Source organism: Flavobacterium sp. I3-2 (assembly GCF_013389595.1).
GTDB lineage: Bacteria > Bacteroidota > Bacteroidia > Flavobacteriales > Flavobacteriaceae > Flavobacterium.
This window is the reverse complement of the sequence record NZ_CP058306.1, coordinates 1037791-1268476: the sequence shown is the minus strand read 5'-3', so window position 1 is coordinate 1268476 and position 230686 is coordinate 1037791. Positions and strand designations below refer to the sequence as shown.

General features: G+C 31.0%; 199 protein-coding genes, 5 tRNA genes and 1 riboswitch (2 of these 205 running past the window's edge). Of the genes, 92 read left to right on the top strand and 112 right to left on the bottom strand.

Annotation, left to right across the window (positions count from 1 at the left end):
• From HW119_RS05960 to atpG, 11 genes are all read left to right on the top strand, one after another.
• Positions 1-53 carry the 3' end of a DUF5687 family protein gene (locus HW119_RS05960; protein ID WP_177762115.1) on the top strand. 1417 nt of this gene lie to the left of the window's left edge, so only the last 53 of its 1470 coding nucleotides appear in the window; the start codon falls outside the window, past its left edge; it ends in the stop codon at positions 51-53.
• Positions 54-59: 6 nt separating this feature from the next.
• Positions 60-755, top strand: a complete 696-nt coding sequence (locus tag HW119_RS05955; RefSeq protein ID WP_177762113.1) for an ABC transporter ATP-binding protein — start codon at positions 60-62, stop codon at positions 753-755.
• Positions 756-909: 154 nt separating this feature from the next.
• Entirely contained in the window at positions 910-3474 is a 2565-nt protein-coding gene (locus HW119_RS05950) for a tetratricopeptide repeat protein (protein ID WP_177762111.1), read from the top strand.
• The gene (locus HW119_RS05945) at positions 3464-3688 is read left to right on the top strand and encodes an AtpZ/AtpI family protein (protein ID WP_177762109.1); all 225 of its coding nucleotides are present in this window, start codon (positions 3464-3466) and stop codon (positions 3686-3688) included. Before HW119_RS05950 ends, HW119_RS05945 begins: the two co-directional genes overlap by 11 nt.
• On the top strand, positions 3681-4079 hold the full coding sequence (locus HW119_RS05940) for a hypothetical protein (protein ID WP_177762107.1): 399 nt from the start codon (positions 3681-3683) through the stop codon (positions 4077-4079). The genes HW119_RS05945 and HW119_RS05940 overlap by 8 nt, the downstream gene beginning before the upstream one ends.
• Positions 4080-4181: 102 nt before the next feature.
• Positions 4182-5465: a F0F1 ATP synthase subunit A gene (gene atpB / locus HW119_RS05935; RefSeq protein WP_177762105.1), complete on the top strand. Its 1284-nt coding sequence runs from the start codon at positions 4182-4184 to the stop codon at positions 5463-5465.
• A 60-nt stretch (positions 5466-5525) separates the two neighbouring features.
• Positions 5526-5723 (top strand): ATP synthase F0 subunit C, encoded by a 198-nt coding sequence (gene atpE, locus HW119_RS05930; RefSeq protein WP_125019777.1) that lies wholly within the window; start codon positions 5526-5528, stop codon positions 5721-5723.
• A 100-nt stretch (positions 5724-5823) separates the two neighbouring features.
• Positions 5824-6324 carry a F0F1 ATP synthase subunit B gene (locus tag HW119_RS05925; protein WP_177762103.1) on the top strand — a complete coding sequence of 167 codons (501 nt, stop codon included), beginning with the start codon at positions 5824-5826 and terminating at the stop codon, positions 6322-6324.
• A gap of 10 nt (positions 6325-6334) precedes the next feature.
• Entirely contained in the window at positions 6335-6868 is a 534-nt protein-coding gene (gene atpH, locus HW119_RS05920; RefSeq protein WP_177762101.1) for an ATP synthase F1 subunit delta, read from the top strand.
• 39 nt (positions 6869-6907) lie between these two features.
• Positions 6908-8482 (top strand): F0F1 ATP synthase subunit alpha, encoded by a 1575-nt coding sequence (atpA, locus tag HW119_RS05915; protein WP_177762098.1) that lies wholly within the window; start codon positions 6908-6910, stop codon positions 8480-8482.
• 62 nt (positions 8483-8544) lie between these two features.
• Positions 8545-9405, top strand: a complete 861-nt coding sequence (atpG, locus tag HW119_RS05910; protein WP_177762096.1) for an ATP synthase F1 subunit gamma — start codon at positions 8545-8547, stop codon at positions 9403-9405.
• A 58-nt stretch (positions 9406-9463) separates the two neighbouring features.
• Here the strand turns inward: atpG and HW119_RS05905 are convergent, their stop codons facing one another.
• Positions 9464-9955 (bottom strand): GNAT family N-acetyltransferase, encoded by a 492-nt coding sequence (locus HW119_RS05905; RefSeq protein WP_218620391.1) that lies wholly within the window; start codon positions 9953-9955, stop codon positions 9464-9466.
• A gap of 73 nt (positions 9956-10028) precedes the next feature.
• Positions 10029-11852 carry a GNAT family N-acyltransferase gene (locus tag HW119_RS05900; RefSeq protein ID WP_177762094.1) on the bottom strand — a complete coding sequence of 608 codons (1824 nt, stop codon included), beginning with the start codon at positions 11850-11852 and terminating at the stop codon, positions 10029-10031.
• Between the two features lie 177 nt (positions 11853-12029).
• Here HW119_RS05900 and HW119_RS05895 point away from each other — a divergent pair, with 177 nt between their 5' ends.
• The 3 genes from HW119_RS05895 to HW119_RS05885 all read left to right on the top strand — a co-directional run bounded on the left by HW119_RS05895 (position 12030) and on the right by HW119_RS05885 (position 15291).
• Complete coding sequence (locus HW119_RS05895) at positions 12030-12791, top strand: exodeoxyribonuclease III (RefSeq protein WP_177762092.1); 762 nt, start codon at positions 12030-12032, stop codon at positions 12789-12791.
• A 13-nt stretch (positions 12792-12804) separates the two neighbouring features.
• The gene (locus HW119_RS05890) at positions 12805-13686 is read left to right on the top strand and encodes an OmpA family protein (protein WP_177762090.1); all 882 of its coding nucleotides are present in this window, start codon (positions 12805-12807) and stop codon (positions 13684-13686) included.
• A gap of 294 nt (positions 13687-13980) precedes the next feature.
• Positions 13981-15291 (top strand): mechanosensitive ion channel family protein, encoded by a 1311-nt coding sequence (locus HW119_RS05885; RefSeq protein ID WP_177762088.1) that lies wholly within the window; start codon positions 13981-13983, stop codon positions 15289-15291.
• 15 nt (positions 15292-15306) lie between these two features.
• On the opposite strand, the gene pgi is transcribed toward HW119_RS05885, so the two are convergent.
• From pgi to uvrC, 8 genes are all read right to left on the bottom strand, one after another.
• On the bottom strand, positions 15307-16884 hold the full coding sequence (gene pgi, locus HW119_RS05880) for a glucose-6-phosphate isomerase (protein WP_177762086.1): 1578 nt from the start codon (positions 16882-16884) through the stop codon (positions 15307-15309).
• Between the two features lies 1 nt (position 16885).
• Entirely contained in the window at positions 16886-18127 is a 1242-nt protein-coding gene (locus HW119_RS05875) for a M23 family metallopeptidase (protein ID WP_177762083.1), read from the bottom strand.
• Between the two features lie 6 nt (positions 18128-18133).
• On the bottom strand, positions 18134-19069 hold the full coding sequence (locus HW119_RS05870; protein WP_177762081.1) for a tryptophan 2,3-dioxygenase family protein: 936 nt from the start codon (positions 19067-19069) through the stop codon (positions 18134-18136).
• Positions 19069-19839: a DUF3108 domain-containing protein gene (locus tag HW119_RS05865; protein ID WP_177762079.1), complete on the bottom strand. Its 771-nt coding sequence runs from the start codon at positions 19837-19839 to the stop codon at positions 19069-19071. The genes HW119_RS05870 and HW119_RS05865 overlap by 1 nt, the downstream gene beginning before the upstream one ends.
• Before the next feature lie 269 nt (positions 19840-20108).
• A complete protein-coding gene (gene hppD, locus HW119_RS05860; RefSeq protein ID WP_177762077.1) occupies positions 20109-21269 on the bottom strand; it encodes a 4-hydroxyphenylpyruvate dioxygenase in 1161 nt (386 codons plus the stop codon).
• A 26-nt stretch (positions 21270-21295) separates the two neighbouring features.
• The gene (locus HW119_RS05855) at positions 21296-22453 is read right to left on the bottom strand and encodes a homogentisate 1,2-dioxygenase (protein WP_177762075.1); all 1158 of its coding nucleotides are present in this window, start codon (positions 22451-22453) and stop codon (positions 21296-21298) included.
• 197 nt (positions 22454-22650) lie between these two features.
• On the bottom strand, positions 22651-24879 hold the full coding sequence (locus HW119_RS05850; RefSeq protein WP_177762072.1) for a patatin-like phospholipase family protein: 2229 nt from the start codon (positions 24877-24879) through the stop codon (positions 22651-22653).
• Between the two features lie 3 nt (positions 24880-24882).
• A complete protein-coding gene (uvrC, locus tag HW119_RS05845) occupies positions 24883-26673 on the bottom strand; it encodes an excinuclease ABC subunit UvrC (protein ID WP_177762070.1) in 1791 nt (596 codons plus the stop codon).
• Positions 26674-26779: 106 nt separating this feature from the next.
• Here uvrC and HW119_RS05840 point away from each other — a divergent pair, with 106 nt between their 5' ends.
• The 3 genes from HW119_RS05840 to HW119_RS05830 all read left to right on the top strand — a co-directional run bounded on the left by HW119_RS05840 (position 26780) and on the right by HW119_RS05830 (position 28430).
• Positions 26780-27343: a 5-formyltetrahydrofolate cyclo-ligase gene (locus HW119_RS05840; protein ID WP_177762068.1), complete on the top strand. Its 564-nt coding sequence runs from the start codon at positions 26780-26782 to the stop codon at positions 27341-27343.
• Between the two features lie 89 nt (positions 27344-27432).
• Positions 27433-28065, top strand: a complete 633-nt coding sequence (locus HW119_RS05835) for a nitroreductase family protein (protein ID WP_177762066.1) — start codon at positions 27433-27435, stop codon at positions 28063-28065.
• 65 nt (positions 28066-28130) lie between these two features.
• The gene (locus HW119_RS05830; protein WP_177762065.1) at positions 28131-28430 is read left to right on the top strand and encodes a hypothetical protein; all 300 of its coding nucleotides are present in this window, start codon (positions 28131-28133) and stop codon (positions 28428-28430) included.
• A 109-nt stretch (positions 28431-28539) separates the two neighbouring features.
• Here the strand turns inward: HW119_RS05830 and HW119_RS05825 are convergent, their stop codons facing one another.
• The gene (locus tag HW119_RS05825) at positions 28540-30111 is read right to left on the bottom strand and encodes a S41 family peptidase (protein ID WP_177762063.1); all 1572 of its coding nucleotides are present in this window, start codon (positions 30109-30111) and stop codon (positions 28540-28542) included.
• Positions 30112-30116: 5 nt separating this feature from the next.
• On the bottom strand, positions 30117-30554 hold the full coding sequence (locus HW119_RS05820) for a deoxycytidylate deaminase (protein ID WP_177762061.1): 438 nt from the start codon (positions 30552-30554) through the stop codon (positions 30117-30119).
• Between the two features lie 318 nt (positions 30555-30872).
• Between HW119_RS05820 and HW119_RS05815 the strand changes: the two genes are divergently transcribed.
• Positions 30873-31325, top strand: coding sequence for a TerB family tellurite resistance protein (locus HW119_RS05815; protein ID WP_177762059.1), 453 nt, complete (start codon positions 30873-30875; stop codon positions 31323-31325).
• A gap of 24 nt (positions 31326-31349) precedes the next feature.
• Here the strand turns inward: HW119_RS05815 and fbp are convergent, their stop codons facing one another.
• Positions 31350-32357 (bottom strand): class 1 fructose-bisphosphatase, encoded by a 1008-nt coding sequence (fbp, locus tag HW119_RS05810; protein WP_177762057.1) that lies wholly within the window; start codon positions 32355-32357, stop codon positions 31350-31352.
• 241 nt (positions 32358-32598) lie between these two features.
• Here fbp and HW119_RS05805 point away from each other — a divergent pair, with 241 nt between their 5' ends.
• Both HW119_RS05805 and HW119_RS05800 read left to right on the top strand, forming a co-directional pair.
• Positions 32599-33852 carry an aspartate kinase gene (locus HW119_RS05805; RefSeq protein ID WP_177762055.1) on the top strand — a complete coding sequence of 418 codons (1254 nt, stop codon included), beginning with the start codon at positions 32599-32601 and terminating at the stop codon, positions 33850-33852.
• Between the two features lie 92 nt (positions 33853-33944).
• Positions 33945-34502 carry an autotransporter outer membrane beta-barrel domain-containing protein gene (locus HW119_RS05800; protein ID WP_177762053.1) on the top strand — a complete coding sequence of 186 codons (558 nt, stop codon included), beginning with the start codon at positions 33945-33947 and terminating at the stop codon, positions 34500-34502.
• A 64-nt stretch (positions 34503-34566) separates the two neighbouring features.
• On the opposite strand, the gene HW119_RS05795 is transcribed toward HW119_RS05800, so the two are convergent.
• Positions 34567-35004 (bottom strand): META domain-containing protein, encoded by a 438-nt coding sequence (locus tag HW119_RS05795; RefSeq protein ID WP_177762052.1) that lies wholly within the window; start codon positions 35002-35004, stop codon positions 34567-34569.
• A 167-nt stretch (positions 35005-35171) separates the two neighbouring features.
• On the opposite strand from HW119_RS05795, the gene HW119_RS05790 reads away from it, so the two are divergent.
• Genes HW119_RS05790 through HW119_RS05780 form a run of 3 tightly spaced genes read left to right on the top strand, consistent with a single transcriptional unit; the run spans position 35172 to position 39558 of the window.
• The gene (locus HW119_RS05790; protein ID WP_177762050.1) at positions 35172-35756 is read left to right on the top strand and encodes a hypothetical protein; all 585 of its coding nucleotides are present in this window, start codon (positions 35172-35174) and stop codon (positions 35754-35756) included.
• Positions 35757-35764: 8 nt separating this feature from the next.
• On the top strand, positions 35765-39118 hold the full coding sequence (gene mfd, locus HW119_RS05785; protein WP_177762048.1) for a transcription-repair coupling factor: 3354 nt from the start codon (positions 35765-35767) through the stop codon (positions 39116-39118).
• Positions 39115-39558 (top strand): hypothetical protein, encoded by a 444-nt coding sequence (locus tag HW119_RS05780; protein ID WP_177762046.1) that lies wholly within the window; start codon positions 39115-39117, stop codon positions 39556-39558. Before mfd ends, HW119_RS05780 begins: the two co-directional genes overlap by 4 nt.
• A gap of 34 nt (positions 39559-39592) precedes the next feature.
• On the opposite strand, the gene yiaA is transcribed toward HW119_RS05780, so the two are convergent.
• From yiaA to HW119_RS05740, 8 genes are all read right to left on the bottom strand, one after another.
• Positions 39593-39982 (bottom strand): inner membrane protein YiaA, encoded by a 390-nt coding sequence (gene yiaA, locus HW119_RS05775; RefSeq protein ID WP_177762044.1) that lies wholly within the window; start codon positions 39980-39982, stop codon positions 39593-39595.
• 92 nt (positions 39983-40074) lie between these two features.
• Positions 40075-41319: an AI-2E family transporter gene (locus HW119_RS05770; RefSeq protein ID WP_177762042.1), complete on the bottom strand. Its 1245-nt coding sequence runs from the start codon at positions 41317-41319 to the stop codon at positions 40075-40077.
• A gap of 22 nt (positions 41320-41341) precedes the next feature.
• Positions 41342-41998: a CoA transferase subunit B gene (locus HW119_RS05765; RefSeq protein WP_177762040.1), complete on the bottom strand. Its 657-nt coding sequence runs from the start codon at positions 41996-41998 to the stop codon at positions 41342-41344.
• Positions 41999-42000: 2 nt separating this feature from the next.
• A complete protein-coding gene (locus HW119_RS05760; RefSeq protein ID WP_177762037.1) occupies positions 42001-42699 on the bottom strand; it encodes a CoA transferase subunit A in 699 nt (232 codons plus the stop codon).
• 131 nt (positions 42700-42830) lie between these two features.
• The gene (locus HW119_RS05755) at positions 42831-45182 is read right to left on the bottom strand and encodes a penicillin-binding protein 1A (RefSeq protein ID WP_177762035.1); all 2352 of its coding nucleotides are present in this window, start codon (positions 45180-45182) and stop codon (positions 42831-42833) included.
• Positions 45183-45187: 5 nt separating this feature from the next.
• Positions 45188-45688, bottom strand: a complete 501-nt coding sequence (locus tag HW119_RS05750) for a gliding motility lipoprotein GldH (RefSeq protein WP_177762033.1) — start codon at positions 45686-45688, stop codon at positions 45188-45190.
• Positions 45666-47168: a stage 0 sporulation family protein gene (gene ricT, locus HW119_RS05745; RefSeq protein WP_177762030.1), complete on the bottom strand. Its 1503-nt coding sequence runs from the start codon at positions 47166-47168 to the stop codon at positions 45666-45668. Before ricT ends, HW119_RS05750 begins: the two co-directional genes overlap by 23 nt.
• Before the next feature lie 209 nt (positions 47169-47377).
• Positions 47378-48445: an endonuclease/exonuclease/phosphatase family protein gene (locus HW119_RS05740; protein WP_177762028.1), complete on the bottom strand. Its 1068-nt coding sequence runs from the start codon at positions 48443-48445 to the stop codon at positions 47378-47380.
• A 134-nt stretch (positions 48446-48579) separates the two neighbouring features.
• Between HW119_RS05740 and HW119_RS05735 the strand changes: the two genes are divergently transcribed.
• Together HW119_RS05735 and HW119_RS05730 are read left to right on the top strand one after the other, a co-directional pair.
• A complete protein-coding gene (locus tag HW119_RS05735) occupies positions 48580-51375 on the top strand; it encodes a TonB-dependent receptor (RefSeq protein ID WP_177762026.1) in 2796 nt (931 codons plus the stop codon).
• A 20-nt stretch (positions 51376-51395) separates the two neighbouring features.
• The gene (locus tag HW119_RS05730; RefSeq protein ID WP_177762024.1) at positions 51396-52838 is read left to right on the top strand and encodes a DUF5689 domain-containing protein; all 1443 of its coding nucleotides are present in this window, start codon (positions 51396-51398) and stop codon (positions 52836-52838) included.
• A gap of 695 nt (positions 52839-53533) precedes the next feature.
• Here HW119_RS05730 and HW119_RS05725 read toward each other — a convergent pair.
• The 4 genes from HW119_RS05725 to HW119_RS05710 are packed head-to-tail and all read right to left on the bottom strand — an operon-like array spanning position 53534 to position 62174.
• The gene (locus HW119_RS05725) at positions 53534-53935 is read right to left on the bottom strand and encodes a hypothetical protein (protein WP_177762022.1); all 402 of its coding nucleotides are present in this window, start codon (positions 53933-53935) and stop codon (positions 53534-53536) included.
• Position 53936: 1 nt separating this feature from the next.
• Positions 53937-57392: a DUF6443 domain-containing protein gene (locus HW119_RS05720; RefSeq protein WP_177762020.1), complete on the bottom strand. Its 3456-nt coding sequence runs from the start codon at positions 57390-57392 to the stop codon at positions 53937-53939.
• Entirely contained in the window at positions 57367-60621 is a 3255-nt protein-coding gene (locus HW119_RS05715; RefSeq protein ID WP_177762018.1) for an RHS repeat domain-containing protein, read from the bottom strand. Before HW119_RS05715 ends, HW119_RS05720 begins: the two co-directional genes overlap by 26 nt.
• Before the next feature lie 2 nt (positions 60622-60623).
• Positions 60624-62174, bottom strand: coding sequence for a T9SS type A sorting domain-containing protein (locus HW119_RS05710; RefSeq protein ID WP_177762016.1), 1551 nt, complete (start codon positions 62172-62174; stop codon positions 60624-60626).
• A 111-nt stretch (positions 62175-62285) separates the two neighbouring features.
• On the opposite strand from HW119_RS05710, the gene HW119_RS05705 reads away from it, so the two are divergent.
• From HW119_RS05705 to HW119_RS05690, 4 genes are all read left to right on the top strand, one after another.
• Entirely contained in the window at positions 62286-62624 is a 339-nt protein-coding gene (locus HW119_RS05705; RefSeq protein ID WP_177762014.1) for a DUF4139 domain-containing protein, read from the top strand.
• A gap of 8 nt (positions 62625-62632) precedes the next feature.
• Complete coding sequence (locus HW119_RS05700) at positions 62633-62881, top strand: hypothetical protein (protein ID WP_177762012.1); 249 nt, start codon at positions 62633-62635, stop codon at positions 62879-62881.
• A 55-nt stretch (positions 62882-62936) separates the two neighbouring features.
• Positions 62937-64997: a methionine--tRNA ligase gene (metG, locus tag HW119_RS05695; RefSeq protein ID WP_177762010.1), complete on the top strand. Its 2061-nt coding sequence runs from the start codon at positions 62937-62939 to the stop codon at positions 64995-64997.
• A 131-nt stretch (positions 64998-65128) separates the two neighbouring features.
• Positions 65129-66295, top strand: coding sequence for a hypothetical protein (locus HW119_RS05690; RefSeq protein ID WP_177762008.1), 1167 nt, complete (start codon positions 65129-65131; stop codon positions 66293-66295).
• Positions 66296-66378: 83 nt separating this feature from the next.
• Here HW119_RS05690 and HW119_RS05685 read toward each other — a convergent pair whose 3' ends face one another.
• The 8 genes from HW119_RS05685 to HW119_RS05650 all read right to left on the bottom strand — a co-directional run bounded on the left by HW119_RS05685 (position 66379) and on the right by HW119_RS05650 (position 75435).
• Positions 66379-66696: a hypothetical protein gene (locus HW119_RS05685; protein WP_177762006.1), complete on the bottom strand. Its 318-nt coding sequence runs from the start codon at positions 66694-66696 to the stop codon at positions 66379-66381.
• Between the two features lie 536 nt (positions 66697-67232).
• Positions 67233-67916, bottom strand: coding sequence for a hypothetical protein (locus HW119_RS05680; protein ID WP_177762004.1), 684 nt, complete (start codon positions 67914-67916; stop codon positions 67233-67235).
• A gap of 22 nt (positions 67917-67938) precedes the next feature.
• Complete coding sequence (locus HW119_RS05675) at positions 67939-69027, bottom strand: DUF2891 domain-containing protein (RefSeq protein ID WP_177762002.1); 1089 nt, start codon at positions 69025-69027, stop codon at positions 67939-67941.
• Between the two features lie 104 nt (positions 69028-69131).
• On the bottom strand, positions 69132-69413 hold the full coding sequence (locus tag HW119_RS05670) for a F0F1 ATP synthase subunit epsilon (RefSeq protein ID WP_177762000.1): 282 nt from the start codon (positions 69411-69413) through the stop codon (positions 69132-69134).
• A 58-nt stretch (positions 69414-69471) separates the two neighbouring features.
• Complete coding sequence (atpD, locus tag HW119_RS05665) at positions 69472-70983, bottom strand: F0F1 ATP synthase subunit beta (protein ID WP_177761998.1); 1512 nt, start codon at positions 70981-70983, stop codon at positions 69472-69474.
• Between the two features lie 150 nt (positions 70984-71133).
• Positions 71134-72981: a glutamine--fructose-6-phosphate transaminase (isomerizing) gene (gene glmS, locus HW119_RS05660; protein ID WP_177761996.1), complete on the bottom strand. Its 1848-nt coding sequence runs from the start codon at positions 72979-72981 to the stop codon at positions 71134-71136.
• A 3-nt stretch (positions 72982-72984) separates the two neighbouring features.
• On the bottom strand, positions 72985-74616 hold the full coding sequence (locus tag HW119_RS05655) for a DUF4270 domain-containing protein (protein ID WP_177761994.1): 1632 nt from the start codon (positions 74614-74616) through the stop codon (positions 72985-72987).
• 12 nt (positions 74617-74628) lie between these two features.
• Complete coding sequence (locus HW119_RS05650; RefSeq protein WP_177761992.1) at positions 74629-75435, bottom strand: glycogen/starch synthase; 807 nt, start codon at positions 75433-75435, stop codon at positions 74629-74631.
• Positions 75436-75542: 107 nt separating this feature from the next.
• Between HW119_RS05650 and panC the strand changes: the two genes are divergently transcribed.
• The 6 genes from panC (at position 75543) to HW119_RS05620 (ending at position 80407) form a co-directional block, all read left to right on the top strand.
• Positions 75543-76391, top strand: a complete 849-nt coding sequence (panC, locus tag HW119_RS05645) for a pantoate--beta-alanine ligase (protein ID WP_177761990.1) — start codon at positions 75543-75545, stop codon at positions 76389-76391.
• 15 nt (positions 76392-76406) lie between these two features.
• The gene (panD, locus tag HW119_RS05640; RefSeq protein WP_177761988.1) at positions 76407-76757 is read left to right on the top strand and encodes an aspartate 1-decarboxylase; all 351 of its coding nucleotides are present in this window, start codon (positions 76407-76409) and stop codon (positions 76755-76757) included.
• Between the two features lies 1 nt (position 76758).
• The gene (locus tag HW119_RS05635) at positions 76759-77721 is read left to right on the top strand and encodes a lysylphosphatidylglycerol synthase transmembrane domain-containing protein (protein WP_177761986.1); all 963 of its coding nucleotides are present in this window, start codon (positions 76759-76761) and stop codon (positions 77719-77721) included.
• Positions 77722-77752: 31 nt separating this feature from the next.
• Entirely contained in the window at positions 77753-79114 is a 1362-nt protein-coding gene (radA, locus tag HW119_RS05630) for a DNA repair protein RadA (protein ID WP_177761984.1), read from the top strand.
• A gap of 88 nt (positions 79115-79202) precedes the next feature.
• On the top strand, positions 79203-79694 hold the full coding sequence (locus HW119_RS05625; RefSeq protein WP_177761982.1) for a hypothetical protein: 492 nt from the start codon (positions 79203-79205) through the stop codon (positions 79692-79694).
• A 38-nt stretch (positions 79695-79732) separates the two neighbouring features.
• A complete protein-coding gene (locus HW119_RS05620) occupies positions 79733-80407 on the top strand; it encodes an SIMPL domain-containing protein (protein WP_177761980.1) in 675 nt (224 codons plus the stop codon).
• Between the two features lie 20 nt (positions 80408-80427).
• Here HW119_RS05620 and HW119_RS05615 read toward each other — a convergent pair whose 3' ends face one another.
• Both HW119_RS05615 and HW119_RS05610 read right to left on the bottom strand, forming a co-directional pair.
• On the bottom strand, positions 80428-81054 hold the full coding sequence (locus HW119_RS05615; protein ID WP_177761978.1) for a chloramphenicol acetyltransferase: 627 nt from the start codon (positions 81052-81054) through the stop codon (positions 80428-80430).
• Positions 81054-81746 (bottom strand): HAD family hydrolase, encoded by a 693-nt coding sequence (locus tag HW119_RS05610; protein WP_177761976.1) that lies wholly within the window; start codon positions 81744-81746, stop codon positions 81054-81056. The genes HW119_RS05615 and HW119_RS05610 overlap by 1 nt, the downstream gene beginning before the upstream one ends.
• 76 nt (positions 81747-81822) lie before the next feature.
• On the opposite strand from HW119_RS05610, the gene HW119_RS05605 reads away from it, so the two are divergent.
• From HW119_RS05605 to HW119_RS05590, 4 genes are all read left to right on the top strand, one after another.
• On the top strand, positions 81823-82416 hold the full coding sequence (locus HW119_RS05605; protein ID WP_177761974.1) for a hypothetical protein: 594 nt from the start codon (positions 81823-81825) through the stop codon (positions 82414-82416).
• Between the two features lie 76 nt (positions 82417-82492).
• Positions 82493-83068 carry a hypothetical protein gene (locus HW119_RS05600; protein ID WP_177761972.1) on the top strand — a complete coding sequence of 192 codons (576 nt, stop codon included), beginning with the start codon at positions 82493-82495 and terminating at the stop codon, positions 83066-83068.
• A 74-nt stretch (positions 83069-83142) separates the two neighbouring features.
• Positions 83143-84573: an amino acid permease gene (locus HW119_RS05595; RefSeq protein WP_177761970.1), complete on the top strand. Its 1431-nt coding sequence runs from the start codon at positions 83143-83145 to the stop codon at positions 84571-84573.
• A 3-nt stretch (positions 84574-84576) separates the two neighbouring features.
• Positions 84577-84855: a GNAT family N-acetyltransferase gene (locus HW119_RS05590; protein WP_177761968.1), complete on the top strand. Its 279-nt coding sequence runs from the start codon at positions 84577-84579 to the stop codon at positions 84853-84855.
• Positions 84856-84888: 33 nt separating this feature from the next.
• On the opposite strand, the gene HW119_RS05585 is transcribed toward HW119_RS05590, so the two are convergent.
• Positions 84889-85377: a DUF6174 domain-containing protein gene (locus HW119_RS05585; protein WP_177761966.1), complete on the bottom strand. Its 489-nt coding sequence runs from the start codon at positions 85375-85377 to the stop codon at positions 84889-84891.
• 98 nt (positions 85378-85475) lie between these two features.
• Between HW119_RS05585 and HW119_RS05580 the strand changes: the two genes are divergently transcribed.
• Together HW119_RS05580 and HW119_RS05575 are read left to right on the top strand one after the other, a co-directional pair.
• Positions 85476-86645 (top strand): class I SAM-dependent rRNA methyltransferase, encoded by a 1170-nt coding sequence (locus tag HW119_RS05580; protein ID WP_177761964.1) that lies wholly within the window; start codon positions 85476-85478, stop codon positions 86643-86645.
• On the top strand, positions 86645-87199 hold the full coding sequence (locus HW119_RS05575; protein ID WP_177761962.1) for a pentapeptide repeat-containing protein: 555 nt from the start codon (positions 86645-86647) through the stop codon (positions 87197-87199). The genes HW119_RS05580 and HW119_RS05575 overlap by 1 nt, the downstream gene beginning before the upstream one ends.
• A 46-nt stretch (positions 87200-87245) precedes the next feature.
• Here the strand turns inward: HW119_RS05575 and HW119_RS05570 are convergent, their stop codons facing one another.
• The 13 genes from HW119_RS05570 to HW119_RS05510 form a co-directional block, all read right to left on the bottom strand.
• Positions 87246-87770, bottom strand: a complete 525-nt coding sequence (locus HW119_RS05570) for a hypothetical protein (protein WP_177761960.1) — start codon at positions 87768-87770, stop codon at positions 87246-87248.
• A gap of 13 nt (positions 87771-87783) precedes the next feature.
• The gene (locus HW119_RS05565; RefSeq protein WP_177761958.1) at positions 87784-88329 is read right to left on the bottom strand and encodes a hypothetical protein; all 546 of its coding nucleotides are present in this window, start codon (positions 88327-88329) and stop codon (positions 87784-87786) included.
• Positions 88330-88332: 3 nt separating this feature from the next.
• Positions 88333-91002 (bottom strand): hypothetical protein, encoded by a 2670-nt coding sequence (locus HW119_RS05560; protein WP_177761956.1) that lies wholly within the window; start codon positions 91000-91002, stop codon positions 88333-88335.
• Positions 90995-91771, bottom strand: a complete 777-nt coding sequence (locus tag HW119_RS05555) for a WxL protein host-binding domain-containing protein (protein WP_177761954.1) — start codon at positions 91769-91771, stop codon at positions 90995-90997. Before HW119_RS05555 ends, HW119_RS05560 begins: the two co-directional genes overlap by 8 nt.
• 135 nt (positions 91772-91906) lie before the next feature.
• A complete protein-coding gene (locus HW119_RS05550; RefSeq protein ID WP_177761952.1) occupies positions 91907-92461 on the bottom strand; it encodes a hypothetical protein in 555 nt (184 codons plus the stop codon).
• A 633-nt stretch (positions 92462-93094) separates the two neighbouring features.
• A tRNA-Asn gene (locus HW119_RS05545) sits at positions 93095-93168 on the bottom strand.
• Positions 93169-93208: 40 nt separating this feature from the next.
• Positions 93209-93282 (bottom strand) — tRNA-Asn (locus tag HW119_RS05540).
• A gap of 60 nt (positions 93283-93342) precedes the next feature.
• Positions 93343-93416: transfer RNA gene (locus HW119_RS05535), tRNA-Asn, on the bottom strand.
• A gap of 61 nt (positions 93417-93477) precedes the next feature.
• Positions 93478-93551 (bottom strand) — tRNA-Asn (locus HW119_RS05530).
• A gap of 83 nt (positions 93552-93634) precedes the next feature.
• The gene (gene rseP / locus HW119_RS05525; protein ID WP_177761950.1) at positions 93635-94984 is read right to left on the bottom strand and encodes an RIP metalloprotease RseP; all 1350 of its coding nucleotides are present in this window, start codon (positions 94982-94984) and stop codon (positions 93635-93637) included.
• A gap of 79 nt (positions 94985-95063) precedes the next feature.
• Complete coding sequence (locus tag HW119_RS05520) at positions 95064-96992, bottom strand: M1 family aminopeptidase (protein WP_177761948.1); 1929 nt, start codon at positions 96990-96992, stop codon at positions 95064-95066.
• Between the two features lie 82 nt (positions 96993-97074).
• On the bottom strand, positions 97075-97551 hold the full coding sequence (locus HW119_RS05515; RefSeq protein ID WP_177761946.1) for a hypothetical protein: 477 nt from the start codon (positions 97549-97551) through the stop codon (positions 97075-97077).
• 2 nt (positions 97552-97553) lie between these two features.
• A complete protein-coding gene (locus HW119_RS05510; protein WP_177761943.1) occupies positions 97554-98066 on the bottom strand; it encodes a hypothetical protein in 513 nt (170 codons plus the stop codon).
• A gap of 169 nt (positions 98067-98235) precedes the next feature.
• Here HW119_RS05510 and serS point away from each other — a divergent pair, with 169 nt between their 5' ends.
• From serS to mgtE, 4 genes are read left to right on the top strand one after another with little or no spacing between them, the layout of a single operon-like run.
• Positions 98236-99507, top strand: a complete 1272-nt coding sequence (gene serS, locus HW119_RS05505) for a serine--tRNA ligase (RefSeq protein WP_177761941.1) — start codon at positions 98236-98238, stop codon at positions 99505-99507.
• 51 nt (positions 99508-99558) lie between these two features.
• Positions 99559-99870: a DUF4286 family protein gene (locus HW119_RS05500; RefSeq protein ID WP_177761940.1), complete on the top strand. Its 312-nt coding sequence runs from the start codon at positions 99559-99561 to the stop codon at positions 99868-99870.
• 17 nt (positions 99871-99887) lie between these two features.
• Positions 99888-100673, top strand: a complete 786-nt coding sequence (gene rsmA, locus HW119_RS05495) for a 16S rRNA (adenine(1518)-N(6)/adenine(1519)-N(6))-dimethyltransferase RsmA (protein ID WP_177761938.1) — start codon at positions 99888-99890, stop codon at positions 100671-100673.
• Entirely contained in the window at positions 100654-102006 is a 1353-nt protein-coding gene (gene mgtE / locus HW119_RS05490) for a magnesium transporter (protein WP_177761936.1), read from the top strand. The genes rsmA and mgtE overlap by 20 nt, the downstream gene beginning before the upstream one ends.
• 74 nt (positions 102007-102080) lie before the next feature.
• Here mgtE and HW119_RS05485 read toward each other — a convergent pair whose 3' ends face one another.
• Positions 102081-102548 (bottom strand): hypothetical protein, encoded by a 468-nt coding sequence (locus HW119_RS05485; RefSeq protein WP_177761934.1) that lies wholly within the window; start codon positions 102546-102548, stop codon positions 102081-102083.
• 399 nt (positions 102549-102947) lie between these two features.
• Here HW119_RS05485 and HW119_RS05480 point away from each other — a divergent pair, with 399 nt between their 5' ends.
• Positions 102948-103886, top strand: coding sequence for a 2-hydroxyacid dehydrogenase (locus tag HW119_RS05480; protein WP_177761932.1), 939 nt, complete (start codon positions 102948-102950; stop codon positions 103884-103886).
• A gap of 174 nt (positions 103887-104060) precedes the next feature.
• Here HW119_RS05480 and HW119_RS05475 read toward each other — a convergent pair whose 3' ends face one another.
• Complete coding sequence (locus HW119_RS05475) at positions 104061-105161, bottom strand: T9SS type A sorting domain-containing protein (protein WP_177761930.1); 1101 nt, start codon at positions 105159-105161, stop codon at positions 104061-104063.
• Positions 105162-105557: 396 nt separating this feature from the next.
• Between HW119_RS05475 and HW119_RS05470 the strand changes: the two genes are divergently transcribed.
• Positions 105558-106511: an IS110 family transposase gene (locus HW119_RS05470; protein ID WP_177761900.1), complete on the top strand. Its 954-nt coding sequence runs from the start codon at positions 105558-105560 to the stop codon at positions 106509-106511.
• Positions 106512-106846: 335 nt separating this feature from the next.
• On the opposite strand, the gene HW119_RS05465 is transcribed toward HW119_RS05470, so the two are convergent.
• From HW119_RS05465 to HW119_RS05435, 7 genes are all read right to left on the bottom strand, one after another.
• A complete protein-coding gene (locus HW119_RS05465; RefSeq protein WP_177761928.1) occupies positions 106847-108508 on the bottom strand; it encodes a hypothetical protein in 1662 nt (553 codons plus the stop codon).
• 88 nt (positions 108509-108596) lie between these two features.
• Positions 108597-109499, bottom strand: a complete 903-nt coding sequence (locus tag HW119_RS05460) for a carboxypeptidase regulatory-like domain-containing protein (protein ID WP_177761926.1) — start codon at positions 109497-109499, stop codon at positions 108597-108599.
• 129 nt (positions 109500-109628) lie between these two features.
• Complete coding sequence (locus tag HW119_RS05455) at positions 109629-110222, bottom strand: GLPGLI family protein (protein ID WP_177761924.1); 594 nt, start codon at positions 110220-110222, stop codon at positions 109629-109631.
• Positions 110223-110270: 48 nt separating this feature from the next.
• Positions 110271-110540: a hypothetical protein gene (locus tag HW119_RS05450; protein ID WP_177761922.1), complete on the bottom strand. Its 270-nt coding sequence runs from the start codon at positions 110538-110540 to the stop codon at positions 110271-110273.
• 7 nt (positions 110541-110547) lie between these two features.
• On the bottom strand, positions 110548-110814 hold the full coding sequence (locus HW119_RS05445) for a hypothetical protein (protein ID WP_177761920.1): 267 nt from the start codon (positions 110812-110814) through the stop codon (positions 110548-110550).
• A gap of 219 nt (positions 110815-111033) precedes the next feature.
• A complete protein-coding gene (locus tag HW119_RS05440) occupies positions 111034-111447 on the bottom strand; it encodes a GLPGLI family protein (RefSeq protein ID WP_177761918.1) in 414 nt (137 codons plus the stop codon).
• A complete protein-coding gene (locus tag HW119_RS05435; RefSeq protein WP_177761916.1) occupies positions 111414-111755 on the bottom strand; it encodes a hypothetical protein in 342 nt (113 codons plus the stop codon). Before HW119_RS05435 ends, HW119_RS05440 begins: the two co-directional genes overlap by 34 nt.
• Before the next feature lie 84 nt (positions 111756-111839).
• On the opposite strand from HW119_RS05435, the gene HW119_RS05430 reads away from it, so the two are divergent.
• A complete protein-coding gene (locus HW119_RS05430) occupies positions 111840-113114 on the top strand; it encodes a PQQ-binding-like beta-propeller repeat protein (protein ID WP_177761914.1) in 1275 nt (424 codons plus the stop codon).
• Positions 113115-113168: 54 nt separating this feature from the next.
• Here HW119_RS05430 and HW119_RS05425 read toward each other — a convergent pair whose 3' ends face one another.
• A complete protein-coding gene (locus tag HW119_RS05425) occupies positions 113169-113495 on the bottom strand; it encodes a single-stranded DNA-binding protein (protein WP_177761912.1) in 327 nt (108 codons plus the stop codon).
• Positions 113496-113733: 238 nt separating this feature from the next.
• Here HW119_RS05425 and HW119_RS05420 point away from each other — a divergent pair, with 238 nt between their 5' ends.
• From HW119_RS05420 to HW119_RS05400, 5 genes are all read left to right on the top strand, one after another.
• On the top strand, positions 113734-114192 hold the full coding sequence (locus tag HW119_RS05420; RefSeq protein ID WP_177761910.1) for a hypothetical protein: 459 nt from the start codon (positions 113734-113736) through the stop codon (positions 114190-114192).
• 75 nt (positions 114193-114267) lie between these two features.
• Positions 114268-114618 (top strand): hypothetical protein, encoded by a 351-nt coding sequence (locus HW119_RS05415; protein ID WP_177761909.1) that lies wholly within the window; start codon positions 114268-114270, stop codon positions 114616-114618.
• 3 nt (positions 114619-114621) lie between these two features.
• Complete coding sequence (locus HW119_RS05410; RefSeq protein ID WP_177761908.1) at positions 114622-115101, top strand: hypothetical protein; 480 nt, start codon at positions 114622-114624, stop codon at positions 115099-115101.
• 59 nt (positions 115102-115160) lie between these two features.
• Positions 115161-116696, top strand: a complete 1536-nt coding sequence (locus HW119_RS05405) for a bifunctional GNAT family N-acetyltransferase/carbon-nitrogen hydrolase family protein (protein ID WP_177761907.1) — start codon at positions 115161-115163, stop codon at positions 116694-116696.
• Positions 116693-117487 carry an NAD(P)H-binding protein gene (locus tag HW119_RS05400; RefSeq protein WP_177761906.1) on the top strand — a complete coding sequence of 265 codons (795 nt, stop codon included), beginning with the start codon at positions 116693-116695 and terminating at the stop codon, positions 117485-117487. The genes HW119_RS05405 and HW119_RS05400 overlap by 4 nt, the downstream gene beginning before the upstream one ends.
• A 727-nt stretch (positions 117488-118214) precedes the next feature.
• Here the strand turns inward: HW119_RS05400 and HW119_RS05395 are convergent.
• Positions 118215-118736, bottom strand: coding sequence for a hypothetical protein (locus HW119_RS05395; RefSeq protein WP_177761905.1), 522 nt, complete (start codon positions 118734-118736; stop codon positions 118215-118217).
• 131 nt (positions 118737-118867) lie between these two features.
• A complete protein-coding gene (locus HW119_RS05390; RefSeq protein ID WP_177761904.1) occupies positions 118868-120994 on the bottom strand; it encodes a Tex family protein in 2127 nt (708 codons plus the stop codon).
• Between the two features lie 51 nt (positions 120995-121045).
• Between HW119_RS05390 and HW119_RS05385 the strand changes: the two genes are divergently transcribed.
• Positions 121046-121309, top strand: coding sequence for a DUF1294 domain-containing protein (locus HW119_RS05385; protein ID WP_177761903.1), 264 nt, complete (start codon positions 121046-121048; stop codon positions 121307-121309).
• A gap of 52 nt (positions 121310-121361) precedes the next feature.
• On the opposite strand, the gene rpiB is transcribed toward HW119_RS05385, so the two are convergent.
• Positions 121362-121793, bottom strand: a complete 432-nt coding sequence (rpiB, locus tag HW119_RS05380; RefSeq protein ID WP_177761902.1) for a ribose 5-phosphate isomerase B — start codon at positions 121791-121793, stop codon at positions 121362-121364.
• Positions 121794-122132: 339 nt separating this feature from the next.
• Between rpiB and HW119_RS05375 the strand changes: the two genes are divergently transcribed.
• A complete protein-coding gene (locus HW119_RS05375; RefSeq protein WP_177761900.1) occupies positions 122133-123086 on the top strand; it encodes an IS110 family transposase in 954 nt (317 codons plus the stop codon).
• 302 nt (positions 123087-123388) lie between these two features.
• Here HW119_RS05375 and HW119_RS05370 read toward each other — a convergent pair whose 3' ends face one another.
• Entirely contained in the window at positions 123389-125002 is a 1614-nt protein-coding gene (locus HW119_RS05370) for an AMP-binding protein (protein WP_177761898.1), read from the bottom strand.
• A 303-nt stretch (positions 125003-125305) separates the two neighbouring features.
• On the opposite strand from HW119_RS05370, the gene rnr reads away from it, so the two are divergent.
• The 3 genes from rnr (at position 125306) to HW119_RS05355 (ending at position 128918) form a co-directional block, all read left to right on the top strand.
• Positions 125306-127480: a ribonuclease R gene (gene rnr, locus HW119_RS05365; protein ID WP_177761896.1), complete on the top strand. Its 2175-nt coding sequence runs from the start codon at positions 125306-125308 to the stop codon at positions 127478-127480.
• A gap of 2 nt (positions 127481-127482) precedes the next feature.
• Positions 127483-128157: a head GIN domain-containing protein gene (locus tag HW119_RS05360; RefSeq protein WP_177761894.1), complete on the top strand. Its 675-nt coding sequence runs from the start codon at positions 127483-127485 to the stop codon at positions 128155-128157.
• Positions 128158-128225: 68 nt separating this feature from the next.
• The gene (locus HW119_RS05355) at positions 128226-128918 is read left to right on the top strand and encodes a LysE family translocator (protein WP_177766541.1); all 693 of its coding nucleotides are present in this window, start codon (positions 128226-128228) and stop codon (positions 128916-128918) included.
• An 83-nt stretch (positions 128919-129001) separates the two neighbouring features.
• Here the strand turns inward: HW119_RS05355 and HW119_RS05350 are convergent.
• A tRNA-Cys gene (locus HW119_RS05350) sits at positions 129002-129072 on the bottom strand.
• 60 nt (positions 129073-129132) lie between these two features.
• The gene (gene folB, locus HW119_RS05345; protein WP_177761892.1) at positions 129133-129492 is read right to left on the bottom strand and encodes a dihydroneopterin aldolase; all 360 of its coding nucleotides are present in this window, start codon (positions 129490-129492) and stop codon (positions 129133-129135) included.
• Between the two features lie 100 nt (positions 129493-129592).
• On the opposite strand from folB, the gene HW119_RS05340 reads away from it, so the two are divergent.
• The 4 genes from HW119_RS05340 to HW119_RS05325 all read left to right on the top strand — a co-directional run bounded on the left by HW119_RS05340 (position 129593) and on the right by HW119_RS05325 (position 132325).
• Positions 129593-131275, top strand: coding sequence for a glutamine--tRNA ligase/YqeY domain fusion protein (locus HW119_RS05340; protein ID WP_177761890.1), 1683 nt, complete (start codon positions 129593-129595; stop codon positions 131273-131275).
• Positions 131276-131365: 90 nt separating this feature from the next.
• Positions 131366-131695, top strand: coding sequence for a YtxH domain-containing protein (locus HW119_RS05335; RefSeq protein WP_177761888.1), 330 nt, complete (start codon positions 131366-131368; stop codon positions 131693-131695).
• Between the two features lie 6 nt (positions 131696-131701).
• Positions 131702-132055, top strand: coding sequence for a competence protein (locus HW119_RS05330; protein WP_177761886.1), 354 nt, complete (start codon positions 131702-131704; stop codon positions 132053-132055).
• Positions 132056-132073: 18 nt separating this feature from the next.
• The gene (locus HW119_RS05325) at positions 132074-132325 is read left to right on the top strand and encodes a DUF6327 family protein (RefSeq protein WP_177761883.1); all 252 of its coding nucleotides are present in this window, start codon (positions 132074-132076) and stop codon (positions 132323-132325) included.
• A gap of 78 nt (positions 132326-132403) precedes the next feature.
• Here HW119_RS05325 and HW119_RS05320 read toward each other — a convergent pair whose 3' ends face one another.
• The 33 genes from HW119_RS05320 to hutH all read right to left on the bottom strand — a co-directional run bounded on the left by HW119_RS05320 (position 132404) and on the right by hutH (position 164196).
• Positions 132404-133381 (bottom strand): SPFH domain-containing protein, encoded by a 978-nt coding sequence (locus tag HW119_RS05320; RefSeq protein WP_177761881.1) that lies wholly within the window; start codon positions 133379-133381, stop codon positions 132404-132406.
• A gap of 63 nt (positions 133382-133444) precedes the next feature.
• Complete coding sequence (locus tag HW119_RS05315) at positions 133445-133927, bottom strand: hypothetical protein (RefSeq protein WP_177761879.1); 483 nt, start codon at positions 133925-133927, stop codon at positions 133445-133447.
• 218 nt (positions 133928-134145) lie between these two features.
• Positions 134146-135651 carry a glutamate--tRNA ligase gene (gene gltX, locus HW119_RS05310; protein ID WP_177761878.1) on the bottom strand — a complete coding sequence of 502 codons (1506 nt, stop codon included), beginning with the start codon at positions 135649-135651 and terminating at the stop codon, positions 134146-134148.
• Between the two features lie 46 nt (positions 135652-135697).
• Positions 135698-136984 (bottom strand): phenylacetate--CoA ligase family protein, encoded by a 1287-nt coding sequence (locus HW119_RS05305; protein WP_177761876.1) that lies wholly within the window; start codon positions 136982-136984, stop codon positions 135698-135700.
• Entirely contained in the window at positions 136981-138642 is a 1662-nt protein-coding gene (locus HW119_RS05300) for a C45 family autoproteolytic acyltransferase/hydolase (RefSeq protein ID WP_177761874.1), read from the bottom strand. Before HW119_RS05300 ends, HW119_RS05305 begins: the two co-directional genes overlap by 4 nt.
• Positions 138635-140146, bottom strand: coding sequence for a phytoene desaturase family protein (locus HW119_RS05295; protein ID WP_177761872.1), 1512 nt, complete (start codon positions 140144-140146; stop codon positions 138635-138637). The genes HW119_RS05300 and HW119_RS05295 overlap by 8 nt, the downstream gene beginning before the upstream one ends.
• Positions 140133-143801 carry a 1-acyl-sn-glycerol-3-phosphate acyltransferase gene (locus HW119_RS05290; protein ID WP_177761870.1) on the bottom strand — a complete coding sequence of 1223 codons (3669 nt, stop codon included), beginning with the start codon at positions 143799-143801 and terminating at the stop codon, positions 140133-140135. Before HW119_RS05290 ends, HW119_RS05295 begins: the two co-directional genes overlap by 14 nt.
• 1 nt (position 143802) lies before the next feature.
• Positions 143803-144984: a DUF2062 domain-containing protein gene (locus HW119_RS05285; RefSeq protein ID WP_177761868.1), complete on the bottom strand. Its 1182-nt coding sequence runs from the start codon at positions 144982-144984 to the stop codon at positions 143803-143805.
• 4 nt (positions 144985-144988) lie between these two features.
• The gene (locus HW119_RS05280) at positions 144989-145471 is read right to left on the bottom strand and encodes a hypothetical protein (RefSeq protein ID WP_177761867.1); all 483 of its coding nucleotides are present in this window, start codon (positions 145469-145471) and stop codon (positions 144989-144991) included.
• Position 145472: 1 nt separating this feature from the next.
• Positions 145473-145844 carry a 3-hydroxyacyl-ACP dehydratase gene (locus HW119_RS05275; RefSeq protein WP_177761865.1) on the bottom strand — a complete coding sequence of 124 codons (372 nt, stop codon included), beginning with the start codon at positions 145842-145844 and terminating at the stop codon, positions 145473-145475.
• 71 nt (positions 145845-145915) lie between these two features.
• Positions 145916-146551, bottom strand: a complete 636-nt coding sequence (locus HW119_RS05270) for an outer membrane beta-barrel protein (protein WP_177761862.1) — start codon at positions 146549-146551, stop codon at positions 145916-145918.
• A gap of 3 nt (positions 146552-146554) precedes the next feature.
• The gene (locus HW119_RS05265; RefSeq protein ID WP_177761860.1) at positions 146555-147160 is read right to left on the bottom strand and encodes a hypothetical protein; all 606 of its coding nucleotides are present in this window, start codon (positions 147158-147160) and stop codon (positions 146555-146557) included.
• Positions 147126-147755, bottom strand: coding sequence for an outer membrane lipoprotein carrier protein LolA (locus tag HW119_RS05260; RefSeq protein WP_177761858.1), 630 nt, complete (start codon positions 147753-147755; stop codon positions 147126-147128). Before HW119_RS05260 ends, HW119_RS05265 begins: the two co-directional genes overlap by 35 nt.
• On the bottom strand, positions 147745-148521 hold the full coding sequence (locus HW119_RS05255; RefSeq protein ID WP_177761856.1) for a polysaccharide deacetylase family protein: 777 nt from the start codon (positions 148519-148521) through the stop codon (positions 147745-147747). Before HW119_RS05255 ends, HW119_RS05260 begins: the two co-directional genes overlap by 11 nt.
• Complete coding sequence (locus tag HW119_RS05250; protein ID WP_177761854.1) at positions 148515-149570, bottom strand: beta-ketoacyl synthase chain length factor; 1056 nt, start codon at positions 149568-149570, stop codon at positions 148515-148517. Before HW119_RS05250 ends, HW119_RS05255 begins: the two co-directional genes overlap by 7 nt.
• The gene (locus HW119_RS05245; RefSeq protein WP_177761852.1) at positions 149570-150766 is read right to left on the bottom strand and encodes a beta-ketoacyl-[acyl-carrier-protein] synthase family protein; all 1197 of its coding nucleotides are present in this window, start codon (positions 150764-150766) and stop codon (positions 149570-149572) included. Before HW119_RS05245 ends, HW119_RS05250 begins: the two co-directional genes overlap by 1 nt.
• A 3-nt stretch (positions 150767-150769) precedes the next feature.
• Complete coding sequence (locus HW119_RS05240) at positions 150770-151027, bottom strand: phosphopantetheine-binding protein (protein ID WP_177761850.1); 258 nt, start codon at positions 151025-151027, stop codon at positions 150770-150772.
• 1 nt (position 151028) lies between these two features.
• On the bottom strand, positions 151029-151631 hold the full coding sequence (locus HW119_RS05235) for a 3-oxoacyl-ACP synthase (protein WP_177761848.1): 603 nt from the start codon (positions 151629-151631) through the stop codon (positions 151029-151031).
• Between the two features lie 7 nt (positions 151632-151638).
• A complete protein-coding gene (locus tag HW119_RS05230) occupies positions 151639-152754 on the bottom strand; it encodes a beta-ketoacyl synthase N-terminal-like domain-containing protein (RefSeq protein WP_177761846.1) in 1116 nt (371 codons plus the stop codon).
• Position 152755: 1 nt separating this feature from the next.
• On the bottom strand, positions 152756-153202 hold the full coding sequence (locus tag HW119_RS05225; protein ID WP_177761844.1) for an acyl-CoA thioesterase: 447 nt from the start codon (positions 153200-153202) through the stop codon (positions 152756-152758).
• The gene (locus tag HW119_RS05220; RefSeq protein ID WP_177761842.1) at positions 153177-154454 is read right to left on the bottom strand and encodes an ABC transporter permease; all 1278 of its coding nucleotides are present in this window, start codon (positions 154452-154454) and stop codon (positions 153177-153179) included. Before HW119_RS05220 ends, HW119_RS05225 begins: the two co-directional genes overlap by 26 nt.
• Positions 154444-155196, bottom strand: coding sequence for an ABC transporter ATP-binding protein (locus HW119_RS05215; RefSeq protein ID WP_177761840.1), 753 nt, complete (start codon positions 155194-155196; stop codon positions 154444-154446). Before HW119_RS05215 ends, HW119_RS05220 begins: the two co-directional genes overlap by 11 nt.
• Positions 155196-156191, bottom strand: coding sequence for a BtrH N-terminal domain-containing protein (locus HW119_RS05210; RefSeq protein ID WP_177761838.1), 996 nt, complete (start codon positions 156189-156191; stop codon positions 155196-155198). The genes HW119_RS05215 and HW119_RS05210 overlap by 1 nt, the downstream gene beginning before the upstream one ends.
• The gene (locus HW119_RS05205; RefSeq protein WP_177761836.1) at positions 156191-156595 is read right to left on the bottom strand and encodes a hypothetical protein; all 405 of its coding nucleotides are present in this window, start codon (positions 156593-156595) and stop codon (positions 156191-156193) included. Before HW119_RS05205 ends, HW119_RS05210 begins: the two co-directional genes overlap by 1 nt.
• A gap of 3 nt (positions 156596-156598) precedes the next feature.
• Positions 156599-157063, bottom strand: a complete 465-nt coding sequence (locus tag HW119_RS05200; RefSeq protein WP_177761833.1) for an ABC transporter permease — start codon at positions 157061-157063, stop codon at positions 156599-156601.
• Complete coding sequence (locus HW119_RS05195; RefSeq protein ID WP_177761831.1) at positions 157063-157497, bottom strand: hypothetical protein; 435 nt, start codon at positions 157495-157497, stop codon at positions 157063-157065. The genes HW119_RS05200 and HW119_RS05195 overlap by 1 nt, the downstream gene beginning before the upstream one ends.
• A 2-nt stretch (positions 157498-157499) precedes the next feature.
• Entirely contained in the window at positions 157500-158639 is a 1140-nt protein-coding gene (locus tag HW119_RS05190) for a beta-ketoacyl-ACP synthase III (protein ID WP_177761829.1), read from the bottom strand.
• A gap of 6 nt (positions 158640-158645) precedes the next feature.
• Positions 158646-159548, bottom strand: a complete 903-nt coding sequence (locus tag HW119_RS05185) for a dialkylrecorsinol condensing enzyme DarA (protein WP_177761827.1) — start codon at positions 159546-159548, stop codon at positions 158646-158648.
• Positions 159549-159550: 2 nt separating this feature from the next.
• A complete protein-coding gene (locus tag HW119_RS05180) occupies positions 159551-160438 on the bottom strand; it encodes a lipid A biosynthesis acyltransferase (protein ID WP_177761825.1) in 888 nt (295 codons plus the stop codon).
• A 10-nt stretch (positions 160439-160448) separates the two neighbouring features.
• On the bottom strand, positions 160449-160691 hold the full coding sequence (locus HW119_RS05175) for a phosphopantetheine-binding protein (RefSeq protein WP_177761823.1): 243 nt from the start codon (positions 160689-160691) through the stop codon (positions 160449-160451).
• 10 nt (positions 160692-160701) lie between these two features.
• Complete coding sequence (locus HW119_RS05170) at positions 160702-161925, bottom strand: beta-ketoacyl-[acyl-carrier-protein] synthase family protein (protein WP_177761821.1); 1224 nt, start codon at positions 161923-161925, stop codon at positions 160702-160704.
• Complete coding sequence (gene fabG / locus HW119_RS05165) at positions 161925-162656, bottom strand: 3-oxoacyl-ACP reductase FabG (protein WP_177761819.1); 732 nt, start codon at positions 162654-162656, stop codon at positions 161925-161927. The genes HW119_RS05170 and fabG overlap by 1 nt, the downstream gene beginning before the upstream one ends.
• 13 nt (positions 162657-162669) lie before the next feature.
• Positions 162670-164196, bottom strand: a complete 1527-nt coding sequence (hutH, locus tag HW119_RS05160) for a histidine ammonia-lyase (protein WP_177761817.1) — start codon at positions 164194-164196, stop codon at positions 162670-162672.
• Positions 164197-164317: 121 nt separating this feature from the next.
• On the opposite strand from hutH, the gene HW119_RS05155 reads away from it, so the two are divergent.
• A complete protein-coding gene (locus HW119_RS05155) occupies positions 164318-165571 on the top strand; it encodes an NAD(P)/FAD-dependent oxidoreductase (protein ID WP_177761815.1) in 1254 nt (417 codons plus the stop codon).
• A 14-nt stretch (positions 165572-165585) separates the two neighbouring features.
• Here the strand turns inward: HW119_RS05155 and HW119_RS05150 are convergent, their stop codons facing one another.
• Complete coding sequence (locus HW119_RS05150) at positions 165586-166137, bottom strand: hypothetical protein (protein ID WP_255498014.1); 552 nt, start codon at positions 166135-166137, stop codon at positions 165586-165588.
• Positions 166138-166985: 848 nt separating this feature from the next.
• Between HW119_RS05150 and ybeY the strand changes: the two genes are divergently transcribed.
• Together ybeY and mnmG are read left to right on the top strand one after the other, a co-directional pair.
• Positions 166986-167405, top strand: a complete 420-nt coding sequence (gene ybeY / locus HW119_RS05145) for an rRNA maturation RNase YbeY (RefSeq protein ID WP_177761811.1) — start codon at positions 166986-166988, stop codon at positions 167403-167405.
• Between the two features lie 43 nt (positions 167406-167448).
• Positions 167449-169326, top strand: a complete 1878-nt coding sequence (gene mnmG, locus HW119_RS05140; protein ID WP_177761809.1) for a tRNA uridine-5-carboxymethylaminomethyl(34) synthesis enzyme MnmG — start codon at positions 167449-167451, stop codon at positions 169324-169326.
• 124 nt (positions 169327-169450) lie between these two features.
• Here mnmG and HW119_RS05135 read toward each other — a convergent pair whose 3' ends face one another.
• A complete protein-coding gene (locus HW119_RS05135) occupies positions 169451-169765 on the bottom strand; it encodes a hypothetical protein (RefSeq protein WP_177761807.1) in 315 nt (104 codons plus the stop codon).
• 1186 nt (positions 169766-170951) lie between these two features.
• Between HW119_RS05135 and HW119_RS05130 the strand changes: the two genes are divergently transcribed.
• From HW119_RS05130 to HW119_RS05120, 3 genes are all read left to right on the top strand, one after another.
• Positions 170952-171800: a class I SAM-dependent methyltransferase gene (locus tag HW119_RS05130; RefSeq protein ID WP_177761804.1), complete on the top strand. Its 849-nt coding sequence runs from the start codon at positions 170952-170954 to the stop codon at positions 171798-171800.
• A 215-nt stretch (positions 171801-172015) separates the two neighbouring features.
• Entirely contained in the window at positions 172016-172627 is a 612-nt protein-coding gene (locus HW119_RS05125) for an OmpH family outer membrane protein (RefSeq protein WP_177761802.1), read from the top strand.
• A 73-nt stretch (positions 172628-172700) separates the two neighbouring features.
• Entirely contained in the window at positions 172701-174974 is a 2274-nt protein-coding gene (locus HW119_RS05120; protein WP_410503987.1) for a helix-turn-helix domain-containing protein, read from the top strand.
• Positions 174975-175007: 33 nt separating this feature from the next.
• On the opposite strand, the gene HW119_RS05115 is transcribed toward HW119_RS05120, so the two are convergent.
• Positions 175008-176156 (bottom strand): ATP-binding protein, encoded by a 1149-nt coding sequence (locus HW119_RS05115; protein ID WP_177761798.1) that lies wholly within the window; start codon positions 176154-176156, stop codon positions 175008-175010.
• A gap of 158 nt (positions 176157-176314) precedes the next feature.
• Between HW119_RS05115 and HW119_RS05110 the strand changes: the two genes are divergently transcribed.
• Positions 176315-176965, top strand: coding sequence for an NAD(P)-dependent oxidoreductase (locus HW119_RS05110; protein ID WP_177761796.1), 651 nt, complete (start codon positions 176315-176317; stop codon positions 176963-176965).
• Here HW119_RS05110 and HW119_RS05105 read toward each other — a convergent pair.
• Positions 176962-177168 carry a hypothetical protein gene (locus HW119_RS05105; protein WP_177761794.1) on the bottom strand — a complete coding sequence of 69 codons (207 nt, stop codon included), beginning with the start codon at positions 177166-177168 and terminating at the stop codon, positions 176962-176964. The genes HW119_RS05110 and HW119_RS05105 overlap by 4 nt on opposite strands.
• A gap of 415 nt (positions 177169-177583) precedes the next feature.
• On the opposite strand from HW119_RS05105, the gene HW119_RS05100 reads away from it, so the two are divergent.
• The 4 genes from HW119_RS05100 (at position 177584) to HW119_RS05085 (ending at position 181653) form a co-directional block, all read left to right on the top strand.
• On the top strand, positions 177584-178774 hold the full coding sequence (locus HW119_RS05100) for a phosphoglycerate kinase (RefSeq protein WP_177761792.1): 1191 nt from the start codon (positions 177584-177586) through the stop codon (positions 178772-178774).
• A gap of 84 nt (positions 178775-178858) precedes the next feature.
• Positions 178859-180211, top strand: a complete 1353-nt coding sequence (locus HW119_RS05095) for a lytic transglycosylase domain-containing protein (RefSeq protein ID WP_177761790.1) — start codon at positions 178859-178861, stop codon at positions 180209-180211.
• 19 nt (positions 180212-180230) lie between these two features.
• A complete protein-coding gene (locus tag HW119_RS05090) occupies positions 180231-181223 on the top strand; it encodes a DUF4837 family protein (protein ID WP_177761787.1) in 993 nt (330 codons plus the stop codon).
• On the top strand, positions 181213-181653 hold the full coding sequence (locus HW119_RS05085; RefSeq protein ID WP_177761785.1) for a GNAT family N-acetyltransferase: 441 nt from the start codon (positions 181213-181215) through the stop codon (positions 181651-181653). Before HW119_RS05090 ends, HW119_RS05085 begins: the two co-directional genes overlap by 11 nt.
• 26 nt (positions 181654-181679) lie before the next feature.
• Here the strand turns inward: HW119_RS05085 and HW119_RS05080 are convergent, their stop codons facing one another.
• Both HW119_RS05080 and rnpA read right to left on the bottom strand, forming a co-directional pair.
• The gene (locus tag HW119_RS05080) at positions 181680-183647 is read right to left on the bottom strand and encodes a KUP/HAK/KT family potassium transporter (protein ID WP_177761782.1); all 1968 of its coding nucleotides are present in this window, start codon (positions 183645-183647) and stop codon (positions 181680-181682) included.
• Between the two features lie 203 nt (positions 183648-183850).
• Positions 183851-184225 (bottom strand): ribonuclease P protein component, encoded by a 375-nt coding sequence (rnpA, locus tag HW119_RS05075; RefSeq protein WP_177761780.1) that lies wholly within the window; start codon positions 184223-184225, stop codon positions 183851-183853.
• 211 nt (positions 184226-184436) lie between these two features.
• On the opposite strand from rnpA, the gene HW119_RS05070 reads away from it, so the two are divergent.
• From HW119_RS05070 to HW119_RS05020, 11 genes are all read left to right on the top strand, one after another.
• On the top strand, positions 184437-186062 hold the full coding sequence (locus tag HW119_RS05070; RefSeq protein ID WP_177761778.1) for a S8 family serine peptidase: 1626 nt from the start codon (positions 184437-184439) through the stop codon (positions 186060-186062).
• Positions 186063-186149: 87 nt separating this feature from the next.
• Positions 186150-188048: a M1 family metallopeptidase gene (locus HW119_RS05065; RefSeq protein ID WP_177761776.1), complete on the top strand. Its 1899-nt coding sequence runs from the start codon at positions 186150-186152 to the stop codon at positions 188046-188048.
• A 305-nt stretch (positions 188049-188353) separates the two neighbouring features.
• On the top strand, positions 188354-190978 hold the full coding sequence (locus HW119_RS05060; protein WP_177761774.1) for a TonB-dependent receptor: 2625 nt from the start codon (positions 188354-188356) through the stop codon (positions 190976-190978).
• A gap of 165 nt (positions 190979-191143) precedes the next feature.
• The gene (locus HW119_RS05055; RefSeq protein ID WP_177761772.1) at positions 191144-191473 is read left to right on the top strand and encodes a HesB/IscA family protein; all 330 of its coding nucleotides are present in this window, start codon (positions 191144-191146) and stop codon (positions 191471-191473) included.
• Positions 191474-191526: 53 nt separating this feature from the next.
• Positions 191527-192975: a Fe-S cluster assembly protein SufB gene (sufB, locus tag HW119_RS05050; RefSeq protein WP_177761770.1), complete on the top strand. Its 1449-nt coding sequence runs from the start codon at positions 191527-191529 to the stop codon at positions 192973-192975.
• A 112-nt stretch (positions 192976-193087) separates the two neighbouring features.
• A complete protein-coding gene (gene sufC / locus HW119_RS05045; RefSeq protein WP_177761768.1) occupies positions 193088-193825 on the top strand; it encodes a Fe-S cluster assembly ATPase SufC in 738 nt (245 codons plus the stop codon).
• An 81-nt stretch (positions 193826-193906) separates the two neighbouring features.
• Positions 193907-195220: a Fe-S cluster assembly protein SufD gene (sufD, locus tag HW119_RS05040; RefSeq protein WP_177761765.1), complete on the top strand. Its 1314-nt coding sequence runs from the start codon at positions 193907-193909 to the stop codon at positions 195218-195220.
• A gap of 908 nt (positions 195221-196128) precedes the next feature.
• Positions 196129-196437: a hypothetical protein gene (locus HW119_RS05035; protein ID WP_177761763.1), complete on the top strand. Its 309-nt coding sequence runs from the start codon at positions 196129-196131 to the stop codon at positions 196435-196437.
• Between the two features lie 331 nt (positions 196438-196768).
• Positions 196769-208771, top strand: a complete 12003-nt coding sequence (locus HW119_RS05030) for a gliding motility-associated C-terminal domain-containing protein (protein ID WP_177761761.1) — start codon at positions 196769-196771, stop codon at positions 208769-208771.
• 19 nt (positions 208772-208790) lie between these two features.
• A complete protein-coding gene (locus HW119_RS05025; protein WP_177761759.1) occupies positions 208791-209723 on the top strand; it encodes a type IX secretion system membrane protein PorP/SprF in 933 nt (310 codons plus the stop codon).
• A gap of 11 nt (positions 209724-209734) precedes the next feature.
• A complete protein-coding gene (locus HW119_RS05020) occupies positions 209735-211696 on the top strand; it encodes an OmpA family protein (RefSeq protein WP_177761757.1) in 1962 nt (653 codons plus the stop codon).
• A 37-nt stretch (positions 211697-211733) separates the two neighbouring features.
• On the opposite strand, the gene pnuC is transcribed toward HW119_RS05020, so the two are convergent.
• Positions 211734-212318 (bottom strand): nicotinamide riboside transporter PnuC, encoded by a 585-nt coding sequence (pnuC, locus tag HW119_RS05015; protein ID WP_177761756.1) that lies wholly within the window; start codon positions 212316-212318, stop codon positions 211734-211736.
• Between the two features lie 20 nt (positions 212319-212338).
• Positions 212339-212444, bottom strand: a riboswitch (TPP riboswitch).
• Positions 212445-212594: 150 nt separating this feature from the next.
• Between pnuC and HW119_RS05010 the strand changes: the two genes are divergently transcribed.
• From HW119_RS05010 to HW119_RS04980, 7 genes are all read left to right on the top strand, one after another.
• The gene (locus HW119_RS05010) at positions 212595-213809 is read left to right on the top strand and encodes an aminotransferase class V-fold PLP-dependent enzyme (RefSeq protein WP_177761755.1); all 1215 of its coding nucleotides are present in this window, start codon (positions 212595-212597) and stop codon (positions 213807-213809) included.
• 12 nt (positions 213810-213821) lie between these two features.
• Positions 213822-214238 carry a SufE family protein gene (locus tag HW119_RS05005; RefSeq protein WP_177761754.1) on the top strand — a complete coding sequence of 139 codons (417 nt, stop codon included), beginning with the start codon at positions 213822-213824 and terminating at the stop codon, positions 214236-214238.
• Position 214239: 1 nt separating this feature from the next.
• Positions 214240-214560, top strand: coding sequence for an iron-sulfur cluster assembly protein (locus tag HW119_RS05000; RefSeq protein ID WP_177761753.1), 321 nt, complete (start codon positions 214240-214242; stop codon positions 214558-214560).
• Positions 214561-214571: 11 nt separating this feature from the next.
• The gene (locus tag HW119_RS04995) at positions 214572-215078 is read left to right on the top strand and encodes a DUF2480 family protein (RefSeq protein ID WP_177761752.1); all 507 of its coding nucleotides are present in this window, start codon (positions 214572-214574) and stop codon (positions 215076-215078) included.
• 48 nt (positions 215079-215126) lie between these two features.
• A complete protein-coding gene (locus HW119_RS04990) occupies positions 215127-215984 on the top strand; it encodes a DUF3078 domain-containing protein (protein WP_177761751.1) in 858 nt (285 codons plus the stop codon).
• 218 nt (positions 215985-216202) lie between these two features.
• Complete coding sequence (locus tag HW119_RS04985) at positions 216203-218221, top strand: choice-of-anchor J domain-containing protein (RefSeq protein WP_177761750.1); 2019 nt, start codon at positions 216203-216205, stop codon at positions 218219-218221.
• Positions 218170-220743 (top strand): choice-of-anchor L domain-containing protein, encoded by a 2574-nt coding sequence (locus tag HW119_RS04980; RefSeq protein ID WP_177761749.1) that lies wholly within the window; start codon positions 218170-218172, stop codon positions 220741-220743. The genes HW119_RS04985 and HW119_RS04980 overlap by 52 nt, the downstream gene beginning before the upstream one ends.
• Positions 220744-220825: 82 nt before the next feature.
• Here HW119_RS04980 and HW119_RS04975 read toward each other — a convergent pair whose 3' ends face one another.
• From HW119_RS04975 to hflX, 6 genes are all read right to left on the bottom strand, one after another.
• Positions 220826-222631 carry a T9SS type A sorting domain-containing protein gene (locus HW119_RS04975; RefSeq protein ID WP_177761748.1) on the bottom strand — a complete coding sequence of 602 codons (1806 nt, stop codon included), beginning with the start codon at positions 222629-222631 and terminating at the stop codon, positions 220826-220828.
• Positions 222632-222892: 261 nt separating this feature from the next.
• On the bottom strand, positions 222893-223543 hold the full coding sequence (locus tag HW119_RS04970) for a hypothetical protein (RefSeq protein WP_177761747.1): 651 nt from the start codon (positions 223541-223543) through the stop codon (positions 222893-222895).
• 10 nt (positions 223544-223553) lie between these two features.
• The gene (locus HW119_RS04965) at positions 223554-225221 is read right to left on the bottom strand and encodes a hypothetical protein (protein ID WP_177761746.1); all 1668 of its coding nucleotides are present in this window, start codon (positions 225219-225221) and stop codon (positions 223554-223556) included.
• Positions 225222-225227: 6 nt separating this feature from the next.
• The gene (locus tag HW119_RS04960; RefSeq protein WP_177761745.1) at positions 225228-225893 is read right to left on the bottom strand and encodes a hypothetical protein; all 666 of its coding nucleotides are present in this window, start codon (positions 225891-225893) and stop codon (positions 225228-225230) included.
• 219 nt (positions 225894-226112) lie between these two features.
• On the bottom strand, positions 226113-227114 hold the full coding sequence (gene asnA / locus HW119_RS04955; RefSeq protein WP_177761744.1) for an aspartate--ammonia ligase: 1002 nt from the start codon (positions 227112-227114) through the stop codon (positions 226113-226115).
• 231 nt (positions 227115-227345) lie between these two features.
• Positions 227346-228581: a GTPase HflX gene (gene hflX / locus HW119_RS04950; RefSeq protein ID WP_177761743.1), complete on the bottom strand. Its 1236-nt coding sequence runs from the start codon at positions 228579-228581 to the stop codon at positions 227346-227348.
• Between the two features lie 173 nt (positions 228582-228754).
• Between hflX and HW119_RS04945 the strand changes: the two genes are divergently transcribed.
• Positions 228755-230686, top strand: partial view of a choice-of-anchor L domain-containing protein gene (locus tag HW119_RS04945; RefSeq protein ID WP_177761741.1) — the 5' portion only. Its footprint extends 2562 nt past the window's final position; only the first 1932 of its 4494 coding nucleotides appear in the window; it begins with the start codon at positions 228755-228757; the stop codon falls past the right edge of the window.

The following is a 230686-nucleotide window of genomic DNA, read 5'->3' as shown; positions in this document are numbered from 1 at the left end:
TTTACAAAAAAGAAAAATATTCAACAATTGCTGCTTACAAACGTTCAAACTAAAAAATTATGATAAAAGTACATAACCTTTCAAAAATATATAACGGATATCGAGTTTTAAACATCGAGCATTTAGAAATCCAAAAAGGAGAAAGTTTTGGTTTGGTTGGAAACAACGGAGCCGGAAAAACCACTTTCTTTAGTTTATTGTTAGATTTGATTCAACCATCGACAGGAAATATCGTTTCTAACGGAATTGAAATCCATACTTCTGAAAAATGGAAAACATTTACCAACGCATTCTTAGACGAATCGTTTTTAATTGGCTACTTAACTCCAGATGAGTATTTTAATTTTATTGGAGAATTACGTGGTTTATCAAAAGTAGAAACGTTGGAATTTGTAAAACCTTTCCAAGTTTTCTTTAACGATGAAATTTTAGGCGGCAAGAAATACATCCGAGATTTATCTAAAGGAAATCAGAAAAAAGTGGGAATCGCAGCTGCGTTTATCGGAAATCCTGAAGTGGTAATTTTAGATGAACCGTTTGCTAACTTAGATCCAACCACACAAATTCGATTAAAGAACTTACTGAAAGAAATCGCACAGAAAAAACAAATTACGATGTTAATTTCAAGTCACGATTTACAGCATACCATCGAAGTTTCTAATCGAATTGTAGCTTTAGAAAAAGGAAAAATCGTAAAAGATTTAATTACCAACGAAAATACTATGGCAGAATTAGAAGCTTTATTTTCGATTTAATTTCATATATAAAATAACTAAAATCGTTCTAAAACATTGGAACGATTTTTTTATTTTTACAGATTAATATTCGTTATGTTAAAAAGTAATGTATTTTTACTATTCTGAATACTAAAAGTTAAAAAAAATAGTTAAAAAGAAAAAGCAATTCATCTTGAAAAAACACATCAATAAATATATTATCGCATTAACTGTTGTTACATTTCTAATTGCCTGTTCAACAAAGAAAAACACAGCAATGACTCGCGCATATCATTCCACAACTACAAAATACAATATTTTGTACAATGGGCAATTGGCATATGACGAAGGAATTGAAACTTTGAAAACCAAATATCACGATGATTTCAATAACATTTTAACCGTTGAAAGAATTCAACCCGAAAAAAATGCCATAATTGTTCAACAAGAACGCGACCCAAATTTTCAACGTGCCGAAGAAAAGGCAGTAAAGGCAGCTCATCTTCATTCGATTTATATTTCAGGAAAAGAACACAATCCACAAATGGATGAAGCTTATATGTTGTTAGGTAAATCACGATATCATGACAACAGATATGTTCCGGCTTTAGAAGCGTTTAATTATATTTTATTAAAATATCCAGACAGCGATTTATATTACGACGCTCAAGTTTGGAAAGAAAAAACCAACTTAAGATTAGAATATTATAATGTTGCCATCAAGAATTTAAAAAAATTATTACGAGAAGATAAATTCAAAAGCCAAACGAAATCTGAGGCTTTAGCTACATTAGCACAAGGATATATTTATAGTGATTATTTAGATAGCGCAAAAATACCTTTAAAAGAAGCAATTGAACTAACCAACAATTTAGATGAACGCGCAAGATATACATTTATCTTAGGTCAATTAAATTCTAAAACTGGAGATAAAGATGCTGCCATCGCTAACTTTCAGCGAATTATAGATTATAACCATAAAGTTCCAAGATCTTATTTGATCAATGCTTATGCAGGTAAATTCTTTAACCAAGATTACAAAACTGTTGACACTTTAGTTTTCTTAAAAGAATACAACAAACTATTAAAAGACCGAGAGAATCGTGCCTATCAAGACGTAATTTACAATCAAATGGGAACACTTTATGATTTATACGGTGTGAACCCAAAAGCGATTGAAAACTACAATAAATCATTATCTAAAATCAAAGACAATCAATATCTAAAAGTTTCTAATTACAGAAGCTTAGCTGAATTATACTACAAACAAAAAGTTTACGAAATGGCTGGAAAATATTATGACAGCACCATGGTAAACATGAATCCGGATAGTCGCGAATATTTGGCGATAAAACACAAAAGAAATAACTTGATTGATGTAGTTAAATTTGAAGCAATTATCAAAGAAAACGACAGTATTTTGAATTTGGTTTATGCATCACCAGATGAACGAAATACAATAATAAATAAATTTATTGAAGAACGAAAAATTGCCGATGCTAAACAAGAAGCAAAAGAAAAAGCAGCTAATGCAAAAGTTAGTTCATCAGCTTCTGCTTTAGATTCTGGAAAAAATTCTTCTTTCTATTTCTATTCACCAAATGCAGTTACAACAGCAAAACAAGACTTTAAGAAAAAATGGGGGGACAGAGCACTTACAGACAATTGGCGTTTGAAATCAAAAGCAAGCTCTAGCTCAAGTTCTAGTTCAGATAATGATTTAGCACAAAATAATTCTGAAGACAGCAACAAAAATAAAAATGAGAATTTAGAAGACATGAGATACAATTCTAATTTCTTCTTATCTCAAATTCCAACCGATCCAAACGACATCAAAGACATGAAAAAAGATCGTGATAATGCATATTATCAATTGGGATTAATTTACAGCGATCGTTTAGAAGAATATCAATTAGCAGCGGATCGTCTTGAAAAATTATTGACTTTAAATCCAATGCCCGAATTGATTGAACCAACAAAATATCATTTATATAAAATATATTCTAAATTAAATCCTGCAAAAGCAGAACTGGTTTTAAATGATTTAAAAACAAATCATCCAAATTCGCAGTACACCAAGGTATTACTTGATCCAAATGCAAAATTAGAATTAGAAAATTCTCCTGTTCAAGAATACGAACGCATTTATGCTTTGTATAAAAACGGCGCTTTATATGAAGTTTTAGAAATGTTAGAAGATCGCATTCCTAGAATTATGAATGACGGAATTGTTTCTAAATACGAATATTTAAAAGCGACAACAATCGGAAGATTGAACGGATTGGAAGATTACAAAAAAGCGATGAATTACGTTTTACAAACGTATCCAAATTCAAAAGAAGCCGTTGAAGCAAAACGAATTATTAATGTTGAAATTCCGATGTTGATGCAAAAGTCATTTAAAAATGATTTATCGACAAATATCAAAATGATTTACGAAGTTGATTATCCATTATCCGAAGAATCGATTGAATTACGTAACAAATTACAACGTTACGCAAACGACCGCGCGCATACAGGAATCAAATTTTCGGCAGATATGTATTCTAAAAACAAAATGTTCTTTGTTTTACATGGAGTAAAATCAGGAAACTTAGCAAAATCTGCTCAAATGTATTTAGAGATTTCTGATGATTATGGAATCAAAAAAACACCAACTTTAATCAGTTCTGAAGATTATGGCGTTGTACTGATTAAAAAGAATTGGGATGAGTATCTAAAAACACAACTTCCTCCGGCTCAAAACAATGGACAATAAAGAAAAAAATAAGCGAAATAAATGGTTGGCATTGACATCGATTCCAATTCAAATGCTAGTCATCATTTATTTAGCTTTTAAATTAGGAAGTTGGTTGGATGAGAAATATAAATTCGAAAATGAATTAGCAACTAAAGTTGTAACATTATTAGGAGTTTTTGTAGCTTTGTACCAAGTTATAAATCAGGTTAATCAAATTAATAAAAATGAATAAAATCATTAGTTTCATAATACAACTCGTTGTATTGGCACTTTTAGTCTTTGGAGTACATTACATTTTACAACAAGTTTTAGGAATATCCGAAAATTGGAACAACACAGGTTATAACCTAATTTTGATTTACGCATTTCAAATAATTTTATCAATTATTATGATTGTAATTGTAGTAGGCTCAAGTAAATCATTTGCAAACAGCCTTGGCTATGTATTCTTAGTTTTATTAACCTTAAAATGTGTTGGAAACTATTTTTTCATTCAACCTGTTTTGAACACTGAAAATTCAAATGAATTTATCAAACATAATTTTTTAATTGTATTTCTTATTTTCTTGGTTTTTGATGTCTATGTTACGTTTAGAGTTCTGAATCAAGAAAATACAAAATAGCTGTTAAAACTAAAAAAAAATCAAAATAACACGTGTGTATATAGAATTTAATTGTACTTTTGCACAAAATTTTTGAACCATAAAAATTCAATAAGTAACGGTATGGTGACTATTAAAAAATCACTTCATTTATTAGCTGCAGTTTTATTTGCTTTGAGCCCAGTGGCTTCAATGGCAAATAACGACACAATTCAGCAAGAAAATGCTGTTAATGTAGAGCAGACTGCAATTGCAGTTGAAGCTACAGATCATGCAGCATCTCACGGCGAAGAACACGCTGAAAAATCTAACGATCAATTTGTAAAAGAGTACATTGGGCACCATTTAATGGATGATCATTACTACTCATTTTTTGGAGACAAAGAATTACACAAACATTATGGATTTGCATTACCAATTATTTTAATTGATAATGGATTGAAAGTGTTTATGTCTACTGAAGATTTTGTTTACAACAGTAAAGTAATTGAAAGAGACGGTCAGTACTACGCTTATTTTCATGGTAAAATAGTAAACTGTGATGCCGAGGGTAACATTAAAGGTTACGAATATCGTAAAGATGACAAAGGTGAATATATTACAATAAAGAATAAAGATGGTAAGGATATAAAACAAAAGTTTGAAGTTACTTACAATATTAAATCTCATGAAATTCACACTGCTTCAGATTTTCATGTTTCAACAATGCCTTTAGATTTTTCAATCACTAAAAACGTAGCAGGTTTAATGCTAGCATCGTTATTATTGTTCTTAGGATTTACAGCATTAGCAAAAACATATAAAAACGGACCAAACGCTTTACCAAAAGGTATCGCAAGAGGATTAGAACCATTAGTTATTTATGTTCGTGACGAAATGGCAAAACCAAACATCGGTCATAAATACAAACAATTTATGCCGTATTTATTATCTGTTTTCTTCCTTATTTTCTTATTGAACTTATTAGGATTAACTCCTCTAGGATTAAACGTTACAGGTAATATTTCAGTAACTGTTTGTTTAGCTTTATTTACGTTTTTATATGTAAACATAAGTGCAAACAAAGATTATTGGAAACACATTTTCTGGATGCCGGGTGTACCAGTTCCAATGAAAATTGTTTTAGCACCAATCGAGGTTTTAGGAATGTTTACAAAACCATTCTCATTATTAATTCGTTTGTTTGCTAACATTACTGCAGGTCACTCGGTAGTTATGGGATTAATCGCAGTTGCATACATAATGCAAGAAGCTTTATCAACGCCAGGAGCAATTGGTATTTCTTTCTTCTTAACGTTGTTCTTAACATTCTTGGAAATTTTAGTAGCTTTCTTACAAGCATTCATTTTCACAATGTTATCATCATTATTTATTGGTTCTGCTGTTCAAGAGCACGATCACCACTAAGATTTAGATTTTAAAAAGAGTAAATAAAAATTTTGTTTAATTATATATAATTCATTTATCATGACAATCCCAACTATTATTGGTGCAGGTTTAATCGTAATCGGAGCTGGTTACGGTTTAGGAAAAATTGGTTCTTCTGCAATGGACGCTATCGCTCGTCAACCAGAAGCTGCTGGAAAAATCCAAACTGCTATGATTATTATTGGTGCATTATTAGAAGGTTTAGCATTCGGTGCTTTAATCTTAGGTAATAACTAATATTCAAAATTAACAATATCTGTAACGGTTGGTTACAGATATTGTTTAATTAAACAAGAAAATTAAAAGTAAATAAGTATTAAAATTATAAATAGATATAATGGATAAGTTAATTCATGATTTTAGTTTCGGATTATTCTTCTGGCAAGCAATTATTTTAATTGTAATTATTTTCATCTTAGGGAAATTTGCTTGGAAACCAATCGTAAATGCTTTAGAAGCTCGTGAAGAAGGTATTGCTGACGCTTTAGCTGCAGCTGAAAATGCAAAAAGAGATTTAGCAAATTTAAAATCAGATAACGAAAAATTATTAGCAGAAGCTCGTGCAGAACGTGACGCTATGTTAAATGATGCTCGTATAATGAAAGAACAAATGGTTGCTGAAGCAAAAACAGAAGCTCAAGAACAAGGAGCTAAAATGATTGCTCAAGCTCAGGCTACAATCGAAGCTGAGAAAAATGCAGCAATGGCTGAAATCAAAAACCAAGTTTCTTCATTATCATTAGATATCGCAGAAAAGTTATTAAAAGACCAATTATCTAACAAAGAAGCTCAAGAGAAATTAGTAGCTAAAATGTTAGAAGAAGTTAAATTAAACTAATATAATCGTTATGACAGGTACAAGAGCAGCGATTAGATATGCGAAAGCAATCCTTGAAGTGTCAAACGCAAAAGGAAACGCAGCAGTTGTTAGCGAAGATATGGCTACAATAGCACAAGCGATTTCTGAAAGTAAAGAATTAAAATCTTTTTTAACAAATCCGATTATTAAAGGAAGTGTAAAATTAAGTGCTTTACTTGAAGTGTTTGCCTCTGCAAATGAAGATACAAAATCTTTATTTGAAGTGCTTTTACAAAATAAAAGATTTGATATTTTAGAAGCTATAACCCTACAATTTAAAAAATTGTATGACGAAATGAACGGAGTTCAAGTTGCTTATGTAACTACTGCAACAGCATTAACTCCAGTAATAGAAGCACAAGTTTTAGCTAAAATCAAAGAATTATCAGCAAAAGAAGTTACGCTTGTTAATAAAGTAAATCCAGAAATTATTGGTGGTTTCATCATCAGAATTGGAGATATTCAATACAACGGATCTATTGCAGATAAGTTAAGTCAATTAAAGAGAGAGTTTACAAATTAAAATCACCACACGTTTCGACGTGATTAAATAAAAATCAAAATGGCAGAAATTAAACCTGCTGAAATTTCAGCAATTTTAAAGAAACAGTTATCTGGTTTTGGATCTGAGGCTTCAGTTGAAGAAGTAGGAACAGTACTTGAAGTAGGAGATGGTATTGCTCGTGTTCACGGATTAGCTAACGCTCAATACGGAGAGTTAGTACAATTCGAAAATGGATTAGAAGCATTAGTACAAAACTTAGAAGAAGACAACGTTGGTGTTGTATTATTAGGTGCTTCAACAGGAGTTAGAGAAGGATCTATCGTAAAAAGAACAGGTCGTATCGCATCACTTAAAGTAGGTGAGCAAATGGTAGGACGTATTGTTAATACTTTAGGTCAACCAATCGATGGTAAAGGGGCAATCGGAGGTGATTTATACGAAATGCCTTTAGAAAGAAAAGCACCTGGTGTTATCTTCCGTCAACCAGTAACAGAACCATTACAAACAGGTATCAAAGCAATCGATGCGATGATTCCAGTTGGACGTGGACAACGTGAGTTAGTAATTGGTGACCGTCAAACAGGAAAAACTACTGTTTGTATCGATACCATTTTGAATCAAAAAGAATTCTATGATGCAGGTAAACCTGTTTACTGTATCTATGTAGCTGTCGGACAAAAAGCTTCTACTGTAGCTGGAATTGCTAAAACATTAGAAGAAAAAGGTGCAATGGCATATACAATCATCGTAGCTGCAAACGCTTCTGACCCTGCTCCAATGCAAGTTTATGCTCCAATGGCAGGTGCTGCAATCGGAGAATATTTCCGTGATTCAGGTCGTCCAGCATTAATCATTTATGATGATTTATCTAAACAAGCGGTTGCTTACCGTGAAATGTCGTTAATCTTACGTCGTCCACCAGGACGTGAAGCGTACCCTGGAGACGTTTTCTACCTTCACTCTCGTTTATTAGAGCGTGCTGCTAGAATCATCGGAGATGACGAAATCGCTAAAAACATGAACGATTTACCAGAATCAATGAAAGGTATCGTAAAAGGTGGTGGTTCTTTAACTGCTTTACCAATTATCGAAACTCAAGCTGGTGACGTTTCTGCATATATCCCAACAAACGTAATTTCGATTACTGATGGTCAGATCTTCTTAGAATCAGATTTATTCAACGCAGGTGTTCGTCCAGCAATCAACGTAGGTATTTCTGTATCTCGTGTTGGAGGTAACGCTCAGATTAAATCAATGAAAAAAGTATCTGGAACATTAAAATTAGATCAAGCGCAGTTCCGTGAATTAGAGGCATTCTCTAAATTTGGTTCTGACTTAGATACAGCTACATTAAACGTAATTGAAAAAGGTAAACGTAACGTTGAAATCTTAAAACAATCGGTAAATGATCCGTATTCAGTTGAAGATCAAGTTGCGATTATCTATGCAGGTTCTAAAAACTTGTTAAGAAACGTTCCTGTAGAGAAAGTTAAAGAATTCGAGAAAGAATACTTACAAGTATTAAAATTATCTCACAAAGATACTTTAGCTGCTTTAAAAGCTGGAAACTTATCAGATGAAGCTACTGCTACTTTAGAAAAAGTTGCTAAAGAAGTTTCTTCAAAATATTAATCATATCAATTTAGAAAGAAGTTGATTCAGCTTCTTTCTAAATTTAATTTCTAAGAACACCAATGGCAAATCTTAAAGAAATTCGTATACGAATTGGTTCTATTTCATCGACGATGCAAATTACATCGGCAATGAAAATGGTTTCTGCTGCGAAATTAAAGAAAGCGCAAGACGCAATTACTGCTATGCGCCCTTACGCTGAGAAGTTAACTGAATTAATTCAAAATATTAGCGCAACTTTAGAAGGAGATGCTTCTGGAGTTTATGCTGAACAAAGAGAGGTTAATAAAGTTTTAGTAGTAGTTGTTACATCTAACAGAGGTTTATGTGGTGCTTTTAATGCAAACGTTATTAAAGCAACTCGTAACTTAATTGATTTAACTTATGCTGGTAAACAAGTTGATGTTATTACAATTGGTAAAAAAGGATTTGATGCTTTTAGTAAAAATACTAATGTTATTGCTAACAATAGTAATTTATTTGATGCGTTAACTTTTAATAATACAGCTGAAATTGCTCAACGTATTATGGATGCTTTCGTAGAAGGTACTTATGATAAAGTTGAAGTAATTTACAACCAATTTAAAAACGCAGCTACTCAGATTGTACAGGTAGAACAATTCTTACCTTTATTACCAGTAGTAAACGAAAAGGCTGCAACTTCTGATTATATTTTTGAGCCATCTAAAGAAGAAATTATTTTAAACTTAATTCCAACTTCTTTAAAAACTCAATTATTTAAAGCAGTTTTAGATTCTAATGCTTCTGAGCACGGTGCACGTATGACAGCAATGCATAAAGCAACCGATAACGCTAAAGACTTAAGAGACGATTTGAAATTAACTTACAACAAAGCGCGTCAAGCGGCAATTACAAACGAAATTTTGGAAATTGTTGGTGGTGCAGAAGCTTTAAAAAGTTAATCATTCGACTTAAAAATATATTAAAAAACCTTATCCATTCGATAAGGTTTTTTTGTCTTTATATACTTTTCTGAAAAGCTCTTCGAGGTGAGCCATCGTTGACATAAATGATTCCACAATAGGTAAAGCCTATTTTTTTAAAGTAGTTTTGCATTGGGATATTATTTTCGTGTGTATCTACTTTGATGTTATTAATCTCAGAAAAACAAAAATCAAAACACGCATCTGCAATTCCTTTAATTCTTCCGGATGATGCTAATCTATGAATAACACCATAAGCTTCGTTATTAAGCCAATTTCCATCCTTTATTAATTGATAGGTCGGTTCTGGATTATTACCTTTTAAAAAGCAAAAATAACCTTCAATTTCTCCATTGTTTACAATTACAAAACCATAATTTTGTTCCATGTCTTTTAATATAATTTCTTCTGACGGATAACCATTAATCCATTGCGTTGTATTTCCGTTAGCAAGCATTATTTGCTTAGCAAGTTCAATTACATTTAGAATTGATTTGAGATCAGAAACTGAAGCTAATTTGACTTTCATAATAAGAAAATGAATTAAATAAATGAAAAACAAACATAAAAAAAACACGAGTAAAACTCGTGTTTAAAAGTAATTATTTTTCAGTTCGTCGCTCAAGTTCTGCTTGAAATTCTTCCATTACAGGCTTTACCGTACTTTCTGGCAAATCTTCAATTCGAATATACATCAAACCATCAACTGAGTTATTAAACAATGGATCAACATTAAATGCAACAACACGAGCGTTTTGCTTAATATATTTTTTAATTAATACTGGTAAGCGCAAATTTCCTGGTTCAACCTCATCGATAATCTTATCAAACTTATTTAAATCGGCTTCTGTTTCATTGAACACAAAGTCTTTATCTGCATCTTTTAGTTTTACTTTATATTCCATCTTAGGTCGAATATATTGTGCTATATAAGGGTCATAATAATGAGATTTCATAAACTCAATCATCAACGATTTAGAGAAATCCGTAAATTGATTACTAATACTCACACCACCAATCAAAAATTTATGCTGAGGATAACGTAAAGTTGTATGAACGATACCTTTCCATAACAAAAATAAAGGCATAGGTTTTTGCTGATAATCTGGAACAATAAATGCACGTCCCATTTCAATAGACTCTGACATCATTTTATGTAATTCAGGTTCAAACTTGAAAAGTTCTTGCATGTAAAAACCGTCAATACCATATTTCTCAAAAATTTCAGAACCTAATCCCATGCGATATGCACCAGCTACACGTTGTTGATCTTCATCCCATAAAAACATGTGATAATAATAACGATCAAACTTATCTAAATCAATGGATTCATTTGTACCTTCTCCAATTTCACGAAACGTAATTTCGCGTAAACGTCCAATTTCGTGTAAAATATTTGGAATTTTTTCTGCTTGGACAAAAAACACTTCATAACTTTTACTTTGAAGAAATCTATTTTCAGCTACATTTTCACGAAGCTTCGCAATTTCTTCAAGTATTTTATCTTGATTTGCAGCACGAGCAATCTGTTTAGGTTTTGTCTCAGAAGTTTTTGTTAACATATCAAGATTAATCGATCCTAATAATTTTTTCTCGTCTTGTTCGTTAAACGATTTTGACAAAATATAGGTTTTCTTACGTAAAAAATCAGTGTATTGTTCTAACGTTTCTTTATGTTCATTTTGCTCGTTTACAGAAATTGGTTTACCAATTCGAATTTTGATAACTTTTTTTCTTTGAGTAAGTAATTCAGATGGCAACTTTAATGTTCTTAAAACAGGACTCATTTTAGCTAGCCAATAAAACAATTTACTATTTTTGGTATGAAAATAAATAGGCACTACAGGAACATTTGCCTTTTGAACAATTTTCATCGCCGTCGGTTCCCAAGGTTTATCAATCATGATGCTACCATCTTCAATGGTGGAAACTTCTCCGGCTGGAAAAATACCTAAAGGTCTACCATCACTTAAATGACGTAAAGTTTCTTTTAATCCTAAAACACTAGATTTTACATCTTTCAAATCATCAAACGGATTGACAGGCATAATAACAGGTTTTAGTGGTTCTATTTCTTGAAGTAAAAAATTAGCAATAATTTTAAATTCAGGATCATGAGCTAGCATGATTTTCATCAATAAAATGCCATCTAAACCACCAAGAGGATGATTAGAAACCGTTATATAAGGTCCTGTTTTAGGTAAACGCTTCAAGTCATCTGCGGGAATATCATAAGTAACATTTAATTCTTTGACTAACTTGTCCAGAAAAACAAGCGCATCTTTATCGTACGTTTTAGTATAAATCTTATTTAATTTTGAAATGCGCGTTGCTTTCATAAAAACCCATCCAATGAACGAACCGAACGAACCGAATTTATCGACTTTTATAGCTTTTGCGACTTGTTTTGCATTTACAATTTGCATTGGTAAAATGTAAGAAATTAAGTGGCAAAGATACAAAAGTTATGTTAAGGTTTTTGATCAGAATGTAACTTTAAGCCATATTTACACATTTAAAAAAATAACGATTAACTATATGAACATTTTTAAAACAAATAGGTTCATATAAATTGTTTATTTTTGAATATTTAAAATTCGAAAATGAAAATACTATCTTATAATGTAAATGGAATTCGAGCTGCAATTACTAAAGGTTTTTTAGATTGGTTACAAGCAGCAAATCCGGATGTGATTTGTCTTCAAGAAATTAAAGCACAAGAAAATCAAATTCCGGTCGATGAAATATCGGCAGCAGGTTACCCGTTTCAATATTATTATCCAGCACAGAAAAAAGGTTATAGCGGCGTAGCAATTCTTTCTAAAATAAAACCTAAACAAGTTGTTTTCGGTACAGGAATAGATCATATGGATTTTGAAGGAAGAAATTTACGTGCTGATTTTGAAAGTGTTTCAATTATGTCACTTTATCTTCCTTCGGGAACAAACATCGACCGATTGGATTATAAATTTCAATATATGGATGAGTTTCAAGAATACATTTCTAACTTGAAAAAAGAAATTCCAAATTTGATTATTGGTGGAGATTATAATATTTGTCACGAAGCAATCGATATTCACGATCCGATTAGAAATGCAAAAGTTTCTGGCTTTTTACCTGAAGAACGAAAATGGTTAGATGGATTTATGAAAAATGGATTTTTAGACACTTTTAGAATGCTAAATCCTGAGCCTCATAATTACAGTTGGTGGAGTTATCGCGCAAATGCAAGAAATAACAATAAAGGTTGGCGCATTGACTACCTGTTGGCAACAGAAAATATGAAAGAAAGAATTAAACGTGCTTACATTTTACCAGAAGCAAAACATTCAGACCACTGCCCTATTGGATTAGAAATTGAATAAAATACAACCACTTATGATAAAAAAAATCATTTTAGCTTCTCTTTGTGTGACATTATTTTCATCTTGTGTAACGCGTCGATTATATAACGAACTAGATGCACAATTAAAAGATTGCACAGAAGAACGCAATCGATTGTTATCCGAATCAGAAGCTTTACGAAATGAATCTCTTCAATTAGAAAATTCATTAAACAATTCAGAAAGAATGCTAGCTGCTGCAATTGTAGAACGCGATCGATTACAAATCGAATATGATCAACTTGCTAAAAGCTATAAAACATTAGAAAAAAATAGCGATGCTGCAATCAAAGCAGAAATTGATCGTTTAAACAGATTAAAATCAGAGTTAAACGAAAAGTCAACTCGTGTTAACGAACTAGAAAACAAACTTGCTGCTCAAGATGCAAACTTAAAACGATTAAAAGATTCGTTATCAAAAGCATTATATGCCTTTGAAGGAAAAGGTTTGACTGTGGAAATGAAAAACGGAAAAGTGTATGTTTCTATGGAAAATAAATTACTTTTTAATTCAGGAAGTTGGGCTGTAAATAAAGAAGGTAAAATAGCAGTAGAAGAACTTGGAAAAGTTTTGGCTCAAAATCCAGATATTTCAATTTTAATTGAAGGCCACACAGATAATGACAGAGTTATCTGGAACCTTGGTGGCGGAATCGAATCGAATTGGGATTTATCTACCAAACGAGCGACAACAATTGTGAATATTTTAGAAAATAATCCGAATATTGACAAGAAAAACTTAACAGCTGCTGGCCGTAGTGAATTTGCACCAATTTCGTCAAACGCAACAACTGAAGGAAAAGCCAAAAACAGACGTATTGAAGTTATTTTAACACCAAAGCTAGATGAAATATCTAAAATGTTAAACGAAATTTAATATATTTACAGGGAAGCTACTAAATGGCTTCCCTTTTTTATGACGAAATATAAAAGATATATTATTGAATTTTTTGGTTTATCTATATTGATGACTGCCGCAATGTATTATTTCAATGATCAGGATTTAATTTCATCTTTGCTCATAAGTTTACCTACATCATTGTTGACTGTCTTAAATAAATTCTATTTAGACAAAAAAACATTAAAAAAGAAAAACAGTCAAAAAGCTTAGATTTTATTTAAGAATATTTAAAATCAATTCTCATATTTTTGTGTAATTATTTTCTTTTTAATGGACATTATAGATAACAATTTACAAAGTCAAATTTACGCTTACGGATTACAATTTATAGAAACTCTTGGTTTCAGTACAAACATGGCTCATGTTTTAAATTCATTAATCCTACTACTTTTATTAGCCTTAATATTATATGCAATCGATTTTTTATTGCGAAAAATTTTAATGTTAGTTTTAATAAAAACAATAAGAAGAAGCAAAACAAGAATTGATGATTATTTAATTCGTAACGGTGTTCTAAAATACGCAACGCATTTAATTCCTTTATTAATTGCACGTCAAGCACTACCTTTTATTTTTACAGGTTTTGAGAAAACAACAGATTTTGCATTACTGGTTGTTGATGCGTTACTAACCATAACAATTACCCTTGTTATAAATGCCGGTTTCAAAACATTCAAAGATGTTCTTGCTGGCAAAAAACGATTTGCGGACAAACCTTTAGATAGTTATTTTCAGGTTGTAACCATCATACTTTACACCATTTGTGGCATCATTTTATTTTCTGAAATTACAGGAAAAAGTCCAACAGGATTATTAACTGCTTTAGGAGCCGCGTCAGCAATTGTGATATTAGTTTTTAAAGATACCATTTTAGGATTTGTTGCTAGTATCCAAGTTTCATCAAATGATATGATTCGCGTAGGTGATTGGATTGAAATGTCTAAATACGGTGCTGATGGTACGGTTTTACAAATAAATCTAAATACCGTAAAAGTTCAGAATTTCGACAAAACGGTAACTACCATTCCAACGTATGCCTTGATTAGTGATTCGTTTCGAAATTTTCGTACGATGCAAAAATCAGGTGGACGAAGAATCAAACGTTCGATTAACATCAAGATGGGTTCAATTCGATTTTTAGAACCTGAAGAAATCAATGATTTAAAACGCATCAAACTTTTAAAATCATACATCATCGAACGCGAAAAAGAAATTGCCGAATTCAATCGCACCCACGTTGATGACCCCACCATGTTGGTTAACGGTAGAAGAATGACTAACATTGGCTTGTTTAGAGAATATCTAAAACGCTATTTACTTAACAATCCTAAAATTCACAAGCAATTTCATTTAATGGTTCGACACATGCAACCAACCGAACACGGTTTACCAATTGAATTATATGCGTTTACAACCACAACCGAATGGCCGGTTTACGAGGGAATTATGGCAGACATCTTTGACCACGCCTTGGCATCAATTTCATTCTTCCATTTGGAATTATTTGAACTACCTTCATCAACCGATTTTCAGGAGTTTTTAATCGCTCAACATAACGAAACAAAAAAGCAATCTCATTAAAGATTGCTTTTTTGTTTATTTTCTTCTTAAAAAAGTTTCAAGTAAAAAAATTGTAGAACTATCATGATTGCCGATATTTCCAGTTTTAAATTCCTCTGCAATATTTTCGGCTAATTTTTTACCGTACTCAACACCAAATTGATCAAAACTATAAATATTCCAAATCACTCCTTGAACAAACGTTTTGTGTTCATACATTACTAAAAACGAACCCAATGTTTTAGGCGTTAATTTTTGAATTAAAATTGTATTTGAAGGTCTATTGCCTCTAAAAGATTTAAACGCTGCATTTTGATCATTTTCGCTATTTTCTGCAAATATTCCTCCGTCTTTACCATTCATCAAAGCTTCGGTTTGTGCAAAAAAGTTTGCCATCAACAAATCGTGCAATTCCGATTTTTGGAAAGGTTCGATAAATCCGACAAAATCCGTTGGGATAATTTTCGTTCCTTGATGAAATAGCTGAAAAAAGGCATGTTGCGAGTTGGTTCCAACTTCACCCCAAATAATAGTTCCGGTTTCGTAATTTACTGGAAATCCTTCACGATTGATGTTTTTCCCATTGCTTTCCATAATTACTTGTTGTAAATAACTTGGAACTGATTTCATACAATCTGCATAAGGAACGACAGCTTCGGTTTCAAATCCAAAAAAGTTGTTGTACCAAATTGAAAGCAAAGCCAATACAACCGGAATGTTTTGATCAAAAGAAGATGTTCTAAAATGTTGATCCATTTCATGAGCACCATCCAACAATTGTTTAAAATTAGTAAAACCTAAATTCAAACTAATAGATAATCCAACAGCACTCCATAAAGAGAACCTTCCTCCTACCCAATCCCACATCGGGAAAATATTTTCAGGATGAATTCCGAATGCAATTGACTTTTCAATATTTGATGAAACAGCAACTAAATGCTTTGCGGTATTCATTCCGTTTGACAACAACCAGTTTCTAACAATTTCAGCATTTTTCAAAGTTTCAATCGTTCCGAATGATTTAGAAACTAAAATAACCAAAGTGGTTTCTGGATTTAGACTTTTAAGTTTTCTAGAAATTGTATCGCTATCGATATTTGAAATGAAATGAGAATTTAGATGATTTTTATAATCCACTAAAGCTTCAACCACCATTTTAGGTCCTAAATCAGATCCACCAATACCTAGATTGATTACATCTGTAAAAGGTTTTCCTGTTGATCCAACTAATTCACCATTTATAATTTGATTTGAAAAAGTTTCTATCTTGTATAATGTTTCAGAAACTTCATCATTTAAATTACTATTACGTAAAGCAGTGTGCAAAACGGCACGTTTTTCTGTTTCATTTATTTCTTTGCCCGAAAACATAGCTTCAATCGCTTTATCTAAAGAAACTTCTTTTGCCAAGTCGACCAATAACTTAATTGTTCTTTCGGAAATTCTATTTTTAGAAAAATCCAAAATAAAATCATTCCATTTAACGTGAAATTTTTGCGCTCTTTCAGAATCTTCTGCAAACAAATCTTGCATCTTAACAAATTGCAAATCAAAAAAATGATCTCGTAAGTTTTGCCAAGCCAAAGTTCCTGTTGGATTGAGTTTTTCAAGCATGTTATTTTTTAAATTTTTGGTTTAATTTAATATCTAAATCTTGTTTTATTGGTTTAATATATTCTAAATATTTAGGTAAATCATTTTTATCCATTGGCTCAGAAACTGGCAATTGTTGCTTTAATGGATCAACCTGAACACCATTTTTCCAAAAGCGATAACAAACGTGTGGACCTGTTGCTAAACCAGTACTTCCGACTTTTCCGATGGTTTGACCTTGTTGTACAAACTGGCCTTTACGCACTAATATTTTGGACATGTGTAAATATTGTGTCGAATAAATTCCGTCGTGTTTTATTTTAACAAAATTTCCATTTCCAGATGTATATCCTGTTTGAATAACGGTTCCTGATGCTGTTGCCATAATTGGTGTTCCTTGAGGTGCTGCGTAATCTGTACCATTATGCGCTTTAAATTTTTTCTGAACCGGATGAAAACGATTTTTTGAAAATTTTGATGTAATCTGAAAATATTTCAAGGGTGCTTTTAAAAACATTGTTCGCATTTGTTTACCTTCTTCATCATAAAAATCAGGATCTGAATGGCCCGATTTTGCATATGGAAATCCGTAAACATCTTTGCCTTTATATTCAAAATAAGCTCCTAAAATTTCTTCTGTTCCAATATAAATCGAATCATTAATATATTTTTCGGTAACTGATAATGCAAATTTATCACCTTTCTTGAATTTAAAAAAATCGATGGACCAAGCAAATGATTTGGCAAGTTTATGAGCCAAACCAGCATCTAATCCTTCTCGAGCAATTGAGCTAGAAAGTGATCCGTCAATTTCTCCTGCAATCGTACGTGTTTTATAAGTTACCGGATAATTTACTGTATAAGCTTTTGTTGAATCTCTAAAATCAATTACATTAAAACCCATCTTATCGGGTTCATAAATCAGCACTTCTAATTTAGGTGGATCCGATTTACTTTTCAATAAAGTTAAAACATTACCAGCTTTGATCTTGGCAATATTAAACGAATCCTTTACTTTTTCGGCAATAATATGAATATCGGTTGCGTCAAAATTGTGACGCCCAAGAATCAATCCTAAATTATCACCTCTTTTAATGGTATCGCGTTCTACACGGTAGTTATTCAACTCAAATCCAAAACCATATTCGGTTTTTACAATTTCAGTTGAATCAATTAGGATTTCTTCGTTGTCAATTTCTTTATTCTTTGAACATGAAAACAACAAAAAAACAGAAAAAACAAATAGGTACTTAAAATAACTCATTTTCTTTTACATACAATCTTTCCCCCAATTATCTAATTCTTCTTGTGTCCATAATTCGGGAAAGAAAATTCTTCTTTGGTATTGTGGTAACATGTATTTTTTCCAGTCGCTTCCACCAGTTGCTTCTTGTGGACCGGACTCGCTTTCAATGTATTTTTTAGCTGCATTAAAATGTCCCATTACCCAAGTAATATTTACAGTTTTATCGTAATGTCTCATCGCTACTCTTAATTCTTGATTTTGCTGATCAGCTTCAGGTAATTTTTTGAAAATTCTCCAAAGATTTATGGTATTATATTTTTCCATAAACTCAATAAATTCTTTTTTGTATTTTCTTTCGAATTCATTTATCAAATACGATTTTTTACCTGTTTTATAATCTTTACCTGCAGCTTGCCAATACAAATGTTCAAAGGCATGTTCGTAAGGTGTATTTCTATCAATGTTTTCGCGATAGCGTACATCGATTAAATTAATTAAATCTGTAGAAGCAAATTCAATTAAGCGATATTGTGCGCTCTGAAAACCACTTGCTGGAGTTAAAGTATTTCGGAATTTTAGATATTGTTGAACTTCCATTCCATCGCCCATAATGTCAAAAGATGTGGTAAGCATATCAAAATAACGCGTGATTCTGTCCATACGTTCTGTAAAGAAAGTTGTCGTAATATTTTCATTATGACAAATTTGTTCCATTTCCCACAGAATCATCTTAAACAACAATTCGTTTACTTGATGATACATGATAAAAACCATTTCGTCAGGTAAAGTCGAACGTTGAATTTGAAGATTTAAAAGTGCATCTGTTTGAATGTAATCCCAATATGTAATTGGTTTTTGCCACAAAAGCCCTTCTAAATGTGTGTCTATTTTTTGATCTATTGCTTTAAACTTTTGATCTAATGCGTCTAATTTTTCTTGAGTTCTAGTAGTTATTTCCATTATTTTTTGAAAACTATATTATGTTTTAAACCGCTGTAATTAATCAATTCGGCTTTTAAAGAACCAACTAGTAAACTAGCTTGAATTTTAAGTGGGATTTTATTCTCGTCATCTGAAACCCACATAGTTAAACTTTCATCTTCTTTAAAAACACGTCCAGATTGCACATAAGGTCTGAATTTAAGTGCGTTTATTTTGCCAAATTTAGTCTTAATTTCTTCTTTGCCTAAGAATTTTAATTTAAATTTATAAATTTCATCATCAAAAAACATATCTATTTGAATAGTTTCACCCTTTTTTAAAGTATTTATACTTGGATGATTTCTCAAATGATAAAATGAAGAAACAATATCTTGTGCATTAGCAGTTATACTAAATGTGTTTTCGTTTTTGTTTTTATAATCTTTTACCAAAACTGTTTTTTTGTCTTGATCAAAAAAACCTTCTTGATTTTTTTTGTAGCCGCCTTCATCAATTTTTCTGATAAATCGATAAGGTTTACCGCTTACTTTATCAAAATAACTTTGATAATCATCTTCAACTTTAAATAATTTTTTTGTGATTCCAGTAGTATATCCAAACCCTTTTGCGTGATATACGCTTTTGCCATTATATGTTGTAGAAGTCAGATTTAAAGTTGCCTCACCAGCATTTATTAAACCATACGAAATTCGAAATTTGAAAGATTCACCTGCTTGATAAGCCGATTCTTGAGCAAATGAAAACCAATTAGTTAGAAGTAACAAAAAGATCCATAAAATATTTTTCATAACAATTTATTTTTTTTACAGTTTTTTAAAAGCAATTTCTATTCCAAATATAAAACAAAAAAACCTAGCCATTTACATGACTAAGTTTTTATGCTATTAACCAACCAAAAAACTATAAATTATGAAAAATTTATTACAGAAACGAGGCTTATGACGACCTCATTTTTGCGAGTGCAAAGGTATATTAATTTTTATCCGATAAAAACCAATATTCTTTATTTAACATATATTTAACTCTAATACTTTTAATTGATTATTTTAATACTTTTTTATAAAGTACCTCTTAACTCTTGCTCTCTCTCGATTGATTCAAATAAAGCTTTGAAATTTCCAGCACCAAAACCACGAGCACCCATTCTTTGAATAATTTCGAAGAATAATGTTGGACGATCTTCTACTGGTTTAGTGAAAATTTGTAATAAGTAACCTTCTTCATCGGCATCAATCATGATACCTAATTTTTGTAACTCTTTGATATCTTCTTGGAATTTATCCATGTGATCTTTTAAACGATCAGGAATCGCATCGTAATAAGCTTGTGGTGGTGTAGATAAAAACTCAACTCCACGAGCTTTCATTTCAGCAACTGTAGAAATAATATCATCAGTCGCAACTGCAATATGTTGAACACCTTCTCCTTCGTAGAAATCTAAATATTCTTCGATTTGAGAACGCTTTTTACCTTCAGCTGGCTCGTTGATTGGGAATTTAATTCTTCCGTTACCGTTAGCCATAACTTTAGACATTAATGCAGAATATTCAGTTGTAATTTGCTTGTCATCAAATGATAAGAAATTAACAAATCCCATTACATCTTCAAACCATTTTACCCATTCGTTCATTTTATTCCAACCTACGTTTCCAACCATGTGGTCAACATATTTTAAACCAACTGAAGTTGGGTTGTAGTCAGATTTCCATTCTTTATAACCTGGCATGAATAAACCATTGTAATTTTTACGTTCTGTAAACATAAAAACAGTTTCACCGTAAGCGTAAATTCCAGCTTGAACGATTTCTCCGTTTTCATCTGAAGTTACTGTTGGCTCCATGAAAGATTTTGCTCCACGTTTGATTGTTTCTTCATAAGAATAACGAGCGTCATCAACCCACATTGCAACCACTTTTACTCCGTCTCCGTGTTTTTTCACGTGCTCTCCAATTGGAGAATCAGAGTTCAAAGCCGTAGTTAAAACAATACGAATTTTATCTTGTTTGATTACGTAAGAAGCTCTATCGCGCATCCCAGTTTCTAATCCTGCATAGGCATGAGATTGAAAACCGAAAGCAGTTTTGTAAAAATGAGCTGCTTGCTTTGCATTTCCTACATAAAATTCTACGTAGTCAGTTCCTAAAATTGGTAAGAAGTCTTGAGCTCCTTCAAATATTTTTTCTAATCCGAATTCAACAGATTTTAATTCTTGTGCCATGGTATTTTGTGTTTGTTGTTGTTATATTAATCTAACCAAGATTGGTAATATTGTTCGTCTGCAATTTTCATTGCTTCTTCTGTAACCATTAAAGGTTTAAAAGTGTCGACCATTACAGCTAATTCTTCAGTTCGTGCTTTTCCGATACTTTTTTCCATTGTTCCTGGGTGTGGTCCGTGAGGAATTCCGGCAGGATGTAATGAAATGTGTCCTGGAGCAATATCTTTACGGCTCATAAAATCACCATCAACATAATATAAAACTTCGTCAGAATCTATGTTACTGTGATTGTAAGGCGCAGGAATTGCATCTGGATGATAATCATACATTCTTGGTACAAAAGAGCAAACTACGAAAGCATCTGATTCGAAAGTTTGATGTACCGGAGGCGGTTGGTGAATACTTCCTGTAATAGGTTCGAAATCGTGAATTGAAAAGGCATACGGAAAGTTATAACCATCATAACCAATTACATCGAATGGATGTGTTGCATAAACCATTTCGAAAATTTCGTCTTGTTTTTTTACCTTGATTACAAAATCTCCTTTTTCATCATACGTTTCTAAAACTTCTGGTCTTCTAATGTCGCGTTCGCAAAATGGCGAATGTTCTAATAATTGACCAAACCAGTTACGGTATCGTTTAGGAGTATAAATCGGACGACGAGATTCAACAATAAACAAACGGTTGTCTTCAGTATCAAAATCAATTTTATAAATAATTCCGCGCGGAACTAATAAGTAATCACCATATTTGAAATCTAAATTTCCTAACATGGTTCTTAAAGTTCCTGTTCCTTTATGTATGAAAATTAACTCGTCTGAATCTGTATTTTTGTAAAAATAATCTTGCGTTTTGTTTGTTGGCGCTGCTAAAACAATTGATAAATCACTGTTAGTTAAAACGGCTTTACGGCTTTCTAAATAGTCTGGTGTTTGTGGCACTTGAAAACCTCTTAAACGATACGACTGAATATTATTAGCCTTAGCAATTTTAGGTGCAACGCTGTATTGTTTACGAATTTCTTTGACCTGTGTAGGTCTGTGTTCGTGGTATGAGTTTGTAGACATTCCGTCAAAACCTATTGTTCCGAACAATTGCTCGTAGTAAAAATCTCCGTTTGGTTTACGGAAAATAGTATGACGTTTTGGTGGAATTTGTCCTAGTTTATGATATAGTGGCATAACCGATTATTTACTTTGTTAATAATACTTTTCAATTTGCTCAATACTATTTCACTCAGGATTTCTCTTGATTAAGTACTTAAGTAAATTTAATAAACCGTCCCATTGTTTCATAAAAACAAATATAGAGATATTTTATTATTATTAAAATCGAAGCTGATATTTTATAGAAAAAATTATATTTATTTAAAATACTACTAAAACCAAAATCCAACACTTAAATTGTAAAAGTATTTCTTTGTTTCTGGTGACCAACTATATTTCAATTCAATAGGTCCAATTATGGTTTGATAACCGTAACCAATTGCGTATCCTGTAAATTGAGGTTTTTTAGTCCATTCTGAATTTTCAAAAATGCTTCGACCAATGTTTGCGTAATTTCCAGAGAAATTAATGTGATTTCGTTTAAATATTTCATAATCAATACGGAATTGACCTCTAATGTATGAATCATCAAAAACACTTAGAAAATTATACCCATAAAAAGGCTTGACATTTGCAAACGGTTCAAATCCATTTCCTCCAAAAAAGTATTTAAAAAAAGTCGATGGTTCACTATTAAATGTAATTCCCATATCAAATTTAACTTCAACACTTAATTTTTTATAAAAAGTTTTTACCATTCCAATCTCGGCATTAAACTGTGAAAAGTTGTTGAAATTATTGTTGTAATCTGATGAATGAAAATAGTTTTTATATTCAGCTGCAAACAAAACTCCCTTTCGAGGAAAATATTTATTGTCATAGGTGTCAAATAAAACGTTTCCGTAAGCACCTAAATAATGGCTTTTATCCAACCATGGTCGGTCAATATTCAAATTAGAAATATCAATTTGATTGAATCTATGTTCAAGTCCAACACCGATTAAAAAACGTTCAGAATAATAGGTCTGAAAATACAATCTATTTGTAAAGTCTAAATAATCTAAGTTTAAAGCAACAGGAATGGCAGTTCTGAAAATACCTTCTGAAGTAATTGGGTCTTCAATATTTCTTTTTAATGTAGTCATTTTCGATTGAATTCCGATACTCCATAAATATCCATTATCAATAAAGTAATTGAAATTATATCTCGAATTATCGCCCAAACCAAAATCAAGCGAAGCAACATCATTTCTAAAAAGCAATTTCTTTTGTGTTACATTTATTAAAATGGCACTTTTGAATAAATTGTCAAAATGCAAACCGAATTTCAAATAACGTCTGACATCATTTTCTTTTAAGTTCAAAACAAGAACATCGCAATTTTCTTCATCACTTTCAAATTCATACGAAATTGCTTTAAAGTTTTGCGTTGCATTTAAGTTGTCAATCCCTGAACTAAAATTGTCATAACTAACCTGGAAACCCGGTTTAACTCTGATTTTACCATAAACATAATTGCTCGTAAAATCATTCAATTTATTTATTTTGATTTTTGTAATATGAAGTGAGTCCGTATCGTGTGTGTATGATTTGTTTTTTGTTTTTGAAGTATTCAGTTTTCCTAATGCAACAAAATCATCACGATAAACATTAGCTGCATTTTCACCGCGCTTTACAATTTCAATACCTTGGTCAAAAGACACTACAGAAAAACCTTTAATATCTGGTTTTACATAATATGTAGTTGCCTTGATTTTTTCGTTCATATGTTCGTACATTGCAAAATTGTTTATTTGCATCAGAACATCTGCAGCGCCTTTTAAGTCGTCTTTTGTTTTAAGTCCGTCTTGAACGTCAACGCCTATAATAATATCAGCACCTAAAGCACGAACTTCTTCAATAGGATAATTGTTGGCAACTCCGCCGTCAATTAAAGTTTTGCCATTAATTTCGACAGGCGAATACAACGAAGGTAAAGCTCCAGAAGCCAAAATGTTTTGGGCAAGATTACCGCTATTTAAAACAACTTGTTTCCCAGTTTCGATATCGGTTGCAATACAAACAAACGGAATTGGTAGATTATTAAAGTCACGTTCATATCTTACATGAGAAAGTAAACGCGAAAGCAAATTGTAATTGTACATTCCTTTTGAAAGTGCTTCAGGCATTCCTATTTTAAAGTTTTCAAACGGAAGTTGAATAGCATAGATTTCATCGTTTCGTTTTTCGTAAAACGATTTTGAAATTCTAGGAACATAATCCTGAATCAAGGCATCAACATCTACCTCTCTAAAAATGGAATCCAATTGATTTGCAGTATAACCGGACGCATATAACCCACCAATAATGGCGCCCATACTGGTACCGCCAATGTAATCTATTTTTACATTATTTTCTTCAAGGACTTTTAAAACACCGATATGCGCTAATCCTTTTGCGCCACCGCCACTAAGTACAACTCCAACTTTTGGCCGTTGAGAAATTGAATCTTGCGGTGTTTGTGCAAAAATAAAATTAATGCAAAGCGTACAAAATAAAATAAAAAATATTTGCTTTTTCATAAGTTAGGTTGTTCTAAAATATTCAGCTACTTTCAAAGCTTTTGATTTTCCGATTACCTTTGAAATTTCTGTTTCAGGAGTTTCTTTTAATCTTTTAATCGATTTGAACTCCGTCATTAATTTTTCCATTGTTTTTTCTCCAATTCCTGGAATTACGGTCAAGCCAGATTGTATGGCACTTTTACTTCGTTTATCTCTATGAAAAGTAATTCCAAATCGGTGCGCTTCATTTCGTATATGTTGAATCACTTTTAACGATTCTGATTTTTTATCTAAATACAACGGAATCGAATCACCTGGATAATAAATTTCTTCTAATCGTTTTGCGATTCCAATTATAGCAACTTTTCCTCGTAATCCTAAATCATCTAAACTTTTTAAAGCAGATGACAATTGTCCTTTTCCACCATCAATCACAATCAATTGCGGAAGCGGTTCGTTTTCTTCCATCACTCTTTTATATCTACGGTAAACTACTTCTTCCATCGAAGCGAAATCGTTTGGACCGTCAACCGTTTTGATATTAAAATGACGGTAATCTTTTTTACTTGGTTTACCATCTTTAAAAACCACACAAGCTGAAACTGGATTGGTTCCTTGAATATTCGAGTTATCAAAACATTCGATATGACGCGGTTCAACACTTAGACGTAAATCCTTTTTCATTTGCGCCATAATTCGATTTGCATGACGATCCGGATCAACAATTTTCATTTGCTTCAACTGATCCAAACGGTAATATTTTGCATTGCGTTCAGACAAATCGAGCAATTGTTTTTTGTCTCCTAATTTCGGAACCGTAATATGCAAGGCATCACCTAATTCCAAGTCAAAAGGTACGATAATTTCTTTAGAAAGTAAATGAAAACGTTCTCGTAATTCAACAATTGCTAATTCAAGTAATTCTTGGTCGGTTTCTTCTAATTTCTTTTTAAGTTCTAAAGTATGCGAACGAATGATTGCTCCGTGCGAAATTTGCAGGAAATTTACATAAGCTGTAGTTTCATCGGAAATAATCGAAAAAACATCGACATTATTAATTTTAGGATTTACGATAGTTGATTTTGCTTGATAATTTTCTAAAATATCAATCTTGTTTTTGATTTTTTGAGCTTCTTCAAACTTCATTTCAGCAGCGTATTGCATCATCAAATCGCGAAATTCTTTTAAGTTTTCTTTGAAATTTCCTTTCAGAATATCTTTAATTGCTTTGATTTTTTGGTCATACTCAACTTCAGATTCGTTAGCTTCGCAAGGACCGCTACAATTTCCGATGTGATATTCTAAACAAACTTTAAATTTTTCGGCTTTGATATTCGAAACCGATAAATCGAAATTACACGTTCGCAATGGATATAATTCTTTGATTAAATCCAAAAGCGTATAAACCGTTTTGACATTAGTATAAGGTCCAAAATAATCCGAGCCATCTTTTACCATTCTTCTCGTAGTGAAAACTCTCGGAAAACGTTCGCGCTTGATACAAATCCAAGGATAAGATTTATCATCCTTCAGTAAAACATTATAACGCGGTTGCAAGGTTTTAATCAAATTGTTTTCTAACAACAACGCATCAGTTTCTGTCGGAACCACAATATGTTTAATCGAAACAATTTTCTTTACCAAAACATTGGTTTTAGAACTTTCATGTAATTTATTGAAATAAGAACTTACACGTTTTTTCAAATTTTTAGCTTTTCCGACGTAAAGAATTTTATCATCTTTATCGAAATATTGATAAACACCAGGTTGGTCGGGTAATGTTTTAATTTGAAGTTCTAGTTGAGGTAACATATTTTGATTTTAATTTCAATAACTAATAGAATTGACAGCACTAAATTAGCTTTTTGTTTTTATTAATTCGTAAATTTATTTTTTAAAGTGCACATCAAATTCGACAATGAATAAAAAAGAACTCCGTAAAAAATATAAAGACCTTCGCAAAACATTAAAGCAAAACGAAATCGAAGATTTAAGTTTAGCAATTGCCAATCAAACGTTGAAATTACCTATTTGGAATTTTGAAAATTATCATCTGTTTTTATCGATTACGGAACATCGAGAAGTTGACACCGAATTTTTACTTCAGATTTTATCTGGAAAAGACAAGAATGTAATTCTTTCGCGTTCGGACTTTGAAACTCGTGAAATGAATCATGTTTTATTGACCGATAATTTAAAAATCACGAAAAACGAATGGAACATTCCGGAACCTGTTGGTGGTATTCCGATTCCGAACGAAATGATTGATGTGGTTTTTATTCCGCTTTTGGCTTATGATAAAAAAGGAAACCGAGTGGGCTACGGAAAAGGATTTTACGATTTGTTTTTGTCGAAATGTAAAAAAGAGGTTGTAAAAATTGGTCTTTCGTTTTTTGAAGCTGAGGAAGAAATTCAGGATGTTTTTGAAAACGACATTGCTTTAGATTATTGTGTTACACCAAATACGATTTACAAATTTTAATCTTAAAATAAAACGATTTATTAATTTAGATTAAGTAGCACATCCGAATATTATACTAATTTTGGAATATAAAATAAAAGATACCTATCATGAATATATTAAACGCATTAAACTGGAGATACGCAACAAAAAAAATGAATGGCGAACCAGTTTCACAAGAATTAGTTGACCAGATAATTGAAGCAGCTTATTTAGCACCTACTTCATCTGGATTACAACCTTTTCAAATCATTTCGATTAGCAATAAAGAATTAAGAGAAAAAATCCAACCAATTGCATACGGTCAATCTCAAATTGTTGACGGATCACACGTTTTGGTTTTTGCATCTTGGGAGAAATACACAGCAGAACGTATCGATTTTATTTACGACCACATGAATGCAGAACGTGGATTACCAAGTGAAGCAACTGCAGATTATGTAAAAACGTTAAAAGATACTTACTTAAACTTACCTGAAGAAGCTCAAGCAGCTCATGCAGCAAAACAAGCTTACATTGCTTTTGGTGTTGCTTTAACAACCGCTGCCGTTTTAGAAGTTGACGCAACTCCGATGGAAGGTTTTGTAAATGCTGACTTAGACAAACTTTTAGGTTTAGAAGAAAAAGGTTTAAAAAGTGCCGTTGTTTTAACTTTAGGACATCGTGCAACTGAAGGAGATTGGTTACAAGGGATGAAAAAAGTAAGACATCCAAAAGAAATTTTCTTAACAGAAATTAAATAATTTTTTTTTTCATAATTTTAAAGAGCTATTTTCATTTTGATGTAGCTCTTTTTTAATTTATACAAATGAAAAAAAATATCCTTTTAAAAGCATTTTGTTTTTTTGTGTTTACTTCGCTGTTTTTACAAAGTTGCGGAAGTATAAATAATACACCACAAAGAGAAGTTGGTCGTCAACAAAATCAGAATTCAACAACAAACAATACTCCAAACAGAAACGAATCCAATCGAAAAGATTCTGGCAGAAATTCGAGCTCAAATTCAACAAGAGAAAATTCGTCAAGAAACCAAGATAATTCCAACAGAACTAGAGAAACGTCAACTGAAAGCCGAACAAACGATTCGAGAAAAATCAATAAGAAATAATTATTGGCACAGTGTTTGTAAACTGTATTTTGATTTCTATGAAAAAGAAAATATTAGTTTAGTTAGTTTTATGAAAAAAGCGTCATGAATTTATTCACAACGCTTTTTTTTATTTCTTTAAAACTTTCAACATCGGGTCTTCTTTTAATATCCAATCGTAATAATCTTGATCTGATTTAAGTTGATTAAGATATTCTGACGTCAAATAAAACATAATACTTTTCTTATGTTTATCTAAATTAAACAAAAGACCTTCGTTTGTTAAATGTTTTTTTAGATTATTAAAATACTTTGGATCGGTATTTATTTTTTTTATTAAATCTTGAGTTGAAAGAGATTCGAAAGCATTACGATCTTCATCTATTTGTACAAAAACAAAATTACTAACCAAACTGGTTCGCATCAAAAGTTGAATTGCATCTTCACCACTTTTATTTTTTAAAGGAATAAAAACATCCGGAACAATTCCACCTCCGCCATAGACGATTTTACCCGCTTTTGTTTTGAATTGCAAACTATCCGCCAAATGAATACTATCGCGTTCATAAAGTTCTCCAGATTCAAATCTACTATATAACTCATTCGAATATTCATCGATTCCGTCGTTATATGGTTTTTGAATTGAACGCCCAGATGGTGTGTAATATCTTGCAGTTGTTAACCGAACGGCAGAACCGTCGCCCAAATACATTTCCCTTTGAACCAAACCTTTTCCGTATGATCGACGCCCTACAATTGTACCGCGATCATTATCCTGAATTGCGCCTGCAATTATCTCACTCGCAGAAGCAGAATTCTCATTAATTAAAACAGTAAGCTTTCCATTCTCAAAACTTCCTTTGTCGGTAGCTTTTGTGATTCGCTCTTTTCCTTGTTTATTAATTGTCTTAACAATAATATCCCCATTAGAAAGAAATTCATCAGCGATTTGAACTGCTTGGTCCATATATCCACCACCGTTTTCACGCAAATCAATTATCATTTCTTTTGCACCATTTTTTATCAATTCATCTAAAGCCGTTTTAAATTCTGCATAAGTTGTTTCAGAAAAACGATTGATTTTGATAAATCCAGTTTTATCTTTTAACATCAAACCAACATCGACGCTCTTAAGTGGAATTTCACCTCTGATTACATCCACAGAAAAAATTCTATTTTCTTTTTTTCTGAAAACTTTAAGTGTGACTTTTGATCCAGCATCACCTTTTAAAATACTGATTAATGAATCATTTTTAATGTCATTACCATAAAGCTTTAAATCATTTGCATATAAAATTCGATCTCCGTTTTTTAAACCAGCCTTATAAGAAGGACCTCCAAAAACAGGTTTAATAATCGTCAAAGTATCTTTATAATTATAAGAATTAATCCCAATACCAACAAATGAGCCTTTCATTGATTCTTGAACTTCATCCATTTCGCTTTTTGCAATATAAACAGAATGAGGATCAAGTTGTGCTAGAATATTATTAACAGTCAAATCAATTATAGAATCTGTATCAACATTATCAACATATTCTTTTTCTATCAATTCAATAAGTTTATTCAGTTTATCTCTACCTTTATCTTGAAAAGAATTTCCTAAAGGTTGATTTAAAAAAGGAAAATAACCTCCAATGAAAATACCAATAGCTAATGAAATAACTAAAAGTAAGGGCCATAAAAATTTCCTAAGTTTCATATTGATTAATCTAAATCAGAAATATGTACAATTTCAACTCCTGCCTTTTCTAGAAAAACAATTCCTTCTTTATCTTTATAATCAGACATATAAACCACTCGAGTAATTCCCGATTGATGAATTAATTTACTACATTCTCTACAAGGAGACATGGTAATGTACAAAGTTGCATTAATACAACTTTGCGTAGATTTAGCAACTTTTAAAATTGCATTTGCTTCGGCATGTAAAACATACCATTTTGTTAAACCGTTGTCGTCTTCACAACAATTTTCAAAACCTGACGGAGTTCCATTATAACCATCAGATATAATCATTTTATCCTTAACGATAATTGCACCAACTTTTTTTCGTTGGCAATAAGACAATTGCCCCCATTCTCTGGCAATTCTTAAATAAGCTTTATCGTATTTTTCTTTCTTAGAAAAACCTACTTGTTTCATAAGTCAAATCACCGAAACACAAGTAAATAGCATTGTTAAACGGCTATTTAAAAACTCGTTATTTCAAGCAACAAAAGTAACAATTACTTTGAGTTATAAAAATATATTTTTCGAAAAAAAAAACTAATTATAAACATTTGTGAAAAAAGTATTATTTTACTGATTTGCAATGAGTTAAAAATCCAATTATACAACCTTTAAATTATCAAAATATGTTTTTCTATTAGCATTAAAAAAAATCATCGAAATAGATAAAAATTCAGTATTTTTACAGTAATATTATGTGAATTAAAAATTAACTATTAAAAAAAAGCTAATATGTCATACTACGATATTTACGACTCAGGTTTTACAGAACGAAACAAAGGTCATTTTGCTGCGATTGTACGTGTAGCTTTAGCTGATGGCGATTTCAGCGAAGAAGAAATGCATTTTATAAATGAATTAAAAGATAAATTAGATATTTCTGATGAAGATTACAAAAAGATTCTTGCGAATCCGAACAATTACCCTGTGAATCCGCCATATTTACAAACACAACGAATCGAAAGATTATATGATCTTGCTCGTATGGTTTTTGTAAACCACATGCTTGGACCAAAACAGAAAGATATTCTAAGAAAATTCACTTCAGCTTTAGGTTTTTCAAGCGACATCAATAAACTTACAGACAAAGCTTTATCGCTTTTAGTTCTTGAAGTTGATAGCGAAAGATTTATGAAAGAAATTGAACTATTTACAAAAGAAGAAAACAAAAAAGAGCAAGTGTAAAACTTGCTCTTTCCATTTGATTTATTACATATTAGCCTTAATAAATTCTTCGGCTTTTTCAACCATATTTTTACTTCCACAGAAAAATGGAACACGTTGATGTAAATCTGTAGGTTCAATTTCCATAATTCTATTTAATCCATCAGAAGCTTTACCTCCTGCTTGTTCAATAATAAACGCAAACGGATTACATTCATAAAGTAAACGTAATTTTCCATTTGGATTTTTCTTAATTCCAGGATACATATAAATTCCGCCTTTTAGCATATTTCTATGAACATCTGCAACTAAACTTCCAATATAACGAGAACTATATTGCTTTTTAGAAACATCATCTTTACAAAATTCAATATAATTTTTTACTCCATCACAAAACTGATTATAATTTCCTTCGTTTACAGAATAAATAGTACCATCTTCAGAAATTTGCATATTTGGATGAGACAAAAAGAATGTTCCCAAAGCTGGATCTAAAGTAAATCCATTTACCCCATTTCCGGTTGTATAAACCAACATGGTCGAAGACCCATAAATTACATAACCTGCAGCCACTTGATGAATGCCTTTTTGTAAAAAATCTTCCGAAGTAACTGAAGTACCAATTGGTGTTACGCGTCTAAAAATAGAAAAAATAGTTCCAACAGAAACGTTCACATCAATATTTGAAGAACCATCAAGAGGATCCATCAAAACTACATATTTGTTCTTATTGGATTTATCATTTCCAGAAATCGAAATAAAATCATCGTTCTCTTCAGAACCAATTCCACATAAAATATCTCTATTTACTAACGTTTCAATAAACACATCATTGGCGTAAACATCCAACTTTTGCTGAACTTCTCCTTGGATATTTTCTTTTCCAAAAGATCCCGTAATATCAATCAAACCGGCTTGATTTACTTTTTGACTAACAATTTTTGCCGCCAAACGAATTGAATTTATTAATCGAGATAATTCTCCAGACGAATAACTAAAGTCATCTTGACGTTTGATAATAAATTCACCTAATGTAATGTGTCTTTGTTCCATTATAGTATTTTAGTTGTGTTTTTTGAAGGCAAATATCGCTAAAAATAAAATTTTAACCTCAATTAAAATTAAAATGTTTAATTCTTTTTAATTAACAAAGATTTCGAATTTGTTGATTTTCTTTTTTTGTAATTTTGGACTGAAATAAAAATCAGACATGACTCATCTGAGGTTCACAAAATTCAAAAACAAACTGAAAATAATTAAAATTTAAAAAATGATTTATTTATAATTAAAAAGAATGAGAGTATTTAAATTTGGAGGCGCATCGATAAAAGATCCGCAAGCGATTCGTAATGTTTTACACGTTTTACAAGCGGTAGGTTTTGATAATAGTTTAATTATCGCTTCTGCAATGGGCAAGACAACCAATGCATTAGAAGATGTTATCAACAGTTATTTTAAGAAACCCGAAGAATTAAAACAGGCCATCCAAGTTGTCAAGGATTATCATCTGGAAATTATAAATGGTTTATTCGAAAATAAAAATCATTTGGTTTTTGATAAAATCAATGTGTTGTTTGGCGAAATGGAATATTTTTTATCAAATAACAAATCACCAAATTACAATTTTGTTTACGATCAGATTGTTTGCTATGGCGAAATTTTATCAACTACGATTTTAAGTTACTTCTTCAATCAAGAAAACATTGAAAACGTCTGGATTGATTCTCGTAATTTAATCAAAACAGATACAACCTATCGAGATGCAGTTGTAGATTGGACGAAAACAGAAAACAATATTAAAAATCAAATTCAATCTGAAAAGCTTTATATCACACAAGGTTTTATTGGATCCGATCCAAATCATTTTTCGGTAACTCTTGGCCGTGAAGGTTCGGACTATTCGGCAGCTATTTTTGCTTATTGTTTAGATGCTAAAAGTGTAACCATTTGGAAAGATGTACCTGGAGTTTTAAATGCAGATCCGCGTTATTTCGAAGATACCACGTTGCTAAATCAGATTTCGTATCGCGAAGCAATTGAATTAGCGTTTTATGGAGCTTCTGTAATTCATCCAAAAACCTTACAACCTTTACAAAAAAAAGAAATTCCTTTGTATGTAAAATCGTTTGTAAATCCTACATTAGCTGGAACTTCGGTTTCTAGAGGAGCTGTTTTAGAGCCTTTTGTACCATGTTTTATTGTAAAGAAAAATCAATTATTAATTTCGATTTCGTCTAAAGATTTTTCATTTATCATGGAATCTCAAGTAAGTGAGATTTTTAAATGGTTTGGCGAAAATCACATAAAAGTAAATGTCATTCAGAATTCTGCGATTAGTTTTACGGTTTGTGTCGAAGATAAATTCAATAATTTCGAAACTTTAAACGAAGAACTTTCTAAAAACTTCAATGTAAGTTTCAACGAAAATGTTTCGCTTTACACCATTCGTCATTTCGATGAAAAAGCAGCGCAATCGGTTATCGAAAATAAAACGATATTGTTGCAACAGATCAATTTAGAAACCATGCAAATTGTAATAAAAGAATAAAATATAATATTAAAATCATTTCTCTATTCGAAGTGATTTTTTTTTGGCACATTGTTTGGTTTGTGTTAAAATATTCTAAAAACAATCCAAACATGAAAAAAATTATTTTATTACTTTCGCTAATATCAGTTTCGGCATTTGCTCAAGATATAAAAAAAGATGTAGTAACCATTTCTGCAAATTACAATTGGTCTGAACCTACACAATACGGAGTGAGTTTTGAATTCACAAAAGGAATGAAATCTCGAGAACGGTTAACTTCATGGATTTTAAATGCTAGTTATGGGCAATTGAAGTTAGATGAAAAGAATTTTACAACAACAGGAAATGGTTTTGTAGTTGATTTAGGAACAAGAACTTACTCAAAAAAAGGAATTCGCGAAGGTTTATATGTAGAAAATTTTATTACGCATGGTGAAATAAAATTCGATGACACGATTAATGGTGAAAAATTTAAAGGTAAATATAGTTATTGGAGTATTTTTAATCCGAATATTGGATATAAAATTCAACTAACCAAAAACCTAAGCATCGACCCTTCACTAGGTTTTAACTGGAAATGGGAAGTTCGCGGACAAGGCGATGTTGATAACAAATATTTTGACAATTTTGTTTTCAAAGCTGGAGTTAAACTAGGATATACTTTTTAGTACTGCATAAAAAAAGCTTGTAATTCAATTGAATACAAGCTTTTTTTATTTTTTTAGTAAATTCTTAATTGTTGTACTTATTGAATTTTGCTAAAACTTTATCATTGCTTCCCATTAAAACCAATTCATTTCCAATGATTTTATACGTTTTTACATTTTCTAAGATTTGTTTAAATCCGTTTTCAACAGACATATCTTCACAAAACATCATGGTTGACATGCCTAAACCAAATTCAGCTTTTGAATTTGTTGCCGTGAAATTTCCGTTAACCGTATTACATCCAGTAATCGCAGAAAAACGCTTTTCGGCTTTATCAAAAGATAAATAAGGAACCGTTCCGTTCACTTCTTTATTAATTGCAACATTTGCTAATTCTACAAATTGCCATTTGTTACTAAACAAAGTTTCTTCTGTAGAACCTAAATCACCTTTTTTAGTGGCGCAACTAGAAACCAAAATCACACCTAACATCAAGCTAAAAAAACCTAAAATCTTTTTCATCTTACAATTGTTTTTAAATATAAGCTAAGTTACGAATATTCAGATAAAATTCATATCGCAAGGACACTTTAAAACGAATTAATTCATAAAAAACATTATTCTCATTCCTTAAATTATTTAATATCTAAATTTCATTTGTAAATTTGTTCTCTCAACGAATTATCTTTATGAAATACATTTATTTAGCAATTATCGGTTTGTTACTTTTTTCTTCATGTGAAGAAAAGGGAATAACTGCCGAAGAACAACAAAAAATTCTTGATAAAAAACGAGATTCGATTTTCAAAACTATCGATGATCAATGGATAATTCAAATTCCAAAAATCAATCAAAATGTTCAGAATCATTTAGTAAACTGGAAAGAATGGAACGATTTCGAAAAAGAATATCGAATAAAACCGGTTACATCGCTAAGTGCATTTCATAAAAAAGCACAAAGACTTTCTAAATTAGCTTCAGAAATGCAGAATAACATTCCTGAAGTTTATAACAAACCTGATGTTAAGAGTAGAATAGATCTTTTAAATACCAATATTAATTCTTTGGAAATGTTATTGGAATTGGATTTGATTCCTGCAAAAGAAGTAAAAGAGTTGTTTGCAAAAATCAATAAAAACTACCAATCGATAGCCAATCAGTTTGATGAGATTTTGGTCAGAAAAGCAATTCCGATGGAAGTTGGTGAGCAAGATATGATTCAAAGTTTAGATACGATAAAACGTGCAACATTAGATGCAATTCCAAAAGAATAAATCAAAAAATGAATATCAAAAAATTATATAACGATTTCGAAAAAACCAAAAAATTACAATCGCTTTTACAAAACAAAGGCGCAAAAATTTATGCAAAGGGTTTTATTGGGTCGGCAACTTCTTTTCAAATCGCTTCCTTGTTTCAAGAAAGTGAACATCCTTTTCTATTAATTTTTAAAGACAAAGAAGAAGCTGCTTATTATTTAAACGATTTGGAAACCTTGATAAATAAAGACGATGTTTTATTTTATCCAGGATCATACAAACGTCCATATCAAATCGAAGAAACTGATAATGCAAATATTCTTATGCGTGCCGAAGTTTTAAATCGAATCAATTCGCGTAAAAAACCTTCCATTATTGTTTCGTATCCCGATGCTCTTTTTGAGAAAGTTGTTACCCGAAAAGAATTAGACAAAAACACCTTGAAAATTGCGTTGAACGACCAAATTCAAATTGATTTTGTTAACGAAGTTTTGTTTGAATATAATTTTAAACGTGTCGATTTTGTTGCAGAACCAGGTGAATTTTCGGTTCGTGGTGGAATTATTGATGTCTTTTCGTTTTCGAATGACAATCCGTATCGAATTGAATTTTTCGGAAATGAGATTGATAGCATTCGAACGTTCGATGTAGAAACGCAACTTTCGTTAGAAACAAAAAAGAAAATTACGATTGTTCCAAATATCGAAAATAAATTTCATCAAGAAAATCGCGAATCGTTCTTAAATTATATCGGCGAAAAAACCATTCTTTTCATTCAAGATGCAACGGTTTTAAACGAGAAATTGAACTTACTTTTTGAAAAAGCAGAAAGCGCCTTTTCAAAATTAAATAAAGGTGTGAGCCATTTAGAACCGAAACAAATGTTCTTGAATGGAAAAGATTTTATCAGTCAAGCTGAAATTTTTTCGATTGTAGAATTTTCAGATTCCCGTTTATTTGACACCAAATTTGAAGTTCCATTTTTCTTCAAACCACAACCTTCGTTTAATAAACAATTCGATTTGTTGATTAACAACTTAAACGAAAATAGCTTTAACGGTTATAAGAATTATATTTTTTGTTCGAACGAATCGCAAGCTAAACGTTTAAAAGAAATTTTTAAATCGTTTAGAAACGAAAACGAACAACATGTTGCGCAATTCGAAGTTATTGTAAATCCGCTTTACGAAGGATTTATCGACGAAGAAAATCAAATGGTTTGTTATACCGACCATCAAATTTTTGAACGTTATCATAAATTCAGTATCAAAAACAGCCAAAGCAAAAAACAAAACATCACGCTAAAAGAATTGACTTCTTTAACCGTTGGTGATTATGTTACGCATATCGACCACGGCATTGGAAAATTTGGTGGTTTACAAAAAATCCAAGTCGAAGGAAAAACGCAAGAAGCTATAAAATTGGTTTATGCCGATAACGATATTGTTTATGTAAGTATTCACTCGTTACATAAAATATCAAAATTCAACGGAAAAGAAGGTTCGCCTCCTAAAATATATAAGCTTGGTTCAAACGCTTGGAAAGCTTTAAAACAAAAAACCAAAGCACGAGTTAAACACATTGCATTTAACTTGATTCAGTTGTATGCAAAACGTCGTTTAGAAAAAGGATTTGCTTGCGCTCCGGATAGTTATCTTCAGGCCGAATTAGAAAGTTCGTTCATCTATGAAGATACGCCAGACCAAATGAAATCAACGCTTGACGTTAAAACCGATATGGAAAGCGACCGTCCAATGGACCGATTGGTTTGTGGTGATGTTGGTTTCGGTAAAACAGAAGTTGCGATTCGTGCAGCATTTAAGGCTGTTGATAACGGTAAACAAGTTGCTGTTTTGGTTCCTACAACTATTTTGGCGTTTCAACATTATAAAACATTTAGCGAACGATTAGAAAACATGCCCGTTAAAGTGGCTTATATGAATCGTTTTAAAACAGCAAAACAAAAAGCGGAAACTTTAAAAGAACTTGCCGAAGGTAAAGTTGACATTGTTATTGGAACACATCAATTGGTGAATAAAAATGTTGTTTTTAAAGATTTAGGACTTTTGATTATTGACGAAGAACAAAAGTTTGGAGTTGCTGTTAAAGATAAATTAAAAACCATTGCTCAAAATATTGATACCTTAACATTAACAGCAACGCCAATTCCGAGAACGCTACAATTCTCGTTAATGGCTGCTCGAGATTTATCAGTTATTACAACGCCGCCGCCAAATCGTTATCCGATTGAAACCAATGTGGTTGGATTTAATGAAGAAATTATTCGTGATGCGATTTCGTATGAAATTGAACGTGGCGGACAGGTTTATTTTATCAACAATCGAATTGAAAACATCAAGGAAGTTGCCGGAATGATTCAACGTTTGGTACCGAATGCAAAAGTCGGAGTTGGACACGGACAATTAGAAGGTAAAAAATTAGAAGAATTACTTCTAGCTTTTATGGATGGCGAATTTGATGTTTTGGTTGCAACTACGATTATCGAAAGTGGATTAGATGTACCAAATGCAAATACCATTTTTGTAAATAACGCTAATAATTTCGGATTATCCGATTTACATCAGATGCGTGGTCGTGTTGGAAGAAGCAATAAAAAAGCATTCTGTTATTTCATTTGTCCGCCGTATTCGTCAATGACTGAAGATGCGCGAAAACGTATTCAAGCTTTAGAACAATTTAGCGATTTAGGAAGCGGATTAAACATCGCTATGAAAGATTTAGAAATTCGTGGTGCTGGAGATTTATTAGGTGGTGAACAAAGTGGTTTTATTAATGATATTGGTTTTGATACGTATCAGAAAATCATGAACGAAGCCATTGAAGAATTGAAAGAAAACGAGTTTAAAGATTTATATGAAGAAGATAACAACATCGAAAACAAAGTGTATGTTAAAGATATTGTTATCGAATCTGATTTTGAGATTCTTTTTCCAGATGAATACATCAACAATGTTTCGGAACGTTTAAGTTTATATAACGAATTAAACTTAATCAAAACAGAAGAAAAGTTAATCGAATTCGAAAAGCAATTAATCGACCGTTTTGGACCACTTCCGCGTCAAGCAAAAGCATTATTAGATAGTGTTCGCATCAAATGGATTGCAACAAATGCTGGTATCGAAAAGCTTTTATTGAAACAAGGAAAAATGATTGGTTATTTTATTGCCGACCAACAATCGGATTTTTATCAATCCAACCGATTTAGAAAAGTACTTTTGTTTGTACAATCTTACGGAAATGTTTGTAAATTGAAAGAGAAACAAACCAAGAATGGATTGCGTTTACTTCTTACTTTTGAAAACGTAAAAAGCATTAGCAAAGCGTTAGAATATATGCAAAAACTAAATGAGTTATGAGAAAATCAATATGCTTAATAATCTTTATTTGCTTGTGTAAATTGGGGTATTCTCAGGTTACAGATGTTCAAAAGTTAATTGTTCAGGATTCGATTATTCCAATTCCTGTGATTGTTGATGCGAGTTACAAAGGTGGAATTAATAATTTTTACAATTATGTTTCGACAAATTTTAATTACAATAATTTAAAGAAAACCGATGTAACTGATGAGTTTAAGAATAGAGATATTATGACAATTTATGTTGAATTCTCAATAAATGAAGAAGGAAGACCTGTTGATTTTAAACCCGTAAATACAACAGCAGAAAATACGTTTTATAAAGAGACCATTCGTGTGATTGGTTCAACAAAATGGAAACCAGCTACAAAAGATGGAATCGTTTTTAAGCAAGAATTCCGAATTCCAATTCAGGCTTACATCAGAGATTTTATAGAATAAAAAAAGCGTTCGATTGATTTCGAACGCTTTTGTTTTAAGCAGATAAATTATCTCGAGTATTTTTCTGTACTGAAATTGCTCCGAAAAGTGCTAATAAAAAAGCAAATGCATAAAATCCTTTTTCACTTGGTAGAATAATCGCATTTACCAATCCAATTATTAACAAGGTAATTGATGACAATGTTCCAAACCAACAAATTCCGTAATAGATATCCGTTACAGGAATATTTTCTTGTCTATCTCTAACAGCCTTTTGTAATGAAACTACTGCAAATAAACCGTAAAGTAGAATCGTGAAATAATAACCTTTTTCATTAAGTAACATTTCAGCACGAGCTAATCCAACAATAAAACCAATTACGCCAGCAAGAAGTGCAATCCAAGAAGCAGCCACAAAAGCCGTTGATGTTTTTTGATTTTTCATATATTTTTTTATTCAAATATAAAATTATATTTAACATTTAGGTTAAAATAAAGCATAAAAAAAGCACCTCATGATGTTGAGATGCTTACTATTTATTTTGTGCTTTCTGAATCTTTCTGATTAGAATCAATAACTTCGTTATTTATATTTTCGATTGTTGAATTTTCGACATCCTTAGAAGTTGTAATTTTTTTATAATACTTATCGAAAATTGGGGTTAATTGATCATCTTCACCTAACAAGAAACCAAATGGCCTCAAATCTAAAACTGCATCAAAAACTACCTTTGAAATAGCTAATATCGGAATTGCAATAAACATTCCAGCAACACCCCATAAACTTTCAGCAACTATAATTCCAAAGAAAACGACAAAAGCATTCAAGGAGACTTTTGATCCAATTACTTTTGGAGTTACTACATTATTATCGATTGAATTAACAACAATAACTGATAAGAATAACCACAATATGTCACTCGGTTCTCCTGTTGCTAAAGTTACCATGGCTGCAAAAACAGTAGCAGAAAAAATCCCAACATAAGGTATCAAATTCAATACAGCACACAGAACAGCAAACAGAATCGCATATTTTACTCCGATAATTGAAAAAGCTATAATCAATGCAGTTGCTATGAAAGTCATCTGAATTAATAAGCCAAAAATATATTGTTTGATAATACTCTGAACGGAACAAACTGTTTCGCGAACTTGATTTTGATGTTCAGGTCTGAAACACCAAACCATAAATTTTACAAAATGCCTTCTATATAATAAAAAGAAAAATATGTATAAAAAAACAAATGCTGCAGAAGCAATCATAGATGTAAACGAAATAATTATATCGCCTAAAATCTTAGAATTTCTTTGTAAAGCTGCAATTGCTTCTTTATTAATATATTCGAGTTGCGCTTGTTTTGTAATTCCAAATTTCTCGCTTATGAAATCGGCACCTTGGTCAAATAAAACTTGTGCTTTATGTTCAAACTCTGGAACATCACTAGCAAACCCAACTACTTGCTTTCCAATAAAGAAAACAATTCCTAAAACAAATAATGAAAATAATATGGGCGAAATGAACGAAGTAATCAATCTAGAAAACTTCAGTTTTTTTTCCATAAAATCAGAAAGTGGAACCAACAACATAGCTACAAGAAATCCGATAAATAAGGGGATTAAAATACTTTCGCCAATTACCGCAACGTAAACAATTGTAACTAAACTAACTAAAACACAAGCTAGTTTAACTACAAAAGGAACCGTTTGACTTTTGATAGGAATTTCAAGTTCCTCAGCTTCTTGTTGTAATAATCTATCTCTGATTTCTTCTTCGTTGTTCATATTTGTTCAGATTAATTTTTATTTAAAAAGTCATTTCAGGAATAGTTCCTTCAATAATCAAATCAGCTTCTGTAGCAGCAATCACATCTTCTACAGTAACACCTGGAGCCGTTTCTAAAAGTTTAAATCCTTTTGGAGTTACTTCTAAAACAGCTAATTCTGTAACTACTTTTTTAACACATCCAACACCTGTCAAAGGCAAGGTACATTTTTTTAATATTTTAGATTCGCCAGCTTTATTCACGTGCATCATGGCAACAATAATATTTTCTGCCGATGCAACCAAATCCATTGCTCCTCCCATTCCTTTAACCATTTTACCAGGGATTTTCCAATTGGCAATATCTCCGTTTTCAGAAACTTCCATGGCTCCCAAAATAGTTAAATCTACATGTTGTGAACGAATCATACCAAAACTCATTGCAGAATCAAAGAAAGAAGCTCCTGGCATCGTTGTAATGGTTTGTTTTCCTGCATTGATTAAGTCAGCATCTTCTTCACCTTCAAAAGGAAATGGTCCCATACCAAGTACACCATTTTCACTTTGAAATTCAACGTTCATTCCGTCAGGAACATAATTAGCAACTAAAGTTGGAATACCAATTCCTAAGTTTACATAAAAACCATCTTGCAATTCTTTTGCAATACGTTTTGCAATTCCTATTTTATCTAAAGCCATATTTATCTTGTTCTAACAGTTCGTTGTTCAATTCTTTTTTCGTATTTCTCGCCTTGGAAAATACGTTTAACAAAAATCCCTGGAATATGAATTTCGTTTGGATCTAAAGTTCCAGCCGGCACTAATTCTTCAACCTCAGCAATGGTAATTTTACCAGCTCCGGCCATACAAGAATTAAAGTTACGAGCTGTACCTTTGAAAATTAAATTTCCGGCTTCGTCACCTTTCCAAGCTTTTACGATTGCGAAATCTGCTTTGTACGCTTCTTCTAAAACATACATTTTATTGTTATACTCACGCGTTTCTTTACCTTCAGCAACTTCAGTTCCGTAGCCAGCAGGAGTAAAAAATGCAGGAATACCTGCTTGAGCTGCACGACATTTTTCTGCCAAAGTTCCTTGAGGAGTCAATTCAACCTCTAACTCACCACTTAACATTTGACGTTCGAATTCGGCATTTTCACCAACGTATGAAGAAATCATTTTTTTGATTTGACGTTTTTGAAGTAATAATCCCAATCCAAAATCATCAACTCCTGCGTTGTTAGAAATACAAGTTAAACCTGTAATATTTTTACGAACTAATTCGGCAATAGCATTTTCTGGAATTCCGCATAAACCAAATCCACCCAACATAATTGTTTGATTGTCTTTCACATCAAACAATGCTTCTTGTGCGTTAGTTACCTTTTTATTAATCATAATAATAGTTTAAGTTAATGGCAATAAAAATATAAAAAAAAAACGACCTTTTTAAAAAAAGGTCGCTTTAAAATATTACTTGTATTTGGTTTTAAAATTGGAATTATAAAATATAATTTAGGTATTCAATCTTAAAAATCAAACTCATCAACTACGCTTTGTTTGGGTGCAGCTAAAGAATCTTTTTTAGACATTCTTGGAGAAGCACCTCCTAGAGAATCGATAACTGTAGCTGTTCTCTTCCAACAATCTACATTAACGCTCATATTAGCTGGTCTTTCAAATGCTTCTTTAGAAACATGCAATGTTTTATCATTATAACATTTTCTCATATAAATAGCCCAAATAGGTAATGCCATCGTTGCACCTTGTCCATAAGCTGTAGATTTAAAATGCGCCGAACGGTCTTCATTTCCTACCCAAACACCGGTAGCTAAATTTGGTACCATCCCAATAAACCAACCGTCACTATTATTTTGTGTTGTTCCTGTTTTTCCAGCAATTGGATTTGTAAATCCGTATGGATAACCTGTCATAACGTGATAACCTGCACCACCAGATCCTGTGTAACGCAATCTTCCTCCAGAACCACCTTCAGTTACGCCTTCTAAAAGTTTAATAATTGCATAAGCAATATCTTTACTCATAACATCTTTGGTTTCAGGATGAGATTCAAATAAAACAACGCCATTTTTATCTGTTATTTTATTTACGAATCTTGGTTTTACATAAACTCCATGATTTGCAAATGTACTGTAAGCTGCAACCATATCGCTAACTGTAATCTCTACAGCACCTAAAGCGATTGCAGGAGAAGCAGGAATATCGCCTTTAACTCCCAATTCTCTTGTCAAATCAATTACTGCTTTTGGTCCAACGCGATCCATTAATTTCGCGGTTACCGTATTTAATGATTGCGCTAAAGCATATTTTAAATTAACTAATCCGTAATATTTACCACCTGAATTTTTTGGTGTCCAATCTTTAGCGATTCCATAACGTCCTTTTGGCATGGTAAATTGCGAATCGTAAATCGAATCACATGGAGACATTCCTAATTGTTCAATAGCAGTTGCATAAACAAAAGGTTTGAAGGTTGAACCAACTTGTCTTGCACCTTGTCCGACATGGTCATACTGGAAATACTTATAATCTATACCTCCAACCCATGCTTTAATATCCCCGTTAATTGGATCCATTGACATCATTCCGGTTTGAAGGAAATGCTTATAATAAATAATCGAATCTCTTGGAGTCATTAAAGTATCTTTTGCGCCTTTCCAAGTAAAGACTTCCATTTTGGTTTTAACATCAAAAGATTTGATTATATCTTCTTCTGTTTTTCCTTCGTTAGCCATTTGTTTCCAACGTTCAGAATTACGCATCGCGCGATTGATTATTTTTTCTGATTCAACTTTTGATAATTGAATAAAAGGTGCGTTGTTATTTCCTTTTTGTTGTTTAAAAAATTCTTTTTGAAGATTACTCAAATGTTCTTGGACTGCTTCTTCAGCATAATTTTGCATGCGAGAATCTATTGTTGTATAAATACGTAAACCATCTCTATAAATATCATAGGTAGAACCATCTTTTTTAGGATTTTCTTTAACCCATTTGCGCATATAATCACGAAGATATTCTCTAAAATAAGTCCCAACTCCTTCGGTATGCGTATCTGGAGTATAGTCAATAACGATTGGCATTGCTTGGTATTTTAACTTCTCTGCTTCAGTTAAATACCCATTTCTTTCCATTTGATGTAAAACAATATTACGTCTTGCTTGAGAACGTTCAGGATTGAATCGTGGATTAAATTTAGATGGCGCTTGTAACATCCCAACTAAAACCGCACTTTCTTCAACAGTTAAATCTTTAGGTTCTTTGTTAAAATATATATTTGATGCCGATCTAATTCCATAAGCATTACTTACGAAATCTACAGTATTTAAATAATAAGCTAAAATTTCGTCTTTAGTATATTGACGTTCTAATTTAACTGCAATAATCCACTCTTTAAATTTTTGAATCCCACGAAGAACAATATTCTTTGATCCAGAACTTCCGTGAAATAAGTTTTTTGCTAGCTGTTGTGTAATGGTACTTGCGCCTCCACTGGTTCCCAATCCACTAATAGCGCGCAAAGTACCTCGTCCATCGATACCCGAATGTGAACGAAAACGCTCGTCTTCTGTTGCGATTAATGCATCAACAAGATGTTGCGGCAAGTCTGAATACTTAACAGGAACACGATTTTCTAAATAAAATTTTCCGATTGTTTTTCCGTCGGCAGAGATAATTTCTGTAGCGACACTTGACAACGGATTTTCTAATTCATCGAAAGTTGGCATCGAACCAAAAACTCCCCAATTGATTAGTAAAAAGAATAAAACTATAGAAGAAATTCCTCCTGCAAATAATTTCCAGAAAAGCTTTAAATATTTTTTGTTATCTGTTTTATTCTCGTTTTTATTAACTTTTTTCATAAAAATTAATTGATATTTTCAACTCTAAATCCTACATCTGAAATTCCTGATAATAAAGAATCTCCTTTTACTTTTCCATTAGCGCGTACAGCATGCTCTATTTCAATTGTGTATGTTCCAGATGAAGGAAATTTATAATCTTCTCTGTAGAACAATTTACTTTCTTTAAAATCTGTAAAACCGTTTCCTAATAAAGTTCCATCCGGATTTGCCATTTGATATTGTAATGTATCAACAAATTTATCTCCGTTAGAATTTGACATTTTTACGATTAAAAACAAGTTGTTATACGGATAATCTGAATTGTTTCTGATGTTCACAAATAAATTATATGGATTCAAGGTATCTTTTTGCTCAAATGTAAACTTCTTTACATCTGATTTATTCCATTCACCATTTGTCGATTGATATTCATCAAAAAACTGTTTATCATCACAACTTACAAAAGCGAAAGCAAGAGATAAAACAGAAACAGTAACTAATTTATTTAGTATCTTGATTGTCATTTTTTTTAGGTCTGAACGGTTTGTGTTTTGACTTAGGTTTTTGATTCGGATTTACATTAGCAGTTTCACTTGATCGTTCCGTTTTAACTGAAGGTTCTTTTACTTCAGGCTTACGATTCGGATTTGAATTTACAGAATCAGTAGTTTTTTCAGGTTTTACTGAACGTTCTTTTGCTACAGGTTTTTGCTTCCCTTTTTGATTCGGATTTGCATTTGCATTATCTGAATTGTTATTTTTAACTCTTGGTTCTTGTCTTTGTTTATTTTCGTTTCTAGGGCGATTTCCTTGTCTTGGTTGATTTTCCAATTTAGGTTTAACTTCGTTTGAAGTTGTAGCCGATTCTGCAGAAACTGGTTTTCTTTTTTTGTTTGGTTTTTTCTTTTTCTTAGGTTGATCAAATCGAGAAAGATTATCTTCACCAACTGCATTTTCAAAAATCTTTTCTTTCAAAGCAGTCTCTTCTACATAATCTTCTAAAGAAGAAACTTTTTTTCCTTCTTTATTAATTTCAATCATTTCTTTAACATCTTCAACTTTTAATACAATCCAATTGGCATAATTAGATGTATATGCAAACCACATATTTCCTTTGAAAATGTCAATTTTTTGGCAAACTGCATCTCCATTTTCTGTAGTGATTCGGGTTTCGATATCCGGAATTCCTTTTAAAGCATCTAAATAAGTATCTAATTCATAATTTAGACAACATTTTAATTTACCACATTGACCTGCTAATTTTTGCGGATTAAGTGATAATTGCTGATAACGAGCTGCAGAAGTATTTACACTTCTAAAATCTGTTAACCAAGTTGAACAACAAAGCTCTCGTCCGCATGAACCGATTCCGCCCAAACGAGAAGCCTCTTGTCGGAAACCAACTTGTTTCATCTCAATTCGAATACTAAATTCTTTAGCAAAATCTTTAATTAATTGACGAAAATCGACACGGTCATTAGCTGTATAATAGAAAGTTGCTTTTGATGCATCTCCCTGAAATTCAATGTCAGAAATTTTCATTTCTAATTGAAGCTTAATAGCTAATTCACGTGCGCGAACCTTCATTGGTTCTTCTTTTTCTCGAGCTTCCGTCCAAATATCAATATCTTTTTGAGAAGCCTTTCTGTAAATTTTTAGGATTTCTCCATCTGGACTTATCTTTTTCTTTTTCATTTGAACGCGAACCAATTCACCTGTCAGGGTAACAATTCCAATATCATGCCCTGGAGCTGCTTCAGTCGCAACAATATCACCAATACTTAGCGATAATTTATCTATATTTTGATAGAAATCTTTTCTTCCGTTTTTGAAGCGAACTTCAACTACATCAAAAGGTTCAAATCCTGATGGATATTGCATGTTTGACAACCAATCGAAAACAGTTAGTTTATTACAACTATCCGTTCCGCAAGTTCCATTACTTTGACAACCTCTTGGTGTACCTGAATTGCTGTTTTTTGTTGAACAATTTGTACAAGCCATATTATATATTTACCAACCTTAGTTGTTATAAATCGATTAAAAAATTATGTAAAGATAATATTTTTTCGTGTTTAGATATTTATTTTAATTTTTCTTTATATCACACCGAATTTATAAAGATAAGTTTTTTTGACAAAACGGTTATAATTGTTTTTTCTATTTTATGTTAAAATAAAAATCCACCTTAAGAAAAGTGGATTTTTTTATATTTAAAGTTCTTTTATCAATAAAACATAAACTGGGAAGTGGTCACTATAACCTGGCTCACCACTTGTTTGATTTCTAAGCGGATAACCTTTATACTGTCCTGATTGTTGAATTAAGAAAGGTTTATTGAAAATTTTTGCTTTCCAAAATCTTAAAGAAGAATAATCTTTTTGAATTAAAGGTTCTGAAACTATTATTTGATCAAAAACGTCCCAAGCATCACGATAAGCAAGTGTTCCTAAACCATCTTGCGACATTTTATACATTGGATTGAACAAACCAAGAGGCTTTACATCTTCTCTTTTCCCTTTTGCATTCAAAACATCTTTAATCGATTTATTATAAGGACCATCATTCATATCACCCATTGTCATAACTTTTGCATTAGGATTAATCTTATACAACGAATCGATAGTCTTTTTATTCAATGCAGCTGCAGCTTCTCTATTTGGGCTACTTTTTTTCTCTCCTCCAGAACGAGAAGGCCAGTGATTTACAATAAAACTAATTTCTTCTCCTTCTAAAAGTCCAGTTACTAACAACTGATCACGTGTATAAACACGTTTTCCTTTTCCGTCATTAGCATCTTTATATTTAGCATCAGATTTATCATATATATATAAAGGTATACTTTTTTGACTTGTTGGTTTGAATTTATCTTTTTGATAAAGTAAAGCAACGTCTATTCCACGTCTATCAGGAGAATCAAAATGAACAATTCCATAATTTCCTTTTTGTAAAGCTGGAGTTTTAATCAAATCTTCTAAAACTCCTCTGTTCTCAACTTCACTTACTCCTAAAATTGTTGGCATATTAGGGTTTTCATCTGTTCCAATTTGAGAAATTGCAGAACTTAAGTATTCTAATTTTTTTTCATATTTCTGTTTCCCCCAACCTCTTGGACCATTTGGAGTAAATTCGGTATCAAAAATTTCCGGATTAGGAATTGTGTCGAATAAATTTTCAAGATTATAAAACGCAACAGTATGAACTTTGAATTTTTTATCTTGTGCTGAAATTACGCCGCTTATCAAAAGAGCAAACGCTATAAATAGACATTTTGATTTCATATCCAATATTAAATAATTATAAATTTTTTAGAATCAAGATGACAAAGTTAATTAATATTATGAAAATATGTACCTTTGCATTGTGTTAAGTTTACTTAAAACTTAAATAATCCGATTATTAATTAATTATTTTTATGAAAAAACTATTCTTTGGTATTTTTCTAATGCTTTTCACCCTAAGTACCTGGGCACAAAGCATGTATGAAATCAATGGTAAAGTTGTAGATGAAACAACACAAAAACCATTACAGAATGTAACCGCTATATTAGCGAACACCAATCAAAGTGTTTCTACTAATGAAAACGGCGAATTCACAATTACAATTCCATCAAATGGAAATCATCGTTTGATTTTAACATTTACAGGTTATCTAACAAAAACGTTGCCATTTGAAATCGATGTAGAAAACAAAATTGATTTAGGTACAATCACTTTAGGGGAAGATATTACATCTGAATTGCAATTAAGTTTAGTAACCTTAACAGAAAATGATTTAGGAGACGACAATTCAGGTTCTGAAAACACTTCTGGATTACTTCAAGCTTCTAGAGATGCCTTTCAACAAGTTGCAGCTTTCAATTGGGGTCAAGCTCGTTTTAGAATTAGAGGTTTAGATAATGAATACGGAGAGACCTTTATTAATGGAATTTCAATGAGTAAAATTTACGATGGAAGACCACAATACTCAAACTGGGGTGGTTTAAATGACGCTACTCGTAACCAAGAGTTCACAACAGGGTCAACACCTTCTGATTACACTTTTGGTGGAATTTTAGGAACGCAAGCCATCAACATGAAAGCTTCATCTGTTCGTGCTGGCAACCGTTTTTCAGTTTCTGGAACAAACACAAACTATAACTGGAGAACTATGTTTACGCACGGTTCTGGTATGAACAAAAACGGATGGGCTTATGCGGTTTCTGCTTCATATAGAGGTGCCAAAGAAGGTTATTTCGAAGGAACAGATTACGATGCAAAATCAATTTATGCTGCAGTTGAGAAAAAAATTAATGATGAACATAGTTTAAATTTTTCTGCAATTTACGCTCAAAATAAAAGAGGGAAAAATTCACCAAACACTCAAGAAGTTATTGACTTAAAAGGTTATGAATATAACTCTTATTGGGGATATCAAGACGGAAAGAAAAGAAATTCAAGATACAAAGAAGTAGAGCAACCTCTTTTCATTTTAAGCCATGATTGGAAAATTTCTAATAAATCGAAGTTAAACACAAATGTTGGGTATCAATTTGGAAAAATCGGTAACAGCCGTTTAGATTTTAACGACGGGAGAAATCCGGATCCAACTTACTACAGAAACTTACCTAGTTATTACTTAACAAGTTTTGATAACGGTAACTTTGTAGGAAATTCTCCAACAAATTTACAAAGAGCTCAAGAAGCTAAAGATTTATTTCTTGCTGGTGGTCAAATCAACTGGGATGAAATCTATAGACAAAACAGAGAAAACAACGGTCAATCTGCTACAATTTTGTATGAAGATGTAACTTATGACAACCAAATTTCTGTTAACTCTAACTTTAATACACAACTTTCTAATAATATTATTTTAGAAGCTGGAATCAACTATAGACATTTAAGATCACAGAATTATCAAGAAGTTGTTGATTTATTAGGAGGAGATTACTATTCTGACAGAGACTCTTTCTTACAAGGTGATGCGCAACAATCAGACTTAGATAATCCAAACAGATTAGTAACTGTAGGAGATAAATTCGGTTATAATTATGATTTAAAAGCTGATGTATTAGAAGCATTTGCTCAAGCTAAATTTAACTACAGTGAATTAGATTATTATTTAGGTATTGGAGGTTCTTATTCTTCTTACCAAAGAGATGGAAAATATAGAACAGGAAATTATGCAGATAACTCTAAAGGAAAATCAGAAAATGTAAATTTTGAAAACTTTGGTGTAAAAGGAGGAATTACTTATAGAATTACAGGAAGACATATCTTAAATGCAAATGCAGCTTTCTTAACTAAAGCTCCTACTTTAAGAAATACTTTCCCTAATGCTCGTATGAACAATACAATTGTTAACGATTTAAAAAGCGAATCTATTTCAAGTTTTGATGCAAGTTATATCGTAAGAACACCTAAATTAAAAGGACGTATTACCGGATTCTATTCTCAAATTACTGATGCAACCGACATCGGATTCTATTTTGCAGAAGGATTAGGTACATTAGGCACTGGAGAAGATAAGGTTTCTGGAAACGGTAACGCTTTTGTTTCTGAAGTTGTAACAGGAATTGACAAAAGAAACATGGGAGTTGAATTAGGAATTGAATACCAATTAACTCCTACAATCAAAGCAACAGTAGCAGCAACTTACGGTCAATACATTTATTCAAGTAACCAAAATGTAACTTTGAATATTGACAATACAAAACAGACGGTAAACTTTGGAGAAGCTACAATGAAAAACTACAAACAAGCAGGAATGCCTAATCAAGCTTACTCTTTAGGTTTAGAATATAGAGATCCTAAGTATTGGTGGATTGGTGCGAATGTTAATTACATCGGAGGAAGTTATGTTGATATTTCACCATTATTAAGAACTGAAAACTTCTTAATCAACCCAGATGATTCTGATGGATTCCCATATGCAGATGCAACAGAAGCAAACTTAAAAAGAGTTTTAAAACAAGAGAAATTAAAAGACTTTACTTTAGTTAATATTTCTGGTGGTAAATCTTGGAGAGTAAATGGAAATACAATTGGATTCTTTGCAAGCGTAAATAACATTTTTGATGTAGAATATAAAACAGGCGGTTTCGAACAAGGTCGTAATGCAAACTACGGACAAGTGGTTGAAGATATGACAGGAAGCGTTAGAGCTTTTGGACCAAAATATTTCTACGGATACGGAAGAACTTACTTCTTAAACTTATACATCAATTTCTAATACAATAACATTCATACATTATGAAATCAAATATTTTAAAAACAGCATTATTCCTAGTACTATCAACAGCTTTATTTACAAGTTGTGCAAGTGACGATTATGGAGTACCTTCAACAGATTGTGTTGACCCAAATATAGCAGTCACAAAAACAGTTGCAGATATTAAAAACATGGCTACTGCAACAGCTACACAATACACAGCAGACGATGTAATCGAAGCTGTTGTAGTTTCAAGTGACAAAGGTGGAAATTTCTATAAGAAAATTTATTTAACTTCATTAGACGGAGAAATCGGTTTTAGTCTAGCTATTAATCAAACAAAATTATACTTGGATTACCAACCAGGTAGAAAAGTATTTATCAAATTAAAAGATTTATACATTCAAATGAGTCATAGTACTTTAGCTATTGGTGATTTATTTAATGGAAATGTTGGGCAATTGCCATTAACAACATATAAAAATAATCTTCTGCGTTCTTGCGATGTAATTCCGGAAGTTAATTTAGTTAACGAAATGACTTTGCAAGAAGCTTTATCTGACGCTAACTTAGGTAAATTAATCAAATTAAAAGACGTACAATTTGCCGCTGCTGCAATTGGTCAAACTTATTATAATAAATACAATGTATTAGGTGGAGAGACAAACCACATCATCACAAATGATGCTGCTGAAACCACAAAATTAATTTTCAGAACGAGTTCACACGCTGAATATGCACTTTTACCTGTTTCAGATAAAAGAGGAACAATTACTGGTATCTTAACTAAATTCAACAACGATTATCAATTTGTTTCTCGTTTCACTTCTGATATTTACTTAACAGAACAAAGAGACGGTCAAATCCCAACTGACCCAACTGACCCAACTGACCCAACTGACCCAACAGCACCTTCTCAGCCTGGTGAAAATGCAGTAGCATTATTCCCTGGAAATACTTTCGAAGATTTCCCTGCGTTCTTAGCTGGATTAGATATTTATAATGGTGTTGGTTTAAAAGATTATGCAACTCAAGGTACTGCTGGTACTGGATACAATGGTGGGAATTCTTTACATATTGAGACGCAAGGAGTAGCAGGAAATGATTATGTTTTCACAAGTTTACTTTCAGGAACAATTCCTGCAAATGCAACTAAGATTTCGTTTTATGTAAAAGGTACTTCAGCTGGTAAATCTTTATCATTGAATATTTACAAACAAGGAGGTTCTGCATTCCATCCCTTCAACGTTGGTGATTTAACTTCTAATAAATTAATAACACCAGCCGTTATTACTGGAACAAATACATCACCGCAAAATGATTATACAGGTACTATTAATACTAATGGAGAGTGGGTTTTAGTAACTTTAGACATTTCAAGTTTAACTGATTTAAATACTACTCAAGGAACAAAATTCTTTGCTTTAAAAATTGGTAAAACAGCTGCTTATGATCTTTACTTAAGTAACTTCGTAATCGAATAATTGTTTAAATATCAAATATTCAAAAAATATTAAGATTACTAAGAACTAAAAAAGAGAGTTAAAATCTAATGATTTTAACTCTCTTTTTTGATTATGAGATTCAAAGTTGAAATTTTCTAGGTAAAAATAATACTTGATAATTTCCCTTTTTTTATTATAAACTCATTTATACCCAAATCATGTAATAGCAAAAAAGAGATTATGCCTTGGTCGGTATAGCATTTTTGAAGCCAATGTTTTTTTAATACTGCCTTTATTGTACAATATATTTTTGTAATTAAAAAAAATTGAATCTTAAACCTAGATTGTTTTACTATTTACAAAGTTTATATTAAAGTGTTTTTATATATTCAACATTAAATATAAAACTATTAGTTCTTATACTCAAAAAAAAATGTTACTGTATAAAAAATCTAAAATATAACTAATACAATATCGAATTCATTTTTAAAGATACCAACCAAACTTAGCTTTACAATTCAAAAATATTTACTTTTATTCTAAGAGAATACTCCGAGGTTCTGTCTCGGGGTCAGATAGGAAAAATTTGAAAAACCATCGGTTTTTCATAAAACTAAGAATAAACGCTCTTCCTTTGAATACCTCGAAGCTATCCCTCGTTGATTATTTATTAAATAATAAAATTAATGAAAACGTCATTTTTAATCAGCAAACAATAACTATTTTACAATTAACTATTCAATAAAGTATATTCCTTTTAAATTTTTTGAAAAATATAAATCATAAATACCTTCCTCCTTACATATTTTAGTACTATCATCGAATTGAAAACAATTTACGTCTAAAAAATTTATTGGTGAGATTTTTATACCCTTAATTGTAGGTGTATTATCTCTCATTGATCTAACTTTAATTGGATATTTTTTTCCTATTTTAACTTTTTTACCTTCTTTCACATAACCTTTCTTAGATATAATTTTAAAAATAGAATCATTTTTAGAAGTATATACCAAATAATAATCATTTATAGAATCTAATTTGATAATTTTATGATATTCATCATATTTAGTTTTATTTCTTACAATTTTACAACTTGTAAAAAAAATGACGACTAAAACCATTATAATTGTTTTCATGTTATTCAATATCTAAAATTGTTGTATCATTATCCGTTCTATACTGCAATCTTGTTGCAGTAGGTGGCAACGATTTTCCATCACCTCGCTGTAATATATTACCATGTTCATCATATATAAATTCACTTACTCTACCCGATTGTGGGATAGCATTACGATGAGCCGATTCATAGACACTACCTTCTTGACCAGCTCGAGGAGATGAAGCCTGATTTGACTTTGACAAAATGCCACCTTCATATGCTTCTGAAAGCTCATGTAAAACATCACGCCCTGGATTATTATAGTCAGTACTCATTGCAGATAATACAGCAGGATTAATAAGTTGTTCAGCCGTTACAGTATCACCTAGCAAAACATCTTGATTAAGAGAATTTCCCATGAACGCCCCTCCAATATATAATGCATTATCATCTGTAGTAAATGTATTTTCTGCTGTTAAATTAACTTGAATAGTAGTATCGTCAATAATATTTAATATTTCAGTCATATCAGCGGATAAAGGTCCTTCATTATTTTGAGTATAAGATACGTCACCATTCAAATCTATATGCAAAGTAACATTATCCCCTAAATTTTTTTGTAACTCAGCTAAAGCTTCTGCACTTTGACCTCCAGTTATTCTCAATTTTTCTGGTCCCATTCCACTAGGATCAATTAAATTGATTGGATTGTTGTACGCATAAGAATACGGATCAAGTGTTAAGTCTGCCAACGGATCTATATTAACCCATCTACCTATGGCTGGGTCGTAATTTCTAGCATGGAAATCTAACCAATTTAATCCAAAATCGTCTTGGTATTCTTTTCCTCCAAATTTATATTTTTCTGCTGCTTCACTTCTATTACTATTTGAAATTTGATTGTATCCTTCGTGTCTTAAACCTGAAGGATAATAATTATTTTCTTCTAATATCTCATCCGCTGGCTCAATTTGTCCATTACCATTAACATCGGCATAACTAAGACGAACATTTCCTAAATGATCTTTATATTGATAAACATATAGAAATGAAACTTCATTTTGATCGTTTAAAACAGGCTTCAAATAGCCTCCAGAATAACCGAAAAATTGTAATTGATTGTTTAAATACTGAAAACCATTTATATACTCAGTAGTTTGTACACTACCATTTAAAGGCTGGACTACTTTTCTAATTTTATTGCCATTCGCATCATATGTATATAAAATTTTACCGCTAGCAAAATCAATCTCTATTGGTAAATTTAAATGATTATATTTAATCAAATTGATATCTTTATTTAAATCTTGTATTAGATTCCCTAGATTATCGTAATCATAATCATCTTCTGTATCATTATTACCATCTTTAAATCCGGAATCATTACCTGTACTATCAGATACTCTCAGTAATTGATTTCCATTATAAGTATATGTAAGTTCATCAATTTTATTATCTTGTAAATCTAACAACTCACCTTTTCTAGTTAATTTAGTGATATTACCATTTTTATCGTAAGATCTTTTTTCAGAAAATGCTTCTACCCGAGCATAAAACTCTTGAGCATAATTAAAGATTAAATGATCTGAATTTGTTAATCTACTTAAATTATCATAATGATAAATCTCTCCCTTTTTGATATTATCATTTGCTGTACGCCAGAAAACACTGCTAATTTTACCATCGAACATTGGTACTGCAAACTGAATGTTTTCAATTTTTTGATAATTTAATTGTAAAGAAAAAAATGAAGTCTCGCTATCTTTATTGATACCTGTGAGCTGATTTCTTACATTATAATCATATTGAATTACCTGTAAAGGAACTATTGCTTGTAAAGGGACTGCTGTTTGAGTTCCCAAGATATTCTTTTTAACTAACTTCAACAAAGGATCATATTCAAACGTGGTATATTGCGCATCTTGGTTATTAATCTTATGAGAATATTCAGATAACATATCCTGATCAGTATAATCAAAATTTTCAACAACATAAATTTCATTATCTGTTAATAATCTTTTATGAAAAGTTTCTTTTTTTATAATTTTTTTCGAAAAGTCAATATCATTTTTAACAATAGTATAACCACCCAAAATATTCTTATTTACATTTTGTATTAAATTCAAATATTTATTATCATAATAATAATAATTTTTATCCCAATCAGCAGTATTTAAGACATTTACAAAACTAGCCGTTAACAAACCCTTTAATCTTTTATCTGATCCAGTCAATAAAACATGTCCCTCATAATTCTCAAAATTATCCGCTCCCAAATTTGTATAGTCATCGTAATAATTAACTTTAAGAACTTTCAAACTTCCAGTTGGAAAAGCATTTTTTGTATAAAAAATTTCTATTCCGTTGTTATTAAAAGATGTTGACGATCTCTTTTCGGTATTTCCAGGATTAGCATTCATTGAATTTATTGCATTTTGCATAACCAAATGAGAAGATGAATTTGTAAATATACCTGAATATAGCACCCTGTCGAAAATATCATATTTTATAAAATTCCATTCCTTACCTTTTTGTTTACCATTTTGATGTAATACTACACGATCTTTTTTATCATAAACATAATATTCCCAGTCAATAGCAGGCAACTTTTTTTGTACTAATCTATTCTTAACGTCATACTTATATTGATAACAATAAAAATTAAGATCATGATCACTTATAACTGTAGCAGTTGAAACTATAGGAGGTATCACATATGTTAAATTACCATTAATATCATAAACATAATAGGTATCATGCTTTTCATTACCCCAATATTTTCTTTCCAAAACTTTATATCCATTATCATCAGTAAAAATTTCAGTTGTATTATCTAATTTATTAGTTTGTGTTGATTTCCAATTTTCATTTTTTACAATATTTTTTTTCAACATACCTGTATGATAATAACCTATTCTGTCAAGTCCCCCCTTATATACATTTGTAGCAAGTAACTCTTTACCTGAGGAAAACCAAACCACCTTATCAGCATCAGTTTGAATTTTATAGTCATATTTAATCTCTCTATCATTACCCATTTTCCATTCATTTCCCGGATGAGCAGTTTTTAAAACCCGTTTCATTGGAGATTTTTCGAGACTATTTTCTACGTAAGGATTTGTTGTGTCTTCAAACTGTGCGTTATTGTAATAAGCATATGAATTTTCATCTGCGTTATAATCATAATCAAGCGATTGTGGACGTACATACGGAAGAAATTCTTTAACTTGAAGACCATTTGGATTATACTCAATATGTGTAATTATATCATTACCATCACTAGCTTGCCCGTTTAAAATATTTTGTATACTTCGTCCTAATCCATCGTAATATACTATTTGAATTTGAGGATTTGTGGAATTTTCTCCTCTATAAATCGTCCTCTTTATATAGTTCTGATTTGTACTTTGACCAAAACAAATCACAGGGAATATACATAAAGAAAATAATAAAAAAAACATTCTCATTTTATAAATTTTTATAATTATACTCATTTTTACTTATGATATTTCCTAAATGATCTCTTACCAATTTTAATCTATTAAATTCATCATATTCGTAAGTGGTTTTTAAACCATTGGGACCTATTATACTTGTAACACCAACTAAAGGTTTATGAGTGTATGTAGTTACTGATGCATCCTTCATTGAATTATGATTTCTCAATGCATTTAAAGCATTGATAATTGATTGCTCATTATTAGAATTCGATGCATTTTTTATATCTGTAATCAGATTTTGAGGAATATTATCGTACGAAGAAAAGTTTTTTATTTCTGCAACAATTTTTTGATCATAATATCCCCAAATGTATATCGTTTTATCATCTACTTTTTTAGTCATTTCTAATAAATTCGATTTATTATCATATTTATCAAATGTCGCTACATTGGTTAACTGACCTTCATCAGTTAATACATTAGAAATTTTAGAAGGTACAATATGATTCCCATTCTGTTTAAACAACACTCTGTTTCTAGAAACTAAATAATCATCATCCTTAATTTCATCTACTTGTATTGGTGTAGCTATGTTATTGTAATTACTTGATTTCATAAGATTAATTACATTCAAATCTGAGCTACTGATTGTCTCTCCAGGTAAACTATTAGTCGATGTTACATTCTTAGCATAATAAAATTTAGTAGATTTTGAATTACGATTATTTTGCTCTCCAAGAACCGTTCTTAAAACATTGTCTTCATTATAATAAAACCATGACATTTCACTAAAAATATTGCTGACATCAGAAGTATCATAATGCAATATATTTTTTGATTTTGGTAAAAAAGCACTTGCTTTGTAAGTTTTATTTACTGACATAAGATGTTTAACACCACTTGAATGAGTACCTTGATTTACTGGTTGTAAAAAAGAATATAAATTTTTAGTTACAATTTGATATTCAATCTGGGTTTTATGCAAGAGTTTATTAGTATCACTATACAGATTTTGTTCTAATAATTTACCTCGCAAATAAGAGTTGTCCGTAAAAATACGAGATCCAATGCCACTATTCATGATAAGAAAATCAGAAAGACAAGTATAGATATTACTTCCCAAAGAAGTTTGTGAAGGGTTCCAACGTAAATTTCTTTCAAGTTCATCTCTATAGTTTTGATTATTATTAGATGTAAATAAATATTCTGTAAAACCAGATCCAATTTCTTTTTCTAAAACTCTAGAATAACCAACGTAAGAACCTGAAGTTATATCTTCATTCATATTACTTTTATCGAAAAGTATCCAATCTGTAACATTAGTGCTTGAGTTACCTAAAGCATCAAAATCATTTTTCTCATTACCCGTTTCTTGAAAACGATAGACATCAAAAAACTTTTTTGAAGGATGTCCAAAAAAAGGATATGACGATAATGTTCCTGAAGTTTTATTATCATCTTTATTTACATAAAAATAATTTACCGTTCTAATATTACCAAAGCCGTCATTTAACTTTTGTTGTTTAACTCGAATTCCACCGCCAGCAATTGTATTACCATCAACGTCAAAAGTATTTAATTCGTAATCTAGGTCTAAAGTACCACCTGTAGGAAATTTAACTTTAGTTAAACTCCATCCTTTGGTTTTTGAAGTTGCTTCTCTATTAAAATACCCAGGAATAACATTAGTATTTTGGCCAGAAACACTAGTGTAAAAGGGTAATAAAGATTTTTCAAATTGATTAGAACGATAATATAATTTTGGAGATAATTTTTGACTCGTAAGTGTTTGTATATTTTCCACGTCAAGAGAACCATTAGCGTAGCCTAAAAAATCAATTGCAAATGAATTTAACGGTGGTAAATGGGTTATGTCATAGTAAAATTCATAAGCAGGCAATCCCATCGGTTTTACAGAATCTAACTTAAGTCTTTTGTATCTATAATCTCTAAGCTCAATCTCAGTGCTTGGATAAGGATTAAACTCACCAACTCCATAATCAGACTGAAAATACGAATAGTTTAAATCAAAGTAATTAACAACCTCGTTATTTTTATTATAAATTAAAATTTTAGTCAAAAACAAACCTCCAAAAACATCTTTTCTGGCTCTACCATTCATACCATTTTCATCTTCATTATTGTATCTAAATACAACATAACCTTCATCGAAAACAATTTTTTTAACAGCTTTTAAACTAACATCTATATGTTCTGTCTCATCTAACGTATATCTACCATTAGTGTCATCAACGCTATAATAATAACAATTTTGCGATCCTGAAGTTACAGGTGCTGCTTTAGTATATTTATAAGATTTTCGAGTAGCATTTCTTCTTAAGTCTATATTATCTAACGCTAGTGTATTTGTAGAATAATCATTATATTCAAAATATATTTTTTTTCCTGTATTTAGATCTTCTATTTCTGAAACATGCCAAGCAGATACTTGTGGTGGTAAATAATATTTATTTAATGCATTTTGTGTATAGTCAACACTAACATCATAATCATTAAATAAATACTTAATTCCTTTATTATCTATTATAGAAAAGGAAAAAAAATCTTGTGTAGGAAAATTGTAAAACTCAGGGGCATTTTGATAAAATCCTTTAATATAAGATCTAAATTTTTTCTTTCCGACAGTTCCTTTAATTAATGTTCCTTGAGGCTCTAATTCAATAGGATTATCAGTATTTTCAAAAAAGAATGACGTTTTGAAATTTGGAGAATAAACTCTGTAAGTATCTGGTAAAAAATCTACATTAAGCATATCGCTACTTCCCATTTTTATACTTTGATTCTTTTTAGTCAAAAAATATCCAGCAAAAACAGAACCTTCTAGTAGAGCTTTAAAATCATGTTGTTTTTCTTCAGATTCATATACATAGCTAGTCTCATAAACTTTTGCACCTAAATTATTAAAATCATTATGTTCATTAATAATTCTTGAAATTATAGTTTTTGTTAAATTCCACCCTAAACCAACATTCGAAGCGATTTGGTCAACTTTTACACCTCTTGTATCATAACTTAGGGAGATTGGATATTCTATTCCTCCAGATTTTATTGTATAAATTGGAATATTAATTTGTGGAGCACCAACATATTTATTTACTTCAGAAATAGAATATTTTTCAAAATTAGAAACATCAGGTGTAGAAATTGAAAATTTATTTATGTAATTTCTACTGTCATAACCATAATCTTGAGCTTTAATAATGTTACCCCAAAAACATAGAAAATTTATAGAAATTAAACTTTTGATTAAGTGTTTACGCATTTTTATTTTTTTATTATTTTAATAGAACCGTTGAAAACGTCTGTTTTAACATGGATTACATAAATACCTTGAGGGTAATTTCCTAAATCAATAGGTACCATATCGTAGTAAATAGATTCGGTATAAAGAACACGTCCTGCTAAATCAACAATACTAAGCGTACCTTCCTCATATTCATGATTGATAACAATGTTTGAATATTGCTCGGTTGGGTTAGGAAATGCTTCAAGTTTAATTTCAAATTTAGTTTCAGATTCATTTCGCTCGCGTTTTAATTTTACAACCCAATAATCATGTAACCCTTGTGAAACTTTTTTATCTCCTGATACTTTTCCATCTGAATTACCCGCAAATATATACCCGCCATCACGAGTGTGAGCAACTTTTCTTAATAGGTCACTTCCTTCTGTAGAAAACTTTTTATTCCAAATATTTTCACCTTTATCATTCGCAATCAAAGAAATATAACTTTTTTTAGATGTTTTCTCATCAATCTGAAATCCACCAAGTAAAATTTCGTTTGAATTTGAATCATAAATTATGCTAGTCAAATAATCATCTCCTTTAAAATCATAAGAAAACTGCTCATCATTTTCAAAGTCAAAATCTGTTTTGATGACCCAAAAATCATTATGTTTTTCAGAGTTTACAGATTTGTTTCCTCCACCGTTTGAAGAGCTTGTTCCAGCAATTATAAAACCATTTTCGGATTCAATTATATCAGTAAGAAAGTCATCTGATTTGCCACCAAATACTTTTTGTTTTTTTAAATTTCCTTCAGAATCCAATTTTAAAATCCAAAAATCAAATCCACCATTGGTATCAAAATGTTTAAATTCTCCGATTGGAGAATTGGAACTTCCTCCAATAATTATTTCATTATCTCTGGTCAACAAAACAGATTTTACTTCATCGTTATAGATTCCGCCAAAAGTTTTTTGCCAAATAATATTACCAGATTTATCAAGCTTTAATACCCAATAATCTAAACCTCCTAAATTTTTATCATGTTTTTCTCCAGAGATTGTAGAGTTAGAATTTGCAACAACTATATATCCACCACCTTTGATTTGTTTGATTTGGACAAGCTTGTCATCTCCAATACCACCAATAGTTTTTTGCCAATCAACACCACCTTTAGCATTAAGTTTTACAAGCCAAATATCATTTAGTCCGCGAAGCGAATCTGTTTTATCTGCAGAAATATTTGAATTTGAATAACCACCTAGCATATAACCACCATCATTGGTCGAAATAATACTTTTTAAAATATCAACGCCCGATCCACCAAAGGATAGCTGCCATTCTTCTTCACCATCTTTGTCCATCTTCCAAATGAAATAATCAAGATTTCCATTTCCATCCTTTGTTTTGTTACCAGATTTGTTTGAAAGTGAGCTCCCAGCAAGAATAAAACCGTTGTCAGGAGTTGGAGTCATATCAAAAAGGTATTCCGAATATTTACCTCCAATTGTTTTTTCCCATAGAACTTTCTGCGAATAATTTGTCCAAGTAAAGAATACAAAAGACATAAAAAATATTATTCTTTTCATAAATAAATTTAAAAAATTAATATTTTGCAAATAAACAAATTTAAAAAATGTAAAAAAAATCATTTCTTAAACATTTTTTTTGATTTCTTCTAACAAAACAATGAATTACAATTGAGTTTAGGAAGAGACCCTAACATTGCCATTTCTCGAAAATTAGTTTCAGATAAGTCAGGAACAAAGATGTTATCTTCACGAAAAGTGCAAGATTTTGTGTACGAAATTTCTGTTCGAAATAACAAAAAAACACCAATAGAAATACTACTTGAAGATCAAATTCCAATAAGTACTTCAACGGATATCGAAGTTAGTTTAACTGATAAAGATGGTGGAAATGTAAATCAAGAAACCGGAAAAATCACATGGGATTTAAATATAAAACCTAATGAAACTAAGAAAATCAGATTCGGTTATCAAATCAAATCAGCAAAAGATAAAAACTTAGATTATTAAAGCAAATCATGGTCAAAAAAACATTAGGAATTTTCTTTATAATCATTGCTAGTTTATCAACCGTAATTACGCTACTTTTTATACCGACAACAATTCTGAGTATGCTAAAACATTTTATAGAAAGTGAATCAACTTATGATTATGAATTCCTTTTTGGAAAATTAATTGGCATACTTATTAAAATTATAATTATTATTCTATTATGGACTTTTGGATTACGATGGTCAAAGAATCAAAACCATAATTCATTCAGATAATAACAAAAATTTTGTTCTATTTTCATTATTTTTGTAGCTTGAAAATATTTTTACTATGATTCAAGATCCTAAAAGATATACCATTACCGCGGCTTTACCGTACACAAATGGTCCTATACATATTGGGCATTTAGCAGGAGTTTACGTTCCGGCAGATATTTATGCTCGTTTTTTACGTCAACAAAATAAAGATGTAGCTTTCATCTGTGGTTCTGACGAGCACGGTGTAGCTATTTCTATGAAAGCAAAAAAAGAAGGAATTACACCACAACAAGTTATTGATAAATACAACAAAATCATCAGCGATTCATTTGCTGAATTTGGTATTTCATTCGATAACTATTCGCGTACTTCGGCTAAAATTCACCACGATACCGCTTCTGAATTTTTTAGAAAATTGTATGATGATGGTAAGTTTATCGAAGAAGTTACCGAGCAATTATACGATGCGGAAGCCGATCAGTTTTTAGCCGATCGTTTCGTTACCGGAACTTGTCCTAAATGTAACAGCGAAGGGGCGTACGGAGACCAATGTGAAAAATGTGGAACGTCGTTAAACGCAACAGATTTAATTAATCCAAAATCAACTATTACAGGAACAACTCCAATTTTAAAAGAAACTAAGCACTGGTTTTTACCTTTAGACCAATACGATACTTTTTTACGTGAATGGATTATTGAAGGACATAAAAACGATTGGAAACCGAATGTTTACGGGCAAGTTAAATCGTGGTTAGACGATGGTTTAAAGCCTCGTGCTGTAACGCGTGATTTAGATTGGGGAATTGATGTTCCGGTTGAAGGAGCAGAAGGCAAAAAATTATATGTTTGGTTTGATGCGCCTATTGGTTACATCTCATCAACTAAAGAATGGGCAGCTCGAGAAGGTAAAGATTGGGAACCGTATTGGAAAGATGAAGACACGAAGTTGGTTCACTTTATCGGAAAAGATAATATTGTTTTCCACTGTATTATTTTCCCAGCGATGTTAAAAGCAGAAGGAAGTTATATTTTACCAGATAACGTTCCAGCAAACGAGTTCTTAAATTTAGAAGGAAACAAATTATCTACTTCTAAAAACTGGGCAGTTTGGTTAAACGAATATTTGGTTGATTTCCCAGAAAAGCAAGATGTTTTACGTTACGCCTTAACATCGAACGCACCAGAAACAAAAGATAACGACTTTACATGGAAAGATTTCCAAGCAAGAAATAACAACGAATTGGTTGCTATTTTCGGAAACTTCATCAATCGTGTGGTGGTTTTATCTAACAAATATTACAACGGAATTATTCCTGCGCCAAATGCATTAACTGAAGTTGATGAGCAAACTTTAGCTGAGTTAAAAGCTTATCCGGCTGTTATTGCAAGTTCTATCGAACGTTACCGTTTCCGTGAAGCGTTAAGCGAATTGATGAATGTTGCGCGTTTAGGAAATAAATATTTAGCAGACGAAGAACCTTGGAAGTTAATTAAAACGGATGAAGAACGCGTAAAAACTCAAATGTATGTAGCGTTGCAAATTGCAGCTGCTTTATCTACTTTGGCTGAACCGTTTTTACCATTCTCGGCGGCTAAACTTAAAAATATGTTGAACATTGCTGAACCAATCGCTTGGAGTAAAGTTTCTGAAACTTCAAATTTAATTGCAGCAGGTCATCAAATCGGTCAAGCCGAATTATTATTCGCTAAGATTGAAGATGAAGAAATTCAAAAACAAATAGACAAATTGGAAGCAACTAAAGTAGCAAACGCAGCAGAAGCAAAAACGGCTGAACCTCAAAAAGAAACCGCTCAATTTGAAGATTTCGCTAAAATTGATTTACGTGTTGGAACTATTATTGAAGCTGAAAAAATGCCAAAAGCAAACAAGTTATTGGTTTTAAAAGTAGATACAGGAATTGATGTTCGCACGATTGTTTCTGGAATCGCAGAACATTTTACACCAGAAGAAGTAATTGGAAAACAAGTTACCGTTTTGGTAAACTTAGCACCAAGAGCTTTACGTGGCGTAAACAGTGAAGGAATGCTTTTACTTACCGAAACGAAAGAAGGTAAATTGGTTTTTGTAAATCCGGATACAGAAGGTGTTTACAACGGCGCAACGATTGGATAAAACTTTCTAATTAAAATATTTTCACCCCAAAAGACATATATCTTTTGGGGTGTTTTTTTTATTTGTTGTTAAAATGTTAAATAACAAACGTATTGTTTTTAAAAAATGTTAATTAGCAAAAAAAGATAACCATGAAAGAAAAAGTTTTAAATTTCATCAAACTGTATTTTAGTATCTACTTTATCCTTTATATTTTTCCATTTCCACTTTTTGGATTTCCGATTATCGTTGATAACTTTTTTATTTGGTTTGGACAAAATATCCTTGGTTTAGATTTTATAAAACAAACGAATACCGGAAGTGGTGATACTGTTTTTGATTTTGTAAAACTTACTTTTGTTTTGCTATTATCGTTCATCCTTACAATTATATTCTTATTTACAAAATCCGTTGTAAAAGAAAAGGTCGTTTCGATTTCAATAATCTATGCTCGCTATTTTTTAAGTTGCATGTTATTAAGTTACGGATTTGCAAAATTTGGTGATGGCCAATTTGGGTTGCCAAGTTTGTTTAGATTAGACCAAAGTGTAGGTGAAATGTCACCAATGGGAATCTTATGGACATTTATGGGGTCATCTCCAGCTTATTCTGCATTTGCGGGAATTTGTCAAGCTACAGCTGGTTTCTTATTGCTATTCAGGAGAACTTCTGTTTTAGGAGCTTTAATGGCTTTTGGAGTAATGATAAACATTGTGGTTCTTAATTTTTGTTATGATGTTCCGGTTAAGATATTTTCTACAAACTTAGCATTAATAGCCTTGTTTATCATTCATAACAATTGGATTTCGATTTTAAATTTTCTTCTAGGTAAACCATCAAATATAAGTTTCGTTGGATTTAGATTTAAAAAGAAATGGCTACAAGTAACTGCTAAAATTTTAATTATATTATATATTTTGATATTAACTGTTGGGATGTCAATGTCTCGAATACTAAACACAGAAGAAAATGTGAATGAGAAATTTTTCGCAGTTTATGAAAACGAAAAAAAATCAACTGACAGTTTAGCATTAAACAAAATGATAATAGATGATGGTTATGCTCAAATATTTTATAAAAATGACACCATAGTTTCTTGGGATTTTAAATTTGATGAAAAAGAAAATACCCTGTTTTTTAAAGCAGCTGATTCTACAAAAACAGATGTTAAATTCCATTTTAAATTCATTGAAGATAATCAAATTGAATTTTCCGATTCAGAAAAATCTTTAGGTAAATTCAGCATTACTAAAAAAGAAGATTTTGAATTGTTTAAACGTAAATTTAATTGGACGAACGAATATCCTTATAATCGTTAATTGTTTATTAGGAAAACAGAAAATCTAATAAAAATGATTGGTGATTTTCTGTTATCCTAATTTAGTAATATTTTATTTTTTTATTAATTGGTTAGGATTACTTCGAATAACAAATCTTTATTTATAGAGTTTTCTAAAATCTCCCATTGATTTTTTTTATAATTAAATTCAAAAATTCCTTTGTTATTTTTTGATTCTTCTCTCCAAATAAAAGGATAGCATCCATTTTCTCTTAAATTATGGTTATTTATAATCCATTCTACCGCAATAAAAAATCCTTCTGAAGGAACTCTTAGATTATATTTTTCAAAATCAATTGATGATATAGAATAAGATTTTCTACCAGTTCCTAATTTATTTGCTTTACCTGTTGTCACAATTATTTCTTCATCATTAATCAACTGATTTGGTTTTCCTTCTTTAATATCAAATATTTTTATTCTAAAATTTATTTTATCTTTATAACTAGTAGTTAATATATTTATTTTTTTTAAAAAACAAATTTCTTTGTTTTTATCAAGATTAATTTTTTTTGCAATTAAATATGGTTCAGAATTTTTCCCAATATAACCTGAAATTACATTTTCATATTTTACATTCCCAATTTTAATCTCTTTGGTTCCTAATTTTGGAATGATTACTAACTCTTCAAGAGTTTCAGCCTTATCTTCTAAAAAAACAACAGTGTTTTCTAAATTTGTTTCAATCGTTTCATAACCAATCGATTCAATAATAAAAGTTTCCTTTTTGAATTTTTCAGGAATAATAAAACTTCCGTCATTTTCTGAATTGATTTTAAATGTTCCGTTATTATTATAAATCGAAGCATAAGTAATTGGACTTTGCGTTTATTTATCTTTTACAAAATAAGTGCTTTGCGCAAAGACAGAAACTGAAACGAATATGAAGAATAGAATTGATTTCATAATCTAATTGATTAATATGTTTGATAGGTAGAAAACATAAATTTTTGTGTCTCAAGTAATAAATAAGTGTCTGTTATCGATTTTTTTATAATCTCAATTAATTTGTTTAATTCAATTTGAATTTTCTTTTTTTCTGAGTTACTATAATTCCATTCATTTTGCAATCGATTTGAAACAATTAATTCTAAATTTTTTATAAATAACGTTTTCTGTTGTTTAAAATCTACTTTTATTTCGTCTTGAATATTGTTGTTATATATTAATAAACTGTATTCTGCATATCCGTATAAACGTTTATATAAATGTGCAAAACCAGTTCCTCCATTATCTAACAAAGCATAAATTCTATTTAATGATGTATAAATTTCTAAAAGTTTATTTCGATTTATTTTATCAATTTCTGAATTCTGATTTTTTGAAAGAAAATAAGCGTAAAATAAATAATAATCATCTTGACCAACTTCACTTTCAAAACCTTTTGAATTTTTAGCATATAAAATGTCGGGTGAATTATAGTCAATATTTAAAAATTCAGGATGTTCTTTTATCACCTCTTCTAATTTGTTTTTTGAAACAAATAGTAAATTCTCATCCATTTTAACTAACAAAATAGAATCATTGGAAATATCGAATGTTCGATTTTGCCCAAAAGAAAAACAACTTATTTGCAATACAAAAAACAAAATATATTTCATAAATCTTCAATTTTAAAAAATCTTATTGAGCGTCTAAAGCCTGTAAAGCAAAACTTCCCAACCAATGGCTTCCCATATAATCATCATTTGATATGTTCGGAAATGCAACATTAAAGTGTTTTACGGCTATCGGTTTTAAATGATTCAATTCAGGAAGCTTTTGAGCAATTTGAAACAAACATGTTGCACGGCTAAAATTTAATCCGTCTAAATGTACCAAATGTCCATCGGTTCTGTCTGAAACTTTACCGACTTCTAAATCGAAATTTGTATCGAATAATTGAGGTAAGAAACCATTTAACCAAGTTTTGTAATCGGCTGTTGGTAAAACTTTACTCATTAACCAAGCTTCTTGCAAACAAGGCGAAAGAAAATCATGTCCACTTGGTTCATACACAATCGGACAGTTTTTATCATTCATAAAAAGAGCTTTGGCTTTTGCTTCAATGGCTTCTTTAAGTTTTGTATTTCCAACCGTTTCGGCATATTCTAAAGTCAAAGCCATTCCAAACGCTGTATTATCATGTGTTCCGGTTCTAATCGGATAATTTAATTTTGGGAGATATTCTAAATAACGTTCGGTAAAAACATTTTCGAGTGGTTGTAAATTTTTATACCATTGTTGCGCTTTTGGATTGTCTTTCCAAGTATACAATTCTTCTTGCAATTTAAAAAACCAAGCCCAACCATAAGTTCGTTCAAAATTTCTATTATGTGGTTCGTCGAAAAATGCTTTTTCAATCGCGACATTTTCTGGTGTGAAAACGAGAGTTAATAACGAATCAATTTCACCGTTTTTATCAAGTTCTGGAAATTGTTTCCAAAGTTTTACAACCGACCAATATCCGTGCGCAGAAGAATGCCAATCAAAGCAACCATAAAAAATTGGGCGTAATTGTTTTGGTAATTTTAACTCGACATCAGAAGCTAAAACTTGACCTAATTTATTTGGATATTCAACTTCTAAACAATGCATCGGAAGCGCTATAATTTTTTGAGCTTCTGCTAATTCTAATTTTAAATCTTCTGTTTGTGTAGCTTCTTTATTTTTTTCGCCGTTACAAGCAATTAAAATCACAGCTAATGCGAATAATCCGAAAATCTTATTCATAATTAAATCTTTTTTTTTAAATATAAGAAAAACATGAAAAATTATAATAAAAAAAAGCCCTAAACAGTAATTCTATTTAGGGCTTTCATATATTCAATTAAATCTTAGTTTGCTAAGATATTAATTTTATTATCTTTTAATTCTAATGTTCCAAATTCGATTGGTAAGTAAAATGTATTTGCATCTATCTTATCAAATTTAGATTCGAATTGAGGTGCAAATGCTAGATTATTTCCAACGATTTTGATATTTCCTTTAGTTAATAAAGAAACAATCGGTGCGTGGTTTGATAACATTTGAAACTCTCCATCAATTCCAGGAACAGAAACCGAAGTAACTTCACCTGAAAACAATGTCGCTTCTGGCGATACTATTTCTAAAATCATAGTTTATATATTTTAATTTTAAACTTGTTTTAAAAAATAATACAAGTTAAAATTTTGATTATACTTCAGCTAACATTTTATCTCCAGCTTTAATAACATCAGCGATGCTACCTTTTAAGTTGAAAGCTGCTTCTGGTAAATGATCTAATTCACCATCGATAATCATGTTGAAACCTTTGATTGTATCTTTAATATCAACTAATACACCTGGAATACCAGTAAATTGCTCAGCAACGTGGAATGGTTGAGATAAGAAACGTTGTACACGACGCGCTCTTGATACAGCTAATTTATCAGCTTCTGATAATTCTTCCATACCTAAAATCGCAATGATATCTTGTAACTCTTTATATTTTTGTAAAATCATTTTTACTCTTTGAGCACAATCGTAATGTTCAGCACCTAAAACCTCTTTAGATAAGATACGAGAAGTAGAATCTAATGGATCTACCGCTGGATAAATACCTAACTCAGCAATTTTACGAGATAATACAGTTGTAGCATCTAAGTGAGCAAAAGTTGTAGCAGGAGCAGGATCCGTTAAGTCATCCGCAGGAACGTAAACCGCCTGAACAGAAGTAATAGAACCTGTTTTTGTAGATGTAATACGTTCTTGCATTGCACCCATCTCAGTTGCTAAAGTTGGTTGGTAACCTACTGCAGAAGGCATACGCCCTAATAATGCAGAAACTTCAGAACCAGCTTGAGTAAAACGGAAGATATTATCAACGAAGAATAATACATCTTTTCCCTGTCCATCTCCAGCACCATCACGGAAATATTCAGCGATAGTTAATCCAGATAATGCAACACGAGCACGAGCTCCTGGTGGTTCATTCATCTGTCCGAAAACGAAAGTAGCTTTAGAATCTCTCATACCTGGTTTGTCAACCTTAGTTAAATCCCATCCTCCATTTTCCATAGAGTGCATGAAATCTTCACCGTATTTGATAATTCCTGACTCTAACATCTCACGTAATAAATCGTTTCCTTCACGAGTTCTTTCTCCAACTCCTGCGAATACAGATAAACCACCGTGACCTTTAGCGATGTTATTCATCAACTCTTGAATCAATACTGTTTTTCCAACACCAGCACCACCGAATAATCCAATTTTACCACCTTTAGAGTAAGGAGCAATCAAATCTACTACTTTGATACCTGTGTATAAAATTTCTGAAGATGTAGATAAATCTTCGAATTTTGGAGCTGGTCTGTGAATTGGTAAACCATTTTCTCCTGTTTTTGGAAGATTTCCTAATCCGTCGATAGCGTCTCCAATTACATTAAATAAACGTCCAAATACGTCTTTACCAATTGGCATTTGTATTGGGGTTCCTAATGCAACAACCTCGTAACCACGGTTTAATCCATCTGTTGAGTCCATTGAAATGGTACGAACAGTGTCTTCTCCAACGTGAGATTGTACTTCTAATACTAATTTAGAACCATCTTCTTTAGTGATTTCTAATGAATCGTAAATTTTCGGAAGTTCAGCATTCGTAGTATCAAAAACTACGTCAACAACTGGCCCGATAACTTGTGCAACTTTTCCTGTAACTTTAGACATTGCTTATGTTTTTATTTAACAGCTATTTATCGTTTATGAAAAAACCTCTTTTTTCAAAGTGCAAAGATAATTTTTTTTATCTAAAAATTAAAGTTTTTTATTCTATTATTTCGAAATATATATTTATCGCTTATTTTTCAATAATTTTAGCTATTCAACCGTAACCGATTTAGCTAAATTTCTTGGTTGATCTACATTACATTCTCTCATCACTGCAATGTGGTAAGACAATAATTGTAAAGGAATTGTTGCAATAATTGAAGTTAAAGCTTCTGTCGATTCAGGCATTTCAATTACATGATCCGCTAAGGCTCTTACTTGAACATCTCCTTTAGAAACCACAGCTATAATTTTTCCGCTACGTGCTTTAATTTCTTGAATATTACTCACAACCTTATCGTAATGATTTTGATTTGGTGCAATAACAATTACCGGCATGTGCTCATCAATTAAGGCAATTGGACCATGTTTCATCTCTGCAGCTGGATAACCTTCCGCATGAATGTAAGAAATCTCTTTTAATTTTAAAGCTCCTTCTAACGCAACTGGATAATTAAACCCTCTTCCTAAATACAAACAATTTGTCGCATCTTTATAAACTTCAGCAATCTTAACAATATTTGAATCCTCTTTTAAAGCTTCCTCAACTTTTTCTGGAATCAATTCTAATTCCAAAAGATTACGTAAGTATTCAGATTTAGACATGGTACCTTTTGCTTCTGCTAAACGCAATGCGATTAATGCTAAAACAGTAATTTGAGTTGTAAAAGCTTTTGTTGAAGCTACTCCAATTTCTGGACCAGCGTGTGTATAAGCACCAGCATGAGTTTCTCTTGAAATAGAAGAACCTACCACATTACAAACTCCGAAAACAAAAGCTCCTTTTTCTTTAGCCAATTTAATCGCAGCTAAAGTATCGGCAGTTTCACCAGATTGCGAAATTGCAATAACTACATCATCTCCATTGATGATTGGATTTCTATAACGGAATTCAGATGCATATTCAACCTCAACAGGGATACGAGCAAATTCTTCAATCATGTATTCCGCAACTAATCCTGCATGCCATGAAGTACCACAAGCAACAATTATAATTCGTTTTGCGTTTGTGAATTTATGAATATTATCTTCTATTCCCGCCATTTTGATTAAACCTTGTTCAGATAATAATCTTCCACGGAAAGTATCTTTTATTACAGCTGGCTGCTCGTGAATTTCTTTTAACATGAAATGCTCATAACCACCTTTTTCAATCTGTTCTAAGTTTAATTGCAATTCTTGAACATAAGGACTCACCAATTCATCGTCTTTAATTTTACGAATCTTGATTGGTTTATGTAAACGAATAATTGCCATTTCTTCATCTTCTAAATAAATAGCATTATTTGTATATTCAATAAAAGGAGAAGCATCTGAAGCAACGAAATATTCATTTTCACCAACACCAATCGCTAATGGACTTCCTAAACGAGCCGCGACTATTTCATTTGGTTTTTTAATATCCATTACACAAATTGCATAAGCTCCAATAACTTGATTCAATGCAACTTGAACAGCTTTACCTAATTTTAAACCATTTGTTCGTTGAACATCCTCAATCAAATTAACTAAAACTTCTGTATCTGTATCAGACTTAAAAGTATAACCTCTTTTGATTAATTCTTGTTTTAATGGTTCATAGTTTTCAATAATTCCATTGTGAATAATTACTAATTCACCAGAATTTGAAAAATGCGGATGCGAATTTACATCGTTTGGAACTCCATGAGTCGCCCAACGTGTATGTCCAATTCCCATAGACCCCTTCAAAGTACCTTCTGCTTCAGCTCTAGATTCTAAATCTGAAACTTTTCCTTTGGTTTTACTTGATATAAATTTTTCACCGTTAAATAATGCTAACCCTGCACTATCGTAACCGCGATATTCTAATCTTTTTAATCCTTTAATGATTATTGGATACGCTTCTTTCGTTCCAATATATCCTACAATTCCACACATGTTTTAATTGGTTTTTTTGGTATAAAATAAATCTAATTTCATTCTAGTGCTTACATCAGAGTGGTTAGGTCCATATAAAATAGTTCCAAAAGGCGATGTAACTGAGCCTGTTGGGATTTTTGAAATTTTGGTATTAAATGATGTTTTTTCATTCTTCAACACATTAAATGTACTTAACGAAATATCATTCGTAACTGCCAAGCCAAGAACAACATTGGTCGAATCTCTTTTTATTAAGTTATTGACGTGATTGGTAATTCTAAAACGATATTTTATTGTATTGTTATCAGTTGAAATATCCATAATCCCATTATAAATATTTTTTACTGGACTTGTAGTAGCATCTGTATTGTAATCAACTAATGTTGTATTGTTTTTTGCATCATAAACAATCAAACGATTAGGTTGAAAATCCGTATTATTGGTTTGTACTGATTTATCTACAAAAACCGTCAAAACAGCTTGATTGATTAACCAGTCATTTTCTTTTATTGTTTCTAATTCATCAGCAACACCGTTTCCATCAGCATCAGCTCCAAAAAGAGAAATTGTCGCAATAGAACCATTGTTTCCTTTAATCCACAAAGGGTTCGACACATTCGAAGTCAATGCATTACTATAATCGTCCGAATTTTCATTCTCGATTAAGTTCACCGTTGTTGCGTAAGCTTTCAAATCGGTAGAATACCCCATTTTCAAAGTTACAGTTTTACGCTCTCTTGTTATATCTGTAGCAGATTTATCGCCTTTGTAAACAATAACAAATTCTCCTCCAGCAATATTCAATTGTGCTAAAGCATTTTGATTTCCATTTGCTTGAACATTAAAATAAAGTCCTCTGAAATATTCTTTAAGTACTGTATTATTTAATATTGATTTGTATTTGTCGTTAGCAAAAAATGCATTCTGAAAATAAGCTTTATCTAAATCCAACCAAATACCAGGTTTTTTACGCTCTTTAACTGTTGGATTATTATTTGAATCATTCACAATTACACCATCTTTATCGTATTTATAAAGAAGAATTTCTTGATCATTAATTTTAAAATTAGTATTCTGAGCAGTTGCTGTCGAGTTGTTCAATCTTCCTCCAGCAATACCTTTTTTATTAGAATCAAACTGTAATTTATCTGAAGAGTAATACTCTTGAGTATCTAAATTATTATTTGGGTCAAAATTTCTTAGTAAGTAACCATTTTCAAAAACGTTTAATGTAAACGTACCATTTCCATAAACGTTATTTAACTTATAAGTTGTATTACCATCAGAATCTGTATTTTCAATTGAACTATTATAAGGAATATAAACATAAACAGAATCAATTACAGGATTATTACTAATACTTGTAAATTCAGTACCTTTACTCATTTCTAATTGTGTAACAAAATGAGCTGTTGTATTTCCAAAAACAGCATCGTTATAAACACCTAAATTATTAACAGGTAAATTTCTCGTACTTACTTCACCCGTATTTACAATTGAAGCATTTAAATTCTGAACCGAATAAGATTCAAAACCAAACCCATCATCACCAAATATTCCAGCACCAATTTCATTAAAATCACTGTCACATGATTGAGTAAAAACAGCAATAGCAGTAGCAATTACAACTCCAAATAATGATTTTCTTTTCATAACTATAATTTCTTATAAAACTTTGTTTCTATAAAAGTCAGTATAAATCTCTGACATTTTCTCTTTCGGAGTGAAAGGTAAGAAAGGTTTTCCTGAAGTTTCTATATAATTTGTTAAATCTGATGTTATGTTCTCAGACGAAATAATAACACCATCTGAAAAATCGATAGCGTTTTTCATAATATTTTCAAAAGTAGCTTCTTTTAAATTTTCGATATCACTAGACTCAAAACCATCGAAAGCAACTTTATCATACATGTTTTCTGATAATTTTTGGTCAAATGTTTTTGTAAATACAGAAGTTACAATTTTTGTATCAGCAAAAATCGTTTCATCTTTATAGTATTTTTTCATGTATAATGGTAACATTGACGCCAACCATCCTTGCACATGAATTACATCCGGAACCCAATTTAACTTTTTAACAGTTTCAACAACTCCTTTTGTAAAGAAAATCGCACGTTCGTCATTATCTTCATACATTATATTTTCTTCGTCAACAAAAGTATGTTTACGTTTAAAATACTCGTCATTATCGATAAAATAAACCTGAATTCTTTCTTTCGGAATAGAAGCAACCTTAATAATTAGAGGCATATCCATGTCGTTAATTACCAAGTTCATCCCAGATAATCTAATCACTTCGTGTAACTGATGTCTTCTCTCATTAATACTTCCGTATCTTGGCATAAAAATTCTAATCTGCCCGCCTAAATCATTAATCATTTTCGGAGTGTCAAACGACATTTGAGAAACCTCGTTTTCTGGTAAATATGGCACTACTTCAGATGATACATATAATATCCTCTTGTCTTTCATTGTGTTTGAATTTAATTATATTCTGTGTAAAAACATACAAAATTACAAAAAAATGTCGATATAATTATCTAAAATACTAATTTTGCATCTCTTATAAAACATATGTGATGTTAGTTTACACTACTCAAATTACACTTAAAGAACACTTAAGTCCTTTAAAATCAAAAGGTAAAACCATCGGATTAGTTCCAACAATGGGAGCAATTCACATGGGTCATTTGTCGTTAATGCAAGAAGCTTTATCTCAAAATGACATCGTTGTGGTGAGTATTTTTGTCAATCCAACGCAATTTAACAATCCAAATGACTTAGAAAAGTATCCAAGAACTTTAGAAAGAGATGTTAAATTAATCGAAAGTTTATCTGACAAAATTATTGTTTTCGCACCTTCGGTTGAAGATATTTATGCAGATAATGCTGTTGCCGATATTTTTAAATACGATGGTTTAGAAAACCAAATGGAAGGTGCTAACCGACCAGGTCATTTTAACGGTGTTGGAACGATTGTAAAGAAACTTTTTGAAATTACTGAAGCCGATAAAGCTTATTTTGGCGAGAAAGATTTTCAACAATTGCAAATTATTAGAAACATGACAACACAATTTAAACTTCCGGTAGAGATTGTTGGTGTTCCGATTTTTCGTCAAGAAGATGGTTTAGCTATGAGCTCTCGAAACGAATTACTTTCTGACGAAGCTAAAAAAGAAGCAACTTTAATTAATCAAATTATGTTGCAAGCTAAAAATTTATTCAAATCAAAATCAATCAAAGAAGTTGTTGATTTCGTAGAGAATGAATTTAAAAAACATTCGAATTTTGAATTAGAATATTTCGAAATCGCAGACGAAAAAACCTTACAAACAGCAATCGAAAAAACAGAAAACACAAAATATCGTGGTTTTGTAGTTGTTCATTTAGATAATGTTCGATTAATAGACAATATTTCATTAAATTAATTATAACTTTGCCTTATGCAAGTAGAAGTAGTAAAATCTAAAATCCACCGTGTAAAAGTTACAGGTGCCGATTTAAATTATATTGGAAGTATTACCATTGACACCGCTTTAATGGAAGCTTCAAATATTATCGAAGGTGAAAAAGTTTCTATTGTTAACGTAAACAATGGAGAACGTTTTGAAACGTATGCGATTCCGGGAACTCGTAACAGCGGAGAAATTTGCTTAAACGGACCAGCAGCTCGTAAAGTACATCAAGGTGATATTGTAATCATCATTTCTTACGGAATTATGGATTTTGAAGAAGCTAAATCATTCAAGCCTTCAATCGTATTTCCTAACGAAAACGACAACTCATTAACTTAATTTGAGTCCTCAAATAAAAAAAATATTAAATATATCACTCCCACTTTTGTTGGGAGTTTTTTTGGTTTTTTACGCATATAATAAATTTACGCCCGAACAAATAACCGAAATGACCAGTTATTTCAAAGGTGCTAATTACAATTATATCATTTTATCTTCTGTATTTTCGTTAGTTGGATTATTTTCAAGAGCTTACCGATGGAAATACGGTTTAAATTATTTGGGATATTCATCTAATTTTTTAAATAATCTGATGGCGATTTCCATCGGATATTTATTAAACTTAACCGTTCCACGTTCGGGCGAAGTTTCGCGCGCATTGGTGCTTCAGAAATACCAAAAAATTTCGTTCGATAAAAGTTTTGGAACCATCATTTCCGAACGATTAATCGATTTGGTTTGTTTGTTGCTTTTTGTAGGAACTGCATTTCTTTTACAATACAACCAATTAAAAGATTTTCTTTTAGAAAAAATTCCATTCGAAAAACTATTAACACTTTTAGCTGTTTTAGTGATTTTTGGAATCATCGGAATATATCTTTTGTTTTATTCCAAATGGAAATTCTTTATTTTAATCCGAACTAAAATCAAAGGTTTGATCGAAGGTGTTTTAAGTATTTTTAAAATGCCTAACCGATTTGGATTTTTGTTTCATACCGTAATCATTTGGATTTCTTACGTATTAACTTTCTACTTCGGAACATTGGCTTTAGCAGAAACTTCAGATATTTCACTTGGTGTTGTAATGGTTTCTTTTGTAGTCGGAAGTTTGGCTGTAACTTTCACAAACGGTGGTTTTGGAGCTTTTCCGTTAATGATTTCTGAAGTTTTATTGCTTTACGGAATTTCTGCAACCGTTGGTACCACTTTCGGTTGGATTCTTTGGACTTCGCAAACCACAATCATTGTTTTAATGGGCGGATTGTCTTTCTTATTACTTCCTATCTTCAATAAAAATAAATAATTTCGTAACTTCACGCTATATTTAAAATGATATGGCAAAAGTAAAAACGGCTTTCTTTTGTTCCTCTTGTGGAACGCAATTTTCAAAATGGTTAGGTCAATGTACAGCTTGTAAACAGTGGAATACCATTGTTGAAGAAGTGGTGCAAAAAGAAGAAAAAGTAGCTTGGCAAACCAAATCTACTTTAGGTGTTAAACGCGCTTCAAAACCTTTATTGATAAACGAAATTGACAGTTCGCAAGAAGTCCGATTAAATACGTTAGACGGCGAATTAAACCGAGTTCTTGGTGGTGGATTAGTTCCTGGTTCGATGGTGCTTTTAGGTGGCGAACCCGGAATCGGAAAAAGTACGTTGTTGCTTCAATTGTCGTTAAAATTACCTTATAAGGTTTTATATGTTTCTGGCGAGGAAAGTCAGAAACAAATTAAAATGCGTGCCGAACGTGTAAATCCGAATAATACTACTTGTTATATTCTGACGGAAACGAATACCCAAAATATCTTTAAGCAAATCGAAGATATTCAACCTGATGTTTTGATTATTGATTCGATTCAAACTTTACATACCGATTATATCGAAGCTTCTGCCGGAACTATTTCTCAGATTAAAGAAACTACTGCCGAGTTGATTAAATTCGCAAAAGAAACCTCAACACCTGTAATTTTGATCGGGCATATTACTAAAGACGGTAATATAGCAGGACCCAAAATTTTAGAACACATGGTTGATACCGTTCTTCAGTTTGAAGGCGACAGAAATCACGTGTACCGAATTCTTCGTGCATTAAAAAATCGTTTTGGTTCAACTGCCGAATTAGGAATTTACGAAATGCAAGGTTCGGGTTTACGAGAAGTTTCAAATCCGTCTGAAATTTTACTTTCGCACCGACAAGAAGAACTTTCTGGAACTGCGATTGCATCCACTTTAGAAGGCATGCGTCCGCTGATGATTGAGGTACAAGCGTTGGTAAGTACAGCGGTTTATGGAACTCCGCAACGAAGCGCAACCGGTTATAATCTAAAACGCTTGAACATGATTTTAGCTGTTTTAGAAAAACGTGCTGGTTTCCGTTTAGGAATGAAAGACGTTTTCTTAAATATCACAGGGGGAATTTCTGTTGATGACCCAGCAATTGATTTGGCTGTTGTCGTTTCTATTCTTTCTTCAAACGAAGATGATGCCGTTTCTAAAGATTTTTGTTTCGCAGGTGAAGTCGGACTTTCAGGCGAAATTCGTCCGGTAAATCGTGTAGACCAACGTATTCAAGAAGCAGAGAAATTAGGTTTCTCTAAAATTTACATTTCCAAATACAATAAAATCACTTATCAATCTAAACAAATTGAAGTGGTTTTAGTTTCAAAAATAGAAGATTTGGTTAGTGCTTTGTTTTAATTTTTTATTCAAAATTCAAATAAAAAAATAGTTGCATAATTGTTAAAAAAATGTATTTTTACTCAACTAACCATTTATTATTTTGCTTATGAAGATTAATTACAATTATTTTATTTTAGGGTTTGTCCTTTTTTTTATCATCAGATTGATTTTAGATCAATTCGTATTCAAATTCCAATACACAAATGTATTATGGGCTATTTTAACCGGAATACTATTAAGCCTGATGATGAATCGAGGTTCTAAACCTTATAAAAATTTAGATTTAAAATTAAAAACGAATGAAGAAATTTTAAATCTTTTTGGTGTAAACATCAAACAAACAAAATTCAATTGGGTTTCAGGAAACTTTTTTATTACCAATAAACGTTTTGCTTTTGTTGATAAACAACGTTTAGATATTGCAGAATCTGATTATGATATTCATTTTTCGGAAGTTAAAGAAGTCATTTTTTTACCTCAAAAATTTATGAAAAATGAACGTCTAAAAATAGTTACCAATAGAAATGAAATTTTTTATATCAACGCGTTTCAAAAAAACAAAGACCTTTACGATGCCATCTTAAAAGTAAAAAGCTGAAGTAACTTTCAGTTTTAATTTATTTAAATAAAAAATCCATGAAAAATACGTATCTTCTTATTTTATTGTTTTTTACAACATTCATTCAAGCACAAAACTTACAAACATCTCCATTTATTGAAGTTATTGGAACTGCTGAAAAAGAAATTATACCGAACGAAATTATTTTCAGTATCACTTTAAAAGAGCAAATAGACGGTAGAAATAAAATTACAATCGATGAACAAGAAACGTTATTTCTAAACGAGCTTAAAAATCAAAAGATTGAGTTAACTAAATTGTCTTTAAATAATGCCAACGCACATCAATTACGTGTTCGTAAAAAAACAAATCAATTAGTCACACAAAAACAATTCGAATTAAAACTGAATACAATCGAAGAAGTTAACCGTGCTTTGGACGCGTTTGATAACGCTAATGTAAAATCGTTTTACATACAAGAAATGACTCATTCTGAAATTGAAATGTATCGCAAAGAAGTAAAAATTCTTGCCTTACAAGCTGCAAAAAATAAAGCTACTTATTTATTAGAAAGTATCAACCAAAAAGTTGGAAATGCACTTGAAATTAAGGAAAATACAGATGTTTATCTTTCAAAAGCTCCTGAATTTATGTCAAATATTTCTGTAGATACTAACGAAAATAAAAATGAAATTGGTTTTAAACCGATATTATTAAAATTTGAAATTCAAGCCAAATTTGAAATTAAATAAAGCTGAAGATTACTTCAGCTTTATTTATCTAAACTATTTTGTAAATTTTCGAGAAACAAACCAATATGATAACCATCAACCAAACCGTGATGCACATAAACGGCTATGTTGAAAATTTTTCTACCGTCGCGTTCAAAAACTTTTCCTACAGAAATTTTCGGACAACTATCCGGCCAAGTAAAACTACGCGCGTGCGTTAATCCAGAAAAATTCACAAACGGAACTGCCGAAAAATGTATGATGTTTTCTTTCCAATTACTTTTTAAAAGTAAACCTGTGGTGTTTTGAACACGTTCAATTTCTTTAATCGCATAATCAGAAAATTCGTTTTCATCCGCGATGTATTTCATAAACGAAAATCCGAAAGTTTTATCAGCACGCATCACAGTTGCCGAAGCATCAATTTCGTCGTGTAAAACAATTTGCTTATCTTCAATTCGCAACCTGAAATTTTCGGTTTCATTAATTGCAAATAAAACTTTGTGCAGGTAATAATTAAAAAATGAAATGTTTTTGCGTTTGGCTTCTTTGTAGGCAATCGTTACATCAACTTCGGTAACCACACCGTAAAAGGGTTCCTCCATCGCGGAAAAGAATTCGAAATGTTCTTTTCTATTCCAATTTTCAAGATCTATAATTTGTTTCATTATAAAAGCAATGGTAAAATGTCAGCGTTTGTTATTGCTGTATAAAATTTGTCATGAACAATTTCGTGGTCGATGCGTTCGTGCGCCCAAGTGGTGTGAAACGGAATATGAATCGCTGTTCCGCCAATATTTAAAACCGGAAGCACATCTGATTTTAATGAATTTCCGATCATTAAAAATTCTGAAGCATCAATATCTAAACGTTTTAAAAGTTTTTCATAATCTATTTCTTCTTTCTCACTTAAAACTTCGATGTGGTGAAAATAAGGTCCTAAACCAGACAAACTAACTTTTCTGTGTTGATCTTTTAAATCACCTTTAGTAACGACAATTAATTTATATTTTCCGTGAAGTTGTTTTAAAGTTTCTTCAATATCATCTAATAAAACAATCGGTTTTTGAAGTAGATTTTTTCCAATTTCAAGAATTTTAGCAGTTACTTTTATGGACACTTTCCCATCAGAAATTTTATTAGCAGCTTCAATCATCGATAAGATATAACCTTTAATTCCATATCCGTAAAAAGGTAAATTATCTATTTGTGTTTGAAATAAGATTTGAGAAATACTTTGTTTAGAAAGAAAATCTTCAAATAAAGCACAGAATTTTTCTTCAGCTTCATCAAAATAAGGTTCGTTAATAAATAACGTATCATCTGCGTCGAAACCAATCACTTTTATATATTCTTTCATCCTGAAATCTTTTTACAAAGATAAGATTAGTATGAATCAAAAAAAACATTATATTTAAATCTTTAAACTACTACTTATGAATAATTTACAATTTCCATTGAATTTTAAATTCAAGGTTACTACTTTATCTAATGATTTTGAAGTTACAGATGCTTCAAATCGCACCATTTCTTATGTTCGTCAAAAAATGTTTAAGTTCGTTGATGAAATTGAAGTTTTTGACAATTCTAACAAAACCAATTTAAAGTATAAAATTAACGCCAACAAATGGATTGATTTTAATACAGCTTATAATTTTACGGATAATTCGGGTAAATATTTAGGAAAGGTAGCTCGAAAAGGTTGGGTTTCTATTTGGAAAACCAAATATGATATCTTCGACGAAAAAGACCAACACAAATATGAAATTCGAGAACGAAATGCTTGGGTTAAAATTTGGGATAGCATGGTTGGAGAAATTCCTGTTGTTGGATTTTTTACAGGTTACTTCTTCAATCCGAAATACGATGTGAAAGACTTAAACGGAAAAGTTTTAGTAACCTTATACAAAAAACCTTCGTTCTTTGGTCGAAAATTTGAAGTTACAAAAACCGGAACTACTGAAATTCCAGAAGAACTTTTGGTTTTAAGTTTAAAAATGATGGTTCTTTTAGAACGTAGAAAAGGATAAAAACGAAATTTACATTGTACTCATTTTATAGCAATATGATTTATGATTGTTTTACTTAATTAAAAAAATAGAAAATATGATGGGTTTTAAAAGTTTAATTTTGATGATGATTATCCCTCTTTGTGCTTCGATGTGTGGCTGTCCAGAAGGAGATGATTATCCAGAGCCATATCTTCCAGGTGACCGAATTGCTGTTTTAATTGTTGATGATGCAACTCAAACTTTTGAAGGTGGGACTATTTACTATTACAATGAACAAAATGGTAGTTTTAATTTAAGTGTTGAAAATATTCCTGCTCAAGATGCTGGATATATAAAAGTAAATTTTGTTGAGGCAAATCAACTCATTTATTATGCTACTCAAATTTTTAATGGTAATGGACAAATAATAATCCCCAATCCATTATTAGATTCTTCGCATTTTGAGCGAGTTCTTACAAACGATTTTGTAACATTACCACAAACAGCGATTGAGTTAACCAATGGTCCTTCTGATATCACAGAAGTAGAAACCAAATGGTCAGCCATTCAAAGTTTACAAATTGTTCGATGGGGAATGGAACATTCTAATTCGAAAATATATTATTTCAAACAAAATTTAGATGGCGAGTTTACGGCTAATCCTAAATGGGTATTTATTCTAAATTTTTAAACGTGTTCGCTTTTTTATTGATTTTATAAAATAATCCTTTATTTTCGCATCTACCAAACTAATAAAACTAAATTTTGAAGGATTTAAAAAATCAAGAAAGGCATGAGTTAAAACGTGGACTTTCTAATCGTCATATTCAACTTATCGCATTAGGCGGTGCAATCGGTACTGGACTTTTTTTAGGAATTGGACCTGCTGCTGTTTTAGCCGGACCTTCGGTAATTTTAGGATATGCTTTTGCAGGTATTATTGCCTTTTTTATTATGCGTCAACTAGGCGAAATGGTTGTTGAAGAACCCGTTTCTGGAAGTTTTTCTCACTTTGCCTATAAATATTGGGGCAAGTTTGCAGGTTATTCATCTGGTTGGAACTATTGGATTTTATATATCTTAGTTTCGATGTCAGAACTTACGGCTATCGGTATTTACGTACAATATTGGTGGCCTGAAATTCCGTTATGGGCTTCAAGCTCATTCTTTTTCGTAGCCATTACAGCTTTGAATTTAGGCTCGGTAAAAATGTTTGGAGAAGCCGAATTTTGGTTTTCAATTATAAAAGTAGTTGCCATTGTAGCAATGATTATTTTTGGATGTTATCTATTAATTTCAGGAACAGGTGGTGAACAAGCAACTATTGCAAACTTAACTAATAACGGAGGTTTTTTTCCGAAAGGTTGGTTTGAAAAAACAGAAAGCGGCTATCAAGGTTTGCTTTCGGTAATGGCAATTATCATGTTTTCGTTTGGTGGTTTAGAGTTAATTGGAATCACGGCAGCCGAGGCCGAAAATCCAGAAAAGAATATTCCAAAAGCAACCAATCAAGTTATTTACAGAATCTTAATTTTTTATGTTGGAGCGTTAATAATTTTATTTTCACTTACACCTTGGACAAATATTACCACAGAAACAAGTCCGTTTGTAACAGTTTTCGACAACCTAAAAGGATTGCATTTTAATTTATTTGGAAATGAAATTTCAGGAACAAATCTTATTGCAAATGCCCTAAATCTAATTGTTTTAACCGCTGCATTATCGGTTTATAATTCGTCAGTTTATAGCAACAGCCGCATGTTATACGGATTAGCTGAACAAGGAAATGCACCTAAATTTTTAAAATATTTAAACAAAAATGCTTCTCCTACAAGAGCCATAATTGTATCAAGTTGTTTTGCTGGAATTTGTATCATCATTAACAAATTTGTTCCTGAACATGCTTTTAAAATATTAATGTCTTTGGTGGTTTCGTGTCTAATCATCAATTGGGTAATGATTTCACTCACACATATTAAATTCAGAAACATAAAAAATAAAGAAGCCGTAAAAACAAAATTCCCTTCATTTTTATTCCCAATTTCAAACTACATTTGCATCGCGTTTTTAGTTGCTATTTTGATAATTATGTACATAACCGGAATGAAAGTTTCTGTAATTTTAATTCCAATTTGGTTAGCGATTTTATTCGTATCTTACAAAATCGTAGAAAACAATAAATCAGAAAAAAAATAAATTATGGAAATCGTACATAAAGAATTCGAAAACAAAGGTGCATTTATAGCTCAATCTGAAGGTAAAAAAGCAGGTGAAATGACGTATTCAAAAGCAGGTGAAAGCTTAATTATCATTGACCATACCGAAGTCGATTCAGCATTTGGAGGACAAGGTGTTGGTAAAAAAATGGTTTTCGCCGCAGTTGATTTTGCGAGAGAAAAAAACATAAAAATCTTACCTTTATGTCCGTTTGCTAAAGCAGCATTCGAAAAAGACGCAAGCATCCAAGATGTATTATAAAACTAAAACGTTCGAAATCAATCGAACGTTTTTTTATTCTATTAGTTCAAATTCAGAAAACTCTTTTGAAAAGCCACCACCACCAGGAGGAGCATTATATAGCGTTAATGAATAATACGTTGGATAATGAAATTCGGAATCATATCGAACGTATAAAGAATAATGCTCTTTCCCTTCTGGTTTATAATCTGGACTTGTGTAATAATCAACATTTTTTTGAATTTCTTCATAAATTTGAGAAATTGATTTGGACTTTACATCAGGTTCAGAAACATTTTTGGCTATGCCATTTCGAACTTCAATTTGATACTCTAATGGACCTGTAGAGGAAGACATTTGATATTCAAAATAATTATAATTCTGAAAATCATTTGATAACCAAGCTTCACGATTCTTTTCAAATTGTACTCTATCAAATTCAAAAATTAATTCATTTTTAGTGGATGAATTATCATCGCTGTTACATCCAAAAGCTAAACCTAAACCTAAAAAGCAAAATAATTTCAATAATACATTTTTCATAATTATTAATTTAGTTATTAAGTAAAAATATGATATTTTTTGCATTAGTTTGATTTAAGTTCCTCTTTCGTTTCTTACTTTTGCAAAAAATTAATTAAATGGAATACGCAGTAGTTAGATTAAAGAAAGGAAAAGAACGCTCAATTCAACGAAAACATCCGTGGGTATTTAGCGGTGCTATTCATAGTATCAGTGAAGAGTTAACAGACGGACAAATGGTTCAAGTAGTTGACAACGATGATAATTTACTTGGAACTGGCTATTTCAGTGACAAAGGAAGTATTGCTGTTCGTATTTTAACTTTCGGTAATGAAGCTTTTTCAGATTCATTTTGGAAACAACGTTTACAAGCTGCTTGGAAATTACGCACACAACTTTTTTCTTTAGAAGAGACAAATGCTTTCCGTTTAATTCACGGTGAAGGTGATGATATTCCAGGATTGATTATCGATTTCTACAACAACAATTTCGTAGTTCAAGCACATGCAACTGGAATTTACTTTCAACTAAAAAATATCGCTAAAGCTATTCAAGAAGCTTTTCCAGAATATTGCGAAACCATTTATTGTAAAAGTGCGCAGACACTTCCAAAAACAGGAACAGATTTCTTTCTTTTCGGAACAAATGAAAAAACAATTGCTAATGAAAATAACATTTTGTTTAATGTAAACTGGATTGAAGGTCAAAAAACAGGTTTCTTTTTAGACCAACGCGAAAACAGAAAACTTTTAAAACATTATTCAAAAGGAAAACGTGTTTTAAATACATTTTGCTACACCGGAGGTTTCTCTATTTATGCGATGAGCGCAGGTGCAGAATTGGTAACATCCGTAGATATTTCTCAAAAAGCAGTTGATTTAGCTGCAGCTAATATGGAATTAAATTTTCCTGGTTCAAACCATCAAGCAGTCGCGTCAGATGTTTTTGATTTCCTAAAAGAAAATAAACATGAATACGATTTAATTGTACTTGATCCACCAGCTTTCGCTAAAAGCATCAAAAGTAAACATACAGCAACTCAGGCTTACAAACGTTTAAATATCGCTGGGATGAAAGCTTTAGCACCAAACGGAATCTTATTTACGTTTTCTTGTTCACAAGTTATTGACGATGTTTTGTTTTATAACACTGTTGCGGCGGCTGCTATTGAATCAGGTCGTAAAGTTCGTGTGTTACATAAATTATCACAAGGTCCAGACCATCCAGTTAATATGTTTCATCCAGAAGGATCTTATCTAAAAGGTTTGGTTTTATATATCGAAGATTAATGGAAAATATTTACAATCAAAAATTTGAATGCTTTGTTGGTTTATCAATTGCCGAATATGAATCTTGTATTTTTGAATCAGGAGATTTCACAAAGCATAATTTAATTGGATTTGTATTTATTGATTGTGTTTTTTTGAATAGTAATTTCAATATGGTTGAAGTCGGAAATACTTCATTTAAACAAGTCAAATTTATTGATTGTAAAATGTTAGGTGTAAGATTTGATACTTGCAATCCCTTTTTATTTGAAGCTATTTTTGAAAATTGTTATTTAAATCTGGCTTCGTTTTATAAGATGAAGATTCGTAAAGCCGTTTTTAAAAATTGTAATTTAGTTGAAACCGATTTTACAGAAGCTCATTTAATGGAATCTGATTTTTCTGAATCAAATTTATTTCGTGCAATTTTTAAACAAACCAATTTAGTAAAAGCAAATTTCAATTCGGCCAAAGATTATACAATTGATCCAGATAACAATGACATTAAAAAAGCAAAGTTTTCTATTCCAGGTGTTTTTGGTTTACTAGATAAATATAATATTGTTATTAAATAAATTTTTAAAATGAATCCAGAGGTTTTTCTACTTCTGGACTCATTCTTTAAAGTGGTCCAATAGTAAAAACAATTTTTGCACTATAATTATCAACTGGAACCGTTACAGAAATCCCAGACAATCTAAGATTTAAATTGATGTTATTTACACTTAACAAACTGCCCAATGCAACAATTTTAAAAAGCTCGGTATCTGTTTGTAAAATTTCCTGAAACGGAGTTTCTCCAGAAGGAGTGATAGAACAACCTACACACAATCCAATACCATTGTTTAACTTATTTAACTGAATTTTTATTGAATTGTCCCATATAGAATTGGCTTCGTATCTAACCGAAATTTTTGAACTTGAAAGTAACGGAACTGCTACATTCAATTTTATTTGATCCGTTGGAGTTGTATAAGTTCCAACATAATCTGATCCTGCTTCTGTTATTGTAGGAATTATTGGAGTCCAATTGGTTCCAACAACAGAAATAGAACGAAAAACTAATTGAGCATTTGTTTTTGAACCGATTAAAAATATCATAATAAATGAACACAAAGCTATTTTGATTTCTTTTTTTAGTTTCATTTTTTTTACACTTTTAGTTACTTATTGTATATGTGATGGTGATGACTTTATTGGTTACTTTAACCAATTCTTTATAATCATTTATTTCTAAAGAAATATTTAGCTGATGTCCGTTATTAATTCCGTTTCCTGTAAAACCACCTCCAATGCCGCTTATGATTATGATTGGATTTGTAGTTAACGTAACTTTACCAGAAGGAGTTCCTAAAGCTCCTGCTCCAACTCCAGAACTTGCATTTGCTTGCATTTTAATCAAAACACCAGGAATTGTTTGATCAACACGAGCAGTAATATTTCGATTTGATGAACTTGTTTTTTTCGCAGAAGTATAATTCAACCAACAAGTTGTATTTACAGTCGGAGTTGTTATTTTATTTCCTGACTCGGACGGTGGTAAAAAATTAAAATTTAATGTACTATTTTGTGGTTCGACATCGAGCAACGCAACTTCTGAAAGGTTTAAATTGATTGAAAAATTCGCAGTAGTTTGTGCAAATAAACCATGATATCCAAATAGCAAAAAAATAAGAAATCGAAAATAATTGTATTTAAAAACCATATTTTATTTTTTTGAATTAGTGACTCCTACTTTCATTGATTGTTGTAGAAACTGAACTTCTTTCTCTTTTTTACTTATTTTAATTTCAATTTCTTTTTCTTCATTTGGATGCAATGTAAAATTTAAATTATCTGTCAAAATGATAAATTTTTTATCCAAACCATTTCGATATATTTTCAAAGTCCAATCGCCAGGTTTTAAATACGTAAAATCGAAAGGTTTGGTAATGTCGCATATTTTTCTGTATGTTTCGGTTTCAGAAGTCAACTCAACAATGATACTTTGACCTTGATCTTCATTTGTAGTTTCTAAATTTATTGATCCTTTTATCTTGGCAGCTTGTGTTATTCCAAAATCAAAATAATTTTTTCCCTCTGAAATCGAAATTTTCATCGGCAAGGAAACCTCCGTAATATCATTAATATTTAAAGTACTGTAATCCATTTCAAGAAAATAATCATCTGGGTTTACATCTTTAAAAATAAAATAACCTTTAGCGTCGGTGATTGCAATATAAGTACCTAATAATATTCTTATTCCTTCGATTTTACTGTTTCCTAAGTTAGAAATGTTTCCTTCTAAAGTTCCATATTCTTTGATTTTCTTGAATGGTGCATTTATATTTAAAATGTATTTTAATGAAAACGAAAAATCATTATTTTGAATTTGATTCCGAGCCAAAGCATATCTTGCAATCAAATGAACTTGTTGTTTTGAAGTTAATTTATGATTTACAAAAGTTTCAAATAAATTTCTATCTGCAAAATTATCTTCGCGGTAATATGTGTTTTGATAAAACAAACTGGTTTCCCATTTATTAGAAATAAAAGCGTTTAGACGACCTCCGAATAAAAACATTTTTTCACCTTTAGTTTCATATCTATCCAAAATGGAATAACCAGCGTTTAAGTTTACAGAAAAACTGTTCTTGACATATCCAACATTAGCCGTATAAAGTGTTGATTTACCTGAAGAATTAATTAAGAAATTGGTTGTCTTTCCAAAAAAAGATTGCAGATTGATTGTAAAACGATTTATCTCTTGAAACAATTCCACACGATAGAAATTTTCATTATAAAAAAATTGTTTTATCTTCATTCTGTCTTCATATTCTTGAACTCCGCTAAACAAAGAAATCGTTCCTTTTTTAATATAATTATATCGCAAACCCATTTGAAAATTTTCTCTAAAAGGTGCAACTCCATACAACGTATCTCTTTCAAAATTTCTAGCGTCTTTTTGATAATTCATTGACAGATTAAGCTTTGAAAAAATTTGATAATTTAAATTCGCTGTATAAAATTCGCTATTAGAATAATATCCTGAAAATTGAGGTGCGCTATAAACATAATTCATATTAACGCTCAGTTTATTGAAATAGGCTGAAGCTTGAATTTGAAAGGCATTTCTGTTTGCATTTTGAGAATTACTTAGAGCATATTCTGATTCAATTTCTACTTTTTTAAAGAGCTTTCCTTTTCCTGAAATAAAATACAAATGAGTTTCATCTCGCATTTCATTACGTTTTAATAAATATCCAAATCGCAAATGTGTATTCGGATTAAAATTAACTTTAGAATAAACATTTATTTCATCTGAAATATTTTGATTAAAACGCGGCTTGTTGTAAAATCCACCAACTTCGAATTTATTGAATTTCTTTTTGATTTCGACACCTCTTCCAAATCTAAAAAACTCAGTTAACAAAGAAGACGTAAATACTTTATCGCCAAGATGAACATAAAAATTTTGACTTTCGTAATTCACAAAATATTCCTCGTACTGCGAAAAAGTGGTCAAGCTGAAACGATCTGGACCAACAGCTTTAAACTCTAAAAAATTCGAATTCTTTTCATTCAATGAACCTTTAGCGTGAATCTCGCCCTGAAAACCAGTTTCAAATCCATTAAATCGCTGCGCTCCCAAAAAAGTTCCGCTTATTTTAATTGGGAATCGTAGCCAAACATCCTCATTAACTTGAAAAAGAGGAATAACATCTGTTCGTTGGGTTGCGAAAACAGTTTTTTGAAGATCATTTGCTGAACTAGCAATTAATTTTGTGATTTCAATGGAAGGTTTGGGTTGCTTGCTATCTGTCGGTTGAAAAGTATTTATAATGATTGATTTTCCAGGTAACAACACGATGGGATTTTCTTGAAGTAAAAAAGTTCCTTTTGTAGGTTCGATAAAAATCTCTTCCATTTCATTTCCTTCATTTCTCAAAACAAAAGACCCTTTAATCGTATCTCCAGCTTTGACATAATCAGAAATTTCTACTGGTGCTAACGTTACTTTTTTAATTTGCTTTATATCTAAAAAATATGTTTTAGAAAACAACACATATTCATTTTGATTTATAAAACTTAAATCAAAATCATGGCTTCCTGTTGATGCAAAACTTGGAATTTGAATTGTAATTAGACAAATCTTGGTTTCATTTGCCGCTAAATTAATACTTGTGAACTTTGTTGATAAAGTCCAATTTTCTGGTATTTTTATAGAAGGCGTAAGTAAAATCTCACTCTGAAGCGGATTAGTAATTCTAAAAACTAAGGTATGCACATTTGATGGAGAAAGATTCTGATCTTGATTAACAAAATCAACAATCAAATCTTGTCCATAGAAAAAATTAGGTAAAATAAAAAATAATACAAGAATTATTGTTTTATTCATTTGGTATCTCTAACTCAATGTTTATTCCGAAAACATAATCTTCATCGCCGTTTGCAAGTACTGTAGCGCTATAATTTCCAGAAGGAATTTGACTAACATCAATGGAAAACATTTTGGAATTATTGGGCAATAAACTTTGTTTATCGCTTTTAAATTTTCCCAGATTTTTCCCAGTTTTGCTATCAAATATTTCAATAGATGTATCAACAATTTGAAAGCTTTCTCCAGAATTAGAAATTGCTAGTTGCAAAAAATTCTTGGTTTCATTCTTTTTTAATTCAATAGAATCAAAAGTCAACAAAGTTTTTGCTGGTTCAATATTCGTTGTAACTATTTGAATACTATATCGAACAACCGTTTTGATTTGGAAACCTGTTTTATTATCACTTGGCAGAATCTCATCTACAGGTTCAACCATAACCACGCTCCAACAACTTCCAGAAAATGCATTTTCAGGAATTTTAATTTCATAAGAAACATTAACCTTACTTTTAGCATCAATTTTAATTAAATTCGTACTTAACGTAATCCATTTCAGATTGCTTCTTTCGTTTTTACCGAAATCTTCATATAAAGAAGTACCACTTGCATTGTAACTATAATCCTGCTGATTTAGCTTAACGTTTTGAGAAACATGAGCCGTATTTTCAATTGTAATGATACCTTTTTGAACGGTTCCATTTTTAACTTTATAGCTATGCGTTAAACCATTTGTAATTACAATGTTAGCACTACTATTTACATAAGTACAGCTAAAAATAATTAACAAAAATATTTTTTTGAAACTCATCATAAAAAAAATATGAAATTAGAATATCTGTAAACTATTAAATAAAAAAAGTGTCGACTAATTTATGTAAAGCGACACTATTTCTATTCGAAATGATTTCGTACAATAAAATTTTTATTCGCTAATTGTATAAGTAACTGTTACACTTGGCGTTTGGGCATACAAATTTGCATAATCGGTAGTCGATGCTAACGAATAAGTTAAATTATATCCATTAGAAGCTCCGTCTCCTGTATAGGAAGCACCAATATCTGAAATAATATTTGTTGGTGAACTTGATAGCACAACTGCAGTTGTTAACGCATTTCCTAACGTTCCACCAGATACAGTCGTAGTTGGAGCTGCAGCTTTAACAGAAATATCAACTCCAGGAACTAATGCGTCAATTTCAACTGAAATGTTAGCTTTTAGATTAACTGCTGTAGGTATAAAAGAATAATTCAGCCATAAACTTGTATTATTTGCAGGTGCAACAGCAGATAATCCAGCTTCTGTTGGAGCAGTAAAAGCCATGGTGATGCTTTTTGATGCTTCTGGTTCAATATCTACAATTGCAACTGATGGAATGGTTATTCCGATCGTATGAGAATCTGAACTCAAATCTTGAGAATGAACATTTGCAAAAGCAAAAATTGAAAACACTACGGATAAAACTTTAATTTTTTTCATAAGATTACATTTTTAAAATTTCTTACTAAAGTATAATTTTTTTTTAAATACAATAAAAATTATGATAAAAATTTTACAAATTACAATAATTTTAGTTAAATAATCTAATTGTAATTTATAGACGTTAATTCAAATCAAAGAACAATTTACAAAAAATCAGTTCTAGTAAACTATAATAGCAGAGGTTTTAAACTAAATAAAACGCGTTAATTTAATGTGAGTCATGTAGTGTTTAAACCAATTGAGTTATATAAAATATTGCTTTATTGAAGAAAGTCTGTATTTAATTCACGTCTTTAAGAATTAATGGTAATTCTGCAAACTAAAGGACATAATCCTTGATTATTCGGTTTATTTTTTCGCAAAACGAATAACACTTTCACTTGATTAAAGTTCATTTTCAATATTTTTTTAGTTAAAAACATTGACGTAACAAACTGACTTACAATAAGTCCCCATTTTAAAAATGAAGATTTGAATTCCCCCTTTTTTAAAAATAATATTCCCCCGAATTTTACACCTTTTCCACCATAACTAACTTAGCATTTCATGTATTAAAAGTTGACAAAATGCTTTACAGTGGTACATAAACGAAAAAAGCCCTTACATTTCTGTAAAGGCTTTGTTGTTTTGCTCCCCCTCTTGGGCTCGAACCAAGGACCCTCTGATTAACAGTCAGATGCTCTAACCAACTGAGCTAAGGAGGAAACTTAGAATTTAAAAAATTTTGACTACTTGCGTAATTTGCTCCCCCTCTTGGGCTCGAACCAAGGACCCTCTGATTAACAGTCAGATGCTCTAACCAACTGAGCTAAGGAGGAAACTTTAAATTTTTAAGTTTCTAAAAACAATAAATAAAAGATTATTACTTGCGTAATTTGCTCCCCCTCTTGGGCTCGAACCAAGGACCCTCTGATTAACAGTCAGATGCTCTAACCAACTGAGCTAAGGAGGAAACTGTAACTTTTCAGTTTCTTTTTATTTGCAATAAATAAGAACGTGCTTTAGGCATTTTGCTCCCCCTCTTGGGCTCGAACCAAGGACCCTCTGATTAACAGTCAGATGCTCTAACCAACTGAGCTAAGGAGGAAGGTGTGTTACCTTTATTGCGATGCAAATATAGAACGATTTTTCATTTCTGCAAAGCCTAAGCCGAAAAAAAATGAATCTTTTTTACTTACCTACAATCGACTTATAAATATCGTTACCATTAGCAAATAAAAGCAATGCGATAAGTAAAACAAAACCAATTGTTTGCGCATATTCCATAAACTTATCACTTGGTTTACGACCTGAAATCATTTCGTATAACAAAAACATAACATGCCCACCATCTAATGCCGGAATAGGTAATAAATTCATAACCCCAAGCATAATTGACAACAAAGCAGTAATACTCCAAAATGCTTCCCAACTCCAAGTTTGAGGAAAAATATCAAAAATTGCTTTGAATCCACCAACACCTTTATACGCCCCAGTTTCTGGAGAAGCAATCATTTTTAATTGTTTTCCGTATCCAACCAATTTATCAACTCCTAATTGTAATCCAACCGGAATAGATTCTGCTAATGTATAATGATCGGTATTTAATTTAAACAACCCCAACTTTTCAGCATCGTTTAAATTAACACCCATTGCAAAAGCCATATTTAATTTACCCTCTGCATCAACTTTTAATTGTACATTTTGTTCTTTATTATCACGAACAATTACAGCATCAACCGTTTGTCCTTTATAAGCTTCTAACGCAGATTTAAATTCATCTGCATATTTTATCTCTTGTCCATTAAGTTGTTTGATAAAATCTTTTACTTGTAAAGTTTCAAAATTTGGTGACGTTTCATCGATTGCAGAAACAATTACAGGAATTCTAGGAATAACTAATCCACCTTCAGTTTTGTTTTTCATCAATTGGTCAACAAAATCAACAGGTAATTGGATCGTTTTTTGTTCACCGTTTCTATCAACCACTAATTCTTTAGCCGTAATTAACTCTGCATTAGCTTCGTTAAAACGATCTAACGAATGCCCATCAATCGAAATAATTTTATCACCTGATTGCATTCCAGCTTGTTCCAAAGGTTCTGAAACTACCCAAACACCATCTTTCAATTCTGAATTTGCAATGTATTTATCTCCGTAGAAATAAGTCATTCCAATATATATAACAAATGCTAAAATAAAGTTTACGGTTACTCCACCTAACATGATAATTAAACGCTGCCAAGCTGGTTTTGAACGAAATTCCCAAGGTTGTGGCTCTTGTTTCATTTGTTCAGTATCCATACTTTCGTCAATCATACCGGCAATTTTTACATATCCACCTAAAGGTAACCATCCAATTCCGTAAGTGGTTTCTCCGATTTTCTTTTTGAAAAGTGAAAATTTTACATCGAAAAATAAATAGAATTTCTCAACTCGAGTTTTAAATAATTTAGCAGGAATAAAATGTCCTAATTCGTGTAAAACGATTAATAAAGATAAACTCAGTAAAAACTGAGTTAATTTAATTACAATATCCATTCTAATAAATAAGATTTATTTTTAAGTTTAGCAAAAGTAAGATTTTAGTTCAACTATACGCCAAACTATTTTCAAACTATTACTTTTTTATAAATTTTTTATGAAATATCCCTAAATCAGTAGTAATTACAGCAATATAATTTCCGCTTGACAATTGCGAAACCTCAACAGGATTACTGACGTTTTTTAAAACCTTTTGTCCATTTACCGAAAAAACATCAATCGTTTGAATTTCGAAATCACCTTGTTTTTCAATAGTCAAAACATCAGAAACAGGATTTGGCGAAACTTGAATCGCATTTGAAAGTTTATCAAAAGAATCATTTCCTAAAGTATAAGATTCATTTTTGGTAATGATATCTTTATCTGGATTAATAACTACATTCGTCGGGACTTCAAATGGTAAATCTACAATAAACTCTTGATTGTTTTGGGTGTGATTTAAAACAACGGTTTCACTTTGATTATTTGTTCCAAAAAACTTAATTTTCACGGGCATTTCAAAAAACGAAACCGAATTATGCGAAGTAGTTTGTGATAAATTTACACGAACCTGATTATTTCCTAAAACCTGAACTGCAGCATTGTAAATTGGATAACCTTGACCATAAATCCAATCATTAAAAAACTCCGTCAAATCTTGACCCGAAACGGTTTCTAAATGTGTTTTTAATTGTGTTGTTATAGCAAAATCATAAGCTAAATTTGGGTCAGCTAAATAATTTTTCATTCCTTGGTAAAAATTAGCATCACCCAAAACGTAACGCAACATATGAACCACCATCGAACCTTTATCATAAGTCAACCTTCCGCTAAAAATACGGTCAGAATCTTCCGCTTGTGCATCTGTCAAATAAAGATTTCCTCCAGGCTGCGAAGTTATATTCTGAATTTTATTGCTTTTCCAATTTGTAAATGCGGTTTGTCCATCCAAATGTTCAAAAACCAATCCCGACATATATTCTGCGAATCCTTCATTTAACCAAATATCTTTCCAAGTTCCGCAAGTGATTTTATTTCCAAACCAATGATGTGCCAATTCGTGCGCAATTAAATCTCGAGAAAATCCTCCCATAAACGAAACCGTAGTATGCTCCATGCCTCCGCCCCATCCAAATTGTGCATGACCGTATTTCTCTTCATGAAAAGGATAAGTTTCAAACAAACTTTCAAACAAATTCATAATTGGTAGAGTAACTGCCACTTGATTTACCGCAGTATTGTAATTTTCAGGATATAAATAATTTACAATCGGAAAAGTATTTGGAGCTGTTCCAGCATTTTGAGTATAAACTTGATAATTGGTTACTGCAAAAGCAACTAAATAAGCAGGAATTGCATAATTATGTTGATAATGAACCGTTTTTGTTCCGTTATTATTGGTTATTTCAGAAATCTCCAATCCGTTTGCAACACCTTTATAAGCAGATGGCGCAGTAATGTAAAAATCAATATTTTCGATTTTATCTGTCAAATCCTGTTTACATGGCCACCAATCTCTAGCACCAAATGGCTCAGAAAGTGTCCACATAATCGGAGTTCCATTATGCTGACTTGTTGTAAAAGCTTCGTTTACATAAGTTGGCGCACCTGAATACGTAATTTCAACTTCGCCTTCTTGATTTAAGGCAACAGGATGAGCTAACTGAATTATCAATTCGTTATTTAACTGATTAAAAATAAGATTAGTTGTACCTTGTTTCACTGAAGAAACTACAAGCGGACTACTTAAATCAAAAACTACCGAATTCAAAGTTCCGGAAGTAGCTTTGAAACGAGAAGTAACTTTTCCAGAAACTGAATAAACAGCAGGATTTACGGTTAATTCGATTTTATGATAACGGATATCATAATTTTGCGTATTTGGATTGTATCGAAAAGCCATCTTTTTTTGCGCAGATTGCATTTCTCTTTCAATCATTTTTTGATAATCCGTATCTATGTGAGAAGTTTGTGCAAATGCAAATCCAGACGCAAACAAACAACAAACAAGTCCTTTTAATTTCATAACAGTTTGATATTTAATTCAAAAATAAATTATTTATTTTATTTAGAATTAAAAAAATGACTTTTGTAAAAATTTCATGAAATTAATCTAGACAATATAAAACAGTTTTAACCGCTCCGCCTGACTTTGAAGACACAAATTCATCTGGCTCTGTAAACAAATAATCGATACTTATTATATTAATTTTTTCAACAGCACCTGATTCGATTTCTATATCAGAAACATTTTCATTAGGTTTGACATCACCGTAATAAACATTCTCAAAATACAAATTTTTATTAGAGTTATTAATGATATAGTTAAACGAACCCATTCCAAATGAAATTCCGTCTCTTTCTGTCGGAAGCAAAAGTACTTCTTTAGAAAATTCATTACAATCTGTAATCGTATAAACGGTTGGTGTGTTCCAATTTATCGGAAATAAAATCAATAATAAAAAGTAAATAATATCATATTTATTATCTTGTTTTTTTACAAAACGCGCATAAAGCGGAAAAGCCATGATTGACGCTGCTATTATTGCAACTACAACATAATAAGTTGTTTCAGAAACTAACATATTTATCTATTATAAATGGTTACTAAATATTCTTGACCTAAAGTTTTTTCTTTTCTTGATGAAGTTTTAAATTCGATGTGTTTAGAAATTTCATTAATGATTTCTAAAAGCATTTTTTCGGGAACTGTTTTACCAATTACGGGGCAAAGTGTCACAAAAATTTGACCCGATTTCGAATAAATGGCTAAGGTTTTTCTAGGACCATCATTAAAAATAAGCATTCCGACTTGCTGAATATCAATTTGTGATTTTTTATGATTAATTTCAATATAAATTTTATCATTTTTTAATACAAAACTACCTCGGTCAGTCGCAAATCTTATCAAAAAAAGCACAGGAAATATGATTCCGATAGCTCCTAAAATAACTTTAAATTTAGTGCTTCCATTTTCTAAATAATCAATAATTTCGAAAAGGGAAAAAAAAGACAATAAGATTCCGAAAACAACAGTTAAATACACTATTGTAAAAATCAATCCTTTAACTCTATTCGCTTGATTAAATTCAATATTCATTGTTTTAATTTTAAATTACCTATAAATATATAAAAATTTAACATTTTACAAATCGTTTTGTATCAAAAATTCATATCGGAAATTATGAAATCAAAAATATTCAGAAATCATAAAGTGAAAGCCATTCTAATTTAGTAAATTTGCTATCTATAAAAAACTTTATTTTATTATGTTACAGATAGCATACATTAGAGAAAATCAAGAAAAAGTGGTTAAAGCACTTGCTAAGAGAAATTTCGATGCTTCGGAATTAATCGCATTAGTTGTGGAACTTGACGAAAAACGTAGAAGTACTCAAGTTGAATTAGATAACATTCTTGCCGAATCGAATAAGCTATCCAAAGAAATTGGTGAATTAATGAAAGTAGGTAAAAAAGAAGAAGCTGCTGCAATTAAAGAACAAACTGCCGATTTTAAAGAAACAACTAAAAATCTTACTGAAGTTTTAAATGCAGTAACCGAGCAATTAACTCAAGAATTATATAAATTACCTAATACACCGACAGAGATTGTTCCTGAAGGAAAATCTGCAGACGACAACTTAAACGTTTTCGAATCTGGAGAAGTTCCAACATTACATGAAGGTGCTGTTCCGCATTGGGATTTAATCAAAAAATACGACATCATCGATTTTGAATTAGGTACAAAAATTACTGCGCCAGGTTTCCCAGTTTACAAAGGAAAAGGAGCTAAATTACAACGTGCTTTAATTTCTTATTTCTTAGATAAAAATACAGAAGCTGGATATAATGAAGTTCAGGTTCCGCATTTAATCAACGAAGCTTCAGGTTACGGAACAGGTCAGTTGCCAGACAAAGAAGGGCAAATGTACCACGATGCTAAAGACGATTTATATTTAATTCCAACAGCAGAAGTTCCAGTAACTAACATCTATCGTGATGTGATTTTACAAGAAAGCGAATTGCCAGTTGCTGTAACAGGTTACACACCATGTTTCCGTAGAGAAGCAGGTTCTTGGGGAGCTCACGTTCGTGGATTAAACCGTTTGCACCAATTTGATAAAGTAGAAATTGTACGCATCGAACATCCAGAAAAATCTTATGAAGCTTTAGACGGAATGGTAGAACATGTAAAATCTATTTTAGACGAATTAAAATTACCTTACCGTATTTTGCGTTTATGCGGTGGTGATATGGGATTCACTTCAGCTTTAACTTATGATTTCGAGGTTTATTCAACTGCTCAAGAACGTTGGTTAGAAATTTCATCAGTATCTAATTTCGAAACATTCCAAGCCAATCGTTTAAAATTACGTTTCAAAGGTAAAGACGGAAAAACGCAATTAGCACATACATTAAACGGAAGTTCGTTAGCTTTACCTCGTGTTTTAGCTGGAATTTTAGAAAATTATCAAACTCCAGAAGGTATCGTAATTCCAGAAGTATTAAGAAAATACACCGGATTCGATATAATTAACTAACATAAAAAAACACCAATCAAAAGTTGGTGTTTTTTATTCAAAATACAAGCAATGATTATTTATAATATAACTGCAAACATCGACGAAAGCATTCACGAAGAATGGTTAAATTGGATGCAAAATGAGCACATTGCCAACATGATTGCTACAGGTAAATTTACATCGGCACGTTTGGTAAGAGTTTTAATTAACGAAGAAATGGGTGGCGTTACTTATTCGGTTCAGTATGCTTCTCCAAACAAAGAAACTTTAGATGCTTATTATAGAGAAAACGAAGCTGCATTAGATATGGAAGCTCGTAAACGATTTGCAGATAAAATGCTAACTTTCTGTACCGAATTAGAAATCATTAGCGAACACTAATCGCCTAAACAAACAAAATGGAAAAAGTAAGAGCAAAAAAACATTTGGGTCAGCATTTTTTGAATGACGAATCTGTCGCTAAAAATATTGCCGATGCACTTACGTTACAAGGTTATGACAAAGTTCTGGAGATTGGTCCTGGAATGGGGGTTTTAACCAAATATTTATTAGAGAAACCTATCGAAACTTTTGTGGTTGAAATCGATACGGAGTCTGTTGCTTATCTAGAAAAACATTACGAAAAACTTCATAATCACATCATTGGTGAAGATTTCTTAAAATACAATTTAAAGAAGATTTTCAATGAAGAACCTTTTGCGATTATCGGAAACTTTCCGTACAATATTTCTACACAAATTGTTTTCAGAACTTTAGAAATGCGCGATCAAATTCCTGAATTTTCTGGAATGTTCCAAAAAGAAGTTGCTGAACGTATTTGCGAAAAGAAAGGAAGTAAAACCTATGGAATTCTTTCGGTTTTATGTCAGGCATTTTATGATGTAGAATATTTATTTACGGTTTCTGAACACGTTTTTACGCCACCACCAAAAGTAAAATCGGGAGTTATGCGTATGATTCGTAAAGAAAATTATCATTTACCATGTAACGAAAAATTATTCTTTACCGTAGTAAAAACAGCTTTCAACCAACGAAGAAAAACGTTACGAAACAGCATTAAAAGTTTAATTAACGACGAAATCAAAGACGATGAAATCTTTAACTTACGTCCAGAACAATTAGGATTCGAAGAATTTATAACCATCACTCAAAAAATAGAAGCGTATGGAATTCAAAATCAGTAAGGAATTTATCACGGAAATTGAAACTTTAATTTCTGAAAAAAACGAGCAAGCGATACTTCAGCTACTCGAAGATATTCACTTTGCTGATATTGCCGAATTGATGAACGAACTGAAAGAAGCAGATGCAGGTTATCTGTTTAAACTTTTAGATTCAGAAGTCAGTTCAGAAATTCTTTTGGAGCTTGACGAAGAAGTTCGTGAAAAAATCTTAAGTGAACTTTCGGCTAAAGAAATTGCCGAAGAGTTAGATGAGATGGATACCGATGATGCGGTAGATATCATCTCTGAACTTTCGGAAGAAATGAAAGACGAGGTAATTTCTGAACTTGAAGATTTTGAACACGCCAAAGATATTGTTGAACTTTTGCGTTACGATGAAGATACCGCCGGAGGTTTGATGGCGAAAGAATATATTCAGGTGAACGAAAATTGGAATGTTTTAACGTGTATTCAAGAAATTCGTAAACAAGCCGAAAATGTTTCTCGTGTACATTCGATTTATGTGGTTGATGATGAAGACCGCTTAAAAGGACGTTTGTCTTTAAAAGATTTAATCACTTCTTCGACAACAACTAAAGTCATGGATATTTACATCCCAAAGGTTGATTCTGTTAAGGTTGATACTGAAGATACCGAAGTTGCTCGTATCATGCAAAAGTACGATTTAGAAGCCATTCCGGTTGTTGATGAAACCAATCGTTTGGTAGGACGAATTACCATTGACGATATCGTTGACGTGATCAAAGAAGAAGCTGACCGTGATTACCAAATGGCTGCTGGTATCTCACAAGACGTTGAAGCCGATGATAGCATTTGGGAATTGACCCGTGCGCGTTTACCTTGGTTATTACTTGCTTTAATTGGAAGTTTTGTAGCCGTAAACGTTTCACAAAGCTTTAGTGATGCTATGGAAAAATATAAAATATTATTTTTCTTTACACCGCTAATCGCCGCAATGGCAGGAAATGTTGGTGTACAATCGTCAGCAATTATTGTTCAAGGTTTAGCAAATAACACCTTAACAGGTTCGTTGTTTAAGCGATTAGCTAAAGAAATGTTACTAAGCTTATTCAACAGTACCATTTTAGCAGTCATACTTTTATTCGGAACCCATTTTTTAATGGAAACTTCTTACGAAATGTCCTTTACTATCGGAACCGCTTTGGTTATGGTAATGGTTATTGCAAGTTTAATCGGAACATTTATTCCAATTTTATTAAACAAATATGGCATTGACCCAGCAATTGCAACCGGACCTTTCATCACAACAAGTAATGACATTTTCGGAATTTTTATTTATTTTACAATTGCCAAATTATTCTTAGGATTTTAAATACAAAACGCTTCTCAATGGAAGCGTTTTTTTATTTAGTTGATTTTAATAAATGAATAAAACTTAAACAAATTTTAATCCATAGTCACTGTTTTTGTACATCCCCCTACAGTTCCTTTAGCACAAGCAGTGCAATACCAATCAGTGATTCCATCACTGGATTTTTCATGACGAGGATTACAACCTCTACTACAACCCGAACAAGTAATTGAACCAGAAAATAAATAATTTCCTTCAGGATAAAAAGAACCATTTTTTAAACTCAACGTTGTGGCTAATTTTATACTATTATCGTCAGTTTGAGCTAAAAGAAAATAGTATATATCACCAGCTCCATCAACTCGGTCCTGTAAAATTTCAAAACGTGTTAATCTGGCGGTGATTCCTTGCTTTGTTAATAACGCCTCGCCTGCTAATTTAATTTCATTAGTATCCATCGTAATAACATACTTACCGTCAGAAATTTTTCCAATTACATTTTGCGCTTGCACCGTTAATGTACAAGAAATTAAAAGTGCAAAAATTAAAAAAAGATTTTTCATAATTAAAATTATACCTTATTATTGATTCGAACAAACGAAAGGACGATAACTTTAGGTACAATTTTGGTTTTAAATTAAACGTACCGCCCTAATGATTATTAGTTAAATTCCAAAAACAATCAATGTCATAATAATAATAATAATAATATAAAACAATACTAATCAGTTAATTAGATTAAAAATCTAAATACATTATAAAAAACATTAAAGTAGCATTATATTAAAAAAATAACATTTTAAATCATCGTTAATTAAATTTTCTTTCAGATAAATTCACTTAAGCAAATTAAATATTTCTAAATAAAAAGACTTCGCTTTTTTAACTAAATAATCATTTCTAACTATTAGAGTATAAATAAAATGAAATTTTCATTACTTTTAAGCTGTAAAAATTCCGTCATGAAAATACTCCATTTAGATACCAATCACGAATTGATGCTTGAACAATTGGCGCAAGCAGGTTTTGAAAATCACGAAGATTATACCTCTCCAAAAGAAATAATCGAACAAAAAATAGCAACTTATGATGGAATCATTTTAAGAAGTCGTTTTAAAATTGACAAAACCTTTTTAGATGCCGCAACCAAACTAAAATTCATTGGTCGCGTTGGTGCAGGTTTAGAAAACATCGATTGTGAATATGCGCAAAACAAAGGAATTAAATTGATTGCCGCACCAGAAGGAAACAGCTCATCGGTTGGTGAGCACGCTTTAGGAATGTTACTTTGTTTGATGAATAAACTTAATTTAGTAGACCAAGAAGTAAGAAACGGCATTTGGTTACGCGAAGAAAATCGCGGTTTTGAAATCGAAGGTAAAACCGTTGGAATCATCGGTTACGGAAACATGGGTAAAGCATTTGCGCAACGTTTACAAGGTTTTAATTGCAAGGTTATTTGTTATGACATCAAAACTAATGTTGGTGATAAAAATGCTCAACAAGTTTCATTACAAGAATTATTCGAACAAACAGATATTCTGAGTTTACATACACCACAAACGTCTGAAACGTATCATTTAATCAATGAGATTTTTATATCGAATTTTAAAAAATCGTTTTGGTTTGTGAATACCGCACGCGGAAAATCGGTTGATACCGCAGCTTTGGTTACTGCTTTAAAAAACGGTAAAATTTTTGGAGCTGCTTTAGATGTTTTGGAATACGAAAAATCGTCGTTTGAAAATATGTTTTCTGAAAACGAACTTCCGGAACCTATGCAATATTTAATCACCGCAAAAAACGTGTTACTTGCACCTCACATTGCCGGCTGGACAATTGAAAGCAAACGCAAACTAGCACAAATAATCGTCGATAAAATTTTAGCCGATTTTAATTAGAAGCTCTTTCCAGCTCTCCGCTATATCTTTTACTTTCTGAGAAAAGCAAAAGGATGCCGCTACAATCTGGGCTAAAAGATAAACCTGCAAAGTATCAAATTTTACATTTAAATCATAAAAAACTCCGACAATGTTTTAATTTTGTCGGAGTTTTTTATTTACAATCAGTTGATATTATTTCTTAATAATTTTCGAAGTTTTAATTCCGAATTTTTCAAAATGAATTTGCACTAAATAAGTCCCAGCACTTAAATTTGACATATCAATTTGATTTAAATTAGTTGTTTCAACTTTAATTTCTTGACCTAATAAATTAAACACTTTTACTGCATTAATTTTTTCTACTGTATCAATGTTCAACAAATCTGAAGTTGGATTAGGATAAACACGTAAATCAGAAACTGAGAAATTATCAACACTTGCAGTTGCATCATCATAAAGAACCGCTAATGGCAACCCTTCGCAATCATTCAATGTTTGAGTAACATAATATGTAGTTCCTAAAACCAATGGAGTTGTTAAAGGCAATTCGTTAATACCATTCGCATCAGAATAAAACTTTAAAGCAGTTCCAGTCACAACCAAATCTGCTAAAGTTTCGTAAGTGGCATTAAACTGAGTTGTTTCACCTGTTGGCATTGCAGTTTCACAAATTGAGAAAGAAACATTATCTAAATAAAAGAAATTTCCTGCACCCATATTAATGGTTCGTTGCCCTTTGAATTTCACACGATTCGTTCCTGCTGGTAAAGTTAAAGTTTTTGATTCCCATTGTGCTGCAGTTGGATTAAAAACCGAATTAGCAGTAAATCCAGCAGTATTTAATTCACCATCTAAACCAATCAACATTTGATTGAAAGGTAAAAAAGTAGTTCCACCATCAGTAGAATATTCAAGCTCAATATAATCTTCTGCATATTCAGTAAACGGCAAAGCGGCAGGAACCGTCTTTTTTACAGCTCCAGCAAAATCAAAAGAAACTTTTAATTTAGCATCAGGATTTACCAAAACAGGCGATCTTAAATCAAATTCTGTAAAGCCAATATTAGCAAAGAAATTATAAACCAATGATCCAGATGTAGATGCGTTTGGTGCTTCAAAAGCACTTGTAGCGGTATTATGGAACATGATTACCTGATCATTCGGTGAAGCCACATACCAAGTTGATGGAATTGAACCAGTAAACGGTTCAGAATACGGTAAAGCTTGCTGTGCATTCATATTGTTTGTCATAAAAACAATTAATGCTAAAAAAGAAAAGTTACGTAATTTCATATCATTTAGTTGAATTAAAATTTAACATAAAGTTAATATTTTTACAAAACATCAAATATATTTATGTAAAAAATTATTATATTTTTTTTAATCTTAAATTATATAAATAAATATCAATTAAAAACCAATAGCTCCTCCTTTCGACGGAATGACAAAAAAAGAAAAACGCTGTCATTCTATGTTTGCAAATAGTTATTTTTAAATATTGTAAATCGAGAAAGAAAAGAAAGGGTAAAGAAGTAAGACTATTGATTGTCATTTGTCATATAAGACCGTTCAGAATGTTAGTTCCTTTACCCTTACTACAAAATTTGGACAGAACATTAGGTTATAAAGCCTGTATTTAGAATAGGTAAATTAGTGTAGTAATTTCTTTTCTGATAAAACATTTTATGTATGTGTAAAATTATTGGAATTGACATTAGCAAACAAACTTTTGATGTAAGTTTTAAGCGAAAAGAACGATGGGATTATTTTGTTTTTCCTAATGAAGAAAAAGGATTTAAACAGTTGTTAAATTTGATAGAACAAGTAGATTGGGTTGTTATGGAGGCTTCGGGCAGTTATTATTTCCCATTAGCTACTTTTTTAAGCAGTCGGAATATTAAAGTTTGTGTAGAAAATCCTTTGGTGATCAAGCGTTTTAGTCAGACAATGCTTTATCGTGCTAAAACGGACAAAAAAGACGCAAGAACAATAGCCGAATATGGTGAAAAGTATGACTTGAAACAGTGGGAACAAGAAAGTGAAAATTGTACGAAGCTTCGACATTTATACACACGAGTTGAACTGTTAAATAAACAAATCCAACAAAACAAACGCCAATTAGAAGCCTTTGAAAGCAGTGGTTCGTTAGACAAATTTTTAGAAAAGACTATAAAAAAAGATCTTTCCAATCTTGAAAAAACCAAACATAAAATCGAAGTAGAAATGGAACGATTAGCAAAACAGCAATACGGTCAGACTATCGAGAATATTGAGAGTATTCCAGGCATAGGTAGAAAAACCGCAATGATGCTATCTTTGATAACCGATAACTTCAAGAAGTTTGAGAATTATAAACAGCTCATCGCTTATGTAGGGTTTAGTCCCAGAATATATCAAAGTGGAACCAGTGTAAAGGGAAAAGGACATATTTGTAAAATGGGTAAAGCACAAATCAGAAAGTTGCTTTATATGTGCAGTTGGTCAGCTAAACATTGTAACAAAACTTGTAAAGAAATGTACGACAGATTGAAAAGCCTTGGAAAACCAGAAAGAGTAATTAAAATAGCTATTGCAAACAAACTATTAAAACAAGCGTTTGCAATAGCTAAAGCGAATGGTAAATATCAAGAAAATTATTGTTAAAATAGTTGCATAGAAACACAGAACATTCTGAGCGAAGTGAAACGTAGTCGAAGAATCTTACTTTGAGATTCCTCCTTTCGTCGGAATGACAAAAAAAAGTCGGAATCAATGACAATAAAACACGATATCTTTCTGAGCGAAGTGAAACGAAATCGAAGAATCTTACTTTGAGATTCCTCCTTACGTCGGAATGACAACAAAAAAAGTCGGAGTTAATGACAATTAAATTAGTGACGAAAAAGCTTACTTCTTAATGAAAACCCCGACAAAGTTTGAAACTCTGTCGGAGTGAAATGAGTTTTTCCGATCATTAAATTGAAAATAAAATTCAAAAACTATAATTTATACTGAACAGAAAACAAGAAAACACGCGGTAATACATAAGTATTTGTATTAACAATCTGAAAATCAGAAAACGAAACATTATTAATCAACCCTGTGTTAAACAAATTATTTCCCTGAAGCATAAATAACCACGGACTGTTTTCTTTTTTGTAATCTAACGAAACATTGGCTTGTTCAAATTTTACATTCGAAGTATTGTATTTAGAAATGTTGTAACTGTATTTCCCTTTAAAAGTAAAATTTTTCAAGAACTTATAATCCATTCCAAAACTGATATTATCAGAAGTTGTTTCAGAATCGTACGATGCTTTTAACTGCGAAAAACTCTTATCATAACTTATTCTAAAAGTTGGAATTTCTTTATGAAAAGTACGAACCGAAACGCCAATCGATTGATTGTTATTTTGTGTTGGAATATCAACATTATTCGTGTTTTGAACGTATTTATTAAAACTCAAACTTCCGTTAAAACCAAATTCCCATTTTTTAACACGCTGCGAAAAACTTCCGTACATGCTCCATCGTTCATCCGGATTATTGGTCATTACGGTTTTGTAAAACAAATCGGTATTGGTAACCTCAACTTGATTGCGCACGGTGTTATTTTGTTTGTTGTAATTAATCGAAGCCCAAATACTTGAACCTTGATACATATTAAATTTTCTATAACGTAAACTCAAATTGTGATAACGCATGCTTTGCAACAAGGCATTTCCTTGATAAATAGAATTGAACGAATAAATCTGGTATCGATTAGCATAACTATTTGCATCTAAAAATTGGTTAGATAAACTGTAATTAAAATTTAAACTTTCTGACTTGTTAAATTCGAATTCTGATGTTACGGTTGGTTCCAAAAACCATTTGTTAAACGTGCGATTATCAGCAATTTGTTTGTTGCGTAAATTGTAATTATTAAGTTGTAAACCAAATGTAGTGGTTAACTTTTTGTACAACAATTTATATTCTAACCCTAAAAACGAATTAAATAACTTATAATCTAAATCGTTACCGAAACCTGCATCAAATAAACTTTCGGTTTGGTTGTTAATTAATTGATTATTTTCTGAAAACATTTTGGTTAAATTGGCATTTAAACCTAATGTTGTATAAATATGATGTCGTTTTCCTGCAATCCAGAAATGTTTAAAACTGGTTTGAATTTGATTATTTTGAATCTTTTCAATTTGTTGCAATAAATAAAAATCGGCAGTTTGCAACGGAATATATTCTCCTAAAAAAGGTTGGTCTGCTCCCCATTGAAACGTTGGCTTTTCGTTAGAATAATTATGACTCAAAGCAAACGAACCTTTGTGTTTTTTATTGAATGTTTTTTGATATTCAAACAATTGTGCAATCGCAAAATTATCAGCTTCTGAATGCGTTTGAAATACCGTTTCTCTTAAATTATTTTGAGTTTGTATGCTGTTGTTTTTATTATTATTTGATAAGGAAGTTTGAAAATTATAACTGTAATTCGTGGTTTTATTCTGACGGAAGTCTGCAGAAATTCGACCAGAAACCAAACTAGATTTTGCTTTTCCAAACGTATTTCTATTTTCAAAACTGATCTCGTTTTCTTGTAAATACTCAATTGATTGGTCACTTTGCGAACGAATCCAATTTTTATTCGCTAAAACAAAAGCTTTCACATCCCAACGTTTATCAAACGAATAACGAAAATCGGATGCTAAAAACTGATTTTTATTTTCGACAACATGGGTATTTGGTGAAGTGTAATTATATAAAATTAATTAAAGAATTGCTGTTTTTTAGATAGGCACTTTTAAAACCTTCAAACCTTGCAATATCACCATAATCTAAAACCTGACCACCATAATTATTAACGTTTAAGATGGCGCTCCAATTTATTTTTGGCGCGTAATAAAACAACGCTGCATGCGTTTCGTAATATTTGTTGTTTCCATAACCCGCTCGAAGATCACCAAAAACAAACTGTTTTTTATCTTCTTTCAGTTTGATGTTCATTGCCAAATCATCAGAACCCGAAACTTCTTTCATGTGTGCGACTTCGGTAAAATGATCGATAACTTCTACTTTATCGACCGCATCGGCAGGAATGTTTTCTACACCAATTTTGGTTCCACCACCAAAAAAACTTTTGCCTTCGACCATAAATTGGGTTACGGTTTTACCTTGCACTTTTACTTGACCGTTTTCTGAAACCTCAACACCCGGAAGTTTTTCTAATTGTTCTTTAAGCTTACGTTCGTTACCATTTGCAAAAGCAGCAACATCAAAAATAAGCGTATCTTTTTTTACGATAACCGGTTGATAATCGTATTCAATAACAATTTCTTCTAACTGCGTTTCTTGTTGTTCCAATACAAAATCGTAGGTTGTTATTGGGTTTTGACTCAAATAAGTGATTTTCTCACCAAGAAAACCAATATAGTTTACTGTGATTTCGTAATCGGTTTCTTTTTCAAGTTCTAGTTTATAACGTCCTAAATGATCGGCAATTGCAAACTTCATCCCTTTTTTGCCACCCAATGGTTTTGCCATTACGTTGGTGTTTTCTAAGGGTTGTTGGTTTTGGTCTTTTACAGTACCAACCAGCGTTTGCGCTTGTAGTTGTAATGTAAAAAAGAAAAATAAAAGTTGGAAGATTTGTAACTTCAAAGTTTTGTATTAATTATTTGATTTAAAATCAGGAAACATTTCAGGATTATCTTTTTTAGCTTGTTCTAATTTTTTTTGAAATTCTTCGATAGTAAGTATTGGAAGATTAGGAATTTCAATTTTTTCAGTTTAATTGAATATGATATTTGTAGCCAAATAAGCTATATGTTTTTCATGTAATTCCAATACTGCTCCTGGTAAATTGTTGTAATTTTTAAAACCTGCTTCAATTGGTATAGCTGGGCAATACCAAACTGTTACAGGATAAAAGCTACCTTTTGAATTTTCAATGCTTTTCAAAACTGCCTTGTAGCATAAATAATTGCCAATTTCTTTAGTTTCATCTAAAAAATCCCATACATAATTATCTGTAATATCTAGTAAATAATCTACATTTTTTAATAAAAAATTTTGATTTTGGTATGAAAATGTCGTCTTATTATCGAAACTATGATATTGAGGATAAAATAAATTTATTAATGAATACAAAGTTGGATCAATTTCCGAATCATTAATTAAATAAGATGAAGAAACGCTGTCATATTTTTCAAAAATTAATTGAGTATTTTCAGCGTTAAAGTTCAATCTAAAAAATATTGGACTATCAGTATTTTTAAAATTTTCTTCTACAAGTTTTATATCGTAAATAATTTTGATATTATTTGTTTGTGCATTACTTATAAATAGAATAAAAAAAGTGAATATAAATATTGTTTTTTTCATGTTTTTGAATGAATTAGAGGGCATGTTTTTATGCCCTCATGTTTTTTATTACTTTTTTTTAGGATTCATACAACCTGTATAAGTTGCTAAATAAAGGTTTTGATATGTTGTTAGCCCATTAGATTGCATGGTATTTTCAATACCAAACTCTCTTAATGTATTAACTGCTGCATTTGCCGCATTACCACATCTAACACTTAACTCTACAACAGGTGTGATAGTTGATGGTTGCTGTTGAATTGACCCATTTTTTCCATCTTGAGCATTCACTAAAGTAAAAGAACCAACTGTTATTATTAAGGTTAAAATTTTTTTCATATGAAACTTATTTAGATATTACATTCGGATTTTTAGTTCCTTTCCAACTTAACATACAAGCATTAAAAGTATTAATAAATATCGCTTCACTTAAATATTGTCCATTTGAATTTTGAACATTCTCAATTCCTAACTCATTTAATTCAGTTGCTGCTGCGCTAGCTGCTCCCAAACAATAATAAGGTAAATACGTTATAGGTATATATAAATCTTGAGCCTTTGATGAGCTCGCAAACGCTACCATTGCGATAGCAGAAAATATCATTTTTTTCATTTTATAAAAATTTAGGTTAGATAGGTTTATTCTTAAAGTCGTAACCTAAATACACCGACTATCTTAATTTTTTCCGGAAATTTCAGATAGCCAATAATAATTATAATAATAATAATAATAATAACACAAAACAATGTTTTTTAGTTACTTAGGTAAAAATCACTGTTTTCGGGGATGTTTTTAACTTGTTGTTGTAAGGCAAAAAAAATGAAATTGGTTTCAAGGTTTGTTTTTATAAAAATCTTCAAATTCGTTTTTTAAAAAAGGAGCTTGAATTCTATCAAATTCTTTATCATCTATATCTTCTCCTACTATATTTGTGTCAACAAACATTTCGTTACAATCAGAATAAGAAATTTTAGTTAATCCCAATAAAAAATAGGTATCATATTGTACTTCTACTATTAAACCAGGTAAATTTGAAAAGAAACCTGGACCATATTGTATATTTATTTCTGGCGCAAACCAAGCAGTTACATTTCTTGTAGTAAACTCACCTTTTGTTGTTAAACCTGAATAACTTGAAGTAGCTTTAAAACATAAAAAATCATTAATCATCTTTGATTCATCATGAATTACCCATTTTAAATTGCTCTTGTTTACAACATATTTTTTTGCTGGTATGATATACATAAATTCACTGTTATTAAATTTAAATAAATCTTCATTTTTTGAATATAAAACAGGATTGTCGCTAATGCAATTTCTCGAGCCAAATTTGTAGAACCTTCAAGTTTTTTTATTTCATAAAGAGAATAATTTTGATTAAAGTGTAAACTTATTTCGATCAATTCACTGTCAGCTCGCAAAATATCAAACAATGGAGACTGAGTATCTTCCGAATCTAAAATTTTAAAATCATAAGTTGCAATTCCGCATTTTTGTGAAAAACAGATAAAGAAATTTAAAAAAACATCACCACTAAAAACTTCATATTTCAAATAAATTAGTTTAATTCATAACTAAAAAAACAAATATTTATTATATAATATGTTAAAAATAAAATATCTTTATTAAAAAAAGACATGAAAAGCAACATCTATAAATTACTAATTTTACTTATATTTTCGAGTTGTAACAACGCAACAAAAAAAATCAATGTTGTTGTTCCGAACGAAACGCTAATTGTTTCAAGCAAAGGAAAATTGATAAATTTCAATCTAGAAACCAAAAAAGTGAATTGGGAATATGCCTCAAAAGAAGATGTTAACCAAGGTTTAAACAGAAATTTATTTTCTTACGATAGCGAAAATATTTATCTTCCGTTTGAAAGTGGTCGGTTTATCTCAGCTCAAATAAACTCTGGAAAATTAAATTGGATTCATGCGCCACATGATTTGAGTACTTTCAACGAAATTTCGTATGCAACAATAAATGAAAATTGTGAGACCATATTAAACGAAAGTATAAACGAGAGTTCCATTTTTATGAGCCAACCTTTAATCTATAACGATTTCGTTTACATTGCTTCGTGCAAAAGAGATTATCAAAACAGATCCAAATTTTACATTATCAACAAGAAAGATGGAAAGATAAATTTTGTGGACGAAAATTCAACTTTCTATAATTTTTTTAAACCTGTAGAAAGCAACACGAATATTTATATAACCTCAGCTGTTTATTTAGACAAGCACTATAAAGAAGGAACTCTGGCAAGTAACGGTCTGTATGAAGATGCTGCTTTTGAAAATCCGCTTTACATTCAAATTCAATCTAATGAAAATCGTTTGTTTTTTGGCGATGAAATGGGTGTTATTTATGCTTTAGCAACTAATGAAATAGGACTGGCAAAAGGTGGCGATATTACTGATCCAACTAACAATTTTATCGATAGAACAGATTTGTTTGAATGGAAATATAAATCAACCAAATACAGATATTTAGCTAACTATAATACCGAATTAACCAAAGATTTTTATATTGTAAATCTTAGATCAGAAAACGATTCAAAAGACGCAATTATTGCTTTGAATATTGATAATGGAAATGAAGCTTGGATTTTTGAACACAATGAAGCCATCGAAAATTGGCAACTCACTAAAGATAAAATTACTGCATTTTCTAAAAACAAAATTTTTATGATTGATCTAAATGGTAAATTAATTTTTGAATTAGAAACTTCAGATTCAAATCTAAATCCAATCTCGAATATTGAAATCAATAAAAACAACAACCTGATTTATCTTTCGTTAAACGGAATTGTTGAAGTTGATTTGCAAACCAAAAAAATGGAATTAATCATTCCGTATGTTTCAAAACCGAATGAAATAGAAAAAAATCAAATCAAATATTTTCAATAAAAAAACGAGCTTGATTATTTTTCTCAAGCTCGTTTTTATTATAATAAGATAGCATTAAAACAATACAATTTCATTAACTACTATCTCTGTAACATAACGTTTATTTCCATCTTTATCTTCGTAGTTACGATAGGTTAACTTTCCTTCGATTGCGATCTCTTTTCCTTTTTCTACGAATTTTTCAATGATTTCTGCAACTTTTCCCCAAGCAACCAAATTGTGCCATTGGGTAGTTTCAATCTTTTCATTTTTATCGTTATAATAAACTTCATTTGTTGCTAAAGTTAAAGTTGCAACTTTTTTTCCACCGTCAAAATTTTTAACTTCTGGATTGTTTCCTACGCGTCCTATTAATCTTACGCTGTTTCTTAAAGTACTCATGGCATATAAATTTAAAATTAAACATTCGATTTGTTTCTGGAGCAAAGTTGCAACACTTATCAAATTATAATCGGTAAGTAATCATTTAAAATCGATTGTAAGCGTTTGTTGTCGCTTATTGGTCGCTAAACCATTGACGCAACCTCAGTATAAATCAATAAAATCAAGACTAAAACTTTTAATAAAAAATTATCTAAACTTGTACTTGATAATGGTTATTTTTGTAAAAAATTAAAAAATGGTAACTTCAAAATTTTCTAATACCGCATATTTTTATAGCATTTTAGTAATTTCATTTCCTGTTATTTCTGCCTATTTAGTCCGAAAAGTTCTTAGCTTTACGAATGGTGATTATAACTGGCAAATAATTCTATTTTTAATTTTTGCTGTACTTTTAATTTTAGCCGTTGTTATTTGGGGTTTTTTTGTTGAAATGAACATCCGAATGGCAAAATTCGTTTTAAACGAAGAAAAGATTGTGATGAAACAATTATTAGGTATCGGAACGCAACGTCAACATAATTGGAAAGATTTACAAGGTTTTGTAATTCGCGATTTTAAAGTTAGAGGACAACATCAAGAACATTTATATTTAATCAAAAATAATAAATCGGTTGCTGTAATGTCGAGCTTATATATGAAAAATTATATGGAAGTTCGAACAGAAATCATGAAACATTTACAACTTTTAAATTAGTAAAACATCGAGCGAGTTAATGACTTCGCTTTTTTTATTTTAAATTGAAATTAGTTTTGTATTTTTAAAAGAAAAATGAGTAAAATTTGCTTAGAATGTGGCGATAAAATTATTGGTAGAGAAGATAAAAAATTTTGTAACGATGGTTGTAGAAATTCATACAACAACAAACAAAATAAAGATGCTACCAATTTAATGCGTAATATCAATAACCGATTACGCAAAAATTATCGTATTCTTTGCGAATTAAATCCAGAAGATAAAACAAAAACTACACGCACAAAACTTCTTCAACTGGGTTTTGAGTTTGAATATTTTACTTCAATTTACACAACAAAAACCGGAACCACATATTTTTTTGTTTACGACCAAGGTTATATGCCGATAGAAAATGATTGGTTTATCGTAGTAAAACGCAATTCATAAAAAATGTTTTCAAATTTATTAGCTTTTCATTCGTTGTTTCGTTGGTTGGTTATAATTCTCTTACTAATCACAATTGCACTTTTTACTTACAAATATTTTACAAAAGAAACTTTCTCTATAAAAAATTACCGTTTACTACAAATCACATGTTGGATTTTAAATGTACAATTAGTGATCGGAATTTTGCTTTTCTCAAAAAGTCAATTGGTTTATTTACTTTGGGACAATTTTCAAGAAACCGTAAAAATGCGTCAACCTCGCTTTTTCGGACTCGAACATCCTTCAATGATGCTTTTAGGAATCATTTTGTTTAATTATTTTACATTTAAAGTTCGAAATAAAATCAATACAACAAAAGCGGTAACTTATTTCTTAAAACGATTTATTATCATATTAATCATTATTTTAAGTTCCATTCCGTGGTCATTTTCACCATTAACTAATCGACCAAATTTTCGAGATTTTTATTTAACCAATCTTTAGTAAAATAATCTCTTTCTTTAAATCGAATTTTAGTAATTTAGATAAAACGAAGAAAAAAAATGGAAAGAGAAATTAATAAAGTTGAACTACGAAATCTTGAAATCGAAGATTACATCGAACTTAAAAAATCGATGGTTGAATCTTATGTTGACGAAGATGTCGAAGATTTATATTGGAAAAAGGAAGAAATTAAACGTTTACTAAAAATATTTCCGGAAGGACAAATTGTAATTGTAGTTGACGATGTTGTAGTTGGTGCTGCACTTTCTTTGATTGTCGATGAAACTTTAGCGCTTTCAAACCATAAATACAATGATATTGTTACTGATAGCAAATTCAAATCACACAAAGAAGATGGCGATGTTTTATATGGAATTGATGTTTTTATAAATCCGGAATATCGTGGTTTGCGATTGGGTCGTCGTTTGTACGATGCCCGTAAAGAATTATGTGAAACGTTGAATCTAAAGTCCATAATTTTTGCAGGACGAATTCCAAATTATCATAATTATTCTTCGGAATTAACTCCAAAACAATATCTAGAAAAAGTAAAAAATACAGAAATTCACGATTCGGTTATTTCTTTTCAAATAAATAACGACTTTCACATCAAACGTATTCTGCGAAATTATCTCGAAGGTGACCACAGCTCTAAAGATTACGCGGTTTTATTGGAATGGAATAACATTTCGTACGAAAAAACACCAACTTTAATCAACGCTAAAAAAAGCGTGGTTCGTTTAGGTTTGATTCAATGGCAAATGCGTTCGTTAAATAATTTAGAAGAATTTTTTGACCAAGCCGAATTTTTTATCGATGCCGTTTCTGGTTACGAAAGTGATTTCGCTTGTTTCCCAGAATTGTTCATCGCACCACTGATGGCAGATTATAATCACATGACCGAGTCTGAAGCCATTCGTGAAATATCAAAATTTACAGAACCGATTCGAAAAAAATTCCAAGAATTTGCCATTGCACATAACATCAACATCATTACCGGAAGCATGCCTTATTTAGACGACGAAGATGAAATGTTGTATAATGTTGGTTTTCTTTGCAAACGCGATGGCTCATCAGAAATGTATCGCAAAATTCACATTACACCAAACGAGCGAATGTATTGGGGAATGCAAGGTGGAAACGTGATTCAAACCTTTGATACCGATTGTGGTAAAATTGGAATTATTATTTGTTACGATGTTGAGTTCCCAGAACTTTCACGCTTAATGGCAGACCAAGGAATGGAAATTTTATTTGTTCCGTATTTAACAGATACGCAAAATGGATATACTCGAGTTCGAAATTGCGCACAAGCACGTGCCATTGAAAACGAATGTTATGTAGCCATTACAGGTTGTGTTGGAAATTTACCGAAAGTAAATAATATGGACATTCAGTTTGGACAAGCCGCGGTTTTTACTCCATCTGATTTTGCTTTTCCTACAAATGGCGTAAAAGCCGAAGCAACTCCGAACACAGAAATGACGTTAATTGTCGATGTTGACTTAAATTTACTGAAAGAATTACATGAACACGGAAGCGTACGAATTAAAAAAGACCGACGTACCGATTTATACAATCTAAAAGCTAAATGAAAAAAATAAGTATTCTTGGTGGCGGTTGGTTGGGATTTCCGTTAGGAAAAGAATTAGCCAAAAAGCATCAGATTAAAATAAGTACGACATCAGAAAATAAATTAAAACTTTTTTCTGATGTCGATCTGTCAGGATTTTTGATGAAAGTTCCGACTGAAAATGAAAAAACAATTTCTGATTTTTTTAATGATTGTGAGATTTTAATTGTTACCATTCCACCAAACAGAAAAAATTCTGAAATGATGGAATACGTTTCTAAAATGAATTGGATTATTGAGCAAGCAGAAAAACATCAAATCAAAGAAATTATTTATACCAGTTCTACATCAGTTTATGATGGATTAGAAAATGAAGTTGATGAATCAGTAATTTTAAAAGAAGATAATCTCAGAGCAAAAGAAATTATCATCAATGAAGAAAGCTTGCTTAAAAACACAAATTTCAACGCAACGATTTTACGATTAGGTGGATTATTCGGCGAAGAAAGACAACCTGTGAAATTTTTAGCTAAAAAAGAAAGTAACGAAAACGGAAACGAACCAGTAAACATGTTGCATTTGTATGATGCTGTTGAGGCTATTTCCAATATAATCAATAAATCTATCAAAAACGAAATCTATAACTTGGTTTATCCACAATACGATTCCCGTGAAGTTTTTTACAACAAAGCAGCTCAGAATTTAGGATTAAAATTAGCTCCTTTTAAGAAGGTCGAAAATCCAAAAAACAGAATAGTTTCAAGTAAAAAATTTCAAAATAGTTTTGGATTTACCTTCAAACATTTTGAATAAAAACACCCACCTATTTCTAGATGGGCATTTCCCTTATAAAACATAATAAAAACACTACTTTTTAATAGTTTGTAGACAATTATTAATTATCAACTGAAACAAATATATAAATATTTTAAAATATTAACTACAAAAAAACATATTTAAAAATTTTAATATAATATTTTTACAAATAAATCAATATAAAACTTAAATTATTAAATTATCATCTAAAATTCTCAAAAAAACATAAAACAATTCTAATGAATAAAAACTTTTCTTGAATTAAATCAAATTGAATTTTTTATTTAAATAATAAAAAAACTAATTGTTGTTTACATTAGGTTTTAATTGTCATTTCGACGTTAGGAGAAATCTCTTTAACTAAGATTCTTCGACTTTGTTTCACTTCGCTCAGAACGACATTGCATTTTTTCTGTCATTAATTTCGTTCAGTTCGCAAGCTCGAGTCCGACGTCAGGAGGAATCTCTTTTAAATATAATAAATTAGATTTTCGAAAAATCGTATTAACAAAAACTCCGACAGCGTTTTAAACACTATCAGAGTTTAAAGTATAATTTAATTAAAATCCAAAAACAGTTTTTCTGATGCTTAAAAAGCATTTTGTTCTTTTAATTCTAAAATAACTTCATTTATTGTTTTACCATCTAAATTAGGGCTTCCTTTTCCTCGTCCTCTAACATGCCATAAAAAATGGGTCATTCCAGAATCATCAACTCTCCCTTTTTAATACTCACTTATTATTAGTTTTAATAACTTTTTTCCTTTTTTAGTTCTGTAATTAAAATGTGTAGTAGTGCTAATAATTCCAATTTTTAAACTATCATTTTTCCATTCTCTTGTGTCAAAATCTATAAAACCATATTTTTTAACAATATTATATATTTTTTCAAAATTTATAGAATCTGTATGGTTTATTTTTTTCCATTGATCGTCATGTTCCTTTTGAAAACTTTTCTGTTCTGTAACACTTAGTTTTTTAATCTGATCGTCTATATTTTCAAAATTAAGATTGAGATTTTCAGGAAAATAATCTAAACCTAATTTATCTATGCTATCAACTACAGTTTGAAGGGTTCTTAAATTGTATTTATAATATATGGGTGTCAATTCTTTTCTAACCTTTTGGTCTTGTTCATTTATCTTTGTTAGTTCGTTATAAATTGCAACAGTATCTCTTTTAAAGAGATAATTTTTACAACAACTTAAAAATAAAAAGCAGCTAATAATTGTAAATATTTTTTTCATTTGATTGAATTATAAGTGTTTTGTTAAATTACAAAAAAACTAATTGATAATTAATTGTTTTAATATATTTAAACAAAAACTCCGACCGCTGTTTAAACGCTGTCAGAGTTTGAATCTTTGTTATTAATATATTAAATCACCATCGTTAACTGCAAACGTTTTTTAGCCACATCAACTTCTAAAACTTTTACTTGTACGTGTTGGTGCAATTTAACCACTTCGTTTACATCACTGACAAAACCATCTTTAAGTTGGGAAATATGAACCAAACCACCTTCTTTAATTCCTATATCAACAAAACAACCAAAATTGGTAATATTGTTGACAATTCCGTTGTAAATGTTTCCAACAACTACATCGTTGATAGTTTTTAAATTGGCATCAAACTCTAATACTTTTGCATTTTTACGTGGATCGATTCCTGGTTTTTCTAACTCTTTCACTAAATCTTGTAAGTACAAAATTCCAAAATCGTTAGAAACATATTTCTGTAAATCAATTTGAGTGATTTTCTCTTTATTTCCGATTAAATCAGTTAAAGAAACTTTTAAATCTTTTGCCATCTTTTCAACCAAAGCATAAGCTTCTGGGTGAACCGATGAATTATCTAACAGATGTTCGGCATTAAAAATTCGAACGAAAGCAGCTGCTTGTTGATAGGCTTTTTCACCCAAACGAGGTATTTTTTTCAATTGCTTTCTGTTGGTAAAAGCACCATTTTCTGCACGATAAGTCACAATGTTTTCGGCCATTTTCTCACCAATACCCGAAACGTAACTCAATAACGATTTACTTGCAGTATTTAAATTCACACCAACCTTATTTACCGAACGCATTACCACAGCATCTAACTCGTTTTTCAACAATGTTTGATCCACATCATGTTGGTACTGCCCTACTCCAATCGATTTTGGATCAATCTTTACCAATTCTGCCAACGGATCTTGTAAACGACGACCAATAGAAACGGCTCCACGAACCGTTACATCGTAATTTGGAAATTCATCACGTGCAATTTTAGATGCCGAATAAACCGAAGCTCCTGCTTCACTAACCACAAACACTTGAATAGGATTATCAAAAGCTATTTTTTTTATGAAAAACTCGGTTTCTCTTGAAGCTGTTCCGTTTCCGATAGCAATTGCATCAATCTTATACGAATTCGCCATAGAACGCACTTTTTTAATAGCCATGGTGGTATCCTTTTGAGGTGCGTGTGGGAAAATAGTTTCGTTATACAACAAGTTACCATTTTCATCAATACAAACTATTTTACAACCCGTTTTAAAACCAGGATCAATTGCTAAAACACGTTTTTCACCTAACGGAGCCGATAATAACAACTGTGTTAAGTTTTCTGAAAACACACCAATCGATTGAAAATCGGCTTTTAATTTAGCCTCTTGTAAAACTTCGTTAGAAAGCGTTGGTTCTAATAAACGTTTGTACGAATCGGAAATTGCTTTTTCGATATGAACCGCTGTTTCGTGATTGGGATTTTTAATGATTGTTTCTTGCATAAAAGCCAAAGCTTCTTCTTTATCTATAGAAACATCTAACTTAACAAAACCTTCATTAGTTGCACGTAACATAGCCAATAAACGATGTGATGGCGCTTTTAATAACGATTCGCTCCAATCAAAATATTGTTCGTATTTAGACGCTCCTTCTTCGTCTTTCTTAGCTTTAACCACTTTAGTTGAAACCGTTGAATTACGTTGATATTTTCTACGTAATGCTTTACGAACAAACATGTTTTCATTGATCCATTCGGCCAAAATATCTCGTGCTCCTTGTAAAGCATCGTCTTCACTGGCAACTTTATCATTTAAATATTTCGATGCTACAAAATCTAAATCGTTTACATTTTGTGACATCAACATTTTAGCCAAAGGTTCTAAACCGTTTTCACGAGCCGTATCGGCTTTTGTTTTGCGTTTCTTTTTATACGGAAGGTAAATATCTTCTAATTCAGTTAAATCGAAACTTGCTTCAATTTTAGCTTTTAAAACATCGGTTAATTGATTTTGCTCTTCAATAGATTTTAAAATCGCTTCTTTACGTTTCACGATTTCTTCAAAACGAGCCGAAGTTTTAGCTATGGTTTCAATCTGAACTTCATCTAAATTTCCGGTTTGATCTTTTCGGTATCGAGAAATAAAGGGAATGGTTGCATCTTCTGATAAAAGTTGCAGGGTGTTTTCTATATTTTTGGGTGCAGTTTGCAAAAACTGTTGGATATATTGAATTACATTCATCGTGTCGGATTTAAAAAGCGAAAATACTACCTTTGCTTCAATTTTAATAATATGAAATACGTATTCCTATATTTAATCATGATTAATTACATCGCTTTTAGTATGTTTCATTTGGATAAGAAACGTGCGAGAAAGAACATGCGACGTATTTCAGAAAAGAATTTACTAACGCTTTGTGCTTTTGGTGGCACTTTTGGTGCTTGGTTAGCGATGAAAAATTTCAATCATAAAACTAATAAAACAAGTTTTAAGATTCCGTTTTATATTATTGCGGTCATTCAATTGATAATTATATTCTTTGTTTTTAGACGATAAAAAAACCGATTCATTTCTGAATCGGTTTAAAAATATATATTGAAATAATTACTTACGAGCAAGCAATCTTATTTACTCTATTTGCGTGACGACCACCTTCGAACTCAGTTGCAAGAAAAGCTTCAACCATTTCTACTACTTGTGGAATGGCAGTAAAACGTGCTGGAATAGAAATCACATTCGCATCGTTATGTTGACGAGCTAAAACAGCGATTTCTTTTGTCCAACAAAGTGCGCAACGCACGCCTTGATGTTTGTTTGCAGACATAGCAATTCCATTTCCAGAACCACAGATTACAATTCCGAAATCTACTTTTTTATCTTCTACATCTTGAGCTACTTTATGTCCGAAATCTGGATAATCAACAGAATCGAACGTATCTGTTCCGTAATTAATTACTTCAATTCCTTTAGCTTCTAACATAGCTACAAGCGCTTTTTTGTACTCTGGACCTGCATGGTCGTTTCCGATAGCAATTTTCATGATTTTATGTGTTGTGTTGTTGGAACAAAGATAGTGAAAAAGTCGAAAGTCTTAAAGATGAAAGTCAAAAGTAAAAGATTTCTCCTAGCGTCGAAATGACAATTAACCACGATGTCATTCTATGTTTGCAAATAGTTATTTTTAAATATTGTAAATCGAGAAAGAAAAGAAAGGGTAAAGAAGTAAGACTATTGATTGTCATTTGTCATATAAGACCGTTCAGAATGTTAGTTCCTTTACCCTTACTACAAAATTTGGACAGAACATTAGGTTATAAAGCCTGTATTTAGAATAGGTAAATTAGTGTAGTAATTTCTTTTCTGATAAAACATTTTATGTATGTGTAAAATTATTGGAATTGACATTAGCAAACAAACTTTTGATGTAAGTTTTAAGCGAAAAGAACGATGGGATTATTTTGTTTTTCCTAATGAAGAAAAAGGATTTAAACAGTTGTTAAATTTGATAGAACAAGTAGATTGGGTTGTTATGGAGGCTTCGGGCAGTTATTATTTCCCATTAGCTACTTTTTTAAGCAGTCGGAATATTAAAGTTTGTGTAGAAAATCCTTTGGTGATCAAGCGTTTTAGTCAGACAATGCTTTATCGTGCTAAAACGGACAAAAAAGACGCAAGAACAATAGCCGAATATGGTGAAAAGTATGACTTGAAACAGTGGGAACAAGAAAGTGAAAATTGTACGAAGCTTCGACATTTATACACACGAGTTGAACTGTTAAATAAACAAATCCAACAAAACAAACGCCAATTAGAAGCCTTTGAAAGCAGTGGTTCGTTAGACAAATTTTTAGAAAAGACTATAAAAAAAGATCTTTCCAATCTTGAAAAAACCAAACATAAAATCGAAGTAGAAATGGAACGATTAGCAAAACAGCAATACGGTCAGACTATCGAGAATATTGAGAGTATTCCAGGCATAGGTAGAAAAACCGCAATGATGCTATCTTTGATAACCGATAACTTCAAGAAGTTTGAGAATTATAAACAGCTCATCGCTTATGTAGGGTTTAGTCCCAGAATATATCAAAGTGGAACCAGTGTAAAGGGAAAAGGACATATTTGTAAAATGGGTAAAGCACAAATCAGAAAGTTGCTTTATATGTGCAGTTGGTCAGCTAAACATTGTAACAAAACTTGTAAAGAAATGTACGACAGATTGAAAAGCCTTGGAAAACCAGAAAGAGTAATTAAAATAGCTATTGCAAACAAACTATTAAAACAAGCGTTTGCAATAGCTAAAGCGAATGGTAAATATCAAGAAAATTATTGTTAAAATAGTTGCATAGAAACACAGAACATTCTGAGCGAAGTGAAACGTAGTCGAAGAATTTTTTTTAAAGATTTTTCCTAACTTCGAAATGACAATTAAACACCATTGTCATTCTGATCGAAGTGAAACGAAGTCGAAGAATTTAAAGTAAAAGATTTCTCCTAGCGTCGAAATGACATAAAAAAAACCTGCAAAACGAAATATCTTGCAGGTTTGTCTTTTAGTCCAGATTGGAGTGGCATCCTTTTGCTTTTGACTAAAAGTAAAAGATATAACGGAAAGCTGGAAATAGCTTCAAGAAAAAACTATAAACCAAGCTCTTTGATAGAAATTTCGCGCATCTCCCCTTTTCTGATTTTACCAGAGATGGTCATTGGAAAATCATCTACAAACTTCCAATATTTAGGAATACGATAATGAGCAATTTTTTGGTCACAAAAAGCACGTAGTTCTTCTCCGGTTGCTTCTACTCCATCGTGTAATTTTACCCAAGCCATCACCTCTTCGCCATACTTTGCACTCGGAACTCCGATTACTTGAACATCAACAATTTTAGGATGTGTATACAAGAAATCTTCAATCCATTTAGGAGAAATATTTTCGCCACCACGAATGATTAAATCTTTGATACGACCAGTAATAGTAACATAACCATCTTCGTCCATTGAAGCTAAATCGCCAGTATGCATCCAACGGCCTTCATCTAAAACTTCGGCAGTTTTAATTGGGTCGTTCCAATATTTCAACATCACAGAATAACCTCGTGTACACAATTCGCCAGATTCGCCACGTGGAACAATTTTACCCGATTCTGAATCAATAATTTTAATTTCTAAATGGTCCATAACCGTTCCAACTGTAGCAACTTGTTTTTCAAGAGGAACACCGATTTTAGTTTGTGTAGAAACTGGTGACGTTTCGGTCATTCCGTAACAAATACTAATTTCGTGCATATTCATTTCTGATTGCACTCGTTTCATAACTTCAACCGGACATGGCGAACCTGCCATTACTCCAGTTCGTAGCTTTGATAAATCAAAATCTTTAAAATTTGGAAGTCCTAACATCGAAATAAACATAGTTGGAACTCCGTATAACGAAGTACATTTTTCTGATTGTACAGCTTCTAAAGTTTTGGTAGCATCAAAACCATCGTTTGGAATTACCATGCATGAACCGTGCGTTACACAAGCAATATTTCCGATGACCATTCCGAAACAATGATAAAAGGGAACCGGAATACAAACTCGGTCTTTTGATGTATATTTTAAACGTTCACCAATAAAAAATCCGTTGTTTAAAATGTTGTGATGCGATAAGGTTACTCCTTTAGGAAATCCAGTTGTACCTGATGTGTATTGAATATTTACAGGGTCATCAAACTGAACAGCTTTTTCTAAAATATCAAGAATTTCATCCGAAATTTCATTACCTAGTTCAAAAAAAGCATCCCATTCTTCGCTTAAATAAACAACTTGAGTTAAACTTGGACAATCTTCAATCACACAAGAAAGCATTTCTTTATAGTTACTCGTTTTATAATTCACTGCAGAAACCATTAATGAAATTCCAGATTGATTAATTGCAAACTCCACTTCATGTGGACGATACGCAGGGTTGATATTAACAAGAATCACTCCCATTCTGGCAGTTGCAAATTGTAGCAAGGTCCACTCAAAACAATTGGGAGCCCAAATCCCTACTCTATCTCCTTTGGCAATTCCGGCAGCAATTAAACTTTTTACTACCTTTGTTGTATCCTTATAAAATGTTTGGTAATCGGCTTTATAATTCTGATGAACACTAACTAATGCATCGGCTGTTGGAAATTGAGCTACAATTTTCTTCAAATTTTGTCCGATAGTTTCACCTAATAAAGAAATTTCAGATATTCCGTTCACATAAGATATTGTATTCATATTATAATGGTATTTTTATTATATGTCAAATTACAAAAAACAATCTTCACTCAATCTGTTTTAACATTGGTAATTTCATAAAAATATAAGTAAAAAAATACACAGTTTATAAAAAAACAATCTAAATTCTATTTTAGAAAAACAAACATTGGAACGATTTATGTAACATAAATTCGGATAATTTTAAAATAAGGTTAACTTCATAAGGAAGAAATTTCAACTTTATTTTCGTAATTTTAAAAAATAATAGAAAAATAGGTATCGCTTTAATTCCGTATTGATAGCTATTGATTAAAAGAAAAAATGACAAAACAAATAAAAAAATTAGGCAAAAAGGATAAAGATTTTTCAGGAAAAATCCTGAAATTACTATCTAAAAATCCAAGCAAAGCTTATAACTATAAACAAATTGCAGCTGCTTTTGAGGTTGATGATACCAAAAGTAGAAACGAAATCATCAAAGAATTAAAATACTTAACTTCGAAAGAAAAAATAGAAGAAACCGACCGAGGAAAATTTCAAATCGTTGCTAAAACAGATTATATCGAAGGAAAAATCGATATGACATCTCGAAAAACAGCATATTTGGTTTCTCCTGATTTAGAAGAAGATGTGTTTATTCCGACCAATAATTTAAACAAAGCTTTAGACAAAGACACGGTTAAAGCTTATATTTTTAACAAACGTAAAGGTAAAAAGCCCGAAGCAGAAGTTGTTGAAATCATCGAACGTCATAAAACTGAGTTTGTTGGAGTTTTACAAGTCAATAAAACCTTTGGATTTGTGGTAAATGCAAATCCAAAAATGTATGCAGATTTTTTTATTTCGAAAGAAAAATTTAATGGGGCAGAAGATGGTGATGTGGTTTTAGTTGAAATGACCGATTGGCCAGAAAAAGCAAATAATCCGTACGGAAAAATCATTAAAGTTTTAGGAAAACAAGGCGAACATAATACCGAAATGCACGCTATTTTAGCTGAATACGGTTTACCTAGCGATTTTCCGATTGATGTGGAAACCTATGCACAGCATTTAGACACTTCGATTACCGATGAAGAAATTGCAAAACGTAGAGACATGCGTGATGTGTTGACTTTTACAATCGACCCGCGTGATGCAAAAGATTTTGATGATGCATTATCGTTCCAACAACTAGAAAACGGAAATTACGAAATTGGTATTCATATTGCCGATGTTTCGCATTACGTTCAAGAAGGAACCGTTTTAGACGCAGAAGCCTATCAACGTGCCACTTCAGTTTATTTGGTTGATAGAGTAGTACCGATGTTACCAGAAGTACTTTCTAATTTTGCTTGTTCGTTACGTCCGAATGAAGAAAAATACACGTTTTCGGCGGTTTTTGAATTAAACAACAAAGCTGAAATTGTAAACAAATGGTTTGGTAGAACGGTTACGTATTCTGACAAACGAATGGCTTATGAAGAAGCTCAGGTAATTATAGAAACTAAAGGAAATACGATTCCTGCAGAAATTTCGATAACAGGCGAGGAGCAAATCATCGAAAAGCCAATTGTAGATGCAGTTTTAAAAATGGATGAATTAGCTAAAATTTTACGTTCGAAAAGAATGTCTAACGGTGCGATTTCATTTGATAAAGTAGAGGTGAAGTTCCACTTAAACGAACAAGACGAACCAACTGGTGTTTATTTTAAAGTTTCGAAAGATGCCAATCATTTGATTGAAGAATTCATGCTTTTGGCCAATCGTAAAGTTTCTGAGTTTATCGGTAAACAAAAGAAAACCTTTATTTATCGTATTCACGACGAACCGGATTCAGACAAATTATTCAATCTGCAAACGGTAATTAATCGTTTTGGATATAGTTTGAATTTCAAATCAAAAGAAACTATTTCTAAATCGTTAAACGAATTATTAGTTAATGTAAACGGTAAAAAAGAGCAAAACATGGTCGATACTTTAGCTATCAGAACCATGAGTAAAGCAGTTTATTCTACAGAAAATATTGGACATTACGGTTTAGCATTTGATTATTATTCGCATTTTACATCGCCAATCCGAAGATATCCGGATGTTATTGCGCATCGATTATTACAACATTATTTAGATAACGGAGCTTCTGTTAACGAAGAAGAGGTTGAAGAAAAAGCTGTTCATTGTTCACAAATGGAAAACTTAGCGGCAAATGCAGAACGCGATAGCGTAAAATACATGCAAGTAAAGTTTATGCAGGACCATAAAGATGAAGAGTTTTTAGGTGTGATTTCTGGTGTAACCGAATGGGGAATTTACGTTGAAATTGTAGATAATAAGTGTGAAGGAATGGTTCGAATTCGCGAAATTAAAGGCGATTATTATGTATTTGACCCAGAACAATATGCTATGATTGGTGAGACTACCAAAGATATTATTCAGCTTGGAGACGAAGTAATTGTAAAGGTAAAAAATGCCGATTTAGTTAAAAAACAATTGGATTTTAATTTTATTAAAAAAGCTTAGTTATGAAAAATTTATTTATGACCGTTGTTGGATTAATTGCAATTAATTCACAAGCTCAAGTCGAGAAAGACATGGGGACTTTCTCTGATTTAAAAACAACAAATCGAATTAAAGTAGAACTGATTCAAGGTTCTGAAGAAAAAATTGTATTAGAAACTAAAGATGAAAAAGATGTTAGTTTAACCAATAAAAACGGGAAATTAATCATTAAAAATAACATCAAAGAATTGGTTTCTGATTCAGATTATAAAATTGTTGTTAAAGTTTATTTTAAAGAACTAAAAAATATATCTGCAGAATCAGGAAGTTATATTGTTAGTAACAAAAAAATTGATGCTAATTCGTTAAAAATTTCTTCAAACTCTGGTTCTCAAGTCAATTTAAAACTAAAAGTCACCACTTTAGAAGCAAAAGTTTTTGCTGGTGCCAACATAACACTTGAAGGTTCTGGAACAACTGGAACATTAATTGGAACTGCTGGTGGCGTTATTGATGCTTCGAAATTAGTTTTTAACGATGCTACAGCAACTGTAAATGCAGGTGGAAAAATTGAAGTTAACGCTTCAAACACCGTAAATGCAACAACTAGAGCAGGTGGATATGTAAATATTTATGGAAATCCGAAAACTGTAACAGAAAAATCAACTGCAGGCGGAACAATAAAACGTGTCAAATAATTTTTTTGTAACTTGCAATACTTTATACAAATGCCAATTGTGATAATTGGCATTTGCTTTAAATTATAATTATGGACGATTTTATCACAGCAATATCATTAGGCTTTTTTTTAAGTTTTATGATAGGACCTGTCTTTTTTATATTAATTGAAACCAGTATAACCAAAGGAATTAAAGCTGCCTTAACATTTGATATTGGGGTAATTTTAGCTGATATAACTTTTATTCTTATCGCTTATTTTAGTAGTTTTAAATTAATTAGTAAAATTAAAGACGACCCTGCATTATTTATATTTGGTGGTGGAATAATGGCTACTTATGGACTAATTTCTTACGTTAAACTAAAAAAATTAAATAAAGCAGAAATTCATATTGAAACAAATTCTTACAAAAAAAACTATCTTTCTTTATTTGCTAAAGGTTTTTTATTGAATTTCATTAATATTGGAGTTTTAGGTTTTTGGTTAGCTATAATCATTACTATGGGTCCAGAAATGGATATGGTTCCTAAGCGTTTATTTTTATTTTTTACTTATGTAATTATCGCATATTTTATTACCGATTTATTCAAAATATTTTTAGCCAAACAATTACAAAGTAAACTAACACCAAAAAACATCATCAAAGTAAAAAAAATAAGTTCGCTTTTACTGATTATATTTGGAATCGTAATTATGTCAAAAGCATTAATTCCAAGCGAATCAAAGTTTATAGATGAGCAGATTTTTTCAAATACAGACAAAACAGATTCTATCAAATAAAACAAAAAAGTTCTAGTGAAAACTAGAACTTTTTTTCGCTTGAAATAAAAAAAAACTCCTAATAAATTAGGAGCTTTTGTTTGAGGCATCGAGCGGATTCGAACCGCTGTGGACGGTTTTGCAGACCGCTGCCTAGCCTCTCGGCCACGATGCCTTGTGTATTACGAGTGCAAATCTACCACATTTTTTTAAATATCAAAGGCTTTTTTTAAAATTATGCGCGATATTCTTCCATCACAATCGTAACTTGTTCAACATCACCACCAATCGGAGGGTTAATTTTTGAAACTTCTAATACAATTCGTGAAACCTGCGGAATCTCATTGAAAACACGAGCAATAATACGTTTAGCAACATGCTCTAATAACTTTGAACGAATCGCCATTTCTTCGACAACAATTTTATTTAAATGCACATAATCAACCGTGTCTGCAAGTTCATCAGAAATAGCAGATTTTCTCAAATCAGCTTTAATCTCTAAATCTACACGATAATCTGAACCAATTTTACTTTCTTCAACTAAACAACCGTGGTATGAAAACGTACGAATGTTTTTTAATCTAATAATTCCCATTTCTTAAATTTATAACTTCAAAGTTAGTATTTTTTACAGCAAAAATCTATATCAAATAAATCAATAAAATTTGGTAAATTTGTAATCTTAATTCAAGAATATGTCAACAAAAGAAAAATCATTGAATTTCATAGAACAAATCATCGAAGAAGATCTTAAAAATGGTTTGTCACAAAATAAATTACGTTTCCGTTTTCCACCAGAACCAAACGGATATTTACACATTGGACATGCTTCATCAATTTGCTTAAACTTTGGATTAGGTATTGATTATGATGCGCCAGTGAACTTGCGTTTTGACGATACAAATCCGGCTAAAGAAGAGCAAGAATTTGTTGATGCGATAAAAAAAGACGTTGAATGGTTAGGTTTTAAATGGGATAAAGAAGTTTATGCTTCTGATTATTTCCAACAATTATACGATTGGACAATTGAGTTAATCAAAAAAGGTAAAGCTTACGTTGATAGTCAATCTTCTGAAGAAATTGCAAAACAAAAAGGAACTCCAACTCAAGTAGGAGAAGATTCACCATATAGAAATCGTTCGGTTGAAGAAAACCTTGATTTATTCGAAAGAATGAAAAACGGCGAATTCAAAGAAGGAGAACATATTTTACGTGCAAAAATTGACATGGCAGCAACTAATATGTTGATGCGTGATCCGATTATGTATCGTATTATCAACGCATCTCACCACAGAACAGGTGACAAATGGTGTATTTATCCAATGTACGATTGGGCGCACGGAGAAAGCGATTATGTTGAACAAATTTCACATTCGTTTTGTACATTAGAATTTTTATCACACAGAGAATTATATGATTGGTTCTTGGATCAAGTTTGTGTTGAAAATAAAGTTCGTCCAAAACAACGTGAATTTGCACGTAGAAATTTATCACATACGGTAGTTTCTAAACGTAAATTATTACAATTAGTTCAAGACAAACATGTTGCAGGATGGGACGATCCGCGTATGTCAACCATTTCTGGAATGCGCAGAAGAGGTTATACAGCTGCTGCAATTCGTAACTTTGCTGATACGATTGGAATCGCAAAACGCGACAACTTAATTGATGTTTCGTTATTAGAATTCTGTGTTCGCGAAGATTTAAATAAAATTACGGATCGTGTAATGGCGGTTCTTGATCCGGTTAAATTGGTAATTACTAATTATCCTGAAGGACAAGAAGAATGGTTAGATGCCGAAAACAATCCAGAAGCAGAAGAAGTTACTTACAGAAAAGTTCCTTTCTCAAGAGAATTATACATCGAAAGAGATGATTTCTTAGAAGAAGCAAACAGCAAATACTTCCGTTTAACTTTAGGAAAAGAAGTTCGTTTAAAAAATGCGTACATCATCAAAGGTGAAAGTGTTGTAAAAGACGTAAACGGAAACATCTTAGAGATTCACGTTACTTACGATCCAGATTCGAGATCAGGTAGTGGAAGTGAAGCTTCGAAACGAAAAGTAAAAGGAACGATTCATTGGGTTTCGATTCCGCATGCCATACCTGCAGAGATTCGTTTGTATGATCGTTTATTTACAAACGAAAATCCAGACGGAAACAAAGAAGTTGATTTCAAAGAATTTATCAATCCAGATTCTTTAAAAGTGATCACCGGTTATTTAGAACCGAGTTTGAAAACTGCAGAAGATGGTGATAAATTTCAGTTCCAACGTTTAGGCTATTTTGCAGTAGATAAAGATGCTACAACAGATAAATTAGTTTTTAATAAAACTGTTGGTTTAAAAGATACTTGGGCTAAAGTAGAAACCAAATAAATAATAAAAAAGATTTTTCAGTGATTTCAATTGCTAAAAAATCTTTTTTTTATTAACTTTAGTCAAAATTAAACTATAAATAAAAAAATTATGGGAAGAACAGGCGGAACAATCGTAGCAATATTAGCTGGAGCAGCAGTGGGAGCAGTAGCAGGAATTTTATTAGCTCCAGATCAAGGATCTAAAACTCGCAAAAGATTAGGAAGAGGAATAAAATCAGGAAGCGACGAAATTGCTCATAAATTTGATGATTTAAAAAGTCAAGTTAAATCAATGATGAGCGATAAGAAAGAAGATTTAGAATCGACAATCAACTCTTATGTTAAAAAGGCAGGAAGTAAAACAGAAAACGTAATTGAAGTTTTAGAAAAGAAATTAGCAGAATTGAAAAAAGAAGCGCAATCAATTAATTCAAAATAATTTAAAATGGCTTTGAACGAAGAATTAAAAGAAGATTTAAAAAAAATAAAAGACGATGCAAAAGCTTTTATTGATCATAACGTTGAATATTATCAATTGTTAGGATTAAAAATTGGCTCAAAAGCATTTAGTTTAATACTAAAGATTTTTCTTTTAGCTCTTTTTCTATCAATAGCACTATTATTTATATCGTTTGCTGCAGCTTTTGCTTTAGGAACTCTTTTAAATAGTAATACTTTAGGATTTTTAATAATTGGCGGTATTTACTTAATTATTTGTGCAATCGTTTATTTAAACAGAAAAGCACTTATAGATATTCCGGTTATCAAAAAGTTATCGGACATTTTCTATAACAATTAATCTTTAGCAGTTTTAATTATGAAAAAATCATACAGTTCTTATGCTGAAATAGATAAACAGTTAGAAATTTTAAAAATTGAACGCGAGATAAGATTACTAAAAATAATCGAATCTTCAGAACATATTACAAATCAATTTACAACAGGTAACTTGTTTAAACTTGGAATGAGTTCTTTAGGTAATTCAATCGGTCAATCAAAACAATTTAAAGTTTTTATATTCACAACCATTTTAAAATTCTTTGTACGAAGACTTTTTAAAAGAAAATAAGCTTATTCTATAGCTTTATTTACGAAATATAAGTATAAAAAAAACCGCTTTGAAAGCGGTTTTTTTTGGGTTTTATAATTAAATATCATCTGAATATAAATCTTGAGATGGTTTTTCAAAATCATCTATTCTGCTATCTTTTTTAGGCTTTGCGTTATTAGCCTTCATTGTTTCAGAAACTTGATTACTTGCTGCAAATGATGTGATCATATTATTCAACATGTCATTTGCCGCTTGAGGTGAGTTTGGTAACAAAATTAAATTAGAGTTATTTTCTGCTCCGATTGCTTGCAACGTATCATAATGTTGAGTAACAACAATTAAAGAAGATGCTTCGTGAGAGTTGATTCCAACTTTATTTAATACATCAACGCTTTCTACTAAACCACGAGCAATTTCTCTACGCTGATCCGCGATACCTTGTCCTTGTAAACGTTTAGATTCTGCTTCAGCTTTAGCTTTTGCAACGATACGAATACGACTTGCTTCTGCTTCATATTCTGCAGCTGTTTTTTCGCGATCTGCGGCATTAATTCTATTCATCGCATTCTTTACCTGAATATCTGGATCAATGTCCGTAATCAACGTATTTATGATATCATATCCATAAGCAATCATTGCTTCATTTAATTCGCGTTTAACTGCTATTGCAATATCATCTTTACGTTCAAAAACATCGTCTAATTTTAATTTAGGAACCTCAGCACGTACAACATCGAATACATAAGAAGTAATTTGATCATGCGGATATTCTAACTTATAAAAAGCTTCGTAAACACGATCTTGTACCACTTTGAACTGAACGGAAACTTTCATTTTAACAAACACGTTATCTTTTGTTTTCGTTTCGATAATTACATCTAATTGCTGAATTCTTAAGTTAACACGACCAGCAATTCGGTCAATTATTGGAATTTTTAACTGTAAACCTGATTGACGAATAGAATTATATTTTCCAAAACGTTCAACAATTACAGCACTTTGCTGTTTTACAGTAAAAAAGGAACTTAATAATATAATAATTAAAATTATTACAATAATGTAGATTGGATACATAAGTTAGTTTTTATTAATTAATTTAGTGAAAATACAATATTTTTTTAGAATATTAAAACAAACTTACTTTTTAAGTAAGATAATTTTCACATTTGTGTTTGCCAATAAACCAATATAATCTGCTACTTCTGGATATAAAAGAGTTATCAAACCTGAAATCTGATTCACGGAAACTTGAATAATCATTTCGGTATTGTTTTCTGTTACAACAGTTCCAGTGATATTTGTATCAAAAAGAGTTAATGAAATTTGATTTCCATTTCGATTCCAAGCTTGTTCCGTTTCTGTAATCGCACAGGTACCTTGTTCGTGCTCAAATAAAATCGCTGAGTTATTATTTACAATACGAATATAATCATTTGGGCAACCTTGTGCATGCGGATAATCAAGTTGATAATTAATAGCTTCTACAATAATTTGTTTTGGAATCCATTCAACTACATTTGGAGTTGGATTTACTTCATTAGTAGGTGTTCCGTCATCAGAACTACAAGAAACAATAGTTAATAATCCAAAAAGGATAAAAAATAAACTGATTTTTTTCATAAAACATTTTTTTAACGTTACACAAGTATATAAAAAAAATCCCAAAGAGATGGGATTTTAGAAAATTTAGAAAAAAAAAAAATTGTTGTTTGTTGATATGAAAAAAATATCAATACTTTAAAATAATCAAGGGCATTTGTTTATTTAAAGTATTCAAATATATAAAATTTAAAAACATAATTCAAAACAATATTTTAAATTTTTACGTTAATTTTTAGTTATATCTTATAAGTATTAGAAATTCTTTCTAAAACATTAGCTTTACCTAGCATAGAAATTATTTCGAATAAATCTGGTCCTTTCATGGCACCAACAATTGAAACTCGTAATGGTTGCATGATTTTACCCATTGGTAAATCGTTTTCTGTAATCCAATTTTTTACGGCTGTTTCAATGTTCTTAGCTTCGAAATCATCAATCGAATTGATAACTACAGCAACTTTATCTAACAATTCGTTTGTATCTTCTTTCCAGTTTTTTAATGCTTTGGGATCAAATTCTGTCGGAGCAACAAAAAAGAAATCAGATAAATCATAAAGTTCAGTCACAAAATTCGCACGATCTTTTACTAATGCAACCACTTTTTCAACATAATTGATATCAGTTGCAATTCCTTTTGCTTCTAAAACTGGTAAAAATAATTCAGCAATTTCTAGGTCTGTCTTAGAAATTAACCATTGGTGATTGAACCATTTATTCTTTTCTGGATCAAATTTAGCACCCGATTTATTCACACGACTGATATCAAAACTTTGTGTTAATTCATCCATCGTATAAATTTCTTTATCTGTTCCGTCGTTCCATCCTAATAAAGCTAAGAAGTTAACAACAGCTTCTGGAAAATATCCTTTTTCTCTGTAACCAGAAGATATTTCTCCTGTTTCTGAAGTCCATTCTAATGGGAAAACAGGGAAACCTAATTTATCACCATCACGTTTAGATAATTTTCCGTTTCCTACAGGTTTTAAAATCAAGGGTAAATGTGCAAATTCTGGAGATTCCCATCCAAAAGCACGATATAACATAAAGTGAAGTGGAAGTGAAGGTAACCATTCTTCGCCACGAATTACGTGAGAAGTTTCTTGTAAATGGTCGTCAACAATGTTTGCTAAATGATACGTTGGCATTCCATCAGACTTGAAAAGAACTTTATCATCTAACAACGACGTATTGAATTTAACTTCGCCACGAACCAAATCGTTAACTACTAAAGTTTCGTCAATTGGAGTTTTAAAACGGATCACGTAAGCATCGTTATTATACAAACGTGCATCTAATTCTTCGTGCGTCATATTTAAAGAAGTTGCTAACTCTTCTCTAATCGTATGATTGTAAATAAATGTTTTACCATCAGCTTCAGCTTGTTTTCTAAGAACATCTAATTCTTCTGGTGTATCAAAAGCATAATAAGCTGAGCCGTTATGAATCAATTGTAAAGCAAATTCCTTATATAAATGTTTGCGGTCACTTTGACGGTAAGGTCCAAATTTTTCGTTTTTCTCGATGGTTTCATCAGGTTCAATTCCCAACCATTTCAAAGCTTCAAAAATATAAGCTTCAGCTCCAGGAACAAAACGAGTTTGGTCGGTATCTTCAATACGGATATAAAAAGTTCCGTTATTTTTTTTTGCGAATAAATAATTAAAAAGGGCAGTTCTTACGCCGCCAATATGTAATGGTCCAGTCGGACTTGGTGCAAAACGCACTCTAACTTGCTTAGACATTTGCATTTAATTTTTTACAAATATACAACTATCAACAATTTGAAAATTATCTTTTGTCAATAAAAGTAATGGTTTTTCTACTTAAAGGGTTAAAGATGATTTTTTGTAATTCTTTTGGGTCATCAAACACGATATTTGGAGTTACACGTAATTTGGCTCTGAAATAATCTTTTATTTTAGACAAAAATTCGATGGATTCATCTTCGGAATGAATTCGGATATTGATTTCATCGGTTCCGATGTCATTGGTTTCAATTTCGATTAAATGCATTTTAATTTCTTCAAAATGAGAAAGTACATCTTGCATTGCCGGCGGATAAAGCGTGGTTCCTTTATATTTAATCATCTGTTGTTTTCGACCTTCAACAGGACCGATTCTGTACGTATTTCTACCGCATTCACACGGATTAGAATGTTTACGAACCAAATCTCCGGTTTTAAAACGTAACAACGGAATTCCTTCTATTCCTAAGTTTGTTATAGTTAATTCGCCTAGTTCGCCATCAGCAACCACTTGATTGTTGTCATCTAAAATTTCGGTAATAATCAATTCCGGATGATGATGTCCACCAACTTGATATTCACATTCGGTAAAAGCTGCACTCATTTCGGTAGAAGCGTAAGTCGAAAACAATTTAACATCCCACTTTTCGCTGATTCGTTTAGCTAAAATCGAAGGTTCTAAATCAGATGTGCGCAAAGCTTCTCCAATACAAACAACACCTTTAATGCTTGAATTTTTGTAATCGATATTATTTTGTTCGGCATATTCAATTAATTTCAGCAAAAAAGAAGGAACGCCAATCAGATATTTTGGATTGTATTTTAAGATAGAATCCCATTGTAATTGTGGGATTCCAGCACCAACACGAATAACTCCTGCACCCAATTTTCTAAGTCCTAAAAAATAGGCCAAACCAGCCATAAATCGGCGGTCTATGGTGGTCATTAATTGAACCAAATCTCCTTTTTGAATTCCTGCACATTGAAAAGAAATCATTTCGTTGTAAGCCAAACGATCTAAATCTTTATCTGTTAATCCAAAAGTTACAGGATCACCTAATGTTCCGGAAGTTGTTGCGTAATCAATGATTTCTGTCATCGGAACACAAAAAAACGATTCGTTATTTAACTGAATATCTGTTTTGGTCGTAATTGGCAAACGTTGCAAATCTTCCAAGGTTTTAATTTCTTGGATATTGATGTTTTCTTTTAAGAACAACTCACGATAATAGGGCGAATGATTCTGTAAATAAACCAACAATTCTTGAAGTTTTGTTTCTTGAAATGTTTTGATTGCTGCGATGGATTGCGTTTCTATATTTGGAATCATTGTAATTTTTTTCTGATTTTTTGCAAATAATCGTTTATGGTTTCGATATCATAAACGGTTGTAACTTCTTTATTCAAAGCTTTTTCAAAATAGATTTGAGCTTTTTCGAACTGATTTTGTAAATAATAATATTTTCCAATTTTAAAATAAACCAACCAAAATTCGGGATTTAATTTTATATAATACGAAATTTCATCTTCAGAAATTTTTTCGTTGTTAGCCGTTTTTTTATCGACATAAACATCAAATGTTTTAAAAGTTTCAAAATTCTTAAAAGCTTCAGAATCAATAAATGCATCTTCTTCGACAAACAAACTATCAATCATTAAACTTGATGGCACGAATTTTCTTTCAGAATTGAAAACTTCGTCTAAATCATAAGCTGTAAAAGCTGCCAATTGATTGGGATTTGATGAAACCCAAAACAACTTCTCTGACGGTTTAAAAACGACCGAATGATGCGCATACAATTGATTTAAGGCTTTTTCGTTTCCTAAACCTAATTCGGCTTCATTTAAACCTTTGGTATCTCGTAAAATCGAAATTGCATCTTTAAAATCTAATTCGTCAAAATGATTAAGCGATTCGCTAACTTTATCCCAACGATAATTTGAATGTGATTTTTGTTTGTGTTCCGTATTTCTTGCATCGTTCTCAAAAACTTCACTTTGAAAATGATTTGAACAAATAATTTCGTTTGCATTTTCTTGTTCATAAACTCCAAATTTATCGGGAGCCATTTCAATAATAACCGCTTTATTTTCATTTCCGCTTGAAACTAAAATAGATTCAGAAACAAAAACTTCACGACTTTGGGCAATCGCAATAGCTTCATCGATATTTTTTGCATATTGAAGAATTTCACGAGCAATTAAAGAAATCGGCGTTTTGGATTGCATCGGAATTGACGATTTTCCTGCGTTTAAAGTAACGGTAATTCCTTCGAGATTCATTCCGGAAGTAACACCAATCATGCCAGCCCAAGTAATCGAAACAAACGGATAACCAGCATCAGGTTTTACAAAGGCAATGATTTTATTTTTAGAAAAATCGTCGTTTACATAAAAATCGAAATTTCGTCCAACCAACAAATTCTTATCAACAGATTTGGTATTCCAAACGGCAAACGACGTACAACCAACCAACATCAAATCCTGAAAAGCATGACCAATATCGTGAGCGCCATGTAAAAACAAACATCGTTTGTATTTTGATGAAAGATAATCGTAATCGTTTGAAGCAAATTGCGCTAAATGATAAATTTCTTCTTTGTATTCGTCGGTTACATGATTACTTAAATTGCGATTATAAAATTGTAAAAAATGAAATAAAAATTTTTGCTTGTTTTGATTTGGAATTAAATTTTCGACTTTCTCGAACAAAGCGCTTTCTTGAAAATGATATAAATCTTGAGATAACATTCCCATTTTTGCACCAATTTCTGCCGGTGAACCCGAAACATACATTTCCCAATTACCGACTTTATTTTTCAAAAGAAAATTATCATCAATAACGCGTATACTATCATTTTCAACAACTAAATTAAATTTGTCTGTTTTATTGCTTGCGAAAATTTGCTCTTGCTTTTTTATTTGTTGCGCTCCGCATGAAATCAGAAAACAACTTATCAAAAAGATAAATATTGAATGCTTATTCATCAGGTTTCGTATTAATTTTATCAAACAAATATTCTTTTCCAATAATTTCTGAAACGGTAGCAAAAGCAGAAATGGTAACACCTAAAATTCCGTGCATTCGAACATTTTGTCCAGTAAGAAATAAATTTTTTACCTTAGTTCGAGATGAAATAAATGTTTTCATTGGCGCATCAGATTCTTTTTCAAATCCATACATATTTCCGCGCTCGCAACCAATATAATCGCGGTAAGAAAGCGGAGTAGAAGCATAAATTGAAATGCAATTTGATTTAATATCCGGGAATTTTTCTTCGACCAAACGCAAAAGTCTTTCTGTACGATTTTCTTTAAAAGCAAGATAATCTAATCCGCGATTTGAAACATCGTTAACCGTATTAAAAGTATTTTCCCATTGCGAAACTTCATCGAAATTCATGTAAGTCATCACGGTTAAACTCTCACAAAACTTCTGATTTTCTTTACTCAATCCTGTTGTAATCACTGCCATTTGTGGCCAATTTTCTCCTTGTTCAAAAGCCGAATTTAAAACGGCATTTTCATCTTTAAAATGATACAAATTATGATTGAAATAGGGAATGGTATCGGGTTTTAAAACCAAATGCAAACTAAAAACCGAAGGAACAACTTTTAATGAATTGATTCGATTTGAAAACGGTTTTCCAAATTTCTCAAATCCAACTAAATTTAAAGTGTGTTTTAAATTGATATTAGAAATAAAAATATCTGCAAGAAAAGTTTCGGTTTTAGTGAAACAAAAACTAATCTTATTATCAGAAGTTTCAAAACCAATTACTTCTTGATGTTTAAACAAATCTGCACCGAACGCTCTAAGTTTCTTGATTAATATTTTGGATATTTGACTGCCGCCTTTAATTACACGCCAAGCGCTATTTATGTACGAATTTACGCTTAATGCATGTACGTAAAATGGCGTTTGTTTGTTTAATGCGTATAAAAAATTAGAACCTAATAAAACCGCTATTAATTTTGTATTTGATGTAATGCTTTTTAAAAAATCGATGGTGTTTATTCGTAAAAAATCTTCGTTATAACCAAATCCGTTTTCTAAATTATACATCGGAAATGAATCGCAAATTTCTTGAATTTTTTCAACGTAATTTCGAATAGCTTTTTCTTCGTCAGGAAAATAAACTAATAATTGATTTATAAAATTATCGTAACCTTGAGCGTGTGGAAATTGATTTTCGTCCTTAGAAAACGAAATCAAATCAAAACCATTTTCGTCTAATTTTGAAAGCTTTAACTCCGAAATAATATCTAAATAAGAAAAATATTTGAATAAATTTTCATCTTCAGCCAAACCTCCAATGTAATGAACACCGGTATCAAAGATGGTTTTATCACGCGCAAAGGTTTGAAGATTACCACCGTATTGATTGTTTTTTTCTAGAATACAAACTTTTTTGCCTTCCATTGCCAATATCAAAGCAGAAACCAAACCGCCTAAACCGCTACCGATTACAACAACATCATACTTTTTCATTTGAATCTTTTTGGAAAACAATTACTTGGTCTGTTTCATTAATCTTTTTAAAATTAACGAATTCTGTGAAATAATTATTGATTTTTAAAACGATGATTTTTTCGATTTGATTTGGAATTTCCAACGCATTATCGCAAGAAATCAATAACGTTTTTCGAGTTTCATCAACATCATTCAGTTGATTGAAATATATAATTTTTCGAATCTTAGTGATGTAATTAGTTGAAGCAATATCACTTTTTTCTACATCTGAAATTACGGTTTGTATGTTTCTGTTAGCTTGTTGCATGGTTAACAGAAAATCGATTTGCCCGTAATTATTTGCCCAATGAATTAGCTTTTCGTTTTTAGCAACAAACAGATTTAATTGATGATACGTTCTTTTATTTTTATTAAAATCAGATTTTACTTCTTTGACAATTCCTTCTTCTTTGTATAAAAAGCTTAAAAATAATTTTTGTCTGAAATAATTTTCATCTTCTAGTTGTAAGCGAACTTCATCGAATTTAGTTTTGCAATATTTACTGATTTTTTTGGTTCGTTCTGCATAACCAATTCCAAAGCGTTCGTCATTTGGCGTAATTCGTTCATCAACATAATCGATGATTTGTCCGTCGTAAATAATAAAATCTCCTTTTGGAATGATTTCAGAATTCCCTTGAATATAAATCGGTAAAATATCTAATTGAAGTTTTTCTGCCAAGAAAAATGCTCCTTTATGAAAACGCAACATTTCGTTTGAATACGAACGCGTTCCTTCAGGAAAAATCATCAAAGAAAAATCGCTTCCTAAACGTTCTTTAAGTTTATCGACATTGCCATCTAAACCTTCAGAAACAGGAAAGAAACCTGCTGCACGAACCGCACGTCCGAAAATTGGAGAATTGTAAACCCAATCGTTAATTAAATAAACAATATTTGGATTGTACATTCCAATTGCCAAGGTATCTAAAAACGAAGTATGATTTGAAATAATAATCGCTTGTTTTTTAAAAGTTTCGTTATTCGGATTTATCAATCGGTTCTTTACCGTAGGTTTTAAATGTAAAACGCTATACTGAAAAATGGACATCGCTTTACCAAAAATTTTATAGCGTTTGTTTTTAGAAACAGGTAATATTTTTAGTAAGATTCGAAGAACAATAGATAATAAAATTCCGAATACAGCATAATAAATAAAAAACACAACGGTTTGTAAAAACAAAATCAAACTTACCGGCGATTTCCCTTTTCTTGGTCGATTGCTGATAACGATTTTGAACAAAATTGGGTAAAAAACAAAAGTGATTAATACCGCAGAAAAAACACCAATTAAGGCAACCGCAGCAATTGATTTTAATGCAGGATGTTGCGCAAAAATCAAAGCACCGATTGCTAAAATAGTCGTTAAAACCGCTAATAAAATTGAGGTTCTATAAACTTGTAATTCGTTTTTACCAGTTGTATATTCTTTTTGTAATGCACTTGTCATAAATATACTAAAATCGACTCCATGTCCAAAAATCAAAGTACAAACAATGGTGCTAAAAATATTAAAATCAATTCCAAACAATCCCATCAAACCTGCGGTAATAAAACCAGTAATTGCAATTGGAATTGAGCTGATTAAAACCAATTCAATTCGTTTAAAGAAAAACCAAAGAATGATTAAAACTGCCAAAAATGAATAATTGATTAAGTTATTAAAATCCGAAACCAATTCGCCTAAAAAAGTTTCATTCATTTGTTGACGGTCAATTACGGTAATGTTTTTGTCCTGATTGAAAAGAGCTACAAATTCATCTCTTTTTTCTTCAGGAATTTTAACCGTTGTAGCAGCCGTAAAAAACCCGTCTTTTTCAGTTATAAATTCGTCAACAAATGCAGGATTTAATTCTTTATAATCCGTTAATTTAAGTGGTTGAAAATCTTTGCGAAGCACATCATAAAATGGTTGATGCGTTGTTGGTTTAAATCCATAAATAGCACCTTCAGAAATGAGTTGTTTTTCAAGATTTTCGATACGATTTGAATCCCAAAACGCATTCCATTTTTCTATTTTTTGTAATTGTTCTTTTTCAGATAAAACAATCTTTCCAACCGATGCGATTTCAAGGACATTCAACTTGTCTTTATTATCAGATAAGTTAGCATACAATTCAGAATTGATTTGCAATAAACTATCTAATGATGCGGCGTGACTTACTAAATACAAAGCTTTAGAAGTTTCATCTGATGTAGCTTCGAGTTTACGTTCTGACGCTTGTAATTCTTTCGGAATAAAATTAATCTTAGATAAATCGTCATCAAAAGAAACTTTTCCGAACGTAAAAAAGCTAATTCCGATTAAAATCAAACTAATAGCCAAAAGAACTTTGCTTGAATGAAACGAATATCCAGCCAGTTTATCGATAATTGAACTTTCTTTAAGTTCATTTTTTGAAGGTTTGTACAAATGCGGAATAATCAACAACGAAAAAAATGCCGAAAACATTACAGCAATTGCAGCAAAAATACCTAAATCTTTAAGTGCATCAGAATTGACAAACAGCAAACAAATAAAGGCAACTGCTGTTGTAGAGCTGCTCATTAACAAAGGTTTTGTAATTTCTTTATATAACGATTTTACATCGCTCGTAGCTTTGTAATGCGTTAAAATATGTAAGGCATAATCGATGGTAATTCCTAACAAAACGGCTCCGATACTTAATGAAATTGCAGAAATGGAATCTTTATAAAAATATAAAAAGCAAAGTGCAGCAAAAGCTCCAAAAACAGAAGGAAGAAAAATAATAATTGGAATTAAAATTTTTCGGTAAAACAAAACTAACAACAACATCAATGCGGTCATAGAAACGGCAACAGTAGTTAAAATATCGGTTTTAATTTGTTTTGCATTGGCCACTGCAATTAACGATGAACCAAAATAATCTACGGTTACTTTGTTTTTATATTCTTGATTTAATTGCGATTGAATTCCATATAAAATTTCAGAAAACTTAGTGTTTTGTTCAGTTTCGCTTCCAGATAATTTGGGATTTATAAATAGTAATAATTTACTTTCATCTTTAGTTAGCAAAAATCCATCTTTAAGAATAAAGTCGCTATTGCCATTAAAATTTTGAAGTTTTTTCAGAGCGATAAACGAAATTCCTAACGGGTCGTTTACAATAAAATCTTTTGTTACAATAGATGAAGGCGAAGTTAAAGCTTCATAATTCTGCGAAACTTTTAAAGCGATGCTATCTTTTTGAAGTTTATTTTCAATTTGCTTATAATCGGATGCATCCAAAAACATCGGCAAATTTTCATTCGTAAAAGTAAATGCATGCGTAATAAAATCTTCATCAAAATGACCTTGAATATTTTTGATATAAGCATCTGCAACAGGAATAGTATCTAAAAATTGATTCGCAACCTGAGTTAAATCATCTACGTTTCCTAAAGAATCTTTTTCGATGATGACAGCAATTTTATCAGTGAAATTTAATTGTTGTAAGATTTTTGACGTAACATTTGTTTTTTCATTCTTGGGAATAATACGCGTAATGTCCTCTTCAAATTTAATTTGTGAAGCAAAAAAAGCAGTTATTCCTAAAAAAACAAAAGCTCCAATCAGAGCAAAAGCTTTATTTTTCTGAATCCAAAGATGTATTTTGTAAAAGAAAATATGCATTTTAATTTCTTTTTTTATGATAAAGTAATAATGAATAACTTAATAATCCAAAAATGGCAGCTGTCGTAACTGCTAAAACCAAACTTCCGATGATGTATTGCAATAGATGAATCTTGATAAATTCGGTAGAAATCGCATCCCAAGAAAAAACAAAATCGGCTTTTTGAGAAACAAATAAACCACCTGTTTTTAATGATAAATAAATAATTATTGGAATCATTGGCGGAATACTTACATTCGAAAAAACGAATGACAAAACTTTATTTAATCTGAAAACAACAGCTAAAAAAATAGATAAAAACGTTTGAAATCCCCAAAGTGGCGCAATACCAATAAAAGTTCCTAAAGCGATTGACAAAGCTTTAACTTCGATAGAATCGTTACTTGCAAGAACATCTTCTTTTATAAATTGTTTAAAGCTTTTTTTTTTGAATTTACGAACAAAATCTCTCGGTTTGATATACAACAATGCAATGGTTACCAAAACGGTATTTAAAACGCTAATTCTTGCAAAGTCTTTAAACGGACGAAAATGCGAAACACGTTCGGTTGGGTCGTAAAGTACGTCGATTGGAATGTTTTTAACTTCAATTCCTTTCCAAGATGAACGTACAATAACTTCGATTTCAAATTCAAACTTAGGCGTAAAAAAACGATTTGGAATACTTTGTAACGGATACGATCGAAAACCAGATTGCGTATCGGTTAATGTTTTTCCGGTTTCGAACCAAAACCAAAAATTTGAAAATTTATTTCCAAAACTACTTTTCTTTGGAACATTTTCTTGCGTCATATTTCGACTTCCGATTAATAAAACCGGATGTTCACTTTCTAAAATTTCTTTTTCAAAAAGAGGTAAATTTTCAGGAAAATGTTGTCCATCCGAATCGATAGTTATCGCATGTAAAAAACCTAATGTTTTGGCTTTTTCAAAACCAACACGCAAAGCCATTCCTTTACCTTTATTTTTATCGAAATGAATTTGGGTAATTTGTTTATAATCTTCGAGAATTATTGGCGTACTATCTGTAGAACCGTCGTTTACAATAATAATTTGGTCTGTAAACAACAAAACGCCGTTGATTACACGGCGTAAAGTTTTTTCGTTGTTATAAGTAGGTATAATAACACAAATACTTAGGTTTAAAGGCTTTTGTGTTATTATTTTATCTGCTGAAATCATTTATTTATTTCAATTTATTCTTTTCAATTTCTGTAAAAGATTTAGATGTTTTAACGTACGATTTTATCAATTGTTTGACTTCGTTTGTCTGCGAATCATAAAGCTTTAGAATTTGATTTTTATCTTCGTTGATGTTCATTTTGTATTTCAACATTTTTGGAATGTTTTCTTGAACACTTAAACGAATCATTCGAATTTCAATGTTATTTGGTTCTGCTTTAATTGCTTTTTCTATGTAAGCAACACCTTTGGTAAAATTTTCTTTTTTAGATTCTTTCGTACCAACATATTTAGATTGCAATGCATAAGCAGCACCTTTATAAGCTAAAATTGTTTGATTACTACCAGAATAATTATCTAATTCATCATAAAATTTCAGCGCATTTTGTTTACTTGAATTTGCTGTAGCATAAGCTTTTCTAATCTCTGAAAGTGACATATTTTGAAAAGCAAAAATTGAGACGAATAAGAATAATAACGTTTTCATTTTAAATAGTTTTAAAATTACAAACCAATTTTAATGCCACAGTTTCATCAAAAGTTGTGGTGTTTTTAACTTTGTATACGTTTGTTGCCGTTTCAGTTATTTCAATACTTAAAACCAAATTAGGATTTACTTCTGGATTAATCAAAGCCATAAATTTTACATTAGAACATTGATTCATAAACAATTTTTTAGAAACAATTTTCTCTGTAATTTCTTTAATGATTTGCAACATACAAACACCTGGTGTTACAGGATTATCGGGGAAATGTCCTTTAAAAATATCGTGCGAAGCATTTAAATGAATCAAAGCTTTGTAGTTTGAATCATTCATATTTTCTAATTTAGTTAAACTATAAAAATCGTTTAATAACATAAGTTTTCTAATAAGTTGTAAATATACATGTATTTAGTAAAACGAAAAAAAAACTTTCTTTTCAGAAAGTTTTATTTATTAAAAGTATAATTTAATCCGATTAAAAAAGATTTATTTAAGTTCGCATTATCAAAATAATATCCACCATTTATATCAATCGGTTCTATAATACCAATTCTCATTCGAGCATCAAATCCTAAATTTGGTGTAATTTGATATCCTAATCCAAAATTGAAAGTTAAATCCACACTGCTATTTGAAGTATAAGGATATGAATCGTAATAATTTCCATAATTATAATAATCATAGCTATTATATGGGTCTTCAGAAACTTTAATATCTAAACCTGGACCTGCATGGAAATTGAATTTTTCTAAATTAAATTTATTAATAAAGTTCAATGAAATATAATTCAATTTGATGTCATCAGTTCTGAATGTTTGTGTATTTATATTTCCATATTCAACTTGAGTCCATTTAAAATTCGTAGCTCCTTGACGTAAATACATCACTTCAAATTGCATATTATAAACTTTAGTCAGTTTTAATAATCCAAAGCCACCAACATAAAAATCACTACGGTAATCAGCTCCAATATTTGCTATCGTCGAAGCAGAATATCCAGCTTTTACACCTGGCTGAAAAGTAACTTGTGCATTGGTTTGTGCGAAGGCAAAAAACGTAAGTGCTAAAACTAATTTTTTCATAATTTATTGTTTGATTAATTGAATGGTAATTGGCCAATTTTTGTGACTGATTGTTATTTTTGAACAATAATCATTGGTTATCTCATTAAAATCAAAAGTAACAATTTCTTTATGTCTTTTAAGTTTTTTTATTTGAAATAATTCATTATCCATTATTTTATAAGAATATTCTAAATTATTTTTTTGAGATTTAGCAAAATATTGAATTTCTGAATTTGAAATAGATTTAGAATTCGATTGGATATTAGATTTTAACAAAATTCTAAAATCGCTTTCAAGTGTTTTAATAAGCAACTTTTTATTTAAATCGTCTAAAACGTAATTGACTTTAAAATCGTTTTCAGAAATCGTAAAATCAATCAAAGTATTTCCGAAATCAGAACTTAAAACCACTCGATGCGAAGTTTTATCAATTTTTTTGGCAATAAAAAGTCCGGTAAATTCTTTAGAAAAAGCATTTATTTTAGCTTTATAAACGTAATCTATATCCGGATTATTAAAATAAGGATTTATAATAATTTCTGAAGTAGATTCACTTCCAATAATTTGTTTTGTTTTACAAGACCATAACGTATTACAAACTAAAAACAGAAGGATTAATTTTCGCATTTTCTACTTTATTTTTGAAAATAATTTTTGTGTAATCATCCGAAGGTTCAATTAATTTAACTTCAGAAAGAATGTATTCGTTAGATTTAAAAAACAATTCAACACTTTTAATGTACTTGGTTAAATCTTTTTGTTTTGGAGTTAATTTTACAATTTTCGTAGCTCCGTCTTTGAAGTATGAAATCGTAAAATCTTTCTCATTTAAAAAATTAGCGGTGTAACTTCCAACAATAAAATTGTTTAGCTGTTCAAATTTTTTATTTTTAGATAAATCAACGGTTGATGTTTTTCCGTTAGATTTTGTATGCATTTTTTTATTTTTAAAAAGAATACTCATTGCTTCCGGTTTATTGTATTTCCACAACAATTCATTGGTTACACTTAAATAAAAATTTCCACTTGATTCGATATCTTTTGATAAAAAATCCATGTGTTTATATTGAACAAAATCAGCCGTTAAACTTTTTATTTTTTTATTAGCTTCAATTAAATTGGTTTTAAAAGTACTAATTTCTGTTTGAGACATTTTTTGTTGAGCAAAAACAGAAAAATTAAAAGTTAATAAAAGAATGAATACGATATTTTTAATTTTCATAAGGTTCTAAATTTAAAAGTTCATCAACGGTAACTGATTCGATTTGATTGTGCTTCATAAAATGCAATAATTGTTCCAATACACGCACCGTTCGTTCTGAATTATCGTGAAAAAGAACAATTGAACCGGGCTTAATTCTTGGTAAAACACGATTTAAAATAGCATGTTCATTCGTTAAAATAGTATCTAAAGAACGAACATTCCAACCAATTACATCCATTTTAAGTTCGTTTAAAGCAAGAGCAATATCAGGGTTTGTAACTCCGAATGGCGGTCGATATAATTTTGGTTTCTTTCCAATTCTATCAACTATCATTCGATTGCAAATAGTTATCTCTTGAATGATTTTTTTCTTTGAAAGAAAACCCATTTTTGATGTATGTGAATACGTGTGATTTCCGATGGTATGCCCACTTTCGTGAATTCTCTTAAAAATATCCGGATACATTTCAATCTGTTTTCCAATGCAAAAAAAAGTAGCTTTGAATTCGTATTTATCTAACAAATCTAAAACCTGATTGGTAATTGGATGCGGACCATCATCAAAAGTCAAAGCGATTTTTTGGTCTAAAGTTTTGGTATTTTTTGAATAGGCTTTGATAAAGTAATTTAATCGAATATCAAACGAACCCCACGAAGTTAATCCCAACCAAAAGAAGAAAACAATGAAAAGATAACTCAATGAAACGTCGTAATAATAGTTACAAACTAGAATTACAAAAACGGATAAAAGAGAAATAATCCAAATGTATTTATGTTTTAGCATCTTTTTAATAGTACTAAACTATGGTCTTTTCCACGATATTGATTGTAACACAAAACGTAATTTGTTTGTGCTATTTGTACATTATTCCAAAGTATTTCATTTGGGATTTGTTGTTTATTTAAAACTTTTGCAGCAACTAAAACTCCAAAAGCAGAAGCCGTATCAAATTCGGCACTTAAATGTTTGTAATAAACTTGGGATTTATCTTCAAACATTTGTTCAATTTCTGAATAATATTCGTTAAAATTGACATCGGCATTTCGTCCTAAAACTAAAACATCAATTGCATTTAAATCAATTGCATTTGCTTCTAAAAATGATAAAACAGTTGGTTTTAAATCTGTCAAATCTATTTTATTTTGGACAAAAACATCACAAATTTCTGCATACGAATTCGATTTTTTTTCTGATGATAAAGCTAAGAAATTAGCTCCTTCACCAAACGGAACTCCGACAGATGTTGGATTTTTAAAATCGATTTCAGATGTTTCCTTTTTTACAACTTCAATCTTCTTTAAAAGACTTAATGTATAATCGGAAATTTCATCAATTCCACCAACTAAAATATTATTTTCTTCATCGTTTTCGATTTGAAGTTTGGCATCTAACAAAGCATTTTCAAAAGAGTTTGCGCCATTTACATACGTAAAATTATAACCTTTACAACCCAATCTCAAAGCAATCTGAGAACCAACGGTATTATGCGTAGATTGAATAAAAGAAGTTGGTGTTAAAAATTCTTCTTCGTTTTCGATAATGGCACGAAGAAATTTTTCTGAATCTTGTAAACATCCCATTCCTGTTCCGGTAATAATCGCATCCGGAAATTCAATTTCAGCATCGTTTAACGCTGTTTGCGAAGCATAAATTCCCATCTTTACTCCTTGAGCCATTCTACGAATCATCGCAGCTGGAATCATTTCTTTGTATGATGGATGTTTAGCGTAATTTACATCAGATAAATCTGAAATACTTCCCAAATTAAAATCAAAAATATCTTGGTATTGAATGGAAACCGAACCGATTCCGTTTATATAAACTGCTTTCATTAGTTTTTAGAAAAAATTAAAGTAGAACAATTTCCACCAAATCCGAATGAATTTGATAAAACGTGATTGATTTCTTTTGATTTTACTTCGGTATTCGGAATCAAATCAAATTCTTGCATAGGAGTTTCAAAATTCAAGTTTGGATATACAATGTTATTTTGAATTGCAAGTACGCTAAAAACCGCTTCAATCGCAGCAGCAGCAGCCAAGGTATGACCGGTGTAAGGTTTGGTTGAACTAAAATCGGGAACTTGATTTTCAAATAAACGTGCAATAGCTCTTCCTTCAGATAAATCATTGTTGGGAGTTGCTGTTCCATGAACGTTGATATAATCAATATCAGATGGATTTAATCCGGCAATTTTAAAAGCTTTTTGCATCGCTAAAAAAGCGCCTTCTCCGTTTTCTGAAGAAGCTGTTTGATGAAAAGCATCATTCGCATTTCCGAAACCAGAAACATAAGCTAAAACTTCTTTATTGGTTTTCTGAATCATTTCTTCCGATTCTAAAACCAAATATGCAGCAGCTTCACCTAAATTCAAACCTTTTCTGTTATCATCAAAAGGTTTATTATACGTATCAGATAAAATCATTAACGTTTTAAAACCGTTTATCGTAAATTTTGATAAAGCATCTGTTCCGCCAACAATTACGCGGTCTAATTTTCCTGAATTGATTAAACGAGCGCCCAACATCACTGCATTTGCAGCAGATGAACAAGCCGTGCTTATGGTAGAAACAAATCCGTTTAAACCTAAATATTCAGCAATCTTGTTTGAAGAATCGCCTGCATCGTGACTGGTAATGTATTTTGCTAATGAATCGTCTGTCAAATATTCGTAGAAATGTTTTTCAGTGAAATCCATTCCACCAACACTTGTTGAAGAAATTAAACCGGTTTTATATTCATTAATATCTGTAATACCGGCATTTTCAACCGCTTGTTTAGCAGCAAAAGCGCCTAATAAAGCGGTACGTGTAAACGTATTTTCTTGAGATAATTTAAGCTGCTCAACAAGTTGTTCATTAGTTAGTTTAATTTCTCCTACTTTAATTTCATTTACATGTTTTGATTGAAAATTTTCTAATCTAGAAATTCCAGTTTGTTGTTGAATTAAAGCATTGAAATTATCTTCAACCGAATTCCCGATTGAAGAAATAATTCCCATTCCAGTTATAGCAACTTTTTTACTCATAAATTATTTTGTACGATTTGCAGCAATATAATTTGCCATTGTTTCAATGTTTTGGAAAATAGTTTTTCCTTCTTTCGGGTCACTTAATTTAATACCGTATTCTTTATCCATTAAAACAATAAGTTCTAAAGCATCGATTGAATCTAATCCTAAACCATCTCCGAATAACGGGTCAGTATCATTGATATCTTCAATGTTAATATCTTCTAAGTTTAAAACGTCAATTATTTTTACTTTTAATTCGTGTGCTAAATTTTCCATTTTATATAAATAAATTTTCTATTTCGTTAATTGTATGTTTTTTTGTTCCGTGTTTTTCAATTAAATAAAAAACTGCTTGATAATCATCGTTTAAAAAATCAACCCAACCACATAATACTTTATCTGCTTTTTGATTTTCTATTAGATAATTTGTGTAATTAGACATAAATTCTGTTTGATATTTATCCGAACAGAAAAAAGCACTTTCACTTTTTAGTTGATGTCTGATACTCACTTCACCGATGCAAATATTTGCTAATGTGTAAACAAAAATCGCAGGGCTAGGGAAGAAGTTCTCTTTATCTTGAATACTTTCTTGATGTTTTAAATCGGTATCTAAACTAGCACTTTTATTTGCAAAAAGCAAAGCAATGTTATCTGCTTCATTTTTGTCTGAAAGCAAATATTCAGATGCGAGAAAGGCCAATTTACTCAATCCGTCCATCTTGAAAAATTTCGGATATTCTAATTGCAAATTTTTATAGGTAGCTTTTGCAAATGCATTAAAATCGGTGTTTTCTGATTCAAAAACCAAAGCTTCATTTTTAAAAACCTTTTGATTTTTAATCACACAAGAATTTGATATGTAATAACTTTCTTTCACCTTACTTTTATTTTTTTAATACAATTGCCGAATTACATCCTCCGAAACCAGAAGCGGTTTTCAGTGCGTAATTAATATTCTTAAACTCATTTTGAGTGGTAATATTAATTGATTGCGTAACTCCTAAAGTTTCAAAACCTTTAGAAACAATTAAAGTATTTTTTTGCATACTTTCTATCAATAAAATTGTTTCTAATAAACCAGAAGTTCCTAAAGTATGACCAAAATAACCTTTCATACTTTGTGCAGGAATTTCTTCCATTTGCAAACGATTCAACGCAATTGCTTCCATTTCATCGTTATACAAAGTTGCCGTTCCGTGTAACGAAATCGCATCAATTTTATATGTTGTAATATTTGCTTCGTTCAATGCAGATTGAATACTTAAAAACAAACCTTCTCCCGTTCTTGATGGTCCAGAAATATGATTAGCATCGTTGATATTTGCATCGCCAATGATTTCAACTAAAGCATTTTCTGAATTTGTATCTAAAAAAGAAACAGCAGCAGCTTCTCCTAAATTAACACCTTTTCGATTAGCGTCGTAAGGTTTACAAGGTTCGTCGCTCATGGCTTGAAACGAATTAAATCCAGAAACTACGAATTCAGTAACTTCATCAACAGCAACCACATAAGCATTTGCATACACTTGCATTTGCAACATTCGTTTAGCAACTGAAAGCGCCATAACACCAGAAACACAAGCATTTGAAACAACAATTGGTTCGGTTTTAAACTGAAAATAATCCGCAATTTTTTTTGCCAATTGACTTAAAAAAGCATTTTCTAAATCGTTGTTTTCTAAAGCCGTGATATTTCCTTTGGTTGTAGAAAGAATCAAAACTGAATTTGGTTGAATTCCGTTTGAATCAATTACCGGTTTCATTACAGAAATCAACAATTGTTCAACTCGACTGAAATCAGCTGTATTTTTTTCAATCTGTTGAAAATGTTCATTGATTTTTGAATTTGGAATACAAGAAGCATAAATATTCGAAAAAGCTCCAAATTGCTCATGTAATTGAATACCTGATTCTAGATTTTGAATCGCATTCCAATTTGAAGCAACATCAAAACCTAAAGGCGTGATACAATTTGTTTGTTTTATAAAAACTTTTTTCATCTTACAATAAACCTACTTTTTGTTTCCATTCTTCAAAAAAAGGTGGCAGATTTAAAACTAAATTTCCATCCTTATCTAAAAAAACTTGAGTTGATTCGCCGAAACAAACCAACTGATTATTTGAATTATAAATTCGAAATCTAAAAATAATTTTTGCTGCCGGAGAATCAACAAATGCTGTTTCAATTCGAGCAGATTCGCCATATTTTAATGGCAATTTATGTTCACATACCGATTTTACAATTGGAGTTGTATAACCGTTTGCTTGCACATCGAGATATGAAATTCCGTGATGTTTGCCAAAAGCTTCGCGACCATCTTCGAAATAAATGATATAATTTCCGTGCCATACAATTCCTAACGAATCAACTTCGCTAAAACGAACGTCAAAATGTTTGGTAACTGTAAGTTTCGATTCTTCTTTATACAAATCTTTTCTTCTTATCATAAATCAGTGCAATTGCAAGCATTAAACTAAAAAACAAAAATAAGGATAAGATTTCTGGAAAAATATCTTTTATACCACCATTTCTCAACATAATATCGTAATAACCATTTAAAGCCCAATTCATCGGTGAAATCTTTGAAATAATTTGCATTACCGTTGGCATGGCAAAAACGGGAATCCAAACACCGCCTAAAGCTGCGAGAATCACAACAAAAGTAGAACCAAATGGTGCAGCTTGTTCTTGCGTTTTAGCAATGGTTCCTAATAAAATTCCTAATCCAATGGCGGCTAAACCAGCAAATAAAGTCAAAATGGTTAAATTGATTAATTTTCCATCGATATTTAATTGAGGTAATCCCATTTGAGGAAATAAAAATAAAGCCACAGCTAAAATCAAATAAAACTGAATCAAACAAATGATTAAATACGTTGCTGTTTTGCCTAAAATTAAAAGAATATTTGGCGTTGGATTGGTGATTAATCGAACGTAAGTTCCTTGATTTTTTTCTTTTACAAAATTAATCGAAAGTGGCACAATGATAAAAAATATGGCGAATAAAGTCCAAGCCGGAACGTTATGTTGCACCGAATTTGGAACGGCATCGTTTTCTAGATTTGGAACAATTTCTTTGAAACTGATAAATTTATCGTTTGAATTTAATGAAATTTCAGAACCCATTTGGTCTTCAAAAGTCGAATAAATTGCTTTAGTTTCAATTTGAGCAACCATTTTATCAATGGCATTTATAATTCCGTTTTTAAAAGTTGCTTGCGTTGCCGGGTCAAAATATAATTTGATTTCCTTTGAAGGAATTTCTTCTACAACTGTTTGAGTCGAATCGGTTTCTAATCCAAATTCACCTAAAATTTGGTCCACATTCTGACTAACTTTTTTATTTAAATCTTTAGATAAATCTTTAGGAATCACAATCGCAAACTGATATTTACCTTTAAAAACAGCTGTTTTAGCCATTTCTTCGGTAACCGTTTGATTATCTATTTGATTGATAATTTCTAAACTTCCAGTTTCTTGCAATTGAGAATGAATCGCTTTAGAAATTTCATCGTTATCGTTATCAACAACCAAAACAGGAATTTTAGTTTCAGAAACCACTTGAAAAGCACTGTCTTGAATCAAAGTAACGGTTATTACCAAAACAATTGGCATAACAAACAAGGTGATTAAACCACCAATATCTCTTTTCAATAAAAGAAATTCCTTTTTTATTGCTTGAAATAATTTATACCACATCTCGTAATTGATTTCCGGTTAATGCTAAAAAAACATCTTCTAAATCTTTTGCTCCTGCTGTTTGATTAACCAAATCGGTAGGCGTTCCGGAAATAAAGATTTTTCCTTGGTCAATAATTGCGATTTGCGAACATAAATCGGCAGCTTCAACCAAATGATGCGAGGTGTAAATAATCGTAGTTCCAGAAGCGTTTAATTCTTTCAGGAATTCAATAATCACATTTCTAGATTGAACGTCAACACCAACGGTTGGTTCGTCTAGAAAAAGAATTTTAGGTTGATGCAATAAACCCGCAATCAGATTGATTCTACGCTTCATTCCACCCGAAAAAGTTTCAATTCGTTTATGAGCAAATGACAACAATCCCAAACGTTCAAGTAACGTATTGATTTTAGATTTTAATTCTGTGCCTTTTAATCCGTACATGCTTCCGAAGTAAACTAAATTTTCAAAAGCTGTTAATGTTGGATAAAGTGCATATTCTTGAGGCACAACTCCAATAAATTTTTTGATTTGTTGGCTGTTTTTATCAAAAGATAATCCGTCGATAAGAAAAGTACCGGTTGTTGGCATTATCAAGCCACAAAGCATGGAAATCAAAGTGGTTTTTCCGGCTCCGTTTGGACCTAATAATCCGTAAATTTCTCCTTGGTCGATTTGTAAAGACAAATCCTGTACCGAGAAAAAATCGGTATTCTTATATTTTTTATATAAATTATCTATTTGAATAATAGGTTTCATTAGATGGCTTTTTTAAGTTTTTTAAAGAAAGCTTCTTCCAAATCGGCAATGTGAATTAATTCGGCAGATAAGGCTTCGTAAACATTATCTTGATTACTTCTTTTCTTATAAACACGAGAAGCATTTACAGCAAAATCGCGCCATAAATCTCCAATTTTCATCATCTCTAAAGATAATTCTTCTAATTGCTTGTTATTTAAGATTTCGGCAGCTTGTTGCAAAAATGCGGCATAGATAAAACGGAATCCACCACCACCTGTACCAATTTCTTCTTGCATACGAACAATTTGTCCCAAATAATGATTTGCTTTCTTTACGCCGTGTTTTTTAGGCCATTTTAAGATGGCACGTCCAACCATTCGAATTCCACGAACACCAACAATCGGAACGGGAGCAAGCATATCGTTACACGTTTTCTTAATAGCTTTTTTAATTGCCGGAGCTAAATCTATATTTTGTGGAATGTAAATCGGATAATAAAGTTGTCCTTTGGGTGCTAAAGCTCCTTTTGCAAAACGAACACGTTCTAACTCTTCTTCTGTTAATAACGTTGTTGTTTCCATAACCGGATCGCTAATCAAGAAATTGCCGTTTTCTTTTCCGAAAACAACTAAATTGTGTGCGTTGAAATGGAAACGATATTCGTCAGGAAAATAGTTTAAATGATAAACACCGACTTGCAAACCAGTTGGAATGTTATTGCGTAAATTTTCTTCTAAAACTTCTTGAGCTTTTTTCTTATTCGAAAATTTAATTCTTTTGATTTTGATTCCTAATCGATTAGCTAATCGATTGAAAATTTGTCCGGGTAACGGACGATATGAAACCGCCGGAGCGTGATTAATTTTTAAAAAAGGTAAATAAACAAAAAACAATCCAGAGCCAATTCCAAAAACCATTGGTTCGTTTAATTCTAAACCTTGGTTGCGTAACAAGTTAGAAGCTACGCCGTTTTCGCAATGTGCTGTTTGATGATGTGTAAATGTTGCGCGCATTAATTTCCTGTAAATGTTGTTAATTCTTGGACAGAAATATTAAAGGTTTCTGCATATTTTTTTAAAGTGGATTCGCTTAAATTTTTGAATACTTTTGGATTGCGATGACGTTTGATTTGCCAAACCCATTTTCCCATATAATCGGCTAAAAGTTTCCAATCCATTCGATTCAGTTCCATAAAATATTCAATGGGACTTGCTTCGCCTTTCTGAACTTTTAACTTCGCTTCTTGGATAATTTCATTTAAATGATTTAAATTGTTTTCTTGAATAATGGTTTTAACTTCCCAACCCGAACTTAATTCGGTAGTAAATTTTCCATCATCATCAATAGCATAACAAACTTCTTTTAAATTTTTATCTTGTAAACTACTTTTATCTTGAGGTACTTCGGACTTTTTCATACATCACATTTTTTGTAAAAATAAATTCATCGTACCTTTTAAAAGCACGTTTTCGTTATTTTTTATTTCAATAAACATACTACAAATTGAATAATCATCGCCTTCAAAACGAGATTCTAATTGAGCTTTTGTAATAATTTGTGTATTGATTTGAGGTAATTGAAATATTTCGATTTTTTTTATTGCGCTTATAAATCCAATAACCTTTACTTCTTGATTTTTATTTAAATTTTCGTCGAAAAAATAATTTTGTCCAACAATAGAAGAGCAAGTTTGTGCTGCGTTTTCAATCAATCCACATTCTTGAAAAAAACCGTCAACCACAAATATATTATCTGATGAAATAGTAAATTTAGTAATCACTTCATTTTCACTAATTTCATCAATAAAATCTACCATTAACATAGGTTTTTGATGTGGCAGATAACTAGAAATATCTGTAATATTATTCGATTTATAATCAGACATTAATTTGCAATTACAGTTTTTAATTCGCCTTTAGAAATGATTTCGTTATTACATCTCGAAACGATTTCAACCAAAGTTACACCAAGAAATTCTTGAATAATAGTAACTTCTGTAGTAATTTGTTCGTTAACCAATGGTAAACGTTCGATATTTATTTTTTTTATTGACCCAATATAACCCGTTGGAGCTTTTTGATTTTTAAGAAAAAACTGAAAACCTGTGTGTAATGCCACGGTTTGAACCATATGTTCGATTAATCCCGGTTCTTTTAAGATGTTATTCTCTACAAAAATATTAGATTCAGAAACTTGTAAACCTCCAATAATTTTATTTTCAGAATATTCAATTAGTTTATCAACCATAACGATTGGATTTCGTTGCGGAATAAAGCTTTCTATCAATTTATTATCTGTAATCGGAAAAGAATAATTCATAATTAACAAACCGTTAAATAAGCATAACTATAAGAAAAACGTCCACTTTCAGGAACAGACAATAATATTTTTTGTCCTTTTTGAAGTTTGCCTGAATTAAATAATTCTTCTAACATCAAATAAATTGAAGCAGAACCAACATTTCCGACTTTAAACAAATTCATAAACCATTTTTCGTCTTCAAGTACAATTCCGGCTTCTGCAAGTTGCTCTTGAAGTCCGTTTTTAAAGAAATTTGAAGAAATATGCGGTAAAAAATAATCGATTTCATTAGCTGTAACTTGATGTTTATCTAAAGCAGCTTTCATGCTTTCAACACCTTTAGTTAAAATATATTTATCTAATAATTTTACATCTTGCTTAATAGAAAAAACAGATTGCGACAACCATTCTTCGGTTTTATAATCACTCCAAGGTTTTATTGAACCATCTTCTAATTTATCGCCACCAGCGTACATACAAGCTTCGATTTCGTGAGCATATGAATAGGCATCCATCCATTCGATTTTTAGTGATAAAGCTTCAGAATTTGGTTTATTTTGAAGTAAAAAAGCTGCAGCTCCATCAGATAACATCCAACGTAAAAAATCCTTTTTAAACGCTATAATTGGTTGTTCTTCTAACTCGTTTAAATTTTCTATTTCTTTTTCAAATCTATCAGCTAGCATCCAAGTAGAAACACGTTCTGAACCTGTACAAACAGCATTATTTGAATTTCCTGAAAGCACAGATAAATAACCAAATTTTAGCGCATTCATTCCCGAATTACAAACTCCTGACGAAGAATTTAACTCGACCGATTTATTTTTTAATAAACCATGAACCATAGCTGCATGTGATGGCAATAAATGGTCAGGTGTTGAAGTTCCACAAGAAAGAACTTCGATATCTTGAGCAGAAAAATCTGTATCAAGTAAATCTGAAATTGCTAAAAAAGTCAATTCAGCATTAGAATGTGTAACTTTTCCTTGATTATCCAATGCATAATAACGCGACTGAATTCCGTTATTTCTCAGAACAATTCGTCTTGCTTTTGATGGTGTTTGATTAATTTTTCCAAGAATCGATTCCATTTCATCATTAGATACAGATTGATTTGGTAAAAATTTCGATGCTCTTGTTATATAAACTTCTTTTAACATGCTTTTTTAAATACCTTGATAATATTTTTTTTGTTTCCTTATTTTAAAATATAAAACAGGATATAAAATGGTTTCTATTAAATGTACAATTGGAGATAAAACCCAAATTGCAACGAATAAATAATAGTTAAACAATTTAGTGAGAATTTTTTTCTTATTTGGATTTGACGAAATTATTTTAGCCCAAATTTTAAACATCTTATTTGCTTTCTTATCCATTGAAATTAAAAAATGTCTGAATTCAACGGCTCCGTTAGCAACTAACTCGGTTTGTAAACCTGTATAATTTTCATTCAAAAAATGATTATAAATAATTGTTCCGAATTTACTTGATTCTTTAATTTCAGCTTCAGAAACTCCGGGTAAAGGAAAAATACCGTAAGCTTTCTTTTTTATACCACTAAACATCCAATCTACAACGGTTACAACGCTTATAAGATTAATATTTCGGTCTACTAAAGCAATGTTTCCAACTAATTTTGCATTATTATCATGCAATAAAATTTTCATTTTATCTTGAGCTAAAGCCCACATATTTCGGCTTCCGCTGATGGTAACTACAGATTTATTCTGTAATATTTTTTTAGCGTAATCACTTTTTAAAAATGAATTAATTGGAATGGAAGGTGTTAAATACCAAACTTGATAATGAAATAAAATCAAATCATAATTTGTATTTAAAATACTTTCAGATGGTAGCAAAATTTGATGTGGAACTTGTTGAAATGAATCCGGAAAAGCTCCAAAAAACGAATCTTTATCCCAAGGAAAAGGAAATTCATTTTGCATTTGTATTTGATAATAATCAACTCGAACATTCTCATCCTTAATAAAAGGTTGAGAAATTTGATCTGCAATTTCTTTCAATTGACCAGATTGCGAATAATAAATTACCAATACATTTTTCATTACTAATTTTCTTTAAAATGATTCCAAAAATCAAAATAATTAAACCATTGATAGGGATATTTTTTTAAGATTTCAGAAACACTTTTTGTATAATTATCTAAAACTGCCTGAGCATCTCTTTGCTTGAATTCGGCAGATCTACGTGTATATAAATGATAATGCAAATTCGATTCTTTCATCACATAAACAAATGCAACCGGAACTTTTAAACGCGAAGCAATTACAAATGGTCCAGCAGGAAAAATTGCTTCTTCACCTAATAAATTAGCATTTAACGTTTTAGAACCTTCAAAATAACGGTCACCAGTAAAACAAATCAATTCGTTTTTAGATAAAGCTTCGTTAATATTAAAAATATGCGACATATCATCTTTAACAAAGATAAATTTCATATTTGATTTTTGAGCAATACTTTCTAAATAACTTTTAATTATCGAATGTTCTTGATCTGTTGTGACAATATTGATTTCGCAATTGAAATCGATATCTGCGAAAAATTTTTCAGCAATTTCAAAATTACCAATGTGAGCACTGATTAAAATTCCGCCTTTTTTCTCAGATAAAAGTTGTTTTAAAACCGAAATTCCATCAAAATCATACGTGAATTTATCTCGCATACCTGCAGAAATAGCAACTTTATCTATTAGAATTTGTCCAAAAACAAAATAACTTTTATAAACAGCTAAAATAGATTTGAAATACGAGAATTGTTGTCTGTTTTTGAAGTAATAAAAAATATCTCTAAAACTTTTTGGATAGGCGATAAAATAGTAAAAAGCAACAAATATTAATATACTATATGCTGCTTTAACTCCTAACTTTTTAATTAAAAAAACAAAAATTTTGTAGCCTAATAGATTTCCTTTAGACTTACCGTCCCATTGGCTCATTTTAGAAAATTTAATCTAATTTGTTTTCGATGATATTATAAAAATCATTAAAAGTAACCATTCCGGCAAAATCGGCTTCAACCAATTTAACGCCAAAATTTGATTCTATGATAACTACTAAATCTACATAATCTAAACTATCTAAATCTAATGTTTCTTTTAAGTTTTTTTCAGATGAAATAACCTCAGGATCTACTTCAAATTCTTCTATCAAAATCTCATTTACCTTTTCTACTATTTCGTCAATTTTCATTTTATAATAATTATTTTATTTTTTTTACGATTAATGCTGAATTTGTTCCTCCAAATCCAAAAGAATTGGACAAATATATATCAAATTCTTTATTTATAGTTTTACTTACTAAATTTAACTTTGAAGAATCTTCATCTGGAGTCTCAAAATTAATATTTGGAGCTATAAAATCGTGCTGCATCATTAAAGTTGAATAAATGATTTCGCTTGCACCAGCCATCCAACATTCATGACCTGTCATTGATTTTGTAGAACTTACATAAGGTTTCGTTGCTCCAAAAACTTCGTGAATTGCTTTGGCTTCGTTAGCATCACCAACCGGAGTTGAAGTAGCATGTGCGTTGATGTATTCGATATCTTTAGCTTCTAAACCTGCTTGTTCCAATGCTTTTTTCATTGCTGTTGCAGGTCCGTCAACGTTTGGAGTTGAAATATGTCCACCGTTAGATGAAAATCCGTAACCTAAAATCTCAGCAATAATTGGAGCTCCACGTTTTACAGCAGATTCATAACTTTCTAAAATTACAGTTGCACCACCACCGCTTGGAACTAAACCATTTCTTGAAGCATCAAATGGGCGAGAAGCTTTGGTTGCATCAACTTTTTCATGCGAAAAAACACCTAAACCATCAAAACTTGCCATCGCATATTCGTTGATTTCTTGAGCTCCACCACAAATAATCATGTCTTGAAAACCATTTTTTATCATCATGTGAGCTAAACCGATTGCATGTGAACCACTTGCACAAGCTGCACTAATGGTCATATTTATTCCACGAATATTAAAAATCGTAGATAAATTCATGGTTACGGTCGAATTCATCGATTTAAAAATAGCACCAGAACCTATTAAAGCTGTATCTTTTTTTTCACGAACAATATCAGTTGCATCGATAATTGCTTTAGAAACGCTGTCATTTCCGTATAACAAACCTACTTCGTGATTGTTAAAATAATCTTCGGAAATGTTTGCGTTTTTTAATGCTTCGATGGTTGCTAAATAAGCATATTCGGTTTCTTCGCCAATGGTAATTCGCTGACGACGACTTAATAATTTTTTTAAATCTGGCTTAGGAACGCTTCCTGTTAAAGGCGATTGAAATCCATATTCGATTCGTTTTTCATCGAAAATAATTCCAGATTTTCCATTGTATAAAGATTCTTTTACTTCTTCTAAAGAAGTACCAATACAAGAATAAATTCCCATACCGGTAATAACAACTCTATTATTCATTACGAATAAATTCCTCCGTTAATATTAATTATTTCGCCAGTAATATAACTCGATTTATCAGAAGCCAAGAACGAAACTAAATTAGCAACTTCTTCTGCTTCGCCAAAACGATTAGCTGGTATCATCTTAATCAATTCTTTTTCATCTAAATCTGCTGTCATATCGGTTTTAATAAAACCAGGAGCAACAGCATTTACTGTAATTTTTCTTTTAGCAACTTCTTGAGCTAATGCTTTTGTTACAGCAACCAAAGCACCTTTTGCAGCAGAATAATTGGTTTGACCAGCTGTTCCTTTTACCCCAGAAACAGAAACCATATTAATTATTCGTCCGTATTTTTTGCGTAACATATCTTGAATAAAAAAGTTAGTTACGTTATAAAAACCGTTTAAACTGGTATCAATCACAGATTTCCAATCGTTGGGTTGCATCCACATAAAAAGTCCGTCGCGAGTAATTCCAGCATTATTTACGATGGTTTCCATAATTGCTTCTGGATTTTTTTCTTTCCAATTAGATAAAGCAGTTTGAACTTCCTCTTGATTGGCAACATCAAATTTTAGAATTTCGGCAGTACCGCCTAAAGCTTCAATTTCTTTAACTGTTTCTAATGCAGCAACTTCATTAGATTGATAATTAACTAATATATGATATTTATTTTCTGATGCTAATTTTAAACAAATAGCTTTTCCAATTCCTCTCGAACCTCCAGTAACTAAAGCGCATTTCATGGTTTAATATTTTTTAAATTACATCTTTCATTAAATAATCTTTCACTTTTTGAACAATCGGATACATTACCTGATCCTCTTTAAAAGTTGGAACTATTTGACGAATATCATTATATATATTTTTTGTTTCGGTACAAACTTCATCTTTAAAGTTCAAAGCATCAATCGCTTGAACAATTGTAATCATTTCGATAGCAACAACTTCAAACGCATTTTCAATTACTTTACTACAAATTAAAGCAGCATTGGTTCCCATACTTACAATGTCTTGATTGTCGTTGTTGTTTGGAATACTATGCACATACATGGAATTTGATAAGGTTTGATTTTCGGCAGTTGTTGATGTTGCAGTAAACTGAACGCCTTGCATTCCGAAATTAAAACCTAATGTTCCTAAATTTACAAATGGCGGCAAAAGTTCATTGATTTTTGCATTTAATAAATAATTTAATTGGCGTTCTGCTAACATAGATAATTTAGTAGTAACCAATTTTAATTTATCCATTTCTAACGAAATATAATCGCCATGGAAATTTCCACCGTGATAAACTTGTTGAGTTTTTACATCAATTATTGGATTATCGTTTGCCGAATTGATTTCGTTTTCTAAAACCATAGCAACATTTTCAATCGTATCATAAACCGGTCCTAAAATTTGAGGAACACAACGAATCGAATAATATTCTTGAACTTTTTCTTTAAAAACATCTTCAGTATTTGTCCCAGAATACAAATGATCAGCGCGTTTACGAATCAATTTACTTGATTGTAAATGATTACGCATTTGTTTCGCAATTTCGTGTTGCCCTTTATGAAGTTTGGTTTCGTTTAATGTTTGAGATAAATGATCATCGTAAGCTTGAACAATTTCATTAATAATGCACGAAGCTTTAACCGACCAATTTAATAATGTTTTTGCTTGATTAACATTAACAATTCCGATTCCTGTCATTACAGAAGTTCCGTTCATTAATCCTAAACCTTCCCGAATTTCAACGCAAATAGGTTCTAATTTTTCAATTTCAAAAACTTCTTTCGTAGATTTTCTTTCGCCTTTATAAAACACTTCACCTTCACCAATCAAAATTAAAGCCAGATGTGCTAATTGAACTAAATCTCCACTTGCACCAACACCACCGTGTGAAAAAATTAATGGTGTAATGTTTCTGTTTATCAGTTCTTTCATTAATAAAATAACCGAAGAATTAATACCCGAATTTCCTAACGAAAGTGTGTTTAAACGTGCTAAAATTGCTGCTTTAACATGAGTAGAATTCAATGGTTGATTGGTTCCTGATGCATGAGAACGAATTAAATTATATTGAAGTTGTAAACAATCTGATTCTTTGATTCTATATTGTGCCATAGGACCAAAACCTGTGTTTACACCGTAAATGACTTTGTTTGAAGAAAATTCTTTTAAAAATGCAAAACTTTCTTCAACACGTTTCATTACATTTTTGTTAATTTCAATGGGTTCATTTGAAAAAACAATACGGCTAAAATCTTCTAAATTTAAATATTCTTTAAGTTGTATCATTAATGTTTTATTAGTTGAAAATAAATCTAGTTTATTGTAAATTAATATTAATATTATCTATAATTTTGATATAAAATATTTGGACAAATTTAATACAATTTAACGTACTATGAATCAAAATATGACAACAGAATTTGTAGAAGTTTTAATTATTGGAGCAGGACCTTCTGGTGCCGTTGCTTCTTCTTATCTACATAATCAGGGAGTGAAGGTGAAAGTTGTCGAAAAAACAAATTTTCCTAGAATTGTTGTTGGTGAAAGTTTAATTCCGAGAGTAATGGATCATTTTAATGAAGCCGGATTATTCGATCATTTAGATAAACAAGGTTTTGAAAAGAAAAAAGGTGCTCGATTTATTCGCGGAAAAGAAATCTGTGTTTTTGATTTTAGTAACAAATACGGAGAAGGTTGGGATTGGACTTGGCAAATTCCGCGTGCTGATTTTGATTTTGAAATCACTCAAGAAATGAAACGTAAAGGTGTTGATTTAGAATTTGAAACCGAAGTTATTTCTGTAAGTTTTGAAGGTAAAGAATCAACAACAGTTGTTAAAGATAAAAATGGAAATCTAAAGCAAATCAAAGCTAAATTTTTAATTGATGCAAGTGGTTATGGTCGTGTTTTACCAAGGTTATTAGATTTAGATGAACCATCAAAATTAAATCCGCATTCAGCCATTTTTTCTCATGTAAAAGATGTTAATCGTCCTGAAGGAGAAGAAGGAACATTAATTTCTTTTGATATTTTAGAAACTCAAGTTTGGTTATGGGTTATTCCGTTTTCTAACGGAAATACAAGTGTAGGAATTGTTGGTCCAACTGAGTTTATTAATGGTTTATCTGAAAATCAAGATACAAAAGAAGCCTTAGAAAATGCGATTCAATTATCTGATTATTACATCAAACGTTTTGGAAATGTACCTTTTATTTTTGAACCTAAAAAATTAACTAATTATTCGGCAGCTGTAAAAAATTTATATGGAGATGGATTTGCTTTAACAGGAAATAGTTCTGAATTTTTGGACCCAGTATTTTCGTCAGGAGTTTGTTTTGCAACCGAATCTGGAATGCTTGCTGCGAAATTAGCTGAACGAGAAATTAAAGGTGAAATTGTTGATTGGGAAACTGAATATGCCGATTATATGAAATATGGAATCGCTGTTTTTACAACTTATGTTAGAGAATGGTACACAGGCAATTTACAAGAATTATTTTATCATCAACCTGAAAATCCAGATGTAAAACAAAAAATATGTTCGGTTTTAGCAGGTTACGTTTGGGACAAAACAAATCCGTTTGTAGCTAAACATGATAACTTGATAAAAAATATGGCTCATTTAATTAAAATGGAGCGAGAAGCAAAAGAGAATCTGTAATAGATTCTCTTTTTTTATAAAAACTTATTTATCTTTTTAGATAACGATTTGGCTGTTTTTGCAAAACCTTCTCCTAAACGCGTTTCGTTATTAAAATTACTTCCAAATTGATTTCCCGGAGCTTCAATACTTTCAACTTCGTAAAGTACATTTTGCAAATCGTTTGTATCAACAATTTGAATTTTGGTAGTCACTTTTGCAGGTTGTTTCATCATAAAAGCATCCCAACCTGGATATAACCAAACAACATCAATAATCATGGTGTATTTAGCACTAGAATCGTTTAATTGATACGTTATTTTTTTATTTGAATACTTATTTAATAAAAGTAAAAATTTAGGCTCCCAAACTTGACTTTTTGCATTATTCCACTGATGAATCCAAATTTCACCTAAACCTTTTTCTTTTTCATTTAAATTACTTTTGTGTGATTTGATATATTCTTCTTCGGTATAATTTTCTTTCATTAAACGAAGATTATCGTATTTAAAAATCACATTCATTTCTGTTGTTCCTTTTAAAAAATTTAAATCACCTTTTTCATTTTTAAATTTTTGTGCTTGCATTAGCGAACTTAAAATCAAAAAAAGGCATAAAAATAATTTTCTCATGGTGTTTATTATATAAAATTAGTATGTAAATTATTCGTTATCAATAGGTTATATTTTAATAAAATATTATGTTAATTTAAAAACTTAAATTATTGATTATCAATTAATTAATAATGTAATAAAAATGTTAATAACTAAAAATAAAAAAGACAAACTTTTACTATGTTATTCAAAAAAATTTACAATACAAGAATTGAATCTTAATAAACAAATTTATTTATGATAAAAATATTTTTGGTTTATGAGATAGTTACTCACAGTTATCAACAATTATTCACAAAGTAACTTATTAAATATTTTATATTAAAAAATAAAAACACAATTGTTGATAACATTTATAATCCTTTGTAATAAAACAAATTAATAAATAAGAATTTGTTGATATCAAATGATAACTTTAAAATCAAGTAACTTTAAAAAAAATTATTGTAGATATTAACAAACAATATAAAGAAAGAAGAATTTAATTTTTTAAAAATATTTTTTCTTTTATTAAATATATATGTTGATAACAAGTTTTGAAATTAAAATAAAATCGTAATTCAATTTTTATTTTGATTGATGAGAATCGCTTATATTTTTAATATTCGATATGTTTTACATTTAAATCTCAAATATGCGATTTATAAGACGTTACTTTTTAAAAATTAGCTTTATTTTATTAATACTTATATAGTTTTGATGTTTATAATTTATCAATATACTGAATTTCAGTTTGTTACATAATAATTTTTATTTTTTTTTTAATATTATTTAAGATTTTTCTGTTTTACCTTTGTAAGTATTTTAATTTTTATATATAAATGATCACTTTTAATTACGAAACTGACTTTGAGTTAAAAAATGAATCAGATTATGAAGCTTGGATTGAAGCGATTATTGAATCTGAAGATTATACTGAAGGTGAGGTTAATTATATTTTTTGTGATGACGAATATTTACACAAAATCAATGTGGAATATTTAGATCACGATACTCTAACAGATATCATTAGTTTTGATTATACTATTGGAAATTTAATTTCTGGTGATATTTTTATATCAATTGAACGTGTAAAAGAGAATGCCAAAGAATACGAGGTATCTTTCGAAAAGGAACTACTTCGCGTAATGTCTCATGGTATTTTACACTACTGTGGTTACAAAGATAAGTCAGAAGATGATTCTAATCTTATGCGACAAAAGGAAAACGAAAAAATGGGAATGTTCCACGTGGAACAATAAACCATAAATTCTATATTATTAATTAAATGTTTCACGTGGAACAATGAGTTTATTTCAAGAAGAATATGATGTTATTGTAGTCGGCGCTGGTCATGCAGGTTCAGAAGCTGCTGCCGCTGCTGCAAATATGGGAATGAAAACTTTATTGGTTACAATGAGTTTACAAAATATCGCCCAAATGAGTTGCAATCCTGCGATGGGTGGAATTGCAAAAGGTCAAATCGTACGAGAGATTGATGCACTTGGTGGTTATTCTGGAATTGTATCTGATCAAACTGCAATCCAGTTTAAAATGTTGAATCAATCTAAAGGTCCAGCGATGTGGTCACCAAGAGTTCAATCTGATAGAATGCGTTTTGCAGAAACTTGGCGTTTGATGTTAGAAGGTACTCCGAATTTAGATTTTTATCAAGAAATGGTTTCTGGGATTTTAATCGAAAATCATGTGGTAAAAGGTGTTCGTACAAGTTTAGGAATTGAGATAAAATCTAAAACGGTTGTATTAACAAATGGTACTTTTTTGAATGGTTTGATTCATATCGGAGAAAAACAATTCGGTGGAGGTAGAGCAGGTGAGAGTGCTAGTTTTGGAATTACGGAAGATTTAGTTAAAGTAGGTTTCGAATCTGGAAGAATGAAAACAGGAACTCCTCCACGAGTTGATGGTCGTAGTTTAGATTATTCTAAAATGGAAGAACAACCTGGTGATGTCAATCCTGCTAAATTTTCATATTCAGATATTACAAAACCTTTAACTGTTCAATGTTCTTGTCACATGACGTACACGTCAAATGAAGTTCATGATTTATTACGTGAAGGTTTCGATAGGTCGCCAATGTTTAACGGTCGTATTAAAAGTTTAGGTCCACGTTATTGTCCGTCAATTGAAGATAAGATTAATCGTTTTGCTGATAAAGAACGTCACCAAATTTTTGTTGAACCAGAAGGATGGCAAACTTGTGAAGTTTATGTAAACGGCTTTTCAACTTCGCTTCCAGAAGATGTTCAATTTAAAGCTTTACGTTCTGTAGCTGGTTTTGAAAAAGTAAAATTTCTACGTGCTGGTTATGCTATCGAATATGATTATTTTCCACCAACTCAATTAAGACATACGTTAGAAACGAAGTTGGTTTTTGGATTGTATTTTGCAGGACAGATTAACGGAACTACCGGTTATGAAGAAGCAGCTGCTCAAGGGTTGATGGCTGGAATAAACGCTGCTTTAAAAGTTCAAGAAAAAGAGCCGTTTATTTTAAAAAGAGATGAAGCTTATATTGGTGTTTTAATTGATGATTTGATTACAAAAGGTACAGAAGAACCTTATCGAATGTTTACTTCTCGAGCAGAATATCGAACATTACTTCGTCAAGATAATGCTGATTTTAGATTAACTCCAAAATCACATGCGATTGGTTTAGCTTCGGATTCTCGTTTAAAACGTATGGAATATAAACGAGATGAATCTGATAAATTTGTTCAATTCTTTAAAGAAACTTCAGTTAAAACAAAAGAAGCAAATCCTATTTTAGAAGCAAAAGGTTCTGCTCCGATGGTTCAACCTGATAAAATGTTTAAGGTTTTTTCTCGTCCTCAAATTGAATTAGAAGATATGTTGAAGTTTGATAAAGTTCAAGATTATATTCAAGAAAATAATTTAGACCAAGAAATTATTGAACAAGCTGAAATTCAAGTTAAGTATTCTGGATATATCGAAAAGGAAAAGCAAAATGCTGATAAACTTACACGTTTAGAAGATGTAAAAATTCCTGAAAATTTTGATTACGATAAGATAAAATCTATGAGCTTTGAAGCTCGTGAAAAGCTTAAAAAGATTCGTCCAGTTACGATTTCACAAGCTTCACGAATTAGTGGAGTAGCTCCATCAGATATTTCAATCCTATTAATTCACATGGGAAGATAATGTTCCACGTGAAACATCTATAAAATTTTAAACCTCGAAACTTACATTTTGAGGTTTTTTTATATCTTTTGTTTTGGAAATAGAATAGTGGATTTGTGTAGAAAAGTATTTCAAGAACGAATCTCTAAAACGAATCTCTAAAACGAATCTCCAAAAAGAATATCCAAAAAGAATATCCAAAAAGAATATCCAAAAAGAATATCCAAAAAGAATATCCAAAAAGAATATCCAAAAAGAATATCCAAAAAGAATATCCAAAAAGAATATCCAAAAAGAATATCCAAAAAGAATATCCAAAAAGAATATCCAAAAAGAATATCCAAAAAGAATATCCAAAAAGAATATCCAAAAAGAATATCCAAAAAGAATATCCAAAAAGAATATCCAAAAAGAATATCCAAAACGAATATCCAAAACGAATATCAAGAACGAATATCAAGAACGAATATTAAGAACGAATTTCAAGAACGAATATCAAGAAAGAATATCCAAAACGAATATCAAGAAAGAATATCAAGAAAGAATATCAAGAAAGAATATCAAGAAAGAATATCAAGAAAGAATATCAAGAAAGAATATCAAGAACGAATATCAAGAACGAATATCAAGAAAGAATATCAAGAAAGAATATCAAGAAAGAATATCAAGAAAGAATATCAAGAAAGAATATCAAGAAAGAATATCAAGAAAGAATATCAAGAAAGAATATCAAGAAAGAATATCAAGAAAGAATATCAAGAAAGAATATCAAGAAAGAATATCCAAAACGAATATCCAAAACGAATATCAAAAAAGAATTTCAAGAACGAATTTCAAGAACGAATTTCAAGAACGAATTTCAAGAACGAATTTCAAGAACGAATTTCAAGAACGAATTTCAAGAACGAATTTCAAGAACGAATTTCAAGAACGAATTTCAAGAACGAATCTTCAAAATGAATTTCAAGAATGATTTTATATTTATATAAAAAGCAACTCCGACAGAGTTCAAAACTTTGTCGGAGTTAGATAGTTTTAATAATATTTTCTATTACGTATGTTTAAATAAATTTCAAGTATGTATTTCAAGTATGTATTTCAAGTATGTATTTCAAGTATGTATTTCAAGTATGTATTTCAAGTATGTATTTCAAGTATGTATTTCAAGAAAGAATTTCAATAACGAATTTTAATAACGAATTTTAATAACGAATTTCAAGAACGAATTTCAAGAACGAATTTCAAGAACGAATCTCCAAAACGAATTTCAATAACGAATTTCAATAACGAATTTCAATAACGAATTTCAATAACGAATTTCAATAACGAATTTCAATAACGAATTTCAATAACGAATTTCAAGAACGAATTTCAAGAACGAATTTCAAGAACGAATTTCAAGAACGAATTTCAAGAACGAATTTTAAGAATTATTTTATTTTACAAGGTAGTAACTTTGCTAAAATTTAAAACTCTTTCCTAGTTCGATGATTTTTTAATTTTAATAGAAATCCAAACGAAAGAGTAAAAAATAAATTGGGAAGAAGATTAAAAAACTTTTAAAAATTATCTATTTTTATTAGAAATCATGTTTTAAATATAGTAATTTCGAACACTCCAAACGATAAAAAAACTTAAAAAATAGTATGTTTCATTTCGATAAGAAAATAATCCAAGTAAAAGATTACTCCGTTTCCAAAGAAAAATTTGATTTGTATTTAGATTCAGAATATGATTTATTAAAAACGATGCCTTTTCCAGAATTAAATGAATTAGGTAAATATTACGAAAGTGAAGATTATATTTCTCATACTGATGGAACGCGTAATTTATTTGAAAAGGTTTATCAGTTGGTAAAGAAGAAAACCTTAAATGATAAAATAGGTTGGATTAAAAGTAAGCATTCAAACATTCAAAAAATTTTAGACATCGGATGTGGAACTGGTGATTTTTTATTTCGTGCAAATCAAGAAGGATGGAAGGTATTCGGTTTTGAACCTAATGAAAAAGCTAAAGCCATTTCAAAATCTAAAAATATAAATCTTATTGATGATTTAGATTCTTTTGAAAAACATACTTTCGATGTAATTACCATGTGGCATGTTTTGGAGCACGTTCTAGATTTAGATAAACAAATCAAACAAATTAAAAGTTTACTTAAACCAAATGGAATTTTAATTATTGCTGTTCCTAATTTTAAATCGTACGATGCGCAATTTTATAAATCAGATTGGGCAGCTTACGATGTACCTAGACATCTTTGGCATTTTAGCAAAACTGCGATAAAAAAAATATTTAAAAATTATCAGATGGAGTTGATACATATTAAACCGATGTATTTCGATAGTTTTTATGTTTCACTTTTATCCGAGAAATACAAAACAGGTAAGATGAATCCATTTCGTGCTTTTTATGTTGGCTTACTTTCCAACTTGAAAGGAAAATCATCAAAAGAGTATTCTTCACATGTTTATTTTTTAAAAAACTTAAAATAAGATATTTCTTTTTTAAAATCTCTAGCCGAAATGTAATTCTATATTAAGATTTTTTAAAAGTGTCTTAAATCGAAAATATGAAGGTCGTTTTTAATAGACGTTTTTTTATTTTTCTAATTTCCGAATAAGATTTCTTTATAGTGCTGAAATTTTAAAAAATTCGTAGTATTCAAAAAATAGTTATACTTTTACAAAAAAATAATTAAGCTTTAAAAATGAAAAAAATATTTTTATTTGTTGCATTAGCTGCTGCCATGATTTCTTGTAATGACAAATCTGAAAAGACTGCAACTTCATCAGAAACTAAAGAATCAAAATCAGGTAATGAAAATATTGTTTATATCGATACTGAAAAATTGATGAAAGAATATAAAGAATCTGTTGATTTTGAATCTAAGTTCAAAGCTATGTCTGAAAAGATGCAAAGTGAATTAGAAGGCGATATGAAAAAATTCCAAAATGATGTGATGGATTTACAAAAAAATGCACAATCAAAAGGAATGGAATGGGCGCAACAACGCGAAGCTGAGTTAGGAAAACGTCAACAAACTTTAGCTCAGAAAGAACAAAACTATATGAAAAAGTTTCAAGAAGAATCTGCTGTTGAACGTGACAGTTTAGTTTCTAAAATGAAAAAATTTATTAAAACTTACGGAGCTGAAAAAGGATATGATTATGTTCTTGGAACTGGAGATGCTTCAACCGTTTTATATGCTAAAGAAGGTTCTGATATTACTGAAGAAGTTTTAAAATTAATGAACGAAGCTTATGAAAATAAGTCAACTTCTACAGAAACTCCAGAAGTAAAAAAAGAAACTAAAAAATAATATTCTTTTTAAATTATATAAGCCACTCTTTTTGGGTGGCTTTTTTATTCTTAGTATTTTCGTAAAAAAATAAATCATGGAAGTTTCACGTGAAGCCGAATTAACACTAAAGTTTATCAACCAAACCAATCGGTCTATTTTTTTGACAGGAAAAGCAGGTACTGGTAAAACAACTTTGCTTAAAGAAATTGTTAATTCAACGCATAAAAATACAGTGGTTGTTGCACCTACCGGAATTGCAGCTTTGAACGCCGGCGGTGTAACTATTCATTCGTTGTTTCAACTTCCGTTTGCAACTTTTCTTCCAACGTACGATTTTATAAATTCAGATTCAGAATATTTCCGTTTTGAAAATTACGTGACTTTGTTACGACATTTTAAAATGAACAACGATAAAATGGCAGTCATAAAAAATATGGAACTTTTGATTGTTGATGAAGTAAGTATGTTGCGTGCCGATGTTTTAGATGCGATGGATTTAATGCTTCGTTCGATTCGAAAAAATGATATGGTTTTTGGAGGCGTTCAAGTTTTATTTATTGGTGATTTATTACAGCTTCCGCCAGTTGTGAAAAATGAAGAATGGTATTTTTTAAAAAATTATTACAACGGAATTTACTTTTTCAATGCCAAATGTTTAGAACATCATCCGCCGTTGTATGTTGAATTAAGTAAAATTTACCGTCAATCTGATGATGTGTTTATTTCTATTTTGAACAATCTTCGAAATAATAAAATTTCAAAAGCAGATGTTGCTGTTTTAAATCAATATGTAAATCCTAAATTCGATACCAAAAAAGAAAAAGGTTATATTACCTTAACAACGCATAATGCAAAAGCAGATAAAATTAATAACGAAGCTCTTGAAAATTTAAAAGAACAAGAATATATTTATCTACCAGAAATTGTTGGAGATTTTCCTGAAAAAATTTTTCCGATGGAATATGAATTGTGTTTAAAAGTTGGAGCGCAAATCATCTTTACGAAGAACGATATATCCTTCGAAAAAAAATTCTACAACGGAAAGATGGGAATTATATCCTCTTTGTCAGTTCAAGAAATATTGATTTATTTTCCTGAAGATAAGAAAACCATTGAAGTTGATAAATACGAATGGCAGAATATTAAGTACAAAGTCAATCCAGATTCAAAACAAGTAGAAGAAGAAGTTTTAGGAACCTTTACTCAATATCCAATTAAGTTGGCTTGGGCGATAACGGTTCATAAATCGCAAGGTTTAACTTTTGATAAAGCTGTGCTTGATGTATCGAACGTTTTTATATCTGGGCAAGCTTATGTAGCTCTTTCTCGTTTACGTAGCTTAAATGGGCTTATTTTGCTTTCTGAGATAGATTTGAATGGTGTTTCGTCGGACGAAGATGTAATTAATTATTCTAAGAATAAAAAAAATGTTGATAGTTTAGCTCAAGATTTATCTTACGAAACGTTAAATTTTATCAAAATTAATTTATTAGAAACTTTTTCTTGGTTTGATTGTATGATGGAATGGGTGCGTTTAGTTAAAAGCTTTGAAATTGAATCTACTAAAAGTAAAAAATATCAGTATTTTTCATGGGCAAATCAGCAATTAGACCGAATTAAAATTATTTTTCAACACGCTGAGAATTTCATAAAACAAATTCATTCGATATATTCTTCAAATACGCCAAATATGACGTACTTAAATGAACGTTTTGAAAAAGCTTATGAATATTTTTTTCCGAAGTTAGACCAATTGGCGTTCGAAACTTTGTTTACTTTAGAAAAAATCAAGCGTACAAAAAATATGCGTGGATTTTATGAAGAACTTTTAGAATTAGAAACTATTCAAATTCAGTTAGTTTTGAAATTAAAGAAAATGAATCGCATTATGATTGCATTTTCAGAAGGTCAACTGATTACAAGAACAACCTTGCAATTGAATTCTTTAGCCGAATATCGTATCAATCTTTTGGTTACGATTCAGAATATTATTTCTAAAACGAGTTTAAATTTTGAAGATGATGATGTTGCAGAAGATGGTTATTACGAGAAAAAAGTAATTCAGAAATCAGAGAAAAAAGCAACAACAGATATTACTTTTGAATTGTGGTTGAAAAAGAAAACGATTCAAGAAATAGCCGATTTTAGAAAGCTTACACCGCAAACCATTTACGGACATTTAGCTAAATTAATTTCTCAAAAGAAAATAAAAATTTCAGAAATTATTCCAAAAAACAGAATCAAAGATTTAGAAAAAGCGTTCAAAGATTACGGAGATAAATCGTTAACTGAAATAAAAGCCGAAGTTGGAGATACCATTTCTTGGGAAGAACTTCGCTTGTTTAAAGCTACTTTAGATATTTAACAATAAACCGATTTCAATCTGAAATCGGTTTATTTATTTTCTGTGAATCAAACGAGTAAGTTTGATAGATAAATCGGTAAAAATAATTTTCGGATTTCCGTTACGTTCCACGTGATACATGGCATCAGAAAGTTCATCGAAAATATCTAGAATGTTTTTATCGTTTACAAACGGAGCAAAATTTTCTAATTTAAACGATGCATCTTCCGGTTTTATGTAAACCAATTCGTTTACTTTGTAGTTGATTAACAAAGCTTGACGAAACATTTCCATACAATATTCCAAGAATTTTTTCTGCTTTTCTCGTCCAATTGCAGAAATTTCTTCGCTCCAATTAATCAAATCAGAAATCACTTTTGCATTTTTATTTGCCCTAAAAGCTGCTCTAACCCAAGTGATAAACCATTGTTCAAACGGTAAATCATTTTCGGTATGATTTAATATTTTTAAAGCTTTGTTATAATTTCCTTGCGCACTATTTGCAATAATTGCTGCTTCAGAAACATCACAATTTTCATTTTTAATTAAAGCTTCTTGAATATCATTTGCAGCTAATTTATTAAAATGTAAAACTTGACATCGAGATAAAATGGTTTGTAAAATCGCTTTTTCATCTTCGGCAATTAAAATAAAAACCGTTTTATCAGTGGGTTCTTCAAGTAATTTTAATAATCTGTTAGATGCTTCAGTGTTCATTTTTTCTGCCATCCAAATAATCATCACTTTATAACCGCCTTCAAACGATTTTAAAGAAAGTTTTTTTAAGATGTTCGATGCTTCATGAACACTGATATTTCCTTGTTTATTTTTGATATCAAGATGTTCGTACCAGTCGTTTATATTTCCGTAGATATCAGTTTTTAAAAAATCAAACCATTGGTCCATGAAATTATCACTGACTGGTTTACTTCCAACAGATTCGTTGGTTGCAACCGGAAAAACATAGTGAATATCTGGATGTTGAAAATTTTCGAATTTTAAATTACAAGCTGCATTTCCACCCGAATTTTCTTCACCAGCATTTTTACAAATAACGTATTGCGCATAGGCAATTGCCATGGGTAAAACTCCAGTACCTTCTGGTCCGATAAAAAGTTGAGCATGTGGAATTCGGCCTGAATTTGCACTTTGAGTTAAGTGCTTTTTGATGTTATTTTGACCAATTATATTAGAAAACTTCATACTTCAAATATACAAAAAAGACATCATTTTTCCTAGAAATTCTTGTTGAAATTGATAGGAAAAATTAAAAATATATTACAAAAAAAATGCTTAATTTTATAGAAATGAACATTTTGAAAGTTCGTTTATTTTTTAAATTAATTCAAAAAAACAAAAATATGAGAGTAGTTTTAGTTGGAGCTTCAGGTTTTGTTGGCTCAAAAATTTTACAAGAATTAGTAGATCGTGGACATTCTGTAAAAGCGGTTGCGCGAGATGTTAGTAAACTTCCTCACGTTAAACACGTGGAATATGAATCAATCGATATTACAAAAACAGATAAATTTGTAAATGCAATTAATGCTGCTGACGCTGTTATTAGTGCATTTAATGCTGGTTGGAGTAATCCGAATTTGTATGATGATTTTTTAAATGGTTCAAATGCAATTGAAAAAGCAGTTATTTTAGCAGGAACAAAGCGTTTTATTGTTGTAGGCGGCGCAGGAAGTTTATTCGATAAAGATGGAAATCAATTTGTTGATGGTGCAGATTTTCCTTCAGAAATAAAGCCAGGTGCTTCTGCAGCTAGAGATTATTATAACATCATAAAAGATAATACCGTTTTAGATTGGACTTATTTTTCTCCTGCTTTAGAAATGCATCCGGGTACTTCTGGTGTTCGTAAAGGAAGTTATCGTACCAATTTAAATGAGCCTGTTTTTAACGAAGAAGGTCGAAGTATTTTATCAGTTGAAGATGTTGCTGTTGCAATTGTTGATGAATTAGAATATCCGCATTTCATAAAACAAAGATTTACAGCTGCTTATTAATTTATCATTGATTCAATATCGATTAGAGGATTTAAAATTAGAATAAAAAGTAAAATCAAAACTAAAATTTCTAGAATTAAAACTTGTTTAGCTTTTTTTCGATTTAGATTATCAATTTGTACTTTTTTATTTAAGAATGCAATTCCAATAAATATTAATGTTAAGAAAATAAACAAAATATAATAAACAAAGATGTTTTTCATTGATTTAAAAACATAAAGCAAAACCATTGTAGGTAATATGAAACAAGTTGCCAAAATATTTTTTACTGAAAAAAACTTTTTTCCAATAAATGGTTCAATCATTAATTTTTTGTTTAAATATTTTTTTTCTTTTTCATGAAACAGAAAAGTACTAATTCTCGCAATGTCCAAAAGCAGTGTAATAATTAGCGCAAATAAACTGATTTGATAGATAATAAATAAGATAAAATAATTATTCATAATCGTAGTATTTATAAAATCTCAACTTTTTTAGTTGAGATTTTTATTTTAGTAACTTCATTATTAATATTTTAAGAATTAATTAACACTTGTAAAAATAAGATAAAAAAAATTGAAGTTTATTATTTTTTTATATTTGTGAATTATAAACAACTCAACATCATTTAATTTAATAATGAAAACAATTTCAGATTTTAATTTTAAAGACAAAAAAGCCATTGTACGTGTAGATTTTAATGTGCCTTTAGATGCAGATTTTAATGTAACAGACGATAACCGAATTGTAGCTGCTAAACTTACGATTGAGAAAATTACCAACGATGGTGGAATCGCTATCTTAATGTCACATTTAGGAAGACCTAAAAATGGTCCAGAAGATAAATTTTCTTTAAAACATATCGTTTCAAAAGTTGAGGAAGTTTTAGGTAAAAAAGTAACTTTTGTTTCTGATTCTGTTGGAACTGATGTAGAAACAGTTGTTGCAAATGCTAAATCAGGTGATGTTATTTTACTTGAAAATCTTCGTTTTTATCCTGAAGAAGAAAAAGGCGATGAAAATTACGCTAAACAATTAGCAAACCTTGGCGATGTTTATGTAAACGATGCTTTTGGAACTGCACATAGAGCGCATGCTTCTACCACAATTGTAGCACAATTTTTTCCAGAAAATAAATGTTTTGGTTTCTTGTTAGCTAAAGAAATCGAAAGTATAGATAAAGTTTTAAACAGTTCAGAAAAACCTGTAACCGCAGTTTTAGGAGGTTCTAAAGTTTCTTCAAAAATCACAATTATCGAAAACATCTTAGATAAAATCGATCATATGATTATTGGTGGAGGAATGACATTTACGTTTATTAAAGCTTTAGGTGGTAAAATTGGTAATTCAATAGTTGAGGATGATAAATTAGATTTGGCTTTAGAAATTATGAAAAAAGCAAAAGCTAAAAATGTTCAAATTCATTTACCAATTGATGTGATTATTGCAGACCGTTTTTCAGACGATGCAAATACTCAAATTGTTAATGTAAACGAAATTCCTGAAGGATGGCAAGGTTTAGATGTTGGTCCAAAAACATTAGAAAGCTTAAAGCCTGTAATTGCTGAATCAAAAATTATTTTATGGAACGGTCCATTAGGTGTTTTTGAATTAGAAAAATTTTCTCAAGGAACCATTTCATTAGGAAATTTTATTGCTGAAGCTACAGCTAATGGTACTTTTTCATTAGTTGGTGGAGGCGATTCGGTTGCTGCAGTGAAGCAATTTGGTTTAGAACCAAAAATGAGCTACGTTTCTACTGGTGGTGGAGCCATGCTTGAAATGCTAGAAGGAAAAACACTTCCTGGAATTGCAGCTGTTTTAAAATAACCAAAAAGGCATCTCTCAATACGTTTTGAGAGATGCCTTTTTATAATTAATTAAAAACTGAAAAGTTGATAAGCCTTTTGTATTATGAAACAGACCCTTACCACTTTTCTTTTTGGAGTTTTTTCTTTAACTGCTTTTGCTCAAGAAACGGAAGTTGAAATTAAAGTTATTCCAAAAGAAATTCAAACCCCACAAGCTTACTTAGATTCGATTAAAAAAACATTTGTGAATCACAAAGCTGGTGCAAACATCGACAAAAAATGGATAAACGAATTATTAAACGATGAAATGTTTGAAAACATGGAATCAGATATTAATAGCGTTTATTTAGATCAAGAAGTTGCTTACGATTTATCAACAGATGTTTTAAAAACCCGTTTAGCTCAACTTGACAAAAAATATCCTTTTGATATTAAGTACAGTCCAACGCTAGAGAAAGTAATCAAAAACTTCTTAAAAAACAGATCAAAATCTTTTGAACGTTTGATGGCAGTTTCTGAGTACTATTTCCCAATGTTCGAAGAACAATTAGCTAAAAGAAATGTACCTATTGAAATTAAATATTTAGCAATTGTTGAGTCAGCTTTGAATCCTAAAGCAAAATCGAGAGTTGGTGCAACTGGTCTTTGGCAGTTTATGTATCCAACCGGAAAACAATACGGATTAGAAGTAAATTCGTATGTTGACGAACGTTCAGATCCATTAAAATCAACCGATGCAGCTTCAAAATATTTAGCTGATTTATATGATGTTTTTGGAAATTGGGAAATGGTTTTAGCATCTTATAATTCAGGTCCTGGAACCGTTTCAAAAGCTATTCGTAGATCAGGTGGCAAAACAAATTATTGGGAAATTCGCGAATATTTACCAAAAGAAACACAAGGTTATGTTCCTGCTTTTTTGGCAACTTTGTACATTTATGAATATCACAAAGTCCATGGAATCGTTCCTAAGAAAGCAACTTTACCTTTTATCAAAACGGACACAATTCATCTGAAACAAGCTATTGCTTTTGACGAAATTTCAGAATTGTTAGATATTTCGATTGATGAAATTAAGTTGTTAAATCCAAAATATAAGTTAGATTATATTCCAAATTACGATCAAGAAAGACATTCATTACGTTTGCCTATTGATAAAATTTCACGTTTTACATCAAACGAAAAAAAGATTTATGCATATTTAGATTATCAAAAAAATTACAAATTAGAAAAAAATATTGTTGATGATATTGTTTCTGAAAAAAGTACTGCAATTGCAGCAACTCAAACAAAATCAAAAGCCGTAGGTTTAGCTAAAACACATGTAGTTAAAAAAGGGGATACCTTAAGTTCTATTGCTAAAAAATATGGAAATGTAACCGTTGCACAGTTGATGAAGAAAAATAATATCAAAAATGCAAGTAGTTTAAAACCAGGAATGAAATTAAAAATCTAATTCTAAAACAAAATTTCAATTGAAATATTTACATTTAATTTTTATCGTTGTTTGTATTGTTTCTTGTACCAAGAAAAATGAAATTACAACCGGAAAATTAAATCCATCTTTTGGATCAAGAAATCATATTACCATTGTTATAGAAGACGATTTATGGAACGGAGAAGTAGGTGATAGTATTCGAAAAAAATTAGCAAAAAGACATTTTGGTTTGGATAAAGATGAACCTATTTTTGATTTAGATCAATACAGTCCCGATATTTTTTCTGCTAAAGCCAAAACTTCTCGAAACATTGTGATGTTTTCAAGTAAAGATGAATATTCTTTTATCCTTGAAAAAAGTTTATGGGCAACTCCTCAAAATTTGTTTTTTATTCGAGCGAATTCAAGTAAGGAATTGATTCAAAATTTTAGTAAACATGCCGATTCCATTATTTCAGTCTTTAAAAAATCAGAATTGAATGAAGAGCAACATGCTTTAATACGTAAAGAACTTACGAATACAGAAGTTGTCAAAGATATCTTTGCGTGTACGATTAAAATTCCAAACACATTTCAATTGGTTCTAGAACATGATAATTTTTTATGGTATCAGAAAGATTTGCCAACCGGGAATTCTAATTTAGTTATTTACGAAGTTGCAATTTCAACTATTGAAAATTCTGTTGATGACATTGAAAGTAATCTGATTAAAGTACAAGATTCTATTTCGAAAATTTATATTCAAGGTTCCAATCCAAATTCGTTTTTGATTACAGAAACTGGTTTTTTTCCAGCTTTCAGACCCATTAAAATTCAAGAGTTTTCTGGATATGAATTTTCTGGAACTTGGGAAATGGAAAATGATTTTATGAATGGTCCTTTTTTGAATATAGCTTTGCGAGATTCTTATTACAATAGATATTTAATATTTCAAGCTTTTGTAAATTATCCATACAAACCCAAACGCGATTTATTGTTTGAAATGGAAGGAATTATTAAAACAGTAAATTTTTACGATAATGAAAATTGAAATAAAGCGATTTAAAGAGCTTTCTGTTATTGAGTTATATAAATCCTTAACTTTAAGAAATGAAGTCTTTATAGTGGAGCAAAATTGCATCTATCAGGATTTAGATGGTTATGATGACAAAGCTCTGCACATAATGTTATTTGAAAATGATGATTTAGCAGCTTATGCACGCATTTTTGATAAAGGAATCAAATACCCAACAGCTTCGATTGGTCGTGTAGTAGTTTCGCCCACAAAGCGTAATTTAAAACTTGGACATGTTTTAGTCAATGCAGCAATACAAGCAATACATGAAAATTTTAAAACAGAAGAAATTACTATTTCTGCACAAGAACATTTACAAAAATTTTATGCAGCACATGGTTTTGTAACCACATCTGAAATGTATTTAGAAGACGATATTCCGCATGTAGAAATGCAAATCAAATAAAAAATCCAGCTTAGTGCTGGATTTTTTTATGGTCTTCTTTTTAAGTTGATTACTGGTTTTGGATGTAAAATCATCGGATAATATTCTATTTTAACCGAACTGTTATCTAAACCAAAAGCTTTTTCTTCGGACAAACTGTTTTTTCGAATCAAAGCATAAGCATCTAAAATTATAGATTCATACCAAGGCAAATCGTTATCATAAGTAATTACTTTTTCGATAATTACATATTTAAAATCACCCATAATATCGTTTTTCTTTAATGATTCATAAGTACTCATCGGATTAATTTCGCCTGAACACGTTAAATCATCTAATACTTTTTTAAATAAAACACTAATTTTTGGAGCTACACGAAATCCTAAGTAAAAATCAACACGCATAATTTTATCCGAAATTTTCTTGGTCTGATATTCCATTCCATAAGGTTCGTCCAAAACATTTACGTGAATCATCCAATAATTATCTGCACGTTTAGGTCGTTTATGTAGAATTGAATAAATGATTTTTGATTCAACTTCATCTTTGTTTTGTGCGTTTGTTAAGTAAATTAAATTGGTTGCATATTTTGCAATCGTTTCATCTTTACTTAAATCACAAATTACTTTTTCATAATCATTAAGCTTAACAAATTCGGTATAATTTTTTCTGATTTTCTTACCTAAATACCAAACGCTCATAACAATAATCAGTAGTCCTGCAACGATTAAAGAAACATATCCACCGTGTGAAAATTTATTGATGTTTGCAATAAAAAAGCAAAGCTCAAATCCTAAGTAAAAGACAAAAAATGAAATGATTATAAACTTATTATATCTTTTAAAAATCATATAAAAAGTAAATAAAATGGTGGTAGATATCATACACATGACAATAGCTAAACCATAACCAGCTTCCATATTGCTAGATTCTTCGAAATGTAAAACAATTAAGATACATCCAATACAAAGTAACCAGTTAATAGATGGTATATATAACTGTCCTTTGATAATAGATGGATATTTAACCAAAACTCTTGGCCAAAAGTTTAATCTCATGGCTTCGTTAATCATGGTAAATGAACCTGTTATTAATGCTTGTGCTGCAATTACAGCAGATAAAGTAGCTATACAAATTCCAATTGGTAAAAACCAATCTGGCATGATTAAGAAAAATGGATTCTCGGTGATTGATTTACCGTTTATGATTTGCGTAAGCATTTCGTTTTCACGTGTTAGTAAATATGCACCTTGACCAAAATAGTTTAAAACAAGCATTAGCTTAACAAAAATCCAGCTTAAACGGATGTTTTTAATTCCGCAATGTCCAAGGTCGCTATATAAAGCTTCTGCACCAGTCGTACATAAAAAGACAAAACCAAGAACATAAAAACCATCAGGATGTGCTTTTAAAAGTTGAATGGCATAGATAGGATTGATTGCCTGAAGAATTTCAAAATTAGTAATACTTTGGTAAGCACCTAAAATTCCTAACATCGAAAACCAAATAAGCATAATCGGACCAAAAAACTTACCAATAGTTTTTGTTCCGTAGCTCTGAAAGAAAAACAATAAGATAATAATAAAAATTACTATCGGGATGGTTTTAATATCTGGTTGATAGATTTGAATACCTTCAATTGCTGATGATATTGAAATTGGCGGAGTAATTACACCATCTGCAATCATGGCACTTCCGCCAATAATTGCTGGGATTATTAACCATTTTTTCTTTATTTTTTTCACTAAAGTATAAAGTGAGAAAATACCACCTTCTCCGTTATTATCGGCTCTAAGTGTTAAAAAAACGTATTTAATTGTGGTTTGAATGGTTAGTGTCCAAAAAACAGCAGATACTGCTCCAAGAACAATATCTTTTTGAATTGCAGTTGAGCCAAAAATGGCTTTCATTACATATAATGGCGATGTACCAATATCACCGTAAATAATTCCTAAGGTCACTAAAAGTGAACCAAAAGTAATTTTGTTAAAATGCCCTGAATTTTGAGGTTTCAAATCAAATCATTTAAAATAATACTCCGTTAAAAATTACCTAAAATTTTACTGAAAATAGATAAAAATATCGAGCAAAGGTAATTAAATAATATTTCGAAAATATAATTTGGTTTAAAAGCCTCATTTATCCTAAAAACTTTATCTAATTAAAAAAGAACTTGTGATTTTTTTGATTTTAATTTTATTAAATTAACAAATAAAAATCAATCTTTATTTATTGATTCTATGAATTTTTCAAATAAAAGTTTCGTTTTCGCATCAATTTCGGCATAACTCAAACGTTCCTTGGTTTGATAAAAAAACATCATTGCGTAAGGTTGTTTCAAATTCGAATGAAGTAATTCTTTGTTCAAACGATAAGTTTCGCGTAAAACGCGTTTGAAGTAATTGCGATTAACAGCCCTTTTAAAATAACGTTTAGACACTGAAACTCCAAATTCTATAGGTACTTCATTTTCATTTAATGCAACATAAACCAGTCGTAATGGATATTTAGAAACTGATTTTCCTTCACTAAAAAGTAAATCAATGTGTTTCTGTTTTTTTAATTTTTCTGTTTTGGGATATGTTGCGTTCATGTTATTATTTAAAAATGCAAATTTACAAAATACTAGGTTCAATATCGTTTGTTAACATGAGTTTATATTTTGATACTTTTCTTTTATAGTAAATTTTGCTAATTTTACCGCAAAATAATCTTCATAAATTATGTTAATCAATGTTAAACTAGTTTTTTAGTGTAACAATTTTTAAGAATGATTGACCAATAGAAAATAAATAATTAGTATCATGAACATTAACAAATCCATTTACTTATCAGCTGCATTAGCATTGGCATTAGCAAGTTGTAGTACTCAAAAAAGCAAACTTCCTAATTTAAGTACATTAAAACCCATTGAAAATGCAGATCATTTACCAACAAGAAAATCTAAATTATCTGAAGAAGATTTAAAACGTTGGAGTCATTTAGACATCATCAATGATACAATCCCTGGAATGTCTGTTGATCGTGCTTATGCAGAAATCATCAAAGATAAAGTAGGTAATAAAGTAATTGTTGCTGTTATTGATTCAGGAATTGAAATTGACCATGAAGATTTAAAACCTCAGATTTATAATAAAAATACTTCTAAAGCTAAAAAGAAAAAGAATAAAAATAATATTTACAAAGATGATATTCACGGTTGGAATTTCTTAGGAAAATCTAACGATGAAAACCTTGAAATGACTCGTATCGTTAAGAAAGGTGATGACGGTTCAATGAAATACAAACGTGCTAAAGGCGAATTGGATTTAAAAATCGCTGAGTTAGAACCTTTAAAAGAACGTATTGAGCTTTTAGAAGCATCAAATGCTATTTTGGTTAAACATTTAGGAAAAGATGTTTATACAAAAGAAGATTTAGAAACTATTGTAGAAACAGCTCCAGAAGATGTTACAAAAGCTAAAAAGTTAATGGGTAATATTTTTGCATCAGGCAGAACATTAACTTTTATTGATGATATGAAAGATTATTACAAAGGTCAAATGGATGCTAACTTAAACGTTAACTTCGATGGTAGAGCTGTTGTTGGTGATAATCCATATGATATAAATGATGTAAATTATGGCGATAATGATGTGATGGGGGATCGCGATCATGCAAAACATGGTACGCACGTAGCAGGAATCATTGCTCAATCTAGAAATAATGGTTTAGGTGGAGACGGTGTAGCTTCTGAAGTAACTGAAATCATGTCTTTAAGAGCTGTTCCTAACGGAGATGAATATGATAAAGATATTGCTTTAGCTATTCGTTATGCTGCGGATAATGGTGCAAAAGTTATCAATGGTAGTTTTGGTAAATATTTCTCACAAAATAATAAATGGGTTCAAGATGCAATCAAATATGCAGCTTCTAAAGATGTGTTGATTGTCGTAGCAGCTGGAAATGATGCTTTAGATTTAAATCCTTTAACTGGAGATGTTGATCGTTATCCAAACGATAGAAATTTAAATGCTTCTAAAGAATTTGCTGATAACTTCTTAGTTGTTGGTGCTTTAAATCCTACTTTCGGCGAAGGAATGATTGCTAATTTCTCTAACTTCGGTAAAAAAGATGTGGATGTATTTGCTCCTGGAGTAAAAATTTATGCAACAACTCCTTACGGAAAATACGAATATTTACAAGGTACTTCAATGGCTTCTCCAAACGTTGCTGGTGTTGCTGCTTTGATTCGTTCATATTATCCAAACTTAACAGCTAATCAAGTTAAGCAAATTATTATGGATTCTGGAGTTACTGTAAATCAAGAGGTGATTGTTTCTGGTAATAAAGATGACAAACGTGAATTCGAAAAAATTTCAACTTCTGGAAAGTTTGTTAACGCTTACAATGCCTTGATTTTAGCAGATAAAGTTTCAAGAGGAAAATAATTTTAAAAATATATTTTAAAACTTTTTAATCCACTTATTGCTTAATTTTTCTTTGAGTAGTAAGTGGATTTTTTTAAATTAAAAATCATGAAAAAACTATTATTCTTATTCTTAAGTATTGGTTTTGTTGCAAGTGCGCAGCATAACAATCCTAATCCAGGTTATTGGCAACAACATGTCGATTATAAAATGGATGTAAAAATGAATGTTGAAAAATTTCAATATTCAGGTACTCAAGAATTGAAATACACAAACAACTCAGCAGATACGTTAAAACGCGTGTATTATCATTTGTATTTCAATGCGTTTCAGCCAGGTAGCGAAATGGATGCACGATTAACATCTATTGCTGACCCTGACAAACGTATGATTAAGAGCTTTAAAGGTGCAGATGGTAACTTAATAAAGGAAAGTAAAATATCTAAGCTTAAATCGAATGAAATTGGCTTTTTAAAAGTTACCAATTTAAAACAAGATGGTGTTGCTCTTAATTCTACTGTTGTTGGAACTATTTTAGAAGTTGATTTAGCTAAACCTTTATTACCTGATAAATCTACCATGTTGACTATGAATTTCGATGGGCAAGTTCCGGTAATGGTTCGTAGAGCAGGAAGAAATTCAGACGAAGGTGTTGCCTTATCAATGACGCAATGGTATCCTAAAATGGCCGAATTCGATTTCGAAGGTTGGCATGCCGATCCATACATTGGAAGAGAATTTCACGGCGTTTGGGGTAATTTCGATGTAAAGTTAACTTTAGATAAAACCTACACAGTTGGTGGAACAGGTTATTTACAAAATCCGAACGAAATCGGTCACGGATATCAAGCTGAGGGCGTTGAGGTGAAAATTCCTAAAAAACAAAAAACGTTAACTTGGCATTTTGTTGCTCCAAATGTACACGATTTTGCTTGGGGTGCTGATCCTGATTTTATCCATGATAAAGTGATGGGACCAAATAATGTCGAATTACATTTTTTATATAAAAACAACAAAGATATTATTGCCAACTGGAAAGCTTTACAACCAAAAACAGTTGAATTACTTGAGTTTTTCAACTCAACTATTGGAGAATATCCATACAAACAATATTCGGTTATTCAAGGTGGAGATGGTGGAATGGAATATGCCATGTGTACTTTAATCACCGGAAACAGAAGCTTACCAAGTTTAATTGGTGTTACAGCACATGAATTAGCACATATGTGGTTTCAACATATGTTAGCGACTAATGAATCGAAACACGGTTGGATGGATGAAGGTTTCACTTCATTTATTGCTGATTTTGCTGTTAATTCTATTATGGAAAAAGAAAATCAAGAAGATGAAAATCCTTTTGATTCGATGTATAAAAATTATTATTATATGATTAGTAAAAATGGCGAACAACCGCTTTCAACTCATGCTGATCGTTTTAATGATAATATGAATTATGGCGTTTCTGCTTATAGCAAAGGTGCTGTTTTTATTACGCAATTATCTTATATTATTGGTTTTGAAAATACCATGAAAACATTAAAACGTTTTTATTACGATTATCGTTTTTCACATCCAACACCAAATGATTTTAAGCGTACCGCAGAACGTGTAACAGGTGCAAACCTAGATTGGTATTTAGTAGATTGGACACAAACCATAAATACAATCGACTATGGAATCAAAGATGTTGTTACAGATGGTAATAAGACAAAAGTTACTTTAGAACGCATTGGAATGATGCCAATGCCACTTGATATATTAGTTGTTTATGCAGACGGAACTCAAGAAACATTTTATATTCCGAATACATTAATGCGTTGGAATAAAGAGAATCCTTTTGGAGAAATTCCAAGAACCATTTTAAAAGGTTGGGATTGGGCTTATCCAACATATACTTTTGATTTAAATAAAGAAAAATCTTCAATTATTTCTATCGTTATTGATCCATCAAATTATATGGCAGATATTAACAAAAAAAATAATTTGTATCAGAAAGTGGCTAATTAGCCACTTTTTTTATTTTAAATTTTTTTAATTAGACGATTATCAATTGATCTTTAAAGTTAAACGAACCTTAAGAAATTTATTTGGCAATTATCGTTGTTCTATTTTTTTAGTTTTAAAAAATATTAACTACATATTTTTCTAATATTTTTAAATAAAGTGTTTGTTATTTGTTAATAAAATACGATTTCTTTCTGAATGTTATTTTTTTGTAAAGTGTTGTTTTTGAGTGGGTTATTTTTGATTATTCTTATAATTTTGTCTCGAATTTTAATAATTTTCAAACAAACACAATTAAATCAACAGAAATGAAAAGATTTCAAAGGTTATTCGTTTTAGGTGTTTTATTTACGAGTTCATTGACTTATGCTCAAAATAAAATTAACGGAGTTATTTATGACTCAAGTACTAAAACAGCGATAGAAGGTGCAGAAATCCTTATTAAGAGTACTACAAACGGAACTTATTCAGAAAGTGACGGTGTCTTTACTTTAACAACTGAATTCAATCAAGGACAAGTGCAAGTTTCTTTTTTAGGTTACGTTTCTAAAACAGTTAACTTTAATTTGAACGGTGCAAATGAAATTAATTTAGGTACAATATACATCAATCAAGACGAACAATCTTTAGACGGAATTGTTGTTATGGCTCGTGGTGTAATTGATGTTGCAGAAGGAAGAAGAACGCCAATTGCATCTTCTACAATTACCAAACAACAAATTGAAGAAAAAGTAGGTGCTCAAGATATTACATCGACTTTAGTGAACACTCCATCGGTTTATGTGACTTCTCAGGCACGTGGTTTTGGAGAATCTTCAATGACAACTCGTGGATTTGATCAATCAAATACAGCGTTCTTATTAAACGGTCAGCCAATCAACGGAATGGATAACGGTAGTGTTTACTGGTCAAACTGGTCAGGAATGGCTGATATTGCTAATGCAATTCAAATTCAACGTGGATTAGGTTCGTCTAAATTAGCAATCTCTTCTGTTGGTGGGACAATAAATTTTATTACTAAAGCTACTGAAATGAAAGAAGGTGGTTTTCTTAAAGCTGCTTACGGAAACGATAATTATTTCAAAACAACTGTAGGTTACAACACAGGTTTATTGAAAAGTGGATGGGGAGTTTCTGCAATGTTTACACAGTGGCAAGGTGATGGTTACACAAACCAAACTGCTGGTGAAGGTCAGAATTATTTCTTCTCTGTTGGTTACAAACCAAATGAAAAACACAATTTCAACTTCTTAATAACTGGTGCGCCACAATGGCATAATCAAGGGACAAGTACTGCTTTATCTAACTATGTAACTTACGGACGTAAGTTTAATGCAAATCAAGGTACTTTGAATGGTGAAGATTTTAATGGACGTAAAAACTATTACCACAAACCTGTAGCAAATTTAAACTGGGATTGGAAAATAGATGAAAAATCAAGTTTATCTACTGTAATTTATGCTTCTATTGCTCGTGGTGGAGGACAAAGTAATAGATATGCTGTAGATATGGATTCAACTTCAGGTTTATTAGATTATAATAAAGTTGTACAAACTAATGAAGCTATCGAAAGCGGTGCTGCTAAAAACTGGTTAGGTGCAGATGTAAACAACCACAAATGGTTTGGAATCGTTTCTAGTTACAACCGTGAATTAGCTAAAAACTTAACAATGAATGTTGGATTTGATTTAAGAACTTATAAAGGTTCTCACCAACGTCAAGTAACAAATTTATTAGGTGCTGATTATGTTGTTGATAGATACAATGTAAACCTAGGAGAAATTAAAATTTCAGATACATTCTCTACGAATCCTTGGAAAGCTTATACCAATTTTGCTAAAAATCCGGATCAAGTTTATGGATGGATTTACGACCAAACCATTCGTTATGGTGGTGTTTTCGGACAGTTAGAATATGCAACAGATAAATTCTCAGCATTCTTCCAAGGTTCAGCATCACAACAATCAAACGAAAGAACAGATACTTATCAATACACACCTGGTAACGATAAATCAGAAAAAGTTTCTAATTTCGGGTATAATGTAAAAGGAGGAGTTTCTTATAACATCAATCAACAACATTTTATTTTTGGTAATGCAGGAATTTATTCTCGTCAACCTTACCAAAACAACATTTTCATGAACTACAAAAACGATGTGAATCAATATGCAGAAAATGAAGATATCGTTGGTCTAGAGTTAGGATACAAATTTGTTTCGGAATTCATTGATATTAATGTTAATGCATATAAAACGACTTGGGAAAACCGTGTAACTGGTTCATCTAAAATGGCTACTGCTACAGATGTAGAAAAATACAATCCAGATGCTGATCCTGCAATTTTAAACGTTGGTGAATATATTTATACATCAAACTACGGAACAAAACAAGATCATAAAGGTATAGAATTAGACTTTGTTGCGCGTCCGTTATATAATTTAGAAGTTAGAGGTTTTGCTTCTGTTGGAGATTGGAAATACAGAAACTCTGCAAATACATTAGTTCGTAATGAAGCTCGTGTTGTTTTAGAAGAAAAATCTACTAATTTAGATGGTGCTAAAGTTGGAGATGCAGCTCAAACTGTTTTTGGTTTAGGTTTCAAATATAAAATCATTCCTAATTTAGCTGTAGATGTAGATTATCGTTATTATGATGATTTATATTCATCTCGTCAACAATTAGATAATTTACAATTACCATCTTATCAATTGTTCGATGCTGGAGTTTCATACGCATTAGATTTAAATACAAAAAACAGATTAAGTTTCCGTGTAAACGTAAATAACTTGTTAGATACGAAATATATTTCTCAATTATCTACGGCTACTCAAAGAACTGAAAATAGTAAAACTTTCAAAGGAATTGATACAACCAATCAAGGTTTAATGGGTTGGGGTCGTACTTGGAGTGTTTCTGCTAAGTTTACATTCTAAACGCTTAGAATTCAAATATATTTTAAAAGCCATCTCAAAACTGAGATGGCTTTTTCTTTATAGAATTTCTTTATGATTCAATAAGTTATAAAAATGTTAGTAAATATGATAAAAATCATATTTTATGGTATCTTTGCAAATGATAAAGTTTAAAACCAAATAATCATGATAAAAGTATCAGAATCTGCAGCAAAAAGAGTTTCTCTTCTAATGGAAGATGATGGTTTCGATCCAGTTAACGATTTCGTTAGAGTAGGTGTGAAAAGCGGTGGATGTTCAGGTTTAGAGTACGAATTAAAATTCGATAAAGCTATAACAGAAGACGATAAAGTTTTTGAAGACTCAGGAATTAAAATCGCTGTGGACAAAAAAAGCTTTTTATATTTAATTGGAACAACACTTGAATATTCGGGAGGTTTAAATGGTAAAGGTTTTGTGTTTAACAATCCGAATGCTGCTAGAACTTGCGGATGTGGTGAGAGTTTTTCGCTTTAATAATTTATGATAATGTAACAATTCGAATTTTTTCGTTTTGAAATATATAACTTATGAGTAAGTATACCGAAGAAGAATTAAAAAAAGAATTAGAAACTAAGGAATATGAATACGGATTTTATACAGAATTAAATTCCGAAACTTTTCCTATAGGTCTAAATGAAGATATTGTTCGAGCTATTTCTAAAAAGAAAGATGAGCCGGAATGGATGACTGAATGGCGCTTAGATGCGTTTAGAATTTGGAAAGAAATGGTTGAGCCAGAATGGGCAAACGTAACTTATGAAAAACCAGATTTTCAAGCTATTTCTTACTATTCTGCACCAAAAGATGTTGATCCTAATAAAACTTTAGACGATGTAGATCCTGAGTTATTAGAGATGTATAAAAAATTAGGAATCTCTTTAGAGGAACAAAAACGTATGAATAATATTGCGATGGATATCGTAGTGGATTCTGTTTCTGTTGCTACAACGTTTAAAGAAACATTGAACGAAAAAGGTATTATTTTTTGTTCGATTTCTGAGGCGATTAAAGAGCATCCAGAATTAGTGAAAAAATATTTAGGAACTGTTGTTCCAACAACCGATAATTTCTACGCTGCATTAAATTCTGCTGTTTTCTCTGATGGATCTTTCTGTTATATTCCAAAAGGTGTTCGTTGTCCAATGGAATTGTCAACGTATTTCCGTATCAACCAAGCAGGAACCGGTCAGTTTGAACGTACGTTATTAATCGCTGACGAAGGTTCTTACGTTTCTTATCTTGAAGGATGTACGGCTCCATCTCGTGATGAAAATCAATTACACGCTGCGGTAGTTGAATTAATCGCAATGAACGATGCAGAGATTAAATATTCAACAGTTCAAAACTGGTTTCCTGGAGATAAGAACGGAAAAGGTGGTGTTTTCAACTTTGTAACTAAACGTGCATTGGCGGAGAAAAACGCTAAAATTTCTTGGACACAGGTTGAAACAGGTTCGGCTGTCACTTGGAAATATCCATCATGTATTTTAAAAGGTGATAATTCGGTTGGAGAATTTTATTCAATCGCTGTAACGAATAATTTCCAACAAGCAGATACAGGAACTAAAATGATTCACCTTGGTAAGAATACCAAATCAACAATCATTTCAAAAGGAATTTCGGCTGGTAAATCTCAAAACTCGTACCGTGGTTTAGTGAAGATTGGTCCTCGTGCTGAAAATGCGCGTAACTTCTCACAATGTGATTCTTTATTAATGGGGAACGAATGTGGCGCACATACATTCCCGTATATCGAATCTCAAAATTCAACGGCGAAATTAGAACACGAAGCAACGACAAGTAAAATTGGTGAAGATCAAATTTTCTACTGTAACCAACGCGGAATCCCAACAGAAACGGCAATTGCATTAATCGTAAACGGATTCTCAAGAGAGGTTTTAGATAAATTACCAATGGAATTCGCTGTAGAAGCTAAGAAATTATTAGAAATTTCATTAGAAGGGTCAGTTGGTTAATGGCTTTTAGCTATTAGTATTGAGAAATTAAAATAAAATATACATTATAAATATTGATTTTAAGATTTCAGAAATCTAACATCTTAAATCTCAAATCTCAAATCTTGTACAAATGTTAACAATTAAAAACTTACACGCCTCTGTTGAGGACAAAGAAATATTAAAAGGAATTAATCTTGAAGTTAAAGCTGGAGAAGTTCACGCAATCATGGGACCAAATGGTGCTGGTAAATCTACTTTATCTGCTGTAATTGCAGGTAATGAGAATTTTGAAGTTACTGAAGGTGAAATCATTTTAGATGGTGAAGATTTAGGTGATTTAGCTCCAGAAGAAAGAGCACACAAAGGTGTTTTCTTATCGTTCCAATATCCAGTTGAAATCCCTGGTGTTTCTGTAACAAACTTCATGAAAACAGCAATCAACGAATCTCGTAAAGCTAAAGGCTTAGAAGACATGCCAGCAAACGAAATGTTGAAGTTGATCAAAGAAAAATCAGAATTATTAGAAATTGATCGTAAATTTTTATCACGTTCATTAAACGAAGGTTTTTCGGGTGGTGAGAAAAAACGTAACGAGATTTTCCAAATGGCGATGTTAGATCCAAAAATTGCCATTTTAGACGAAACAGATTCAGGTTTGGACATCGATGCTTTGCGCATTGTTGCAAATGGCGTAAACAAGCTTAAAAGTGAAAATAACGCAGTTATTGTAATCACGCACTACCAACGTTTGCTAGATTATATCGTTCCAGATTTTGTTCACGTTTTACACGATGGTAAAATCGTTAAAACAGGAGGAAAAGAGTTAGCTCTTGAATTAGAAGAAAAAGGATACGATTGGCTTAAATAATTGAGTTTAAAAAGTTTAAAGTTTAAAGTTTAAGGATTCAACTTTAAACTATTAAAACTTTAAACATTAAACAATAAAAAAATGGATTTAAAAGAAAAATTATTATCATCTTTTCTAGCTTTCGAACAAAAAATAGATGTAAACACAGATTTACATGATGTTCGTAATGCAGCTTTAAAGGTGTTTGAAAATAAAGGTTTTCCTACCAAAAAGGAAGAAGCTTGGAAATATACGTCGTTAAATGCTGTTTTAAACAACGATTTTGCTGTATTAACAAGTAACGAAATTCCTGTTGAATGGAAAGACGTGAAGCAATATTTCTTAAACAATGTAGATACCTATAAATTGGTATTTATAAACGGTGTATTTTCTTCACATTTATCATCAACAACGCATGATGGTTTGGATGTTTGTTTGATGTCATCGGCATTAACAAAGCCAAAATACAAGATGATTATTGATACGTATTTCAATAAAATTGCTGATAAAACGGATAGTTTAACCAACCTAAATACGGCTTATGCTGCTGAAGGAGCTTTTATAAACATCCCTAAATCAACGGTTGTAGCTAAGCCTATTGAGATTTTATATTTCACAACAGGTGATGTTGCTAATTTTATTCAACCTAGAAATTTGATTATTATTGGCGAAAATTCGCATGTTCAAATTCTAGAACGTCACCAAAGTTTAACAGATGCACCGATGTTTACCAATTCGGTAACTGAAATTTTTAGTCAAAAACGTGCAATTGTTGATTATTACAAGCTTCAAAACGATAAATTAACAGCTAATTTAGTAGATAATACATTCATTTCTCAGAAGCAAGAAAGCAGAGTTTCGGTTCATACCTTCTCTTTTGGCGGAAATATTACCAGAAATAACCTTAATTTCTATCAACAAGGCGAAAGAATTGATTCTACTTTAAAAGGAATCACCATTATTGGCGAAAAACAGCACGTTGATCACTATACTTTAGTGAATCACGAACAACCAAATTGTGAGTCGCATCAAAATTATAAAGGAATTTTTGATGATCGCGCAACAGGTGTCTTTAATGGGAAGATTTACGTAGATAAAATTGCTCAAAAAACAGATGCTTTTCAACAAAATAACAACATTTTGTTGACAGATAAAGCTACTTTGAACACTAAACCGCAGTTAGAAATTTTTGCTGATGATGTAAAATGTTCGCACGGTTGTACAATCGGGCAATTAGATGAATCAGCAATGTTTTATATGCAACAACGTGGAATTCCTAAAAAAGAAGCTCGTGCATTGTTGATGTATGCCTTTACGGATGAGGTAATTTCTTCTGTAAAAATACCAGATTTGAAACTTAAATTACAAAAATTAATCTCCTTGAAATTAGGAGTTCATATTGGATTTGATATTTAGTTTTTAAACAGTTGTCCTTTTTAAAATTTAAAAATGCTTTATTTTAATTTTTTTTGACAACTATTTAGCTTAAAAACAGTTTATTTACATTTTGTGTATTTACACTTTTTAAAACGCTCAAAAGCACGATGAATAAAGAGATTAACGAGTTTTTACGACAGTAAAAGCTCGTTTTTTTTACTCCTTAATATATATATACATTTTTTACCGCTTTTTTTGATTGTCATTTTTATAAAAAATGTACATGCTTCATTTTTATTTTACCTCCTTTTATTATTGAAATAAAATCAGAATCCTTTCTTGTTTTCTCATTGATAAATTTTTTTACGATACAATTGTTTTATGTAAATAATAAAGCAATAGGATTTGATTAAAGTGAATTTGTGAATTATATAAAAAATTCATTTTATTTTCTTAAAATATTGTTTTAATTAATTATTATAACATTTTTATTTTTATAAGTATAAATAATGACATTTTTTTGTGATTTATTGCCTTAACTCGACGTTTTTTCACAGAATTGAACCTTCTGTTTGATTGATTTTTGGTTAAAAATGACGTTTTATGTAGATTTTTAACTCTTAAATTAATATTTTTTTATTTTGTTAAAACATTCTTAACTATGATGTTTATTGATTTTTCTGATAATTTATTTTGTTATTAATCATTAATTAAAAAAATAATAAAGTTTTTTTTAACTATTTATGTTAAAAGAATCTAATTTTTTTATAATTTCACAGATATTGACTTTGTTAAAAGTTGATAAAGAGAGTAACCAAAAAATGAGTGTGAAATAAATATTAACCTTTAATAAAAACTTATGAAATAGATAAAAAAATGTTATGAAAAGTAAATGCTAAAAATTGAAAAAGAAAGCATCAAGTTTTAAATGATAAATTAAAAAAACTATGGGAAAAAAATATATTTTATTTTTATTTATGTTTTTTACTTTCCTCTTGGGTAAAGCACAAAACATTATTGTCTCTCCAGGTGACATGCCAATTTCTGTGATTGCATGTGATGATCCAGCTACATTTTCTTTTAGAGTGTCTGGTCCATTAAATTCTGGAAGTCAAATCTCGATAACTCTACCTGAAGGAAGTAAATATTTAAATTTACTAACTACTGGAGTTACTGAAACAATAACACCTACAGGTGCTACTCTAAAGTTTAACTTCTGCTCTGGCAGCAGGTGCAGAATTAGTAGTAAGCTATAGAGTTCAAACATCTTGTGATGAAACTCTATTAAGTACTCAAGATGATATTGTTTATACGATTATTGGTGGAACTAATGTAATTCCTCCAGTAAATTATCCGGTTGTTAAATATCCTAAATTTGAATTTTCTAATATAACTCCGCAACTGGTACATCAATTTCCAAGTTTAGGTAATTATGTAGATTATACAGTTAGTATACTTCAGTCGTCGCTTGATCCACTTGTTTATGCAAAAAGTTTTAAGGTTTTAATAACACATTCGAGTACAATACAATTAAGTGTATCTGGAACAAATGGACAATTAACTTTAGGTACACCTGATAGCAATAATATGCAAACAGATGTATTATTAGTTGGCGCTAATGAATTTGCTACAATAGGTAATAATAATAATCGTTTTGAAATTAATGAAACGATAAACTTAATCGTAAGAGCTACTTATGTAACATGTTCTAGTGAGAGTACTAGTAGCTTGGAATTTGAATTAAGTAATTCGTGTGGAGAAACTGATTCATCTTGTTTAGTCGGTAACTCTATTATTAGAGACGTAAGCTACTTTTCAGTTACACCTACTGTTACGATGACGGCTGATCAATTGCCATATCCAGGAATAGCTTCTCAAAATTGGGATACGGGTACATATACAATTTCAAATAATGGAACAACTCCTCTTAAAGATGTTGGAGCAGTTTTTGGTTTCTTTACAAATGGTAGTCAGCAAATTAGTGCAGTTACTGGTCGTTTCCAATATTATGACTTACAATATGGAGGGCAAACATTTCAACCAGAAGCTAATGAAAAATCGTTTGTTTTAAATTTTGCAAATGATCCTGATGGACCAGATGGTTTAACTGATTTAGATGGCGATGGTAATTTTAATGATTTACCTGCTGGTAAATCAATTACATTTACTGTTAAATTACGTCAACTATATGGAAATGTGGCTGATTGTAGTAATTTTAATCCTACAAGACGAGGTATTAGATGGGCTTATTCTTATAAAAATGATTGTGGAATAAGAGTAGAAACTTTGCACAATGCTGCTTATGGGGATGTTTCTGTTTTTTCAATAGGTTATGTAGATACAAATTTATCTACAGAGTCAGGTTCATTAAGTAATGTTTTTGAGTTAGGTGATAAATTTAATTTAAAATATTTTATTTCTTCCAATAATAATGTTTATATAGGTACACTTCTAAATAATGGAGCACAAAATGCTTTTTATAGAATTAGAGTAGTTTTACCATTAGGCATTAGCCCTGATTTGACTCTTTCTCCAACTCTTTCAGGAAATAATGATAATAGATATACATTAACATATAATGCTGCAATTAGTGGAGTAAATAATCCTGATAATTATCATTATTATGATTTGAAACCAATTACAGATGGTACTACTAATTTCAACCTAGCCTTTCATGATACCAATTACTATCTTCCAATGGTAGTTGATGTTGGTTGTACTAAAATCGAAGAAGTAGAGATATCTGTTCGTACTTATTTAATGGAATCTGAAACAGTAGCTTTTCCGACAAGTTTTGCATGCGCTTCTACATTAGTAAATTTATCTTGTTTTACGTCTACTGTAGCTAATTATGGTTTTGAAATTAATCGTAATACTTTTGGAGTTGATCCAGTAACAAATTTACCCGTTAATGCTAATACTCCGGGTATCAATTTAAACGATATTATCAACGGTGATAAAATTGTAGTTAATAATAGAATTAAAATTTTAGATGATAATATTTCTGAAATGATAATTAAGATGCAGTATCCTAGAGCAAATTTACTAAATATAAATGATCCAGCTCTGCATGCTAGTTTAACTAAAATTTCAGGTAAATATATAAATAGTAATAATATCGAAACTACTTTTGACATTCCATTAGCAGATTTATCGGGATATTATACTTACACACATAGTTTTAATGAAGGTGGAACCAATTTCTCTAAATACGAATTTGATGTTATGAATTTGTTTTTAACAGGTGGTCCATTAGAAAATTTACTAGAAGTTGGTGGAATACTTGAGTTTAACGTAGATTATGATACAGATATCTCTGTAGTTAATAATGTAACAACTAATACACATAATATTAGTTCTTTCTTATTAACCAAACTTACAAATGAAACAGATCTTAGTCTTCAGGATGTTAAAAACGATGTAATTCGAGTAGTTTATAGTTTTCATAGTTTCGCTCCTCAGGAATTTAGAAACCAAATTATTTGTTGTCCAATACAGCTTAAATTACATCATTTTTTTAGTAATGATCCTGCTTTCGGAACAGATATATTCCCTAATGAATTACGTTATAATTACCAAATTAATAACTTTACAGTATTAATTCCAAGTTGTCTTGTTATACCAGATAATCAACCATTTTATCAAGCAGTTAAAAGTAATGTTGATTTAAATAATTCATTTAAAATTCCTTTACAACCATCTCAAGTAGTTATAGTTAAAGGAGTAAATGAATTAGGACAGGTCGATTTGAATGGAAAATATAATAAATATACTTTTATTAATTCTAATAATGATTGGCAACGAACAGATCATCAAGAAGCTTATCAATCTTCTTATATAACTGCAGATGTAGTTTATCTTGATAATTCTTTTTTATCAGGGGACTGGAATAATGATTTCAGGATGATTTTAATTGATGGTGATATAACTTATAGTTTAAATCAAAACACACCTAAATCGGTACAGATTGGTAATGGTCAGGTATTTTCTTCAAATATTCGAGTTCCAATTGAAATTGAGCCAAATTTCACTATTTCATCATCGCAACCTAATCAACAAACCAATACAAACGAAGTTTATTGGGATATTAATATAACCAATACAACATTTAATAAATATCCAACATTACAAAAATTTTGGATTTCTATTGAACCAGAATCTACAGGTCTTTTGGTTCCAACTTTTTGGGATGGAGCTAATCAATTACCAACGCTTAATTTTGGTACAGGAAAATATTGGGTACAAATTGGTGATATTGCACAAACAAAATCAATCCGAATTAAATCAAATGACTTTAATAGTTGTGATTTGACAAACTTTGTTGTAAAAGCAGGTTACAATTGCGGAGGGTATCCTAAATCACCAGATGCTATAAGTGAATTTAGAAGTGCTGCACCATATTCTAAATCAATCATAGTTACTGTATCTACTTTTGTATCTAATTTACAAGCAGTTTCTAATGTAAATGCTACAGGATCTGATTATTTTAATATATGTACAGAAATCAATGAATCATTGACTGTATCAAATACAGCATTAGGTTATGCTTATAATATTGTACCTCGAATAAAACTTCCAACTGGATTAGCTTTTGTTAATGGTTCTTTTATAATTAATTATAACGGGGTTGATATAGCTTTACCAGATTCTAGTATTACCTTAAATACTACATTAGGTTATTATGAGGTAGATATTTATGATGTTGTAACACCATTCCAGAATTCTGGTTTGCCAGGTACCTCTGAGAGTAATACATTATTGAGACAGTTTATACTTAAATACAAGGTTATAACTCAGTGTACAACACAAGGAAATAATAACTATTTGTCAGGTTCAAGAATTATTTATGATGTAGCCTCTGAATCAGGTTGTGGAGCTTCGGCTTTAGATGTGATTGTACGTTCACAAAATATAAACATCACAGGTGCTCCTACTAATAAAAATTATGATTCTTCATTTACATTTGTTAATGCTGCTTCAGCAAGTGGTTTCCATGTTAACAATGAGGAAGAATTAGTTGTAGAAATTACAAATTTGACAGGAAGTGTTACTGATAACACGGAGTCAATCAGAATTCAATTTGATGGAGCTTATGATATAGTTTCTGGAAGTGTTGTTCTTGATAATGCAGTTACAAACTCAACTGGAGTTTTTGATTTAAATTATGCGAACAATGTTTCTGTAGCTAATAATACAAGAACTTTAATTTGGCAATTGCCAATTGGATTTGCTAGTGGTCAAAAAATTAAGTTTACTTTTAAGATTAAAGCAACAAATACAGAAGTGTTAGATTGTGTAGAATTGAAAACTGCTACACTAGGTACATATGTTGTAAAAGATGCATTTTGTATTGTAAATGGGCAGAATTGTGAAATATTATTTCCAACGACAACTTTAAAAGATATTAACTTGCCATCTAATAAACCAAGTATCTCAGGTGTGGTAATTGGCACAGACTTAGTAATTAATGGGTTGAATCATAATTTTAATATTAATTATGATCTGACTAATACTTCAACTAATTTTGAGGTAAAAGATTTATTAAGATATGACATTTATAAAGATGTTAACAGCGACGGATTGATTGATTCTAATGATTTGTTGATTGTTAATAATGGTACAATTAGTGGAGCTATAGCTTCAGGGTCAACTGTATCAGGTTCAGTTTCAGGTACCTATATAGCACCTTATGCTCCTCTATTGTTAAAATTTAAATCTAATTTTGGAATATCAGATATTTGTGAACCAGTTGTATTACAATCAGTTTGTTGTGTACCTGGAACACCAAGTGCTGTTTTTGATGCAACTCAGTTAGCTAACTTACAAACTGGTACTATTGAATGTGGATCAGTGGATTTAAATCCAGTTTTAACGGCTACTGGTTTATGTGGAGAACAATTAAATGTTACATATACTGACTCAACAATTGTTGGAGATTGTACAACTGGAAATATTGTAACTAGAAGATGGGTGGCTACAGATTTGTGTGGAAATCAAACTATACATAATCAAACATATACTGTTGTTGATACTACAGGACCAACATTTTCAGGAACTTTACCAGCTGCTACTTTAACAGTAACATGCGGAACAATTCCAACGGCTGTAATTTTAGCAGCTCAGGATAATTGTGGAACAGCTTTAGTTTCATTTACAGAGACAGATACACAATCATCAAATGCTAATGTTTATACGATTACAAGAACATGGACGGCAACTGATACTTGTGGAAATGAAACAGTTCATACACAAACTATTTCAGTTGATCGATCAGAAGTTCCTGTTTTCTCAGCTACACCTGTAGATGTAACAGTAGAATGTAGTTCAATTCCAACCCGTCCTACAATAACAGCAAGTACATCTTGTGGATCAGCTACAGTTGTTTATGATGAGGTAAGAAATAATGGAACGTGTTCGAATTCATACGAATTAGTAAGAACATGGGTAGCAACAACTTCAAATGGAGTAACAGCAACACATGTACAAACAATCACAGTAACTGATACAACAGCACCAAGTTTTGTTGGTACTTTACCAGCAGCTACTTTAACAGTTAGTTGTGGAGCTATACCTACTGCTGTAACATTAACAGCAACAGATAATTGTGGAACAGCATCAGTTTCATTTACAGAAACAGATACACAATCATCAAATGCTAATGTTTATGTGATAATAAGAACATGGACAGCGAGAGATTTATGTGGAAATGAAACAGTTCATACACAAACTATTTCAGTAGATCGATCAGAAGTACCTGTTTTCTCAGCAACACCGGCAGATGTAACCGTTGAATGTAATTCGGTTCCAACTCGTCCAACAATAACAGCAACTTCATCATGTGGAACAGCTACAGTTGTTTTTGATGAGGTAAGAAATAATGGAACGTGTTCGAATTCATACGAATTAGTTAGAACATGGGTAGCAACAACTTCAAATGGAGTAACAGCAACACATGTACAAACAATCACAGTAACTGATACAACAGCACCAAGTTTTGTTGGTACTTTACCAGCTGCTACTTTAACAGTTAATTGTGGAGCTATACCTACTGCTGTAACATTAACAGCTACAGATAATTGTGGAACAGCAACAGTGACGTATGTAGAAACAGATACACAATCATCAAATGCTAGTGTTTATACTATAACAAGAACATGGACAGCGAGAGATTTATGTGGAAATGAAACAGTTCATACACAAACTATTTCAGTAGATCGATCAGCAGTTCCTGTATTCTCAGCAACACCGGCAGATGTAACTGTTGAATGTAATTCGGTTCCAACTCGTCCAACAATAACAGCAACTTCATCATGTGGAACAGCTACAGTTGTTTTTGATGAGGTAAGAAATAATGGAGCATGTTCAAATTCATACGAATTAGTAAGAACATGGGTAGCAACAACTTCAAATGGAGTAACAGCAACACATGTACAAACAATCACAGTAACTGATACAACAGCACCAAGTTTTGTTGGTACTTTACCAGCTGCTACTTTAACAGTTAATTGTGGAGCTATACCTACTGCTGTAACATTAACAGCTACAGATAATTGTGGAACAGCAACAGTGACGTATGTAGAAACAGATACACAATCATCAAATGCTAGTGTTTATACTATAACAAGAACATGGACAGCGAGAGATTTATGTGGAAATGAAACAGTTCATACACAAACTATTTCAGTAGATCGATCAGCAGTTCCTGTATTCTCAGCAACACCGGCAGATGTAACCGTTGAATGTAATTCGGTTCCAACTCGTCCAACAATAACAGCAACTTCATCATGTGGAACAGCTACAGTTGTTTTTGATGAAGTAAGAAATAATGGAGCATGTTCGAATTCATACGAATTAGTTAGAACATGGGTAGCAACAACTTCAAATGGAGTGACAGCAACACACGTACAAACAATCACGGTAACTGATACAACAGTACCAAGTTTTGTTGGTGTTTTACCAGCTGCTACTTTAACAGTTAATTGTGGAGCTATACCTACTGCTGTAACATTAACAGCAACAGATAATTGTGGAACAGCTTTAGTTTCATTTACAGAAACAGATACACAATCATCAAATGCTAGTGTTTATACTATAACAAGAACATGGACAGCGAGAGATTTATGTGGAAATGAAACAGTTCATACACAAACTATTTCAGTAGATCGATCAGCAGTTCCTGTATTCTCAGCAACACCGGCAGATGTAACTGTTGAATGTAATTCGGTTCCAACTCGTCCAACAATAACAGCAACTTCATCATGTGGAACAGCTACAGTTGTTTTTGATGAGGTAAGAAATAATGGAGCATGTTCAAATTCATACGAATTAGTAAGAACATGGGTAGCAACAACTTCAAATGGAGTAACAGCAACACATGTACAAACAATCACAGTAACTGATACAACAGCACCAAGTTTTGTTGGTACTTTACCAGCTGCTACTTTAACAGTTAATTGTGGAGCTATACCTACTGCTGTAACATTAACAGCTACAGATAATTGTGGAACAGCAACAGTGACGTATGTAGAAACAGATACACAATCATCAAATGCTAGTGTTTATACTATAACAAGAACATGGACAGCGAGAGATTTATGTGGAAATGAAACAGTTCATACACAAACTATTTCAGTAGATCGATCAGAAGTTCCTGTTTTCTCAGCAACACCGGCAGATGTAACTGTTGAATGTAATTCGGTTCCAACTCGTCCAACAATAACAGCAACTTCATCATGTGGAACAGCTACAGTTGTTTTTGATGAGGTAAGAAATAATGGAACGTGTACGAATTCATACGAATTAGTAAGAACATGGGTAGCAACAACTTCAAATGGAGTAACAGCAACACATGTACAAACAATCACAGTAACTGATACAACAGCACCAAGTTTTGTTGGTACTTTACCAGCTGCTACTTTAACAGTTAATTGTGGAGCTATACCTACTGCTGTAACATTAACAGCTACAGATAATTGTGGAACAGCAACAGTGACGTATGTAGAAACAGATACACAATCATCAAATGCTAGTGTTTATACTATAACAAGAACATGGACAGCGAGAGATTTATGTGGAAATGAAACAGTTCATACACAAACTATTTCAGTAGATCGATCAGCAGTTCCTGTATTCTCAGCAACACCAGCAGATGTAACCGTTGAATGTAATTCGGTTCCAACTCGTCCAACGATAACAGCAACTTCATCATGTGGAACAGCTACAGTTGTTTATGATGAGGTAAGAAATAATGGAACGTGTTCGAATTCATACGAATTAGTAAGAACATGGGTAGCAACAACTTCAAATGGAGTAACAGCAACACATGTACAAACAATCACAGTAACTGATACAACAGCACCAAGTTTTGTTGGTACTTTACCAGCTGCTACTTTAACAGTTAATTGTGGAGCTATACCTACTGCTGTAACATTAACAGCTACAGATAATTGTGGAACAGCAACAGTGACGTATGTAGAAACAGATACACAATCATCAAATGCTAGTGTTTATACTATAACAAGAACATGGACAGCGAGAGATTTATGTGGAAATGAAACAGTTCATACACAAACTATTTCAGTAGATCGATCAGCAGTTCCTGTATTCTCAGCAACACCAGCAGATGTAACCGTTGAATGTAATTCGGTTCCAACTCGTCCAACGATAACAGCAACTTCATCATGTGGAACAGCTACAGTTGTTTTTGATGAGGTAAGAAATAATGGAACGTGTTCGAATTCATACGAATTAGTTAGAACATGGGTAGCAACAACTTCAAATGGAGTAACAGCAACACATGTACAAACAATCACAGTAACTGATACAACAGCACCAAGTTTTGTTGGTACTTTACCAGCAGCTACTTTAACAGTTAGTTGTGGAGCTATACCTACTGCTGTAACATTAACAGCAACAGATAATTGTGGAACAGCATCAGTTTCATTTACAGAAACAGATACACAATCATCAAATGCTAATGTTTATGTGATAATAAGAACATGGACAGCGAGAGATTTATGTGGAAATGAAACAGTTCATACACAAACTATTTCAGTAGATCGATCAGAAGTACCTGTTTTCTCAGCAACACCGGCAGATGTAACTGTTGAATGTAATTCGGTTCCAACTCGTCCAACAATAACAGCAACTTCATCATGTGGAACAGCTACAGTTGTTTTTGATGAGGTAAGAAATAATGGAACGTGTTCGAATTCATACGAATTAGTTAGAACATGGGTAGCAACAACTTCAAATGGAGTAACAGCAACACATGTACAAACAATCACAGTAACTGATACAACAGCACCAAGTTTTGTTGGTACTTTACCAGCAGCTACTTTAACAGTTAGTTGTGGAGCTATACCTACTGCTGTAACATTAACAGCAACAGATAATTGTGGAACAGCATCAGTTTCATTTACAGAAACAGATACACAATCATCAAATGCTAATGTTTATGTGATAATAAGAACATGGACAGCGAGAGATTTATGTGGAAATGAAACAGTTCATACACAAACTATTTCAGTAGATCGATCAGAAGTACCTGTTTTCTCAGCAACACCGGCAGATGTAACCGTTGAATGTAATTCGGTTCCAACTCGTCCAACAATAACAGCAACTTCATCATGTGGAACAGCTACAGTTGTTTTTGATGAGGTAAGAAATAATGGAACGTGTTCGAATTCATACGAATTAGTTAGAACATGGGTAGCGACAACTTCAAATGGAGTAACAGCAACACATGTACAAACAATTACAGTAACTGATACAACAGCTCCAGTGGTTTTAACAGCGTTAGCTTCATTAGATAGAACTGTTGAGTGCTCAAACCCAGCAGGATTAAATGCAGCTTTAGTTCTTGTGCCAGTGGCAACAGATAATTGTTCAACAAGAGCAAATTTAACTATGAATTTAGTTTCAGATGTTACAACTGCAACTTGTGCAAATGGTTATATTCAAGTTAGAACTTGGAACTTTACAGACGAGTGTGGAAATGTTAGTGCTGATTTCGTTCAAACCATATCAGTTGTTGATACGAAAGCGCCAGTAATTACAACTGCTCCAAATTCATTAAATAGAACTTTAGAATGTTCAGATGCTAATGGTTTAGCCCAGGCTTTAACATTAATACCAACAGCAACCGATAATTGTTCTTCATTTGCAGGACTAACAATGACTTTAGTATCAGATCTTACTAATGCGTCTTGTGCTCAAGGTTATGTTCGTACAAGAACTTGGAACTTTACAGACGAATGCGGAAACATTAGTACTAATTATGTGCAAGTGATTACAGTTCAAGATATACAAGCTCCTGTAATTACAACTGTTGCTAATGCGTTAAATAGAACGTTAGAATGCTCTGATACAGCAGGAATAGCATCAGCTTTATCATTAGTTCCAACAGCAAATGATAACTGTACTGCTGCTGCTAATTTGACACTTAATTTACTATCTGATGTTACAACTTCAACGTGTGGAAATACTTATGTTCAAGTAAGAACATGGAATTTTACTGATGAATGCGGAAACATTAGTGCAGATTTTGAACAAACTTTAACAATTATTGATACAACAGCACCTGTAATAACAACAGTTGCAGGTGATTTAAATAGAACAGTTCAATGTTCAGATGCAACAGAAATTGCTTCTGCATTAGCATTAGTTCCGACAGCAACAGATAGTTGTTCAGCTAGTGCAGATTTAACTATTCATTTAGTGTCTGATGTAACAACAGCAACTTGTACAAATGGATATATTCAAGTAAGAATTTGGAATTTTGAAGACGAATGTGGAAATATTAGCACAAACTTTGTTCAAACAATTACTGTTATTGATACTATAGCTCCAATATTTGTAGAAGCATTACCGGCTAACATAACTGTTTCTTGCGATGCAATTCCTACAATTGAAGTGCTAACTGCTACAGATAATTGTGGAACAGCAACAGTTACTAGTTCAGAAGTTAGAACAAATGGTTCTTGTTCAAATTCTTATACATTAACAAGAACTTGGATAGCAGATGATGGATGTAATAATACAACAGTTCATACACAAACGATTACTGTTGAAGATACAACAGCTCCAACATTCGTAGGAACTTTACCTTCAGATTTAACATTAGAATGTCAAGACACAATACCTACAATGGCTAATTTGACTGCTACAGATAATTGTGGAACAGCAACAGTTACTAGTTCAGAAGTTAGAACAAATGGTTCATGTGCAAATTCATTTGTTATTGTTAGAACTTGGATTGCTACCGATGCATGTGGTTTAACTACAACTCATACGCAAACCATAACAGTTGAAGATATAACTGCACCAACATTTGTTGGAACATTACCTACTGATTTAACATTAGAATGTAGTGATGAAGTTCCTGTAATAGCTGTTTTAGCAGCAATTGATAATTGTGGTATAGCTGTAGTTTCAAGTATAGAAACAAGAACAAATGGTTCGTGTCCAAATAATTATACTTTAGTAAGAACATGGACAGCAACTGATGAATGCGGATTAACATCTACTTACTCTCAAACTATTACTGTTCAAGATACAACAGCACCTGAATTTATTGGAACATTACCAACAGATTTAGTATTAGAATGTAGTGATACAGTTCCTCACATGGAAACATTAACAGCATCGGATAATTGTGGTTTTGCAACTGTATCTGCGACAGAAGTTGTTACAAATGGCTCATGTGCTAACACATATACAATTGTTAGAACTTGGACAGCAACAGACGAATGTGGAAATGATGTTACGCATACTCAAAACATTACTGTTCAAGATACGACAGCACCTGAATTTGTTGAAATGTTACCAACAGATATAACAGTAGAATGTGATTCAGTTCCTATGATTGCAGAATTAACAGCAACAGATAATTGTGGCTTTGCAAAAGTTGTAAGTACAGAAGTTAGAACAGATGGAAATTGTCCTAGTAACTATACTTTATTGAGAACATGGACAGCAACAGACGAATGTGGAAATACAAAAGTTCATACGCAAACTGTTACAGTTCAGGATACAACAGCTCCAGAGTTTGTTGGAACTTTACCAGCAAAAGAAATCTTTATCAAGTGTGAAGATCTTAAGGATGCAGAACAGTTATCAGCAATTGATAATTGTGGTGAAGTTACAATTTCAACAAATGATCAGCTGATTCCTGGAGATTGTGAAACTAAATACTCAATTTTAAGAACTTGGACAGCAACTGATTCTTGTAATAATGAAACTACATTTGAACAAATAATTCATATGTCTTGCCAAATTGAAATATTCAATGCGGTTTCTCCAAATGGAGATGGATTCAATGATGAATTAGTATTAAACGGAATTGAATGTTATCCTGGTAACTCTGTTGAAATTTATAACCGTTGGGGAGTTGTTGTATTTAAAACAAATAATTATAACTCAAACGGAAATACATTCAAAGGTCATTCAGATGCACGCGCTACTATTAATGGAGGTTCTTTATTACCATCAGGAACATACTACTATCTAGTTAAGTATAACTATGATTTAGGTAATGGAGAAGTATATCCAAAAGAGCAAACAGGTTTCTTCCAGTTAGAGTCAAACTAATCTGTAAAATAAATTATTTATGAATTTTTCAGTAAAAATTAATACACTAATTATTGGGATTTTATTGTTGGGATGTGCAAAAGCACATTCCCAACAAGATTCTCAATTCACACAATACATGTACAATACTATCAACATTAACCCTGCTTATGCAGGATCACGTGGAGCGATGAGTATTTACGGTATGCATCGTGAACAATGGGTTGGACTTGATGGAGCGCCTAAAACCAATGCCTTTTCGATAAACACACCTATCAAGAATAGTAAATTAGGATTAGGTGTATCATTTATCAATGATGAAATTGGGGTTTCAAAAGACAATACCATTTCAGTAGATTTATCTTATACAATCGATTTAAATAACCGCGATAGCAAGTTATCTTTTGGACTAAAAGGATCAGCAAATATTTTAGATGTTCGTTTCAGTGATTTGAATCAACAGCATTCATCAGATCCAAAATTTAGTAAAAATATAGAAAGTCAGTTTACACCAAATATAGGGGCAGGGGTTTATTATCATACTCAAAAAAGCTACATTGGTTTATCTGTTCCAAATATTTTACAAACAGATCGATATGATGATAATATGTATGCAACAGTCCAAACCAGAATGAACTTTTATTTAATTGGAGGTTATGTATTTGATCTGAATCCAAATTTACAATTCAAGCCTGCATTGTTGTTAAAAGCAGTCGATGGAGCACCTTTACAAGCAGATATATCGGCTAATTTCTTGATAAGTAAAAAGCTTACTCTAGGAGGTGCCTACCGTTGGGATGCAGCTTGGAGTGCTTTAGCAGGTTTTCAAATTACAGACGGTTTGATGATTGGATATTCTTATGATGGAGACACAACAAAACTTGCAAATTATAACTCAGGGTCACATGAAGTTTTCCTACGATTTGAATTATTTAATAAATTCCGTCGTGTAACTTCACCGAGATTCTTCTAAAACTAAAGATTATGAAAAAAGGATTAACATTATTAACCTTGGTATCAGCTTTGTTTTTAGGAAATACCACGGTTAAGGCTCAAGCAGGTTTGCAAACGGCCAATACAGCATATGAAAGGTTAGAATATAACACAGCTAAAGATTACTACGAGAAAATAGTTTCTCAAGGGTATGCTAATGCAGAAGTGTTAAAAAATACAGGAAACAGCTATTATTTTAATGGTAATTATCCGGTAGCTTACCTTTGGTATAGTAAATTGTTCAATGATTTTGATGAAAAAGAAATTGAATCTGAATACGATTATCGATTTGCTCAAACATTAATGAATGTTGGTGATGATTTGAATGCAGAAAAATTTTTCAAAAAATTCGCTGAAAAGAACACTAATTCAACGCGTTCTAAATTAATTAATAATGAAAGAGACAAAAAATTAGAAATTCAGAAAAATTCTGGACGATTTTCAATAGAAAATCTTACAATTAATTCGCCTTATTCAGATTATGGAACGAGTATTTACGACAATAAATTATTGTTTACCTCTTCAAGAGATACAGGTAATTTTACCAAAAGAGTATTCACTTGGACAGGAGATGCATTTACAAAAATTTATTCGACTGATTTAGCAGAAGACGGTTCATTAAGTAAACCAAAAAAATATAGTAGTAAGGTAGATACAAAATACAATGAATCTACTCCAATTATTACTAAAGATGGTCAAACAATGTACTTTACTCGAAATAATTATAATAAAGGAAAACGAGGAATAGATTCTGAATTAACTACTTTATTAAAAATTTATCGAGCAGAATTAGTTAATGGTAAATGGACTAATATTACAGAACTTCCATTTAATAGTAATCAATATAGTTCTGCACATCCAGTTCTTAATGCTAACGAAAATATGATGTATTTTGTTTCAGATAGACCTGGAGGTTTTGGAGAATCTGATATTTGGAGAGTTTCAATTACATCTAATGGTTTTGGAATTCCTGAAAATTTAGGGTCTGATATCAATACAGATGGTCGTGAAACGTTTCCTTTTGTTACATCTGATAACGAATTGTATTTTTCATCTGATGCTCGTGAAGGTTTAGGAGGTTTAGATGTTTACGCAACTAAAATTAAATCTAACGGTAAGTTTTCTAGAGTTCAAAATATTGGAGCTCCTGTGAATAGTAATGCTGATGACTTTGCTTACATCATCGATAAAAATTCTAAAAAAGGTTATTTTTCTAGTAACCGTGAAGGTGGTGTTGGTTTAGATGATATTTACGGTTTTCATGAACTTCGCCCTTTGGATTTAGAATGTATTCAAGAACTTAGGGTGGTTGTACTTGATAGTAAAATTCGTAATACTATATCAGATGCTAGTTTAAGTTTGTTCGATAAAGATAATGGCGCTAAAGCAACTTCAACTTCAATGAGTAAAGGCTTTTATGAATTCAAAACCGATTTTGAATGCGGAGAAACCTATCGGATTAAGGTTGAAAAAAATGGATATTTATCGAAAGAAGAAGTAGTAATTGTAGCTGATGAAACTGGCGTAACGGAAGTTATTGTAGTTTTAGAAAGTATAAAACAAGAACCTGAAATAAAAGTTGGAGACAATTTATATGATACTTTGAAATTAAATCCAATTCATTTTGGATATGATAAAGCGAATATTAGACCTGATGCTGCACTTGAATTGCAAAAAATTGTTGATGTAATGAAAAAGCAGCCGAGTCTTAAAATTGATGTTCAGTCTTATACAGATAGTAGAGGAAATGATGCTTATAACATGAAATTATCAGAACGTAGAGCAAAATCAACTGCAGAATGGATTATTTCTCAAGGTATTTCGGCTTCTCGTGTAACGTACAAAGGTTATGGCGAAACTGATATTTTGAATAAATGTAAAAACGGTGTAGAATGTACAGATGCTGAACACGAAGTCAACCGTAGGTCCGTATTTAAAGTAATTCAATTATAAAAAATAAATTTTAATATTTAAGAAAAGACCAACTGTTTTAGTTGGTCTTTTTTATTAAAGTTTTCCATTTAAAATATCCAGAAGTTGCAACGATAAATAAAATCAAACTTAAAATCGCATACAAGTATAATTCTTTATGAATCATTAACGGTATTGCAATCGCGTTACTGATGTTTAAAAAAATCCAATTTTCAATTTTTCGCTTTGCCATTAACCACATACCTGCCCAAGCAAATGCACTAATTACAGCATCTAAAATTGGAACATCTGAATCTGTAAAGTGAAATAATCCAAAATAAAACAAACAGAAAGTAAAAACAACTATGGAAAAGCTTACAACGTAATCTTTATTTGTAGCATACGAAATGGATGTTTCTTGTTTTTGTTTACCAAATTTCCAAAAATACCAACCATAAATACTCATCACTAAATAATATAAATTTAGTGTGAATTCTGCATAAAGCTTGTTTTCAAACATTACAAAAAGTGTTGTAATGATACTACCAATACCAAATAAATAATTTAAAGGATTGTTTACCCTTGAAAGTAAAACCTGAACAACGGCAAGACTTACGCCGATCCATTCAAGTATTGAAATTTGTGAAAAGATATCCTGCATCATTTTAATGTTTTTAAAGATGAGGAGATGATAAAAAAGATTCCCTACGTCAGCATTATCTGAATCAGGTGTAGAACCAAGTTCTTGGGTATCATCTCAGCCCATGAATGAGCACCCCGTTTTTTTGCAAATATCTATAATTATTTTAAATTTCTATTTAGAATGAATTTAATTAATTTGTCTTTTTCGTATTTTTCAATGGTTTGAAACGTTATCTTTGTATTAAAAATAATTGGGTTACGATTTCAAGTTGTAACTTTGTACAAATTTTTAAAGACGATGTTAGATATTAAATCCATAAGAGCTGATTTTCCTATTCTTAAACAAGAAGTAAACGGAAAACCTTTAGTGTATTTTGATAATGGAGCAACTGCCCAAAAACCGCAAGTTGTAATTGATGCTATTGAAAAGTATTACAAAGAAATCAATGCAAATATTCACCGTGGTGTACATCATTTGAGTCAAGTAGCTACAGATGCTTACGAAGAATCTCGTTTAAAAATTCAAAAGCATATAAACGCACGTCAATCCTACGAAGTTTTATTTACTGCTGGTACAACTTTCGGAATTAATTTAGTGGCAAATGGTTTCGGTCAGATTTTAAAGCCTGGTGATGAAATCATTGTTTCACATTTAGAACATCATTCTAACATTGTACCTTGGCAATTTGCTGCCGAACGTTCTGGAGCTACTTTAAAAGTTATTCCAATGAACGAAAAAGGCGAGTTGGTAATGGATGAATATGTGAAATTACTTTCTCCGAACACAAAAATTGTTGCCGTTAATCATATTTCAAATGCTTTAGGAACCATTAATCCAATTGAGTTTATTATTGAAAAAGCTCACGAAGTTTTTGCTGCTGTTTTAATTGATGGTGCTCAAGCAACGCCACATTTAAAACCAGATGTTCAAGCTTTAGATTGTGATTTTTATGTTTTTTCTGGTCATAAAATTTGCGGACCTACTGGAACCGGAATTCTTTATGGTAAAGAAAAATGGTTAAATCAATTACCTCCGTATCAAGGTGGTGGCGAAATGATTAAAGAAGTAACTTTCGAGAAAACTACCTACGCGTGTTTACCTCATAAATTCGAAGCTGGAACTCCAAATATTGCAGGTGGAATTGTTTTAGGTGTTGCTGTTGATTATTTGAATCAAATCGGATTTGAAAATATCATAGCTTACGAACAAGAACTTTTAGATTACGCAACCCAACGTTTACAAGAATTTGATGGAATAGAGTTTTACGGAACTTCAGCACATAAAGCATCTGTAATTTCGTTTAATTTCAAAGGAATTCATCCGTATGATGTAGGTGCAATTATCGATAAACTAGGTGTTGCAGTTCGTACCGGTCACCATTGTGCACAACCAATTATGAATTATTTTAATATACCTGGAACCATTCGCGCTTCTTTTGCTTTTTATAATACTAAAGAAGAAATTGATATCTTTATCGAAGCTTTAAAAAAGGCGAAAACCATGTTATCTTAAGCTCAAAATAAAATGACAATTAAAGAAATACAAGAAGAAATTGTTGATGAATTTGCAATGTTTGATGATTGGATGCAACGTTACGAATACATCATTGATTTAGGAAAAAACCTTCCGTTGATTGACGAAGCTTACAAAACCGAAGATAATATTATTAAAGGATGTCAATCTAAAGTTTGGGTCCATGCTCAAAAGCAAGATGATAAAATTGTGTTTACTGCGGATAGTGATGCTATTTTAACCAAAGGAATTATTGCTGTTTTAATTCGTGTTTTCTCGAATCAAAAAGCAGAGGATATTTTAAATGCTGATATGAGTTTTATCGACGAAATTGGTTTAAAAGAACATTTATCTCCAACTCGTGCAAACGGTTTGGTTTCAATGATTAAAAAAATTAAAATGTACGCATTAGCGCTTCAAACAAAATAAAATGGAAGAAATAGATATGCATGAATTGGGTGAAAAAATCGTAAAGGTTTTAAAAACCATTTTTGACCCAGAAATACCAGTAGATATTTACGAATTAGGTTTGATTTACGATGTTTTTGTAAATGAAAATAGAGAAGTAAAAATCTTAATGACCTTAACTTCGCCAAATTGCCCAGTTGCTGAAACTTTACCAATGGAAATTCAAGAAAAAGTTTCGTCTATTGATATGGTAAAAGATGTTGAAATTGAATTAACTTTTGACCCGCCTTGGTCTAAAGATTTAATGAGCGAAGAAGCAAAATTAGAATTAGGAATGTTATAATTTAATTAATTATGGCAGACGAAATTGTAAATAAAGTTGCTCAAAGTAGTTTAATGGTCTTTGATTTAGAAGATTATTACCCTAAAAATGAGCGTGTAATTTTAGATATTTCTCAATGGCTACACGCAGGATTTATTCTAAAAGAAAAAGAATTTCGTGATTCATTAAAGAATTTCGATTTTCAAATTTATAAAGACAAATTGGTTGCTTTAACTTGTTCTACAGATGCTATTTTGCCGTCTTGGGCGTTTATGTTGGTGAGTTCGTATTTACAACCGCATGTTCAAAAAGTAGTTCAAGGTAGTTTACATCAACTAGATTTAGCTTTTTATGAAGAAGTAATCGCTAATTTAGATTTTACTAGATATGAGAATAAACCTGTAATCATTAAAGGATGTTCTAAAAAGCCAATACCAGAAGAAGCTTACGTAATGGCAACTCAAAAAATGATGAACTTTGCACGTTCCATCATGTTCGGTGAAGCTTGTTCGGCAGTACCGATTTTCAAAAAGAAATAATTTGAAATAAATATATAAAATACTTACTTTGTGATAAATCTCTTTATCATGGGTAGGTATTTTTTTTTACTATTATTTGCTGTAGGATTTAATTTCTCAAATGCACAAGTTCATAACGATAGCATTCCGACAAAACGTTGGAAAATTGCAGGTTCTAATTCACTTACAGGTAGTCAAACCAGTTTTGATAAGTGGCAACTTGGCGGAACAAATAACTTAACTGTAAACGCAAAAATCAATTACGATTTTAATTACAATAAAAACAAATGGTCTTGGGATAATAAAGTTATGGCTACTTACGGCTTTAACAGAAATAAAAAAAGTTCGGTTAAAAAAACCGATGACCGTATCGATTTGAATTCAATTGTATCAAAAACGGTTTCTAAAGAATGGTCGTATTCTGCATATATGAATTTTCAAACACAGTTTGACAAAGGTTATGACCCAAATAATGAATTTAAAACGATATCAAAATTTGCATCGCCCATTTTTTTACAATTAGGACCTGGAGTTTTATGGAAAAAACACGACGATTTAAAAATTAATATCTCACCTGCATCAACAAAATTCATTTTTGTTCACGAAAAGTTTACTAAAGATGGTAAATCATTTAGCGTTGAACAAAACGAAACCCAACGATTAGAATTTGGTGCTGCTGCTTATATTTATTATCGCTTTAAAGTTTTAGATAATATTACGATTGAGAATATTTTAGGTTTATATTCAAATTATATTGAAAATACTAAAAATGTCGATTTCGATTATCAATTAAATATTGATATGAAGGTGACCAAATTTATAACAGCTAATATCAATTATCAAGCTATTTATGATAACGAAACCTTTGCAGCAATGCAACAAAGACAGTCGATAGGAGTAGGGTTTAAATATGCTTTTCACAATTAATTTTTAGTGATTTAAATTGTGAAATATTCAAGAATTGCGCTTTGAATTTTATTTAAAAAAAAGATGAATAAAAAATATAATCTTTAAAAAGTTTAGTAAAATTTGCTAAACTTTTTTGTTTTTTGAATTTTATTCTGAAAAATTCGCTAAGATATTTTGTGTTTTTAAATTAATTTTTATTAATTTTAATATTACAACCACTTAATAATGAATTTTTTATGAAAAAGATTTTATTTTTTTTATTGATTTCTACGTGTGTTTACTCACAAGGATTTCAAGAAAATTTCAATTCTGGTATTCCATCAACTTGGCTTGTTACAAATAATGGAATTGGAGTTGGACAAAATTGGAGCTCATCTCCGCCTGCATCAGGAAATAATTCAACCGTTGCAGCTTTTGTAGCTAACGAAACAGCTACTGTAGCTAATCCTGTTCAAGATTGGCTAATTTCTCCTCAAATAAATTTGAACAGCTTTTCAAATCCTTCACTAAAATTTTATGGCAAAGTTACGCCTGTAGCTCCTAATCGAAATAGTGTATTAAAAGTAATGATTTCTACAACAGGTACTAATTTTTCGGATTTTCAGTTACTAGAAACTTTTAATGAAACGTATACTGGATCTCCTAATCCTATAAGTCCAAATAATAATTTTAATCTAAAGCAATTAGATTTGTCTTCATATTCTAACGCTAATGTTTATTTGGCATTTGTTATGGAAAATACTGGAATTGGAAAAGTTTGGTATGTTGATGATGTGAGTGTAGAAAATCAATGTTTAAATGTTACAAATATTGAAATAGTAAATATTGGTATAAATCAAGCTACAGTCAATTGGACCGATCCAGGTAATTCAAATTCTTACCAAATTGAATTAGTAGAAGGTAATAATCAACCTACTGGAGTGGCTAATTTTACTTCAAACACACCAACTTATACGATTTCTAATTTAAATGAAGGAATTGTATATAAAGTTTATATCAGATCTATTTGTTCAAATTTAAATGCTGACTGGGTGGCTTCAAGTGAATTTCAAGTAGCACCATTAGGCAGTGATTGTAATTCTCCAATTTCGATTCTTTCGCTTCCATTTGTTGATACAAAAAATACTGTAAATTATCCAAATAATTATACGGGTTCACCTGGAAATGGATGTGGAATAATAAATATTTGGGAACCAACAGATTATTTGTTTGGTAATGATGTAGTTTATGCATTTACACCAACTACTTCGATGGAAGTAAATATCGAAATGGTTGTAAATAAAGCTTACACAGGTTTTTTTATTTATGATGATTGTGATAATATAGGAATTAATTGTATTGGAGGAAGTACTTCTAACACGACTGATAGTCAATATTTGAATAATTTATCATTAAATGCAAATACAACTTATTATATTTTAGTTTCAAATTCAAGCTTTGCAGAACCTCAAGATTTTGAATATACCTTAAATATTCAACAAGTGTTTTGTCCACCTCCAGTTTCCTTATCGGTAAATCAAATTTTAACTAATTCTGCAACTTTATCGTGGATAAATGGACCTGGATCGAATGCCAATTCTTGGGAAGTTTTTGTGAAAGAGGTAAGTCCAGGTTTGCCTTTAACTTCGGGAACTTCAGTTTCTTCAAATTCATTTGTCGCAACACAAATTACTGCTGGACAAAATTTAGAACCGAATACTGAGTACGAATTTTATATCAGATCTTCTTGTGGTAATGGAAATTTTAGTCCTTGGGGTGGACCTAAAAAATTCAAAACAGCTTGTTTAAATACTAATTTACCATTTTTTGAAGGTTTTAATTCTGATTCAACTACACAGAGTTGTTGGACAATAGTTAATGCCAATAATGATGAGGCTTTATGGAATTTAGACTCTGGCTTTGATCCGTTTGAAGGTGACGAAGTTGCTATATTGCAAGCTTACACTTGGAATGAAGATCCTACAAATGATGATTGGTTAATTTCTCCACGTTTTATAGTAAATGGTCAATATCGATTGAAATATAATTATAAAGTTGATTTTTTCGGAGATAATTATCAGCCATTTGAAGTTAAAATGTCTACAACTGATACAGAAATTTCTAGTTTTAATCAAACTTTAGTACCTCAAGAGAATTATTCAAATTTACAATATCTAGAAAAGACGGTTTATTTACCTGTCACTTCTGGCAATCTTTTAATAGGATGGCACGTACCAAATGTTGTACAAGCCAATATATATATATCGATAATATAATTATTGAACCCGTTCCTTCTTGTCCCGAACCTTATGACGTTACTGCAATTAGTACTACAGAAAATTCGATTACACTAGATTGGGTTCAGTTTGGTACAACTAATTCTTGGGATGTAATTGCAATTCCTGCTCCTAATACTTTGCCAGATGATTTAACTGGAATTACAATTTATAATACGGCTTCAAAACCATTTACAATTCCAAATCTAAATTCTGGAAGTTTTTACAACATTTATGTTCGTGCTAATTGTTCGTCAAATCAAGTGAGTAATTGGTCTTATATTTCTCAAGGAATGACCTTGATTTCGAATAATGAATGCGTAAATTCAACGAACGTTCCAGTAAACCCTGGAATTGAATGTGTTGAAAGTGTAACAGGAACATTAATAGGGGCAACGGCATCAAATTTAGGTGATGTATGCTCTAGTGATATTGAAGTTAGAGATGTATGGTATAATTTCAATGCTGTCGGAAGTACACATATGATCAGATTGGTTAATATGTCATCAGTTTTTGAAGATGTTTATATTGTTGTGTATTCTGGTGATTGTGATGGAAATCTTACGCAAGTAGCTTGTAGTCAAAATCCATCTGGAGGCGGAAATTCATCTATAGTTTTAGAAAATTTAGTGCCTGATCAACAATATCTTTTCAAAGTGTATTCAAGTGAAATGAATACACAATTGACTTATGAAGCTTGTGTAATAACGCCTGATTCACCTTTGTATGTAAGCGAATCTGATTATACTATAGATGAGTTAGTAAAAGATGTGTTGGTTGGAAATCCTTGTTTAGTATCAAACATAACTTGGCGTACTGGAACAAATTTTGATGAAGGAAATGGTATTTCTTATTTTAATAAAAATAATTCATCATTTGCTTTTGCAGAGGGAATTGTACTTTCAACTGGAGATTTTTCTGCCGTTGCAGGACCGGCAAGTAATACTTTAGAGTCAGGTGGATCTTGGGTAGGTGATGATGATTTGTTAGATTATATGCAAAATCAAGGTTTGATTGTAAATACTTACAATGATGCTACGGTTTTAGAATTTGATTTTATACCTACTCATCCTAATTTTTCTTTTGATTTTATTTTTGCATCAAATGAATATGGTCAATTTCAATGTAATTATTCAGATGCATTTGCTTTTTTCTTAACAGATTTGAATACAAATATAACGACCAATCTAGCTTTAGTTCCTGGGTCTAATGCGCCAATTTCGGTTACAACTATTCGAAACGAATTGCATTCTCCAATAGATTCTGAAACAAATATACCATTATGTCCTAGCGATAACGAAATTTATTTTGATAAATGTTTTGATCCAAATTATAATGGATTGAATCCACTTGCTGCGCCTATTAATTTTAAAGGACATACCGTTCCAATGACGGCACAAGCTACTGTTGTTCCTGGCACTTCTTATCATATAAAAATGGTCATTGCAGATAGAGATGATAGTGCTATGGATTCTGCTGTGTTTTTATTGGGTGGTAGTTTTGATATTGGTAATGTTGATTTAGGTTCTGATCTAACGATCGAAACGAATAATGCCTTATGCGCTGGTCAAACTCATCTTTTACAAGCGCAAATTGACACACAGAATTTTAGTATAAAATGGTTTAAAAATGACGATGAAATTTCAGGTCAAAACACAACAAGTTTATTGGTTGAAGAATCTGGAACTTATCGTATCGAAGCTACTTTTTTAGATTCTGAATGTAAAATTATTGATGAAATTGTAGTAGAAATTTATCCTTCATTCAAAGATGATTTGGGAATTCCTAAGGACATTCAAGTCTGTAAAAGCGATAGCCCAATTGTAGATTTAACAATAAACGAAATTACAATTTTTAATGTATTGAATCCTCAAGATTTTACAGTTGAATATTATAATTCGTTACAAGATTCTCAAAACGGTATTAATAAAATAAATAATTTCCAGAATTATGATTATACCAATAATCCACAGATTTTTGTAAAAATAATTAATCAATTGACAAGTTGTGTTGAGATTTTAAATTTTAAAATAGATGTTACTGAAACCGTTAAAGCTCCTGATTTTAATGATGTTGAAGTTTGTACTCATTTTAAACTTCCTGATTTACCAGCAAATATGACTTATCATTCGCTTGCAAACGGTCAAGGAAATCAATATCAACCAGGTCAAATCTTGGGTCAAGGAGAATATAAGATTTATATTTTTTCAAATAATCAATCTTGTGCAGATGAATCAGATTTTAATGTCAAAGTAAAAGCGTGTTCTGTACCAAAAGGAATTTCTCCTAACAATGATAATTTGAATGATAATTTTGATTTATCTTTCTATAATGTAGAAAAAATATCAATTTTCAATCGATATGGTGTTGAGGTTTATAGTCATGGAAAAGGTTATACAAATCAATGGTCTGGTCAAGATAGAGGAGGAAAAGAATTGCCTTCGGGAACTTATTTCTATAAAATTGTAACTCCTTTTGAAACTTTTACAGGTTGGGTTCAATTGGTAAGAGAAGGTAAATAATAACAAATTATTGAAATCTAAAATCCCTAAGAATGTTTCTTACATTTAAACTGTAAGTTATTCTTAGGGATTTTTTTTTGTATTATTTCTTTATAATTTTCTGAAGATAAACACCTTCTTTATTTTCGATTTTTAAAATATAGATACCTGATGTATAGTTGTAAAGCGATATGTTTTCATTGTTGTTGATATTTGAATCCGATTGCAAAATTTTACCATTTAAATCATAAATAAAATATTTTGCTTCAAAATCTAAACCTTCTACAGTAACAAAATCAGAAGTTGGATTTGGATATATTTTTAAATTTAGTTTATTGAAGTTTTTATTATTCGCAGTATCAATAAATTCAAAAGCTCCCATATCAATAGAAGTTCCTGTAAATCTCGGATTTCCGTCGACATCTAAAATAAAATCTGGATTTAAGATAGTTGTGTAAATACTACTATTTCCTGCTCCAATTCCTGGACTATCTTCTACTAAGCTAAAGTCACCATCTGCAAATGGATTTGTTTCAATTGGAATGAAATTAGCGAAAATTGGAATTGCATTTAAGTTTCCTCCCAAATCAACTCCCATGGTTGTATTCCAAGTGTTATCTTCATTATAGATTCCGTCAATAATACTATTGGCTATAGAAAGATTTGGATTAGTTATTAGATCCTTTAAGCTGACATATTCTTCTGCTTTTTTATTTTTTGTGATGATAGAGTTTCTAATTCGAATATGTGTATTTACACTACCGCTGCCACTTATTGCACCAGATTCTGAATGCCAACTAGAATTGTTTTTATTGCTAACAATAGTACAATTAATAAGGTCAATGGTGTTAACTAAGTTTTGTGAACGTGGAGTAATTGTTAAAAAACCTGATTGATTAACACTTGTATTCCCTGTTGCAACTGTATTTGATAAAGTTAAATTACCTCCGTTATTCTGAATGATTGCATAAGAAGTAGATTGATTTCCAATAAATTTGGCTCTGTCTATATTAACAAATAAATTTGTGTTTAAGTCATTAGGCATGCGTAAAACCGCAGGTCCACTAATGTTTTCTGAGAAAACAGCATTTCTTATATTTATGTTTGTGGCAGGCATGTTTGATACTGGTCTGCAGTATAAATGCCCTTTATTGTTAGAATATTCTAAATTTTCAATATTTAAATTTGAATTTTCTACTTCAAATTCACCAAATCCATTCTTGATTGAAAGATTATTCATTTCTACAGTTGAGTTAATAACAAAAATAGGTCTTCCAACTTTTTCTAATTTGATGTTTTTAATTGTTGCAGTAGAATTCACAAATGTAATTCCTCCACCACAACTTTGTTTGACTTCTTGATTGTTAACAGAAATGTAATCGTTGTTTGATACTTGATTGGATGTGCCACCTCTAATCGTAAAACCGTCAAGTTTTGTTTCGGATGTTAATCCGGAAACAATAACCACATGATAATAATTATCTGCATAAGTTGCTAGATTTGCATGTCCGGTATCGTCATTATTAATATCTGTTGATAAAATGGTTTCGTTTGTTTCAAAATTTCTTAAATCTAAATTCGTTGTTGGTGTTGTTGCAGAAAATCCTCCATAAATTTCAATTCCATTTTTCAGTACAAATGCTTTAGCCTTGTCATCCGTTGGCCCTTTAGGATTATTGGTTAACCATTCATAAACTGTTTCGCCAGCTTTAATTTGCGGTTTGTAAGTTCCTTCTGCTACATAAATTTTGTCTCCAGAATTAGATTGATTAATCATGGCTTGTAAGTCGCCAGATGCATTGTTCCAAGAAATACCAGTCCCGGTTGCACCAGATTTGACATAACGGATGGTTTGTGCCTGAAAAGTTTGTATTGAGAGAAAAAAGACAATAAAATAAAAATGTTTCATAATTAAGTTTTAATGTTTATAGTTTGATAGTTGTCTAATATACATTTTTATTGTTATTTTTTATGTTTACATTGTTTTTTATTGTAAAATGTTTTTAGAAAATGTTTTTTTGATGAATATGTCTTGTGGGATTTATTTGTTAAAGATTCAATAAGTTTTTTAGATCATAATTTTTATCAAAGAAACTTATATGTATAAAAAACTTCTTTGATCAAAGAAGTTTTTTTGAAGCGATTTCTGTTTTTTCTAAGAGTTTTTGTGTTATTTTATGACTAATACAATATTAATAAATGAATTTAAGCTTAAGTCGAAGTTTTTGACATCATAAGTCATAACTCCATTTGTAGAGATTGTAATATTTTCTAGAACTTCAGTATCAAAATAGGTGATTACATAATCTAATTCGTCAGCGTCATAAATTTCATTAAGAGTTGATTCTAAGTTTATGTTATTAGATGAAAAAACGCCACCACCTTGCTTTGTTAATTGTTTTTTGTAAACATCGTTATAAATATCAAAGGTTAAACCAGTTGTTGTAGATGCATTTGGATCAAGCTTAAGGGTAAATGCAGGTAACATGAAAAATTTAATTCGTTCTTCTGCCGCTTTCCATTGATTTCCATTAAATACATAATATCCGATTCGATTGACGTGTTCTGTTTTTGAACTAACTGTTCCGTCTATACTTGTTATATAAACTAAAGTTGATTTATGATTCGGTGTATAAACATCATCTTTTGAAGTTAATTCAGATCTCGAAAGGTGGGGTGCAATTATTCCATCTGCGAAAATTGACGAATTTAATTCTTTAATTTGAACAGTAGCTTTTGAATCTGTTGTATTAAATCCAACTTGGGCATTGCAAATTTTACCACACGTAAAAAACGCAAATAAGATAATTTTTTTTAACATAAGAAAAGTTTTATTCAATTTCACCTCTTAAATACGGATTAGCTTTCAAAACGCATGAATTAATGTAGATCGTTTTAACAGTAGTGTTTACTATTTCGTTATTGATGTCATAAGAATTAATTTTTATTTTAAATTCACCAATTGTTTTGTAAGTGTGTGATTCGTTTTTTAAGCCTGGTGCTATTGCAGATCCTGTATATTCTTTAGTTTGAGATCCGTCTCCGTAATCTACTTCCATTTTTACGACTTTGTCAAAGCCATGGCCGTCTATTATGTACAAGTTAAAAGGCATTTCTTTGTCAACACAAATAGAATTTGGTACTTGTGGTATCTCAATAGCTGTATTATACCAGGGAACTGCAAAATTAGGTAAACCCCAATATGATCCATATCTGTCATAAGATCCTGTTCCTCCTGAACCATTAATAGGGTTTGGCAGCTTATACATCCGTAAATTAACGGGATCTTTAGGATTGTCTATAACAAATACCTCTTTTTTTGCAGGACTTGCTATGTACATTCTCCCATCTGGACCTGTTTGTATGGCTCCAAAGAATGCATTCCCTGAAGAAATTACATCAGATGGCGGAGTAACGATTTTTTTTATTGGTGTAATATTTGCTATTTCTGTTGCCGTATTTGCTGCTAATAAGTCATTAAAATTAAAAACTAAAAGTGCACTTGATTGATTTCCTGGTATATCAGGTGGAGAAAATGTTATGTATAAATATTTATTGTCATTTGTAAACTCTACGCCGTAGCCATTTGAAGAGTCTTCTTGAATTCCTCTTTTTATTCTTACATTACTAATTGCTCCAGTTGTATTATTAAAATCACCATAACAAATAAATGGAACCCCACCATTAGCAATATTTCCTCCAAATCCAAAATTCGCCCAAACAAAATGTTTACTATCATTAGTGAATCTAATGTATCCATTGGGTTGTGCATTTCCTATTACACCTTGGTTTCCTAAATCTAAAGCAGTGGTGAATGTCCAGTTGATTGAGTTGTTGGTTGGTGAATCATCTGAAAGTTTCCAAACATTTAAATAAGGATGCCCTGTTGTATTAGTCGGAGTTGTTCCGTTCCCTCTACCAACAGCCAATACCCAAATGTCATTTTTGTTACTATGTCGTCCTGCAGTTACTGTTTCTCCTAACAAACCACTGTGACCTGTTAGATAAATATTTTTAGCTGTGCTTTTTACTTCATAAATTAAAGGATCCGTTGCGTTTTTTTCCACAACACTAAAAGCTAAATTATTTTGACTTTCTTTTCCGAGTGATAAGACAAGGAATTTATCATAACTATGTGGATAAGGTACAATGGTTCCAGATTGGGCAGATGAAGCATCTCCAGATAATCCACTTCCATTAGTAAGTTGTATGTTGTTTTTATCCCACAAGGTTTTTCCATCTGAATACATAACTAGATCGCCATTATAATCAGAAATTGTAAAACATCCTTCTAAAGTTTTTATTACGGAACCAACTTGATAAACGGGTAAATCGTAAAGAGTTTCGTTTGGAATTCCATACATTCCTGTTAGAGTTTTTCGTTCTGAATTCTTCCAACTAAAACCTTGATTGTTTCCAAAATTCCAGTTGTAGTTTTGTATTTGAGCTTTAGCACTAAGCGATGTTAATACTAATAAAATGGATAATCTTTTTAACATATATGTTTATTTTACAACCAAAACGATATTGATGAATGAACTGCTTGTTGGATTCGTATTAAGAACCTTATAGCTTAATACACCAGTCGCAGAAATAGTAACTTCTTTAAGTACTGTTGTATCATAATATGTCACAACATAATCTAATTGATCAGCTCTATAAAAATCTGGAACCTGTGTAAGAGTGGGATTACTACTAATAAATGTTTGTTCAGAAGCAGGAGCTGTTGCTAAAGGTTTTACAAATTGTTTTTTATATACTTTATTGTAAAGATCATATGTGCGAATTGTTTCAGATACATCAGGTAATGGTAAATTAAATGATGGTAGATATATTTGTTCGGTGTTATAACTTAATCTTCTCCATATTGCCCCATCAAAATAATAATATCCAGTGCTAATAATTTTTGCCGTTTTTGTATCAAGTACGTCAGTGTCATTAATTTCTTTTATATACACAAATGCTCCTTTTTGATTTAATCCATACGCGTTGTTTTTTGATATAATTTCTGCTCTTGTTAAATTAGGTGCTATTAATCCTTCAGGTGAATTAGAGTCAGTAGATTTTGTAGCTATATCTAGTGTGACTCTCGGATTTGTGATGTTGATACCTACTTGAGCATAAATTGAATTTATACCAATTAAAAAAAGTGAAAATGCATATTTTTTCATAATATGAAATTTTGTAAATTTTATGCAATTTATATAAAAAAAATCTAAATTTTTATAGATATTATGTGTTTTTTTTCATAAAGTATTATTAATGATTATTTTTTTTAATATTTGCAAGTTTGTTGCGAAAATTGATTTTACTTTATAATATATAATAAAGTTTTTGAGAAAAGTTTAAAGTTTTTAATATTAAACAATTATGTATTTCAATTTTTTAGTTTACAACATGATGATTTTCTTATCAAGTTGTTCTTTAACGATTTTATCATCCCATAAACTTACTTGAACTTCACCGATGTGCTGTTTCCTTAAAAGAAACATACACAAACGAGATTGCCCAATTCCGCCACCAACGCTCAACGGAATTTCGTCATTCATAATCATTTGATGATAGCTAAGTGAAAGTTTATCTTCTTGTTCTCTTTCGATTAATTGACGATGTAATGCCATTTTATCAACGCGAATTCCCATAGACGAAAGTTCAAAACTTTGTTTTAATACAGGATTCCAAACTAATAAATCTCCATTTAAACCTTTGCCTAATTCTGTTTCTGTGCTCCAATCATCATAATCAGCTGCTCGACCATCATGTAATTGACCTGAACTTAATTTCGCGCCAATTCCAATTAAGAAAACTGCTCCATGTTTTTCTGTGATTAAATGCTCGCGTTCTTTTGCGGTTTGATTTGGAAATAATTGTAATAATTCTTCGGTATGAATAAATGTTATTTGCTGAGGTAAAATAGGTTTAATCTCAGTGTATTTTTCAGAAATGATTTTTTCAGTTTCTAAAATACTTTCATAAATTTTCAGAACATTTTCTTTTAAATAACTTATTGTTCTGTTTGTTTTATTCATGCGGATTTCCCAATCCCATTGGTCAACAAAAATGGAATGAATTGGAGAATAATCTTCATCAGGACGTAAAGCACTCATGTTAGTTAAAATTCCTTCTTCTTGTTTTATTTCGTATTCTTTTAGCCGAATGCGTTTCCATTTTGCTAATGAATGCACAATTACGGCTTGTTTGTCGTTCATTGATTTAATCGGAAATCGAACTGGACGCTCAATACCATTTAAATCGTCATTGATTCCCAAACCATCTAATACCATTAATGGCGAAGAAATGGGAATCAAGTTTAATTTTTCGCAAAGTAAATGCGAAAATGTTTTTTTTACGAATGCGATTTTTTGTTCGTTTTCTAATTGAATTCTACACATGATTGAAATTTTTTATAATAAAAAAGGCTTCTCAACAGAGAAGCCTTTACTTGATAATATGTTTAAAATATAATTTTAATTATAAGCAATAACTTCCCTTCCGAATAGGATTATTCGAATTATTGAAATTGAAATTATTGTTAATTGTTAAAATCATTTGATTTTTTTTGAATTTTAATCTGATAAAATTAAGTATTTAATACTTAGAGTAAACTTTAATTTTTGTTAAATTTATTCAACTTCATCTTCTTTGTCAAAAGCATCTTGATATTCTGGATACAAAAAGTTATTGTAAGGGAAACGTGTTAAATGAATTTCTCTGACCGCATCGTAAACTTTATGTCTAAATTCTTCGAAGTTTTCTTTCTCTGTTGCTGAAATAAAAATGGCATTATTTTCACCAACTTTATTCATCCATGTATTTTTCCATTCTTCAATAGAATAATGTTTTGTTGAACGTTCAATCATTAAATCTTCTTCATCAAAATGTTCGGCTTTGTATTTGTCGATTTTATTAAAAATCATAATCGTAGGCTTATCATCACTTTTGATTTCTTTTAAAATTTGATTTACCGATTCGATATGGTCTTCAAATTCAGGATGTGATATATCAACCACGTGAAGTAATAAATCGGCTTCTCGAACTTCATCCAGAGTACTTTTAAACGATTCAACCAATTGTGTTGGAAGCTTTCTAATAAATCCTACAGTGTCGGTTAACAAAAAAGGAAGGTTTTTAATGACCACTTTTCTAACCGTAGTGTCTAATGTTGCGAATAGTTTATCTTCAACAAAAACTTCACTTTTTCCGACAGCATTCATCAAAGTCGATTTTCCAACATTGGTATAACCAACCAAAGCAACACGAACTAAAGCACCTCGATTTCCACGTTGAATAGCCATTTGCTTGTCAATGGTTCTTAATTTTTCTTTAAGTAAAGCGATGCGATCACGAACAATACGACGGTCGGTTTCAATTTCTGTTTCTCCAGGTCCACGCATACCAATTCCACCTCGTTGACGTTCAAGGTGAGTCCACATACCGGTTAATCTAGGAAGTAAATATTGAAATTGAGCTAATTCAACTTGAGTTCTTGCATATGAAGTTTCTGCGCGTTGAGCAAAAATGTCCAAAATTAAATTGGTTCGGTCTAAAACCTTTGCTTCCAATATTTTTGATAGATTTTTTTGTTGAGCAGGAGTAAGTTCATCGTCAAAAATAACGGTGTCTATTTTATTTTCTGTAACAAATAATTCAATTTCTTCAAGTTTTCCGGTTCCGACAAAAGTTTTTGGATTTGGTTTGTCCATTTTTTGCTTAAAACGTTTGACAACTTCACCACCTGCAGTGAATGTTAAGAATTGTAATTCGTCTAAATATTCGTTTAGTTTATCTTCAGATTGGTTTTGAGTAATGATACCAACCAAAACTGCTTTTTCGTAACTAATTATTTCTTTATCTAACATATAGTTTTGAATAGATCTTGATGATGCAAAAATACAATTTAAATTTTAGATTTTATTTTTTTAATTAAATTGTTAATTATTATTTAAAAGAAGTGAAATGTTTTTATATATTTGGAGTTATACATAAATATAATATAATTTTTTTAATCAAATAATAAATAAACTGAGTGTGTATGAAACGAATATTACTTTTATTTTTTTTAGCTATCTCATTTTTTGCCAATGCCCAAGTTTTTCAAGAGAATTTCAATTCTGGAATTCCTTCAACCTGGATCATTACAAATAATGGAGTAGGATTAGGTCAAAGTTGGATGAATTCTCCTGCTAGTTTGGGAAATAATACAACTGTAGCTGCTATGGTTGCTAACGAAACTGGTACTGCCGCGAACCCTGTTCAAGATTGGTTGATAACACCTCAAGTTAATTTAACAGGTGTTACCAATCCTCAACTGGTTTTTGTTGGAAAAACAACTCCAGTCGGTCCAAATAGGAATAGTGTTTTGAAAGTTATGATTTCTACGACAGGCACTGCTCCATCGAACTTTACGCATTTACAAACTTTTACAGAAAGTTTTTCTGGAGCTACAAGTCCTATAAGTCCAAATGCGAATTTCAACTTAAAAACATTGAACTTAACAGGTTATGCGAATCAAAATGTTTACATAGCATTTGTTATGGAAAACGTAGGTGTTGGTAAATCTTGGATTATTGATGATGTTAAATTTTTTAATCGTTGTTTAGATGTAACTAATATAATGGTTAGTAACGTTGATTTAGATTCAGGTGTAGTTTCTTGGAGTAATCCAGGAGGTGCTGCGTCGTTTGAAATAGAATTAGTTGTAGGAAATAATCCACCAACAGGTGTTCCTACGCATACTTCAACAACTAATTCAATTGAATTACCTTTAGTTGTTGGTCTTAATTATAAAGCTTATGTTCGAGCTGTATGTTCGGGGAATACATCTGATTGGTTAGTTTCAAGTCCATTCACACCCAAAGTCCCAGGTTCAGATTGTCATTCGGCTTTAAATATAGCTTCACTTCCTTATACGCATTCAGATACTACTGCGAATTATGGAGATGATTATAATGGAGCTCCTGGAAACTCATGCGGAATAACTGGTAGTTATTTAAATGGAGATGATGTGGTATATGCTTTTACTCCAAATGAAAATATGGAAATTGAAGCTGAGTTAATTCCTCAAGATGTTTTTTCAGGACTTTTTGTGTATGATAGTTGTGCAAACATTGGAGTAACTTGTGTTGCGGGTGTTGCTAATACAAATGCAACTATTCGACAAATTAACAATTTGAGTTTAACAGCGGGTACAACGTATTATTTTGTAATTTCGACAAGAGCTCAGCCACAACCTCAATCTGTACAATACACATTTAATATTCAAAGAATTCGTTGTGCTGAACCGATTAATTTAACTGCTTCTAATTTTTCTCAAACAAGCGCTCAATTAGGTTGGCAAAATGGAACAGGGAACAATGCTACATCTTGGCAAATATTTGTTCAAAACACAGCTGATAATTTACCAGTTACCTCAGGAACAACAGTTTCAAGTTCAACGCCAGTAGTTAATCAATTACAAAATGGAACTCCGTTGCAACCATCAACGATTTATGAATATTATGTTCGTGCTTCTTGTGGTGATGGTAATTTTAGTACATGGGCAGGGCCTTATACATTTAATACACTATGTGCTCCATTAAATTTGCCGTTTTCTGAAGGATTTAATTCTACTTCGTTGTCAGAAATTTGTTGGAATGTAATTAATGCTAATAACGATACACGTTTATGGGATTTGAATTATACATTAACTCCTTTTGAAGGAAATCAGTCAGCGTCATTAAATGCAATAGGTTCAGGAACTTTACCAAATGATGATTTTTTAGTTTCTCCTGTTTTTAATTTTAATGGACAATATCGCTTACGTTATAAATACAAATTAAGTTCAGGAACTACTCCTCAGAATTTTGCAATTAAGATGTCGCAAAATGGAGGTGTAAGTAATTCTGATTTCACTACCGTTTTACTTGCTGATGCAGGATATTCAAACACAACTTACAAAGAAAAAATTGTTTATTTACCAAATTTT

Excerpts from the sequence above, each read along its gene's own strand:
- HW119_RS05955 (WP_177762113.1), top strand. The coding sequence starts at position 60 with ATGATAAAAGTACATAACCTTTCAAAAATATATAACGGATATCGAGTT.
- HW119_RS05945 (WP_177762109.1), top strand. The coding sequence starts at position 3,464 with ATGGACAATAAAGAAAAAAATAAGCGAAATAAATGGTTGGCATTGACA.
- HW119_RS05940 (WP_177762107.1), top strand. The coding sequence starts at position 3,681 with ATGAATAAAATCATTAGTTTCATAATACAACTCGTTGTATTGGCACTT.
- atpB (WP_177762105.1), top strand. The coding sequence starts at position 4,182 with ATGGTGACTATTAAAAAATCACTTCATTTATTAGCTGCAGTTTTATTT.
- atpE (WP_125019777.1), top strand. The coding sequence starts at position 5,526 with ATGACAATCCCAACTATTATTGGTGCAGGTTTAATCGTAATCGGAGCT.
- HW119_RS05925 (WP_177762103.1), top strand. The coding sequence starts at position 5,824 with ATGGATAAGTTAATTCATGATTTTAGTTTCGGATTATTCTTCTGGCAA.
- atpH (WP_177762101.1), top strand. The coding sequence starts at position 6,335 with ATGACAGGTACAAGAGCAGCGATTAGATATGCGAAAGCAATCCTTGAA.
- atpA (WP_177762098.1), top strand. The coding sequence starts at position 6,908 with ATGGCAGAAATTAAACCTGCTGAAATTTCAGCAATTTTAAAGAAACAG.
- atpG (WP_177762096.1), top strand. The coding sequence starts at position 8,545 with ATGGCAAATCTTAAAGAAATTCGTATACGAATTGGTTCTATTTCATCG.
- HW119_RS05905 (WP_218620391.1), bottom strand. The coding sequence starts at position 9,955 with ATGAAAGTCAAATTAGCTTCAGTTTCTGATCTCAAATCAATTCTAAAT.
- HW119_RS05900 (WP_177762094.1), bottom strand. The coding sequence starts at position 11,852 with ATGCAAATTGTAAATGCAAAACAAGTCGCAAAAGCTATAAAAGTCGAT.
- HW119_RS05895 (WP_177762092.1), top strand. The coding sequence starts at position 12,030 with ATGAAAATACTATCTTATAATGTAAATGGAATTCGAGCTGCAATTACT.
- HW119_RS05890 (WP_177762090.1), top strand. The coding sequence starts at position 12,805 with ATGATAAAAAAAATCATTTTAGCTTCTCTTTGTGTGACATTATTTTCA.
- HW119_RS05885 (WP_177762088.1), top strand. The coding sequence starts at position 13,981 with ATGGACATTATAGATAACAATTTACAAAGTCAAATTTACGCTTACGGA.
- pgi (WP_177762086.1), bottom strand. The coding sequence starts at position 16,884 with ATGCTTGAAAAACTCAATCCAACAGGAACTTTGGCTTGGCAAAACTTA.
- HW119_RS05875 (WP_177762083.1), bottom strand. The coding sequence starts at position 18,127 with ATGAGTTATTTTAAGTACCTATTTGTTTTTTCTGTTTTTTTGTTGTTT.
- HW119_RS05870 (WP_177762081.1), bottom strand. The coding sequence starts at position 19,069 with ATGGAAATAACTACTAGAACTCAAGAAAAATTAGACGCATTAGATCAA.
- HW119_RS05865 (WP_177762079.1), bottom strand. The coding sequence starts at position 19,839 with ATGAAAAATATTTTATGGATCTTTTTGTTACTTCTAACTAATTGGTTT.
- hppD (WP_177762077.1), bottom strand. The coding sequence starts at position 21,269 with ATGGCACAAGAATTAAAATCTGTTGAATTCGGATTAGAAAAAATATTT.
- HW119_RS05855 (WP_177762075.1), bottom strand. The coding sequence starts at position 22,453 with ATGCCACTATATCATAAACTAGGACAAATTCCACCAAAACGTCATACT.
- HW119_RS05850 (WP_177762072.1), bottom strand. The coding sequence starts at position 24,879 with ATGAAAAAGCAAATATTTTTTATTTTATTTTGTACGCTTTGCATTAAT.
- uvrC (WP_177762070.1), bottom strand. The coding sequence starts at position 26,673 with ATGTTACCTCAACTAGAACTTCAAATTAAAACATTACCCGACCAACCT.
- HW119_RS05840 (WP_177762068.1), top strand. The coding sequence starts at position 26,780 with ATGAATAAAAAAGAACTCCGTAAAAAATATAAAGACCTTCGCAAAACA.
- HW119_RS05835 (WP_177762066.1), top strand. The coding sequence starts at position 27,433 with ATGAATATATTAAACGCATTAAACTGGAGATACGCAACAAAAAAAATG.
- HW119_RS05830 (WP_177762065.1), top strand. The coding sequence starts at position 28,131 with ATGAAAAAAAATATCCTTTTAAAAGCATTTTGTTTTTTTGTGTTTACT.
- HW119_RS05825 (WP_177762063.1), bottom strand. The coding sequence starts at position 30,111 with ATGAAACTTAGGAAATTTTTATGGCCCTTACTTTTAGTTATTTCATTA.
- HW119_RS05820 (WP_177762061.1), bottom strand. The coding sequence starts at position 30,554 with ATGAAACAAGTAGGTTTTTCTAAGAAAGAAAAATACGATAAAGCTTAT.
- HW119_RS05815 (WP_177762059.1), top strand. The coding sequence starts at position 30,873 with ATGTCATACTACGATATTTACGACTCAGGTTTTACAGAACGAAACAAA.
- fbp (WP_177762057.1), bottom strand. The coding sequence starts at position 32,357 with ATGGAACAAAGACACATTACATTAGGTGAATTTATTATCAAACGTCAA.
- HW119_RS05805 (WP_177762055.1), top strand. The coding sequence starts at position 32,599 with ATGAGAGTATTTAAATTTGGAGGCGCATCGATAAAAGATCCGCAAGCG.
- HW119_RS05800 (WP_177762053.1), top strand. The coding sequence starts at position 33,945 with ATGAAAAAAATTATTTTATTACTTTCGCTAATATCAGTTTCGGCATTT.
- HW119_RS05795 (WP_177762052.1), bottom strand. The coding sequence starts at position 35,004 with ATGAAAAAGATTTTAGGTTTTTTTAGCTTGATGTTAGGTGTGATTTTG.
- HW119_RS05790 (WP_177762050.1), top strand. The coding sequence starts at position 35,172 with ATGAAATACATTTATTTAGCAATTATCGGTTTGTTACTTTTTTCTTCA.
- mfd (WP_177762048.1), top strand. The coding sequence starts at position 35,765 with ATGAATATCAAAAAATTATATAACGATTTCGAAAAAACCAAAAAATTA.
- HW119_RS05780 (WP_177762046.1), top strand. The coding sequence starts at position 39,115 with ATGAGAAAATCAATATGCTTAATAATCTTTATTTGCTTGTGTAAATTG.
- yiaA (WP_177762044.1), bottom strand. The coding sequence starts at position 39,982 with ATGAAAAATCAAAAAACATCAACGGCTTTTGTGGCTGCTTCTTGGATT.
- HW119_RS05770 (WP_177762042.1), bottom strand. The coding sequence starts at position 41,319 with ATGAACAACGAAGAAGAAATCAGAGATAGATTATTACAACAAGAAGCT.
- HW119_RS05765 (WP_177762040.1), bottom strand. The coding sequence starts at position 41,998 with ATGGCTTTAGATAAAATAGGAATTGCAAAACGTATTGCAAAAGAATTG.
- HW119_RS05760 (WP_177762037.1), bottom strand. The coding sequence starts at position 42,699 with ATGATTAATAAAAAGGTAACTAACGCACAAGAAGCATTGTTTGATGTG.
- HW119_RS05755 (WP_177762035.1), bottom strand. The coding sequence starts at position 45,182 with ATGAAAAAAGTTAATAAAAACGAGAATAAAACAGATAACAAAAAATAT.
- HW119_RS05750 (WP_177762033.1), bottom strand. The coding sequence starts at position 45,688 with ATGACAATCAAGATACTAAATAAATTAGTTACTGTTTCTGTTTTATCT.
- ricT (WP_177762030.1), bottom strand. The coding sequence starts at position 47,168 with ATGGCTTGTACAAATTGTTCAACAAAAAACAGCAATTCAGGTACACCA.
- HW119_RS05740 (WP_177762028.1), bottom strand. The coding sequence starts at position 48,445 with ATGAAATCAAAATGTCTATTTATAGCGTTTGCTCTTTTGATAAGCGGC.
- HW119_RS05735 (WP_177762026.1), top strand. The coding sequence starts at position 48,580 with ATGAAAAAACTATTCTTTGGTATTTTTCTAATGCTTTTCACCCTAAGT.
- HW119_RS05730 (WP_177762024.1), top strand. The coding sequence starts at position 51,396 with ATGAAATCAAATATTTTAAAAACAGCATTATTCCTAGTACTATCAACA.
- HW119_RS05725 (WP_177762022.1), bottom strand. The coding sequence starts at position 53,935 with ATGAAAACAATTATAATGGTTTTAGTCGTCATTTTTTTTACAAGTTGT.
- HW119_RS05720 (WP_177762020.1), bottom strand. The coding sequence starts at position 57,392 with ATGAGTATAATTATAAAAATTTATAAAATGAGAATGTTTTTTTTATTA.
- HW119_RS05715 (WP_177762018.1), bottom strand. The coding sequence starts at position 60,621 with ATGCGTAAACACTTAATCAAAAGTTTAATTTCTATAAATTTTCTATGT.
- HW119_RS05710 (WP_177762016.1), bottom strand. The coding sequence starts at position 62,174 with ATGAAAAGAATAATATTTTTTATGTCTTTTGTATTCTTTACTTGGACA.
- HW119_RS05700 (WP_177762012.1), top strand. The coding sequence starts at position 62,633 with ATGGTCAAAAAAACATTAGGAATTTTCTTTATAATCATTGCTAGTTTA.
- metG (WP_177762010.1), top strand. The coding sequence starts at position 62,937 with ATGATTCAAGATCCTAAAAGATATACCATTACCGCGGCTTTACCGTAC.
- HW119_RS05690 (WP_177762008.1), top strand. The coding sequence starts at position 65,129 with ATGAAAGAAAAAGTTTTAAATTTCATCAAACTGTATTTTAGTATCTAC.
- HW119_RS05680 (WP_177762004.1), bottom strand. The coding sequence starts at position 67,916 with ATGAAATATATTTTGTTTTTTGTATTGCAAATAAGTTGTTTTTCTTTT.
- HW119_RS05675 (WP_177762002.1), bottom strand. The coding sequence starts at position 69,027 with ATGAATAAGATTTTCGGATTATTCGCATTAGCTGTGATTTTAATTGCT.
- HW119_RS05670 (WP_177762000.1), bottom strand. The coding sequence starts at position 69,413 with ATGATTTTAGAAATAGTATCGCCAGAAGCGACATTGTTTTCAGGTGAA.
- atpD (WP_177761998.1), bottom strand. The coding sequence starts at position 70,983 with ATGTCTAAAGTTACAGGAAAAGTTGCACAAGTTATCGGGCCAGTTGTT.
- glmS (WP_177761996.1), bottom strand. The coding sequence starts at position 72,981 with ATGTGTGGAATTGTAGGATATATTGGAACGAAAGAAGCGTATCCAATA.
- HW119_RS05655 (WP_177761994.1), bottom strand. The coding sequence starts at position 74,616 with ATGAAAAGAAAATCATTATTTGGAGTTGTAATTGCTACTGCTATTGCT.
- HW119_RS05650 (WP_177761992.1), bottom strand. The coding sequence starts at position 75,435 with ATGAAAGACAAGAGGATATTATATGTATCATCTGAAGTAGTGCCATAT.
- panC (WP_177761990.1), top strand. The coding sequence starts at position 75,543 with ATGTTAGTTTACACTACTCAAATTACACTTAAAGAACACTTAAGTCCT.
- panD (WP_177761988.1), top strand. The coding sequence starts at position 76,407 with ATGCAAGTAGAAGTAGTAAAATCTAAAATCCACCGTGTAAAAGTTACA.
- radA (WP_177761984.1), top strand. The coding sequence starts at position 77,753 with ATGGCAAAAGTAAAAACGGCTTTCTTTTGTTCCTCTTGTGGAACGCAA.
- HW119_RS05625 (WP_177761982.1), top strand. The coding sequence starts at position 79,203 with ATGAAGATTAATTACAATTATTTTATTTTAGGGTTTGTCCTTTTTTTT.
- HW119_RS05620 (WP_177761980.1), top strand. The coding sequence starts at position 79,733 with ATGAAAAATACGTATCTTCTTATTTTATTGTTTTTTACAACATTCATT.
- HW119_RS05615 (WP_177761978.1), bottom strand. The coding sequence starts at position 81,054 with ATGAAACAAATTATAGATCTTGAAAATTGGAATAGAAAAGAACATTTC.
- HW119_RS05610 (WP_177761976.1), bottom strand. The coding sequence starts at position 81,746 with ATGAAAGAATATATAAAAGTGATTGGTTTCGACGCAGATGATACGTTA.
- HW119_RS05605 (WP_177761974.1), top strand. The coding sequence starts at position 81,823 with ATGAATAATTTACAATTTCCATTGAATTTTAAATTCAAGGTTACTACT.
- HW119_RS05600 (WP_177761972.1), top strand. The coding sequence starts at position 82,493 with ATGATGGGTTTTAAAAGTTTAATTTTGATGATGATTATCCCTCTTTGT.
- HW119_RS05590 (WP_177761968.1), top strand. The coding sequence starts at position 84,577 with ATGGAAATCGTACATAAAGAATTCGAAAACAAAGGTGCATTTATAGCT.
- HW119_RS05585 (WP_177761966.1), bottom strand. The coding sequence starts at position 85,377 with ATGAAAAATGTATTATTGAAATTATTTTGCTTTTTAGGTTTAGGTTTA.
- HW119_RS05580 (WP_177761964.1), top strand. The coding sequence starts at position 85,476 with ATGGAATACGCAGTAGTTAGATTAAAGAAAGGAAAAGAACGCTCAATT.
- HW119_RS05575 (WP_177761962.1), top strand. The coding sequence starts at position 86,645 with ATGGAAAATATTTACAATCAAAAATTTGAATGCTTTGTTGGTTTATCA.
- HW119_RS05570 (WP_177761960.1), bottom strand. The coding sequence starts at position 87,770 with ATGAAACTAAAAAAAGAAATCAAAATAGCTTTGTGTTCATTTATTATG.
- HW119_RS05565 (WP_177761958.1), bottom strand. The coding sequence starts at position 88,329 with ATGGTTTTTAAATACAATTATTTTCGATTTCTTATTTTTTTGCTATTT.
- HW119_RS05560 (WP_177761956.1), bottom strand. The coding sequence starts at position 91,002 with ATGAATAAAACAATAATTCTTGTATTATTTTTTATTTTACCTAATTTT.
- HW119_RS05550 (WP_177761952.1), bottom strand. The coding sequence starts at position 92,461 with ATGAAAAAAATTAAAGTTTTATCCGTAGTGTTTTCAATTTTTGCTTTT.
- rseP (WP_177761950.1), bottom strand. The coding sequence starts at position 94,984 with ATGGATATTGTAATTAAATTAACTCAGTTTTTACTGAGTTTATCTTTA.
- HW119_RS05520 (WP_177761948.1), bottom strand. The coding sequence starts at position 96,992 with ATGAAATTAAAAGGACTTGTTTGTTGTTTGTTTGCGTCTGGATTTGCA.
- HW119_RS05515 (WP_177761946.1), bottom strand. The coding sequence starts at position 97,551 with ATGTTAGTTTCTGAAACAACTTATTATGTTGTAGTTGCAATAATAGCA.
- HW119_RS05510 (WP_177761943.1), bottom strand. The coding sequence starts at position 98,066 with ATGAATATTGAATTTAATCAAGCGAATAGAGTTAAAGGATTGATTTTT.
- serS (WP_177761941.1), top strand. The coding sequence starts at position 98,236 with ATGTTACAGATAGCATACATTAGAGAAAATCAAGAAAAAGTGGTTAAA.
- HW119_RS05500 (WP_177761940.1), top strand. The coding sequence starts at position 99,559 with ATGATTATTTATAATATAACTGCAAACATCGACGAAAGCATTCACGAA.
- rsmA (WP_177761938.1), top strand. The coding sequence starts at position 99,888 with ATGGAAAAAGTAAGAGCAAAAAAACATTTGGGTCAGCATTTTTTGAAT.
- mgtE (WP_177761936.1), top strand. The coding sequence starts at position 100,654 with ATGGAATTCAAAATCAGTAAGGAATTTATCACGGAAATTGAAACTTTA.
- HW119_RS05485 (WP_177761934.1), bottom strand. The coding sequence starts at position 102,548 with ATGAAAAATCTTTTTTTAATTTTTGCACTTTTAATTTCTTGTACATTA.
- HW119_RS05480 (WP_177761932.1), top strand. The coding sequence starts at position 102,948 with ATGAAAATACTCCATTTAGATACCAATCACGAATTGATGCTTGAACAA.
- HW119_RS05475 (WP_177761930.1), bottom strand. The coding sequence starts at position 105,161 with ATGAAATTACGTAACTTTTCTTTTTTAGCATTAATTGTTTTTATGACA.
- HW119_RS05470 (WP_177761900.1), top strand. The coding sequence starts at position 105,558 with ATGTGTAAAATTATTGGAATTGACATTAGCAAACAAACTTTTGATGTA.
- HW119_RS05455 (WP_177761924.1), bottom strand. The coding sequence starts at position 110,222 with ATGAAAAAAACAATATTTATATTCACTTTTTTTATTCTATTTATAAGT.
- HW119_RS05450 (WP_177761922.1), bottom strand. The coding sequence starts at position 110,540 with ATGAAAAAAATTTTAACCTTAATAATAACAGTTGGTTCTTTTACTTTA.
- HW119_RS05445 (WP_177761920.1), bottom strand. The coding sequence starts at position 110,814 with ATGAAAAAAATGATATTTTCTGCTATCGCAATGGTAGCGTTTGCGAGC.
- HW119_RS05440 (WP_177761918.1), bottom strand. The coding sequence starts at position 111,447 with ATGTATATCATACCAGCAAAAAAATATGTTGTAAACAAGAGCAATTTA.
- HW119_RS05430 (WP_177761914.1), top strand. The coding sequence starts at position 111,840 with ATGAAAAGCAACATCTATAAATTACTAATTTTACTTATATTTTCGAGT.
- HW119_RS05425 (WP_177761912.1), bottom strand. The coding sequence starts at position 113,495 with ATGAGTACTTTAAGAAACAGCGTAAGATTAATAGGACGCGTAGGAAAC.
- HW119_RS05420 (WP_177761910.1), top strand. The coding sequence starts at position 113,734 with ATGGTAACTTCAAAATTTTCTAATACCGCATATTTTTATAGCATTTTA.
- HW119_RS05415 (WP_177761909.1), top strand. The coding sequence starts at position 114,268 with ATGAGTAAAATTTGCTTAGAATGTGGCGATAAAATTATTGGTAGAGAA.
- HW119_RS05410 (WP_177761908.1), top strand. The coding sequence starts at position 114,622 with ATGTTTTCAAATTTATTAGCTTTTCATTCGTTGTTTCGTTGGTTGGTT.
- HW119_RS05405 (WP_177761907.1), top strand. The coding sequence starts at position 115,161 with ATGGAAAGAGAAATTAATAAAGTTGAACTACGAAATCTTGAAATCGAA.
- HW119_RS05400 (WP_177761906.1), top strand. The coding sequence starts at position 116,693 with ATGAAAAAAATAAGTATTCTTGGTGGCGGTTGGTTGGGATTTCCGTTA.
- HW119_RS05395 (WP_177761905.1), bottom strand. The coding sequence starts at position 118,736 with ATGAAAAAAATATTTACAATTATTAGCTGCTTTTTATTTTTAAGTTGT.
- HW119_RS05390 (WP_177761904.1), bottom strand. The coding sequence starts at position 120,994 with ATGAATGTAATTCAATATATCCAACAGTTTTTGCAAACTGCACCCAAA.
- HW119_RS05385 (WP_177761903.1), top strand. The coding sequence starts at position 121,046 with ATGAAATACGTATTCCTATATTTAATCATGATTAATTACATCGCTTTT.
- rpiB (WP_177761902.1), bottom strand. The coding sequence starts at position 121,793 with ATGAAAATTGCTATCGGAAACGACCATGCAGGTCCAGAGTACAAAAAA.
- HW119_RS05375 (WP_177761900.1), top strand. The coding sequence starts at position 122,133 with ATGTGTAAAATTATTGGAATTGACATTAGCAAACAAACTTTTGATGTA.
- HW119_RS05370 (WP_177761898.1), bottom strand. The coding sequence starts at position 125,002 with ATGAATACAATATCTTATGTGAACGGAATATCTGAAATTTCTTTATTA.
- rnr (WP_177761896.1), top strand. The coding sequence starts at position 125,306 with ATGACAAAACAAATAAAAAAATTAGGCAAAAAGGATAAAGATTTTTCA.
- HW119_RS05360 (WP_177761894.1), top strand. The coding sequence starts at position 127,483 with ATGAAAAATTTATTTATGACCGTTGTTGGATTAATTGCAATTAATTCA.
- folB (WP_177761892.1), bottom strand. The coding sequence starts at position 129,492 with ATGGGAATTATTAGATTAAAAAACATTCGTACGTTTTCATACCACGGT.
- HW119_RS05340 (WP_177761890.1), top strand. The coding sequence starts at position 129,593 with ATGTCAACAAAAGAAAAATCATTGAATTTCATAGAACAAATCATCGAA.
- HW119_RS05335 (WP_177761888.1), top strand. The coding sequence starts at position 131,366 with ATGGGAAGAACAGGCGGAACAATCGTAGCAATATTAGCTGGAGCAGCA.
- HW119_RS05330 (WP_177761886.1), top strand. The coding sequence starts at position 131,702 with ATGGCTTTGAACGAAGAATTAAAAGAAGATTTAAAAAAAATAAAAGAC.
- HW119_RS05325 (WP_177761883.1), top strand. The coding sequence starts at position 132,074 with ATGAAAAAATCATACAGTTCTTATGCTGAAATAGATAAACAGTTAGAA.
- HW119_RS05320 (WP_177761881.1), bottom strand. The coding sequence starts at position 133,381 with ATGTATCCAATCTACATTATTGTAATAATTTTAATTATTATATTATTA.
- HW119_RS05315 (WP_177761879.1), bottom strand. The coding sequence starts at position 133,927 with ATGAAAAAAATCAGTTTATTTTTTATCCTTTTTGGATTATTAACTATT.
- gltX (WP_177761878.1), bottom strand. The coding sequence starts at position 135,651 with ATGTCTAAGCAAGTTAGAGTGCGTTTTGCACCAAGTCCGACTGGACCA.
- HW119_RS05305 (WP_177761876.1), bottom strand. The coding sequence starts at position 136,984 with ATGATTCCAAATATAGAAACGCAATCCATCGCAGCAATCAAAACATTT.
- HW119_RS05300 (WP_177761874.1), bottom strand. The coding sequence starts at position 138,642 with ATGAATAAGCATTCAATATTTATCTTTTTGATAAGTTGTTTTCTGATT.
- HW119_RS05295 (WP_177761872.1), bottom strand. The coding sequence starts at position 140,146 with ATGAAAAAGTATGATGTTGTTGTAATCGGTAGCGGTTTAGGCGGTTTG.
- HW119_RS05290 (WP_177761870.1), bottom strand. The coding sequence starts at position 143,801 with ATGCATATTTTCTTTTACAAAATACATCTTTGGATTCAGAAAAATAAA.
- HW119_RS05285 (WP_177761868.1), bottom strand. The coding sequence starts at position 144,984 with ATGATTTCAGCAGATAAAATAATAACACAAAAGCCTTTAAACCTAAGT.
- HW119_RS05280 (WP_177761867.1), bottom strand. The coding sequence starts at position 145,471 with ATGAAAACGTTATTATTCTTATTCGTCTCAATTTTTGCTTTTCAAAAT.
- HW119_RS05275 (WP_177761865.1), bottom strand. The coding sequence starts at position 145,844 with ATGTTATTAAACGATTTTTATAGTTTAACTAAATTAGAAAATATGAAT.
- HW119_RS05270 (WP_177761862.1), bottom strand. The coding sequence starts at position 146,551 with ATGAAAAAATTAGTTTTAGCACTTACGTTTTTTGCCTTCGCACAAACC.
- HW119_RS05265 (WP_177761860.1), bottom strand. The coding sequence starts at position 147,160 with ATGCGAAAATTAATCCTTCTGTTTTTAGTTTGTAATACGTTATGGTCT.
- HW119_RS05260 (WP_177761858.1), bottom strand. The coding sequence starts at position 147,755 with ATGAAAATTAAAAATATCGTATTCATTCTTTTATTAACTTTTAATTTT.
- HW119_RS05255 (WP_177761856.1), bottom strand. The coding sequence starts at position 148,521 with ATGCTAAAACATAAATACATTTGGATTATTTCTCTTTTATCCGTTTTT.
- HW119_RS05250 (WP_177761854.1), bottom strand. The coding sequence starts at position 149,570 with ATGAAAGCAGTTTATATAAACGGAATCGGTTCGGTTTCCATTCAATAC.
- HW119_RS05245 (WP_177761852.1), bottom strand. The coding sequence starts at position 150,766 with ATGAGTAAAAAAGTTGCTATAACTGGAATGGGAATTATTTCTTCAATC.
- HW119_RS05240 (WP_177761850.1), bottom strand. The coding sequence starts at position 151,027 with ATGGAAAATTTAGCACACGAATTAAAAGTAAAAATAATTGACGTTTTA.
- HW119_RS05230 (WP_177761846.1), bottom strand. The coding sequence starts at position 152,754 with ATGAAAAAAGTTTTTATAAAACAAACAAATTGTATCACGCCTTTAGGT.
- HW119_RS05225 (WP_177761844.1), bottom strand. The coding sequence starts at position 153,202 with ATGATAAGAAGAAAAGATTTGTATAAAGAAGAATCGAAACTTACAGTT.
- HW119_RS05220 (WP_177761842.1), bottom strand. The coding sequence starts at position 154,454 with ATGTGGTATAAATTATTTCAAGCAATAAAAAAGGAATTTCTTTTATTG.
- HW119_RS05215 (WP_177761840.1), bottom strand. The coding sequence starts at position 155,196 with ATGAAACCTATTATTCAAATAGATAATTTATATAAAAAATATAAGAAT.
- HW119_RS05210 (WP_177761838.1), bottom strand. The coding sequence starts at position 156,191 with ATGCGCGCAACATTTACACATCATCAAACAGCACATTGCGAAAACGGC.
- HW119_RS05205 (WP_177761836.1), bottom strand. The coding sequence starts at position 156,595 with ATGAAAAAGTCCGAAGTACCTCAAGATAAAAGTAGTTTACAAGATAAA.
- HW119_RS05200 (WP_177761833.1), bottom strand. The coding sequence starts at position 157,063 with ATGTCTGATTATAAATCGAATAATATTACAGATATTTCTAGTTATCTG.
- HW119_RS05195 (WP_177761831.1), bottom strand. The coding sequence starts at position 157,497 with ATGAATTATTCTTTTCCGATTACAGATAATAAATTGATAGAAAGCTTT.
- HW119_RS05190 (WP_177761829.1), bottom strand. The coding sequence starts at position 158,639 with ATGTTAAAAGAAGTTTATATAACAAGAGCATCGAAATTTTTACCAAAT.
- HW119_RS05185 (WP_177761827.1), bottom strand. The coding sequence starts at position 159,548 with ATGAAAAATGTATTGGTAATTTATTATTCGCAATCTGGTCAATTGAAA.
- HW119_RS05180 (WP_177761825.1), bottom strand. The coding sequence starts at position 160,438 with ATGAGCCAATGGGACGGTAAGTCTAAAGGAAATCTATTAGGCTACAAA.
- HW119_RS05175 (WP_177761823.1), bottom strand. The coding sequence starts at position 160,691 with ATGAAAATTGACGAAATAGTAGAAAAGGTAAATGAGATTTTGATAGAA.
- HW119_RS05170 (WP_177761821.1), bottom strand. The coding sequence starts at position 161,925 with ATGAATAATAGAGTTGTTATTACCGGTATGGGAATTTATTCTTGTATT.
- fabG (WP_177761819.1), bottom strand. The coding sequence starts at position 162,656 with ATGAAATGCGCTTTAGTTACTGGAGGTTCGAGAGGAATTGGAAAAGCT.
- hutH (WP_177761817.1), bottom strand. The coding sequence starts at position 164,196 with ATGATACAACTTAAAGAATATTTAAATTTAGAAGATTTTAGCCGTATT.
- HW119_RS05155 (WP_177761815.1), top strand. The coding sequence starts at position 164,318 with ATGACAACAGAATTTGTAGAAGTTTTAATTATTGGAGCAGGACCTTCT.
- HW119_RS05150 (WP_255498014.1), bottom strand. The coding sequence starts at position 166,137 with ATGCAAGCACAAAAATTTAAAAATGAAAAAGGTGATTTAAATTTTTTA.
- ybeY (WP_177761811.1), top strand. The coding sequence starts at position 166,986 with ATGATCACTTTTAATTACGAAACTGACTTTGAGTTAAAAAATGAATCA.
- mnmG (WP_177761809.1), top strand. The coding sequence starts at position 167,449 with ATGAGTTTATTTCAAGAAGAATATGATGTTATTGTAGTCGGCGCTGGT.
- HW119_RS05130 (WP_177761804.1), top strand. The coding sequence starts at position 170,952 with ATGTTTCATTTCGATAAGAAAATAATCCAAGTAAAAGATTACTCCGTT.
- HW119_RS05125 (WP_177761802.1), top strand. The coding sequence starts at position 172,016 with ATGAAAAAAATATTTTTATTTGTTGCATTAGCTGCTGCCATGATTTCT.
- HW119_RS05115 (WP_177761798.1), bottom strand. The coding sequence starts at position 176,156 with ATGAAGTTTTCTAATATAATTGGTCAAAATAACATCAAAAAGCACTTA.
- HW119_RS05110 (WP_177761796.1), top strand. The coding sequence starts at position 176,315 with ATGAGAGTAGTTTTAGTTGGAGCTTCAGGTTTTGTTGGCTCAAAAATT.
- HW119_RS05105 (WP_177761794.1), bottom strand. The coding sequence starts at position 177,168 with ATGAAAAACATCTTTGTTTATTATATTTTGTTTATTTTCTTAACATTA.
- HW119_RS05100 (WP_177761792.1), top strand. The coding sequence starts at position 177,584 with ATGAAAACAATTTCAGATTTTAATTTTAAAGACAAAAAAGCCATTGTA.
- HW119_RS05095 (WP_177761790.1), top strand. The coding sequence starts at position 178,859 with ATGAAACAGACCCTTACCACTTTTCTTTTTGGAGTTTTTTCTTTAACT.
- HW119_RS05085 (WP_177761785.1), top strand. The coding sequence starts at position 181,213 with ATGAAAATTGAAATAAAGCGATTTAAAGAGCTTTCTGTTATTGAGTTA.
- rnpA (WP_177761780.1), bottom strand. The coding sequence starts at position 184,225 with ATGAACGCAACATATCCCAAAACAGAAAAATTAAAAAAACAGAAACAC.
- HW119_RS05070 (WP_177761778.1), top strand. The coding sequence starts at position 184,437 with ATGAACATTAACAAATCCATTTACTTATCAGCTGCATTAGCATTGGCA.
- HW119_RS05065 (WP_177761776.1), top strand. The coding sequence starts at position 186,150 with ATGAAAAAACTATTATTCTTATTCTTAAGTATTGGTTTTGTTGCAAGT.
- HW119_RS05060 (WP_177761774.1), top strand. The coding sequence starts at position 188,354 with ATGAAAAGATTTCAAAGGTTATTCGTTTTAGGTGTTTTATTTACGAGT.
- HW119_RS05055 (WP_177761772.1), top strand. The coding sequence starts at position 191,144 with ATGATAAAAGTATCAGAATCTGCAGCAAAAAGAGTTTCTCTTCTAATG.
- sufB (WP_177761770.1), top strand. The coding sequence starts at position 191,527 with ATGAGTAAGTATACCGAAGAAGAATTAAAAAAAGAATTAGAAACTAAG.
- sufC (WP_177761768.1), top strand. The coding sequence starts at position 193,088 with ATGTTAACAATTAAAAACTTACACGCCTCTGTTGAGGACAAAGAAATA.
- sufD (WP_177761765.1), top strand. The coding sequence starts at position 193,907 with ATGGATTTAAAAGAAAAATTATTATCATCTTTTCTAGCTTTCGAACAA.
- HW119_RS05035 (WP_177761763.1), top strand. The coding sequence starts at position 196,129 with ATGGGAAAAAAATATATTTTATTTTTATTTATGTTTTTTACTTTCCTC.
- HW119_RS05030 (WP_177761761.1), top strand. The coding sequence starts at position 196,769 with ATGCAAACAGATGTATTATTAGTTGGCGCTAATGAATTTGCTACAATA.
- HW119_RS05025 (WP_177761759.1), top strand. The coding sequence starts at position 208,791 with ATGAATTTTTCAGTAAAAATTAATACACTAATTATTGGGATTTTATTG.
- HW119_RS05020 (WP_177761757.1), top strand. The coding sequence starts at position 209,735 with ATGAAAAAAGGATTAACATTATTAACCTTGGTATCAGCTTTGTTTTTA.
- pnuC (WP_177761756.1), bottom strand. The coding sequence starts at position 212,318 with ATGATGCAGGATATCTTTTCACAAATTTCAATACTTGAATGGATCGGC.
- HW119_RS05010 (WP_177761755.1), top strand. The coding sequence starts at position 212,595 with ATGTTAGATATTAAATCCATAAGAGCTGATTTTCCTATTCTTAAACAA.
- HW119_RS05005 (WP_177761754.1), top strand. The coding sequence starts at position 213,822 with ATGACAATTAAAGAAATACAAGAAGAAATTGTTGATGAATTTGCAATG.
- HW119_RS05000 (WP_177761753.1), top strand. The coding sequence starts at position 214,240 with ATGGAAGAAATAGATATGCATGAATTGGGTGAAAAAATCGTAAAGGTT.
- HW119_RS04995 (WP_177761752.1), top strand. The coding sequence starts at position 214,572 with ATGGCAGACGAAATTGTAAATAAAGTTGCTCAAAGTAGTTTAATGGTC.
- HW119_RS04990 (WP_177761751.1), top strand. The coding sequence starts at position 215,127 with ATGGGTAGGTATTTTTTTTTACTATTATTTGCTGTAGGATTTAATTTC.
- HW119_RS04985 (WP_177761750.1), top strand. The coding sequence starts at position 216,203 with ATGAAAAAGATTTTATTTTTTTTATTGATTTCTACGTGTGTTTACTCA.
- HW119_RS04980 (WP_177761749.1), top strand. The coding sequence starts at position 218,170 with ATGGCACGTACCAAATGTTGTACAAGCCAATATATATATATCGATAAT.
- HW119_RS04975 (WP_177761748.1), bottom strand. The coding sequence starts at position 222,631 with ATGAAACATTTTTATTTTATTGTCTTTTTTCTCTCAATACAAACTTTT.
- HW119_RS04970 (WP_177761747.1), bottom strand. The coding sequence starts at position 223,543 with ATGTTAAAAAAAATTATCTTATTTGCGTTTTTTACGTGTGGTAAAATT.
- HW119_RS04965 (WP_177761746.1), bottom strand. The coding sequence starts at position 225,221 with ATGTTAAAAAGATTATCCATTTTATTAGTATTAACATCGCTTAGTGCT.
- HW119_RS04960 (WP_177761745.1), bottom strand. The coding sequence starts at position 225,893 with ATGAAAAAATATGCATTTTCACTTTTTTTAATTGGTATAAATTCAATT.
- asnA (WP_177761744.1), bottom strand. The coding sequence starts at position 227,114 with ATGTGTAGAATTCAATTAGAAAACGAACAAAAAATCGCATTCGTAAAA.
- hflX (WP_177761743.1), bottom strand. The coding sequence starts at position 228,581 with ATGTTAGATAAAGAAATAATTAGTTACGAAAAAGCAGTTTTGGTTGGT.